Here is a 230,686-nt window from a genome sequence, read left to right as displayed (position 1 = left end):
CAACAACAACAACACGAGCAGGATTAAACAAAAAAATGAGCACTACCGGTCATGGCTTTATATAGCCAGGAACGGCTCCTTCACGGCCTTATCGTCTTTCTGACAACACAATACCTGCAGCATCCCCAAACCCGTCGTGCACCCATGCCGTTACGGGAACGGCATAGCTCCACCCACCCGCTTTCCACCAGCATTCTGCAAACCACGCTTTGGTGGTACTGGCTGCAATACTCAGGCCGTCAAACGCTCCATCGAGGAGATAGTCCTCGTCAAAGGCATCCGCAGCTTAAAAACACTACACAGTGTCAGGTTAAATCCGCCTCACCTTGCGTCACAACCCCGCCAACACCTTATTTTCTGGTCTTTTCAGAAAAATTTTGCCTTTATTTCAAGAAAAACGCTTTTTAGGCTTGTCATCCAGATAAATAATCTGCTATAGTTTCACTTCTTTAGCGGCTGTAGCTCAGTTGGATAGAGTACTTGGCTACGAACCAAGGGGTCGTGAGTTCGAATCTTGCCAGCCGCGCCATATTCACGTTGGTTTCTTTACTGAAATTAACGACCAGAGTTAGAACTCGTGGGATAAAACCCAATGGATGAGACTCTGAAAAGATCAGCCCTGATGACATTGTCATCAGGGCTTTTTCTTTGCCTCCCGCTTTCTTTTCTCCCCCCACTACTCACCCACCAACAGATCAAATCCCTGTCACCGAAAACCGGGCACAATATCTATTGCACTTACTTGCCCCCCAAGGGCCTGAATCGTACAGGGCCAAGCGGTGTAAAGTAGCGACTTCCGCCAGATAGGACCTCCCCGCCCCTGCCAGCCCACACAATCTGCGCGGACCTCTTCTTATTCGACAGGATTGACCATGTTTGAGCGCACAAAACTTCTTTTGCCTTTAGCGGCCCTCCTTCTGGCCAGCACCAATAGCTACGCCCGGGACAGCAGCCCTGCCATTCAACTGGCCCAAATGGGCGGAGCCATGCATGCTGCCGCCGAAGTGTGCGGTGACTACAGCCAGGCCCAGCTTGATGAGATGAAAAAACAGCAGAAATCCTCCATTCAAAGCATGGGGCTCAATGACGAGGACTTTGACAAAGCTTTTGAGCAAGGTGTGGACCGGGGTCGTCAGGATCTACAGAAAGCCACAGCCGAACAACGCCAGCAAATGTGCGAGCAGTTGCGCTCCGGCCCCAAGTTCTGAGCTCACCCTACCCAACAAGAAAGCGCTCTGGCCCGCAAGGAACCAGAGCGCTTTTTTACTGCCTGCGCTAAAACTGAAAAGGTTTACAGCGCTTTGACCATGTCTTCGATAGTCTTTTTGGCATCGCCAAACACCATCATGGTCTTATCCATATAGAACAGTTCGTTATCCAGACCGGCATAACCAGCAGCCATGGAGCGCTTGTTGACAATCACGGTTCGAGCTTTGTAGGCCTCCAAAATTGGCATACCCGCAATCGGCGAAGCCGGATCGTTTTTAGCCGCTGGGTTGACCACATCGTTGGCCCCCAGCACCAGCACCACATCGGTCTGAGCAAACTCGCTATTGATGTCGTCCATTTCAAAGACTTGCTCGTAAGGCATTTCCGCCTCGGCCAGCAAGACGTTCATATGGCCAGGCATACGACCGGCCACCGGATGAATGGCGTAGCGCACATTCACACCCTGGCTGGTCAGCTTGTCCGACAACTCTTTCAAAGCGTGTTGAGCACGAGCCACGGCCAAACCGTAACCGGGCACAATCACCACGGACTCAGCATTGCTCATCATGAACGCGGCATCTTCAGCACTGCCGGATTTCACCGAACGACTGCCCTGATCCGCAGCACCCGCAGCCGCTTCCGGATTGGCACCAAAACCGCCCAGGATCACGTTGAAGAAGGCACGGTTCATGGCCTTGCACATGATGTAGGACAGAATCGCACCGGAGGAGCCCACCAGCGAACCGGCAATGATCAGCATGGAGTTGTTCAGGGAGAAACCAATCCCTGCAGCCGCCCAGCCCGAGTAGCTGTTCAGCATGGACACCACCACGGGCATGTCTGCCCCGCCAATCGGGATGATCAGCATCACGCCCAGCAGGAAGGACAAGGCCAGCAGCACGCCAAAGGCCCACCATGCCTGGGTCATCACAAAGATCACACCGCAAGCCAGGGCCAACAGCCCCAGCAGCAGGTTCAGCATGTGCTGACCTTTGAAGGTGACAGGTGCGCCCTGGAACAGTCGAAACTTGTACTTGCCCGACAGCTTGCCAAACGCGATCACCGAACCGGAGAAGGTAATGGCACCGACCAGCGCGCCCAAAGCCAGCTCCACACGGTTACCCATAGGCAGAGCCACCTCGGCCGATCCAATCCCGAAGGCCACCGGCTCCAGCACCACGGCAATCGCAATGGCTACCGCAGCCAGACCAATCATGCTGTGCATGAAGGCCACCAGTTCCGGCATCTTGGTCATCTCGACACGACGCGCCATGACGGTGCCCAGCACGCCACCAATCACCAAACCAATCAGAACCCGCAGCAAGCCAGAGAGCTCTTTACCTTCAGGGGCCAGGCTATAAATAAGCACAGCGGTAGTGGCAATGGCCAAGGCCATCCCCACCATGCCGAACAAGTTGCCACGACGCGAGCTGGCCGGATGCGACAAGCCTTTCAGGGCCTGAATGAAACACACCGAGGCCAGCAAATAGCACAAGGTAACGGTATTCATGGAAATCATGACTGCCCTTCCTTGGGCGTATTTTTAGCGCCCTTCTTTTTGAACATTTCCAACATGCGGCGGGTTACCAGGAAACCACCAAACACGTTGACCGAGGCCAGCGCGGTGGCAATAATGCCCATCGCCTGCGCCCAAGGGCTTTCGGTCAGGGCCGCTGCCAACATCCCACCCACAATAATGATGGCCGAGATCGCGTTGGTCACCGCCATCAAGGGCGTGTGCAAAGCGGGTGTCACTGTCCAGACCACGTGGTACCCCACGTAGATGGCCAGCACAAAGATGATCAGGTTAATGACCAGGGGAGAAATAATATCCATGGCGTCAGGCTCCCTGCTGTGGAAAGAGTCGTTTGCCACCCTGTACAACGCGGCTGGCATTCACAATGTCGTCGTCCGCAGGGATATGCAGCTCGTCAGACTGATCCTTGAGCATCAAGCCCAGGAACTGTTGAATATTGCGTGCGTACAAGGCAGAGGCATCCGCGGCCACACGGGCCGGGAAGTTGGTCTCGCCCACCAGGGTCACGCCATGTTTTTCCACAATCTGATCCGCCTCGGTCAAGGCGCAGTTACCGCCACGGGCCGCGGCCAGATCAACAATGACCGAACCCGCTCGCATGGACTGCACCACATCCTCGGCAATCAGACGCGGAGCAGGGCGCCCCGGAATCAATGCCGTGGTGATGATGACGTCGGCCTGGGCGCAACGTGCCGCCACCACCGCCGCCTGCCGTTGCAACCAGGAAGCGGGCATGGGACGGGCATAACCGCCTACCCCTTGCGCCGCCTCACGCTCTTCATCCGTCTCATAGGGCACGTCAATAAACTTGCCACCCAAGGACTCGATCTGCTCACGCGCGGCAGGACGCACGTCAGAGGCTTCCACCACCGCCCCCAGACGACGCGCTGTCGCAATCGCCTGCAAACCGGCCACACCCGCGCCCAGCACCACAACTCGGGCCGCTTTGACGGTGCCCGCCGCGGTCATCATCATGGGGAAGAATCGGGGATATAAGGTGGCCGCTTTCAGCACTGCGGCATAACCGGCAATATTGGCTTGTGAGGACAGAACGTCCATGCTTTGCGCCCGCGTAGTGCGCGGGATCAGCTCCAGGGCAAATGCCTGGCAGCCCGAAGAGGCCAGCCTGTCCAGACCCTCGCTCTCGTAAGGGTCCAGCATACCGACGACCACATGCTCGGCACGTAAACGTGCCGAATCAACATCAGCCGGGCCCACTACCAGCAGCACGGTGGCTTGATAGGGATCGCCTATCGTTGCCCCTGCTGCCTCGTAGTCAGCATCCGAGCTGGCAATACCCTGTCCGGCACCCGCCTCGATAATCACCTCATGGCCCGCCTTGCGGTAAGCCTTGATGGTATCGGGCGTGGCCGCTACCCTCTTTTCCCCGGTCCCCCGGGGGCTTAGTACACCCAGTCGCATCTTCAATCTCCAGTTAATTAACTAACTTCTATGATCTCTGACGACGTGCAGTACCCGGATGGGTGAGTCTGTCCCCCAAGGGGACACGACCCAACAACCTCTCCGGCCCGGTCTGTGTCTGTCCACAACACCGGAACACCATCTATAAATTCGGATGTGCATGAGCAGGCCTATTGCAGACCTGCTTGAACAGGATAAATACCTACCCCGTTGTATCCCTCTCCCACCCCTGCCTTTTGCAGGAAACCACCATTCTTTTTGAACTCACTATAAGGGCCTTTATTTGACACAAGAAACCCTAACTCGCACTAGACCGCTTTAGACGAAAAAGCAAGACACATTACTACCACCTGATTATCGCAATAGGATGCTTGTTCTACGGATTTTTTTTGCTTGCCTGCCCGGTAACACTGATGCAATCAGCCTTTGCCTTGGACTTAGACGCCTGATAATTAAAACTACAAGTATTGGCCTGCTGCTAAGATAGCAACTTCTTATAAAACTTGTCATTAATCTGTAATGTTCGCTCAGAATCCCGCTACCGCTAGGTTTACCTCGTCAATAGCCGCTGAGCTGCCTCTTTTTAAAGCCTAGGCAAGCGCTCCCCTGCTTGTCGGTTTACCTGCACTCTTGAGCCCCAGGCTGATCTATCCCCATGGCAGAAATCCACATCGATCGCGTAGTGAAACGCTACGGCAGCAACACCATCATCAATGAATTGAGCCTGCAAATCCGGCATGGCGAGTTCTTCACGTTACTAGGGCCCAGCGGCTGTGGGAAAACCACGTTGCTGCGTATGATTGCCGGTTTCATCATCCCCGATGAAGGCCGTCTGTTTCTGGACAAGGAAGATATTACCTATCTGCCCGCGCACAAACGCGAGACCGGCATGGTGTTCCAGGACTACGCGCTGTTCCCCGATAAAACCGTATTTGACAATGTGGCTTACGGCTTGCGGGTGCGCAAGGTCAGCAGCAGCGACATCAAGAAAAAAGTCGCCTATATCCTGGACCGCGTTGAGCTGGGCGGCATGGCCCAGCGCTACCCGGCCGAGCTGTCCGGCGGCCAGCGCCAGCGTGTGGCCCTGGCCCGCGCCCTGGTGATCGAGCCTCGAGTCTTGTTGATGGATGAACCCTTGTCCAATCTGGATGCCAAGCTGCGTATTCAAATGCGCCAGGTCATCCGCGAATTGCAGCAAGAATCCAACATCACGGCTATTTTCGTGACGCATGACCAGGAAGAAGCCCTGTCCATGTCGGATCGCATTGCCTTGTTGCGCCAGGGCCGTATCGATCAGCTCGATACCCCCGAAGCCATGTACGCCACACCGCGTACCGCCTATGCCGCCGACTTTATTGGCGCGGCCAACCTGATCGACACTCTGGGTGTACATGTGGACGCCGATCACACCACCGTCAGTATTGCCGGCGGACACATTCTGGTAAACAGCCCACCCCCTGATGGTCAGGTGCTGCTGGCTGTGCGCCCCGAAAACATCACCCTGCATACTGAAGCCCAGGCTGGCAGCATCCCCGCTAAAGTCGTGGCACGCCAGTACCTAGGGACTAAAACGGCCTACAGCCTGAAGTTGAGCGACGGCAAACCCATTATTGCTGACGTTGCTGCCGCCCAGGACCCACATCTGTCTGCAGGTGGCTCGGTGAATCTGAGCTTTAGTCCTGAATGCCGTCTGGTCGAGGCCTAAGACCCATGGCTATTGCTGCAAGACCCCTGGCCCTTCGTTCCCCCTGGTTCCTGCCCGCCCTGATTTGTCTGGTGGTGCTGGTGTTCTGGGTCGTCTGGCCCCTCGCCTCTCTGTTCTATCAAAGCATTATCAACCCGGCAACGGGCATGCCCAGCCTGCATGGCTTTGAAACCTTCTTCAGCGACCCGCGCTATGTTGAAGCTTTCTTCAACACCATCAAACTGGGGCTGATCTCCACCGTTGGGACCTTACTGCTGGGCGCCCCGCTGGCCTATGTGGTAGCCCGCTACGACTTCCCCGGCAAAGCCATTGTGGCGATCCTGCCTTTAACCACCATCGTGCTACCCGACATTATCGTCTCGCAAGCCTGGCTGATGCTGCTGGGCAATAACGGCGTGGTGCGTCTGGCCCTGGAAAGCATCGGTATTGATCTGCCCAGCTTCTATGGCTGGTTCGGCATGTCCTACGTGCTGATCCTGAACGATTACACCTACGTGTATATCGGCATGCTGGCTGCGCTCAAAGCCATTGATGGCACGCTAGAAGAAGCGGCCGTGAACCTGGGTGCCACCAACCTCAAGCGAGCGCTGAGCGTGACCTTCCCGGTGCTGATGCCTGCCTTGCTGGTCAATGCCATGATTGTGTTCACGCTGGCCGTAGACAACTTCTCCATCCCCATGATTCTGGGTGGTCAGGTTGATGTTCTGTCCTCGCTGACCTACACCACCTTCCTGTCCGAGATGAGCGGCAACCCCACCATGCAAGGCGTGCTGGCCGTGGTGTCCGTGATTCTGGTCGGTGCGGTGTTATTCATTCAGAAACGGGTACTGGAGCGCAAGACCTTCCAGATGCAGCAAGGCCGTGCCCCGCGTCCGGTTCGCGCTCAAGGTCTGGCCGGTATCTTGCTGACCATCGGTGCGGTGATGTTTGTCACCTTCTCGCTGATCCCAGCCTTTATCGTGCTGATGGGTGCTTTCACCAAAGCCAGCGGCCCGGTCATGCAGTACGGCACCTTCACCCTGGACAATATGGAGCGTGCCCTGCGCTACGCCCCCGAGCCCATCTTGAACTCGCTGATGCTGGCCAGTGTTGCCACCGTTGCAGGCACCTGCTTTGCCACGATCTGCAGTTACCTGATCGTGAAAAAACGTTTGTTCGTGGTGACTGCACTGGACTATATGGTAATGCTGCCTTTGGCCATTTCCGGCACCGTACTGGGTATTGCCCTGATCCAGACCTACAACAGCGGCATGCTGGTGCTGACCGGCACTTGGGTGATCATGGCCGGTGCGTACTTTGTGCGTAAAGTGCCTTTTTCCATTCGCTCGGCCTCGGCCTCGCTCTACAACATTCCCGACTCTATCGAAGAGGCTTCCATCAATCTGGGTGTCAGCCCCTTCCAGAGTTTCTTCAAAGTGGTTCTGCCCTTGATGAAGCCCGCCATTCTGGGCGCGGCCATCCTGATGTGGGTCACTTCACTGGCTGAAATTTCCGCCACTATCGTGCTGTATTACGGTGGTATGGAAACCATGCCCATCCAGATGTTCCGTCAGATCGACGCCGGCTTTCTGGCCCGTGCTTCGGCTTACGGGGTGATCCTGATGGTCGTGATTCTGGTGCCGATTTATCTGGCTATCCGTTTTCTCAAGCTGGATTTGTTTTCCAGCCGCTAATCTAAAAAGGCTCACTATGCTGACTACACGTTTTTTGAAAACTGGTCTGGCACTCTCCTTCAGTGTCGGCGCCCTGTCCCTGTCCGGTGCCGCCCTGGCCGCCAATGCCGTGATGTACACGCCCAACAATGTGCAAACCATTGATACAGCGCTGGAAATCGCTCGAAAGACTGCTTCTGACCTGTCCATTCAACAAGTGACTTCGGGCGCTGGCGCCTTGATGAAGCGTATCGAAGCCGAATCGCAGAACCCGCTCGGTGACGTGGTATGGGGCACTGGCTACGGCACCATGGCCGCTTTCCAGCAGAACTTCGAGGCTTACGAGTCGCCCGAGAACAAGGCCATTCCTGAAGCCTTCCACGGCAAGGACAGCCTGTGGACCAGCTCCAACGCGCACGTCATGGTCATCATGGTCAACGACCGTCAGCTCAAAGGCTTGGCTGCTCCCAAGACCTGGGCTGATCTGTTCGATCCCCAGTGGAAAGGCAAAGTCATTATTGGTGACCCCGCCTCGTCAGGCAGTGCTTACGACCAGGTTTACGGCATCTACCAACTGTATGGCGCTGAAGGCCTGCAAAAGCTGGCGGCCAACGTGATCGTGTCCAAGAGCTCGGGCCAGGTTTACAAAAGTGTGGCAAACGGCGAGTACCCCTTGGGCGTGACCATGGAATACGCCGCTTACGCCTATGTGGCTGGTGGTCAGAAAGGCATTGAGCTGGTCTACCCTGAAGACGGCACCTTCATCGCCCCTGAAGGCGTAGCTGTCATCAAGAACCCCAAGAACGGCCAGGAAGCAGCGCGCAAACTGGTCGATGTTCTACTGTCCAAAGAGGTTCAGGAAGCCGAACTGGTTGAGAACTTCCGCCGCCCCACCCGCAGCGACATCAATGTGGCCGAACTGACCAAACTACCTAATCTGGATCAGATCAAGATTGCCAGCACCGACCCCTTGAAGGCCGCTGCCGAGTACGAAACAGTCATCGAGGCCTGGAAACAGGCGTTGGCAGCAGCGGGTAAATAAACCAGCCAAGCCCCGAACTGAACAGCGACGCCAAGTGGGCCTACCCCACCAGTTGCTTGATCAGAACTCAAGACAAAACCCTTGGTGTGGGCTTCGCTCCGCACCAAGGGTTTTTTATCACCGCTAAAAAACGACGCCCAAAAAAGAAGCAAGATCCGCTCTAACCCTCTCAGAGTCGTTCAATATGCGGCACCGGCTCACCAAGCTCCATCCATCGAGCCATCGCCGCCGAGACTCGCTGTCCTGTAGCCTCCAAACCCTCTTGCTCGACACAATCAAGACGAATGATGTAGTTTAAAAAGTCCCCGCCTACATTGGCCGCCAAGGGCAGAACCTCCAGCCCCTGTTGTTTCACCATATCAAACACAAGCCGAAAATTAGGGCGCATGGAGTGCCAATAAATAGCCCCGTGCTGATGCAAATCGGCGCATAAATCAGCAACAAGAACGGGATCCTGATGGAAGCAAATCTCCATTCAAGCCCCGCTTCGCTTAATCAACCGGATAAATCTGATCTTCACGCAAACGCGGGCGGTCTGCTTCCACTTCCGTCAAGGGCTCCACGCGTTGCATCGTTGCCAAAGAACGCTGCGCCAATCGCTGGTACATACGCGTGCCGAAGAATTTGCCATCAATGGCTTTCTGATCCAGCTCTTTGACCACCGTCGCCGGGGACCCCGCCACCAGACTGCGGGGAGGCACTTGCATGCCTTTTTTCACAAAGGCCATGGCACCAATAATGCTGTCTGCACCGATGTCCGCCGCGTCCATGACGACCGCATTCATGCCCACCAACACGTTGCGACCAATGACGCAGCCGTGCAGCACCGCGCCGTGTCCGACGTGGCCATCCTCATGCACCACCGTATCCTGATAAGGCGTGCCGTGAATAACACAGGTGTCCTGAATATTGGAGCCGGCCTTCATGATGATGCGCCCGAAGTCCCCTCGCAAACTGGCCAAAGGGCCGATATACACGCCCTCACCAATAATGACGTCACCAATCAGTACAGCGGTAGGATGAACATAGGCCGTGGGGTGAACCACAGGCACCAGCCCATCAATAGAATAAATATTTTGCATACCTGCCTCGTACAAAAAGCCTGCACCCACAGCCGGCCCCAGGTCCGGCCAAAAATACGATCATAGCTGCTACAGACCGATATAATGCGCCGTACTCTTTCTTTTTGCACCCTATGAGCATGTTGTATTACTGGCTGGCTTTTTTCTTGGGCATGGTGTTTTACGCCGCCTACTTGTCGCAGTCCTTTTTGCTGTCGCAAGGCATCCTCTATATGAAGGAAAAAGATCAATCGCCACCCCTGCTCTGGCTGTTCACCCGCTTGATCGGCTTTATTCTGCGCGCCATTCCCGGCTTGCTGATGCGCCCCATTCCCCTGATTCTGTGGGTCTTGGGCATGGGGCTGACGGTGCAATACAGCTTCGCACCTTAGGCCGGATAGTTCACTCCCTGCTTGTTCACTGCATGGACGGCCGGATCAGGATGAACCCCTCCTGACCCCATGCTTGCGACTCCCAGTCAAGCATCCTGCGCCTGTCAGTCAATTCAGCGCCGCCCACCCCTCCTACACTGACGCAAACCAAAATGGCCGGGCTCAGTAAGCAGCGCGGTCTGACGATCAGAATCGCGGATACCGCGACAAGGAGGATGTATGCAGACAAGAAAAATCGTCCGGGCAGCCGCCGTACAGGCCGCCTCTCCCAACTACGATCTGGCAGCAGGGGTTGATAAAACCATTGAGCTGGCTCGTCAGGCCCGCGATGAGGGCTGCGACCTGATCGTGTTTGGTGAAACCTGGCTGCCAGGCTACCCCTTCCACGTCTGGTTGGGCGCACCGGCCTGGTCGCTGAAATACAGTGCCCGCTACTATGCCAACTCGCTCTCGCTGGACAGTGCAGAATTTCAACGCATTGCCCAGGCCGCACGAACCTTGGGCATTTTCATTGCCTTGGGCTATAGCGAACGCAGTGGTGGCAGCCTGTATCTGGGCCAATGCCTGATCGACGACAAAGGCGAGATGCTGTGGTCGCGCCGCAAACTTAAACCCACACATGTCGAGCGCACCGTGTTTGGTGAAGGCTATGCCCGTGATCTGATTGTGTCCGACACCGAGCTGGGCCGCGTCGGTGCGCTGTGCTGCTGGGAGCACCTGTCTCCCTTGAGCAAGTACGCGCTGTACTCCCAGCACGAAGCCATTCACATTGCCGCCTGGCCGTCTTTTTCGCTGTACAGCGAACAGGCCCATGCTCTCAGCGCCAAAGTAAACATGGCTGCCTCGCAAATCTATTCGGTCGAAGGCCAATGCTTTACCATCGCCGCCAGCAGTGTGGTCACTCAAGAGACGCTGGACATGCTGGAAGTGGGAGAGCACAACGCCTCCTTATTGACCGTGGGCGGTGGCAGTTCCATGATTTTTGCGCCAGACGGACGCACACTGGCCCCCTACCTGCCGCACGATGCCGAAGGCCTGATCATTGCCGACCTGAACATGGAAGAAATTGCCTTCGCCAAGGCAATCAACGACCCCGCAGGTCACTATTCCAAACCTGAGGCTACCCGTTTGGTACTGGATTTGGGGCACCGTGAGCCCATGACACGGGTTCACTCCCAAAGCCTGATCAAGGAAGAGGCCTGCGAACCACTCACACCCAGTACGATTGCACCAGTTGCCATCAGCCAGATCCAGGAATCGGACACACTGTTGGTGCAGGAACCGTCCTGATCGCCCAGAAAGCAAGGCCCGGACAGACTGCCCAGGCCTTGCTTTCTTTTGCCTTCTCGTTGCGGCCACCGCCTCATCCTGGTCGGAAATTATCGTCACCCGCCACTATTTCTGGTCTGGTGCAAACCAAAGATCTTGCCTGATACTTAGTCAGTCCAGTTGATCGCAGTCCTGCCGTCAGCATTCGGATACACGACGCAGAGGTCATCAATGGAGCAATGGTCCACCACGGCAATTCCCCCTACCCGGCGCGCGCCCTACTGGATGGAGGCCGTCAATAAGGCCTATGTACAACTGGAGTGCACCGTCCCCTCCCATTCCTCTGCCCCCTTCTTCGGTGCCATCACGCGCCATGAACTGGCCGCTGTCAGCCTCTCTCATATCACCTCGACCACACAGACAGTCCTGCGCACGCCGCTGCAAATCTCCAGAGCATCCGAGGATATTTTTCTGCTCAGCATACAAGTGGCCGGAGCGGGAAAGCTGGTTCAGGATGACAAGACCGCTTACCTGCAACCCGGTGAATTGGCCTTGTACGACTCCACCCGTCCCTATCAGCTTCTGTTTGATCAGGACTTTGAGCAGTATGTACTTTCTTTGCCCGGCTCCATTTTGCGCAATCGTTTGCACAATGCCGAGGACATGACAGCCTGCAAAATCACCAGCGCGCAATCGGGCACGGCACGCTTGCTCTCCCATATGGTCAGCGAGCTAACCGACTGCCCCCCTTCCGGAGGCCCCAGTGTAGATACGTCGCTTGCTGACAGCTTGGTCAGCATTCTGGTCGCGGCGCTAGCAGAGAATCTGGGCGGCCTGCCTTTACAGGACAACACAGGGTCTGTACGACGCGACCGCATCAAAGCCTATGTGCTGGAGAATCTGCGCGATCCTCAATTGAATATAGGCAAAATTGCCAAACGCTTGGACCTGACGCCCAGCACCGTACACCGCGCCTGGGAGGGCGAGGCCAACTCACTGACAAGCTGGATCTGGTCCATGCGCTTGCAAGGCGCTGAACAGGATTTACGCCAACTGGCCCATCAGCACAGGACCATCACAGAAATTGCTTACCACTGGGGGTTCAGCAGCTCTGCCCATTTCAGCCGGGCATTTCGACGGCACTTCGGAGTGCCGCCGAAAGAGGTCCGCGAGAATATGCGGGCCCTGGCCCAAGCAGACTCAAAGCCTATCTGATCAGACGGCCCGGCGTTCTGGCAATCAGGCAATGGCCTTGCCGTCATTCAATGCCAACAGGCCTTTGACCAGGCGGTACACGATCCACACGCCCACAATCACGATGGTCACAAAACCGACCAGAATCGCCATCAGCAAGAACGACAGCACCACGCCAACCAGGCCCCACCAGAAAGTACGGATTTGCCAATCGAAGTGCGACTCCAGGTAAGTGCCGCGAACCTCATCACGTTTGATGTAATTGATGATGATGGCGACCAAGGCGGTAATACCGCCAAACATGGACAAGATGTACAGGGCGTAATTGATTAATGTCAGGTTACGTAGGTTGACCAACTGCTTGGTACCCTCGTCTTGTGGAACCGGATTCATATCATCATTCATTGATCACTCCTTGGAAAAACAAACGGTAGCGTTACCTTTGCTGTAACGCTACCGGAGAAACGCTGTTCGGGCTAACGACTGTCAGTAAATTAACGCAGTCCGATAAAGGGCATGGCAGAACCGGGAACCAGACTTTCTGGTAGTTTACCGTCCCACTTTTCCACTGCATTCAAGTTGACCAGATTGGTGTTCTGGGCTAATGCCTGGGCCTTGGCAGAAATCGCCTTGGCCTCAGCTTCACCACGCAGACGAATACCATCGGCTTCAGCCATGTAGCGTTCGCGTTGAGCGCGAGCCTCTGCTTCGGCCTGCACCACCTGGATTTCAGCCTGAATAGAAGCGGTTTCTTTTTGCTGGCGCGTGGTTTCAATTTGAACCTGGGCCAACATGCGGTTTTCAATCGACTGCTCGTACGCTTTGGAAAAAGACACTTCCTCAACCTGTACACCCATCATCTGCATGGGGGCAGACTCCAGCGTCACGCGCATGGCCTCGTTAATGTCAGCACCGAGTTTTTCACGATTCTGAATGGACTGAGCGGCGGTGTACTTACCGAACACGTTCTTGATTACGTCCAGAGCCTTGCGCTCCAGCAAGCGGGCCTCCAACGCTTCCAGCGAACCGTATTCGGAGTACAACTGGGCCACATCGGTTTCAGGCACTCGATACGTTACCGAGGCCACCATGGAGGCAGACTGCTGGTCAAAACTATACGCCTCAAGCTGCATGCGAACCGTGTGATCACGCACCGAAATCTTGCGTACCGTATCAAAGAACGGAACCTTAAAGTCCAATCCTGGTTCGGCCACACGCACCAGCTTACCGTTACGCAGCACCACACCACGTTCACCCTGATCGACCTGCAGGAACGACCCCATGGAGGCCACAATCAGGATCAGGAAAATAACAACAGCGGCCCCAAGAAAGCCCAGTCCCTTGGAGTAATGGGTCGTGCCACCTTCTGATTTTGCTTTAGCAGCCAGTTTCGTTAATGGATTTTTATCAGTGCTCATCACGGCTTCCTTTATGTGGCTGACGCGTCTGGTCTTTTAATTGACGACGTTCCACCATCAGTTGCCGTATGCCTTTGGCAATCAGGTAGGCCAGCACAGCGGCCCCCAACAAAATCAAGATGATACGCATGACGCTTCAGTCTTCCCACTAGATTTCAAAGAGACGGCAATTATCCCCGATTCCCTATGCCATGCTCAGAAAATAAGCGTCAAAATATGACAAATGGGCCATATTGCCGGTAAGAAATCATCAACGGACGCCCTTGCAGCATCCTGGGCAACGCGATACGCGGCCTGCGCCTTTATTCCAAAGAAGCCAAGGCCGCATCCAGATCAGGCATATGCGCCTGCACAGGAGGCACATCACTGCGAGTGGCAATCAAGCGCAAAATATGATTTTTGCTGATCTGGAAAGTACGCATTAACTGCTCCAGCTCGGCAGTAGAGTATTGGCGGGCATTATCACGCAAAGCCGCCTCCAGCGCATCCAGCTGTTCATAGACCAAGTCCAGATCTTCGCGCTCTTGAATATACAGACGCGTCAGCCAAATACGCTGCCCCACAGCGTCCCATTGCTCCAGCCCCGAAAACCCATGCTTTTGCGTCAGGCTGTTTAATTGGCGGTACAGATCCGAACCGCGCCTTATCTGAGCGACATCGAGCACAGGAGGAAAACCGTCGGGCAGCCCCCCATCCCAAACAGGCTCGCTGCGCTCTACCGTTTGGAGCACTGGCAAAATATCGTGCAGGCTTTGCACATAACGAGTCACGACCTGGTCATCCAATGCCAGCTCAGTTGAGGACGCCAAGAACGGCAGGCCCATCAAGGCCATGCCACAGATACAGAGCACTCGTTTAATCATCGCTCGCCCTAAAAAACAAGACAGCCGTCTTGAACGACGCAAAACACTTTGTTTGATTGTAAGCACGAGATTCACTGCTTTTCTTGGCCTGTGCCAAAAACGACACAGCATTTCACTCTTTAATAGTCTTGCTCTAAAAAGACTTGCCCTGTTTGAATTCCATACTGTCTGAAATTTGTCAGCCGGACTATCCGTGAAATTGGCTTCACTCTGTCCCAGAATAAAGGTAACAATTATTTTTTATTTTGGCTTCAGAACAGGCTTGAACGCAGCGTCGACAACGTGCCTGATCGCTCTTTCCCGGCAGGCTTGGGCACACGCGAACAAGCGGCGGGCAATAAAAAAAGCCCTTGAAAACAAGGGCTTAATTTAATTTCAGCTGGCGGAGACGGAGGGATTCGAACCCTCGATACGGGTATAAGCCGTATGCTCCCTTAGCAGGGGAGTACCTTCAACCTCTCGGCCACGTCTCCAGCTCTAGGAAAGAAGTAACTATAGCATTTTTAAAAAACCAATGCAAATAGCTATAGGGATTATTTTTCCTGATCCAGCTCGAACGTCTTGTGCAGAGCACGTACGGCCAATTCCATGTACTTGTCAGCAATGATGACCGAGGTCTTGATCTCGCTGGTGCTGATCATCTGGATATTGATGCCCTCTTCGGACAAGGCGCGGAACATGGAGCTGGCAATACCAGCGTGGTTACGCATGCCGATACCAACGATGGACACCTTGCACACGGCTTCGTCAAACACGATTTCGCCAGCGCCCACAGCAGGACCGACCTGGTTCATCAACAGTTCCTTGGTGCGCAGCGCATCGTTGCGGCTGACGGTAAAGGAGAAGTCAGTTGTGCCTTGAACCGACAGGTTCTGCAAAATCATATCGACTTCAATGTTGGCTGCGGCAATAGGGCCCAGAATGGAATAGGCCACGCCAGGGGTGTCAGGGACGGCGCGCAGGGTGAATTTGGCTTCATCACGGCTGAAGGCGATGCCAGAGACAACGGCAGCTTCCATTTTTTGGTCTTCCTCGAAAGTAATCAGCGTGCCCGAAGACATTTCTTCTTCGAGCGGAATCATGGGGTCGGTCATGGAGGACAGGACGCGCACAGGCACCTTGTACTTGCCAGCAAATTCCACGGACCGGATTTGAAGAACTTTGGAGCCCAAGGAGGCCATTTCCAGCATCTCTTCAAAGGACAGCACTTTCATGCGTCGAGCTTCTGGCACAACGCGTGGGTCAGTTGTGTAGACACCGTCCACATCGGTAAAGATCAGGCATTCACTGGCCTTCATGGCAGCGGCCATCGCCACCGCAGAGGTGTCCGAACCGCCACGACCCAAGGTCGTGATGTTGCCTTCTTCATCCACACCTTGGAAGCCGGTCACAACGACCACACGGCCTGCGTCCAAATCCTGGCGGATGCGGGTGTCATCAATAGAACTAATGCGGGCACGGGTGTAGGCATTGTCGGTTTTAACGGGAACTTGCCAACCGGCGTAGCTGCGGGCGGGAACGCCCTGGGCAGCCAAAGCCATGGCCAACAAAGCGCTACTGGCTTGTTCACCCGTGGCAGCCAGCATATCCAGCTCGCGCGGATCAGGCTGAATGCTCAGTTCTTTGGCCAGGCCTAGCAAACGGTTGGTTTCACCGGACATGGCCGAAGGAACCACCACAACTTGGTGCCCGGCGGCATGCCATTTGGCAACCCGACGCGCCACATTCTGGATGCGCTCGATCGAGCCCATCGACGTGCCGCCATATTTATGTACGATCAGGGACATCTTTTACTCTGCATCAAAGGGCTAAGGTCTGGGATAGACACAAAACCCAACTATTTTAACGACTTTCTGTGCCCCAAGCGCAGGCTCTACCAGATACGCACGCAAAAAACACATACTTTGCCGACTCAACACCATAGCCCACGCTCCTGCCACAGGCCACCCCAAACTACTTACTTGTTAGATTGATCTGCCCCCAGACTGTTTTTCTGCTCACCTGAGCAGGCAGATTCAATTTGCACCCGACCACGCACACAGCGGATCAGATTCGGTCCTTGCTTCCATATCAAATTTCTGTCGTGACCTTGGGCATGGACACCGCGCAGCTGGCGCAACAACTCCGCCAGACGTGCATGCGTGGGTAAACCTGCACCCTGCGCTTGCAACCAATAACGGATCACCATGCTTTGTCGGGCCGGTTCCAACTGACGCCAGGCGCTCAGGCTGAAACTGCGGCCTGCCTCATCCGGCTCCAGAGCTTGCCAATCCTGGCGGGCCACACTGTCCAATACGTCCTGCGTCTCACGGCTTAACTGGGCTTGTCGTTGCAAACGGCGTTGCCAACCCGGCCAGCGTGCATCCAGCACGGGCGTGAGCAAGTCGCGCACTGCACCACGGGTGTACTCAGGATTGATATTGGTAGGGTCTTGCACTGCGTGCCAGCCTGTGGCCGCTGCAAAATTTTCACTGGTTTGAAGAATAAGAGCCCTGGGCTGTTCCAGCCAGGGTCGCCAGTAATTCAGATCATCGCGCTGCATATGGGGAGCCATCGCACCCAGGCCGGTTGTGCCCGTGCCTCGCAGCAAACGCATCAAAACGGTTTCAGCCTGATCGTCCTGATGATGAGCCAGCAGCACATGCTGCAAGCCAACAAAATGCGCCAGTTCAGCCAGCCCCTGATAGCGGGCATCACGCGCGGCAGACTCCATACCATCCGCGCTGAGACGGCGGGACTGTACCTGGACTCGCAAGCTGTGACAGGGTCGCTGCAAACGCGCAGCCAAATCATGCACATGCGCTTGCCATTGATCGGCAATGGCTTGCAGGCCATGGTGAATATGGAAAAAATGAAGTGTGACGTTGCGGCGGCTGGCCCAAAGATGGGCATGTACCGCCAGCATTGCCGAGTCCGCACCACCACTTAAGGCAACAGCGACACTATCGCCACTTTTAAAACTTAGGTGATGATCAAGCGCCTCCAGCAGCGGGGTTGAGGGGCTAAAGCCCCCCAGCTGACTGGAAGACAATGGATCAGGCACGAACTTCCTGATAACGCCCGTAGGCCAAGAGACGTTCCATACGCTGCGCCAGCAATTGTTCGGTGCTCAGGCCTGAGACCTGACGCAAGGCGTCAGCCAAAGCGCGGCCCAATTGGCGTGCCATCATAGTGGGGTCGCGATGCGCGCCACCGATAGGTTCATTGATCACGCGATCAACCAGACCCAGTTCTTTCAAACGCGGGGCAGTGATGGCTAGCGCTTCAGCCGCCACAGGAGCTTTGTCCGCGCTACGCCACAAAATTGAGGCGCAACCTTCGGGCGAGATGACGGCGTAGGTGGAGTATTGCAACATGGACACCACATCTCCCACAGCAATGGCCAACGCGCCGCCCGAACCGCCTTCACCAATAATGGTGGAGATGATAGGCACACGCAGTTTGGCCATGGCAAACAGGTTATGGCCGATCGCTTCGGACTGGCCACGCTCTTCAGCACCAATACCGGGGTAAGCACCGGGGGTGTCCACGAACGTGAAAACCGGAATGCCGAATTTTTCTGCCAGATGCATCAGGCGCAAGGCTTTGCGATAACCTTCGGGGCGCGGCATGCCAAAGTTGCGGCGGGCGCGCTCTTTGGTATCACGACCTTTCTGATGACCAATGACCATGCACGGTGTGCCGTTGAAACGGGCCAGACCACCCACAATAGCCAGGTCATCCGCGTACATGCGGTCGCCATGTAACTCATGAAAGTCCGAGAAGATCTGGTTTACATAGTCCAGCGTGTAGGGACGTTGCGGATGGCGAGCAACCAGGGCCGTTTGCCAAGGCGTGAGCTTGGCGTAAATATTTTTGGCCAGCGTCTGGCTTTTTTGCTGCAGACGGCTGAGTTCCTCTGAAATATCCACAGCGGAATCAGATTGCACGTAGCGGAGCTCTTCGATTTTGCCTTCGAGCTCGGCCAAAGGCTGCTCAAATTCCAGGAATGTATTTCGCATGTCGGTTCTTAAGGTTTAGGCCTAATTTAATATCGTACCGCAACTGTGTTCAGACTGCGCCACAGATGCCAGGTGGCCACCGTGCACCACGGTGCCCACGCTTGAGCAACTTCACGCGCCTCGAACCGGGATACCGGCTCGCCGCTGAAATAGTGCAGAGAGATTGCCTTGAGCAGGCCCGCATCATCCAAAGGGAGAACATCGGGTCTGTGCAAGTTGAAAATCAGAAACATATCTGCCGTCCAGCGACCCACGCCACGAATGGCGCACAGATCAGCAATAACGGCTTCGTCAGACAGGGACTGCCATGCCTGGGGGTCGATTTTACGAGCATCAAAGTGCGTCGCCAAATCAACAATGTATTCAGCCTTGCGTTTGGGCAAACCCAAACCATGCAAGGCCTCGTAGCCCAGTTCCACAATCAGTTTGGGCGAGAGCGCCTGACCGCAACCGTCCAGCAGCTTACGCCACAACTGGTCCGCTGTACGCGAGGCCAGTTGCTGGCCCACGATAGAGCGCACCAAGGTGGTGAAAGCCGGTGCCTGATGTTGCAAACAATAGTCGCCGTGCTGGGGGATGAGCTTGCGCAAGATACGATCGCGCCTCATCAACTGGGCGCACGCGTCGTCCCAGTAATCAGGTTTGCCCACCAAACGAACTTGGGGGCCGGATTGGACGCCGTTTAGGCCCTGCGCCATTGTGTTGCTCCACCTGGCCGATCTTCCAGCTCAACGCCCTGCTCTTTAAGCTGATCACGAATGGCATCGGCACGGGCAAAGTCCCGGTTCTGTTTAGCCTGGCTGCGTTCAGCCAGCAGCGCGTCAATCTGGGTATCACTCAAGGAGTCGGCACCAGCCACATTGCCCGCTTGGCCAAAGCGTGTGCTGGCGCGCCAATAAACGGCCGGCTCCACTTGCAAAAGACCAATCACCCCACCGAGCGCACGCATCAAGCCGGCGGCCTGCGCATCCTTGTCACGGTTGGCCTGACCAGCCAGCTCGAACAGGACGGCAATGGCTCCAGCGGTATTGAAGTCGTCATTCATGGCTTCGGCAAAAGCCAGCGCGGGGCCTTGAGTCCAATCAATGTCCACTTCGGCCGCAGGAACGTGTTGCAAGGTCTGGTACAGACGATCCAGCGCCTGTTGGGCGTCGCGCAGATTGTCCGGCGCGTAGTTTTGCAGACTGCGGTAATGGTTGCGCACAATAAAGAAACGCAGCATTTCCGCTTCACGCGGATTGGCGATGTAGCTGCTTTCTTCGTCGGCCAGACCTTCAGGAGCCACGGTATCGCGGATGCGACGGAAATTGCCCAGGGACTTGGACATTTTTTCCGAGTCCACCATCAGGGGACCGCAGTGCATCCAGACATTGGCCAACTGGCCGCCAAAAGCACCTTCTGTTTGGGCAATTTCGTTTTCGTGATGGGGGAACTTCAAGTCCGGGCCACCGCCATGAATATCCAGGGGCTGACCCAGCAGTGCCTTGCTCATGGCCGAGCACTCAATGTGCCAGCCCGGACGGCCAAGACCATAGGACGATTCCCACTTGGATTCGGCAGGCTCGTCTTCTTTTGCTGCCTTCCACAGCACAAAATCCAGGGGGTCGCGCTTGGCCGAGTTCAGGGCAACACGCTCACCGGCACGCAGATCGTCCAGGGAGCGGCCCGACAATTTGCCGTAGCCGGGGAACTGACGCACCGCATAGTTCACATCACCGTCCTCGGACTGGTAGGCCAGACCGTTCTCTTCCAGCTTGGCAATAATGCCCAGCATATCGGGCACGTACTGTGTAGCACGCGGCTCCGAATCGGGACTTTGCACACCCAGGGCCTTTTCGTCGGCATGCATGGCCGCAATATAAAAGTCCGTCACCTGTGACATCAGTTGCTTGCGCTCGACGGCACGGCGGATGATCTTGTCATCAATATCGGTAATGTTGCGCACATACGAGACGCGATAGCCGCTTGCTCGCAGCCAGCGCTGCACGATGTCAAAACTGACCAGCATACGGGCATGCCCCAAATGACAGAAGTCGTACACCGTCATACCACAGACGTACATACGTACGTGGCCCGGTTCAACCGGAGAAAACACCTCTTTAGAGCGTGACAACGAGTTATAAATGCGCAACATGGCCTGTAATCGTCATAAAATCGGAACCTTGTGCCAGAACAATTTGCCCTTGGATCAGGTTCCGTATTTCCCGCCCGGCAAGAGGCAAGGTTAGAATGATGGTCAACAAGTATAGCAAGCAGACCTCGTTAAAGGCAGCAATCTACCAACCTTCCTGGTCTTCAAGCCAGATTTTATAGGCGCCCCCTCTGTGCTCAGTACACCTAGACGGACTCGGTTTTTCGCTCCGTGCACCCTGGCCTTTTTGCTGGCCCTCGGTCTCAACGTGAGCGCCCAATCCTTGCCCGATTTACCCCCGCCCGCCGTGCGGGTGAACGATCCCCTGCTCGATATCGCCCCCGAACCTGAACGTGGCTGGAAGGGACTGGCCCGTGCACTGGACGTGCTCGCGCCCAGTGTGGATACCTCGTTGCCGCTTAGCTCCGCTCAAATCAGTCAGCGCATCAGCACCCTCATTGCCCAAGGCCGTCATGCTGACGCCTTGCAAGCTATTGAGAAACAGCTAGAGCAGCGCAAAGACCGTGGCGAACCCGGGGCCAATGTACAACTGCTGTTTTTGAAAGCACGTGCCCTGTCGGCCAGTGGTGACCATAATGGCGCAATCCGCCTCTATCAGGATATGACCACCTATTATCCGGAGCTTCCCGAGCCCTGGAATAATCTGGCGGCTGAGTACATTGCACAAGACAAGCTGGATATGGCACTGGAGGCCCTGAAAATGGCCTTGACCGCCGATCCGTCCTACGCACTGGCTCGCGCCAATATGGGTGAAGTCCAATTGATGCTGGCCAATGACACCTATCGTCAAGCCGCCGCCAGCGGTGTGCCCAAAGCAGCCCAGCGCGCGCAACAAACTGGCCAAATTCTGCAACAATAAGATTTTTATTTGACGGGATTGTCCCTCTCTTATGTTTGCAAGCACATTTCAATGGTGTGATCAGGCTCGTCGCTTGCGCACCCTGCTTATTGCTGCCTGTATGGCTATGCCTATGATGAGCAGTCCGGCTATGGCAGCAGATTCTTCCACTTCTTCTGAAGGCACTTCTATGAGCACCTCCCCACGCGTCCAACTGCAGACGAATCAGGGCACCATCCTGATCGAACTGAACGCAGAAAAAGCCCCCAACACCGTTGCCAACTTTGTGGACTATGTGTCCAGCGGTTTTTACGACGGCACCGTGTTTCACCGTGTGATCAACAACTTCATGATCCAGGGTGGTGGCTTTGAGGCCGACATGAAGCAAAAATCGACCAATGCTCCTGTCAAAAATGAAGCCGACAACGGTTTGAAGAACGACAAGTACACCCTGGCCATGGCTCGTACGTCCGATCCACACTCGGCTACGGCTCAGTTCTTCATCAACGTGGCTGACAACGACTTCCTGAACTTCACCGCACCGACCGCCAATGGCTGGGGTTACGCCGTATTTGGCCGCGTGATCGAAGGCATGGATGTGGTCGACAAAATCAAGACCGTGCGCACGGGCAACAAGGGCTTCCACCAAGACGTGCCCGTTGAAGACGTCGTTCTGGAAAAAGCCACGCTTGTCGAATAAGCTCACGCTTGCGGGCACTATCTGGATTGCTGCGGACCTGCACCTGGGTCCGGACAATCCAGACACCGTCCAGGATTTCCTGCAGTTTCTGCACTCCGCCCAGCATCAGGCACACGTCTTGATTCTGGGCGGTGATATTTTCAATGCCTGGATCGGTGACGATCAAATTGCCCACCCTGCTCCCTGGCTTGCTCAAGTCAGTGAGGCGCTGCGCTCTTTTGCGCAGCAACATCCGCTTTATTTAATGCGTGGCAATCGTGACTTCCTGCTGGGCAAGGCCTACGCCCATCATGTCCACGCCACGCTCTTGCCGGATCAAGTGGTCCTGGATACCTCTGCCGGTTTGATTTTGATGTCCCACGGTGACGAGTATTGTCTGGACGATCTGGCCTATCAACGCTTTCGCTATTGGGTACGCAAACCCTGGCTGCAAAAGCTGTACCTGGCCTGCCCGTTAAGCCTGCGCCAGCGTATTGCAGACTCTGCCCGTGCGGGTAGCCAGCGCGGCAAGCAATACAAATCCAAAGAGATTATGGATGTGCAGCCTGCGGCGATTGTCGCGGCCTGCGAGGCACACTCTGTGCACGCCATGGTGCATGGCCACACACATAGACCCGCCGTGCATGACATTCCCGGCTTTGAACCGGTACGCCGATGGGTACTGCCGGATTGGGAGTCTGACTTCTCTAAAGAAGAACGGCGTGGCGGCTATATCAGTATTGAAGGCACACAGCTTTGTTTGCACCAATGGGGTAAAAAGGATCAGTGCCAGACACTGGGACCTCAGCAAGTTTGACTTCGTTGACTCCAGCTATAGGCAGTTGGTTTTAAGTTGGGTTTTTTCGTCCGTTCATGGGATGAGAAACTGCTTATTCTTGTGAGCGACAGCGACAGGCCGCAGGAATCAAGGCGGCTGCATAAGCATTTTTGAGGGGGCCGCTGGGCTCGACTTGGCGGGTCTCCGGCCCGTGCTGCGCACGGGTTCCCTGGTCTCTTGCAGTATCCAGGCGCCCTGTGAACTCGCGGGGTGGCTCGTCCCCCGTACGAACCACAAGCGCCCCGCTCAAACAGCACAGGGCTTGCATCCTGGATAATGCAAAAGCCTGCGGCCAGAGCCCTGACTCGCCCATCGAGCCCAACGGCCCCCTCAAAAACACAAAAGAGACCGTGATTTTTGCCAACAAGATACTTTTCCTCGCGGCTGCTAAAAAAAACTATTGAAAACTGGTCTCGTACTCCAGCACAAACCATAAACACCACGAGCGATATAAGGCTGCTTGCCCCCACCTCACTGTGAGCCTCTCGGTTCGTCTCCCCCGGTATCCGGGGCGGTTTAAACAGCTTGCCGCAGGCGGTGTTCGGATACGGGATGCAAGCGCCCTTCTGTTTGAGCGGGGCGCTTGTGTCTTGTCCAGGGGACAAGACACCCCGCGAGTTAAGGGCGCGCCCGTATCCGAACACTGACAAGGGTACCGGTGCGCAGCACCGGCAAGTAGTCAGCCCGGATACCGGGGCAGACGAACCGAGAGGCGTCTTGCTGAGACCAAGCTCCCCTCAGCAGCAGCGTATCAAAAACCAAACCATGCCAGATCAACTAGCTGGCGACAAACCCGCTATTTGCTAACTAACGCTTGAACACAACAGTCGCCAAGAAAGTGCCTATCCAGTTAGCACACCAATCAAGAGACAGACAGACAGACAGATAGATAGATAGATAGATAGATAGGTAGGTAGGTAGGTAGGTAGGTAGGTAGGTAGGTAGGTAGGTAGGTAGGTAGAGTGTGTGCGTGGAGGGAGGCTATTTACTGAACTTCCCTGAAAAGAAAAATCCCCGCCGACAGCTAAGCCAAGCGGGGATCTCCAAACGTCTAAAGCGACAACGGACTACGTCATCAGCCACACAAACAACACTCCACCCAGGGCAATCCGATACCAGGCAAAGGGTCGATAAGTACGGCTGGATACAAAGCGCAGCACCGCCTTCACCAGGAATAGCGCACTAAAGAAAGCGGCAATAAAGCCTACAATAATCGCGCTGCTCTGATCTGTACTCAAGGACGCACCGTTGCGGTACAGGTCATAGACCGTGGCGGCCAACATCGTTGGCATAGCCAGAAAGAAAGAAAATTCCGTGGCCGTCTTGCGCTGAATACCGGCCAGCATACCGCCGATAATCGTCGCCCCCGAACGCGACGTACCTGGCACCATGGCAATGCACTGGGCAAAACCAACGACCAAAGCCTGCTTCCAGGTGATCTGCTCCAAGGCAAAGGCCGTGGCCTTTTGCGAAGTGGCAGTTTCACCCTGATCGCCATCTGCCGTGTGCTTTGCATACTGTGGCTTACGCTCGACCCACAGCATCAACAAGCCCCCCAGCACCAGTGTGAACACAAACACAATCTGGTGATGGAACAAGGCTTTCACGTATTGAATCGTCAAGGCACCAATCACCGCAGCGGGCAAAAAGGCGATCAGCAGATTGCGAGTGAACATCATCTCAGTGCGATCACCACGCAAGGTTCCCATGATCAGTTGAATCAGACGCGCACGGAAAATCCAGACCACGGCCAAAATCGAACCAAACTGAATAACCACCTCGAACACCTTGGCATCGCCCGAGGAAAAATCAATCCAGGAACCCAGTATCAGCAAGTGTGCCGTACTGGAGACAGGAATAAATTCAGTAATACCTTCAACAATCCCCAGAAACAGGGCCTTCAACAAATAAATGGTTTGCTCGGTCATGTTGTGTGAATCAAAGCCAATAAAAATTAAGATGCCAAGAAGGGATCGATTTGTTCATCGTCGTAGGGCACGCGTTCCAAACTGACCTGGGAAATGCGACGCCCTTCCAGCTCCTGAACCTTGAAGCGATACACGGCATCGCGCTGTTCAAGCTCACAGACATCACCGACCTTGGGTAACTGTCCAAAACGCGTCAGCAAATAGCCGGCCAAGGTGGCGTATTCTTCCTCTTCATCCACCAGTCCATCCACGCCCAGCATCTGTTCCAGATGATGCAGATCCGTGGAGCCATCCAATAGCCAGTGGTCCTGGGATTCCTGAACAATATCGGGGGCTTCATCCTCGCTGGGAAAGTCACCCGCAATGGCCTCGAAAATATCCAAGGGCGTCACCAGCCCTTCAATCGCCCCAAACTCGTCCGTTACCAGGACCAATTGACCGCGGCTTTGCTTGATGGTTTCCATCAAGTCCAAAATTCCGATGGACTCATACACAAAGACCGGCTGACGCAATTGATCCACACGGATATGACCATGAATCAGCAGATCTGCCAGTAACTCTTTGCTTCGACCAATGCCAATAACCTCATCGAGCGAACCACGACAGACCGGCACCATGCTATGAGGTTCCTGTGTCATTTTGTCGCGCAGAACTTCGGGGGAGTCCTGAATATTCACCCATGTAATGGCATTACGCGGCGTCATCACCGAATGCACGGTGCGCTCGGACAAGGTCAGCACACCGCTAACCATATTGCGCTCTTCCTGGCCAAATACCATTTGTGCCGATGCCCCTGGCAAATCCGGCCCAATGGCCGCCTCTCCCGAAGCGGGGCGCTTGCCCAACATGCGCAGCACAGCCTCGGCCGTACGCTCGCGCATGGGGCGACCCGCTTGCAACATACGCAGCTTGCGACGCGCCAACTGATTGAACATTTCGATCAGGATGGAGAAGGAAATGGCCGCATACAAGTAACCCTTGGGTACATGTATGCCAAAGCCTTCGACCAGCAAGGAAAAGCCAATCATCAACAAAAAGCCCAGGCACAAAATAACTACCGTAGGCCGACTGTTGATATAAGCCGTCAGCGGTTTGGAGGCCACCAGCATGATGCCAATGGCAATAATCACCGCCGCCATCATGACAGGCAGGTGATCGACCATCCCCACAGCCGTAATGACCGCATCCAGAGAAAATACGGCATCGAGCACCACAATCTGCGCCACGATGACCCAGAAGCTGGCATACATGCGCGACCCGGAGGCGTGAGCACTGCGGTTTTCAATACGCTCGTGCAGCTCCAGCGTACCTTTGAGCAGCAAGAAAAAGCCGCCCACTATCATGATCAGATCGCGACCTGAGAAATCCAGACCAAACACGGATACCAAAGGATCAGTCAACTGCACCAGATGGGACATGACCGTTAACAGGCCAAGACGCATCAGCAGGGCCAAGGACAGGCCCAGCACACGAGCACGATCACGCTGCGCGGGCGGCAACTTATCGACCAAAATTGCAATGAACACCAGGTTATCGATGCCCAGCACAATTTCCAGAATTACCAGTGTGAGCAACCCAACCCAAACGGTCGGGTCCATCAACCACTCCATCTCAGCTCCTTGGCGCTGTGACTAAAAGAACACCCCGGCGGTGCCGGGGTCTAGGTTCTTAATCTTGCAGGTGCGACAGCATCTGGATAAAGATCTTCGGGCTGGCGGCAATCACATTGCCGGTTTCTTTCCAGGTTTGCTCGCCTTCAAAGTCGCCGACCAGACCACCCGCTTCAGTCACCAGCAAAGTGCCGGCGGCCAAATCCCAGGGTTGCAGGTTGACGGCGCAGAAACCATCCAGACGGCCGGCGGCCACATAAGCCAAATCCAAAACCGTTGCACCCACGCGACGCACAGCCGCACATTCGGCCAGCATATCGGCAAATGGGGAGGTAGGTTTCACGCCCGCGCCCGAATCTGGCACGTGCGCACCGATCAAGGCATCGTGATAACGAGTCTGGCCCGATACACGAATACGACGGTCGTTCAGGAACGCACCGCCGCCACGGCTGGCCGTGAACATTTCGTTGCGATTGGTATCGTAAATAACGGCATGGGCAGCCTGACCACGGTGCATCAATGCAATTGAAATCGCGTAGCATGGAAAGCCGTGAATAAAGTTGGTGGTGCCATCCAGCGGATCAATGACCCATTGGTATTCAGGAGTGCCTTCGCCTGCGGGTTCCAGCGGTGGGCGCTCGCCCGTTTCCTCTCCGATAAAACCGTGATCGGGGTAGGCTTCGCTCAACACTTCAATGATGGCTTCCTCTGCTGCGCGATCCACTTCCGTGACATAATCTTTAGGGCCTTTACGCGCAACCGACAGGTGCTGGAGGTCTAGACTGGCGCGAGAGATAATGGTGCCGGCACGGCGAGCCGCCTTGATGGCGGTATTGAGCATCGGGTGCATGGAAATTCCGTTTTTTTAACAATAATTGAGCCTGCCTGGCGTGCCCTGTTGCAGGGCAAAATCGCGTGAGCAGACACAGGAAGCGTAGCTTCAAAGTAGCTATTTTAAATGACTCAGACGCAAGCATCGGCATTTGATGATAATTTTCACCGGGTTCGCTTCATTATGGTGCAACCCAGCCACCCTGGAAACGTGGGCGCAGCGGCGCGAGCGATCAAAACCATGGGCTTTGGCGACTTATGTCTGGTTGACCCGCTCGACCCGGACGTTGCACAAAACCCTCAGGCAATCTCACTGGCCAGCGGTGCCGTAGACGTTTTGGAGCAGGCCACGATTGTGCCTACCCTGGCGCATGCGCTGGAGCCAGTCACCCTGGCTTTTGCCCTGACTGCCCGCCCCCGCTACCTGGGACCGCCAGCCGCCGATATACGCCAGACCGCCGAACTGAGCCGTGAACATCTGCGCCAGCACGCCGGCACAGTGGCCATTGTGCTGGGTACCGAACGCGTGGGCCTGACCAACGATCACATCAGCCAGTGCCAGTACGTCTGCCATATTCCAGCCAATCCTGAATACAGTTCGCTCAATGTCGCCCAGGCTTTGCAACTGGCCGCCTGGGAATTGCGCTACGCCCTGCTGGCTGAAAGTGGTGCCAGCCTGCTGCCCAATACCGATGGCAAGGCAGACCCCGGCAAGGAACTGGCGCCTCAAGCCAAGGTGCAGGCGTTGCTGCAACACTGGGAACAGGCTATCGAAAGCGTCAAGTTCCTGGACCCCAAGCATCCCAAAAAACTGGTGCCCCGCATGCAGCACTTGTTTGGGCGAGCCCAACTCAGCCTGGACGAAGTCGATATGTTGCGCGGCCTGTGTACCGCCATGATCAAGACCGCGAAAACGGCAGGTCACCCTATTCCCGAGCAGCGTAAAGACGAATCGGCCGGCCCGGAACAGCGCTAAAGCTTGCGCTCCGCCCCACTTGCCCGCTGCTTGTAGGGGGCTCTACCGGAAATGAGCGATCACACAGTGGACACTTTCTCGGCTGGCGTATATTCTTACTGAGTTACTTTTCGGTAAGCATTAGCTGTTTTCAAGCATGAACACTCCCGAGACCGTAGAACCGCAGGATCAGGCTGGGCCGCGTACCCTGCAACGCGGCTTGCTGGTGCTCAAGACTTTGCAAAATCATCAAGGCAAAGGGCTGAGCGTCACTGACTTGTCACGCGCCACGCAATTACAGCGCCCCACCATCTACCGGCTGCTGGCCGCTCTGATCGATCACGGGCTGGTCCAGAACAGCAGCCATAGCCGTCGCTACAGCGCCACGCGCCAGGATCAGGGCCTGTTTGGGCTGGACCCGCGAGTCACCATCATGCAGCCCATCATGCAAGAGCTAGCTCAACTGACCGGCGATGCCGTTTTTCTGGTGGGCCGCGATGGCGACGACTCCATTAGCCTATGGCGCGAAATCGGCCCCTACCCGGTACAGATTCTGGCCACTTATGTCGGCAAGCGTCAGCCCTTGGGCGTAGGTTCCGGTGGCATGGCCTATCTGGCCACACTGGGAGACGAGGCCATCGAACAGATTATCGAGCGCAATGCCAATCAGTTGGACCAGTACGGCGGCATGACCCAGCGCGAGATGCGTCAACTGGTTACCAACACCCGCATTCGTGGCTACTCGGTTGTCGGTAATTACGCTGTGCGCGGTGCCTTGGGTGTGGGCTGCGCCCTGTGCGACCACAAAGGCCGCCCCATTCTGGCCATGAGTGTCACGGCGATTACCGAACGCATGCCTGCGCCGCGTCAAAAAGAAATTGCCGGTCTACTGCGCGAGGCCCTGGATTCAGTGGCCGACAAATTTTAGTTCAAGAAAACAGTCCTCTCTGTTCGGTCCAGCGCCGTTAGGGTTCCTTAAAAGCACACAGCGCATTCTGTGTGCTTTTTTATGTCTCAAACAGTACTCCCACCCTTTCTCCCCTTCCTTTGCTCACCAGCTTCTGCCATGCAACTGGCGTCAAGCTCTCAGGTCTGGCCGTCAGAACCTGAGTAAAAGCCTTGCCTTTCCCCCTCTGCTCTTTGCCCTCACAGTCTCCCCATTGAAAAACGTAGTCCATTTCAAACGGTGCTGTCGTCTCTCTTCAAACTGATCCTCAAATCCGTTCGTTTTAGCTAAATATCTCCACACCAGAGAAAACAGCCGGCCTTATAGCCGCCGTTGCCTGTCCACAGGCTCACCCCCCTCTCTTTCCCTAGGGTTAACGCGCCATCGTTTCGCCGCGCGTAAATAAAACGACATTTGCTTTATTGATCCCCTGCCGGGCCTGTCGCTATCTTGTGGGCACAACGATAAGCCCCCTAAGGGACACACCATAGGCCGACCCGCTAGCCAGGTCGGGGAGACAAAAACAAGGATACGCTCATCATGAACACCACTGCTGCCATCCCGGCCAAACCCAGGCCAAACTTGCTGACCCGCTTTACCAATATCTGCGTGCGTTACGTAGAAAAGTGGATGCCGGACCCCTATCTGTTCGCCGTCATCCTGAGCTTGCTGGTTGTAGGACTGATTACCCTGTTTGTTGATGGTGCCACCCCCGGAGGAATGGTGGATGCCTGGTATCGCGGGGTATGGGGGCCTAAAAGTATTTTTACCTTTGCTCTGCAAATGGTGCTAATTCTGGTGACAGGCTACACCCTGGCCGAAGCACCACCGCTAAAACGCGCCATTATCTGGCTGGCATCCCGTGCCCGAACCCAAGTTGAGGGTGCCCTGTTGTGCTTTGCTGTAGGTTCAATCTTCTGCCTGTTGAACTGGGGCCTGGGGCTGGTTGCTGGCGCCCTGGTCGCACGCCAGGTTGCCCGCCGCCTGCCCCATGTCCACTTTGGTTATCTGATTGCCTCGGGCTATATGGGCTACCTGCTCTGGACTCAAGGTCTGTCCAGCTCGATTGCCCTGGCCAATACTGACCCCAACAGCCCCATCAACGTCATCCATCAACTGACCAGCATGACGGTGCCTTTTAGCCTGACCATTTTCCAGCCCTATAGCTGGATCCCGGTCGTGGCCCTGATCATCCTGCTGTTTCTGACAATCTGGCGCATGGAGCCCGACTACGCCTTGCCTCCCGACCCCGCTGTCTTCGCAGATATTGAAAAGGATCTACCCAAAACCAAACCCAACACTCCAGCCGAAAAACTGGAAAACCTATGGATTCTGAACGTACTGTTCTTTGCTGCGGGTATGTACTACTTCGTGCGCAGCGGTTTTGCGCTGAACATCTCATCCATGATCATGCTGTTCACCGTTACCGGTGCTCTGCTGCACTGGACCCCTATCCGTTTTATCAAGTCCTTTGTCGAGTCCGCCAAAACAGCAGGCCCGCTGATTTTGCAATACCCACTGTACGGCGGCATCATGGGCTTGCTGGCCTATATCCCCATGCAAGGAGGTCATGCTCTGGAGGAAATACTGTCCTCGGCGCTGGTGACCGGGGCCAATGAGTACACCCTGCCCTTTCTGACCTTTATCGCCTCCATCATCATCTCGCTGTTTGTTCCTTCCGGTGGCGGACACTGGGGGGTGCAAGGCCCCATCGCCGTGCAATCGGCCTTGGCCATGGGTCAGGACAGCCCCGCCTATCTGGGCCTGATGTCCATGGCAGTGGCCTTTGGCGAAGCAGTAGCCAATATGATCCAGCCTTTCTGGCTCCTGCCTGTGCTGGCCATTGCACGCTTGAATGTACGGCAAGTCATGGGCTTTACCGTCGTGGCCTTTCTGATTGGCACCGTCGTGTTGACGATTGCCATTCTTATTGCCCCCTTCACGCTCTAAGGACTTGCCATGTCTGTGAATGATTTCGCTACCCGAAACATGACATCCAGCCAGAAGGCGGCAGAAGCAGCGATTGCCCGCTACGAGCAAACCGAGGATCTGATTCAGGCCTTTGCCCATCTGGACAAGGAGCAGGTACGGCGCATCGCCCAAGAACAGGAGAGCAACACGGGCCCCTTGAAGGGGCTGGTCATCGGCATCAAGGATTTGATCAATACCAAGGACGCTCCAGCCACCTATGGGTCACCCATTTATCGCGACAACCGCCCCACCCAGGATGCCGCCATTGTGCAAGCCCTGATGGCGGCCGGTGCCGTGCCATTTGGCAAAACCGTCACCACGGAGTTTGCCTTGTTCAGCCCGCCCAAGACACGCAACCCCTGGAATCTGGAGCATACCCCGGGCGGTTCCTCGTCCGGCTCGGCCGCTGCCGTGGCCGCCAATGTGGTTCCGGTGGCCTTGGGCACCCAGACAGCGGGGTCCGTGGTGCGTCCTGCCACCTTCTGCGGAATTTATGGCTTCAAGCCCAGCTTTGGTGCCCTGCCCAGCAGCGGGCTGAAAACCATCAGCCCCTCTTTGGATACCCTGGGGATTTTGGGCCAGCGCCTGGAGGATGTGCGCCGTGTTTTCAACGCACTGCGCAGTACGCCAGAAGTATCGCAAGTCCTGCTGCAAGCCCCTTTGCGCCTGAGCTTTTTGCACACACCCTGGTGGGAGGATATTGCAGAGGATCTGCGTGATCGACTGGAAGCAAGCGTCGGCCATCTGAAAACGGATGATGGCCAGTTTGAGGTTCAGCTTAGCGACAAGGACAAGCTGTTTGGCGAACTGACCTACGCGCAGCAAGCCGTCATGGGGGCTGAGGTACTGGCTCATTTAAGCCATGAACGCCAGCACCACCTTGAACAGCTCTCGCTGGCTTTACAAACCTATCTGGAGAAATCTGCACAGATCCCGACTGCCGAGCTGACCCAGGCCCAGGCCGTAATCAACCAGGTCAAGCGTCAGCCCGAACTGATCTTCGGCGAGGCGGACCTGATCCTGAGCGCCGCTGCCCTGGGCGAGGCACCTGCGCGCGACACCACGGGCGATCCCGTGCTGTGCCGTGCCTGGACGGCGCTGGGCATTCCGTGCATCAACCTGCCACTCGGTTTTGGCAACCACGGGCTTCCGTTAGGACTGCAAGTGGCCGCCCGCCCCGGGCAGGACGACCTACTGCTCGAGGCGGCCACCCGCATTGCCCATCGTCTGGGCACCTTAACAATCGCGCTGCCTGAACTACGATCCTGAAGGGCCAGGCAGCTTGTTTAACGAATCACATCGACAGAGGTATGACAGGGAAACCCAATGACGGACAGCAACTGGAATCTTAAGAATCAAGCCCGCCAGCAAAGACTGCAACGTGCCCGCCGCGCACTGGGAGACTCTTTGCAAGGCAAACTATGCAGCACGGATAAAGCCAGCGCCTTGCTGGAAGCCGTATTACAAGTAGGAGATCGAGTCTGCCTGGAAGGCAATAACCAGAAGCAGGCCGATTTTCTGGCCGACGCACTGGTAGGAGTCGACCCAGCGCAGATTCACGACCTGCACATGGTGCAATCCGTGCTGGCTTTGCCCCAGCATCTGGATGTGTTTGAAAAAGGCATTGCCAGCCGCCTGGACTTCAGTTTTTCCGGCCCGCAAGGTGCGCGCCTGGCCAGGCTGGCCTCGGCAGGACGGCTGAACATCGGTGCCATTCATACCTATCTGGAGTTGTTTGCCCGTTACTTTGTCGATTTGACCCCAAATGTCGCGCTCATCGCGGCTCAGGCCGCCGATGAGCATGGCAATCTGTACACCGGCCCCAATACCGAAGACACCCCGGCCATTGTGGAGGCCACCGCGTTTTCCGGCGGCATTGTCATCGCCCAGGTCAACGAGCTGGTCGACAGCAAGACCACCCGCCTGCCGCGCGTGGATATTCCCGCCGACTGGGTGAACTTCGTGGTGCCTGCTCCGCGCCCACACTTTATTGAACCGCTGTTTACCCGCGACCCCGCCCAGATCAGCGAAATCCAGGTCTTGATGGCCATGATGGCCATCAAGGGCATCTACGCAGAGTACGGCGTGCAACGCCTGAACCACGGCATCGGTTTTGATACCGCCGCCATTGAATTGCTGCTACCCACTTACGGGGAGTCGCTGGGCCTGAAAGGCAAGATTTGCCAGCACTGGGCCTTGAATCCTCACCCTGCCCTAATCCCGGCCATTGAAGCCGGTTGGGTGCAATCGGTACACTCCTTCGGCTCCGAGCTGGGCATGGAAAACTATCTGCGTGCCCGCTCCGATGTGTTCTTCACCGGCCCGGATGGCAGCATGCGCAGCAACCGCGCTTTCTGTCAGGCGGCCGGCCACTACGCCTGCGACCTGTTCATCGGCTCCACCTTGCAGATCGACCTGCATGGCAACAGCTCCACCGCCACGCTCGGCCGTATTGCTGGTTTTGGTGGCGCACCCAATATGGGCGCGGATGCACGCGGTCGTCGCCACACCAGCCCCGCCTGGTTGAAGGCCGGTCAACAAGCCCGCGAAGGTCGTCAGGGTGCAGCCGGTACGCCGCGTGGTCAAAAGCTGGTGGTGCAAATTGTGGAGACCTTCCGCGAACACATGACCCCCGCTTTTGTAGACACTCTGGATGCCTGGACCCTGCAAGAGCAAACCGGCATGGATCTGCCTCCCATCATGGTGTACGGCGACGATGTCACCCATATCCTGACGGAAGAAGGCATCGCCAATCTCTTGCTGTGCCGTACCGACGAAGAACGCGAACAGGCCATACGCGGCGTTGCGGGCTACACACAAGTAGGTCTGGGACGCGATGCCCGCATGGTGGAGAACCTGCGCGATCGCGGCATCATCCGTCGCCCCCAGGATCTGGGCATAGACCCACGCCAGGCCACACGCAATCTGTTGGCCGCACGCAGCATGCGGGATCTGGTTCAGGCCTCCGGCGGGCTATATCAACCGCCGGCACGCTTTCGTAACTGGTAATGGCCCGCCACGCTATTTGCATTAGGAGATCACGATGACAAACCTTCCTCATGGCCTGGAAACCCTGGCCTACCGTTTCAAAGGACAAGAGCCCATCGCCACCTTCCAACCGGTGCTGGTGGGCGTCGTAGGCTCGGGCAATCTGGAAGTGCTGGCCGAGCCCAAGGACGGCCCCGAATGCACCATCCACATTCACACCTCGGCACGCGGCTTCTCCACGATCTGGGATGCGGTGGTGCGGGACTTTCACCAGCGCCATCCGCTGGCCGGTATCCACTTTGACATCAACGATATGGGGGCCACCCCGGCCGTGGTCAGCCTGCGTCTGGACCAGGCCGCCAGCGAAGCCCTGGCACGCAGCCAAGCACAAGGAACACCGTCATGAGCAGTTATCTGGAATGTTCTGCCCGCCAGCGCGTCCAGGCTCTGTTTGACGCGAACAGCTTTCACGAATGGTTACCCCCTGCCCAACGCTTGAGCAGCCCGCACTTGGCGCAGTTGGGTGTGCCTTCTTCCTTTGATGATGGCGTGGCCATCGGCCATGCCTTGCTGGAAGGACAGACCGTTTATGTGGCCGCACAAGAGGGCGAGTTCATGGGCGGTGGCGTGGGCGAAGTTCACGGCGCCAAACTGGTGGGCCTGCTGCGCCGAGCCTTGATCGACCGCCCTGCGGGTGTGGTACTGCTGCTGGAGTCCGGTGGTGTGCGCTTGCACGAAGCCAATGCCGGTTTGATTGCCGTCTCCGAAGTGATGCGCGCCTTGCTGGATACGCGTAATGCCGGTGTGCCGGTGATTGCCTTGGTGGGTGGGCAAAACGGTTGCTTTGGTGGCATGGGCATTGTGGCCCGCTGCACCAACCACCTGATCATGAGTGACGTAGGCCGTCTGGCCATGTCCGGCCCGGAGGTGATTGAAGCCTCGCACGGCGTTGAAGAATACGACTCCAAAGATCGTGCTTTGGTCTGGCAAACCAGTGGCGGAAAACACCGCTGGTTAACGGCGGATTGCGACGATCTCGTGTCCGATACCGTGGCCGCTTTCCGCGCCGCTGCCATACAAGGATTGAAAAACCCGGCCCGTGGCCCGGTCACCCTGGAAGAGCTCGAGCAGGAACATCAGTTGCTGGCACACCGCGCGGCCCTGCTGCCCGTAGAGCAATGGGATCACACCGAGAATCAGGCCCAGACCTTGTGGCAAGCGCTGGGGCTGGAACAAAGCGATCACGTCGGGCAGATGGACGCGGCCGCCGTCAAAGCATTACGCCGCCAGGAGGCGCTGTCATGAAATGGGAAACACTGGTGCAATCGCTGTTCGATACGCAGCACAGCATCACCGAACAGAGTTTGTTCTTGCAAGGCAATGCCGAGTTTGATGGCCAGACCCTGGCCGTTATCGGGACTACCGAACACGCCCCCATCGGCGTGGCTCTGGCCCTGACCCAGGCACAGGCCGTGCTGGACATCATCAAGAACCATCCAGGCCGCAGCCTGCTGCTGTTGGTCGATACCCAAGGCCAGCAACTGCGCCGCCGCGATGAGCTGCTGGGCATCAACCGCGCTATGGCTCACTTGGGCATGTGCCTGGATCTGGCCCGACGCAAAGGCCACAAAGTCATTGGGCTGGTATATGACCAGGCTCTGTCCGGTGGTTTCATCACCTCCGGCCTGATTGCCGATGCCTGCTATGCCGTGCCTGAAGCCGAGATCCGCGTCATGCGCATCCCTGCCATGGCCCGCGTCACCAAACTGCCCGAAGCCATGTTGGAAGAGCTGGCGCAATCCAATCCGGTCTTTGCGCCTGGCGTCGGCAACTACGTGGCCATGGGAGGTATTGAGTCTGTCTGGGAGAGCAGTTCGCCAGAGCAACTGCGCGCTTCATTACGTGCGGCACTGGCCCAGTCCAATAATCAGGATCGCCGCGCCAGCGAGGGTGCCGAACGTGGTGGCCGCCGTCTGGCTGCGCAGATCATTGAACAGGTCTTGCAGGCATCCTGATGACCGCCCCACTGCCCGCTCGCCGCCACCACCTGATCACGCTGGACAGCACTGCCTGGGATCAGGTGCTGGCTGATCTGGAGCCGAGCCGCCACGCCTATCAATGCCTGTGCAGATGGCAGGCCCGTGACTGGCCTCTGGTCGTCAGCCGTCAGCCGGGCGAGCTGCGTAGCGGGCAACTGCAAGTGGGTATTCCTTTGCCGACCGCTTGGGGACGGCAAAGGCTGTCCCTGATCGTTCCCCAGGCTCGGAGCGTGAGCTGGGGCAGTTTCCCCCCCGCCCATGAAGCCCAAACCTTGCTGCCGGTTTCCTCGGCACAAGACTGGTTGAGCTTATGCCAACAGATGCAGGCACACAGCTGCACGGCGCAGGTCTATGGCAGTTATGGCTGGGAACTGATCACCGGACAAGGCTATGTGCGTGAAGGCTCGGACCTGGATTTGCTGCTGCCCGTGCAGTGCGCCACGCAGGCCGATCGTCTGGTGCAGCTATTACGTGCGGCCAACGAATGGCCCGGTTTCCCCCGTCTGGATGGCGAGCTGCTGTTTCCCAACGACGACGCCATTGCCTGGCGTGAATGGCAGCAATGGCGCAGCGGTGCCAGCCGCAAAGTCATGATCAAACACACGCATGGTTTACGTATTCAGGCGCACTCGGACTGGCCCGAGCACGCCCCTAGCCTGGAGTCCTCTCATGCTGCTTGATGCAATTGAAACAAGGGCATTGGCGCAGTTACCCACTGCCCCCGACTCCATGGATCCATCTCGTTCCTGGAGTTGCACGGCCATAGGCCGGGCAGCCGTTCTGGCGCTGTATGACGAGCTGATTCTGGCCCCCAAACCGGGGCTGGTTTCCCTGATCGACAGCGGCAGCCATGACGATATGGATGCCAGCACTTTTTATCGCAGTCTGTTTGCCTTGCGCCACTACTTCACCGACATGGCGGCCCTGGGCCAACAGCGTGTTCCATTCAGCCAACTGCAAACTCGCGGGATTGCAGCGGAGGCTCGCATGCAGGCCGCCACGGGGGGCATCAATACCCACCGTGGCGCCATTTTCATGCTGGGCCTGTTGTGCGCAGCCGCAGGCGCCTGCCTTCCTTTTCGCACCCTGACTCCCGCCACGATTCGGGGCCAACTTCAAACATTATGGGGGGCGGCTTTACAGGCCCGCAGCCTGCAAGCGTCGTCCGCACTGCCGGGCGGACGGGCGGTACGCCGCTATGGCTTGCAAGGCGCGAACCAGGAAGCCGCCCAAGGCTTTCCCACCTTGTTTGAAACGGCCTGGCCCGCCTGGCAAGTCGCTGTCAACACTTTGTCTCCGCACAGCACACCAGTGGCAGAACAGCAGTTGCAGACCGTCGGTTTGCATACCTTCTTTTCTGTTATGGCGGTCCTTGACGATAGTAATCTGGCCCATCGTGGCGGACTGGAGGGACTACACTACGCGCGCCGCTGCGCCGCGCAATACTTACAAGCGGGCAGTGCGTTCACCCCCGACGCAATGCAACGCGCCCAAGACTTGCATCAAGCCTTCATGAAACGCCGCCTGTCCCCCGGAGGCGTAGCCGACACCTTGTCGGCCTGCTGCTGGCTGGACCGATTGCAAGCGTATGCACCCGGCGGGGCCAGCCAGCGCCGCCCTACTGGAGCCTGAGCATGAAAATCGCCCTGCTGTTTTCCGGGCAAGGCATGCAATACGCAGACATGCTGCCCTGGATGAACCCGGCCCATCCCCTGCTGCTGCAAATGCAGGAGCAATTGCACGTTCCCGACTGGCGCGCTGCCATGCGCGATAGCAGTTGGGCCAGCACCAATGCCCATGCGCAAGTCGTGCTGACGGCATGCGCACTGGCCGCCTGGCAGCAATTGCAGGAGCAAGTCCCTGCCCTGCAATCCTCCAGTCAATCTTTGGCCGCCGTGGCGGGCTACAGCATTGGCGAGCTGGCAGCCGCTTGTGTCGCCGGGGTTTTATCTGTCAGCGATACCGTCACCCTAGCCGGACAAAGAGCCGCCTTGATGGACCAGGCCGGAGCCGGGCAAGACAGCAGCATGCTGGCGATAAGCGGTGTTTCAATTCGGACGATTGAACAATGGTGCCAAGCACAGGGCGCCGCCTTGGCCATACGCAATGGCCCCGATAGTGCGGTGTGTGCGGGCCCGCGTGACAAGCTCTGTGCCCTGGAAAAGTTTGCTCAAGAACAAGGGGCTCGTTGCACACCCTTGTCCGTGAATATTGCGTCCCATACCCATTGGATGAGCAGCGCGGCTCACGCCTTTCAGGAGCAACTGAATCAAAGCGCACTGGCTGCCCCGAACGTGCCGTGGCCCACCAATGCCGGAGTGTGGGTGCATAATGCCGCTACCGCTGCCCAGGCCTTATCGGCGCAAATAATGCAAACTGTGCAATGGGATTCCTGCATGGAGCAGATTGAAGAACGACAGCCTAATGTGGTACTGGAAATTGGTCCGGGCCGTAGCCTGGCGAGCATGTGGAATCAACGCTATCCCGATATTCCCGCACGCTGTGTAGACGAGTTCCAAACCCTGGAGGGTTTGCAACGCTGGCTGTCACGCTGGGCGGGATAAATGCAGCGCGACATCGTGCGCTGGACATGCACCGTCCCTGATCAGGATTCAACACTTGGGCCGCCGTAATCGGCCAGCACCAAACCGACAGAGGATGCCAGCAGCGCTCAATAGCGGCCCTGTGAAGCCATGCACAAGAGAAAGAGAACAAAAGAAGGACCTGGCGCCGTTTTCAGATCCACATCAGGCAGACTTCTGCCCTTCTTTTTCCAGCTGCGTGCGTACGATCCGGCAGGCCCGTAACAAGCTCAACACATTCGGGCTACGCTCGCGCGACTTCATACACACCAGACCGATGCGCTGTAAATGTCGATACGGCGGCTCCAGACTGAACCACTGAATCTTGTCAGAGAAAACCTCTTTGGCACGGGCTGGCAAAAGGGAACACCCCACCCCGCCACTGACCAGGCTCATCAAAGAAAAGATGTCTCCGGTGCGCATCACAATATCGGCGTCGAACCCGGCTTTGGCCAACATGCGCTGCATGTCCCGGCCAGTCGCAAAATCGTCGGTCAGCGACACAAAGCGCTCCTGGGAGCAACGCTCCAGATTCACCACGGACGAGTCCGAACCTTGCCAATCCACAGGGGCGGCAAACATCAGCTCATCATGAAAAACAGGCAGCATTTCCAGGTCATCAGGCTGCTTTTGAGGCAACTCGATCAAGGCGGCATCAATATGACCGCCCCGCAGCTTTTGCAGCAGCTTCTCGTTGGAATCCAACACCAGATCAATCTGCATGGCAGGCTTGTGGACCTTAAGCTCTACCAAAAGGCGTGGCACCAAACGTATTGTTAGCGAATACATGGAGCCAATGCGCAGTTGATCCGACGAATAGCCCCCGGCTTCACGGGCTGCGTCAATACCATGCTGTAAGGTACGGATGGTTTCCTTGGCGGCCTCGGCCAGCTCACGTGCCGACTCTTGTGGCACCAGGTGGCGCCCTTCCTGCAAGAACAAGGGGCAGCGCAAACCTTCTTCCAGACTCTTTAATGCCCGATGCACACTGACCGCACTGGTGCCCAACTGTTCTGCGGCACGGGCAATGGTGCCAGCTTCCAGAAAAGCCAGCAACACTTCCAAGCGTCGTACCGTGATTTTTTCGTCGATCAGAAACATCGTGGGGGTGGGAAGAAAAACAGCGCTAAGGCCACCAGTATGGAGCAAGCCTGACATCAATCCAATTCAGGCTAACCCGAAAAAAATGCCCCAAGCCGCTAACAACACGGCTTGAGGCATTTTCTCTTTATCTCAGACTTAGCTGAGTCAAAAGCCCGAATAATGTGCTTGCAGACCTGACATCCAAGCCCGAAGCCAACAGGATCACGCGGCCTTTTTCTCCGCACCCGATTGCACGATTTCTCGCACAGGAACCGGAGTCTGCAAACCAGCCTGATTCAATACCTGAACCGCACGGCGGAACAGATCAAAACGGGCATCCCAGAAATCAGCAGAACTGATCCAGGCACGCAGGTTTACCGTAATCACGCTGTCCTTGTACTCCATGACCATCACCACCGGGGCCGGGTCCTTGAGCACCTGCGGATGTTCATTCAACAAGTCCTGTAACAGCTTGATAGCCAGATCCAGATCATCGCCATAACGCACGCCCACACCAAAGTCCAAACGACGCGTCGCATTGCGGCTGTAGTTGATGATGGGGTTACCCCAGATCAGGCTGTTAGGCAACGTGAATTGAATGCCATCCACTTGTTCAAAACGGGTCAGGAACAACCCCACTTCCTGCACGGTACCGTCGCCTTTACCGACTACCGACACAAACTCGCCGGCACGCAAAGGACGCAGCATCAGCAACATGATGCCGGCGGCAATATTTTGCAGTGTGTTCTGCAAGGCCAGACCAACGGCCAAACCAGCAGCACCCAACACCGCAATAATGCTGGCGGTCTGTACGCCAAAACGCGCCAGTACGGCGATCAGCACAAAGACACGAATTGTCCAAACCGTCACAGACTGGGCCATAGGCACAATCGTGGGGTCCACTCGGGGAGAGCGGGCTGCCATCCGCTTGATGGCACGACCGGCAACGGCAGACAGCCACCAGCCAATGATCAGAATCAACAAAGCGATCACGACATTAAGCGCAATCGCGACAACGGCGGGAAACTCTGTCATCCAGGTTTGCAATTTTTCCACGTTTCAATCTCCTCAATTAAAAGGCAAAGCACCGAAGGGACTGGCCGCTAAGGGTAAACATTGCTAGTGCGCATCATAGCCTTGGGGGGGACATGAACCCAAGTGGACTAAGCTTTCCAGCTTATCCCCGAAAACTGTGGATAGCTCATAGGAAAAACTGGGCAAATCAGGAAAACTTTCAGTAGTATCAGCGGCTTAAAAACGGCGAACAGAAATCAACCAAATCCGGAAACAGCGCCCCGCTTATCCCCATAAAATGTGGACAAGTCACAGGATAAACCGTGAATCAATGAGCTTATTTCAATATAATCAATCACTTACACAAAGCGATCAGAGAATCGACAATTCTTTACCATTTTTTTCCTTGGGCAAGCACCGGTTTGTTGAAAACTGGCTTATCCACAAAAGATGTGCATAATAATAGGGAAAACCCCTGTATTAGCAAAAAATAGGCTTATAAAACAATCCCCTAAGTAGCCAGGTCAGGGATTCACCAATTCGCTCATCATCGGGCCGGTACGCGCCACAAGGATGCCAACCAATGTTGCTCTTGCGCTGGCCTGTCTGTAGGGCGATAAAAGTGCTTGATATATTCAAAGCCCGCTTGCTCCAGACGCTCTGACCACTGCTCCCAACTGTAGTAACAACCGTAGCGCTGACCATTCCAACCTTCCTGTCCCTGACCGCGCGGATTGGAGGAAAACAGCACCCCGCCTGGTCGCAGGCTGTGCCGCAAGGCCGTCAGCACGGCGGACAGCTCCGCACTGGGTATGTGGAATAACACGGCGTTGGCAAACACGCCATCAAACGCAGCAGCAGGCAAGTTCAAATCCAGGAAATCCTGATGCAAAACAGTCAGGCCGGTTTGCTGACGAGCCATTTCCACAAAGGCGGCACAACCATCCAGACCAACAGGGCGATGGCCCATGGCCTGAAACGCAGCCAGATCCCGCCCCGGCCCACAGCCCAGATCCAGAATATCCACAGGCCCCGGCAAACCGATCGCCGCCAGCAAGGCGTCGCGATTCTGACTGACGTCATGGTCCCACGTGCCGTCCCGATAGGCCTGCGCATGATCCTGGTAATGATTGACGGTGCGACGACTGGTTTCTTTCATCTGAACATCCTTGCCTAAGCTATGGGTTTACTTGACGCTGCCTAACGATGGATCGACTATATCCCGAGTCCAATTTGAATCCGATGCCATGAAGCCAAGCTATCCGCTCTCCGTCCTAGACCTATCCCCTATTGTTCAGGGTTCCACCCCGGCCCAGTCTTTTCGCTGTTCGGCGGATATTGCCCGTCATGCCGAGCAATGGGGCTACCACCGTTACTGGCTGGCCGAACACCACGGCATGCCCGGTATTGCCAGTGCAGCCACTTCGGTCCTGATCGGGCACATTGCCGGTCAAACCAGCCGCATTCGTGTGGGCGCAGGTGGCATCATGTTGCCTAACCACTCTCCTCTGGTGATTGCCGAGCAGTTTGGAACACTGGCCTCTCTGTACCCTGGCCGTATCGATTTGGGCCTGGGCCGTGCCCCTGGCTCCGACCCCGAAACCGCCCGCGCCTTGCGCCGCAATCTGAACAGCGACCCGGACCAGTTTCCACGCGATGTACTGGAGCTGATGGACTATATGTCCGACGAACCGCGCAACCGCATCATGGCCGTGCCCGGTCGTGGTCTGAATGTGCCGGTCTGGATTCTGGGCTCCAGCCTCTTTGGTGCTCAACTGGCTGCCGCGCTAGGCTTGCCCTATGCCTTTGCTTCGCATTTTGCGCCTGCTCAGTTGATGGATGCTATTGAGGTTTACCGCCGTCAGTTCCAGCCCTCCGTGCATCTGGAAAAACCGTACGTCATGCTGGGCTACAACGTCTTTGCCGCCGATACGCAAGACGAGGCCAAGCTACTGGCCTCCTCCTGGCAACAGTCTTTTGTGAACCTGCGCAGCGGTCGCCCCGGCCAACTGCCCCCACCCGTGCGCGATTACTACGAGCAATGCAGCCCACCGGCCCAGCACCTGCTGGACTCCCTGCTCAGCTGTACAGCCATTGGCAATCCGGAGCAAGTGCTTGAACAGATGAAAGGCTTCATTCAGCTAACGGGCGCCAACGAACTGATGCTGAACGCCAATATTTTTGATCACAGCAAGCGCTTGCGCTCCTACGAGATTGCCGCCCAGTTGCGCGGCAGTCTGATATGAACCCACGCCACCTTCAAGAAACCGCACTGCGCTACTTCCAGGAAGTCGCGCGTTGTGGCTCTATCTCGCAGGCGGCCAGCAATCTGCATGTGGCTACCTCGGCCATCAGCCGCCAGATCAGCGGGCTGGAAGAAAACCTGGGCATGGCCTTATTCGAGCGCCATGCCCGTGGCATGAACCTGACCGCGGCGGGCGAATTGCTGCTGGCCCATGCCCGCCGCAGCGCCATGGATGCCGAGCGCACCTTGCACGATATTGCCGCTTTGCAAGGGCTGCAAACCGGCCTGATCCGCATTGCCTCCTCGGAAGGTTTAGCCGCCCAACTGCTGCCCCAGTGCATCGCGCAGTTTCGTGAAAAACACCCAGGCATACGCTTTTTGCTGGACGTGCTGCCACCACAGCGGATCAGCATGCTGCTGTTAAGCGGCCAGATAGATATCGGCATCAAATTTACCCAGACGGCTGAAAAAGACATCAAGACCTTGTTCCGCCGCGATGCCCCGGTAATGGCTCTGGCTGTTCCCGGCCACCCCGTCACCCGCACCGAACGCATCAGCCTGAAAAGCCTCTTGGCCCACCCCCTGGCCTTGCCCGGTCCGGACACCACGGTGCGGCAAATGATGGACGTGGCCTGCAGCGCCCAAAATCTGAGCCTGGACCCGGTATTCAGCAGCAATCACATGCAATCCTTGCATCAATTTGCCTTGTCCGGCGCAGGCGTGACCGTGTCGGCCCTGCTGTCCGCCCGTCACCTGATTGAGCAAGGTTTGCTGCAAGCCAGTTTCATCCATGAACGCGGCTTACTGAACCGCCAAATCGAAGTACAGGCCCTGGCTGGCCGCCGCTTGCCCTCTATTGTTCGCCGCTTTCTGGACGAGTTGCTGCCGCAGCTTGAAGTCGACCCGCAGGCTTTGCCAAAATAGCAACGCTGACCTGCTTATTTGTTGCTGGTTCGGCATCATCGCCTTTTCTATCATCTCTTGATTGAGGAGAGAGCCATGACAACACCCAGCAACACTGCAAGCACCGCACACCCCCCTTCGATCCACCGCCCCTGGCGACGTCTTGCCCAACCCCTGTTGGGTGCCATTCTGGCCGTCAGCAGCGTGCCGGCGGCCCATGCCAGCGATTGGCCTGATCGTCCCATTCGCCTGATCGTCCCCTTTCCCACTGGTGGTGCCACTGACGTCATCAGCCGGTTGATTGCCGAAAGCGCCGCCAAAGCGATGAACACCAACATCATCGTGGACAACCGCACGGGCGCAGGCGGCACCATTGGTTCAGCCGAAGTAGCCCGCAGCAAACCCGATGGCTACACCCTCCTGTTCACCACCAGCAGTACCCACGCAATTGCGCCACATCTGTACAAGTCTCTACCCTACGATGCAGACAAAGACTTCACCCCCATCGCCCACTTGGGTGATGCCGCCAGTGTCTTGCTGGTGAACCCGTCCGTCCCCGCACAAACCCTGCCGGAACTGATTGAGTACACCCGTGCCCATCCCGATGAGTTGAACTACGCCAGCAGTGGCAATGGCACCATCGTGCACCTGGGCACCGAGGCCTTTTTGAATCAGGCCAATATCGTCATGTCGCACGTTCCTTACCGGGGGACCGGTCAGGCCATTAACGATATGCTGGGCGGCTCGATCCATGTTTTACTGGACGCCATCCCCACCGGAATGCCGTATGTAAACAGCGGCCAATTGCGCGCCCTGGCGGTGACCGGCCCACAACGCTCGCCGCTGGCCCCCGATTTACCCACTTTTCAAGAGTCCGGCCTGCCGGGCTATGAATCAGTGACCTGGTTTGGTCTGTACGCACCCGCAGGCCTGCCCGATGAGATCCGTGATAAAGCTTATGAGGCTTTCACCCATGCCACTCAGGACCCCAACGTACGCTCACGCCTGCAAGCATTGGGCGTGGACCTGCCCCGCAGCACCAGCCAGGAAGAGTTTGTCTCTTTGGTTCGCGAGGACAGCGCACGTTGGCAAGGCCTGATCCAACTGACTGGAATACAGATTCAATGAACAAGACTGACACCTGTATGGACTGGAACAACCCCTACCCGTCCGCCCGTTCTGCGGTACTTGGCCAAAACATGGTCAGCACCTCCCACCCTTTAGCCGCACAAGCGGGCTTGCGCATGCTGCAAGCCGGTGGCAATGCAGTTGACGCAGCGTTGGCTGCTGCCATTGCCTTGACGGTCGTTGAACCCACGGGTTGTGGCATAGGCAGTGATGCCTTTGCTATCGTTTGGGATGGCAAAGAGTTACATGGCTTGAACGCTTCCGGGCGCTCGCCTCGTGGCTGGTCGCCGGATCGATTCAAAGGCCACGCGACTGTCCCCGACAAGGGCTGGGAAAGCGTGTCCGTTCCCGGTGCCGTCTCTGCCTGGGCCGAGCTGTCCAGCAAGCTGGGCCGTCTGAGTCTGGAGCAAGTCGCCGCCCCCGCCATTCATTACGCCCGAGAAGGTTTTCCAGTCTCACCGGTTATTGCACGCTTGTGGGAACTGGGCCGTCAGCGCCTGGGCGATCAGCCCGGTTTTGCGGACGCTTTTTTACGCGATGGCAAAGCGCCTGTGGCGGGCCAGTGGTACCAGAATCAAGACCAGGCCAATACGCTGGAACGTATCGCCGCCACCCAGGGCCAGGACTTCTATAAGGGTGAACTGGCCCAACGCATTGCTGCCTTCTCCCGCCTGCATGGCGGTGCCATGGACGAGCAGGATCTGGCCGAACATCGTGCCAACTGGTGTGGCACCATCAGCCATCCTTTTGCCCAATCGGTCATTCATGAAATCCCCCCCAATGGTCAGGGTCTGGCGGCCTTGATGGCACTGGGCATCATGGAGCAGGCCGGCGTCGGTCAGCAACCGCTCGATCATATCGACACGGTACACCTGAGCATTGAAGCCATGAAGCTGGCTTTTGCCGATCTGTACGAGCACCACGCCGATCTGGAGCACATGATTCATCAACCCGAGCATCTGCTGGACCCGGCTTATCTGCGCGAGCGCGCTGCCCTGATTCAAAGGGACAAGGCCGGCGACCCCAAGCACGGCCTGCCCGGTCCTTCGGGCACGGTCTATGTCACCGCGGCCGATTCCAGCGGCATGATGGTGTCCCTGATCCAGTCCAACTATATGGGTTTTGGTTCCGGGGTGGTGGTCCCCGGCACCGGCATCAGCATGCAGAACCGTGGCCATGGTTTTACCCTGCGTCCCGGCCATGTGAATGAAGTGGCCGGTGGCAAGCGCCCCTCTCACACCATCATTCCTGCCTTTGCCATGAATGCCGATGGCACGCCGCAAATGTCGTTTGGTGTGATGGGTGGCCCCTTCCAGTCTCAAGGCCATATGCAAATGGCGCTGCGTGTTCTGCTGTACGGCCAGAACCCGCAAGCTGCTGCCGATGCGCCACGCTGGCGTGTAACAGGTGGCCGTGGCGTGGCGGTAGAACCTAGCTTTGACCCCGCTCTGGTGCAGGCCCTGCGCGAGCGTGGTCATGAAGTCGTCGTTGAACCCGGCAGCGGTGTGTTCGCTTTTGGCGGGGCACAACTGATTCTGCGCCAGGGCAATCATTACGTGGGCGGCTCCGACCCACGTAAAGACGGGCAGGTGGTGGCTTACTAAGCCTGCTTGCTTTCCAGAGATCACTGCCGCTCTCTGATTGGGGTCTGGATATCCTTATCCAGACCCCAAATACCTTTGGGCCTCCCTATTTCTATGTAGACAAACCGCTCAACGAAACAAAGACACGCGTACCAAGGCCCTATCCCTTCCGTCTCCTTCAGCACCCTGCACTGTCTACCAAAGAGCCATGCTCTGCCACAGCGGACTCCAACATCAGCTTGGCTCACTAAACGTACACCGTGGTCAATATCTGACACTTCCACGACACAAAGACTGTGTTTTTATCAGGTTTTCTTCAGCCAGGCAGAATGACTGCTGTACCATCAAAAATGGCCGCTTCATCCCCCGGGAGCGGTTTTCTATTTGTCTAAACGGCCCTGTCATCCTTGAGGCCGTCCGCTGGAGCCCATTCGGTGCTGTCATTTTTTGAACGTCGATTAAACCCCTACCCCGAACAACACGTCGCCCCTCCCCCAACAGGTTTTTTCCCCTTCATTTGGGCCTGTACGAAAAATTCGCGTGGCTGGATTGGCTTGATGACCGTGACCTCGATTGGCCTGTCAGCCTACGAAGCCATGCTGTTTGCCCTGCTCAGCTATATCGTGGACTGGCTGCCCTCGATTGAACCTGCCCAGTTCTGGAGCCAGCAAGGTGGCACCCTGTTGACGATTGCCGCTGTTTTACTGAGCAGCGTGGCCCTGATCAGCCTGCATACGCTGGTCATGCACCAGGTGCTGGCCATCAACTTTCCCATGCGTCTGCGCTGGCTGTTTCACAAACTGATGCTGAACCAGAGCATGTCTTTTTACGCCGACGAGTTTGCCGGTCGTATCACCACCAAAATCATGCAAACCGCTCTGGCGGTACGCGAGACCCTGTTCATGGCTGTGGAAGTGGTTGTGGGCATGAGCGCCTACCTGATCGGTATTCTGATCCTGGCCGGCAGCTTTGACCGTTTGCTGATTCTGCCCTTTCTGTTCTGGCTGCTGGGCTACGCATTAGCCTGCGTCTACTTTGTGCCCCGTCTGGGCAAAGTCGGGGCGGAGCAGGCCGATGCCCGCGCCTTGATGACGGGCCGCATTACCGACGCCTACACCAACATAAACACGGTCAAACTGTTTGCCCACACACGCCGCGAAGCAGACCACGCCAAAAACGCCATGCGCCGCTTCCAGGAAACGGGCCATGCCCAGATGCGCCTGATCAGCCTGTTTGAAGTGACCAACCACGTCCTGGCCACAGTCTTGCTGATCAGCTCGGCGGGCCTGGCCTTGTATTTGTGGTCGATTGATCAATCCACTGCCGGTGTCGTGGCGGCCGTCATTGCCATGGCATTACGGCTGTCGGGCCATTCCCATTGGCTGATGTGGGAGCTGACCAACCTGTTCGAGAACGTGGGTACGATTCAGGACGGCATCAATACCTTGACGCAAAAACCCACCGTGGTGGATGCACCCGATGCCAAGCCCCTGCAAATCGAGCAAGGCCGTATCGAGTTTCAGGACGTCAGCTTTGCCTACCGCGATAAAAGCCGTCAGGTTATCGACAAACTCAACCTGGTGATCAAACCGGGCGAACGTGTTGGCCTGATTGGCCGTTCAGGCGCGGGCAAATCCACGCTGGTCAATCTGCTGCTGCGTTTCCATGATGTCGATAGCGGCACCATCCGCATTGATGGCCAGGACATTGCCCATGTCACGCAAGACAGTTTGCGTGCTGCCATTGGCATGGTGACGCAGGATACCTCCCTGCTGCACCGTTCCATGCGCGATAACATTCTGTATGGCCGCCCCGATGCCAACGACGAGTTGCTGCATATGGCGGTAGAGCGTGCCGCCGCTGCCGACTTCATCCCGCAACTGCACGACCGCCAGGGCCGTGAAGGTCTGGACGCGCATGTGGGCGAACGTGGTGTGAAACTGTCCGGCGGACAGCGTCAGCGTGTGGCCATTGCCCGCGTCATGCTGAAAGATGCCCCCATCCTGTTACTGGATGAAGCCACCAGCGCACTGGACTCCGAAGTGGAAGCCGCCATTCAGGAAAGCCTGAACACCCTGATGCAAGGCAAAACAGTGATCGCCATTGCCCACCGCCTGTCCACCATTGCGGCACTGGACCGCTTGATTGTGCTGGATCATGGCCGCATCATCGAGCAAGGCAGCCACCAGCAATTGCTGGAAAAAGGCGGGTTGTATGCCCGTTTATGGGTTCGTCAAAGCGGCGGATTCCTGGGAGAGACCGGCAAACAAGATGTCTAAGCCGGTGTCACTTGCTTGCAAAAAATACTGACGTTACGCTTTTGTCCCATTAGAATCTCGAAAGATCAAACTTCGCCGTGCTTGCGGCGAAGTTTTTTTTCAACTTATTGAGCCATACGAAGAAAAAAATCATGTTTTTAGTCTTCCCCGATTCCGCAGCCATTGCGACACACCTGAGCGCCCGTCTTCAGGACATTATTCGTCAGGATCCACAAGCGACGCTGGGTCTGGCAACCGGGGGGACCATGGAACCCATTTACGCCCGTTTCGTGCAGGACGTGCGTGACAATGCGCTGGATGTGTCCAAGATCAATAGCTTCAATCTGGATGAGTATGTCGGTTTATCTGCTGAGCACGAGCAAAGCTACGCCTACTACATGCACCAGCACCTGTTCAGCCAATTGCCTTTTGATGCCGCGCGCCTACACCTGCCCAATGGCCTGACCAAAGAACTGGAACAGCACTGCCAGGACTACTCTGCGGCGATTGCTGCCAGCGGTGGTGTCGCCTTGCAACTGCTGGGCGTGGGCACCAACGGCCACATTGGCTTTAACGAACCGGGTACCCCTTTTGACAGCCGCACGCATGTGGTGGCCCTGTCCGAGCGCACCCGTATCGACAACAGCCGCTTTTTTGACTCCATGGACGAAGTGCCAGCATCGGCCATCACCATGGGGATTGCCGATATTCTGAGCGCCCGTGAAATTGCCCTGGTGGTCACCGGCGAGCACAAGGCTCGCACCATGCTCAATTATCAGGAAGGCGGTATCACGCCCGAGCTGCCGTTCACTGCCTTGAAGCAGCACGCCAACACCCACATCCTGCTGGACGAGGCCGCCGCCAGCCTGCTAGACCCCAGCCTGTGCCACCGTCCCCTGATCAGCCAGGCCGCCTGAACCGGCTTGCCAGCCCCCGCCCAGCGCTCTGAACAGCGCCGCGCGGGACTGCAAACGCGACTGCATCAAGCTGACGCGCACATCCTGAGCGGCGTACAAGGTACGCTGCGCATCCAATAAAGACAGCAAGGTTTCCGAGCCGGAGCGATAACGTGCTTCGGCCAGTTGAAACGCTAGCCTGGCTTGCTCCCACTCCAGTTCCATGATCTGCGCCTGAGCATCCAGGCTATGCAGTTGCGCCAGCACACCTTCCACATCCATATAGGCCTGCACAATGGTCTGACGATACTGCACCAGCCACTCCTGCAAACGGGCGTCGCTCAAATCCTTGCTCGCCTCCAGACGACCCGCATTGAAGATAGGAGCCACCAGTCCACTGATCAGGCTGTAGACCGGATGGCGCAAGCTTTCTTCCCAATGATTGCCCGATGCCCCTGCCCGCGCACCCAGAGTCAGGCTGGGATACAGGGCAGCGCGCGCCACCCGCACATCGGCATGCGCCGCTGACAATTGGGCCTCGATGCGCGCAATGTCAGGACGTTGCGAAAGCAGTTGTGAAGGCAAGCCAGCCTCCAGCTCCGGCACCTGCAAACTGGCAATATCTTCCTGCGGTTCAGGCATGATTTCAGTACGGCCCAACAAGGTCGCCAACTCCACCCGCGTGCGCATGGCCTGCTCTTCAAGCACAAACAGTTTGCGCTGTTGCGAAGCCAGCAATTGACGTTGCTGTGCCAGCTCCAAAGGCGAAGCCGCCCCCGCCTGCAAGCGGGCCTCCAGCAAACTCAACAAGCGTTGTGCAACGGCCAGGTTTTGACGGGCAATGGCGACCCGCTGTTTATCACCCAGAGCCTGCAAGCTTAAATGCACCACCTGCGCCTGCACACTGACACGCAGCACGTCCAGCTCGTAATTCGCCGCCTGAGCCAGGAACACGGCGCTGTCGGCCTGAGCACGATGGCGCCCCCACACATCCAGCTCGTAGCTCATGAATACACCGGCCACATATTGCGAGCGAGAGTCTCCATGCGAGGAAGAAAACGGCGCATCTCTTTGCACAGACAGATTGCCCTGCAATTCCGGCAGCAAACTGGCTCCGGCAATGCGTGCCTGGGCCTGCGCCTGCAAGATCCGGGCCTGAGCCTGACGTAGCACCGCCACATCCTTCAAGGCTTCCTGCATCAGACTGTTCAAGGCGGGGCTGTTATAGGCGCGCCACCACTGCGGCTCCACCTGGGTCAGAACCGGGTCAGAAGCCACCTTGCCTTGTTGCTGATAAGCCTGGGGCAGCGTCGGTGCTGTCTTGTCCAGATCAGAGGACAAGGAACTGCACGCTTGCAGCACCAGCATGCTCATGGCCCCTGCTATCCATCGGTACTGAGCCATGCTTACTCCCCCGCCAAAGCCTGAACGGGGTCCAGTGCGGCCGCCGTCCGTGCGGGCATATAGCCAAAAACCATGCCCGTCACCACGGCGCAGCCAAAGGCACCCAAAGCAGCCCGCAAGGAAAACACCACATCCACCCCTCCAAAAATCAAACCAATACCTACCACAGCCCCCACCAGCACACCCAGGCAGCCACCTGTGATCGTCAACAACACCGCCTCGGTCAGAAACTGGCGCATGATGTCGCTTTGTCGCGCCCCCGTGGCCATACGTATGCCAATTTCCCGCGTGCGCTCACGCACCGTCATCAACATCACGTTCATGACGCCAATACCGCCCACCACCAAAGACACGGCGGCAATCAGGCCCAGCATCATGCTCATGGCCTGACGCGTGGACGCCTCGGCCTGCAAGCGAGCCGCCGCATTGCCGATTGAAAAGTCCTCGCGCCCACCGTGACGTTGTGTCAGCAACTGGCGCATGTCCTGCTCCGCTTCCAGAACGGTCGCGCTGTCCCGCGCATCAATCACCACATAATCGGGTTGCGTCTGAGCCTGATACACACGAGCACGCGCCGCGTGGTAAGGCACAAACACCATATCGTCATAATCCTGTGCGCCTGAGTCGGCACCGCGCTCCTGCATCACCCCGATCACCTCAAAAGGCGAATTACCGATCAGGAGCTGCTGCCCCAAAGGCACATCCCTATCGGGGAAGAAATGCTTGGCGGCACGATGTCCCAGCACAACCAGAGGGGCCAGATCCCGGTCCTCGGCATCGGTGTAGTAACGGCCTTGTGCCAACTGCCAGCGGTGAATATCCGGCATGGTTTCATTGGCGGCAAACACATACACCTGCCGGTCCACACGGCCCCTGCGCACCGTAATGGGATCACCAATCACCGGCATCACACGCCGTATCAGGGGCAGTTCACCGACCGCCTCCAAATCGTCCTCGGTCAGTTGTCCTTTGGGCAAACCATTGGGAGGCGAGGAACTGCTCAAGTACATGATGGTGGTGCCCATCGTGCCCATCTGATCCATCACCCGCTGACGTGCGCCCTCGCCCACGGCCAGCATGACAATGACCGAGGCCACCCCAATAATCACCCCCAGCAAGGTCAAGGCGGTGCGATGCCGGTTGATCAGCATGCTGCGCAAGGCACTACGTGCCGCATCCTTGATTTCCGAGAGCCAGGGCGAGCGGCGATGCGCCGACTCCGTCAAAGGCGGCTTGGCCCTTGTTTCCTGGGCCGCATCGGGGCGGCTATCGGACAAGATGCAGCCATCACGAATCTCGATCACCCGGTCCGCCATCGCAGCCACTTGATGATCGTGCGTAATCAGAATGATCGTGTGCCCGGAATCCGACAGCTCGCGCAACAAAGCCATAACTTCCGCACCGCTACGTGAGTCCAGCGCACCCGTGGGCTCGTCGGCCAGAATGACTCGGCCACCGTTCATCAAGGCACGGGCAATGGACACGCGCTGCTGCTGACCGCCAGACAACTGATTTGGGCGATTGTCCAGCTTGTCCGCCAGCCCCAGACTGCTGAGTAATTCTGCGGCACGTGCAGCACGCGCGTCCTCGTCCATGCCCGCATAAATAGCGGGCATCTGCACGTTTTCACTGGCCGTTTCGGTAGGTATCAGGTGATAGCCCTGAAACACAAAACCAAAGGTCTCCCGCCGCAAGGCAGCCAGCTCATCCGCGCTTAACTGTGCAACATCCCGGCCTTGGAACAGATAAGTGCCGCTGCTGGGTTTGTCCAGACAACCGAGCAGGTTCATCAAAGTCGACTTGCCCGATCCCGACGCCCCCACAATCGCCACAAACTCGCCCGGCTCAATACTCAGGCTGACATCGAACAAAACCTGCACAGCCGGTTTGGTGCTGGGCGGGCCACCATAGATACGGCAGATGTCGCGCAGCTCAATCAAAGACGGTGCAGCCCCTACCATTGCAACCACCGCCAGCCACGCTCAGCCGCCACCACGGCCAGCACCACCTGCTCACCCTTGGTCACCCCATCCAGAACCTGCACCTGGTGTCGATTGCGCACCCCCAGGCTGACCGGTTTTTCCTGCAGCTTGCCTTGCTCCAGCACAGGCACCTTGAAGGCATCGGGACCGCGCTGCGGGTCAGGGCGCAAGGCCGCCAAGGGCACCAGCAAAGCCTGATCGGCACGATCAATTTCAAACAGCACCTGCGCGGTCATCTGCGGCATCAACGCGCCGTCTTTATTGTCCACATCAAACAGCACCGTATACATGATGGCCTTGGTGGCGCTCGGGGTGGCTGCGGCGGTTCCTTCCTGCGCGCTGCCCTCGGGCGCCGGCAGGACCTGCCGCACCGTAGCCTGCCATTGACGCGCCTGTGTCTCGCCCTGCTCACCCAAGGTTGTAAAGGTCACGGCCATACCCGGTTTGATACGGCGGATATCCGCCTCGGACACGCTGGTCCACACCGTCATGGTGCCCAAATCGGCAATACGCAAAATAGTGGGGGTTTGATAAGTGGCATTCAGTGTTTGCCCTTCACGCGCCTGTACACCAATAACGGTGCCACTCATGGGTGCGTAAATGCGCGTGTAGCCCAATCGGGCCTCGTCCGCTTTCAGCGTGGCCTGAGTCTGCTCCATCTGCGCTTGCACATGGGCAACACGAGCCTGAGCCGTCGCCAGATTTGCCTGGGCAATCTGTATATCCTCCTGACGGCTGGCCTGCTGGCGTTCCAATTGACGCTGTCGAGTCAACTGCTGGCGCGCCAGTACAAGCTGCGCCTGCTGCTCGGCCAACTGAGCGCGAAACGCCGCTAGCGACGCGCGGCCTGCATCGACCGAGGCCTGTTGCACACTGGGGTCAATTTCCACCAGCAACTGGCCCTGCTCAAGCTGATCGCCCGGCGCAACCGGCAACGCCGTAATCTGCCCCGACACCTGTGCCCCGACGTCCACATAGCGACTGGGCTTCAAGGTTCCCACCGCCGCAACGGTCGCGCGTATATCGCCTTGCTCTACGGCTACCGTTTCAAATTGCTCTGACGAGCGCCCGGCCTGTGCGGCCAGCGCCCCCAATACCAGCACCGCCACCAGGGCGAACGCCCAGCGACGCTTCACTGCTTTGGACTTCATACATAATCCCGTGGATCTACACCCGCCCGGCTCATGGCGGGCAGGTGATCAAAAAATAATAGTGGTCAAAAAGAAAGGGGCTTGCTCACCCCAACACTGGCTCAACGCGACTTAACAACGGGCCTAGGGCCCTGGCAAAACGGCGCAACAGGGGGGCAAGGAAAGAGATCCTTTTTCAGGCCTTCCCTATAAAGACGTTTGAGAGCCCATTTTCCGGACATTTATTTTGTAAAAGTTATCGCGGCAGGCTTGGACGAACCGATATAAGGCCGAATCGGGCATGCTCAATGAACATGGATTTTGCTGCCGATTTTCAATAAGAAGCGAAGATTGCACACAGCAAACGTCGTGCTGACGCTCATGCCCTTAAGGTTGAATTTCTAAGCTGCCTATGCGGCAGCGAACTGTCGGCTATGTACGTCGATATGGCCTAAGATTTTCTAAGCTGCCTATGCGGCAGCGAACGCCGTTCCAGACGTTAAATTCCATGATGTACTTTTCTAAGCTGCCTATGCGGCAGCGAACCTGAGCCTGACCCCTGCCGACTGGCGGGAGTGTTTCTAAGCTGCCTATGCGGCAGCGAACTTGATGACGGGCTACACAGACCGCACAGTGATTTTCTAAGCTGCCTATGCGGCAGCGAACGTTATCAGCAATCTGGACATGGCTGGCATCAATTTCTAAGCTGCCTATGCGGCAGCGAACGGTTTTTGTACATCACCGTGATTACGTCTGCTTTTCTAAGCTGCCTATGCGGCAGCGAACGGCCTGTGCCGGCAAAGCAACAACACCGTCATTTTCTAAGCTGCCTATGCGGCAGCGAACGACATTGCGCTGATACTGGTCGGGCAGGACCATTTCTAAGCTGCCTATACGGCAGCGAACGACTTTTCTGTCCTGACAGCTGGCCCGATCTGTTTCTAAGCTGCCTATACGGCAGCGAACTCTGGCACAGTACGCCAATCACGTCACGTTTATTTCTAAGCTGCCTATACGGCAGCGAACTGGTTCCCTGCTCAGTCTGGGCTGAGCCTGAATTTCTAAGCTGCCTATACGGCAGCGAACACCCCACCACCGCTGCTTTCCGCCGTGGATACTTTCTAAGCTGCCTATACGGCAGCGAACTTTAGACTTACCTGCGAAGCCTGAGATGTATATTTCTAAGCTGCCTATACGGCAGCGAACTCTTGATAGCGGAAAGAGCGGTCGGCGGTGTTGTTTCTAAGCTGCCTATACGGCAGCGAACTTCATCCAACGCGCGTCCGGCTCTGGCAGCTTTTTCTAAGCTGCCTATACGGCAGCGAACGGTGAAATCCGTTTCTCGATTTACGTGCCGATTTTCTAAGCTGCCTATACGGCAGCGAACGTGGCCCAATGAATGACAGCCTCGCCTGCGTGTTTCTAAGCTGCCTATACGGCAGCGAACAGTAATCCACCACGCTCTACATTGCCCATTTTTTTCTAAGCTGCCTATACGGCAGCGAACGCAACGGGGCGGTTGCGTTGACAGGGACTTGTTTTCTAAGCTGCCTATACGGCAGCGAACCTCTCCGACCTCTGGAGCTGGGCTTGGATTGATTTCTAAGCTGCCTATACGGCAGCGAACCTGGTGACTGCGATGGTTTGGCATCTGGATGTTTTCTAAGCTGCCTATACGGCAGCGAACTAGAGGAAAAAAGCCTGAAAACACTGAATACTCAGCACTTTCAGACTTTTTCACCTATTAAACCCTTTTTTTAGACAAAAACATAAGCCATTGATTTAAAAGAAAAATTATTTCCACTGAAAATTAGGGTCAAAACCAGGGAATGCTAGCCTGCGCACTTAGCCCGTAAGCATTGAAACATCCAGCCGCTGCAAGCGGCTGCTCCAGTCCCATTTCCAGGAACAGACAAAATGTTTGTGCGGTACTTTGGCTGCGCATCTGTATAAACGGCAAGTTTGGCTGCTGTTGAACACATTCAGGAATCGCCGCCAAAGCTTGATCTGCTGTCTCACCATGGCGCTTCATACGCCTGCGACGCAGCCGATCAACATTGGTTTTGAACTGGCGGCGATAAACGGTTCGATACGTCGCCCCCTGCGGAACAGGACTCGCTTCTTTCAGATCAATATGATCACGCATCCCACGTAACCACTGGGTTTGCTCAAGGCTCTGCAACTCTGACAAGGAACCATGAATCCGCATTACTGCACCCACTGTGCGAGGCTTTAGGCAATAACCCGGAAAGCTGACCCCCAGGCCCTGCGTTCCCATTATTACCAGGGCCCGATGCAGCTTGGCATATAAGGCGCCCATCAAATGAGCCGCACTGAACTCCGGGTCAGGCAGTATGCGAATTTCGATGTAGTGCGTACTCATCGGATTAATGCCCGGCATCGCCAAAGACACCCCCACGGATCAAGACAGCCATGACAAAATGCTGTTGTTCCAAAGCGGGAACCTTGTCTTTCAACACCCAATTATCCAGTAAGGTGTAAAAATCCAGGTGTTCTTTCGGCTGACGGTACGCCTTGCCTTGAGTCGTCACCGAGCCATACGGCTCCACCGCGATGGGCCCTAACTCCTGCGCACCGGGATACCAATCATCAATGGTACGAATGGCGTTGCCAATTTTTTGTGAGTGCATCGCCGCCACATGATTGACTTGATAAAGCGTCCGGCTTTTATCGCCTTTGCCCCGTTCCAGGATCAGTTCCTGGGAAGGAAAAACCTCCTGCCCTTCCCCCAGACGCACATAAGCACGAATACGCAGCAAAACATGTCGTACCTCAGACAAACCTTGGGCGATCCATTGCGTCAACGCCTCTAACTCTGGGGCCTGTCCCTTTTTATCGAACTGACGCAAGCTCAATTCCAAGGCGTCAAACGACCAGCTCTGACTGGCCTGGCCCTGCTCAAGTAAATCGATAACAACCTGGACCTGCTCAGCCCCAATTCGATTGCGCCACAAAAACCGGCCATTAGCTAAGTTATGGGCATAACGGCGTGCCAACTCCTCAAAGCCGTTGTTCTGTATATAACCCTGCACAACCTGCTCAAGCTTGGCCTGATACTCAACGTTATTGCAGGCCGACGGCAATCCCGCGCCAGACAAAATACGTAAAGTAAAACTGACCTGCAAAGTGTCACTGTCTGGTGGCAAGGCTGCGACATCCACGGTTTGCAAATTAGGCTTTTCAATAGCCGCATCCAGCTTGGCTGGGTCTTGATCTTTTGTTTTAAGTCGGTTGGAGATCGTCCCTCGGACGGACTTCTGACTTATAGCAAGCGTTTGCCAAGCCGCCTGCTGATTCTGATCTTGCCAACTTCCTGCATAAAACAGAGCATCAGACGGGTCTATTTTGCGCTCAAATGCTAATACGGATGCGGTCTTCAAAGACATAAGAACTACTCCAGAATAATTCGTAATCAGATTCAGTACAGGCCAAAAAGAACACAGATAACATACCGTTTTTTATGACCGTCCAAGACACTTATCGCCTTACTTACACACTGCCAGCCCACACTGGAATTCACGCTAAACCTCTTGCAAAAACTACGAGGCCCAATCAAACACCGAGTCATCCAAAACGGACAGGCTTGACTCAGTTTCCAACTGAGGAGCCTGATACGCATTGCAGCAAAGATAACTTCCCGCAGGCTCTTGATACTGGGCATACCAGAGCAACTCGTCTGGGTGATTTAAATGGTGAGGGCCAAGCCATTGCCCAATTGAATACACACTTTCCACAAAGCGAAAAGGCGTGGATATGTCACGGGCATTCAAGACCGTCCCAGACTCCTGCAATGGTCCTAGTGCCCGATAGCCAACAGGAATCGGCACAATCCAACCCTCACGATCGTGTTGCCACTTGACCGATCCATCTTCCATTTGCTGGCTGCGGTAGTTGAAGCGCGATAGATCTAACCAAGCATCCAGCAGGCTGGTTTCCGGCTCCTTGTCTTTTAGTGTCGCCCAGTGCGACTGCAACAAATCCTGCCGGCTCACCAAAGTAAATCCGGGCAAACAACGGCGACGCAGCATCCGAAACACCTCTTTGCGCTCCCGCTCATCGGAAGGCCAAAGCATCATGGTCGGATTTCGCTGCCCCCCTTGATGCCCGAGCACACTCCCACCCGCCACACGCATGGTCGCCAAACATTCATCAATCTGTTTCGCCCAGTCCTGCAGTTGCGCTTGCTCTTGACTGGCCAAACTCAAGGGCTGAGCGCTGTCAGCCTGTCCCCTTGCCTGAAAAACAAGGCTAAGCTCCAGATGCATACGCCCCTCTTCGACAATCGCCTGAGTGTCGCCTTTCTTGTCGACAGGATTGCGAGTCAGATTAAAGGTGCTGACAAAACCCGTATGCACCTGTTCCTGATGCGAGTGGCAAACAACGCCCACCTTTTCCAAGACGATAGGGACACCTGCTTTTTCCAGCTTGCGATTCAAGGCCCACATCAAACCCAGAAAAGCGCTCATGGCTGGAAAGCCATGGGTTAAGGGGCTGGAGATCGCGTTGGCGTTTTGAATACGTAAGCGAGGAATCAATAGCAAGGCCTCAATACGTGAATTCATGCCGGCTCCTTCATACTCGTTTTTGATAAGGGCGCTTGTCGCCGTAAGGTCCGCAATTGATCAGCCCAGTAAGTCTGGTCAATTAACAGCTCTTTTTTCCAGTGGCGATACTCAACATCGCCTGTAGGTAGATAACCATCCAAACGCCCGTTAATCCAACGGGCAAAGCGCTGGCCAATTTGATCAGGCCAGTCCATCCAAAACCATTCGGCCCGAAACTGCTGATCTGCCTCAGTCCTGAAAACCTCTTCCTGACGAACTCGTTCAATATCCAACCAAAGCTGCTCTTCACGAGCAAGCTGACAACGGCTATCCGCAGTCCAACCGGCAGGCCAAGCCATGCGTAACTCAGCTGCAAACGACACAAGCTCATCAATCAAACGAACCAAATAATCATCAACGCGATCACGGGTTTCTTTAATGGGCTTAGGCTGACTTTGTAAGAAACGTCGCAGACCAGCTACTTGTTGGCGCACTTCCTGACGCTGCATGACTAGGGAGTCAAAAATAGAGACCACTGCCCACGGGCTAGGAGCGGATCGGGATGTCCAGCGAGGGGGTAAAGAACTCAGTAGATAGTTGACCCCGCCGCGCTCGCTATTTAACTGAGAAATATTTTGCGGCTTAGTACCACCCAATTTGCGCACGGCTAAATCGGGATACCAACGCACAGCATGTTCATGCATCACTTTGTCGCGCTGTGCTTGTCGAGCTTGCTTGATCTGTTCGCCAAACCGATCCTCTTGAAGCACGGCGTGAACCGCATGCACCAACGAAGTAGGAAACAACGGAGCAAGCAAATGATATTGGGCGTCATCGCGACAATCTTCGCCCACTAACCAATACAGTTGCTTAGCCAAGACGTGGCTGGACATGGATTGTCCATTGTCCTGAAGCAAGCCCAAAAAGGCATCCCGCCACTCACGAGCCTGTTCAATATCTGAGCAAAAAGCCGCCAGCACGGCGGGATCATCCGCTTGCAAGCGATCCAGAATACTGAGCCCATCCAACTCCAAGCGGAGAAACTTATACACATCAAGCGCGGCGGCATTACCGACCACATCACTGGCAAATCTTTCATCTAACACATGGCTGCCAAGCTGAGCCAATACAGGTAAAGCCGTCGGATCCACATACAGACTCGTGCCACGCGCATCAGGATGAATGGGTTTTAACGCATGCGTCACCGCCTGAATCTGCTTAACCCGCCGAGCCGCATCCGCCAACCACGTCTCGACTTGATACTGAGCGATCAAATCAGGGCGCTTAGGGTCGTCCTCGGCCATTTTTTCTAATTTGGCCGCTAAGCGACCCTGGATAAAGCGCTGAATCAGCGCTCTCCACCGTCCTGTTTCTCCAGCCCTTACAGATTCATTCACACTAACTCTCCTGACAATCAAGCGACTGTGCTGTTAATACGGACAAATACTCGACTAAGCGTCTATCTCTTCCGACTAAACCCTAAGGCCTCATTCCAAAACCACCCATTTTCACTCGCCCCTACTGATACCATCCCAAACTTGTAGGCAAACGCCTCTAGGGACATATCCATTTCCTGCGCCTGACGTTGCATCAATTCTTCCAGGCTCTCCGTTTGCCATCTACTCGTGCCTTTACCCTCTGGCACCGCCACGGCATGCTTCAAGCTTGCATCAACAGACACATACAGCTTTCCTCCATACCGCTCTTGATCCTGCACTTTATGCAGCCGCAAGACTTCGTCTTCATCCGGCAAAAAAACAAGTTCCACTTGTTGAGTAGTTTGTTCCCTGAAGGGTTGCATTTGCTGTACAAAGCCCAACAAATGCGCCTGCGGCTCCGCCCAAAAACTGCTGGCATTCAATAAAGAGAATGAAGCGGGCGCCGAGGAATTCGCTTCGTTCGGCAACATCAGCGTCTCCAACCGCGCATGCTCCAAATCGACCAAGCTCTTGCCAGGTTCCCGTTGCGACAGAGCACGCGGCAATATTCGCGGACGGGCATCCACAGGAAACTGATGCTTCTCATCCAGCAAAGGCTTGAGCACATCTTCCAATAAATGACTTTCCAAAAGATAGGGTCCACCTGCTTCAAACCCTGGCCGACAAAAGGCGGGCTTACCCTTGCCTGCGTCGAAGTGCAATAAATTAGCGTTGCACAGCAAAATATTGGGTTCACTAGGTTGTAGATCACTTCGATGCCGGAGCACTCGACCCGCTAACTGAATAATGGATCGCATAGACGAGGGTTCAACCAAAGCCCAGTCATAATCGTGATCTCGACCGACTTCTGTCACCGGCGAACCCAACACAACAAATAGATGGTCCTGGGCGCTGGACTGGTCCAATGCCTGTCGAACAACGGGATGATCAAAAACAGCCTGTGCTTGCCGTCTATTCAAAACCTGATCCAACATATGCTCGATCGCGGAACGCATCGCTTGTGGATACTGAGAGTGATACACACATAAATGCAATTGGACGCCACTAGGCATCCCGGCTTGATGCAAAGCCACCGCCACATCGAACAAAGGGTTGATGTTCGCCATACGCACTAAGCCAAAGCTCATTCGCTTGCCGCTGTTAGGGTCTTGGCAGTGATGCGCCTTATGCAGCTTGAACATCCCTCGCCGTGCCACCTCTGCAAACTGCTTACGCCGCTCCTGTTTGGAAAGACGGGCCATATTTTTAGGCAAAGCCAATAATTCGGCCTGGCGTCTGACGACTTGGCAATGTAGCGCTTGCACCCGCTTCTGTATAAATACTTGATGTTGAGCTGCAAATTCTTGACCCTGCCAACACGGTGCATACGTTTGATGAAACTCATCTATCCAAAGACACGGAATAGGCCCAGACATCGCAGGATTCTGTCCCCTATTGCGCTCAAACCAATGACGCCCCGACGCATAGGCTAAACAAAGCCCTTGAACCAAAGCCGGAGGCAAGGTCGCGGAAGACAAAAGAACGCGGGCCCCCAACAAACCCGCCCAATGCACCAAACGCGTCAAGGCGGGGAGATCAGCCAAATCAAAATCGTCCGGCTCATCCAGAACCAGGTCTCCCGTCAGCAATCGCAGCATAGGCGCAATCTGTCGCCCACCGCGCAAGCTCTCTGTTGCGGGAGTCAAATGATCAATCGTGCACACCAGCAACGGAGCACTTAACAACTTTTGCGCTCCCGGCTCATGCGCCAACTGTTTTAAGGCCGGATGATCGGTGTTGCTCTCATAAATGACATGGCTACTTTCATCGATCAGGCTTTGTCGAGATGCAGAACCGCTATGCTCGGCCAACTGTTCGTAATATTCAAACAAGGCTTTCTGACTAGAGCCCCCCACTTGAATGGCCAAGGCGTCCTCATCCAAGCCTAAATCCGTCTGAAAGCTGCGTCCGGTCTGCAGCGTTAACGTACGCAAACCAATTGCAAACGCACAACGCAGCCCTATAGCCGGATCAGCCAGCGCATTCATCATGCGAGCATTGGCCAAGGTTTTGCCACAACCCGTTGAAGCCATATTGACAATAAACGCACCGCGATCCTTGGAGGCTTGCCGTACCGCCACGGCCAAGTCTGCGGCCTTATCCTGCCAACGAAACCGAGCCTCAGCACTACGTTGTTTCAGTTTTCGATGCGCAATCAAATGGGGCAATTGCCCTTTTAAAGACGGCAAGCTATACACCAGCTTTCCAGCCTGATACTCCACCCCCAACAAATGCTCGTCTAAGGGCTGTAATAATTGGCCTGTCGCTCGATCTGTGTTGGCATATAGAGGAAAGTTTTTCTCGCCCTGAAGTCGATACTGCTGTTTTTTCAGACCCGAGTAATAGTGATCCGCCAGCATTAGCGACAAGCGCGACAAGTGCATCACATAGGGGTCATGCAGCATGTCTTTCCCATTCAAAACATGCTGCTGCAAAGCCTTCGCAAAACGAGCTGCCCGTTGCCTCCACAACCAGGTACGCACAGGTAAGCCATGCGGGAAATGCCAATACGGCTGACAGCGCTCAAGGTCTTGAGTATCCGTATGTTCAGGCCAAGGCTCATTCCAATCCGCATCCACCCTATCCAGCAAACGTTCTATTTGCAGCGCACTGCCGCTGTAAGGCTTTTTCCCATGCCAATGACTGCGCTCTGGATCGGGATTCAAATCGTCGGGGCAAGCAGGTAAACGGTGATGCGTCAAAACCAGCCAGGCAATAGCTTGTGCCAAAGGGGGCAAGCCAGAGCCATCTTGCGCAAAAGGTCGATGTTGTGTTGCATTTTTATCTAGGCCATCTTTAAACAAAGCATGGTCTGATTCACCCAGCCATATTTGCTCAAATGCCTGAGCATCAGCCTGTTTTTGCCCAGCTTGTATCAAACGAATCAGCCAGGCTTGATCGTCATCCTTACCCACAAACGCCTGAAACAGACGCACCGACACCCACTCATGTCGATAACGATTCTTCTCCGGTAAAGAACCAGGTCTTAAACGGTCCTGAAACGACTGACAAGATTTACCCAAATCGTGCAGCAAGGCCGCCAAGCCAGACAGCAAATTGATCAGCGACAGAGTGTGCCAGTTGTTCTCATCGGCTTGACGCAACACATCCCGGGCAGTGGAATGCGTAGGCACTGCGCCATACTCATTAAATTGGCTGCGATTGCCCACCACCCACAATAATTCGGTGTGATCCTTGGCGCGTATCCAGTGGCACGCAACGGCTGTATTTTTTCTTGCTGTTTGCCGCAGCAATTTGCGTAAGGTGTCCAAACCTGCCTGAGTCATTGCCGTTTGCCAGGTACGTTCCCCTCTACGCTCTGCAAACTGATCCAGGATACGGCGTGTTTGTGCCAAGGCTTGTTTTGTACATTGCGACACCAGCAAAATATTCATGCCTGCCGCCCTATGAATCGACGGCAGCGGCTGAAATACGTGTCGCAATGTCTTTCAGGCTATCAATCATAAAGTCTAAAGATTCACTGCGTGTCAGCGCCTCAATGCAGTGCCGCCGAAACTCCTGCTCCTGATCGCCACGCATCGCAGATAAAAACGCCTGCGGCAAAATAATGGCATCCTTCACTAAATCAGCCGCATCAAACACCAAGCCACCTCGACGCGTTTTACCATGCAATACAGCCAAACCATGAGGCAAGCCCAACACCCAACACGCGGTAGCACCCAGACCATAGGCCAGATAATTGCCATGATCTAAAAAGCGATTAGCGGGGTCCAAACCCTGTCCTTTTTTGACTCGGGAAAACTCGCCATATTGCACGGCATTTGCTGCAATACGAAACAACGCCTTGCTAAGTCGTGCCTCCTCAGTTAAAACATGGGCGAGGTCAGGAGCATATTGCAAAGAAGATGCACTTTTTTCTAATAAAGCATCCAGCTCGGACAAAGGCGGCTGAAAGCCCATCTCCTGTATTTCTCCGCGTCCCCACTGAGATCGCAAGAACTTCAGTCGCAAGCTCTGCAATCTCAAAGCGGCCTGCAAGCGTAAATCCTCTTTAAACCAAAACTGCACCCAAGCCTGCACGTATTCGGTGGGGCGATACTCACTTTGAGGATTCAGCCATGCCACCTCTACGTCCATGGGAGTACCCGCAAATAAAGGAGTCCCCCCTCCACCACAAAACCCCACAAGCACTCCTGCCTTGGCCAGCTCCCGCATAGCTGCCTGGGTCAAAGACGTTCCGGTTCCCAACAAAATGCAGGTGGTATTGGCAATCGGGATATTCCAATACAAAGCCTTTTTTCCTGCGTCGGTTACGTACTCGACCCGCCCGCCATTAAGCAATACACGGCAATGCTCCAAATAATAAATATTGGCACGCTTAGAATGCAAAATGGTTTTCAAGTCGGAGGCAGCGATAGGATCCATAAACCAGCTTGTAACATCTTATTTTTTATTTTTCTATTAGATGAATCAGTTGCCTTATTGCTTAGCCGTCATATTACTTAAACTGCAAATAACTGACGACGAATCGCGACAAGACCACGGGCTGATAACACTAGCAAGCACCCGCTAAATAGTCATAAAAAAAGCTCAATACTAAAACTGACCGAATGATTCCGAAGTAAAAGACGCTATTCCCGTTTTAGAAGGCCACGTTCAAAACGCCAACAAAGGCAGGGGAGCCCCCCCCCCTGCCCCGTCCTTAAAACTCGGCGGACATACTCAACATGAAGGTGCGTGGCTGCGATAAGACCAGATAGCCATTATTGGGATAACCGCCTACCGAAGCCCAATACGTCGTATCGGCGACATTCTCGACACTGGCCCTGAACGTCATCGGCACACCGGAGATCTTGCGCTGGTAGCTGGCCCCCAGATCCCAGCGTACCCAGCCTGGCACACGGATTGCATTGGCCGAATCCGCGTAACGGGCACCAGTGGCCAATAGCTGTGTATCCAGCGACAAGCCCGTCACCTGCGCAACATCCCAGGTCAAACCCAGACTGCCTTGCCAGCGCGGCACGCCAATCACTCGCTGGCCTTCGCTAAGCGGATCACCCGTGTTTTTCTGCTTGGTGTCCAGGGCAGTCACACCACCGAGAATGCGCAGGGAGTCCGTCAATTGACCGTAAAAGCTTAACTCCAGCCCGTTATGGCGATCCTTGCCTGACTCCACAAAACGCAGCTCGTCATTGACCACGCCACGCGGTTTGGTGGTGGTGAAAAAGCTCAGCCCGCCCCCCATGGAACCGTTGTCGTACTTGACCCCCAGCTCTTTTTGCTTGGCCACAAAGGCCGACAAGCGCTGCCCGGCGTTTTGAACCGGCTGGTTATTAAAGCGAGTCGGTGCCAGATCACCTTGTGCCAGGCTTTCCGTGTAGTTGCCATACAGGGCCCATTCATCCGTCAGCTTGAACACCACACCCGCTGCAGGGCTGGTATGTTGCTGACGGTCTTTGCGCTGCAAGGCTTGGGTGCCATAGTCGTAGCTACGCGTTTCCATGATTTGATGGCGCAAACCCAGCATCACTTCCAACCGATCATCCCAGAGGTACATCAAATCACCCAGGGTATAACTGGTCAATTTGGTGCGCCCTACCAACGTCGGAGACCCCAGATCACCACCTGTAAAGGCGATGGGCGACAAGGCCTGGTTCACGGGATCATAAAGATTGCTGTCCTGCTTGCTGCCCATGGCCCAGGCGTTTTTCTCCTTGTGGTCATACAAGGAGGCGGCGGCCACCAGTTCATGCAGCACAGGCCCGGTTTCAAAACGGGCCCGCAAACCCAATTCGCCTGTTTTCACATCATCGCGTCGGGAGTTGTTGAAACGTGAGAAAGTGGTTTTGCCAGATACCGCATCCGTGACCGTCTGAGTCGCAAGCTGATTATCTTCCTTGCCATGTTTCATGCCATAGGCAGCCCACAGGGTAATGGAATCATTCAGGTCATATTCCCCGCGTAGGGTGCCGAAAACGGTTTCCTCATTGGAGTACGTCCAGGGCTGAGCGAAGTTACGCTTATGTGAAGGCAAGTCCGGCAAGGCGGACAGGCCCGCCTTTAACGCCACATTAGGCCGGACTTCACGCAGCTTGTGCTCCTGATAGCCCAGATCCGCCGACAACCGTACGCGCTCAGCACGCCAATCCATCCCCACTGTGTACAGATCCAGACGGGTATGTTCATTGTCGACAGCCGTATCGCCACTACGCCTGATGGCATTGACGCGAATACCGGCCGCATCATCGGCAAAACGGCGCGACATATCCACCTTGATCTGGCTTTGCCCGCCACTGCCATAACCCACACCAAGCTTGGTCAGCGGGTTCTCACCGGCGCGTTTGGGCAGCACGTTAATCGTGCCGCCAATACCACCGCCAGAGGGCGCGGCACCATACAGAAACCCCCCTGCTCCATGCAGCACTTCAATGCGCTCGGCCAGTTCCGCAGCCGTCGCTTGTCGGGGCAGCAGTCCAAACAGGCCGTTGTAGGCAATATCATCGGAAGCCGTCAAAAAGCCCCGGATGAAAAAACTTTCCTGGAAGTTGCCAAAACCACGGGCCACACGCACAGAAGGATCATGGCGCACCACATCGGCTACCGTGGACGCCTGCAGTTGCTCGATATAGCGGCTGGTATAGCTATTGACGCTAAAGGGCGAGTCCATATTGTCCAGGGAACCCAGTATCCCAACCCGGCCTCCGCTGGCGACCTGGCCGCCAGCATACTCCGGCAGCAAACCCTGACGCGACGCATCGGCACTGGCATTGACGGTAATGGTTGATAACTCCGGCGTCTGGGCACGATTGACATTGTCTTGGGCCTGAGCCTGAACATGAAGAGCAAACAAGGACAAGACCAAGGTGCGTCCCAGGCAAGGTTTGAATAAAGAAGTCATCACGATTACCTATCAACCCTTGATGTTCTTCAGATCAATGCGCACCACACTTTCACGCTTGCTGGCCTTGTACTGCGGGGTAGCAGGCGCCTTAACGGTTACGTACAACTGGCTGTCCGGACCCAGTTCCAGGCTGTTGGGGTTATCAGGCAAGTTGTACTGCGCCTTGACCGCATAGCTGGCGCCATCCAACACGGATACCTTGCCTTGCTCACGATGCGTCAAGTACAACTCATCACGATCGGCGTTGTACAAGATATCCATCGCGTCGCCCACCGGCAGTGTCTGCAGCAATTTGCCGTCTCGGGCATCTAGCACATACACGGTTTTCTGGTCCTTGGTCTCTGTCACATAGAGGCGATTGCGGCTGGAGTCCAGCGCAAAATTCAAGAGCAAGGCGGGTTTGACGCCCGCCGGTTTCCAGCGCTGTTCAATCTGATTGGTTTGGGTATTCACCACCATCACCTCACCATCACCATTGGCGGCATACAGACGATGCGAGGCCGAATCCACCAAGAGCCCCGTGACCCATTTGCCAGCGTTTTCAATGGTGTCAATCAGCTCCAGAGTGCGATCATCCAACACCCAGATCACGGCAGGCGCGCCTACGGCTCCCACATAGATACGACCTTGCTGAGGATCGTGACGAATCGTGCGCGGACCCATTTTGGTGTCATCAAAACTCTTATTGTTGAAGTGGACGCGCTCTATGTTTCCGTCCTCCTTTAGCCCTACTTTGGAGACGGCAGCAGCCAGACTATTGGTCACGTACAACGTATCGCCCGAGGCGTTCCTTGCCAGGCCGAAATTGCTCTGGTCGGTATACATGGTCCCCTTCACATCCAGGGTGATGGGGTCCAGCTTATAGATCACGCCGCCACGAACCGACGGCGCCCGCTCTGCCGAGGCCACATACAAGGAATTATCAAAGGGGCTGTAAACCGCTTGATAAATCCCGTAAGCCAGATCCTTGCGCAAGGCTCCTTCTGCCGTAATCGAGGTTTTTTGTGCCAGCTCCGGCGTCAAGGGCAGCGAGACAGCCTCTGACGGCTGGGCGTGAGCAAGCGATCCGGCACTGAGCAAAGCGGCAGACAAGACAGACAAAGCAAGACAACGTGTGAACATGGGCATATCCTGTTTTCGGAATAGAAGTGATTATCATTTCCATTATTGCATTAAGCACCTCTATGCTCAAAACCGGGATATCCCTGCTCCGTAAGGGGAAACACGCGGGACTAAATCAGCCGCTTCCCTCCCCCCCGCTTGACTGCCCTCGCTACAATATCGACTCAGCCGCCTTCTGGGCGGCCTTGTTGTTGAATTCCCTGACCTGTAACTGTGCTATGACTTCTGCTGCCGATCTGTCCGCCCACACGCCCATGATGCGTCAATACCTTCAGCTCAAAGCGGAGGCCGGCTCGCATCTGCTGTTCTATCGGATGGGGGACTTCTATGAGATGTTCTACGCCGATGCCGAGCGCGGCGCGCGCCTGCTAAACCTGACACTGACCAAGCGCGGGTCCTCCAACGGCGAGCCCATCCCGATGGCAGGTGTGCCTTTTCATGCCATGGAAGGGTATCTGGCGCGTTTAGTCGCTTTGGGCGAATCCGTCGCCATCTGTGAGCAAGTCGGTGACCCGGCTACCAGCAAAGGACCGGTCGAGCGCAAGATCATGCGCGTAGTCACCCCCGGCACGCTGACCGATGATGCCTTGCTGCCTCCCAAGGCAGATCGCCTGATCGCCGCATGCACACTCATCAAAGTACAACGCCAGGAAATGGTCGGACTGGCCTGGATGAACCTGGCCAGTGGCGAATTTCTGGTCAGCCAGTGCGAGCCGGACATGCTGGACACGGAACTGAACCGTATCGGCCCCGTCGAGCTGGTCTACCCCGAATCGCTGCGCCCTGCCCCGGAACTGCCGCAAGCCAGTTGCCACACCTTGCCGGACTGGCACTTTGCGCAAGACGGTTCACGCGAAACCCTGCTGGACCATTTCGATCTGGACTCTTTGGCCAGCTTTGGTCTGGACGATCTGCCTGCGGCTACGGCAGCAGCCGGAGCCTTGCTGCGTTATGTCGGCAGCACGCAATCCCAATCCCTGGTTCACATCACGGCTATCCGTGTTCAGCATAGTTCGGACTTTCTGGTGCTGGATGCGGTCACGCGCAAGAATCTGGAAATTACCGAAACCATTAGCGGTGAAACCAGCCCGACGCTGTTCTCTACGCTGGATCATTGCCAGACCCCCATGGGCAGCCGTTTGCTGCGTCGCTGGCTGCACCATCCCTTGCGTCTGAACCACGCCGTCCAGCAACGTCAGGATGTGGTGTCCCTATTTTTCCAAACCCAGCAAAGCGCCAGCTTGAATGCAGGCGATCCTTTGGGTGTGCTGCGCCATGCCCTGCGTCGTTTTCCAGACCTGGAGCGTATTGCCACGCGTATTTCCTTACGCAGCGTGCGTCCACGGGAACTGGCCAGTTTGCGCGATGCGCTGGCAACGCTACCCGAGCTGCGTCAGGAACTAGAACACAACTTTGCTCAGTCTGAACATTTGTATGGGCATTTGTTAAACCTGGCGCTAGACCCTGAACTGGCCTCTTTGCTGCAGGCCGCTATCGCCCCCGAGCCTGCCTTGCTCGTACGGGATGGGGGTGTCATTGCCGATGGCTACGATGCCGACCTGGACGAATTGCGCAGCTTGGCCAGCGACAGCGGCGATGTGTTGGTCAAGATCGAAGCCCGGGAGCGCGAGCGTACCGGCATCGCCACCCTACGCGTCGAATACAACCGTGTGCATGGTTTCTTTATTGAGGTCAGCCGGGGTCAGGCCGACAAAGTCCCCGACGATTACCGCCGCCGCCAGACACTAAAAAATGCCGAACGCTTCATCACACCTGAGCTAAAAGAATGGGAGGACAAAGTCCTGTCCGCCAAGGACCGCAGCCTGAGCCGCGAGAAGTTCCTGTTCGATCAATTGCTGGACAAGCTGCAAAGCTACGCGGGTCCCTTGGCCCTGTGCTCCAGCGCCCTGGCGGAACTGGATACCCTGTCCTCACTGGCGCTGCATGCACTAGACAATAACTGGGTCGCCCCCGAACTAAGCGAGCAAGCTGGCATCTGGATCGAAGCGGGTCGTCATCCCGTGGTGGAACACAGTATCGAGCGTTTCACACCCAACCATTGTGAGATGCATGCACAACGCCGCATGTTGCTGATTACCGGCCCGAATATGGGTGGTAAGTCCACCTATATGCGACAGGTTGCCTTGATTGCCTTATTGGCCCGCATCGGCAGCTTTGTGCCGGCCAACACAGCCCGCATTGGTCAGATCGATCGCATCTTTACCCGTATCGGCGCGGCTGATGACCTGGCCGGTGGCCGCTCCACCTTCATGATGGAAATGACCGAAGCGGCCGCGATTCTGGCCGGCGCCACCCCCTACAGCCTGGTGCTGATGGATGAGATTGGGCGCGGGACATCCACCTACGATGGTCTGGCCCTGGCCTGGTCCATCGCGCATCGCCTGCTCAGCCACAATCAGGCATTGACCTTATTTGCCACGCACTACTTTGAAATCACGCGTTTGCCCAACGAATTGCCTGCGGCTGCCAATGTGCATCTGGCCGCCGCAGAATCGGCTTCAGGCATTGTGTTCCTGCACGAAGTTCAAGAAGGTCCAGCCAGTCGCAGTTACGGGATTCAGGTTGCACAACGTGCCGGTATCCCCTCTGCGGTCATCCGTCAGGCCAGCCGTGAACTAAGCCGTCTGGAAGCACAAAATGATCCTAGTGCACAACTGGATCTGTTCAATGCAGGTAGTGCGCCTGAAGCCACGGCGACAGAGTCTGACCCGATCACGGAACAGGCACTGGAACTGCTGGATCAGTTCAAGCAACTGGATGTGGATGACTTGAGCGCACGCGATGCCCTGGATCTGCTGTATCGCTGGAAAAAAGAGATGAAATCCGCTGGGTAGACAAAGCCAAGGGAGCCTGGGCGGCTCCCTTTTCAGGCCGTTCTTTCAGCCTGCTCTCTGGATGCCAGTCTGACGACCTTTGCTTGCTCTGTGTCATTGACACCAAAGCCCCCACGGCATCAGCAAAGGTCTATCCAGTCTACCTACCAGGCCCCTGGGGAAAAACCTGACCATCGACGTACCTGTCTAGATTGCCTGATTGCCTGATTGCCTGATTGCCAATCATCCCTGTCCAAACGCGGACACAGCATTTTGTCCCTATTTTTCTGCTTTCTTTGCGCTATACACGTCTTATCAGCTAACTGCGCCCAAGCCGTGACAGGCCGGATCAGTTAAGCTACGGGCTAATTTAATTCTTGTTCGGGCAGTCCATGACTATCGATCAGCCATTGACCCTTTTGGGCGGCATCAGCGCGCATGAGTTCATGCAAACCTACTGGCAACGCAAACCGTTATTGATACGCGGCGCCATCCCTAATTTCAAGCACTCGCTGAGCATAGACAATATCCGCGAACTGGTAACGCGCGAAGAAGTCGAATCGCGCTTGATCATCCATGACGGCGACGACTGGGAAATGGAAACCGGGCCGTTTGACGAGCTGCCGCCCGCCTCGCAGCCCAACTGGACCGCCCTGGCACAAAGCGTAGATCTGCACGACGACAATACCGCTGCCCTGATGCGTCAGTTCCGCTTCATTGGCGATGCCCGTCTGGACGACGCCATGATCAGTATTGCCTCTGACGGCGGTGGCGTAGGCCCGCACTTCGACAGCTACGACGTGTTCTTGCTGCAAGCCCACGGCAAGCGTCACTGGCGCATCAGCCAGCAAAAAGACTTGAGTCTGGTGCCTGATCTGCCCTTGAAGATTTTGCGCAATTTTCAGGTAGAGGAAGAGTTCACCCTGGAACCCGGCGATATGCTGTATCTGCCCCCGCACGTAGCACATGACGGGATTGCGATTGGCGACTGCATGACGATTTCCATCGGCTTTCGCTCGCCCACCCAGGCAACGCTGGCTCGGGGTTTGATGGATGCCGCCTCAGATCAACTGGCCGCCGCCAGTGGTGAAGGCTTTGGTCTGTATGCCGACCCGCCAATACCCATGCCCGAGTCCATGCAACAGCGCTACACCGACCCGGACGCACAGGCCAGCACCACACCTGCCGCCTTGCCAGAAAACCTGATTCAAAAGTCGCTGGATGCCTTGAATGCCATTCGTTTTGATGAGGCACTAGCCTCTCGCTTCCTGGGTGTCTGGTTGACCGAATTGCCCAGCAATAGCTGGTTCGACATTGCCGAAGATCCGGTTGATTTACACGACCCCGAGCTGCCCGAAGGCCGCTTGGCGCTGGACCGCTGCTCGCGCATGATGTACCGGGGCGATGAGCTGTATATCAATGGTGAAGTGGCCCCCTGCCCGGCCAGCCCGGCGCTGAAATTGTTGGCTGACCAGCGTCAGCTCTCAATCCCCGGCGAGCATTTTGAAGCCCTGGATGAAGACGAACGTGAAATGCTCAATGCCTGGCTGGACGACGGCTGGCTGCAATTCAAGGAAAACTGAGCACCGAGCCACTAACTCTGGCGAGTTCAGCAAAAAAGCGAGGCAGCCTGCAAGCTGCCCCGCTTTCTTATTTCTAGCCCGCCAAGAATCAAAAGTCCGATATATTTGTTGGTTGAGGTTGAGGTTGCGGTTGCGGTTGCGGTTGCGGTTGCGGTTGCGGTTGCGGTTGCGGTTGCGGTTGCGGTTGCGGTTGCGGTTGCGGCAGCATTATTCACGCCGTGCAGCAATAAAAAGTACTATCATGAAAAACGCGATTCACAAGACGAGCAACTCGTCATAAAGCCACCATTAGTGGCTTTGCAGCCCAGCTTTAATCCAGTTCGGGCCACCCTCAAAAATCACGTAGCCACCCCACTCAATATAGTCAGGCACCTACTTAATTCAAAAGTGGTCTGCCCTACACCAGAAAAGCGTCCTATCAGACCAGTCCATTTAGTCGCTATAACTAGTGCTCGTTTGTCATCTCTCCTTTTGGAAAGCGCAGAGCACTATGTCTACCTCTCGATCATCCTCATCCTATTTAGTCAGCGATCTGGTCCCGCCTATCGTGGCCGGCCTCATCTCGGTCATCGTTAACTACGGCGGCACCTTTATTCTGGTTTTCCAGGCCGCCAAGGTCGCCGGGCTCAGCCCCGAGCTGACCGCGTCCTGGGTCTGGTCGATCTCGATTGGCGTCGGCGTTACCGGCCTGCTCTTGAGCTGGGTCTCGCGCGAGCCCATCATCACCGCCTGGTCGACCCCGGCCGCCGCCTTCCTGGTAACCGCGCTGGCCACCACGCCGTATGAAGAAGCCATCGGCGCCTACTTGATCTCGGCAGCAGCCTTCGTCGCCCTGGGGCTGTCCTCCTACTTCGAGCGCCTGATCCGCCTGATTCCCAACGGCATCGCCGCCGGCCTGCTGGCCGGGATTCTGCTGCAATTTGGCATTGGGGCATTTGGCAGCATGACACTGGACCCGAAACTGGCAGGCTTGCTGATCCTGGCCTACCTGATCATCAAACGCTTTTCCGCACGCTATGCTGTGGTGGGAATTCTGATCCTGGGCCTGAGTTTTTTGCTGTTGGAGCATCGCGTCGACCTCAGTGGCCTGAAACTGGAACTGGCCGCGCCGGTGTTCACCATGCCGGTGTTTACGCTCAATGCCCTGCTGAGCGTGGCCTTGCCTTTGTTTCTGATTACGCTAACTGGCCAATACATGCCAGGCATGCTGGTCCTGCGTAACGACGGTTTTCGTACCAGCGCCAACCCGATTGTGTGGGTAACCGGTCTGGGCTCGCTGATCATGGCTCCTTTTGGCTCTCACGCCATGAATGTAGCGGCCATTACCGCTGCCATTTGCACCGGGCCAGAAGCGCACCAGGATCCCTCCAAACGCTGGGTTGCCGGAATTGCAGCCGGCGTGTTCTACATTCTTGTCGGTGTTTTTGGCCTGACGCTGGCCGCCGTGTTCATGGCTTTCCCCGCAACCTTCATCACCACCCTGGCGGGCTTGGCGCTACTGGGAACCATTGGTGGCAGCCTGGCCGGCGCCATGGCAGACGTCAAATCGCGTGAAGCAGCCTTGATTACATTCCTGGCCTCGGCTGCCAATATCACGCTATTCGGGATTGGCGGGGCCTTCTGGGGACTGGTGATTGGTCTGTTGGCGTACTTTATTTTGAACGGGAAGTTGCCGCAGCGTAAAACCGAAAAACTAAGTAATGATGGACTGCCAGCAGCATCTGATGCCCGGTGATTAGTTGGAATAAATAGCAGACTAGGGCGGTAGTCCTAGCCTGCCATTGCTGCAGGGCCGATACCAGCACTGGCCTTGCCACTGGATAGGCGATGGCCTACGACAAAAAGCTAGCTGGGCATCCGACATTTAAACCTTTTCAGCGGCCTCTATCGCAGCAAACCTTATCTGCATACGCTACAAACCCAGAAGCTTTTCTCAACTGCTTACGACGCGCCACACTTAACGCCTAGCAAAAAGCACAGCCCATACTTTTTCTGAACTGCCTACTCGGCAGCAAACATGGAAGATGCGCTTGTTCAGTTCGCTACGACATTTCTAAGCTGCCTACTCGGCAGCAAACAAAATCGGTCGTGAAACTGAAAATGCGGGGATTTTCTAAGCTGCCTACTCGGCAGCAAACAATCCTTCATGTAGGTTTCACGTTTGGCTCTTTTTCTAAGCTGCCTACTCGGCAGCAAACGTAGATATTATTGGCGATGGCGAGTGTACTGTTTTCTAAGCTGCCTACTCGGCAGCAAACTAGAGCGTTCATCCCTGAATGCTAATCAGGCTCTATCTTATGGCTTTTTTTGCGACTAAAACCCTTTTTTCACACCACCCCATAAGCATCTGATTTTAAACAAAATTTTAAATCATAGAAAAAAAGGGTTTCTGCAAAGAAAAGACCATCACCTCGAGTTCGCTCATCAATTTTATTGTAAAAAACAGTCACACAAAAACAGCTAACAGTAGTCATAAACGGCAAATAACTCATTAATTAGCTCAAAACACCCTGAAAGAATTAATAGAAACAATCTCCTGACTGCCTCTTCCCGGCTCAAGTGCTAGCCTGCGCTGGCTTTGATCTTCAGGAAACAGTGTCATGTTTGGCGATTTCAATCTTGCGTCTCCCTATCCGGCTTATGCCCGCCTTCGCCAGGGGCCACCTTTGGTGTGGGATGCGGATTTCTGTGGTGGGGCGTGGCTGGTCCACAGACACGGCGATGTCCAAGCCGCCCTGCGGCATCCCGATTTAAGTGTGCGGCGTGTTGGTGGGTGGGTATCTCAAGCAGGTGCTCATCCCTCCCCGCGTCTGCAAACCTTCAAGGGCTTGTTGGCCAGGACACTGGTGTTTCTGGATCGTCCCCGTCACACCCGTGTCCGGCGAGTGGTGAATGCCGCCTTTAGCGCAAAGGCCTTGGACACCCTACACGGCACCATTGAAAAGCGCGTTGCGCAAATCCACCTGGGCTTGGAAAACAAACTACAGCACGGCTCTGCCGATCTGGTGGATGAAGTCTGCCGTCCGCTCCCCGCCTTGGTCATGATGGATGTACTCGGTTTGCAGCAGCTACCCTTATCTGTTTTTCAGGCCTGGTCAGAGCAACTGGCGCGTTTTATTGGACAAGCGACACCAGATCAGCCCTTGTTGATGGACACGCAGGACGCCTTGTTGGATATGGCCGACTTTCTGGGGAACAGCGCCAACCTACAAGAAGGTGGCTTGGCTTGGCGGCTTTTGCATGACAAGCAACTCTCTCTTCAAGGCAGGCGCGAACGTTTGGCGCAGTCCTGTATGTTGCTCTTTGCCGGCTATGAAACCTCCCGGCATCTGCTCAGCTCCTTGTTTCAAACTCTGCTGGACGACTGCACAAAGCAGCAAGACTTGCTATCGAATCCCCAGAAGATTCCTGCCGCGATCAAAGAGGTGCTGCGCCACGACAGCCCGATTCAATACACAGCCAGACGTTTGATGCAGGACCAGCACTGGCACGGTCAGCATTTACGCAAGGGACAATTGCTGCTGTTGCTTTTGGGCGCTGCCAACCGGGACCCGGAGATTTTTGCCCATCCCGACGAGCTGGATTTCAATCGCAACAATCAGGCCGAGCTCTCCATGGGCCACGGAATTCATCATTGCCTGGGTGCTGGTTTGGTGCAGTTGGAAGCCAGGCTGACGCTTGAGCAGTTCCTGCCTTTATTACCTCGCCTTCAATTAGGCCAAGGTGAACGCATTCAGCTTCCCGCCTATCGGGGCTGGAACCGCTTGTCGGTTCAATACCGGGCCTTGCTGTCATGAGTGCTTTTCTCTCTCACCTGGATCAACAACTGAAGGCGTTGAAAGCCAAGAAGCTGTGGCGACAAAGAGCCATCAGCCGTCCCTTGCCAAACGCGCATATCGAACGCAATGGCCAGGTCTTGCTGAATTTCGCCGGCAATGACTATCTGGGGCTGAGTCAGCACCCAGCGCTCAAGCAGCTACAAGCACAGGACGTCGCCGGAGCCACCGCATCTCCGCTGATTTGTGGGCATCATGCACAGGCTCAGGCACTGGAGCAGGATCTGGCAGACTGGAGTGGCTTTGAGGCCAGCCGTCTTTTTGTCAGTGGTTATCAGGCCAGCTTGGGTGTCATTCCCGCGCTAGTCGGCACTGGCGACACGATCTTCTGTGACAGGCTGAACCACGCCAGCCTGATTGATGCCAGCCGTCTATCCGGTGCCCGTTTACGCGTCTATCCCCATAGGGATATGGCACGCCTGGATGACTTACTCAGCCGCCCTACGACAGGGTTCAAGCTGGTGATCTCGGACAGCCTGTTCAGCATGGACGGAACGATTGCCCCGCTTGATGAGCTGATCGCCTTATGCGAACGCCACGATGCTTTGTTGTATTTGGACGATGCGCATGGCCTGGGGATATTGGGCGAAAACGGACGCGGCGCGCCGGAGCATTTTCAGCTCAAGGCCACGCAACGTCAGCGCCTGATTTATCTGGGGACTTTTGGCAAGGCAGCCGGTCAAGGCGGCGCGTTTATCGCCTGCTCCCATAGCCTGGCGGACTGGCTCACTCAATCGGCTCGCAGCTATGTGTACAGCACCGGGCTGGCCCCAGCTCATTGCGCATCCTTGCTGGCCTGTCTGCAACTAATCAAACAAGCTCAAGCACAGCGGACCTTGCTGACAGAACACATCCAAACGCTGCAAACCCTGAGCCGGAATCTGCCCTGGCGCTTGGCTCCGTCCAAGACGCCGGTACAAAGCCTGCTGATTGGCGAGGTCGAACCCACCTTGCAGCTATCCGAAACGCTCCTTCAAAAAGGTATTTGGGCACCGGCCATACGACCGCCCACCGTTCCCCGCCATCAAGCCCGATTACGCATTTCCCTGTCTGCCGCGCACCGGCATCAAGACATTGAACAACTGGTCCAGGCACTACATGAAGCCGCCCACTCTTTACGGTGATTTGCCATGAACTCAAACTCCCTCCCTCCTTTGGCCCAACGCAGCTTGCAAGCGGTCTGGCATCCTTGCACTCAAATGCAGCACCATGATCGGGGCGTGCCGCTACTGGCCATCAAACGCGCCCAAGGTGCCTGGCTGTATGATGCTCACGGCAACGCCTACCTGGACGCCATCAGCTCCTGGTGGGTAAACCTGTTCGGGCATAGCCACCCGCATCTGGTGCAGGCAATTAGCGATCAGGTACAGCAGTTAGACCACATCATGCTCTGCGGCCTGACCCACGAGCCGGTCGTGCAACTGTCCGAGCGCTTGGCCGCCTTGAGCGATCATCGCTTAGGCCATGCTTTTTATGCCAGCGATGGCGCTTCCGCCGTGGAAATTGCCCTCAAGCTAAGCGTGCATTACTGGCGCAACCAGGGGCAGGAGCACAAGCACCGTTTCGTAGGCATCGCACAGGGCTACCACGGCGAGACGCTGGGTGCGCTAGCCGTGACCGATGTGCCCTTGTTCCGAGAAAACTACGGCTCACAGCTAGGCCAGCAGTACACCGCAGCCAGCCCCGATCTGCGGCAGGCCAAGAGCCCGGACGAACACAGCCAGATCACCGAAAACGCCCTGCAGTCTTTGGAACAGATTCTGAATAGCCATCAGGATATTGCCGCTGTGATTTTGGAACCCCTGGTGCAATGTGCGGCTGGCATGTGCATGCACTCACCCGACTATCTGCGCGGTGTGCGCGAGCTATGCGACCGCTATCAGGTGCATTTGATTCTGGACGAAATTGCTGTGGGTTGCGGGCGTACCGGCACCTTCTTTGCCTGCGAACAAGCAGGTATCTGGCCAGATCTGCTGTGCTTGTCCAAGGGAATTACCGGCGGGACATTGCCTTTGTCCGTGGTGCTATCCAGCCCCACGATTTATCAAGGTTTTTATGACCAGGACTTGCGTCGGGGCTTTCTGCATTCCCACTCCTACACCGGCAACCCCTTGGCCTGCCGCGCAGCGCTGGCCACCTTGGAGCTGTTTCAGCAATACCCTGTCTACGAGCTGCAAAAAACGCTGGGACAAGCACTTGATGACGGCTTGCACAAACTGAATCGGCAATATCCCAAGATGCAGCATCTGCGCCGCTGCGGAGTGATCTGGGCCTTTGATCTGGACACGGGCCCAGCCCAGTACGATCACCAGGGCTTCGCACGACGCTTTTACCACTCTGCCCTGCAACAGGGGCTGATGCTGCGCCCTATCGGCAATACGGTATATCTGATGCCCGGCTATCTATGGGGTACGAAAGAAATCGAACATGTATTGACTGGCTTAGGTCGCCTGCTAAAGGAATACGCATGAGGGCCTGCTTTGTGACGGGCACCGATACGGAGATTGGCAAAACGCTGGTCAGCTCGGCGTTGCTCCACGTGCTGAACCAAAGCGGCGCAAGCACGCTAGGCATCAAACCCATTGCATCGGGAGCGGAAGAAATAAATGGCCGTCTACACAACGAGGATGTGAATGCCCTGGCGCGGCACTCCAGCCTGAACGCTGCGCCGGAAACGCTGACACCGTACCTGTTTAAACCGGCTGCGGCCCCTCATATTCTGGCTGAGCAAGCAGGCATCGAATTGGAACCGACTCTGATTCAAAAGACGGTTCAAGCAGCGGTGAAATCAGCGGACTATGTCGTCGTCGAAGGGGTGGGTGGCTTCATGCTGCCCTTGGGCCAAGGTCGGACAGGCGTCGATCTGGCGCAGGCTTTGCAGCTACCAGTGGTCTTGGTTGTTGGTTTACGTTTGGGGGCCTTGAATCATGCTTTGCTGACGGCTCAAGCCATACGCGCCAGTGGTTTGCACTTGCTGGGCTGGGTCGCCAACCACATCGCCCCGGAGATGAGTTATGCCAAGGAGAACCTGCAAACGCTGCATGACTATTTGCCCGGCCCTTGTCTGGGTGTCATTCCAAGACTGAATGCCACCACACTGGATGATCGTATCCAGCAAGCGGCGCACTATCTACGTTCACCCTGGGAAGATAAAGACTAAGCGCTTTTTATGGAGTTTAAAGAAAGTAGCTGCCGACGCTACCCAAAAACGCCACGCCCAGCAGCAGACACACCGCACCGCCCAAGGCAAAACGCAAGGCGGGGTTGGCAGACCAGACGTCCACGCAGCGATTTAGCACGCGTTGACGCCATGTTCCCTGCCCTGCTGCGGCTTGCCGGGATGTTGCACGCAAATTGGTCAGTTGCTCCTGGCTGATTCCATCCATCGCTTCCCACTCCAGCTTCCAACGCAAGAAAGCAGCCTGGTGCTGGGGATCAATGGACAGCCAGGCACGGAACGCGGACTGGCTGCGGGCATCGTTCTGGTGTTTGGGATCATGATGCTTAAGCAGCCAGCTCAAGGCCTGCTCATCAATGTGCTGCATGTGCTCGTCCTTAGACATACGAACCAGCCGGACGCGGCACGACCCCATCCACCCGATTGGCCTGTGCCGGATTGTGACGGCACGCCAGCATAGCCATGCGGATATAGTGCTCAACCACTCGGGGGCTGGTGCCCATGCGAGTCGCAATTTCTTTGTAGTTCAGCCCCTCGAAGCGATGCAGCACAAAAGCTTCGCGACGACGACGAGGCAAGGCCTCGATCATTGCCAACACACGAGCCCCCGGTTCTGAAGGAGCATGAACAGAGGCTTGTGAGCCACGCAGCATGCGCAGGCAAAAACGTAAACCGTTACGGTAAAACGATTTCAGCATGGGCCACTCCCTAAAACACACCAAATGATAATAGTTCCTATTATCTTTACTGTTTTGGAGAAAGTCCAGCCCTGCTCGATAAAGATTTACTCTGCTCACAAAATAAAAGGTGCTCTCTCTCAAACCCCTGCCAGAAAAAGGCCTTGCGCCACTTTCAGGGGCAACAGCAACACAGACACTACTCACAAAGCCCAGCGTAGCCTGAAAAAAGTACTGCGTCCTTTCAGGAAAAGGCCGTCAAGTGCCTCTTCTTCTGTAAAGGGAAAACAAGCGCTAATCACCTTGACCTCATAGTATTCCTTGCCCCTGTTAGCTCTTCTTCGATAAGAGAAAAAGAGCAAGGTCACGCAGTACGGGGCAAAGACATAAAAAAAGCCCTGGCACGAAACCAGGGCTTTTTCCAGGCGACCCGCAGGCCAGCTTACAACAATCAGCTACCGGGGCGCAGATTGGTGGACAGCACATTAATAATGCGCTTGGCTGTCGCTGTCGTCTGTTCCTGGCCTTGCTGATCCAGCACCGTTACGCGAGTGCCTGCACCTTGAGCACTGAGCTTGATGCGGAACGGAGTGGCTTCGGCGGTGTTGCGGCTGCCGAAGAGGCGACCAATAATGTTTTGCTGTTCGATCTTCTCGCCGGTATCCGAATCCAGATAGCGGATAAAGAATTCACCAGCGGAACGATCACGATCTTCAACCGAGAAGCCGGCGGAGTCGATGGCCACGCCAACACGACGCCATGCACGATCAAAGGACTCGTTCAGCATCAATTCGGCCTGATCGCCCTTGTCTGAGGTCTGGACTTGAACGCCAGCAGGATCCTTGGTGGCATTGGCCACTTGTTCACGTGCGGTTTCAATATCCGAGCCCAAAAACACCATCATGCGAGCCAGCATGGCGGCATTCAGACCGGGATCTTCTTTGGCAAACACCCACTTAAAGGCGGTGCCGTCTGCCGTCGGTGTCTCTTCCATATGCTGGTGAGACACATAGATTTCGGTCTTGTTGCCGACACGCTCAAAGCGGGTGCGGAAGCGGTCACGTTCGCCGCTGTCAAAGACCTGGTCGATGATGGAACCCAAGGCGCTGCGAATCCAGCTTTCTGGAATCTTGGCACGGTTTTCAGCCCAATCGGTCTGGATCAAACCAGCACGAGGATCTTGAGACTGAATGGTAAAACCATGATCACCCCAGAATTCGATAATACGGGGGAACAGGTCTTCCACGGGCCGGTCTACAACCAGCCAACGCAGATCACCGTCACGCATCACCTTGATGGCGTCGGACTGAGGCAGGATATCATCTGCCCCGCCTTTGAGTTGCTGCGCATTCTGGCCTTGCGAGTAGACCGAATAAGACGTGACACCTTCTGGCGCACGGTAATGTGCGTCGCGGTTAGCCTGGGTCAGATCCGGCGGAATGCTCAATGGATCGCCTGCAACCGTACTCTTGTAATTCACCGACTCGCCCTGACCCATTATCTGGTCCATTGTCGAGCAGCCCGACAGTACCAATAGGCTCAAAGACAGCCCTATCAGGCTTTTATTAACTGGCTTAGCAATCATGGAAGAAGATCCGCAAGTTTCAAGGATTGACGCAGCAATTCGTGATGCTGTGCACTTAACGGCGTCAATGGTAAACGATATCCCAGCTGAGTAAGGCCCATTTCTGCAACGGCCCATTTCACGGGAATGGGGTTAGCCTCAATAAACAGGTTCTTATTCAAACCTGCCAGATAGGCATTCAAACGGCGTACCGTCGGTACGTCCATATCCAGAGCAGCCTGACACAACTGGCTCATCAGGCGTGGGGCCACGTTGGCCGTCACGGAAATATTGCCTTTGGCGCCCAATAAGATATACGCAGCAGCGGTAGGATCATCACCGCTGACCACAATAAAGTCTTCCGGCGCATCGCGCAGCAGCAAGCCACCACGAGCCAAGTCGCCCGTTGCGTCCTTGATACCGATGATGTTGGGGATTTGAGCCAGACGCAGCACGGTATCGTTCTGCAAATCGGCGACCGTGCGGCCTGGCACGTTGTACAAAAACTGGGGCAGGCTCACCGCTTCGGCAATAGCGCGAAAGTGCTGGTACATGCCTTCCTGGGTGGGACGGTTGTAGTAAGGCACCACCGACAAGCCAGCGTCTGCACCCACTTGCTGGGCGTGACGCGACAGCTCAATGGCCTCACGGGTGGAGTTGCCACCCACACCAGCAATCACCGGAACACGACCGGCGGCGTGCTCAACGGCAATCTTGATCAGTTCAGCGTGTTCATCAACCGACACCGTAGGCGATTCGCCCGAGGTCCCAACAACCACCAGCACACGCGTTCCTTCCTGAATGTGCCAGTCGATCAGCTTTCGGTAAGCGGCAAAATCCAGACCCCCATTGGGATCCATGGGTGTAACAAGGGCAACCATACTGCCCTGAAAATTGGAAATAGCAGAGTCCGAACTTGCCATGATGAGATGAATCTCCGGGTTTAAGGCCCTATAGCCCAAAAAAAATATGACTCACAAGTTTAACGGATAAGCCGTTAAATCATAAGAACCATTTCAATATGCCTTCACCCAGTGCAATCAAAGGACTCATCAGGGTCCAGAGCACACCGGTAAACATCAGCAAGATCAGAATGATCATGCCATAAGGCTCGATACGAGAATAATGATAGGCCCAACGATTAGGCAATAGACTAAATACAATGCGCCCACCGTCCAAAGGCGGCAAAGGCAGCAGATTCAGTGCCATCAACACCAGGTTGACCTGTACGCCAGCCACTGCCATCCCCATCCAGAAGCGGCTGTCACCCTGCCCCAGCTTGACCATCAAATGGGCATAAAGGACCCACAAAATAGCCATCAACATATTGGAGGCCGGGCCGGCCAAGGCAACCCAAAGCATGTCGCGTTTGGGATTGCGCAAACGTCCCCAATCCACTGGCACAGGTTTGGCCCAGCCAAACAAAATGCCCCCCATGCCCATCATGGCGCTGGAGAGCAACAGAACCGCAGGCACCACAATGGTGCCGATAGGGTCAATGTGGCGCAGTGGGTTCAGGCTGATACGACCGGCCAGCATCGCCGTGGGGTCGCCAAACATACGCGCGACGTAGCCATGGGCGGCTTCATGTAGCGTAATGCCGAAAATGACAGGCAAAGCATAGACCGTCAAGGTCTGTATAAAAGAGTCCATGGTGATCCTTGGGTCCGGGCCGTGGGACTATCCACTCACAAAGGATAAGCCACCTACACGCGGCCCGTCTGATTGGGACAGCGAGTGCTGCCCCAAGGTTCAGAATTGAAACACGGATACGCACTTGGACGCGAGTTTTGTGTCAGTCAGGGATCAAGACAGGCCCAGCGTAGACGGATCACCCGACCCGCGACGCAACACTTCGGGCGTTGGGCCCGTCAAATCAATGACAGTAGTGGCCTGCAAGGGGCACGGTCCGCCATCGACAACCGCCGCCAGTTGATGCGCATAACGGTCCAGAATTTCCTGGGCATCGTTCAAGGGCTCGTCTTCACCGTCGGGAATCAGGGTGGTGGAGATCAGGGGGCTGCCCACTTGCTCCATCAAGGCCAGGGCCACTTTCTGGTCGGGCACCCGAATACCAATAGTTTTGCGCGAAGGATGCGACACGCGGCGCGGCACTTCCTTGGTAGCTTCCAGAATAAAGGTCCACGGACCGGGGGTGGCCATTTTCAGCAGGCGATACTGCGGGTTGTCCACTTTGGCAAAGTGGCTGATCTCGGCCAGATCACGACACAGCAAGGTCAGATGATGACGGTCATCCAAGCCACGCAAACGACGCAGGTTGTCAGCGGCCGACTTGTCGTCCAGACGAGCGACAACGGCATAACTGGAATCGGTAGGAATGGCGAGCAGCCCTCCTTTAGCCAATAATTCGGCTGCTTGAGCCAATGCGCGGGGTTGGGGGTTTTCGGGATGAACGACGAATAATTGAGACATTTCGCGCTTCCTTGCTATTACGAGGGGAAATCATTAAACCTGAGCCACACCGTGACCGGCAAGACCGGAGCAGGACTCAGGGTCGGCGTATTCGTGCATGAGTGTTGCATTTTTTAAAAAAAACATGCTAGAATACATTTTTTACTTCACAGCCCACCCTAAAGTAGGCCTGAAGCAAAAAGCAGTAAACAGTGGTGACCGTAGCTCAGTTGGTAGAGTCCCGGATTGTGATTCCGGTTGTCGTGGGTTCGAGCCCCATCGGTCACCCCAAAAAATTTACCGCTTCCAGCGTTTTGCGTATCTCCTTAAAAGAAGCCAAAGCCAGGAACTGAAAAAAACATACTTGAAAGCCCGCCACGTAGCGGGCTTTTTTGCGTTTGTTCATCGTAGCAAGTTTGGCGCCTTCGCACACCCCCACACACGTTCGGGCAGGACAATAAACTGTGTTTGAATGTGAAACCCTTGCCTGCCTTGACTTGCACCCGCCGCCCCGCCCTTCAAATTAGCAGGTCCACTCGTCAACCGTGTCGCCCTCCATCAAACGCCTGGCGTTTCGGCCCGCGTCGTCTGTAATAGAAACTGGCACAAAACCACACTTTCTTATACTCTAATCTGTCCCATTTCCTGGAAGTTTGCTGATGACACTCGGTTTCCCCTGCTGGGATCAGGCACCCGCCCATTGGGATTGGCTGGCACAAGATGAAGACGGCCAATGGTTTTGGTATGGCGTCCAACCGTCGCCTGGCATAGGAGGCGGCGTCTGGCGTTCCCCCTCGCGTCTACAGCAATTTGCTGCCCGAGGTGAGCCGAACCCTTCCTGGATGCACAGTCTTTACCAACGTCCTGACCTACCCGACCGTAGCAATTGACCCCATGCAAGAGCATCTGATCCATCTGCGCTCCCTGCTGCACGATTACTGGCCGCATCTGGCTCTGGCGCTCAGCGTGATACTGGGCGCATCGGCAGCCATTCACGCCGCCATGACCAAGAACGATGTGCGCGCAGCCATCAGTTGGGTGGGCGTCATCATCATGTCTCCGCTGCTGGGGCCATTTCTGTATTTAATTGCGGGAATCAACCGCGTACGCAGACAAAGCCGCCTGGAACAAAGTGCGGACGTATTCTATGAGCAGGTCACTTACCTGCATCCCCCCGTCTCGGACATTGGCGCCCTGGTCGGCGCACCGTTTCGCTCTTTACAGATTCTGGGCGATCGCGTCAGCCGCAGCCAATTACGCAACGGCAATAATGTACGCGTCCTGGTCGGTGGCGATCAGACCTATCCCGCCATGCTGCAGGCCATTGAGCAAGCTCACAGCACCATTGCCTTGCAAAGCTATATCTTCGATAGCGACCGCCTGGGGCGCGAGTTCGTCAGTGGTCTGTCACGAGCCCATCAACGTGGCGTGCAGATTCGTGTGCTGGTCGATGCCATTGGAGCGAAATACTCGCGCACGCCGATTGTGCGATTGCTGCGCCGCGAAGGCATACGGTGCGCTCTGTTCATGACCAACCCGCTGGGTTTTTTACGCATGCCCTACGCCAATCTTCGCAGTCACCGCAAGCTACTGATTGTGGATGGCACAGTAGGCTTTACCGGCGGCATGAATTTGCGTGAGTCCTTTATGGCGCAGTACAGCGAGGGCAAACCGTCCCAGGACACACACTTTCGCCTGGAGGGCCCGGCTGTCATGCAGTTGCTGGCCTCTTTCCGGCACGACTGGCAGTTCACCACGCGCGAGGACCTGTCCCCCGCCTATTGGCATGCCAGCTCCACGCCCGCGCCTCGGCCCCATGTGCCCGCCCGTTGCATTGCCTCTGGACCTGACCGCTTCATGGCCAGCACCCACCATATGCTGCAAGGTGCGTTTGCCATTGCCCAGCGCCATATCCGTATTCAATCGCCCTACTTTCTGCCCGACCAGATCCTGTTGGGGGCCTTGAATACCGCCGCCCGCCGTGGCGTTCAGGTCGATATCGTCATCCCCGGACAAAACAATCTGCGTCTGGTCAATTACGCCATGACAGCCCAACTGGATCAGGTTCTACGCGCCGGCTGCCGGGTCTGGCGCGCGCGCGGCCCCTTCAACCACTCCAAGCTCATGACCATTGACGGCGCCTGGTCCTATATTGGTTCATCCAATCTGGACCCGCGCAGCTTGCGTTTGAACTTCGAGCTGGACGTGGAAATTTACAGCCGCGATACGGCCCGCCAAATCCAGAACCTGATTGATCTGGAGATTGAAGAGGCCGAAGCCGTCAGCCTGGAGTCCTTAAGTTCGATTGGTTTTGGTAAACGCTTGCGTAACCGCCTGATCTGGCTGGCCAGCCCCTATCTATAGGGTGTGCGTCGATGACACGACAGCAAGCCTAAGGAAAGCCCTTGGCTTGCACAATCTTTCAATCCGCTTGCGCACCCACCCCGTATAATCAAGCGCTTAAACGGTCAACACAGACAGGCGTGCCGTTCCCATACAGCCATGAGCGCCTTTAAAAAAAAATGTCCGAGCTTTCTTATTCCGACCTGGCCCAATGGGCCGCCCACCATCTAGAACACCGCCCACCCCGCGCCAAGTCCCTGGTCATGACCTTGTTTGGGGACGTGATTCGCCCTCATGGCGGCAAACTCTGGCTGGGAAGCCTGATTCAGTTGCTGGCCCCCTTCGGGATCAGCGACCGGCTGGTGCGCACCAGCGTATACCGGCTGGCCGAAGAAGGTTGGCTAAGCGCACAACGCGAGGGCCGACGCAGTCAATACACTTTGCGTCCCGAAGCCAGCCAACGCTTCGAGCATGCCTATCAACGCATCTACACCCCCACTTACCTAGCCTGGGATGGTCAATGGACACTGATCTTCAGCATGCCCACCCTGATGATGAATTCCAAACAACGCGCCGACCTGCGCAAGGAACTGCTGTGGGAAGGGTTTTGCGCCCTGTCACCCACCGCTTTCCTGCACCCGAACCCGGATCACACCATTCTGGATTACATCCTGCAGGCTACCCAGGCTCAGTCACTGGTTTATGTCGCTAAGCTGGAGCCCTCCCAACTTCCCCAAACCCGTCCCCTGTCTCAACTGATTCAGGACAGTTGGGATCTGGCCCAGGTAGCCAGCGGCTACGGGCAGTTCATCCGGCGTTTTGCGCCTGCTCTGGCCATGCTGGAGGCAGGACAGGATTACAACGACGAGCTGGCCTTTGTGATTCGCACCCTGTTGATTCACGAGTTTCGCCGTATTCAGTTGCATGACCCCCAACTGCCCATTGAGCTATTGCCAGCGGGCTGGGCCGGCAAACAGGCCTATGAGCTGTGTCGGGACGTGTATCGCCTGGTGTGCGCCAAGGCCGAGCGCTATATTCTGTCCACCTTGCGGGCCGAAGACGAGCAGGCACCTGAAGCAGCAGCCTACTTTTATGAACGCTTTGACGGTCTGCCGGTTCCATCCGAGAGCCAAGCCTAAGCCCGACGCCTGAGCTTGCGGACTGACGCAGGGACTGACGCAGGGACTGACGCAGGGACACATAAAAAACCCCGGTGTGATCTGAATCACACCGGGGTTTTTATACGTTTTCAGGATCAGGCTCGGGCGCTCAGGCCCGGCCTGTCAGAGCAGATTAGTGTGCAGACGCCGCTGCAGCACCCACACCCGTCTCGGAACGCACAGACTGAGCCTCAAAACCGGCACGATCAATCTCGGCGCGAGCACTACGATCAGTGATCGAGAAGAACCAGATCGCCAGGAACGCCAACGGCATGGAGAACAGCGCCGCCGACGCATACGGGAATGGAGCCGTGCCAGCCGGATTACCCAACGTGGCTTCCCACACCGATGGCGAGAGCAAGGTCAGCAGCAATGCCACGATCAGACCCAGGAAGCCGCCAATTGTCGCGCCACGCGTCGTGCAACCCTTCCACATAATGGACAGGAACAGAACCGGGAAGTTAGCCGAAGCCGCAATCGCGAAGGCCAGTGACACCATGAAGGCAATATTCTGTTTCTCGAAAAGAATACCCAGCAACACGGCAATCACCCCCAGGACCAAGGTAGTCGTACGCGATACACGCATGACTTCCTCGTTCGTGGCCTCGCCTTTTTTGATCAGCGTGGAGTACAGGTCATGCGACACAGCCGACGTACCGGAGAGAGTCAAGCCAGCCACCACAGCCAAAATCGTGGCAAAAGCAACCGCCGACATAAAGCCCAGGAACACGTCGCCACCCACGGCATCAGCCAAGTGCACAGCGGCCATATTGGTACCACCAATCAACACTCCGCCATCTTCAAGGAAGCGAGGGTTGGTGGACACCAGCACGATAGCGCCAAAGCCAATGATGAAGGTCAGGATGTAGAAATAGCCAATCCAGGTGGTTGCCCAAAACACGGATTTACGTGCTTCTTTTGCATCAGGCACCGTGAAAAAGCGCATCAGGATGTGTGGCAAACCAGCGGTACCGAACATCAAGGCCATACCGAAGGAAATAGCGCTGATCGGATCCTTGATGAAGTTACCCGGTCCCATGATGGCCTGACCAATTGTGGAGGCCTGAACCGCATCTTTACCGGCAGCGATAGCAGCATCGGTCTTGACCTGTACTGCCGCCGCAAACAGTTTTTCCGGCGAAAAACCATATTGCGCCAGTACCATGATGGCCATGAAAGAGGCACCGAACAGCAATAGCCCAGCCTTGATGATCTGCACCCAGGTAGTGGCGGTCATGCCACCGAACAGCACATAGACCATCATCAACACACCCACCAGCACCACGGCCACCCAGTATTCCAGACCAAACAGCAGCTTGATCAACTGGCCCGCACCTACCATCTGTGCGATCAGGTAAAACAGAACGACCACCAGCGTGCCCGAAGCCGCAAAGGCGCGGATAGGACCTTGGCGAAAGCGATACGCAGCCACGTCAGCAAAAGTGAACTTACCCAGATTACGCAGCTTTTCTGCCAACAGGAACGTAATGATCGGCCAGCCAACCAAAAAGCCGATGGAGTAGATCAGACCGTCGTAGCCATTGATCATCACCGCAGCGGAAATACCCAAAAAGGAAGCCGCAGACATATAGTCACCGGCAATGGCCAGGCCGTTTTGAAAGCCTGTAATACCGCCACCTGCCGTGTAGAAGTCAGAGACCGACTTGGTGCGGGCAGCCGCCCATTTGGTAATCCACAAGGTCGCCAACACAAAGGCCGCGAACATGCCAATAGCAGTCCAGTTGGTTGGCTGCTTTTGCAGCTCGCCCAGATCGCCACCTGCCGCCAACAAGACGGGGCTGGTCAGCATCAAACCCAGAACCAGCCCGAAACGAAGGTAGGAACGTTTCATTTACGCACCTCCTCAAGGACTTCCTTGGCCATCTGGTCGAACTTGGTATTGGCACGCCAGACATAAATACCTGTAATCACAACCGCCAAAACAATGACGCCAAAACCAATAGGAATACCCAGGGTCATGACGCCTTCACCCAAGCGCATTGCAAACAACTCCTTGTCGAAAGCAATAATGCCGATGTAACTGTAATAGGCCACCAGCATGATGATGGTGAGTGTCCAACCCAACCGCAACCGGGTCTTGACCAGATTCTGATAGCGAGGATTGGCCGTTATCCGACCTACAAGGGGGTCTTGCATAGTTTGTCTCCGCATTGTTCTGAACGCCTTGTTCGCTGGCGTATCTTATTGAACCGGCCCAGCCCTCACAGGCTGAAAACGGCGTTATGAAGACGCCTGCCGACGTCTATGCGGTGAACATTAGAGCTCGACACTTACACCATACTTACTAATTGTGCCACCTCAGGGTTATGCCTAGGAGCACAAAAATCGCACGCAAAAAGGGGGGTAAGGTTGGCGCGGGTGGAGGGGTTCGAACCCCCGGCCCCAGGCTTAGAAGGCCTGTGCTCTATCCAACTGAGCTACACCCGCCAGGTGATGATGGCATCGTCAAAACTGCCGACAATGCAAGGTCCTGATGCAAAGGTCCGGCAAGCGCCGGGACCCGTTTCAAGGTTTTTTCGTAACAAAACGAACTTGAAAAGGACAATCGAATATTCTAGCCTGAAAAGTCGTTTTCGATAAGCTGCAAGCGAGTCAGAGTGTCAATACTGTAAGAAAAATAATTATAGAGAGCATTTTGAATCGCAAATGGTACAGTCTTGTACGAATCAACTTGTTTTCCTGGATTTTGTCTCCATGCCGACCAAGAAGAAACTAAGTAAGCACTCTTTAATACTATCGGCCCCCCTTCTTATCTTGAGCGCAGTCCTGAGCACCGCACAGGCCGGTATTAGCTATCAATTGCGCCAAGTACAGGCCAGTTCGGGCGAAAGCGTCAACATTGATGCCATCGTCTATAACGACACAGGCAGCTTGATGAGCTGGACTGCCCCGCAAAACCTGGTTTTGCAGTGGCGCGACACCAACGGCAACGTCATCCGCAGTCTGGCCGAACTGGTTACTTCCCGGCCACGTGCGTCTATCCCCACCAACAATTTCACCGCCTATAGCTGGCGAGCCGTGGTCCCCAACGGGTTGACCGGCCTGCAAGCCGTCAATATTGAAGGCGAGCGTGTGATGTTGGCACTGGATACCAACCCGCAAGGCCAAAGCCCGATTACCTCTTTGCCTGCCACCGCACCGGTTGTGAATGCCGGCGCAGGCCGTGATCCTGGCGTCATCGATCCCGAGCTGCCCTATGCTCAGGCAGTGGCCGCTGGCGCTCAGCCAGAAGGTCCAGCCGTCAATAGCGGAGAGGGCTTGCGCCCGGCAACCTCCAGCTTTGAGAACTTCAGTAACGCCATCTCGGCACACGACCCAACCTACTTTATTGGCGGCAGTAAAGGCGGGACAAACGCTCGCTTCCAGTTAAGCTTCAAGTACCGTTTACACTCGCCACAAGATCCCAGCCATCCGAAGTTCTACGATCACTTCTACATTGGCTACACGCAAACTGCGCTGTGGGATCTGCACGCCGACTCCAAGCCCTTTGTCGACACCACGTACCGTCCCAGCTTTTTCTGGCGCAAGGACTCCATCTGGGAATCCGAGCAAAAACGTCTGTTCATGGGTCTGGCTACTGGCTATGAGCACGCCTCCAACGGCAAGGCCGGTGAGGACTCCCGCTCCATGAACGAGGTCTTTATCCAGCCCGAGTTCAACTATCGCTTTGATCACGGAGCCACACTGACGTTTGCCCCACGTATCAAGCACTATGTGTTCATGGGCGAGAATGCAGACTGGGCTCACTACCGAGGCCGTTACGACTGGAAGATCCGCTACGCTCAGGACAACGGTCTGGTGCTCTCTGGCATGTATAACAAGGGCGCTGGCAGCCGCAACACGCACGAGTTCTCGATTGCCTGGCCGCTCAAACGCACCCCCTTGAACATGAATGGCTACCTCTACGGCCAGTACTTCTCGGGCTACGCGGAAACCATGCTGGGTTACCGCGATCGTTCTTCGCAATTCCGTATCGGTCTGGCCCTGGTGCCATAAGCCCGCTACAGCAAGCCCCCACCGCGCCGGCTTCCCATGCCGGCGCGGGCCATATCATGATCACAGGCCTGGATCAGAAAACGCTGGAACAAGGCCACCAGACCTTGCGGCTCACGTTCTTTGGGCCACAACAAGCCCACCTCGACAGACTCCACCGTATCGGTAATGCCGATCGCGTGAATGCGCTTGCCTTCCAAAGACCAGGGCCGATAAACCATATCGGATAGAATCGTCACGCCAAAGCCGTAAGCCACCAGACCACGTACCGCCTCCAGGGACCGCGTCCGCATGGCCACACGCTCCGGAAAACCGGGCCTGCCCCAATGCCGCATGGCCGCCGTATCCGCGTCGTCCACCGTCAAGAAGATGTAGGGATAATGATTGATCTGCTCCAAAGACACACTGGACTCGCTGGCCAGTGCGTGTTGATCTGACACCCATAAGCGCCGGCGGGAACTGCTCAGGCGGTGGTGCCCAAACATGGCCAAATCGGTAATATTCGACAAAAGAGCAACACCCAGGTCGATGCGCTCACTTTGCAAGGCCGCCTCCATGTCGGGGCGCTCCATATCCACCAGTTCGATGTCGATATTAGGATAACTGTGCTTGAAGCGGCTGATCAGGTCGGGCAAGAAATAGCCCAGAACCGTATAGCCAGCCGCCACCCGAATCTGCCCTTCGATATTTTGTCGGCGCAAATCAGCGTGATTCAGTGCGTCACTGACCGCGTCAATCACGTGATGCGCATGGTGAAAAAACGCCTGCCCCTGTGGCGTTAGCTCCACGCCGTGGGGCAGGCGTTCAAACAAGGCCACATTCAGTTGACGCTCCAGACTTTGCACCGCATTGCTGATAGCCGACTGCGAGACATTCTCCGCCTGGGCCGCCGCAGAGAACTGTCCGCTGACCGCCGCCGCAATGAAATAACGGAACTGTCTCAAGGTCACTTCGTGTTTCATAGCCATCCGTTTTTCAGATATCAGGTACTCGTAAATTTGATTTTACGATAACAAAAAGCTGCCCTAGACTAAAGAACAAACGACAACAACTTGCACGAAAACAATCCTTCTTGCAGGAGACAAACTCATGAATGCCCCACTCAACAAACCTTACAAGGCCATGTTGGAATCGGTGTCCCTGGATGACAAATACACGGTCACCAAGGGCCGCGCCTATATGAGCGGCACCCAGGCTCTGGTGCGCTTGCCCATGTTGCAAAAAGAGCGGGACCGGCGCGCAGGTCTGAATACGGCCGGCTTTATCTCTGGCTACCGGGGTTCCCCACTAGGGAGCGTAGACCAGGCTCTGTGGCAAGCCAGCAAACACCTGAAAGAGCACGACATCGTGTTCAAACCCGGTCTGAACGAAGATCTGGCCGCTACCGCCGTCTGGGGTAGCCAACAAACCAATCTGTATCCCAGTGCCCGTTTCGACGGCACGTTTGCTATATGGTACGGCAAAGGACCGGGCGTGGATCGCTCCATGGACGTGTTCAAGCACGCCAACTCGGCCGGCAGCTCCCGCCACGGTGGTGTGCTGGTGCTGGCGGGCGATGACCACGGCGCCAAATCCTCCACCGTTGCCCACCAGTCCGATCACGTTTTCGCCGCCGCCGGTATCCCCGTGCTGTATCCGGCCAACGTGCAGGAATACCTGGACTTCGGCCAACACGGCTGGGCCATGAGCCGTTTCTCCGGCCTGTGGGTGGCCTTGAAGTGCGTCACCGAAGTCGTGGAGTCCAATGCCTCGGTAGACCTGGACCCGGACAGCCTGAACATCGTCCTGCCCGAGATCGAGGACATGCCCGCCGATGGCCTGAACATCCGCTGGCCAGACCCGCCACTGGCACAAGAAGCTCGCATGATGAACCACAAGTGGTACGCCGCTTTGGCTTATGTGCGCGCCAACAAACTGAACCGCATCGAGATTGATTCGCCCGAGGCGCGCTTTGGCATCATGACGGCCGGTAAGGCCTATCTGGACACCCGTCAGGCGCTGGCTGACCTGGGCCTGTCCGACGAACTCTGTGCCGAGCTGGGCATCCGACTCTTCAAAGTGGGCTGTATCTGGCCTCTGGACGGGCAGGACGCCCGCCAGTTCGCCACCGGACTGACCGAAATCCTGGTGGTGGAGGAAAAACGCCAGATTCTGGAATACGCCCTTAAAGAAGAACTGTACAACTGGCGCGATGATGTACGTCCCAAAGTCTACGGCAAGTTTGACGAGACCGAACACGGGGGTGGCGAATGGTCGTTGCAACGCTCTCCCTGGTTGCTGCCGCCCCAAGGTGAACTGTCCCCTGCAATTATTGCGCGCGCCATTGCCCGCCGCCTGTGCACCATGGACATTTCCGAGGAACTGCTGGCCCGCATCCAGGCTCGTCTGGCCATTCTGGACGCCAAGGATCGTGAAGCTCGGATGCCACGCGTCAGCGTGGAGCGCAAACCCTGGTTCTGTTCGGGCTGTCCGCACAATACCTCGACTCGCGTGCCCGAGGGTTCCCGCGCCATGGCGGGGATTGGCTGTCACTACATGACCGTCTGGATGGATCGCAGCACCTCCACCTTCAGCCATATGGGTGGCGAAGGCGTGGCCTGGATTGGTCAGCAACCCTTTACCGACGAGAAACACGTCTTTGCCAATCTGGGCGATGGCACGTACTTCCACTCGGGGATTTTGGCAATTCGCGCTTCGATCGCCGCCAACTCCAATATCACCTACAAGATTCTGTATAACGATGCCGTCGCCATGACAGGCGGCCAGCCCGTAGACGGGATCTTGAAAGTCACCGACGTCATTGCCCAGGTTCACGCCGAGGGTGCCCGCAAGATTGTGGTGGTTACCGACGAGCCCGAGAAATTCAAGGGCATGACCCTGGCGGGCAATCCGCCTGTCTACCACCGCGACGAGCTGGACCGCGTACAGCGCGAGCTGCGTGAAGTGCCCGGCACCACTATCCTGGTCTATGACCAGACCTGCGCCACAGAAAAACGGCGGCGTCGCAAGAAAGGGACTTACCCAGATCCGGCCCTGCGCGCCTTTATCAATGACACGGTCTGTGAAGGCTGCGGAGACTGCTCGGTCAAGTCCAACTGCCTGTCCGTCGAGCCGCTGGATACCCCTATGGGCTCCAAGCGCCGCATCAACCAGTCCTCCTGTAACAAGGACTTCTCCTGCGTTAACGGCTTCTGCCCCAGCTTTGTCACCCTGAAAGGGGCTCAAGTACGCAAGCCAGAAGCGAAAGGCCGTTCGCTGGAATCCTTCCATCTGGCCGATCTACCGCTGCCCAAACTACCGGACCTGGACAAGACCTACGGTATTTTGATCGCCGGTATTGGTGGCACCGGCGTGGTAACAGTGGGCGGCTTGCTGGGCATGGCCGCTCATATCGAACAAAAAGGCGTCAGCGTCCTGGATATGGCCGGCCTGGCTCAGAAAGGCGGTGCCGTGCTGAGCCATGTGCAAATTGCACGCCAGCCCGATCTGCTGCATGCCACTCGTGTCCCAACCGGAGAGGCTTCCTTGCTGATTGGCAGCGACGCCCTGGTCAGCGCTTCCACGGACGTACTGAGCCGTGTCAGCCGCGACCGCACGCACACCATTATCAATACCGCTGCCAGCCCGACCTCGGACCTGATCGGTAACGCACACTGGAAATTCCCGCTGCAAACAGCCTGCACGGATATTGAAAATGCCGTCGGCAAGGAAATCCGCTATCTGGATGCCAATGCGCTGGCGGTCCATGTCATGGGCGACGCTCTGTACGCCAACCCCATCTTGCTGGGTTACGCTTTCCAGCGCGGCTGGATTCCCCTGCACATGGACAGCCTGCTGCGCGCCATTGAGCTGAACGGAGTAGCCGTCAAAGCCAACCGCGAAGCTTTCCAATGGGGCCGTCTGGCTGCTGAAAAAGGTATCGAAACCTTGATGGAAGGGGCCACACCCAAGGCCCGCGCAGTCTCTTTCCCGGAAAGCGTGCAGTCTCTGATCAAGCGTATGGAAGAGCACCTGACAGCCTATCAGAACCCAGCCTGGGCCAAACGCTATCGCGATGCCATCAACAAGATCATGGAACGCGAATCGCGTCTGGATCAGGACAAGACGCTACCCCTGACTCGCATCGCTGCTACGCAACTGGCCAAGCTGATGAGCTACAAAGACGAGTACGAAGTCGCCCGCCTGTATACCGACCCGGCCTTCCTGGACAAGCTGCGCGCCCAGTTTGCGGGTGAGCCCGGCAAGGACTACCAGATTGAATACCACCTGGCTCCGCCCCTGCTCGGTCGCAAGAACAGCCAGGGCCAGCCCACCAAGAGCAAGTTTGGTCCTTCGACCCGCCACTTGTTCAAGATTCTGGCCGGTCTGCGCGGTTTACGTGGTGGTGCTCTGGATATCTTTGGCTACACCCAGGAGCGCCGTCAGGAACGGCAGAATATTGAAGACTATCTGGCCGACCTGAATGAAGTCAGCGCCCACCTGGATGCGGACAATATGGAAGTAGCCCTGCGTTGGCTGAACTACCCGGATCTGATCCGTGGCTACGGCCATGTCAAGGATGCGGGCCATGTCAAAGCCTACGCCCAGCGTGAACAACAACGCAGCCAGTTCCGCTCCCGTACCGAACCCAGCCAACGCGTTGCCTGAACCGACCGCTGGCCCTGAACACCGGGCTGGCTTCCCCTAGCTCCTTCTTAACAGCAGGCTGTCTTTCCAAGCGGCCTGCTTTTTTTTCGTCTTTAAACCCTGCACCTGTCACAACCCGGTTCTCTGCGACAACCACCATCGCTTAGCGACACAGTTTGCTCCGCAAACTGACATACAATCGTGCAATTCGATGCCAGTGCCACCATCCGTGGCAATCAGGTCGACCCAGGACCACTTTCTTATGCGCCATCTTGTTTACGTTTTTATTCCTTCAGCCCTGATTTTGCTGACCGCGTTCAGGCTGGCTTTTGCCTTGTGGCAATGGCCCCGTGTGCGTCAGGCCGGAGGTCTGCTGCCCATTCTGATTGGCGGCCTGCGTATCGACGCGCTGATAATTGCCGCCTTGAGCGCCCCCGTTGTCTTGCTGGCCCCCTGGGTGGGACACTACCCGGTGATGACGACAGTAGCCGCCCTCTGGTTTACCTTCGCCTGGTTTTTGCTGACCTTGCTGGAAGTCTCCACGCCCCAGTTCATTATTGAATACGACACTCGTCCAAACCGGCTGTATGTGGACTACCTGAAACATCCTCAGGAAGTGGTGGGCATGCTCTGGAAAGGCTATCGACTGATGATCGGCATCGCCCTGATCGGACTGGGCCTGATTGTGTATTCAGGCTGGGCTATCTTTGGGCAGGTCTCCCCCGATCCGGTAATGAGCTGGTGGCTGCGTCCGATCTGGATGCTGGTGGGAGCCGCCCTGTGCGCACTGGCGATACGGGGCACCTTGGCCCACCGCCCCATAAACCCTTCCTCGGTGGCCTGGAGCAGCGACAGCATGCTCAACACACTGCCACTCAATTCGCTGTACAACGTAGCCTACGCTATCTACAGCATGAAAAACGAGCGTTCTGCCCAGGACATTTACGGTGGCATGGATGTCGCCGAAATGAACCAGATCGTGCGCGATGCGGCCACTTTGCCTGCCGGCCCTGACACATTACCCACCCTGCACCGTCAAACGCCCGCACAACAACGCGAGCGCAAACCCAATCTGGTCCTGATCGTAGAGGAGAGCCTGGGCGCCCAATATGTCAGCAATCTGGGCGGCGCCAATCTGACCCCCGAGCTGGACAAGCTGGCCCAAACAGGCTGGAACTTTCGCCGTGCTTATGCCACCGGCACCCGCTCGGTGCGTGGTCTGGAAGCGGTTTCCGCCGGCTTTCCTCCCACCGTGGCCGATGCGGTGCTGCGACTGCCCGGCTCGCAAACCCGCTTTTTTACTCTGGCCCAATTACTCAAAGAGCAAGGTTACCGTTCGCGCTTTATCTATGGCGGCGAAGCCCACTTTGACAATATGAAGAGCTTTTTCCTGGGCAATGGCTTTGATGAGCTGTATGAACAATCCAGCTTTGAGTCCCCCGAGTTCGTCGGCACCTGGGGCGCCAGCGACGAGGATATGTTCAACAAGCTGCACCATTTACTTAGCCAGGACAAGGAGCAGCCTACCCTGACACTGGCCTTCTCCGTCAGCAATCACTCGCCCTGGGAGTACCCGGCTGGTCGTATCCAGGTCGAAGGCGACCCTGCCACCGTAGAGAACACCGTGCGTTACGCGGACTGGGCCATTGGGGACTTCTTCAAAAAAGCCCGCCAATCCGACTATTGGGACAACACGGTATTTTTGATTGTGGCCGACCACGACTCGCGCGTGGGTGGGGCCAATCTGGTGCCTTTACGCCACTTCCATATTCCCGCCCTGATTCTGGGCGGGGGTGTGCCCAGCCGCCAGGACGAACGCATTATCAGCCAGATCGATCTGGCTCCCACCCTGCTATCCCTGATGGGGATTGAAAGCGAGCACCCCATGATCGGGCGCGACCTGACCCAGCAAGACAGCGACCGAGCCATGATGCAATATTTCGAGAACTACGGATATCTAAAGGGCGATATCCTGACCGTGCTGATGCCCCACCAGTCGCCTTGCCAATATCGCTATACCGCACCGGACAAGTACGAGCCGCTGGAGCAGATAGACGACGTATTGGCCAAGGAGGCACTGGCCCACGTGCTCTGGCCTAGCTGGGCATACCACGAACAGGCTTACACCCTGCCCCACCTGCAAAAACGCTGAAACCGAGAGCAAAGGGCTTGACGAAGCCCTTAATTCGCTCTACTATGCTTGTCTTTAGTCGGGGCGTAGCGCAGCCTGGTAGCGCATCTGGTTTGGGACCAGAGGGTCGCGAGTTCGAATCCCGCCGCCCCGACCATTAAAGAATTAAAGGCTTAGTTCATTGCACAGTGAACTAAGCCTTTTTCTTTGCCTACCCCTTGAACGTTAGTCTATTTGCATGGTGTGTTTTGCCTTGGGCAGTGAAAAATTGGCCCTTAGCCCTGATTCATCAATGCGTTCAAGCCCCCTTTTTAATGAGGCATACGCTTGCCAAGTTAACAAGGACAGGATATAATTTTTTGCTTAGTCGGGGCGTAGCGCAGCCTGGTAGCGCATCTGGTTTGGGACCAGAGGGTCGTAGGTTCGAATCCTATCGCCCCGACCAAAAAATTCAAAGGCCTTGCAGAGCAATCTGCAAGGCCTTTTTGTTTTGCTGACTCATTGAACCATGCACGCCAGCAACGCCACAGCGTTTAACTTTGGCTTGGGCTTACCCCCACCGAATTGGGCAAACCAAAAATCGCATCAAATGCCCAGTTATAAATAAAGGCGAAGATGGGAAAGAAGGCCAGCAATACCGCCTCCATCAAAAAAGCCTTCCACAAACTGATATCCAGCCACCACGCGATCAGCGGAACCAGCAAAGACACCAGCACGATCTGAAAACCGGCCACATGCAGCACCCGGTGCCAGAAGGTGCGCGTCTGGATCTGGCGGCGGCGCTCCCAGGCCTCAAACAGCATGTTATAGAACAGGTTCACCGACACCGCACACGTGCTGATCATGAAAGACAACACACCACTTTGCATCGCCCCCGCCCCGCTCAAGTGCCCCAATACGGTTGCCGCTACCATCATGCCCAACAGCTCGAACATCCCCACATAGACAACTCTTCTTTTCCACCCCTGCACGATAAATATCCTTGATAAAAATGCTGAAAAGCATGATTATCCGCAGTAATACTTTTAGAAAAAGTCAGATTCCATCAGTTTTACTTATAGGTTAAGTCATGCTTACCAGCGATCATCTGGAGCTATTGTTGGCCGTGGTCGAACACGGCTCTTTTTCCTCTGCAGCACGGGCCTTGCGACGGACGCAATCGGCCGTCAGCATGGCCGTGGCCAATCTGGAGGCCGAGCTGGACCTGACGCTATTTGACCGCAGCCGCCGTGAACCCGTACCGACTGCCGAACTGCTGGCCATGCTGCCCGAGGCCAAACTGATCGCCAGCCGCTTGCAGGGTTTGCGGCTGCATTTGCAGGAATTGTCAGGGGGACTGGAAAGTCATTTGCGACTGGGTATCGTCTGCGACGTTGATCCCAAACCGGCTTTGATTGCCTTGCAGACTCTGGAGCAACGCTATCCCGGCCTGGACATAGAGCTGCGAACCGCGCCGCAAGACACACTGGTCGAGGCCCTGAAAAAACGCGAGCTGGATCTGTGCATTGCCTACGGCGGACTGGAACTGGAAAGCGTGGGGATCATCCAGTCCTTGTGGACCGAAACCATTAGCGCCGTCGCCGCGCCTGACCATCCCTTGGTGCGAGGTGGCCCGCGCCCCCTGGAGGACTTGAAAGCCTACCGGCAGATTGTCATTACCAGCCCCGACAATGATCTCAACAAAGACCGCTCCATGCTCAGCCTGCGTCAGTGGAAAACGGACAACTTGTCCCTGACGCTGGAACTGGTGGAGCGGGGTTTAGGCTGGGCAAATCTGCCCTTGTCGTGCTTGCGGCCCTCACTGGAGTCTGGCCGTTTGCACCGTATCCAGTTCTCTACCGGCAGCAACGGGCTGGACTTGCCCATTTATCTACTGCAATCCAAGGGGCAGAATGTGGGCAAAGCGCAGGCCCTGTTCAGACAGGCCCTGCAAGACGAGCTAAATAACCGCGTCCTCCCTACTCCGGCACCGTGACATTGGCCTGGCCACTATCGGCCAGGAACTGGGCCACCATCCCCTCTTTCTTCTGCCGGGCAATAAAAGCCTCGACCCAGGCATGAGCCAAGGTACGTTCCGAAGGCACCGCCATGGCCTGACGAATCACGGTAAAACTGTCGGGCAGCACACGCAAACCGCTGCGGGAACTCGCATAACGCTCCAGAGGCTGACGCACACCGGCAGCGGCATCCAGCTCCTCTTCTACAAACAGATCGATGGCATCAGCAGAGGTGGTTGCCCGCACCAGATCGGCATGTTTCAAATGACGGCTCAGGAACAGGTCGTAGGCCGCGCCCTTACCAACCGCAATGCACAGGCCTGGCCGATCCAGTTGATCCACGGTCTGAAAGGCAGACTCTTCGCGTACCAGATACGTGCCTTCAATGTGCACATAGGCTTCACTGAAGCGGATCTTCTCCGCACGCTTGGGATCGATCGCCAAAAAAGCCAAATCCCACTCATCCCGATACACTGCCTCCACCACGGCCTGAGCCGCATCGTAGCCGCGAAATTGCACGCTCAAGCCCAGCTCTTGCGCCACACTGTGAGCCAGATCGGCCGACACCCCTTTGGGCGACTGTTCATTGGCACCGCGTTGGGCCAGGACGGGGTTGCCGTAATTCATGGCAACACGCAACACCCCGCTGGGGGCCAGTTCTGCTGCGACAGCCTGCTTTTGTGTCATGTAAATGCTCCGTCATACTTTTAAGAACCCGGTCTTCTACAATAACGCACCTTCCTGTCCCACTACATAATGGAGCGCCTATATGTCTCGTGATGATCTTGGAAAACTCTTGCTGCGTGTCACGGTCGGTGTGTTGATTCTGCTGCACGGCATCGCCAAGATACGTTATGGCATCGGCGGCATTGAACGAATGCTGATCGCCAACAATATGCCCGGCTTTCTGGCCTGGGGTGTCTACATAGGCGAAGTAATTGCTCCGGTCCTGATGATTCTGGGCTTTTACGCCCGTGCTGGCGGTTTGATTGTAGCCATGAACATGGTCATTGCCTTGTTGCTGGCCCACAGCAACCAGATCAGCAGTTTCAATGCCCAAGGCATTTGGGCTTTGGAGTTGCAAGGGATGTTCCTGATTGGTGCGCTGACCGTAGGTTTGATTGGTGCCGGACGCTACAGCCTGGGTGGTGATGGCGGCCCCTGGAACTAAGGCTGGCCCCAGCCCTGTGCTAAAAGAACGCCCGCCTCGCCGGGCGTTTTTCATGGATGATCAAGCCATTACCACCACCTGACCCTATTAGCACCAGCCACTCAATCTGCCAGCCCCAGACGCCTCTACCCTCAACGACACTGGTGTTGGTGTTGGTGTTGGTGTTGGTGTTGGTGTTGGCACCCAAGCTTCCTACCTTAACTCGCCAAGGTCAAATCCAGGCGCAAACCACCTTTCTCCGACACACTGGCTTGCACCTTGCCCTGATAGCTGCGCGCAAGCTCACGCACAATGTCCAATCCCAAACCAAAGCCAGGGTGCCGTTCATCCGCACGCTGACCTCGGCCAAACACACGCTCAAGCTGCTCCGGGTCCAGGCCAGGGCCATCATCTTCCACCACCAGATGCAGCACATTGTCCTGCTGCCACACCTGACACCACACATTTTGTGTGGCCCATTTGCAGGCGTTGTCCAAGAGATTACCGGCCATCTCCTGCAAATCCTGCTCTTCGCCTTTAAAGACCAATTCCTGCTCGGACACATCCAGATGAATCTGCTTATCCTTGTGCAAACGTCCCATCACCCGGCACAGGGACTGCAGACAGGCAGACACATCGGTACGCACGCCAATGGCTCTTACCGCCATGGCCCGTGCACGAGACAAGTGGTGATCAACCTGACGCTGGGCCAAGGCCACCTGCTCGCTAACCACAGCCGCCAAATGCGGATCTTCTGCCTGGGCTGCATTACCCATAATCGTTAGCGGGGTTTTGACGGCATGGGCCAGGTTTCCAGCCTGCGCCCGCGCACGATCCACCATGCCCGCATTGGCACTGAGCACCGCATTGAAATCATCCACCAAGGGCTGAATTTCGCTGGGAAAACTACCGCCAACTTGCGGCTCACGGCCTTCTTGCACATCCAGCAAACGACGTCGCAACAGATGCAAGGGATACAAGGCCAGCACCACTTGCAAGATCGCCGCCAGAATCAGACCCACGGCCAAACCGCCCAGAGACAGGAACAGAATCCGCTCAAAACGGGCCAAGGGCTCGGCCAACAGCTCCCGCTTGCCCGCCACCATGATCTGCAAGCTTTGGCCCTTGTCGTTAACCTCGTCCAGCTCCTGACGCAGCACCACCAGTCGCTGCTTTTCCGGGCCGGTCAGTGACAGAACGCCACTGGGCGTATCAGGCGCATTCACATCCAGGGCTTCGTCCCACAAAGAAGTTGACCGCAAAACGACGCTCCACTGATCGCTGCCCACCTCCTGGCGGGCAATCTGCCAGTACATGCCGGAATACGGTTGTTCAAATAAAGGATCACTCAGACGCGATTGCAGGGTAACGCCATCCGCATTGTCCAGATTCACATCCGCCATGATCTGGTCCAGATGAGTTTGCAAACGCTGCTCGAACTGACGATAAACATGGTCTTGAAACAGGCGATTCAAGCCCAAGCCGGCCAGCACAATACTGATCAGAATCCAGGCCAAGGTCCCCAGCAGCAAGCGGCCACGCAAGGAACCCAAAATGGAGTGACCCCGCCAGGCAATCATGCTTCGGGGTCCACCAGACGGTAGCCCATGCCTCGCACCGTTTCGATGTAGCCGGGGGGCAGCTTTTTGCGCAAACGACCGATAAACACCTCGATGGTATTGGAGTCACGCTCGAAGTCTTGCGAGTAAATATGTTCAGTCAACTGGGTACGTGACAAAACCTGACCGGGGTGATGCATCATAAATGCCAACAAGCGGTATTCATGACTGGTCAGAGACAGAACCATGCCCGCACAACTGATCGAGGACGAGCGCGCATCCAGCTCCAATTTACCCAACTGCAAACGCGGGTTCGCCTGCCCCGCCGCACGGCGCAGCAGGGCCCGCATACGGGCCAGCAACTCTTCCATGTGAAAGGGCTTGGCCACGTAGTCGTCAGCACCGGCATCCATGCCTTCAACCTTGTCGTGCCAGTCATTGCGGGCCGTCAGAATCAGCACCGGCATATTAATGTCCGAAGCGCGCCAGCGACGCAATACCGATACCCCGTCCATGCCTGGCAAGCCCAGATCCAGCACGACTGCGTCAAAGGCTTCAACCTCGCCCTGGTAATGCCCCTGCTCGCCATCATGAGCGACTTGAACGGCATAGCCCGCCCGCTCCAGCGCCTGTTGCAATTGCGCTGCCAAGGTAGGTTCGTCTTCAACAACCAGTATCCGCATATCAATGTCCTCGGGAGTGCGAACGTTTCACACCACGCACACGCAGCACCTTGCCGGTCAAAGCATCCACTTTCAGGCGCAGGAGGCGGTTGTCGTCAACCAGCATGCGTAACTCATACACCCACAGATCAACGCGTTCGTCATATTCAAACTGCACACGCAGCACTCGACCGGGATACGTTTCCCTCACCCGTTTCAACACCTCCCGCAGCGGCAAGGCTTCCCCACGGCGCACGGCCTCACGGGCCTGATCGTGGCCACGGTAGGCCGGCCCTGGAGGCCAGTACGGACTGGGGCCGAAACGCTCGTTAGGCGGGGGAGGTTCGGGCGGAGGTGGTAGCGGGGGTAGGCGACGAAAACAGTCATCATCCCCGACGTAATCATGTCCCGACCAATCCGAACGCTGATCCCTGTCCCACGACGAATCGCCCCGCTGCTTTTTGCTGCCGCAGTCAGGAGAGTCATGGGAATGGGCAAATGCCAATGGCATCACCGCCGTCAGAACGGCGGCCAAACTCATCAGCAATGCGGATTGTTTAATGGACGTCATGAGAATCGGTAGGTGCAAACAAAAAAGAGGGATCAAACGACCACGCCCCCTTATATAGCAAGCTGCGGATGAACATAACATGAACAGCGGCTTCAGTTTAGATTCAGAGCCACCTATCCATAATGGGCACCAGGCTGACAGGACAAATCAACCTTCCCATCTCAAAAGGAAGCTACCCAGGAATCTGACAGCACCACTTTTTGATTACATGAAGGAGCTATACATGAAACGCACTTCCCTCTTTTCTGCCTTGGTAGTGAGCGCAAGCCTGTTGGGTGGCACTGCTGCCATTGCACAGGACGCCACAAGCACAGCCCAAACACAGACTACCCAAAAACAGACCCGTCAGGCCCGTGACCATAAACCGCTGACCGCGAACGACGTCACCGATATTGGCCCAGCCTACCAGCGTCTGAAAGAGGCAGGCTACAGCAAGGTCGGCAGCCTGCATCAGCGCGGCGACCGCATCATGGCCATGGTGGTGGATAAGGACGGCAAGGTCGTTCGTGTCCGCTCCGAAGGCGAAAACGGTGCCTTTACAGTCGTCGAACGTAAAACCGACGCTCAACATCGTCGCGGCCACCGCGACGGACACCGTGACGGTACCAGCAAGGAAGCCAAATAAGTTTTGTATCCCGGCTTATCCGTATCACTTTCCCCTAAGCCGTTGCTGTTCGCAATCAGTCGTTTGAAGTGACAAGCCCTTGTTGTTTTAACAGTCAAAATCGATAGCTGGACCTTGCCGCTCCCATCAAGGCAGCGGCAAGCAAGCAGGACGAAAAACGGCGCATCCCCTGGCGCCGTTTTTCTTTTTCTACTGGCTAGCCCGGATAGGGACATCCCGCATAAGGGGTTAGGATGAAAGTCTATTTCACCTTTGGGAAACGTGTCTCTTATGCTGTCTGCTGATTCTGTTTACTCGCAAAGCTACTCGGAATTTCACTGGTCCATCCCCGAACACTACAACATCGCTCACGATGTTTGCGACAAGTGGGCTGACGGATCTGGACGTCTTGCCCTGATCCAGCAAGGGCCTGATGGCCAGGTCAAACGCTACACCTTCGATCAACTCAAAGCCTGGTCCGACTCGCTGGCTGCCGCCTGGCAAGCCCAAGGAATACAGGCAGGTGACCGTATCGCCATTTTTTTGGCGCAGGGGCTGGAAACCGCTCTAGCCCATTTGGCAACCTACAAGATTGGCGCTATTGCCATGCCCTTGTTCACCCTGTTCGGCACGGATGCGCTGCGCTATCGCCTGAATGACTCCGGCGCCAGCACCTTGATTACCGATCAACAAGGACTGGGGACGCTGCTGCCACTGCGTGAGCATCTGCCGCAACTCAAATATCTTTATCAAAGTGACAGCCAGCAGGATCAGGAACAGGCGCTGTCCCTGTGGCAAGCCATTGCCGCCCACCCGGAACCGGCACCACGCACCCTGAACACCCGAGCAGACGACCCCGCCGTGCTGATCTATACCTCCGGCACCACCGGCTCGGCCAAAGGCGCGCTGCATGCCCATCGTGTGCTGCTGGGGCACCTGCCGGGCGTGGAGATGTCGCACAACTTTCTGCCCACCGGCGAAGGCCTGATGTGGACCCCTGCCGATTGGGCCTGGATTGGCGGCCTGCTGGATGTACTGCTACCCGCCTGGCATCACGGCATTCCCGTACTGGCCTACCGCTTTCCCAAATTCGATGCCCAAGCCACCTGGAAGCTGATGTCTGAACACGGCGTCACGCATACCTTCCTGCCGCCCACGGCACTAAAAATGTTGCGTCGCAGCCAATGGTCACGCGAGCAATGGCCCCTGAAGCTGCAATCCATTGCCAGCGGCGGGGAATCTTTGGGTGCGCAGCTACTGGATTGGGCAAAACAGGAACTGGGCATCACCATCAACGAGTTCTACGGACAAACCGAGTGCAATATGATCGTGTCCTCTTGCTCGGCCTGGTTTCCCGGTCAGGCCGGCAAGATCGGCAAGGCCGTACCCGGCCACAAAGTCGCCATTGTGGATGATCAGGGGCAGATTCAGAAAGCCGGGGTCGAAGGCCATATTGCCGTGCAAGCCCCCGATCCGGTCATGTTTCTGGGCTATTGGCAAAAACCGGACGCCACCCGCGAAAAATTTGTGGGAGACTGGCTGCTGACCGGCGATAAAGGCATGCAGGACGAGGACGGCTATATCCAGTTCGTAGGCCGGGATGATGATGTGATCACCAGCTCCGGCTACCGGATTGGCCCCGGCCCGATTGAAGATGGCCTGATGGGGCATTCCTCTGTGGCGATGGCAGCAGTCATAGGGGTGCCCGATCCGGAACGCACTGAAGTGGTGAAAGCCTTTATTGTGCTCAAAGAAGGGGTCGAACCCTCCCAAGCGCTGGTCAAAGAGATTCAGGAGCACATCAAGCGCCGGGTCGCGGCACATGAATACCCACGGCAGATTGAGTTTGTGGATGCCCTGCCCATGACCACCACGGGCAAAGTCATACGTCATGCTTTGCGCAAGTTAAGTCAGTAGCGATTCAGCTATCGCCCAACAAAGAGGTGGGATCAGCGCGGCAATCAGCCCAGATGCTGAACGTAGGAGTGTATGGTGCTTCAGTGAGCGCCATACTCCCATCGACCAAGTACAGAGCAAGGCTCAAGCACTGCTTGCCCGTGCTGCCCCCCATCACGCGGCACATGAGTAAACCCGTATGGATTGGAGCAATCTTGTTTTTGACTATCCCGGACAACAAAACACCCTAAACCTTAGATTTCTGTCCAAGGATTAGGGTGTTGTCATACGGGGACGGTAATTCCGTACCAGGGTATAGCTGGCTACCAGACTCCAGACAAAGCCCCATAAGACAGCTTTGCCTGCATCCGTCTGATTAACCGAAACGACCGGTAATGTAGTCTTCGGTTTCTTTGCGAGCCGGTTTCACGAAAATCTGGTCAGTTTCACCAAACTCCATCAGCTCGCCCAGATACATATAGGCGGTGTAATCCGAGCAACGTGCTGCTTGCTGCATGTTGTGGGTCACGATCACCACGGTGTAGTCCGCTTTCAGCTCAGCAATCAGCTCTTCGATCTTGGCGGTGGAAATCGGATCCAGCGCCGAGCAAGGCTCGTCCAGCAGCAGAACTTCAGGTTTGATCGCCACACCACGGGCAATACACAGACGCTGTTGCTGACCACCGGACAAGCCGTTACCGCTTTGGTGCAGCTTGTCTTTCACTTCATTCCACAGCGCGGCTTTGGACAGGGCCCATTCCACACGCTCGTCCATTTCACCTTTACTCAGGCGCTCGAACAAACGCACGCCAAAGGCCACGTTGTCGTAAATACTCATGGGAAACGGTGTCGGTTTCTGAAACACCATACCCACTTTGGCGCGGATCAAGGAAATGTCCTGCTTGGACGTCAGCAGGTTTTCATTATCCAGCATGATCTCACCCTCAGCACGTTGGCCGGGGTACAACTCGTACATACGGTTCAGTGTGCGCAGCAAGGTGGATTTACCGCAACCGGAAGGTCCGATAAAGGCCGTAACCTTCTTTTCCTTGATAGACATGTTCACATTGCGCAGGGCATGGAATTTGCCATAGAAGAAATTCAGGTTACGGATTTCAATCTTGGTCGATTCGTCGGAGGTAATAATTTGACTCATAGCGTTGGCCGACTAGGGCGCTCCGTGAAAACGTTATTTTTGGCGGAAAAGGCTGCGAGCCAGGATATTGATACCCAAGACCAGCAAGGTAATCAGCACCGCACCTGCCCAGGCCAGACGGTTCCAGTCCTCAAAGGGGCTGGCAGCATATTGGAAAATCACCACAGGCAAGTTGGCCAGCGGCGCGTTCATGTTCAGGGACATGAACTGGTTGTTCAAGGCGGTGAACAACAAGGGAGCCGTTTCACCAGCAATACGAGCCACGGCCAGCAGAACACCCGTCACGATACCGGGCAAGGCTGCACGGTAGGAGATGGACATCACAATCTTCCACTTGGGGCAGCCCAAAGCGGCCGCTGCTTCACGCAGGCCATTGGGGACCAACATCAGCATATTGTCGGTAGAACGCACGACCACCGGGATCACCAAAATGGCCAGAGCCAGCGCACCGGCCCAACCCGAATAGTGTCCCACCTGGGCCACATACACGGCGTAGATGAACAGACCAATAATGATGGACGGGGCCGACAGCAGCACGTCATTCAGAAAGCGGGTTGCTGGTGCCAGCCAGCCGCGCTGACCGTACTCGGCCAGATAGGTCCCGGCCAGAATGCCGATAGGCGTACCAATCAGGGTACCAACGCCCGCCATCATGACACTGCCAACGATGGCGTTCAACAAACCACCCTGGCCACCTGGAGGCGGTGTGCTTTCAAACAGCAAGGACCAGGCCATGGCACTACTGCCCTTTTCAATCAAGGTCCAGATGATCCAGAACAGCCAGAACAGGCCAAAGATCAAAGCAGCAAAAGACACCCCCAGCATCAGGCGGTTGAACACCTGCCTGCGTTTGTAGATCGGGTTGCTCAGACTAATTGCGGATTTTTTATCAAACATGGTAGGTGATCCTTAGCGCGACGTGCCTTCGTTCTTGGCCAGACGCAACAAGAGCAACTTGGAGATCGCCAATACAACCGTGGTGATCAGGAACAGGATCAGACCCAGCTCCAGCAAGGCGGATTTCTGCATGCCACCGGCCTCGTTAAACTCGTTGGCCAAGGCCGACGCAATCGAGTTCGACGGCGAGAACAGCGAACTGGGCAAGTTAAAGGAGTTACCAATCACAAAAGTGACGGCCATGGTTTCACCCAGGGCACGCCCCAAGCCCAGCATGATCCCGCCAATGACCCCGTTCTTGGTGAAAGGCAGAACCACACGCCACATCACTTCCCAGGTCGTGCTGCCCAAACCGTAGGCAGACTCTTTGAGCATGGGAGGGACCAGCTCGAACACGTCGCGCATCACAGCCGTAATGAAGGGGATCACCATGATGGACAGAATCAGACCGGCGGTAAACACACCAATCCCGAAGGGAGGGCCCGCAAAGATCTGACCCAGCACGGGCACCCCATCAAAAAAGGAGATCAGGCTGGGCTGCACATAGCGCTGGAACAGGGGCACGAAAACAAACAAGCCCCACATACCGTAAATAATGGAGGGAATCGCGGCCAGCATTTCAATGGCCGTACCCAGAGGGCGACGCAGCCAGGCAGGCGAGAGCTCCGTCAGGAACATGGCAATCCCGAAAGAGACCGGCACTGCAATACAGAGCGCAATCAGCGAGGTGAGCAAGGTACCGGCAATGGGCACCAATGCGCCATATTCGTTATTGACCGGATCCCAGTTATTCGTCCAGAGAAAAGAGAAACCGTATTCGGCAATGGATTCCCGGCTTCCATAGATCAGGGAAATAGAGATGGCAGCCAGCAATATGAACACGAGAAACGCAAACGAGCGCGTCATGTTCTTGAAAATGCCGTCCATAAAGGCGTTCTGATTTGATTTCATGTAGACAGATGAAGGGTCAGGCCGGAATGGGACAAACGCACTGCAATCGATTTATGGATTCTGTAACAGCCAAGGCACGTTCAGGTCCAGCAAAACGATCGGGGCACGCGCGGTGCGTCCAAGACAAAACCGTAATTTTTACATAATAAAGACGGCACCACCTAGTGGTGGGCCGTCTCGCAAGATCAATTTACAACTGACCTGTATTTGAACACGAATCTTACTTCCAGACCGCAGCGCCGTCTTTGGACTTGATCTCAGCAGCCCAGACCGCTTTGATCTTGTCGGTCACGTCTTTAGGCAAAGCCACGTAATCGAGCTCTTCAGCAGATTTGGCACCGTTCTCGAAGGCCCAGTTAAAGAAGTTCAGCACTTCTTTACCGCTCTCAGGCTTGTCCTGCACCTTGTGCATCAAGATAAAGGTCGCTGCTGTGATAGGCCAGGATTGAGCACCAGGCTCTTCGGTCAAAATCACACCCATGCCAGGCGTACCCGCCCAGTCTGCGTTCGCAGCGGCGGCGGCAAAGCTTTCCTGACCTGGCTGGACGAACTGACCGTCCTTGTTCTTCAACTGAGTCCAGGACAGCTTGTTTTGCTTGGCGTAAGCGTACTCAACATAACCGATCGAGTTCTGCAGTTGACGGACGTAAGCGGCCACGCCTTCATTACCCTTGCCACCTTGACCAGTAGGCCACTTTACCGCCTTGCCTTCACCAACCTGGGATTTCCAGTCTGGAGACACTTTGGACAGGTAGTTGGTCCAACCAAAGGTGGTGCCCGAACCGTCGGAGCGGTGAACCACCACGATGTCCTTGTTAGGCAGGGTCAGCTCGGGGTTCAGCTCTTTGATCGCTGCGTCATCCCACTTGGTGACTTTGGCCAGGTAGATATCAGCCAGTACTTTACCGGACAGTTTCAACTGGCCAGGCTCAATGCCTTCCACGTTGATTACAGGCACCACACCACCGATCACGGCGGGGAACTGCAACAGGTTTTCTTTTTCCAGCGTCTCGACCTTCATTGGATCGTCCGAAGCGCCGAAATCCACGGTCTTGGCAATAATCTGCTGTTGACCACCACCCGAACCGATCGACTGGTAGTTCACGCGGTTATTCGTTTGCTTGGCGTATTCAGCCGCCCACTTGGCATAAATAGGGTAAGGGAACGACGCACCCGCACCGGTTACGTCTGCAGCTGTGGCAGTGGCCGCAAAGGCGCTGAACGCCAGAGCAATACTTACCTTGTTGAATACACGTTTTAACATCGAGAAATCCTCTTGATGATAGTCAGATGACAGGCCCACCCTGTATGTGAAGACATAGTAAACAGGCTATGTGACATGTTCATGACAGTCTTATTTTTCACACACCACCGAGGCGCTGCATCAAATGCTGATGCAAATTGAACGGTGCACCACGACTTCGGATGCGATTATACGTACCATCCGGACTGGCTTTCCAGGACAACTGGTTATCCCGCAAGGCATAGGTAAAGGCTTCGGCAATGACCCGCCTTTTCAGGCTGCGATCCAGTACCGGCACTCCTAACTCCACCCGACGAAAGAAGTTGCGATCCATCCAGTCTGCCGAGGAGATAAAAACCTCTTCCTGGCCACCATTGTAGAAATAGAAAACACGCGAGTGTTCCAGAAAGCGCCCGATAATCGAACGAACCTGAATATTTTCCGATAGGCCCGGCACTCCGGCACGCAAGGCGCAAGCACCACGCACAATCAGATCCACCCTGACCCCGGCCTGGCTAGCATCGTACAAGGCCTGAATGATCTTGGGTTCGAGCAAAGAGTTCATCTTGGCCATGATCCGGGCCTTTTGACCCGCTAAAGCACGCTCGGTCTCGGCCTGAATCCGATCCATCATGCTGTCATGCAAAGTAAAGGGTGATTGCAATAGTTGCTTTAACGGTCGCCAAGCTCCCAGGCCCGTCAACATGGAAAACACCTTATCCATGTCCTCGCATACTTCCTGATTAGCAGTCAGCAACCCGAAATCCGTATACAAGCGGGCCGTGCGTGGGTGATAGTTACCAGTGCCCAAATGTCCATAACGGCGAATGACACCGGCTTCGCGGCGCAGGACCAACACCATTTTCGCGTGAGTCTTGTGGCCAACCACCCCATAACTGACATGAGCGCCCACCTCTTCCAGCTTGGCCGCCCAGTTGATATTGGTCTGCTCATCAAAACGGGCCATCAACTCGACAACGACCGTCACTTCCTTGCCAGCCCGCGCTGCCGACAAAAGAATATTCATCAACTCCGAATCCTCACCGGTGCGATAAATGGTCTGTTTGATACCCACCACCGCTGGATCGGCCGCCGCTGCACGCAAAAAGCTCAAGACCGGTTGAAAAGACTGATAAGGGTGATGCAGCAATTGGTCCTTGCGTGCAATCGTGTCAAAAAACTGAGCAGGTGATTCAAAGGACGAATCAAAAGGGGCAGGAATGGGGGCTCGGTAATCCGCAAACAGCAAGTCAGGGCGATCGGGAACATTGCACAACTGCATCAAACGCGACAAATTCACTGGGCCACTCACCCGATAGGTGTCGGGTGCCTCCAGCGAAAACTCACTTTGCAAAAAGCGTTCCAGACGCTCGGGCATGGAATGGTCGATTTCCAGACGGACAGCGGCACCAAAATTACGTTGAGACAACTCGCCTTGCAAGGCGGCACGCAAATTAGTGACCTCTTCCTCGTCCACAAACAAATCGCTGTTGCGGGTAACACGCCACTGGTAGCACCCTTTCACATCCATACCAGGGAACAGCTCCTGCACGAAAACACTGATCAATGAGGTCAGTAGCATGTAACCCTGGGGAATGCCGGCAATATCGTCAGGTACCCGGATCACACGCGGCAAGGCACGCGGCGCCTGCACAATAGCAATCGTGCCAGTACGACCAAAAGCGTCCTCGCCACTGAGTTCAACAATGTAATTCAGGCTTTTGTTGTAGACACGAGGGAAAGGATGGGCCGGGTCCAGGCCAATGGGCGTGAGCAAAGGCATGACATCACGCATAAAGGTTTGGTACGCCCACTCCCGTTGAGCCTGCGTCCAGTGCGCCGTCAACAACAGCCCGATCCCTTCATCCATCAACTTGGGCAATACATCGGCCATCAACAGCTCGTTCTGTCTATCGATCAACTGATGTGTCGCAGCCTGAACTTTGTCAAAAGCCTGTTGAGGCAAAAACCCATCATCTCCCACCTGATGAGGATTTTGCAAAATCTGTTCTTTCAGGCTGGAAATACGAATTTCAAAAAACTCGTCCAGATTGGAGCTAACAATACAGATATAGCGCAAACGTTCCAGCAAAGGCGTAGTGGAATTTTCGGCCATGGCCAGCACTCGCTCATTGAATTTGAGCAAGGACAACTCACGGTTTAGCAAGGTCGAATCGGGAGAAGGCAGCATGGTGAGATCGTTAAAAAGCCAAAAAAGAAGGATCGTGAGACTTTTACTACATGAATATTACAGTGCGATGACCTGGACGCATGGCTACCCCCCTCACAAGCAGACAGAGCACTTGCACACATCACACCATCGCTGTGGCGAGGTTTTTGATCTAACTTTTCTTAATTTTGCGGTTTATGAAACAAAACCCATGATTAATGTCCTTATAATCGCACAGTAATCATCCCGAGCAATGCCTCATGGAACAACTTCTTGCCGCTGTGGACCTGGGCTCCAACAGCTTTCGTTTATCCATTGGACGAGTCGTTCAGCACAACGGTCATGCCCAGATCTACACCATTGACCGCCTTAATGAATCTGTCCGACTTGCCGCCGGCATGGGCCCGGACAAGTACATCAGTCCCGACGCCATTGAACGCGCTGTCGTCATCCTGAAACGCTTTAACGAACGTCTGGCCGGTTTTCACCCCAATCGTGTTCGTGCCGTGGCCACCAACACCTTTCGAGTGGCACGCAATTTAAGCGAGGTTTTGCCGGCTGCCGAGGCAGCCTTTGGCTTTCCCATCGAGGTCATCTCCGGCCACGAGGAAGCCCGTCTGATTTTCTCCGGCATCAGCAACGAACTGCCCCCCTCCCCCAATCGCCGCTTGATGATTGATATTGGTGGTGGTTCGACTGAAGTGATTATTGGCAAGGGCTTGAAGCCCCTGCTGCTGTCCTCCCTGTACATGGGCTGTGTCAGCTATACCGACAAATTCTTTGCCGATGGTGTGATCACCGAAGAGCGCATGAACAATGCGATTCTGACCGCTCGTCGCGAGCTGGAAGGCATTACGCGTCAGTACCGCAAGACAGGCTGGCAGGAAGCCTATGGCTCCTCCGGTACCGCCAAGGGTCTGGTTGCTATCTTGCAAGAGAATGGCATGTCCAAAAAGGGCATTACCCTGGAAGGCATGGAGTTGCTGCGCAAACGCCTGGTACACGATGGCAAGGTAGACATGCGCAACCTGAGCGGTATCAAGCCTCATCGCGCGCCGGTGCTGGCAGCCGGTCTGGCCATTATGATGGCCGCCTTCCAGGAGCTGAAAATTCGCCAGATGTTGCCCGGTGAAGGCGCTTTGCGAGTAGGGGTGCTCTACGACATGCTGGGTCGAGAGTCCGAGCACGATCAGCGCGACCAGACGGTGCAGCAAATGATGAAACGCTATCAGGTCGATACGCGCCAGTCGCATCGTGTGCACGACGCTGCCATGCAGTTCTTCGGACAACTGAAGCTGCCCGACACGCCAGAGGTACAGGAGTTGCAACGTCAACTGAGTTGGGCCGCTGATCTGCACGAAGTAGGCCTGAGCATTGCCCATGCGGATTACCACAAGCACACCGCTTATGTGCTGGAACATGCCGATATGCCCGGCTTTTCCAATGACGATCAGATGTTGCTCAGCTTCCTTAGCCTGGGTCATCAAGGCAAGCTGGGCAAGCTCAAACGCTTTGAAAGCAATAACACCTGGTGGCTGACATTATTGAGCCTGCGCTTGGCGGTCATGTTGATGCGCCGCCGTGAAGACAGAGAAACCTTACCGCTAAGCCTGCGGACTCGTGGAAAAACCGTCCAGATTCAGCTGGACCATGAGTGGATGGCCAGCCATCCCCTGACCCAGGCTTCTTTGCTGGCCGAAGTACAGGCCTGGCAAAGTGATATCAATGATCTGAGCCTGGAGCTGGTCTGAACAGGACGCGCTAAGAGTGTAGAGGCTGGGTGGGCTGTCGAACAACAATACACCCGGCCTGTAGCTGCTCTGGCCCAGGCTGACAGACACATTGACTGGCGTGTGGTTCACACTAGCCGGCCAAGCAATAAATGGGCTGAGCGATACCCAGCAAAGCCACAAGCCAAGCCAAGCCAAGCCAAGCCAAGCAGATCATCAAAACCTAAAAAACCCCCGAAAGTTGGATTGCTATCCAACTTTCGGGGGTTCTTTTTATTCACAGGCCCTATTCAGGCCCGACTTGATCCGGCCTGAGCAGTACGCAATCAGACCAGGCCAAAGTGGCGTTTATAGCGTTCGTCCATGGCCTCCAGATCCAGCAAGACAGGAAAGTCTGCCGTATTGAAATCCGGATCCCAGGCTGGCGCTCCACAAATCGTGGCACCCAGCTTCAGGTAGCCTTTAATCAACGGCGGGATACGCGCTGGCAAATCGCTGTTCAGTCGCTCAACCGGATAGCGATTCAAAGGCTGCACATGCGGGATGTGCTTGTTGTCCTGCATGGACTTTTGGGCCACACGCCAGACCTCGGCGGCTGTGACCCCATCATCGCGCAGGCTGACGCTGGCGCAACCCAGCAGGTAGCGATAACCACCGACACGCGTCAGAGCAGCAATACCGCCCCACAGCATCATGATGGCTGAACCAGTACGATAGTCGGGATGGATGCAGGAACGCCCCACTTCGACCATGCTGGGACGCAGCACATCCAGGGCACTGATATCAAACTCAGATTCCGAATAATAACCACCCGCTTTACTTGCGTTTTCAGGGGTCAGCAAGCGGTAGGTCCCTACAACCCGGTTCTCCCCGGGCTCGGTAACCATGAAATGCTCGCACCAGGGGTCAAAGCGGTCTATATCCAGACCATTATGCTGGTCTGGAAAGACGGCGTTCATTTCCTGGGTGAAAACCTGAAAACGCAAGCGCTGAAGGCATTCGAGTTCTGCCTGGGTACGAGCCAGACGCAAGGCTAAGCCTCCAACAGTATGCCCTGCCCAAGTATTTCCCCAATCCACTTCAGTACGTTCGCGCTCAAGATTTAGCATCGTGATGACTCCAAACACTTTTATGCATCATGCACAAACAATGTTTCAGGTATTTGATAGCCACATTACTATTTCATTAAATCCACTGCAAGCAAGGTATCAATACCGGCTTGAGCCAGATCGGCTTGCTCGGCCTCTACCATCAAGCGCAGCTTGGGTTCAGTCCCCGATGCGCGAATAAGCACCCGGCCACGGTCACCCAACATTTTCTCCACGTCACGGGTTGCCTGTTGCAAACCTGCATGGTTTTTCCAGTCCTGGCCCGGCTGCAACGGCACGTTGACCATAATTTGTGGGTACATCTTCAAGCCTTCCGTCAGTTCTGGCAGGCTTTTACCGCTATGGCACAGGGCAGTCAGCACTTGCAGGGCGGCAATAATGCCGTCGCCTGTCGTGTGCCAATCCAGGCACAGCAGGTGACCCGAGCTTTCACCACCAAAGACCCAGCCTTTTTGCTGCATCAATTCCAGCACGTAGCGATCACCCACTTTGGCACGCGCAAATTCCACGCCCAATTCCTGCATTTTCTTCTCAAAGCCCAGGTTGGTCATCAATGTGCCAACCACGCCTTTGACAGGCTGAGACTGCAGATGATCCGCAACAATTAGATACAATAGTTCGTCGCCATTGTAGATGCGTCCCTGGGCATCAACCATTTGCAGGCGGTCCGCATCCCCATCCAGAGCGATACCCAAATCGGCACTGTGCTTGCGCACTTCCTCAGCCAACTTCTCCGGATAGGTCGCACCGACTTCCTGATTGATGTTGAAACCATCAGGCTGAACACCCACGGCAATGACCTCTGCACCCAGCTCACGGAACACATGTGGGGCAATATTGTAGGCAGCGCCATGAGCCGCATCCACCACGATCTTGAGCCCATTCAGGTTCAGGTCGTTCGGGAAGGCACTCTTGCAAAACTCAATGTAACGACCAGCCGAGTCGGCCAGGCGACGGGCACGGCCCAGGGACTCAGACTTCACCCAATGCATGGGCTGGTCAATGGCCTGCTCAATTTTCAGCTCAATCTCGTCAGGCAGCTTGGTGCCCTGTGCGGAGAAAAACTTGATGCCGTTGTCGTAATACGGGTTGTGCGAGGCAGAGATCACGATACCGGCCGTCAGGCGCAAGGTACGCGTCAGATATGCCACAGCAGGCGTAGGCACAGGGCCAGCCAGCAACACGTCAATCCCCGCAGCCGACAAGCCGGCTTCCAGCGCCGATTCCAGCATATAGCCGGAAATACGGGTGTCCTTGCCAATCACTACGGTAGGACGGCCCGTTCCTTCATATTGGGCAGCCAGAACTTGACCGGCAGCGTACCCTAAGCGCAGGGCGAATTCGGGGTTAATGGTCGGGCCACCTACTTCACCACGGACACCATCGGTGCCGAAATATTTACGATCGCTCATTCAGAGACTCCACATTCAACCGCGTTCCACACATCCAGCGCTTCGCGCGTGGCGGCGACATCATGGACGCGCACAATTTTTGCTCCCCGTGCCACACAGGCAAGGGCTGCCGATAGACTGCCAATCAAACGCTCACTGGCGGGTTTTCCCGTGACATGGCCAATCATGGATTTACGCGACAAACCAATAAGCCAGGGGTAACCGGGCACTGCCGCCTGCTGCAAATCCCGTAGTAACTGATAGTTATGTGCCGCTGTTTTACCGAAGCCAAAACCGGGATCCAGCATGATACGCTCGGATTGAATGCCTGCGCTGACTATGGCCTCACATCGTTGTTGCAAAAAATGACGTACATCAACGACCACGTTGTCATAGTGAACCTGTTCTTGCATGGTTTTGGGCTCGCCTTGCATATGCATGATACACAGGCCGCAATCGGAGTCCTTGACCGCTTCTATGGCGCCGGGCATGCGCAAAGCATAAATGTCATTGATCATGTCCGCGCCGGCCGCCAGGCTGGCACGCATGACGTCGGGCTTGAATGTATCCACCGACAAGGCCACACCACTGTCGCGCAAGCCTTCAATCAGAGGAATAACGCGCTCGAGCTCTTGTTCCAGGGAAACGGGTTCGGCACCAGGGCGAGTCGATTCGCCACCAATGTCCAGAATGTCTGCGCCCTCGGCGATTAACTGACGGGCGTGGTCCAGCGCCCGAGGCAAGTCATTATGAGCATTGCCGTCATAAAAGGAGTCTGGGGTGACATTCACAATCCCCATAACCAAAGGGCGCTCCAGCCCAAACTGGAAGCGCCCACAAGACCACTCAGGGTAATTCATGAAATAGGCTTGGCCTACGTAAGTTAAGCAACTGGCGTTGTCGCCGCGGCACCCTCGTCATCGGCTGGTTTAGGACCAGCGGCTGGCGGCGTAGAACCGTCGGAGGAATTGCTGTCATTGCTGTTGGGCACATGAGGAGCCCGTGGTGGCAAACCTTTCATGATGTCGTCGATCTGGTCGGCATCAATAGTTTCCCACTCCAGCAAGGCCTTGGCCATAGCATGCATCTTGTCGCTATTGTCCTCGATCAGCTTGCGGGCAACGGCGTACTGCTCGTCGATAATCTTGCGAATCTCGGAGTCCACTTTCTGCATGGTGGCTTCGGACACGTGCGTTGTCTTGGTAACGCTGCGGCCCAGAAAGACCTCGCCTTCATTCTCGGCGTAGACAACTGGACCCAGGGAGTCTGTCATGCCGTAGCGAGTCACGATGTCACGAGCAATTTGCGTTGCACGTTCAAAGTCGTTCGATGCGCCTGTGGTCATCTGATTCATGAACACTTCTTCAGCGATACGGCCACCGAACAGAACCGCAATCATGTTCAGCAAGCGCTCTTTGTCCATGCTGTAGCGATCGCCTTCGGGCAATTGCATGGTGACACCCAAAGCACGACCACGAGGGATGATAGTGACTTTGTGAACCGGGTCCGTCTTGGGCAGCATGCAAGCTACCAAGGCGTGACCGGCTTCGTGATAAGCAGTGTTGCGACGCTCTTCCTCGGGCATGATCATGGTGCGGCGTTCTGCACCCATGATGATCTTGTCCTTGGCACGCTCAAAGTCTTGCATATCCACAGTGCGACCATTACGGCGCGCGGCGAACAAGGCAGCTTCGTTAACCAGGTTGGCCAGATCAGCGCCAGAGAAACCCGGTGTACCACGAGCCAGCACCACGGCGTCCACGTTGGAGGCCAAAGGCACTTTGCGCATGTGTACTTTCAAAATCTGCTCGCGACCACGAATGTCAGGCAAGCCAACAACGACTTGACGGTCGAAACGGCCAGGACGCAGCAAAGCGGGATCCAGTACGTCAGGACGGTTGGTAGCAGCAATAACCAATACCCCTTGGCCGGTTTCAAAACCGTCCATTTCGACCAGCAACTGGTTCAGGGTCTGTTCGCGTTCGTCGTTACCACCGCCCAGACCTGCGCCACGCTGACGGCCCACAGCATCGATTTCGTCGATAAAGATGATGCAAGGCGATTGCTTCTTGGCTGTCTCGAACATGTCACGCACACGCGATGCGCCCACACCTACAAACATTTCCACGAAGTCGGAACCGGAAATACTGAAGAAAGGCACTTTGGCCTCGCCTGCAATGGCACGTGCCAGCAAGGTTTTACCAGTACCAGGCGAACCGACCATCAAGATGCCACGCGGGATACGACCACCCAGACGCTGGAAGCGGGTGGGATCACGCAGAAAATCCACCAGCTCCTGCACATCTTCCTTGGCTTCATCGCAGCCAGCCACATCCGCAAAAGTAACAGGATTGGTATTTTCGTCCAGCAAGCGCGCACGCGATTTGCCAAAACTGAATGCCCCACCCTTACCACCACCTTGCATCTGACGCATGAAGAACACCCAAACGCCAATCAAAAGCAGCATGGGGAACCAGGAGATGAACAGACTGGTCAGAAAAGAGGGCTCTTCGCGGGCTTTGCCCGATACCTGCACACCGGATTTCACCAGCTCAGGCACCATCCACAGGTCACCGGGGGACGTCAGCGTGTAGCTGCGGCCAGAGTCCGGCGTGACATGCAGGGTATCGCCCTGAATATCTACCTTGCTGATGCGACCAGAACGGGCATCATTCATGAATTGCGTATAAGTGACGCCATCAGTGGCTGGTGGCCGGCCGTCAAACTGCTTGAAAACAGTAAACAGCACCAGCGCAATAACCATCCAGATCGCGACTTTGGAAAACGAATTGTTCAAAGCCAATCTCCTGCGATTGCGATAACTTGCCAAATACGCTTACACGTACCTGAACAAGCGCCATACATAGTTCATTCTACCCGATTCGAGGGCCAGCAAGTCATAAATTACCTGCCCTTCAAGCCTCGGGCAACGAGAAAGGTTTCGGCGGATTTATCGCGCGAAGCCTTGGGTTTACGCTCGACGACTCTGACAAAATTCTGCTTGAAAGATTCCACGATCTGGGAAAACCCGCTGCCATGGAAGGCTTTGACGATCAGCACACCTTCATCGGTCAGATGCTGCAGGGCAAATTCCTGTGCCAGCTCGCATAAATGCTGGATGCGGGCGGAATCGGCCGATGCCACACCCGACAAGTTGGGGGCCATATCTGAAATCACAAGGTCTACGGCTGCACCCTTCAAGGAATCTTGCAATTGCTCCAGTACCGAGTCCTCGCGAAAATCGCCTTGCATGAACTCTACCCCGGCAATTGGTTCCATTTCCAATATATCCAGTGCGATAATGCGACCATTGAGCACGCCACCGGGGCCGACCATGCGCTCACGTATCAGCTGCGACCAACTGCCCGGTGTAGACCCCAAGTCCACCACCACCTTGCCCTGAACCTGAATCTTCTCAAGATCCAATATTTCACTGAGTTTGAAGGCCGCGCGCGCGCGATACCCCTTTTGTTGCGCCAATTTGACGTAAGGGTCATTTATATGCTGCTGAACCCACTCTTTAGAGAATTTTTTCTTGGCCATTCCCGTACAATCTCTTTATGCCAAAACTCAACCTTACACCTCATGAGCGCAGCGAACTTCGTGCTGCTGCTCACGCTCTGCGCCCAGTTGTCCTGATTGGAGACAATGGCCTGACTGACGCCGTGATCAAAGAGATCACCGTCCACCTGCAGGCCCACCAGCTCATCAAGATCCGTGTGGCCGGTGATGACCGTCAGGCTCGTCTGACCATGTTAGAACAAATCTGCGATGCGCTCGATGCTGCCCCTATTCATCATCTGGGCAAAATCCTGACCATCTACAGACCCAATATTGAACGCCCCCCTGTTTTGGGAGCGCCTGTAGAAAAACCAACCCGTGCGGTGCGTAAACCCTCGGAGCCCTACACGCCCAAGAAACTGGCCGCTTCCGGTGTCCAGCGGACTCGCGGCACAGAGCGTGCCCGCCGTGCAGAAATGAAAGCTGAACGCAGCAGCACCCAGGAGAAAAAAGCCTCGGCCGCACCGCGCAGCGTTCAAAAGTTCTCGACGGGCAAACCGGCTGCTGCGCCTCGTAGCAATACCAACCGTCCTGGCAGTGCCATGTCCTTGCGGGCTGGCGCACGTCGCGGACTGGGTGGTTCGGGCAAACGCTAAACTGCCGTAAATTATAAGGCCCCCGCACGATGTACAGGGGCCTTTCTTTTGCGCGCTTGACGGAGCAGCAGAACAAGCCTGCTGCTCAAGGCAAGATCACACGTAGTTGACCGTCAGAATTTCGTATTCACGAATACCGGCTGGCGCCTTGACCTCGACCACATCCCCTTCTGTCTTGCCAATCAAGGCACGAGCCACAGGACTGGAAATGGAGATCTTGTTGGCGCGAATGTCGGCCTCCACATCGCCGACGATCTGGTAAGTCACGGTATTGCCGGACTCCAGGTCCTCGATCTCGACGGTTGCACCAAACACGATGCGGCCATCAGCTTCCAGCGTGGCCGGTTCGATAATCTGGGCATTGGACAAAGTGCCTTCCAGCTCGGCAATGCGGCCTTCGATAAAGCCCTGACGCTCACGCGCAGCATCGTACTCGGCGTTTTCGGACAAATCGCCTTGTGCTCGCGCCTCGGCGATAGCGTTAATTACATCTGGGCGTTCCACCGTCTTGAGGCGGTGTAATTCAACTTGCAAACGTTGTGCGCCCTGCGCAGTCAATGGGATCGCAGACATAGTATTCCTGCTTAACAAGTAAAAGACGCTCCGTAGCGGGAGCGCCTGGAAGATAGGGGGATAACGATGATGGGACAAACAATCAAACAGGTTGAATCGGCCGACTTGAAAGTCCTGCTGACCCTACAGCGCACATTCAAACACACTGCTCAAGCCAAACCTGCCGGCTGCCCCAATATGGCTTTTCCGACACAGTGAAATTCTGTGGCAGAAAAAAACCCCGCGAAGAACCGGGGTGTGAGAGCTATTGTCGGCAAACTGCCTGAAAATAGCAAGCCCCTGGAACTCCTGTGCATAAAAACAGAAGTCGGCAGGGGCGGCTGTTTACAACAAGCTGCCGCACAGCAACTGGCGAAGGAACAATCCCCTTGTCCAGCCCGAGCCAGCATGGATCAGCATTGGAACGACTACACCATGTTCTGGCGACGGCCTCGCAGCAAAGCGTGCAGCAAAATAGCACCAAAGGTGGCACAACCGATACCATCCAGACGGATAACACCGAACTGCAAGGAGAAGTTACCAGCCCCCAGAATCAAGGTGACGGCCGCGACCAGCAAATTACGGTTGTCGCTGAAATCCACCTGATTCACCACCCAGATACGCGCACCAGCAATGGTAATCAAACCAAATACGACGATGGACATGCCACCGAGCACAGGGCCGGGGATGGACTGGATGACGGCGCCGAACTTGGGTGAGAAGCCCAGGAAAATGGCGATCACCGCCGCAAAGGCAAACACCAGCGTGGAGTAGATGCGGGTAGCGGCCATCACGCCGATATTTTCAGCATAGGTTGTCACACCGGTACCACCTACCGAGCCAGACAGCATGGTGGCCACGCCATCACCCACAAAGGCACGACCCAGATAGCCATCCAGATCCTGGCCGGTCATGGCACTAACCGCCTTGATGTGCCCCAGGTTCTCGGCCACCAGAATAATGGCGACCGGCACAATCACCGTCATGGCGTGGGCCTGGAATACAGGGGCGGAAAAACTGGGTAGCCCCAACCAGGCGGCTTGAGCAACAGGAGCAAAATTGATCGCCGTGCCGTAGCCCATCACATTGGTAAATACCCAATACAGCACGCAGGCCAAAGCCAGACCCACCAGAATCAACAGGCGCTGGGCAAGCCCACGGGTATAGACCGCAATACCACCCACACACAACACAGTCATCAAGGCCATCATGGAATCGAAGGTGCCGCTCCCCATGGCGCCCTTGGCAGCGATGGGTGCCAGATTCAGGCCAATCACCGCCACGATCGATCCGGTGACAACAGGAGGCATCCAGTGGTTGATCAAACGCGCTGCGCCACCCTGAGTACGGGCATTGAATACCCAGACCAGAACACCGATCAAGGTGTAGACCAGACCGCAGATAATAATGGCCCCCAAGGCCACGCCAATATTGGGATTGGGGCCACTGCCGGCATAGCCGGTAACGGCAATCACACCACCGATAAATGCAAAGCTGGAACCCAGGTAGCTGGGAACCCGGCCACCGACAAACACAAAGAAAATCAGCGTACCAATACCGGACATCAAGATGGCCAGATTGGGATCAAAGCCCATCAACAAAGGGGCCAGAATCGTGGAGCCAAACATGGCCACCACGTGCTGAGCACCCATGGCAATGTTTTGCGGCGTGGCCAAACACTCGTCGGGCTGCACGACCGCACCGGGTTCGCTGCCGGATACACGGCGCCAACGCGGAAAGTAAGACTGAGACATAGAGGGTTCCAGAGAAGGAAGAAAGAAATACAGCGCAATTCGTTATACGTTGGCCCAGCACACCTGCAAGAGACGGGCCGATTCGTTGAGGCATGATTTTAAACGTGAAAGCCTCAACAAGGCACCTGAAAATAAGGTGGTAAGCGGTAAACCCCAACATAGAGCTGGCAGGTGAACATGCCCAAACGCCTTTGAGCCTCGATGTTCATGTTATATGCGATATATACCCAGCCTACCTGCCTGCGCTTGACTGGCCCATTACAATAGACAATCAGCCTGCCTTTGGCAGTCCGATTCCCTAGCAGAGTGATTACGCCAGCATGAGTACGTCTATTTGTCTGATCCGCCACGGTGAAACCGCCTGGAATGCCGTACGCCGTTTACAAGGCTGGCAGGATATAGAACTGAACGAGACCGGCCGCGAACAGGCCCGTGCCCTGCAAAACTACCTGAGGTCCCCGGCGTTTCGCCTGCCTGTGGACGCCGTCATCAGCAGTGATCTACAACGCGCCTCGGAGACGGCGGCGATTGCCTGTCAGCACTGGGAGATTGAAATTCAGCAAATCCGAGGACTGCGCGAGCGCGGCTTTGGCACACTGGAAGGCCAGGCCTGGGATGCAGTAGGCCGCCATGGCCCGGATCAGCCCGACGATAGCGTCGATATCGACTACGCCGTGGAAGGGGGCGAATCGCTACGCCAGTTTCAGACTCGGGTACTGGGATGTTTTGAAGGACTGGCCCAGGCGCATGCTGGCAAGAGCCTGCTGGTGTTTGCACATGGTGGCGTTATTGATATGGTCTGGCGCAAGCTGAACCAGCAGGCACTCGGTGCCAAGCGTACTCACGCAATTCTGAATACCAGCCTGAATTTCTTCAACATTGATGCAGACTTGAACTGGAGCTGTACCTCGTGGGGCCAGTTGCCACATCTGGACACGGCACTGGACGAACAAACCTAAGCCATACATCGCCATGATCAGGCTGGTATCCGCAGATCGGATCAGCTACAGCGTTCGATAAACCAGCCTGAGACTTGTGCGGAGTCCTGTCCGCCTGACTCACCTCATCAGTTCCTGACAGTGTTTCCAGCGCCACGCCCGCAAGCTTTATCCTTACGATAGCGACAGCCCTATACCAAGAAGAGCCACAGGCACTCTTGCGGTTGCGGTTGCGGTTGCGGTTGCGGTTGCGGTTGCGGTTGCGGTTGCGGTTGCGGTTGCGGCCAGAAGCATAGCCACGCTGAAGCCAACAAGGACTTCAAAAATCAGCTACAGGGGCAATGATCAGCTTTTTTTATTAAGTCGCGGCTTGCGCGGTGCCTGACGAGCCAGACGGTCATACAGCCAATTAGGCAAAAGACGCATCAGGCGCGAGACAACTCCCATCTGCCACGGAATGACTCGATAGGACACGCCCTGCTCGATGGTCTTGCGGGCTTTGCGGGCAAAGTCCTCAGCAGGCATTAAAAACGGCATGGAGTAAGGATTATGCGCCGTCATGGCCGTGCGGATATAGCCGGGGGTAATGGTGACAACAGATACCCCGTGCACAGACAGTTCCAGTCGCAGGCTCTCGCAATAGGCAATGACAGCCGCCTTGGAGCTGCTATAAGCTCCCGCACCAGGCAGGCCACGAATACCCGCCACGCTGGCAATACCCACCAAGGTCCCCTTCCCTGCGGCTTTCATGGTGCCGATAAAGGGTTCAAAGGTCGCCACCATGGCCAGCAGATTCGTATCCACAATGGCTTTGAAAACCGCGAAATCCTCGGCTTCCTCCGTCAAGGTGCCCGCGCTGATCCCCGCACTGGCAATAACCACATCAATCTTTTGCCCAGTGAACTGTAAAAAGTCCTGAGCGGCCAGATGCAAAGCGTCCCTGTCACGCACATCCGCCACATAAATACGGTGCTCTCCGGGCAAGCTGTCGGCCAGCGCCTGGAGTTCTTCCTGACGTCTCCCCAGCAAACCCAGGCAGGCACCTTGAGCCGCGTACTCCTGGGCCAGCGCTTTACCTAAACCGCTGCTGGCACCCGTGATAAAGACCGTTTTCATCTCTGGCTGCGCCCGATTATTACAGGAAGATCAAAGCAGCAATACCCAGCACCAGCAGCCATTTAAGAATGTAGTACAGGGTTTCGTTCTTTTTCTTGATGGCCTTGCCGAAACGACGTACTGCGTAGACTGTACCAAAAATACGGTTGATACCGCCGGTACGGTCGCCTTCCTGGTTCGGAGCGGCAGCAGCACGCAATAAGAAGCCACCCACGGCGTGGTTTATGGCTTGTGCCCAGCGATAACGCATGGGACGTTCTACGTCCGCAAACAAAATAATACGGTTCTGATCCGTTTTGTTTTCCGCGTAGTGAATAAAGGTTTCATCAAACACCACGGCTTCACCGTCACGCCAGTGATATCTCTGGCCGTCCACTTCGATATAGCAATCCGGGCTATTGGGCGTCATCAAGCCCATATGAAAGCGCAGCGAACCCGCGTAAGGGTCGCGGTGGCGCGGCAAACGGGCACCCGGAGGCAAAGAGGTGAACATCGCTGCCTTGATCGACGGAATATCCTTGAGCAGGCGGGTCGTCACCGGGCACAGCTCACGCGCCGAAGGGTGGTCGGCGTCATACCACTTCAGGTAAAAACGCGTCCAGCCGGTTTTGAAAAAAGAGTTAAAGCCCGCATCGTTGTACTTGTCAGAGGCCTTGATATGGCCTTCACCAAATAGCTGCTCGGCCTCGGCACGGATTTCGTCGCAGTGCTCGAGCAACTTGTTTAGCTCGGGAAAGTGTTTCAAATCCAGATACGGCTCATTGGGCACTGCCGAAAAACCATACATGAAGACGTTCAAAGGGGCCGTGAACGTGGAATGGTCCAGCAACTGGCGGGAAAAGCGGTGCCTGACTCGACCCCTGAAGTGCACAATAACCGTGCACACAATGAACAAGGCAAGAATGAACCATTTCACGACATGATCTCCAAAGAAGAAAACTTCTGCGCTGTGCTGGCCTTGGCCTGCGTGCTGCCCCATGGCCTTGTCTGATACACGAATAAAAAAAGGCGCACCTTAACGGTGCGCCTTTTTGACATGGAGCGACTTAGTGTTTCGCCAGCAGAGCGTGCAGCTCTTGAAGCGCGTAAACCTTCAAGCCATCACCATGACGCAAATACTGCAGGCCTTGTACAGCCGCTACCGCACCAGCAATAGTGGTGTAGTAGGCCAGATTGGCAGCCAGCGCATGTGTACGGATTGTACGCGAATCAACGATCGCGTTGCGACGCTCTTCAACCGTATTGATGACCAGGGAAACCTCGCCGTTCTTGATCATGTCCACAATGTGCGGACGACCTTCGGTAACCTTGTTCACCACTTGAACAGCCAAACCGGCCTGTTCAATGGCGCTTGCAGTACCACGGGTGGCGACAACCTTGAAGCCCAGCGAGATCAGGCCGCGAGCCACTTCCACCGCTTGCGGTTTATCCTGGGCGCGCACACTGATGAAGGCCAAGCCCCCTTCGGGCAGGGTCACGCTGGCAGCCATCTGCGACTTCACAAAGGCTTCAGCAAACGAGGTGCCCACACCCATGACTTCGCCGGTGGACTTCATTTCTGGTCCCAGAATCGTATCCACACCCGGGAACTTCACGAAGGGGAATACGGCCTCTTTCACGCTGTAGTAAGACGGCGTGACTTCTTCGGTAATACCCTGCTCGGCCAGAGTCTGACCTGCCATGGCACGAGCGGCAATCTTGGCCAGTTGCAAACCGGTTGCCTTGGACACGAACGGCACAGTACGCGAAGCACGTGGGTTCACCTCCAGCACGTAGACATCGCCGTCCTGAATGGCGAACTGCACGTTCATCAAGCCCTTCACATTCAAAGCCTTGGCCATGAGTGCGGTCTGACGCTTGATTTCAACCACGGTTTCGTCGCTGAGCGAGTAAGGAGGCAAGCTGCAAGCAGAGTCACCGGAGTGAACACCTGCCTGCTCGATGTGCTGCATCACACCGCCCACAAAGACGCGTTCGCCATCGGCCAGGCAGTCCACGTCCACTTCCGTGGCGTTGTTCAGGAAATGATCCAGCAGCACAGGCGAGTCATTGCTGACCTTGACCGCTTCGCGCATGTAGCGCTCCAGGTCTTGCTGTTCGTGCACGATTTCCATGGCACGGCCACCGAGCACGTAGCTTGGGCGTACCACCAGGGGGTAACCAATTTCGGCAGCCAGAGCGATCGCTTCGCCTTCGGTGCGAGCAGTACGGTTTGGCGGCTGACGCAAGCCCAGCTTGTTCAGCAGTTTCTGGAAACGCTCGCGGTCTTCAGCCACGTCAATGGACTCAGGGCTGGTACCGATGATCGGTACACCATTGGCTTCCAGAGCACGTGCCAATTTCAAAGGCGTCTGGCCACCGTACTGAACGATGGTGCCCACTGGTTTTTCGATGTGGACGATTTCCAGGACGTCTTCCAGCGTCAGAGGCTCGAAGTACAGACGGTCGGAGGTGTCGTAGTCGGTCGACACGGTTTCAGGATTGCAGTTGACCATGATGGTTTCGTAACCATCTTCGCGCAATGCCAGCGCAGCGTGCACGCAGCAGTAGTCAAACTCGATACCCTGACCAATACGGTTAGGGCCACCACCCAGAACAATGATCTTCTTCTTGTCCGTAGGATTGGATTCGCACTCTTCCTCGTAGGTCGAGTACATGTAGGCCGTATCGGTGGAGAATTCCGCCGCGCAGGTGTCCACACGCTTGTAGACAGGACGCACGTTCAACTGATGGCGCAGCTTGCGCACTTCCGATTCCACGGTATCCAGCAGGAAAGCCAGACGGCGGTCGGAGAAACCACGGCGCTTCAGACCAAACAAGGTGTCGCGGTCCAGATCGGCCAGCGTCTTTTGTTCCAGAGCCAGTTCGATGTCCACGATCTCTTTGATCTGGGCCAGGAACCAGGGATCGATCTTGGTCAGGTTGTGAACTTCGTCCAGGCTCAGGCCTTGAGCGAAGGCATCGCCCACGTACCAGATACGCTCTGGACCAGGTTCGCCCAGCTCGACCTGCAGTTTTTCGCGGTCGGTGGTTTTCTGGTTCAGACCATCCACACCCACTTCCAGGCCACGCAGGGCTTTCTGGAAGGACTCCTGGAAAGTGCGGCCAATGGCCATCACTTCACCCACGGACTTCATCTGGGTGGTCAGGCGCGAGTCGGCCTGAGGGAATTTTTCGAAGGCGAAACGTGGCACTTTGGTAACCACGTAGTCGATGGTGGGCTCGAACGAAGCGGGGGTCGCACCGCCGGTGATTTCATTGCGCAGCTCGTCCAGGGTGTAACCCACAGCCAGACGCGCAGCGATCTTGGCGATAGGGAAACCGGTGGCTTTGGAAGCCAGCGCCGAGGAACGGGACACACGTGGGTTCATTTCAATAACGATCATGCGACCGTTATCGGGGTTCACTGCGAACTGCACGTTCGACCCACCCGTATCCACACCGATTTCGCGCAGTACGGCGATCGATGCATTACGCATGATCTGGTATTCGCGGTCGGTCAGGGTTTGGGCAGGAGCCACGGTGATGGAGTCACCGGTGTGCACACCCATGGGGTCCAGATTCTCAATGGAGCACACAATGATGCAGTTGTCGGCGCGGTCACGCACCACTTCCATTTCAAACTCTTTCCAGCCCAGCAGGGATTCTTCAATCAGCAGCTCGTTGGTGGGCGATGCTTCCAGACCACGGCGGCAGATCGTTTCAAACTCTTCCGGGTTGTAGGCAATACCACCACCCGTACCGCCCAGCGTAAAGCTGGGACGAATAACGACGGGGAAACCGGCTGTGCCGATTTCTTCAGCAATACGCTTTTGAACCGCCCAGGCCTCGTCCATGGAGTGAGCCACGCCGGACTTGGCGGACTCCAGACCGATGGAGGTCATGGCGTCTTTGAACTTCAGGCGGTCTTCAGCTTTTTCGATAGCGGCAGCATTAGCACCGATCAGCTCAACACCATATTTTTCCAGCACGCCATGCTTGGCCAGATCCAAAGCGCAGTTCAGCGCCGTTTGGCCGCCCATGGTGGGCAAGAGCGCATCAGGACGCTCTTTTTCAATGATCTTCTCGACAGCTTGCCAGGTGATGGGCTCGATGTAGGTGACATCAGCCGTATCTGGGTCCGTCATGATGGTGGCCGGGTTGCTGTTGACCAGCACAGTCCGGTAACCCTCGGCCTTCAGGGCTTTACATGCCTGGGCTCCCGAGTAGTCGAATTCGCAAGCCTGACCAATGATGATCGGGCCGGCGCCAATGATAAGAATGCTTTTTAAGTCTGAACGCTTTGGCATAGTGCGGTTTATTTATTGGCCTGGTGAGCAGCCATCAGGCTGATGAATTTGTCGAACAGCGAGGCAATATCGCGCGGGCCGGGAGTCGCTTCAGGGTGACCCTGGAAGCAAAACGCGGGGCGATCTGTCAACTCGAAGCCTTGCAGGCTCTGGTCGAACAAAGAAATGTGCGTGACCTTGGCATTGGCTGGCAAGGTGGCGGCATCGACCGCAAAGCCGTGATTCTGGCTGGTGATGAACACGCGGCCACTAGCCAGTTCCTGCACGGGATGGTTGGCACCGTGGTGACCGTTTTTCATCTTCAAGGTCTGTGCACCAACGGCCAGGCCCATGATCTGATGGCCCAGGCAAATACCAAACACAGGCAGCTTGCGCTCCAGCAAGCCCTTGCAGGCTTCGATGGCGTAATCGCAAGGCTCTGGATCGCCAGGGCCGTTGGACAGGAACACACCATCGGGCTCGTAAGCCAGCACATCGGCCAGTGGCGTTTGCGCCGGCACGACGGTCACTTTGCAGCCACGGTCTGCCATCAAACGCAAGATGTTGGCTTTTACGCCAAAGTCGTAGGCCACCACGTGGAAGCGGTCTGTTGCAGGCTTCCCAAAGCCTTGGCCCAGTTCCCACGAACCTTCGGTCCAATTGTAGGTTTGGTCGGTGGTAACCACTTTGGCCAGATCCTGACCTTTCAGGCCAGGGAAAGAGCGGGCCAGTTCCAGTGCTCGTTCGGCATCATCACCCACCAGAATGCAAGCACCCATGGAGCCTTTCTCACGCAAAATGCGAGTCAGCTTGCGGGTGTCGATACCGGAGATAGCCACAACGCCCTGATCTTTCAGGTAGTCGGGCAAGGACTGGGTGGAGCGGAAGTTGGACAGGCGGGCGGGACAATCGCGAATGACAAGCCCGGCAGCGTGGGCCTTGTTGGATTCGGAGTCCTCTGGATTGACACCGGTATTACCGATGTGCGGATAGGTAAGCGTAACAATTTGACCGCTGTAGCTTGGGTCTGTCAGGATTTCCTGATAGCCCGTCATGGCTGTATTGAAAACGATCTCAGCAACACAGTGCCCCTCGGCACCGATTGATACCCCTTTGAATAGGGTTCCATCCGCCAGGGCTAGGACGGCACTAGTGATAGTGCGGGACTCCTCAGGAAATAAAGACGGCAGCACGTTAAAAACCCCGGATTCTGAAATTAATATTAAACCTTCTAATTATATGCTCAAACGAGGTTTTTCCGGTAGTTTATCGGTAGTAACACTGAAACCAGGCACGAAAACTTGGAAAATCGACTACAGTAATCGATTGGTTTGATGGCTTTGCGATGGACTAGTAACAGACATGACTACTCAGCTTGACTCTCTGCGCCAGTGCACAACCGTAGTGGCCGACACAGGCGATTTTGAAGCGATGCGCGCGTATCGCCCTACCGATGCAACAACCAATCCTTCCCTGATTTTAAAGGCTGTCCAGCAGGCGGCCTATCGGCCTTTGCTTGACCGTGTCATCACCGACCACCCTCATGCCAGCCTGGCTGAAACCAGCGATCTGCTGCTGGTCGCCTTTGGTCGACAAATTCTGGATATTGTGCCGGGCCGCGTCTCTACCGAAGTCGATGCCCGCCTGTCCTTTGATGCCCTGGCCAGCGTCGAGCGCGCCCGCCATATCATCCAGCATTACGAAAAAGCCGGTATCGCCCGCGAACGCGTGCTGATCAAACTAGCCAGCACCTGGGAAGGCATCCAAGCTGCCCGTACATTGCAGGCCGAAGGCATCAACTGCAACCTGACCCTCTTGTTCTGCCTGCCGCAAGCCATTGCCTGCGCCCAGGCCAAAGTCACCCTGATCTCGCCCTTTGTGGGCCGCATCTACGACTGGTTCAAGAAAACTGCCGGCCAGGAATGGGACGAGAGCGCCAACCAGGGCGAGAACGACCCCGGTGTGCGCTCGGTACGCAGCATTTACGAATACTACAAAACCTATGACATCCCCACAGAGATCATGGGTGCCAGCTTTCGCAATGTCGGCCAGATCAAGGCGCTGGCCGGTTGCGATCTACTGACCATCAGCCCCGAACTGCTGGGCCAGTTGGATGCAGCCCAAGGCGAGGTCCCGGCCATGCTGGATGTGGCACGTGCCAAGGCGGTTGCCCCTGAATGGCGTGCCAGCAACGAAATCACCTTCCGCACCGACCTGAACCAGGACGCGATGGCCACTGAAAAGCTGGCCGAAGGCATCCGTCAGTTCACCGCGGACGGTATCAAACTGGATGCCCTGATTCAACAGGCGCGCCAGCAGGCCTGACAAGCCGCCAGGTTCGATTCAGTAAAACAGGCCGCCTATCTTGCGGCCTGTTTTACTATCTATTAAGCATCCAATCGTTTGCTGGCCTTCTCTTTGCTGGGAATGAACGGACAAAAAAAACCGGCTCCTGTTTCAGGAGCCGGTTTTCTTAACACTTGAGCCAAGCAGCAATCAGAGCTTTTCCGTACCGCCACCTTGTGGCCGCCAAGCCAGCAGGCGGTCTTCAAACACACTGACCAGACCGTCCAGGATCAGCGCAAAGACGGTCAGCACCACAATACCGGCGAACACCGTATTCACATCCAGCGTGCCCTCTGCCTGCAGGATCAGATAACCGACCCCACTGGCTGAGCCCAGGTATTCACCCACCACGGCACCCACAAAGGCCAGACCGACCGAGGTGTGCAAGCTGGAGAACACCCAACTGGTGGCCGAAGGAATGTAGACGTGGCGCAGCAGTTGACGACGGCTGGCACCCAGCATGCGGGCATTGTCCAGCAGTGTGGTGCTGACTTCACGCACACCTTGGTACACGTTGAAGAACACAATAAAGAACACCAGCGTCACCGCCAGAGCTACTTTGGACCAGATACCCAGACCGAACCACATGCCGAAAATCGGCGCCAGAATGACGCGCGGCATGGAGTTGGCAGCGGTCAGATACGGGTCCAGCAAGGCCGCCGCACGCGGCGACAGGCCCAGCCACAGACCGCAAGCCAGACCAGCAATCGTACCAATGGCAAAAGCCAGCAGGGTTTCGCTCAAGGTCACGCCCAGGTGCAGGTAAATATCACCGTTGGTGACGAACCAGGCCCAGATCACCTTGACCACTTCCAGTGGCTGACCAAAGAAGAAAGCTACTTTGGGGTCCAGCGTAAAAAAATGCCAGGCAGCCAGAATGACGATGAGCAGCGAGATTTGCCAGACGCGCAGGGCCAGCTTGGATTGAGTAATAGATTTAGACATATCAGGCACGCTTTTGCTGGGCATAACCCTTCAGAACTTCATCACGCAAGACGGCCCAGATTGCCGCATGCAATTCGACAAAGCGAGGATCATTGCGTACTTCGGCCACGTCACGAGGGCGTGGAAGATCGACATGAAATTCGCCGATGGGATGAGTACCCGGCCCGGCTGACAGAACCACCACTCGATCGCTCATGGCAATGGCTTCGTCCAGGTCGTGAGTGATGAACAGCACGGCTTTACGCTGCGCCATCCAGATCTCCAGCACTTCGTTTTCCATCAATTGGCGGGTCTGAATGTCCAGTGCCGAAAACGGCTCGTCCATCAGAATGATGTCAGGGTCACGAATCAGGGTCTGGGCCAGCATGACGCGTTTGCGCATACCGCCCGACATCTGATGCGGGTAACGATCCTCGAAACCACCCAGCCCAACTCGCTTGAGCCACTCCTGGGCACGGGCGCGAGCCTGATCCTGCGGGACACCGGCAAACTCCAGACCGGCCATCACGTTAGATTCAGCACTGCGCCAGGGCATCAGTGCTTCACCCTGGAACATATAGCCTGCACGCTCGTTCACCCCTTGCAGGGGTTTGCCAAACACTCGGACTTCGCCCGACGAAGGGCTCAGCAAGCCCGCCCCTACGTTCAGGAGCGTGGACTTGCCGCAGCCCGTTGGGCCTACAACCGACACAAACTCGCCTGGAGCAATACTCAGGCTGGCGTCACGAACCGCTGTGTACGTACCTTTGCCATCCCGGGAGGCAAAAACACAGCTGATGTTATCTAAAGAAAGTGCTGCCTCAGACATTGGGGTACTTCTTGTTGGCATTGTCAGCAAATTCATTGGTGTAGATTTTGCTGATATCAATCTTGGATGCGTCCAGATTCGGCACAAAAGCGGCCAGTGCATTCAAGGCGGTAGCAGGACCATCAGCATCTACCAAGCCGTTGGGCGAGAGTGCTTCTTTGTTGGCATCCAGACATTGCTTGTACAGTTCCACGTCACCGAGCAGATAGGTTGCGGGCACGGTCTTGGCAATGGTTTCGGCATCATTGGCCTGAATCCATTTGTCGGCGCGCACGATGGCGTTGGCCAGAGCCTGAGCCGTGTTCGGATTCTTGGTGATGAAGTCTTCAGAGGCGTACAAGCAGGCCGAAGGCATATTGCCACCAAAAATAGCCTTGGTATCGGCAAGGGTACGAGTGTCAGCAATAACACGCACTTCGTTTTCTTTAAGCAAGGTGCCGATCACCGGATCCAGATTGGCCATGGCATCAATCTGCCCCGTACGCATGGCGGTGACGGCACCGGCGCCCGCGCCTACACCGATAAAGGCCACGTCCGAAGGTTTCAGACCGTTTTGCTCCAGATAAAAGTTGACCATCATATTGGTCGAGGAGCCCGGTGCGGTCACACCGATTTTCTTGCCTTTCAGATCGGCTGGCGACGTATAGTCAGCCATCGTCTTGTTGGACACCGCCAACACAATAGCCGGCGCACGCCCCTGCTGCACAAAGGCGCGGTACATCTGCCCTTTGGATTGCAGGTTGATGGTGTGTTCAAAGGCGCCCGACACCACATCGGCACTACCGCCAACGACGGCTTGCAAAGCTTTGGAGCCACCCGCAAAGTCCGCCACTTTGACCTTAAGACCTTCGTCTTCAAAGTAACCATTGATCTCAGCAATAGACAAAGGCAGATAGTAGATCAGCGCCTTGCCACCGACGGCAATGGTCAGGTTTTTTTTCTCGATTTCTTGCGCACGGCCCAGCGATGGCAATGACAGCGCCAAACCCGATGCTCCAACCAGTTTGAGCGCATGACGACGAGTCAGTTTCATGGCAATCCCCTTCTTGTTGTTGGTCATTAATTATTTAGGTTTGATACTTATACTAAAAAACAAAAGGGGGGTATCCCCCCTTGTCCACCAAGCGGTCAAACCCGATTACGTGGCGCGACGCTCCATCAAGGCCCAGGCAATGGTGCTGGGGTCTACGTACTCCAGCTCGCTGCCGGCTGGCACACCGCGGGCCAGTCGAGTCACTTTCAAACCTTGGCTAGTGAGCATTTCCGCCAGATGATGGGCGGTGGTTTCGCCCTCTGCGGTGAAATTGGTCGCTAGAATCACTTCCTGCACTTGGCCATCACTGGCTCGCTCTAGCAAGCGGTCAAATTGCAAGGCATCCGGCCCTATGCCTTCCAGTGGCGTCAAACGCCCCATCAGCACATAGTAAAGGCCTCGATAGCCATGCGTAGCCTCGATCATGTTTTGATCGGCAGGTGTTTCCACCACACACAACAACGCCGGATCACGGCGGGGATTGGCACAGGTTTCACAAATAGCTTGGACTGTAAAACCATTGCAGCGCTGACAGTGCTGCAGTGCCGTCGTGGCATGTTCAAGAGCCCGGCTTAATTGGTCGGCACCTACCAAATCATGTTGCAACAAATGGTAGGCCATGCGGCGAGCGCTACGCTCACCCACACCGGGCAGCCGACGCAGAGCCTGGATCAGAGCCCGAAGCGGTTCGGGCTCTGCGATCTGCGGTTCGTTCATTAGAACGGAAGCTTCATACCGGGAGGCAGTGGCAGGCCAGCGGTGACACCCGCCATTTTTTCCTGCGAAGTAGCCTCGGCTTTGCGCTGTGCATCGTTAAAAGCAGCAGCAATCAAATCTTCCAGCATCTCTTTTTCGTCTTCCAGCAGGCTGGGGTCGATAGAGACACGGCGCACATCGTGGCGGCAGTTCATGATGACCTTGACCAGACCACCACCGGAAACGCCCTCGACCTCGATATCGGCCAAGGCTTCCTGGGCCTTTTTCATGTTTTCCTGCATTTGCTGCGCCTGGCGCATCAAGCCGGCAATCTGACCTTTCATCATGGTTTGGTTTTCCTGATTGATAGAAATTGACAATGGGCCATTCAGGCGGCCCGAACCAAAGGAGTGGCCTTGATTGACCCGGCTTTGACGCTGCCGTCAAAGTCCTGGATCAGGCTCAAGACAAAGGGATCCTGGGCAACCTGCTCTTCGGCCTGTCGCTGACGCTCGGCCAGCTTGGCCTGCTCCACGGCATGCGCGGTAGCATCGCCTGTATCCCCGTATTCGATCACCAACTGAATGGACTGGGCAAAGTATTCCGATAGAACAGTGCGCAAGCGCGCTTTGCCCTGGCTACCTTCAGTAGCCTTGATTTTGGCACGCAGGTGGATTTCCTGGCCTTTCACGCCCAGCCATTCGCTCTGGCGGGCCAGTTCGGCAGCCCAGCCGCTTAAGGGCAAGCTGGTTGCCACGTCGGGCCAGGTTTCCGGTTTCATGCCGCCCAGTCGCACGGTGCGCGGGTTGTCCGAACCGCTCTGCGGCACGGGCAGGCCCAGTTCGGTGTCGGGCATGAAGCGATCAGACATGGACACAGACGGTACATCGCCGTCTTCTTCGGCACGAGCCGCGTCCATATCCAAAGGCTGGTAATTCTCGAATTCTTCGTCCATGCCCTCGGACAACCAGGCGGGCTCTTCTGGACCATCTTGCGTGGCAAAGGCTGGCGGGGCCTTGTCTGCCACAGGCTCCACACGGGCGGCGGCCTGGGCTTGAGACGACATCAGGGGCTGAGCACTGCTCTTGCCCTGGGACTTGGAGGATTCTGCTGCAGGGCCGGCAGAAGTGGACTCTGCGGCTGGCTGGGCTGACGGAGCGGATGGCGTTGATAGCGCTTGGGCGGCTTCAACAGCGCTGCTGTCAGCAACTGCGGTCGCCGCTTCTTGAGGCTGACTGGTCGCGGAACCGGCTTCAACGCTTGCGTCCGCTGGGGCAGATTCTGAAGTGTCATAGCTGACCCCTGCGCCGGCAGGCTCGGGAGCATCTTCCCAGGCAGGTACAAAACCGTCGTCAGCAGGGATGGATTCTGCGACTGACGCTGCTGGGGCTGCATGTGCACCGGCAACATCAACGGCCGGGGCGGCTGCGGTGGCAGAGGCCTGTGCCTGCTGAAATGCGGCCTGTGGATCAATCGCAGGCTGGGGTGTTTGTGTTGCTTGTACTGCTTGTGCCGTTTGCCTTGGCTGTTCTGTTTGCGCACCCTGCTCAACTTGCTGTGCAGGCGCAGCAGAAGCGGTTTCAGAACCCGAAGGCCCTGCCGGCGGTGGCACATACGCCGAGACAGGTTCGGGCAACAAGGCCAGCATGCGCAAGCACGCCATCACAAAACCGGCGTACTCATCCGGAGCCAAAGACAGCTCCTGACGACTGTGCACCGCGACCGAATAAAACAACTGCACATGATCAGGCGAGAGTGTGGGTGCCAATTGCCGCACCGCCTCTGCCAACGGATCATCATCTGAAATCGTGCCAGGGATGCGCTGCTCGATAGCGATACGGGACAACAAGGTTGCCAAATCCGCCAGAGCACCCGAATAAGACAGGCCACGCATGGCCAGATCATCGGCCACACCCATAATGGCCTGCGCATCGTAAGCGACCAGCGCTTGCAGCAATTGCGCCAAGTGGCGTTGATCAATGGTGCCCAGCATGGCTTGCACAGCCTGGGCGCTGAGATCGCCCGCGCTATAGGCAATGGCCTGGTCGCTAAGCGACAAGGCATCCCGCATGGAACCATCGGCGGCCTGTGCCAGCAGGCGCAAGGCGGGCAACTCGAACTGCATTTCTTCCTGGGTCAGAATGTCCTGCAGGTGGCCCACAATCGCAGGCACGGTCATCTGCTTCAAATTGAATTGCAGACAACGCGACAAGACGGTGACCGGAATTTTTTGTGGGTCTGTGGTCGCCAGAATGAATTTGACGTGCGCTGGCGGTTCTTCCAGCGTCTTGAGCATGGCGTTGAAGGCGTGCCCGGTCAGCATGTGAACTTCGTCAATCATGTAGACCTTGTAGCGGCCCGAGCTGGGGGCGTAGACCGCCTGCTCCAGCAACTGGGTCATCTCTTCCACGCCCCGGTTGGAGGCGGCGTCCAGCTCTACATAGTCAATAAAGCGGCCAGCATCAATCTCGGTACACGCGCGGCAAACGCCACAGGGCTTGGAGGTGATACCAGTTTCGCAGTTCAGCGACTTGGCCAGAATACGCGACAAGGTGGTCTTGCCCACGCCGCGTGTGCCCGTAAACAACCAGGCATGGTGCAGGCGCTGGGTATCCAGGGCGTGCGTCAGAGCGCGCACCACGTGGTCCTGACCAACCAGGGTGTCAAAGGAGCGAGGGCGCCACTTGCGGGCCAGAACGAGATAGGTCATGCGAATTCCGGACGGCGTGAACCATCAATACAAATAAGCGAAAGGAAAAGTGTACCGGATTCGGTGCTGAAGGGAAGCAGATAGACCGGGCGCGCATAACCCGATAAGCAAATGAAGTGGCGAGCCTGACTCCGGCACTGATTCTGCACGGCTGTGGCTGCTTCGTTCCCGACCTGACCAGATTCACCGCCGAACCATGCGGAGGGGCCCGCCGACAAGTAGTGTAGCATTAATACGGCAGCCAAAGATCGGCTCTCGGGAAATAAAGCGCCGCCCGCGCCGGCCGCCCATCCAGAGCCTGCACCTGCTCACAATAACGCTGCAATTGCGGTGCGTAGCGCTCCAGCATACGCGCTGCAAAATCATCCTGACTTTCATGCTCGGCGGGCCGCCCCGTCTTGTAATCCACCACCAACCAGTGATCTTCCTGGGAAATCGCCAAGTCGATAATCGACACCCGACCACTGACATCCAGCAAGGACCACTCCCGGTAGGCACGGCTGACACCCAGCAACCAGCGACCTCGCTCGGTCTGTACGGTTGCGGCAATGGCCTCAAACAAGGATTGGGCGGCCTCATCCAGATAGGCGGCAGGCACCCCGGCCCGCAACAACTGGCGACGCATGACGACGCGACCTTGCTGCAAGCGCTCTACCGGCCATTGCTCCAGACCTTCACGACCCAGCTTTTCCAGCCAGTCGTGGGCAACCGTCCCGATGGCTTTTTCATGAGTCGTATCCAGTGACCACTGCCAGCTCTGATATTGCGAGCTGGCGCTCTGCAATTGCTCGGGTGGCGCAGCAGGCAAACTCACCACTCGCTGCAACAATGCCGCAGAACCTTGCCCGGACTCCTCTTGCTGCCTGCCCTGCTCAGCTTGCCAAACCGGGGCCTGTGGCTGATCCAGGACGGGCCAGACACGACTTAACAAGGAGCGGCCATCCGGCTCGCGCAGACCCTTGTCCTGGGTGATGCTCAGTTCCGCAAACAAGTGCAACTCCTGACGGGCACGCGTCAGGGCCACGTATAAAAGACGGTGGCTTTCCTGCTCGGCACGTATGCGTTCCCGCGCCGCCAAAAACTGCGACACCGGATCGCGTTGCTCGCTGCCCTTGTGACTAATCGGCCCCAGAATCAGGCGCTCGGCGCTGTGTTCCAGACGAATCAAGGGCTCGGAATCGGCTGCCGACTGCTTGTGCAAGCCAAACAAGATAACGGTTTCAAACTCCAGGCCCTTGGACTTGTGAATCGTCATCACCTCCACGGCCTTGCCCGTCCCTTGCGGGGTGGCATACAAAGACTCCACGCGGGCCTGCAATTGCTGCTGATCAGGCGGCCCATAAGGGCACAGCTCTTCGAGCAGACGCAAGACTTGCTCTGCATCCGCCTGATCTGCCAAGCTTGGATAGACTTGCGGCCCGCCCAAGCGCGTCCAGCACTCCTGCACCCAGGCGGCAAAAGGCATCAAGCCGCTGCGATTGCCTTTATCTAACAAGATCTGGCAAGCGAACAGCAACCGGTCGCGCTCATTCGCATCCCAATCTTCAAAATCCTGATTGTGCGTGAAGAACTCCATCCTGGTGGCCGGAGCTTCTCCGCCACCATACGGGGGCGCCTGTGGCGCCATAGTCATCTTGACTCGCTTAACCTCGCCGTCAACGGCGAGGTTCGCTCTTAGGCTCGTGGTCAGCTCGGCCAGGGTCTGGGTGGGATGCAAGGCGCACAAGCGATGCAGACTCTCCAAACGCAGGCCGATCAATGGCGAGCGCAACACGGACAGCCAAGCCAGTCGATCTGCCGGGTGAGCCAAGGCACGGACCAATTGCACCAAATCCGCCACCACAGGGCGCTGCTGCAAGGGCTCCAGCTCTACCGCTCGGCACGGTATGCCCTGCTCGCCCAGCTTGCGCACCAAACCCTGCAAGTGCGAACGTGCTCGCACTAGAATTGCCACCGGATGCTCACTGTCCTGATAACGTTCCAGAGCTTGAGCCGCGCATTGCACCGCCTCTTGCACCGCACGCTCCTGAGCCGCTTGCTGCGACGGCACGGCATCCTCTCCCCGTGCCACCCGGAAATGCCAGGACGGATGAAACTGCACCGCCCACTCAGGAATATCAGGTTTGAAGGCAGTCGAGTGTTCGTAGGTGACCATGCCCAGATCTGGGTCAGGTCGAGCCGGAAACAGTTGCGCCCCCACCTTGTTCACCCACTCCACCAAGCGCGGGTGCGAGCGGAAATTATTGCTGAGATTAAGCGGCTCCAGCTCCACTTCACCTAAACGTCGCGCTTGCCAGACCTGCAGAAACAAACCCACTTCCGCCTTGCGGAAGCGGTAAATGGACTGCATGGGGTCGCCCACCAGAAACAGGCTACGCCCATCACTCGGCTCCCAGCCGCTGGTCAGGCGCTCCAGCAATTGCACCTGGGATTGGCTGGTGTCCTGAAACTCGTCCACCAGCAAATGACGTATGGACCTATCCATACGCAACAGCAGTTCGCCCGGCTCATCGGCATCGCCCAAGGCTTGCAGGGCACGTTGAGCAATCTCGGTGAAATCGACCTCGGCTTTCTCGGCAAAGCGCAGTTTCAATTGCGCCGCAGCCAGCCACAAGACCTGAATCAAATTGGACAGAACTTCTTGCTGCTGGGCGGAGTATTGCTCGGGCAGAAGGCGGGCACCGGCCAAGCGCGCAATCCAGGGCTCTGCCCCCAGACAATTGCTCAACCATTCAGTCAGAATTTCTTTTTGCGCTGTTTTTGGCGGAAAGCCGTTACGCACGGTCAGGCTTTTGCGCAGATCGCCTTTATCCGTCAGCAACAAGGCTGCCAGACCACGCCAGCGCGGCAAATCGTCCATAACCGGGGCCAGGTTGTCACCTTGCCAATCCGCCAAGGCCAGCACATCGCCGCTTTCCAGATTCGAGGCGGCAAAGCAGGCCAAAGGCGCCAAAGTCCGTGCCCAGCCGGGTGGCAAAGCATCGCTTAACTGCTGCAGTTGCTGCTCTACGACCTCGCGCAAGCTATCTTGTAACAGCGCCACGTCACCGCCCTGCCCCACAGCGGGCAACCACTGATCGCGGCTGGCCAACATACCGGCCAACAGGGCTTGCGCCTGCAGCAGGTTTACATCCATATGTTCCAGAAAGCGCGCTACGCTAGGGACGCTTTCCGCCATCTCCAGCGTGGCCCAGGCCGCCGCTTCGTAATGCTCCTGTGCCTTATCAGTAATAGCCGGCACCCCGCCCAGCCCCGTAATCCAGGGCATGGCACGCACCAAGTGGGCACACAAGGAATCGATGGTACGGATACTTAGACGGGCCGGGTAAGCCAGTAAATCCCACTGCTGTTCCTGATTGCGCTGCATGGCGGCACGCGCCAGTTCCCAACTGCGTACTCGATAGGGCTCGGCAGGAAGTCCCTGATTGGCAGCGGCCAACTTCTCCAGCACACGCGCATGCATTTCAGCCGCAGCTTTACGGGTGAAGGTAATGGCCACAATTTCCTCTGGCCGCTGCACGCGAGCCAGCAGGGCCAGAATCCGGTCGGTCAACAGTTCTGTCTTGCCTGAACCGGCAGGTGCCTGCACCAGAAAGGAGGACTCGGGGTCCAGTGCCCGTGCACGGGCGGGGCTATCGCTAGGGACGTTCAGCATGACACCTCTCCCCCATTGTCTTGGAGGTCTTCCTGGAACAAACGTAAAAAGGGCAAAACATCGCAGTACAGCAAATCGTTGCGGTTCCAGATCTGGTTGGCGGCCTGCCCTTGCAGGAACTCATCGGCCAGACCTTCCACCGCCTGTTTCCACTGCGCGATTTGTGCGGTCCACTGCTGGGCACTTTCCAATTCGGTCAGGCCCTCAATATCCATGCCGGGCGCGGCCAAACCACTTAAGCCCACCTGACGAGCATGCAAGCGCACAAAAGCCAAGCCACTGACGGTTCGACCTTCATCCTGCAAGGCGGCGGCATAAAACGGCAATTGCAGATTCACAGGTCTGGGCCGCAGCCAATCTTTATCGGGTCTGAGTTCGCCTATGCCAGTTTTGTAGTCCATCAGCAACTGCTCACCATCGGCCAGATCATCCAGACGATCCAGACGCAGGCTCAAACGCAGCAAGCCACGGCTCCAGCTCAATTCCTGTTCCGTCGCGCCCAAGGCAAACGGCGGACGCTGGGCTTCCTGATGCGCGTATTGGCTCAAAACAGCCAGACCCCGCTCCATTTCCAGGCTGCGCAGCACCGGGCCGTAATCGGCCAGCTCTTCCTGAGCGGCCTGATCAATACACACTTGCACCACGTCCAACAGCGAGTCCTCGCCAATCAGTTCGTGCAAGCTGTCCTGATCCTTCACACGCAGCCAGAACAGTTCGACGGCGCGGTGCAGAAACACCCCGCGTGTATTCATATCGCCTACACGGGCGTAATCAGGCAAGGCCTGACCATGCAAACGAAACTTCACAAAAGCCCATAAGGGATTGCGGGCCTGCGTATCCAGCACGCTGATTCCGCCGCGTATGCGCTCTTCCAGCTTCAGGCTAGGGCCTTGTTCATCCAGCAAGGCTTCCTGTGCGACGGCCTGCTCTGCCTGCACCGCCCAAGGCATTTCCAGCACAGGCCAATGCGCGATCAAAGGGCTGGGTCTGAGCTCTTGCTCCCCCTGATTCAAAGGCGCACTGAGCAAGACCTGGTTGCCACAGCGCAGCAAGGCGCTCAACATCCAGCGCGCCCACTCCAGCTCCCGCTCTGGCGTACTGCGCGGGGCTTGCACCCGGCGCAGCACTTGGGCGGGGATCAGGGGATTCGGTTTGACGGCAGCGGGCAAAATATCATCGGTCAGGCCCAGCACCCATACGGCATCCCAACGCCCGCCTTCCGCCTCCAGAAAGCCCAGCACATCCAGACGGGAGCGCGGATCACGCTGTGGCTGGAACAGATTTTCACGGGCCATGCGCGCCAGAGCGCTTTGCGCCTTCAAGGCACTGATGCGACCTAGGACAGGGGCTTGCTGCGCCAGTTGCAGCAGCAGGGCCTCCAAAGCTTCCAAGGTTTGAAACTGAGCGCTATCCAAACGATTGGTTCCGGGAAAACCCAAAGCCTCCAGGCATTGGCGCATGATCGACGCCCAGGTATCCACTCCTTGAGCGCCTGCCGATACGGACTCGAAGCGCTCCACCGCCTTGCCCCAGGCCAGGGCCAGTTCGGGCGTGTGAAAGCTAAGCATGTCGGCAAATTCTTTACGGCTCACTTGCGTGATGCGGTTGTCGCGCCAGGCCTTGTCAATGCGGGCACGGCCGCCCGCTTCGGACTGTTCCGCCTGACACGCTCCCAAACGCAGGGCTTGGCCCAGCATGGCCGGCTCGGCCTGCCCCTTGGTCGCCAGCGTAAACAAGGCCTTCAACCAGGCCAGGGCTGCTTCAACCACGGGCCACTCGGCCAAGGATCGGGCCGCTGCCACGTTATAGGGCAAGGCGCCTTGATCCGCGTGCATGGCTTGCCGCAAAAGACGATGCACCAGCGGCAATTGTGTTTCCAGCTGCGCCGCCACAATGGCTACCGTGCGATCCGGGTCCTCGTCCAATTGACGACGCGCCCATTGCACCGCCAGGCGCCATTCCGTATCCGCATCCTGCGCCTGCACCCGATGAACTTCCGTGGCCTGCACCTCTTCGTGCTGCAACTGCAGAATCTCCACTCCCATATTCTGCAAACCCATTAAAAGGCTTTGCAGACGCGGCGAATATTCATGAAAACCATGCAGCACCATATAGCGATGACGCATGTGCAAGGCGCCGGCCTGCACCGCTTTGAGCACGCGCTCGGCAGCCAGATTCGCGTCATCCAGATCCGCCTGCTCCAGGCTTTGCCGATAGTGAGAGCGCCATTGCATGAAGCGTTCAAAATCTATGCTGGCCTCGCCGGGTTTGAGCTCAATATTCCATTCATCCAGCAGGGTATCGGCTTCACAGGCCAGACGCGCTGCCTGGCCGACATCCAGGAAATAGCCCTCTTCCTCGCACTGCTCGATGCTGAGTTCCCAACGCTGCAAGGCGGCGAAGCGATCCATCTGGTGCGCGGCCGGTTGCCATTGTTCGGAAAAGCAGAGCTGATCGCTGGCCTGCGCTAGCCACGCCCCCAAGGGCACGATTTCCGGCACGGCGACCGTCCCGCCCGCTCCAGCCAGACGGGCCGACAAATGTCCCAGCAGGCGGCGCGCGTAGCGTTTGTTCACGGTTAACACAACCGTTTCGGCACTATTGAGCTCCTGCAATTGAGCCATGGAAACAGCAGGGGTGTCGTACATAGAAAAAACCAGTTAAGGTTGCAAGGAAACAGAATGGCCAGCAACGCTGATCCGGCCATTGTACCGGCGCTCTATCCCTAGATTGTTCCCGCCCTTACACTTATCGCCATGTCTAGTTCAAACACCCCCAATACCGAATTAACCGGCAGCCTGTCGCTGCGTACTGGCGAGCATACCTGGGGTAGCGCCCGCCGAATGGCCTTGCTGGCGGCGATCGCCGAGCAGGGGTCGATCTCTGCCGCCGCCCGCCATATTGGCATCAGCTACAAAGCGGCCTGGGACGCCATTGACATCATGAACAATATGGCAGGCGAACCACTGGTGCTGCGTAGCACCGGCGGCCATCGGGGTGGCGGCGCCACCCTGACGCCCAAGGCCATCGAACTGCTAGAGCTATACCAAACCTACGACCGGCTGCATCAACGCTTCATGAGTCGTATTGGTCGTTTAATGCCTTCCGTGGCCACTCAGATGGAGTTACTCCAAACCATGATCATGCAAACTTCGGCCCGCAACCAATTGCCCGGTATCGTTACCACGATCAAGACCGGTGCCGTCAACGACGAAATTCATGTGGATATTGGCCAGGGCCAAACCGTTGTTGCTTCCATTACGCGGGAAAGCACGGAAAACCTGGGCCTGCGTGAAGGGCAAAAAGTTCTGGCCTTTCTGAAAGCATCGTCAATCATGATTGGCACGGGCGACACCCGCCATTCGCTGTCCGCACGCAATCAGTTACCCGGCACGATTACCGATGTCATCACCGGTGCCGTCAATGCAGAAGTCCGTCTGGAGCTGCCACAAGGCCTGACAGTAACCGCCAGCATCACCCTGGACAGCACCCAGCGTTTGCATCTGGAAGCGGGCCAATCCGCCTATGCTCTGTTCAAGGCATCCAGCGTAATGATTGCTACGCTGTAAGGGCTTCCAGATCCGCGCTGCGACAACACGCCAAGACGCGTCCGTCGCGAATGCGATAGACCTCTTGGGCCAGGACTCTGGCATCTTCAGGATCGTGCGTGATCAGGATAGTGGGAATATCGATCTGGCTTTGCAACTGCGCCAGTTCAGCCCGCAAACGAACACGCAAATCCTGATCCAGGGCCGCCAAAGGCTCATCCAACAAGAGCAACTGAGGCTCAATCGCCAAGGCTCGCGCCAAAGCACAGCGTTGCTTTTGCCCGCCCGACAACTGGGCGGGGTAGCTACTTAATACCGACTCCAATTCAAACGCGTCTACCCAACGCTGGGCAGCCGCAGGCATGGCCCGCACGGAGCGGTTGAACAAGCCCCTGTTCAGACCAAAGCAAATATTCTGTGCGGCGGTCAGATGTGGGAACAGGCCGTAGTCCTGAAACAGGTACGCCACCCGACGCTCGCGCGGCTTCAGGTTGATGCCTTTTGCGGAATCAAAGTAGACCTGATCGCCAATCTGAATGCGGCCATGATCGGGCCGCAGCAAGCCCGCCACGCTTTGCACCGTCAAGGACTTGCCCGAGCCTGATGGCCCATACAACGCAATATGACGAGCCTCGGTTTGAATCTGAATGTTCAATTCAAAATGACGAGCCTCGCTAACTACGGTGCGTTGAATCTGTACCTTCAGGCTCATTGCATCCCTCTTTTACGGCGTACGTGACGGGGTGACAAAGCACGGGTACTCCACAAAACCAGCACACAGGTAATCGAAATAATAGCAACCAGCACTAAAGCCTGCTGATCTTCCCCTGCCTGCACCGCCTCGTAAATGGCGATGGACATGGTTTGGGTACGCCCCGGTATGCTGCCCGCAATCATCAAGGTTGCACCGAACTCGCCCAAGGCACGGGCAAAAGCCAGCAAAACCCCGGCCATAATGCCACGCGCCGCCAAAGGCAGGCTGACACGAAAGAAGATGGCCAAGGGCCTTAAACCCAACACACTGGCGGCATCTTCTAATCGTGGGTCCACATCTTCAAAAGCCGCACGCGCTGCCTTCAATATCATGGGAAAGGCCACGACTGTGGCGGCAATCACCGCACCCTGCCAGGTAAAGATCAGCTCTATCCCCATACTGGAGAGCCATTGCCCTACGGCACTACGCCGACCCAATAGAACCAGCAGGTAATAGCCGATAACCGTAGGCGGCAAGACCATGGGCAAGGTCAGGATGGAATCAAGCAGGTCACACCAACGCGACTGCCAGCGCGACAGCGCATAGGCAATGCCTATGCCCAATACACAAGCGAACAAGGTCGCCCAGCCGGCGACCTTGAGCGATAAGCCCAGGGGAATCCAAAATGAAGTCATCCGGCGATCAACATCCTATCAAGGCTTGGCAAAACCGTATTTTGCCAGCACTTGCTGCCCGGATTCAGACATGACGAAATCTTGAAAGGCCTGAGCCTTGTCACTACGGCCTTCACGCTGCACCAGAGCGATGGGGTAAGTGACAGGTTCAGTCGTCTTGAGCACCTCCAGCACGTGCACCTTGTCTTTCATGATGGCCGCGTCAGTCGCAAACACAAAACCGGCTTCCACCTCACCACGGGCGACGTAATCGAGCACCTGGCGTACGTTCTGACCCAGGATTTCTCGCTGTTTCACGGCATCCCACTGACCCGCTTTTTCCAAGGCAGCCTGGGTATAGCGGCCCACCGGCACCACGGCCGGGTTACCCAAAGCCACGCGTTTGACATCTGCTTTGTCCAGATCACCCACGTTTGTCACATTGGCAGGGTTGTCGCTTGGCACAATCAGTACCACCTGATTCTGCACAAAATTCTTGCGGGTAGCAGGGTCCACGACCTGGGCTTCTTCCGCCTTGTTCATGGCCTTTTGGTCTGCCGAGGCAAACACATCGACAGGAGCGCCGTTGACGATTTGCTGCAGCACGACATCCGATGCAGCGAAACTGGTCAGCACTTTGGTGCCGGGATGCTCTGCCTCAAACTGGCCAGCCAGTTCCTTGAAGGCATTGGTCAGGCTGGCAGCGGCGGCCACCACCAATTCATCGGCTTGCGCAGTGCCTTGCAAAAACAGGGATAAGGCAGCGACCGATACGACTCGTTTGAACATTGTTTTCTCCTCCAGGACGGGTGTAACGAATGAGTATAATCAGGAAATATATATAGGTATATAGCGTATATCTACCTATCTGCTGAATGAAGCTCATCACCCCGGAGTGATAGCATGATGGCTTTCCTGCTTCATTCCGGCTCCCAAAGGCTCGCTGACAGCCACGCTTTCCGAATTTTTCATCCCCATGACGCAAGCCAGTCTGATTTCCGATTTCATCACCATGCTCTGGTTGCAGGACGGCCTGTCCGCCAACACGCAGCAAGCGTATCGGCAGGATCTGGAGCGCCTGAAGGAGTGGGCTCAGCAAGAGCGCGAAGGCAAAGCGCTGGAGCAACTGCAAGCCAGCGATTTGCGCGAATGGATGGCCAGCCAGGCCGGTCAAAGCAAGGCCAGCACGGCCAACCGCAGGCTGGCCACCTTGCGTCGCTTTTACGATTGGACGGTGCAAGAAGGCATGCGGCAGGACGACCCCTGCCTGGAACTGAGCAGCGCCCGACAAGCCCCGCGTGTCCCGCATACCTTGTCTGAAGAACAGGTAGAGCGCCTGCTGGCCGCACCGGACATACATAATCCCTTGGGGCTGCGTGACCGCTGCATGCTGGAAACCCTGTATGCCAGCGGTTTACGCGTCACCGAACTGACCGAGTTGCCTTTGCAAAATCTGAGCCTGAGCGATGGCGTGCTACGCATAGACCAAGGCAAGGGTGGCAAAGACAGGCTGGTGCCTCTGGGGCAGGAAGCCTTGCACTGGATTGAACGCTATATGCAGCAATCCCGCCCTGCCTTGCTGGGCCAGCGTCGCAGCGATTTTGTATTTATTACCGGGCGCGGCACCTGCATGAGCCGCCAGTCCTTTTGGTTGATCGTCAAGAAATATGCGCTGCAAGCAGGAATTCTGGCCCCCTTGTCCCCGCACGTTTTACGTCACGCTTTCGCCACCCATTTGCTCAATCACGGGGCCGACCTGCGCGTGGTACAGATGCTTTTGGGCCACGCCGACATTTCCACAACCCAGATTTATACTCATGTGGCACGTGAGCGCTTGAAAGCCTTGCACGCAGCCCATCATCCACGCGCCTGAGCGCACTACCAAGATATGGCTAAAGAAAAACACGTCAGCGAAACACCGGCCACGCAGTGGCTACGTAAAAATGGCATTTCCTTTACCGAACATAGCTACAACTATGTCGATCATGGCGGAGCCATGGAAGCAGCAGCCCAGCTGGGTCTGGACCTGCACCGGGTGGCCAAGACCCTGATCATGGAAGATGAAAGCGCCAAGCCCTTGGTCATCGTGATGCACGGCGACCGAGAAGTCTCTACCAAGAATCTGGCTCGTCAAACGGGCGCAAAGAAAATCGCCCCCTGCAAGCCAGAGGTGGCCCAACGCCATTCGGGCTATATGGTCGGTGGCACCTCGCCTTTTGCCACCCGCAAAGCCATGCCTGTGTGGCTGGAAGAAGAACTGCTGGAGTTCGACACGATTTACATCAATGGTGGCCGACGCGGTTATTTGCTGGGTATCAATCCCCAGGTTCTGATCGACAAACTGGGCGCGCGCCCAGTACAGGCTGGCCTGGAAAAAGGCTGATCCCACTTAGCGGCAGGTATAAAAAAGACGGCGCTGTCAGCCCGTCTTTTTTATATTCCGCGCTTGCTTGAACCATCAAACGCCGCAATAAACAGCCTAGTTCTGCTCCCTGCACCACCACCACCACCTCCTCCTCCTCCTCCCGCAACTGGAACTGGATAGCCGCGCACTGCAACACTGTCCGCCCAGTCGCTTTTCACCAGACAAGGTGATTGCACCGCTTTGACATTTCGCCAGATAATTCAAATCTGAATAATAAGAGGGGACCCCATGTTTCAATCCTTGCGCCAGCCCGCCGTAATGACGGTGACTTTGGCAGCGGCTGGCATCCTGATGGTTACCATGGGGATACGCCAATCCTTTGGCCTATTCGTCGGCCCGATTGATAAGGCAAGCGGCATGGGCATTATGTCCATCAGCTTTGCCATGGCCGTGGGCCAGCTTACCTGGGGGGCGATCCAGCCTATTGCCGGTGCCTGCTCCGACCGCTGGGGCCCGGACCGGGTTCTGATCGCGGGCCTGCTGATTCTGGCATTGGGCTGTGCGGTGACTCCCTTTATAGGCACAGGCCTGGGACTGACCTTGACCTTGGGCCTACTGGCCAGCGTTGGCTCGGGTGCGGCCAGCTTCTCTACCCTGATTGGCGCGGCCGCCCAACGAATTCCTGAGCACGCACGCGGCCAGGCCTCTGGCCTGATCAATGCCGGCGGCTCCTTCGGACAGTTCGTCTTTGCTCCCGTCGTGCAAAAGCTGATCGGTTGGGTGGGCTGGATGTCGACCTTTTGGGTTCTGGCTCTGACCGCCCTGCTAACCCTGCCCCTGATCCGCAAACTAAGTCCTGGCAGCAAGGCCCAAAAGACAGCCGCCGCCCCCCGCCCCGCTCCTGTTACCAGCGGTCCGGGACTGGCCGAGACATTGAAAAACGCCATGACAGATCGCAGCTACTTGCTGCTGAGCCTGGGCTTTTTCACCTGCGGTTTTCACATTGCTTTTCTGGTCACCCACCTGCCGGGGGAAATCGACCTGTGCGGACTGCCGCCTTCAGTAGCAAGCTGGTCCTTGGCCTTGATCGGCCTGGCCAATATCTTTGGCAGTATCGCCGCCGGTTCCTGCATTGCCCGCTGGCGCAGCAAGTATGTGCTGGCGCTGATGTATGCCTCGCGCGCCGTGCTGATCCTGTGGTACTTGATGATGCCTAAAACCGATCTGGTGTTTTACATCTTTGCCATCGGCCTGGGTCTGACCTGGCTGGCGACCGTGCCACCCACCGCCAATATCGTCGCCAAGCTGTTTGGCACACGTTATCTGGCCACCCTATTTGGCTTGGCCTTGTTCTCGCACCAGATCGGTGGTTTTCTGGGGGCGTGGCTGGGCGGTATTGCCTTGACTCGTTTTGGTGACTACAGTTGGATGTGGTGGGCTGATATTGTGCTGGCCGTACTGGCTGCCATTGTCAATCTGCCGATACGCGAAGCCAAGATCAAGATGCAGACGGCTTAGGCGTCTCAGGAGTAAAACCCTGCTAAACCCCAGCAAAAACTGCAGTCCCAAAAAGAACGCTTTTTAACGGCCCCTTCATCAAAAAAACCCGCCATCATTGGCGGGTCTTTTATTTGGCGTACACATACGTCCTCTTTGCACCGGAGCAATACGTCGCCCCACAACAGAGTTCTTAGAACATGGTGTTGCTATTGGCAGCCTGCTCCGGCACGGCCTGAATCACATCCCAGTGCTCCACGATCTTGCCGTCTTGCACCCGGAAAATATCAATCACGGCCTGTCCGCGATCGGCCTTGCCATTGGTCGAATGCACATGCAGATAGACCAGATCCCCGTCTGTGGCACTGCGCACAATCCGCGCACGAGACTGCGGGTTCTCTTTGAAATAACCACTAAAGTAGCCCACAAAAGGCGCCTTCCCGTCCGGCACTTCCGGGTTGTGCTGGATATAGTCCTCGGCCACCACTGTCGCCGCTTCCTGCACCTGATGCTTGTTAAAGAAGCTATCGTAAAAATTGACCACTAGCGTGCGATTGCTTTCTTCCTGAACCACATCACGAGTCGGCGAATTGGCAGCCAACGCTGCATTTGTGCTCAACAAGAAAGAGCCCGCCAATAAAACTGGAGATACCCATCGAATTAACCCTTTCATCAGCCCCACTCCTTGATCAATAACCTACGGTAAAGCGCTGGCGCGAATGGGCAGGATGTTCAATCTCGTCCACCAAAGCGATGGCGTAATCCTCATAAGAAATCTTGCTGCCTTGGTCGGAGACCAAAAGACTGTCTTGGCCCACACGGAATTTGCCCGTGCGCTGACCGGGACCAAACTCTGCCGAGGGCGACAAGAAAGTCCAATCCAGCTCTTTTTCCTGACGTAGCTGATCCAGAAAGGCAATCCCCCCCAAGGCTTCGGTACGATACGCATCCGGAAATGCGGGCTGATCAATCAATCGCTGACCGGGAGCCACTTCAAGACTGGCCGCACCACCCACCACCAGATAACGCGGCACACCAGCCGCGCGAACTGCCGTGATCAGCTTGGAAGGATCCGACGAGGCGAAACGAACGGCGCTAATCGCCACATCGTGACCTTGCAGTAGCGCGATCAAACCGTCCAGATCATTCACATCACCCTGAACAGCCGTGACATTGGGCAGGCTGGCAATTTTTTCAGGATGGCGAGCAATCGCTGTCACTGTATGACCACGATCAGAGAGTTCTTTCAAAAGGCGCGAACCGACTTCGCCAGAAGCACCTATCAATGCAATACGAGACATAACCGCTCCTTGTGTGCTCAAATAAAGACCTGGTCTATAAAGTAGACCATTAAGCGTGATGCTAGACAGTTTTTTGACAGTCCACAAGAAGTCACGCCGGCCATACTAGGTCACACGCAAGTGACTATTGAACACAGGAGAGCAAGTCGCCATGTCCTCATCAAGCGCCACTACACAGGCTTGCAGCCTGATACAGGAAGAGTTCGAGCAACCCTGCCCCATCCGGGATGTGCTGGACCGAATTGGCGATCAATGGAGTCTGCTGATCCTGGAGTCCCTGGCACCGGGCACGCTGCGCTTTAACGAACTAAGTCGGGAAATCGGCGATATTTCCCGTCAGATGCTCTCGCGCACACTCAAGCGCCTGGAAACGGATGGGTTTGTACAACGAACCTTGTACGCAGAAGTGCCGCCACGCGTGGAATACACACTGACCGAACTGGGGCAGTCCTTTCTGGTGCCCATGCGGGAACTGGTGAAGTGGGCAGACATTCATCATGCGCGTATCTGTCAGGCACGCCGGGAATCCAAATCGGGCTAACAGTAGCCGGATGCACCCGGCGGCGCATTACGCCCCACCTCCTGTATTCACCAGCCCCGTTTGCAAGCAAGGCCTGAACGAACGGTCCTACCCCTGCCCCGAATGCCAGTGCCCGCCCTAAACCTAAACCGGAGGGGACGACGCCTTGTCAGCCCCAGGTCGACAACAAAAAAGCCGCATTACGCGGCTTTTTCTATCTACGGGAGCCAAGGCCTCAAGCCGCGCTGGCTGGCAAGCCAAACACCCGGTCAAAGGTCCAGCTAAAGATAAAGGAGTAGATCAAGAAGAACACCAGAATGGCCACTTCCATCCGCAGCGCTTCCATCAAGCCAACCTGATACCACCACATATACAAAGGCACGATGGCAATCACCAGGCCAGCCTCAAAACTGACGGCATGCACGCTACGGCGCAACAGGCTGCGGCCTTTGACCGTTTGGCGAGACTCCCAATACTCAAAAGCGGTGTTGAACACGTAGTTCCAAACAATCGCAATCACCGAGATCGCGACGGCAATAGGTGCAGATTCAGAGGCCTCTCCACCGGCAAAGTAGGCCAGCAGGAAAGAAGAAAAAACAATGGCAAAAAACTCAAACAAACCCACGTAAAACACGCGGCGTTTCCAACCTTGGAGTGTCATGGCTAAGCTGCTTATGCGCACGCCCCTCAGCCCCAAGATCAAGGAGCCAAGAGAACAGTGCGATTAAAAATACGATGGCGGGCCCAGCAGGAATCGAACCTGCAATCTTCCCTTAGGAGGGGAAAGTTATATCCATTTAACTATGGGCCCGGCGGGCTTTTTGTGGAGTGGGCCCAAGCAGGCCAGACGCCACATACACGGCAGGAATTCAGGCTTTACAACATATAAGGGCAGATCCGACGCCTTTTCTTGTCTGCAAAAAACCGGGTGTTTTCCTGCCTGCTGCTACTGAAAGTGCTACAGCAAAAAGGCGGTTCAACCTACCTGTCCTGCCTCTGTGCGCTTGTCAGAAAAGCAGCCGCAAAGTGTACCAGCTAGACCGCAGAGGTGAAAGGTTTGAAACAGCTTCACAAAGCGGCCCCAAGATACGCCAGACAAGCCTAAAAGCATCCAGACCACGAATGACTCCGTAGTCCAAAAACCGCCTCAGCCCCCAGTCTGGAAAGGTTTTCCCTGCCTTGCCGCTTACTGAAAAAAACCAAGCCCCGCCCACAACGCCATTTTCAGCCCTTTTTAGGACAAACCCCAATCTAAATATGTTGTTAATATATTTATAAAATATTAAGATCAATCACATGCTCTGCCCCTGGCCGTCGGCCTCTGACAGAGCTGGACTATAAAAAAACCACTGGAGACAAACATGAATTCCAAACTTGTTGCATCCACCTTGGCTGGCCTGTTTTTACTAAGCGGCATGGCCTCGACACAGGCAGCCGAAATTAGCTGGCGCGTCCCGACTTCGGTTCCCGAAGGCTCCCCGTTTTATCAGAATTTTCTGGAGCGTTTTGCAAAGAACGTGAAACTCATGACGGGGGACCGTGTCGAGATTCAGCCATTTGGAGCCGGAGTAATCGTTCCCGCCCTTAAAGTCTTTGAAGCGGTAGAAACAGGCGTGGTAGAAGCGGGCCACTCCACCTCCAGCTATCTGGTCAACCAGGACCCAGCCAATGCCATTTTTGCAGGGTATCCCGGCGGCATGGGGCCCGATGCCTATCGCGTCTGGCTCTATGAAGGCGGCGGCAAGGAAAAGCTGCAGGAACTACGTTCCAAAAATGGCCTGAAAACCATGATTGTGGGGCTGGGCTCCACCGAAGTGCTGGCGCACTCCAATACCCCAATCCGAACCGCTGAAGACCTGAAAGGGCTGAAGTACCGAACCTCCGGCGCCTGGGCCGATGTGATGAAAGACTATTTCGCTGCGGTACCCACGGTTGTGCCTCCTGGTGATACCTACACCTTGCTGCAACGCAAAGGGGTCGATGCCGTGGAATGGGCAACTCCTTCTTCCAATACCCCAGAAGGTTTTCATCAGGCGGCCAAATACATCGTCGTACCGGGTGTGCACCAGCCTACTTTTATGTGGGAAGTCGTCCTCAAGCAGGAAACCTGGGACAAGGTGCCCGCCGATCTGCAGCCACTCATTGAGGCCGCCGCTGAGCTGACCACGCATCAATCGCTGGACTACTTCTATAACGCCGACATCAAGGCCATGGAGAAGTATCGCCAGGGACGCAACGAAGTCATCACCCTGGATCCGGCCTTCATCAAACAATTGGCCGAGGCTGGCAATGACTGGGTACACAAGAAAGCCGAGGCCCAGGCGCAGTCCGGCAACGACTACATGAAAAATCTGCTGGCGGACTACGATGGTTTTCTGACTCGTTGGCGCAGCGAGAGCAATTACCTGATCCGCGACTAAGTCCTACTTTCTGAAGGAGAGCTGCCATGCTGCAGCCTATTTCAAAACTGATCGACTTTGTTGCCCTTGTCAGTGCCAGGTTGGCGCAGTTGGCTGCAGCCATCCTGGTCACGGCCATGGTGTGGGAAGTCTTTGCCCGCTACGTGCTGCATGCGCCAACAGTCTGGGCCTTCGATATCGCGTACATGATGAACGGAGCCATTTTTCTGCTGGGCATGGCCTGGGTCATGCGTCAGAACGAACACATCAGCATTGATGTGGTTCGCAAGCACTTACCCAAGTCCTTTGCCCGTATTTCAGATGTAGTCCTGTACTTGCTGGTGCTGTTTCCCCTGTTTGCCGTATTGAGCAAAGTTGGCATCAACAAAGCCTGGATGGCCTGGAAGCTGAACGAAGTTGAAATGGTCAGCCCCTGGGCCCCCGTGATGTGGCCGTTCTACGCCTGCATTGCCATTGGTCTGGTCGCCTTCACCTTGCAACTGCTGGCGCATGGCTTGCGCTGCGCGGTCAACGGGCAAAGCCATACTAAGGTCGAGGTGAACCCATGAACCTATGGATTGCCGGACTGATGTTTCCCGCTCTGTTTCTGCTGGTTTTTCAGGGCATGCCCGTGGCGTTTGCGCTGATCCTGCCGGCTTTTCTGGCGGGTTGGTACGCCTTTGGCCCCATGGTCTTTGACCAGATGTACGGTGCTCTGTATGGAGCGGCCACCAACCATATCCTGTCAGCGATTCCCATGTTTGTGCTGATGGGGGCGCTGCTGGAGCGTTCAGGTATTGCTGCCCGCCTGTTTCGCACCATGCAATTATGGCTAGGTGGTCTGCCAGGCGGGCTGGCCATTGCCACCATCGCCATGGCCGCCACCTTTGCCGCCGCAGCCGGTGTGGTGGGGGCGGTAGAGATCATGGTGGGGCTGATGGCCATCCCGGCCATGAAACGCTTTCGCTACAACAACTCCCTGATCGCCGGCACGATCTGCGCCGGCGGGTCGCTGGGCACCATGATCCCTCCGTCGGTGGTCGCAGTCGTCTACGCCTCCCTGGCACAGGTTCCGGTGGGAGAGTTATTTGCTGCCATGCTCTTTCCGGGCCTGTTGATGACCACGCTGTTTGTGGGCTACATCCTGATCGCCACCACGCTCAAACCGGAGCTGGGGCCTCGGGCGGACGACGAGGATATGCGCCGACCATTGGGTGAAAAAATCAGTATTACGATGCGTGGTCTGGTTCCCATGATGCTGCTGATCATCGCCGTTCTGGGCTCCTTGATGAAAGGGATTGCATCGCCCACCGAGGCCGCTGCCCTGGGCGCGGCAGCCGCCGCTGTCCTGTGCATTTTCTACCGTCAGTTCAACTGGGACGTTTTCAGTGGCGCATTACGGATTACGGTACGCATTACCGCGATGATCATGCTGATTGTGGCCGGGGGCACCATGTTTACCGGCGCCTTCGCTGCCAATGGCGGCGCCAAGCTGGTACACATGCTGACCAGTGATCTGGGCCTGGGCAGCACCGGTACGATCATTCTGTTTCTGGGTATCGTATTTTTGCTGGGCTTTGTGCTGGACTGGACTGCCAACGTCCTGATTTGCGTGCCGCTGTTCCTGCCCTTTATTGTGGCAACAGGACTGGACCCCTTGTGGTTTGGCGTGATGGTGATTGTCGTTATTCAAACCAGCTATCTGACACCGCCCCTGGCCTCATCCATTTTCTACCTCTTGTCCATTGCCCCCAAAGACATGACATACGGACAAGTTTGTCGAGGTGTAATGCCGTTTGTTCTTGCTCAGTTACTGACCTTGCTGATCGTGGCGCTGTTTCCCGCGATTGCAACCTGGTTACCCCAGCAAGTCTCCGGCTTTTAACGTCATTTTTTGTATTGGAGTCTCTGTGAGTAGCGCCCCTGCCCCTTCTTCTCGTGCCGCTGAAACCGCTTACCAAGCGATTGAGCAGTTAATTGCCACACTCAAACTGGAGCCTGGTCAGGCCATTGTGGAAAGTGATCTGGTGGAAATGACAGGTTTGGGGCGCACCCCCTTGCGTGAAGCCCTGATGCGCATGGTCGCCCTGGGATTGATCGAGCAGCAGCCCCGCCGTGGTCTGCGTGTCAGTGAAATCCGTGTGGCTGAACACTTGACCCTGATTGAAACGCGCCGGGTTCTGGAGCGCCTGATTGTGCAGGGCGCTGCCCGCTGGGCAAGCCCGGCGCAGCGCAGCGCCTTGCTCGGCCACGCCCAGGCCATGGTCGATGCCGCCAACGCCAAGGATATCGACGCCTATATGCTGGCCGATCAGCATTTGGACGAAGTCATCCACCAGGCCTGTCGCAACACCTTTGCTGTGCAAGCGGTCACGCCCATGATCGTTCAGTGCAGACGATTCTGGTACGCCTATCAATACGAAGGCGACCTGGAAGCCGGCGCCCAAGCTCATTTCACACTGGCTGAAGGCATCCAGGCTGGAAACCCCGACTTGGCCTTGCAAGGCTCTGAAACGCTAATGGCCTACCTTAGCGCCTTCACCCGCAAGGTCATTGAGTAAACCGATAGACCAACGACTAATAATCTGGAGACATCATGAATCTGAACGGAATTCTCGTTCCCATCGTTACCCCGTTTGACGCCAACAACCAACTAAATGAAGCCGCTCTGGAGCGCCTGGTCGAGTGCTTTATTGAAGCCGGCGTGGGTGGCATCGTGGCTTGTGGCACCACGGGCGAATACTACGCACTGAGCGCACAAGAGCGCCGCCGCGTGCTGGAGATTGTTGCCAACACCGGCCGTGGCCGTACAACACTGATTGCCGGCGTGAACTCCATGTCACCTGCCGAAGCCATCAGCCGAATCCGCGAAGCCGAGGAGTTGGGTTACGAAGCGCTGATGCTCTCCCCCACTCCTTACAGCCTGCCGGGCCAAAATGAAGTGGTGGCGTATTTCAAAGAAGTCGCCGCCGCCACCGAACTGCCTATCGTCATGTACAACTTCCCGGCACGCATCGGCATCCAGATCGAGCTTGAGTCCGTTTACGAACTGGCCAAGGTCAAGAACATTGTGGGTATCAAGGAGAGCAGCGGTAACTTCAGCCGGGTAGTGGCCATGGTCAATGCCAATCTGCCCGATTTTCAGGTGGTGTGTGGTTGTGATGACCAAGCCGCAGACTTCCTGTTCTGGGGCGTCCGTAGCTGGATCAGTGGCGGGGCCAATGTGTTTCCGGCCGAGCAGGTTCAAATGCTCAAAGCGGCAGAACAAGGAGACTGGGACAGCGTGCGCCGCATGATGGCCGCCATGCTGCCCGCCATTGCCGCCATGGAATCGGGTAACTACAACCAGAAGGCCAAACTGGGTTGCGTGCGTCACGGCATTGATGTCGGTTCGGTACGCCTGCCCCTGCTACCCGTCGACGCGCAGGAACGGGATGACTTCCTGGCACAAATCAACGCTTACCAAGTCGAACAGGAGGCTTGAATGTCTACACAGAAAGAGACGGTCTTTGAGTTGGCCCGCGCCGGCAAGCTGCACGCTTCCCATTTGATTCCTGGCCACCCAACCACGGCTGCGGGCTTGCTCGATAACATCAGCCCTATTGACCTGACCGTGATTGGCAAAATCGCCGCTGGCCAAGCCTCGGATGTAGAAGCGGCGGTCACTGCCGCACGCGCAAGTTTTGAATCCGGGCAATGGTCCGAGCTGTCTCCGGCTGACCGTAAGAAGATCATGCTCAAGTGGGTGGCCTTGTTGGAGCAACACGCCGAGGAACTGGCTGCGCTCGATTGTGTGGATGCAGGCAAACCCATTACCGAATGCCTGAACACCGATATGCCAGCCACCATCGACACCTTCAGTTGGTATGCGGAAGCGGCTGATAAATGCTTTGGCCGAATCTCCCCCACTGGCACAGAAGCACTGGGTTTGATCACCAAAGAACCCATTGGTGTGGTGGCCGCCGTATTGCCCTGGAACTTCCCGGCCCAGATGTACGCCTGGAAAGTGGCCCCAGCCCTGGTATGCGGCAACTCGGTGATTGTGAAACCATCCGAGCTGACCAGCCTCAGTGCCTATCGCATGACACAACTGGCGCATCAGGCAGGCATCCCGGAGGGGGCGCTCATTCTGATCACAGGCACAGGAGAAGAAGTAGGAGAACCGTTGGGACGACACGAGGACGTGGACATCGTGTCGTTTACCGGCTCCACCGAAGTGGGACGCCTGTTCCTGAAATACTCTGCGGAAAGCAATCTGAAAGAAGTCGTGCTGGAATGCGGCGGTAAAAGCCCTCAGGTCGTTTTTGAGGACGCCCTGCTGGACGAAGCGGTTCCCTCCATCTTGGCCGCCGCCTTCTGGAACATGAGCGAGAACTGCAGTTGCGGCTCCCGCCTGATCGTACACAGCAGCCTGAAAGACACACTGCTACACAAGCTCAAGCAGGGCTTGGACTCCTGGAAAGTGGGCTTGCCTACCGACCCGGATGTGTCTATAGGACCGATGGTCGAAAAAGCGCACTTTGAAAAAGTGGCCAGCTTTCTGCAGAACCCCGGTAAAAACGCCCAACTGGTCCATGGTGGGCGTGTCCACAGTGACTTGGGCAGTGGCTGGTATATCGAACCCACCATCTTCGATCACATCACCCCGCAAGACCGCCTGTTCCAGGAGGAAGTGTTCGGCCCCATCCTGGCCGTCACGACCTTCGAGACAGAGGAACAAGCCATCGCCTTGGCGAATGACACCCAATACGGCCTGGCCGCCTCCATCTACACACTGGATGTACGGCGCGCACAACGTGTCTCACGCAAGATCAAAGCAGGCACCGTGTCGGTCAATGGTTTTTCCGAAGGGGATATCACCGCGCCCTTTGGTGGCTTCAAACTGTCCGGTTTTGGCGGCAAGGACAAGGGAATGGAAGCCCTGGATCAGTACCAGCAAACCAAGGCGATCTGGTATGTGAATCAGTAATCCGCTCCTTGCGCGGCTCAGGCAGTAATAAGCAGGCCGCTGTACACCGCCCCCCAAACTTCTGGACATGAAAGCGGGGGGCGGTTCTTGTCCGTGAGCGGATCCGGATTCTTGAGCCGGTATAACATCCTGCTTCCAGGTCTCGTCCGGCCCACTCGGCATAGGGTGTTCACGATGTGACACTGGTCATCAGCCCTCAGCGGGCAAAACAACACTAGTAGAAAAAAGCCCCCCGCTCCAAGGGCACAGTCTTGTCGGTACACACCCGTTTCAGCTCCTGCGCGAACAACTTGTCCACCGGACGCTGCTGACCGGCCACCCGTGTAAAAAGCGCGATCGGTGACAGCCCCCATTCAAAGGAATACGGCACGATGGCCACCCCGGATACCCGTACCAGCTCCTCGGCAATTTCAGTGGGAACCACGGAGACGGCCCGGGAGTGATTCACGATCAACTCACCGATCAGCTTGGGTGAAGACGTTTCCACGCTGGGCACAGGCTCGGGCAAGCCCGCGCGTAAAAACAGGTTGGCCACCTGCCGTCGCATGGGCGTACTGCGCGGCCCCAGAATCCAGTCCAGATCCTGCAACTGCGACCAGTCCAGCTTGCGACGTCCCAGTCGGCCTGCCAGTTCCCGACTGGCAATCAGACGCGGTTGCTGCGCGTACAAGGCCTCATGGCGCAGCCCTTTCATATTCAGATCCGCAGAGCTGCGCGCCACCACGGCATCCAGGGCATGATCACGCAGTTGTTCCAGCAGGGTTTCCGTCAAACCTTCGGTAATGCTGACAGAAACCACCTGTCCCTGAGGGCGGGTCGCCCGCAAGGCCGTAGAAACCAGTTTGCCGGACACAAAGGGAATCACACCCAGACGCAAATGCGCTTGCCGCCCCATGCTGTGCGCCTGCAAATCCAGACTCAACAACTCCATGTCCTGGACCATCGCCCGAGCGCGTGAAATCACGATCTGACCTTGGGGTGTTGCCTCCATGCCACGGGAGGAGCGCAAAAACAGCGGCGTGCCAAAAACTTGTTCCACCTCGGCCAGGGCCTGGGTCACCGCAGGCTGGCTCATCGCCATTAAATCCGCCACTTTGGTCAGCGACCCCAGGCGTTCGATCTCGATCAGCAAGGCCAAGTGGCGCAGCTTGAGTCGTTGCACCAAGCGATGCGCGATTTCGTTTGATTCCAAGCCCTTACCTCTATCCATAAGCATTTACTAATAGGGTAATAATAAGCCCTAATACCCGGGTCTGTTTAATTATCTACACTTGTTGAAAACCGGCAGTGACGCACTATTCGCCACGCCTTCCCTGGATTTCACCAAACATCTGTTTGGCGCCTGAGCAAAAGGACACGCAATGAGTTCACCTGTAGATCGACAAGCCGCCCTGGATTACCACGAGTTCCCCATTCCCGGCAAAGTCACTATTGCCGCGACCAAACCTTTGGTCAGCCAGCGTGACCTGGGCCTGGCCTATTCCCCAGGTGTTGCTGCCGCCTGCGAAGAAATCGTGGTTGACCCACAAAATGCCTTCCGCTACACCGGCCGTGGCAACCTGGTGGGCGTGATCTCCAACGGTACTGCCGTGCTGGGTCTGGGCAATATCGGTGCCTTGGCCTCCAAGCCCGTGATGGAAGGCAAGGCCGTTTTATTCAAGAAGTTTGCTGGCCTGGATGTCTTTGATATCGAAATCAACGAAACCGATCCCGACAAACTGGTGGACATCATCGCCGGCTTGGAGCCTACCTTCGGGGGCATCAACCTGGAAGATATCAAGGCACCCGAGTGTTTTGAGGTTGAGCGCAAGCTGCGCGAGCGCATGAACATCCCTGTCTTTCACGACGACCAGCACGGTACCGCCATCTGCGTGTCGGCAGCGTTTCTGAACGGCCTGAAAGTTGTCGGCAAAGACATCAAGAAGATCAAAGTCGTGACCTCCGGTGCCGGTGCGGCCGCTTTGGCGTGCCTGGACCTGATGGTGGACATGGGTCTGCCCGAAGAAAACGTCTGGGTAACGGACATTGATGGTGTGGTCTACAAAGGCCGCCCTGGCCACCAAGTGCCCGAGCTGGCTCGTTTCGCCAAAGAAACCGAGGCCCGCAAGCTGGCGGACGTCATCGAAAACGCCGATGTGTTCCTGGGCCTGTCCGCCGGCGGTGTGCTGAAAGCTGAAATGCTGCAAAAGATGGCAGACCGTCCTTTTGTGATGGCGCTGGCTAACCCCACCCCCGAAATCCTGCCTGAAGTGGCCAAAGCCGCCCGCGACGACGTGATCATGGCAACTGGCCGTTCGGACTTCCCGAACCAGGTCAACAACGTGCTGTGCTTCCCCTACATCTTTCGCGGTGCGCTGGATGTGGGCGCCACCACGATTACCCGTGGCATGGAAAAAGCGGCTGCCCGCGCCATTGCTGCTCTGGCCGAAGAAGAGCAAGACGAAGCAGTAGCCGCAGCCTACGGTGGTTATGGACTGAGTTTTGGCCCCGAGTACCTGATTCCCAAACCCTTTGATCCCCGTCTGATCGTGCGTATCGCCCCCGCCGTGGCCCAGGCGGCCATGGAAGAAGGCGTGGCAACCCGCCCTATCGCCGATCTGGAAGGCTACATTGCCAAGTTGCAACAGTTTGTCTACCACTCCGGCGCATTCATGAAGCCCGTTTTTGCCATCGCCAAGCAACTGGTGCGCGAAGGCGGCAAGGCTCGCATCGTCTTTACCGAGGGCGAAGAGGAGCGTGTGCTGCGTGCCGTACAAGTGATTGTGGATGAGAAATTGGCTCACCCGATTCTGGTGGGCCGCCCTGCCGTACTGCTGTCCCGCATCAAGAAATTCGGTCTGCGCCTGCGTTTGGGCGTGGATGTGGAAGTGACCAATCCGGAATCAGACGACCGCTTCCACCAGTACTGGACCACCTATTGGGAAAAAATGTGCCGTCGCGGGATCAGCAAGGAAATGGCTCGCGTGGAAATGCGTCGCCGCCTGACGCTGATTGGCGCCACCATGGTGCACCTGGGCGATGCCGATGGCATGATTTGCGGCACAATCGGCTCCTACCACAACCACCTGCGCTACATCGACGAGATGATCGGTCGCAAGCCCGACTCCAGCGTGTACGCCGCCATGAACATCCTGCTCCTGGGCGAGCGCACACTTGCCCTGACCGATACACACGTCAACGACGACCCGAATGCGCAGGAAATTGCGGAATACACGATTGAAGCGGCCCGCATGTTGAGCACGCTGAGTCTGGAACCCAAGGTAGCCCTGCTGTCGCGCTCTAACTTCGGTTCGGATTCAGCCGCCTCCGGCCCCAAGATGCGCGAAGCGCTCAAGCTGATTCACGAACAGGCACCGGACCTGCAAGTAGAAGGCGAAATGCACGCCGACTGCGCGCTGGACGAGGCCCTGCGTAGCCGCACCTTGCCTAACTCTTCGCTGACAGGCTCTGCCAACCTGCTGGTCTGCCCGAACGTGGATGCCGGCAATATCAGCTACAACCTGCTCAAAACCGCCGCCGGCAGCAACGTCGCCATTGGCCCCTTCCTAATGGGTGCCAATGCTCCTGTGCATATTCTGACTTACAGCTCGACCGTACGCCGCATCATCAACATGACAGCCCTGACCGTACTGCAAGCCAATCGTGGCTAAGCCTTAGGGCTGACATAAAAAACCGGCCTGCAAAGGCCGGTTTTTTTATTACTACCTCTGATTCAAACCTTATTCCAGCTTGATATTGCCTTTCTTGACCACGTCATGGGCCCAGTCGTACTGCTCTTTGATTTCCTTGGCGAACTCTTCAGGCGAATTACCCGAAGGTGTTGCTCCCTGCTTTTCCAGGGCAGCAATAATTTCAGGCTTTTTCAAGGCCTCAACAGCGGCTGCATGCAACTTGGCAACAATTTCAGGAGGCGTACCCTTAGGGGCCAGCAGACCATACCAGGCTGGACTATTTAGCTGCGGGTAACCTTCCTCAGCCAGGGTCGGCACATCTTTGAGCGCAGGCAGACGTTCGGGCCAGGCAATCGCCAAGGCGCGTAAATTACCAGCCTGAATCTGAGCCATGGAGGAAGGCAAGTTATCAAACATGGCGTTGATCTGGCCACCAACGGCATCGGTCACAGCAGGACCGGAGCCCCGGTAAGGCACATGGACGATGTCTGTGCCGGTTGCCAGCTTGAAGGCTTCACCAAACAAGTGCAACACCGAGCATGTCCCGGAGCTGCCATAAGAATATTTACCGGGATTCGCTTTCAACTGCTGCACGAACTCTTTGAAGTTTTGTGCCGGAAATTTGGGATTGACCTCGATCACGTTGGGCAGGTTGGCAAAGTTGCTGACCGGCAAAAAGTCTTTCAAGGGATCATAGGGCAGATCATTGGGACGGCAGGCGGGGTTCACGGCCAAGGTCGAGACAGTCGCGATCGACAAGGTGTAGCCGTCAGGTTTAGCGCGAGCCGCCTCTGCCGCTCCAATAGCGCCACCGGCACCACCCTTGTTTTCTATCACCATGGATTGACCCAACACTTCGCTCATGCCCTTGGTCACAATACGCGCCACAATATCGGTGGAGCCACCGGGCGCAAACGGAACAATGACGCGAATCGCCTGATTAGGGTAATCCGCTTGAGCGTGCGCGACATTGGCCGTGCCGATCATGGACAAACTTGCACAAAGGGATAGCAGTGCAAATTTCTTGGGAAACTTCTCTATCATGGGAACATCTCCTCTTTCGTCTTTTTGTAGATCCATCCCCTGGGTAAGGGGAACCAAACAATAATAGCGCAGCTAATCCCCAACCATTGTTAATTGTGAAAGCAGATACTTACAGGGGATATACCTATATCTGCCTTTAACGACCGTCATTATGACCACCATTTTTCCGCTGATCCTGCCCGATTTTCTGTTGATTGCACTGGGGGCTTTGTTGCTGCACCGCTTCCATTTCAGTCGGGATTTTTTCCAGGGTGCTGAAAAACTAGTCTATTACGTGCTGTTTCCTGCACTGCTGTTTGATTCCATTACCCGTATCCCCCTCAATTTGGCTGACACGTGGCCTCTATTAGTGGCTGCCGCTGTTTTAATTTCTGTCGGCACCTTACTGGCCTGGCTGGCCCTGCCTATTCTGAAACCCGAACTTTTGCAGCATGCGGCCCTGACCCAATGTGCATTTCGCTTCAATACCTATTTAGGGATGTCCCTGGCCAGCGCGATTGCTGGCCCACCGGGAGTGGCGGTCATGGCCTTGCTGGTAGGTTTTTCGGTTCCCATGGCCAATATGGTGGCCGTCACCGTGCTGGCGCGTGGGCAACAAGGCCGCATCGCAATCGAGCTGCTTAAAAATCCCCTGATCCTGTCTACCGTAGCGGCATTGGCCTGGAATCTGGCTGGTTTGTCCGTACCAGGCCCGGTTCAATTGGCCTTTAGCCGCTTGGGGGCCTGCGCCTTGGGGATTGGTTTACTGTGTGTCGGTGCCGCCCTATCGCTGCAAGGCTCGCGCCGGGCGGGCGCACTGATCAGCTGGATCACGGCCATCAAACTGCTGGCTTTGCCCCTGGCTGCCTTGGCAACTGCCTGGGTGTTGGATATGAGCCCACTGGAGCGCCAGATGTTACTGGTGTTTGCCGCTCTGCCTACGGCCTCTTCTGCCCACGTCCTGGCTGCCCGTATGGGGGCCGATAGCCGCATGGTCGCGCTAACCATGTCGATCGGCACTATACTAGCGGGCTTGACCATTCCGCTGTGGTTATCCCTTGCTACCTGATCCTCGCCTATGAATCCGCATGCGTTGACCCTGTCCTTGCCTGACGAGGACGCCACCACCGCCTTGGCCGAGCGACTTGCTCCCTTGCTTAGCGGTCAGGTGCCTGGCGTACCCCTGGGGGGCCGAATTCACCTTCATGGTGATCTGGGCGCCGGTAAAACCCACTTCGTTCGCGCCCTGTTACGAGCCTGCGGTGTGACCGGTCGTATCAAAAGCCCCAGCTACGCTTTACTTGAAAGTTATAAAGTTTCTAGCTTATACTTCTATCATCTTGATTTCTATAGATTTAGCGATCCACGAGAATGGGTCGATGCAGGTTTTCGCGATATTTTGCAAGACAATGCCGTTGTGCTGATCGAATGGCCCGAAAAAGCAGGGGATTTATTGCCCGAGCCCGATCTGGATTTACACCTGGATTATTGCGGTGACGGTCGTTTGGCCACTCTGGATGCACACAGCGCCAAAGGAACGCTATGGATTACGACACTCGCCCCCAGCCTGCAGAAGTAGCCCCCGCCGGCAAGGCCCGTCGCCGATTCGTCGCCACGGCCACTACCCTGTTCCTGCTTCCTGTCATCCCGCGACTGGCGAACGCCAGCACCATCGTGGCCGTCCGTACCTGGCCGGCTGACGAATACACCCGCGTCACCCTTGAAATGGATAGCGAGCTCAAGGCCGAGCACTTCACGCTGGAAAATCCCCATCGCATGGTGGTGGACATCCAGGGACTGACCATGAACCGCACTATCGAGGAGCTGGTTTCCAAAGTCCGTCCTAACGATCCCTATATTCGCTCGGTACGTGTGGGCCAGAACCGGCCCGACGTCGTGCGTCTGGTACTGGATCTGAAACAGCCCATCGCCCCCCAGATCTTTACGCTCAAGCCCGTTGGTGAATACAAGTACCGTCTGGTTCTGGACTTGTACCCGCGCGTGGCCCAGGACCCGCTACTGGCCCTGCAAATTCAGGACGACGATGACCCCTTGGCTTCCGTGCTGGAAAGCCTGGCTCAAAATTCGCCTGACGCTCCAGTGCCAACTGTCCGAGGGCAATCCCTGCCACCCGCTGTGGCGCGGACTCCCCCACCCGTCAGCACCCCGCCCCGCGCTCCTTCGCCGGCGGCAACACCTGGCACACCCAATCGTCCTTTGTTGATTGCACTGGACCCCGGTCATGGCGGAGAGGATCCCGGTGCCATTGGTCCGGGTGGTACACGTGAGAAAGATGTGGTGCTAAACATCGCTCGACGTTTGAAGCGCCTGATTGATGCGCAGCCCAATATGCGTACGTATTTGACGCGGGATTCAGACTTTTTCGTCCCGCTGCAAGTACGTGTGCAAAAAGCTCGCCGGGTAAAGGCGGATCTGTTTATCAGTATTCACGCAGATGCCTGGATCAAACCTAGCGCGCGTGGCTCGTCCGTGTACGCCTTGTCTCAAAACGGGGCAACCAGCTCGGCGGCCCGTTGGCTGGCAAAAAAAGAGAATGATGCCGACTTGATCGGTGGTCTGAACCTGGGTTCCCATAACCGGCAGGTCGCGCAAATTTTGCTGGACCTGTCTACGGCTGCCCAGATCAACGATTCGGTAAAAGTGGGTTCGCGTCTACTGGGCGAGATCGGCAAGATCAACCGCCTGCATAAACGTCGTGTCGAGCGCGCCGGTTTTGCTGTATTGAAAGCCCCCGATATTCCTTCAATTCTGATTGAAACGGCATTTATCAGTAATCCGGAAGAAGAACGTCTGCTACGTAGTTCCTCGCATCAAGACAAGATCGCCCAGGCTATTTTGACGGGCATTCGAGGCTATTTTGCCGAATTCCCGGCATTGGCCAGCCGCAGTTGAACCGTAAAGCCCCACACAAAAAGCGCACCAGATTTCTGCTGCGCTTTTTTTGATCTTTGGCAATGCCCACCAGCGTAAACTCATTTCATCAGGCCCCGTAGTCGCTACACTAGCCGTATTTCTTTTTACGGCGCCGTTACGTGAAAACAGGTTAACCAGTACTCATTTCCAAGAGATAGTCGATGAGACAAACAAGGGCTCTATCCACTTTCTTGCGCCATTCCAACAAAGCCTCATTGTGCCTGTACAGTCCGGCTCCTTACCCGTCTCCCCTGCCCTTCATTCCAGGCCAGGGTAGTCCGCGCGCCTGTCGCGAATCACCTCCCTGATCGGCTCACCCTGCAGCCATGTGCTGGTCGGCTCAACGACCAGGCACACACACCCTGCCATGTCCTCCGAGCGTTCTTGCATTGGCTTCAAACGACAAGGAAAAAATCATGAAATCCCCCCCCTGCCTGCTTATTGTGTACCTATGCCTGTCCCTGATAGCCGGGCCAGCCCGTGCTGATGACGACTGCGATGTCCCAGTACAGCAATGGCAAAGCCGGGATGCGGCCCTGGAGCATGCCGCTCGTCTGGGCTGGCAGGTGCAACGCCTGAAAATTGACGACGGCTGCTATGAAATTCGCGGCCGGGATGCTCAAGGCCGTTCGTTCAAAGCCAAGCTTGACCCGCAAACGCTACGCATCGTGAAAATGAAAGTGCGCGAGGGTCACGACAAGCCGGAGCGCGAACGTGAGCGCGAAAGGAATCACTGAAGCCTGCACTTGGCCGCCGTCCTTCCTACCCTCAACCCTGAAGTTGTTTCCCTTTGATCACACCGGAGAACCATCATGTCCAAGCGTTTTCTTCTCACCACCCTGGCTGCAGCCTGTACCGTGGCCCTGCCCTCTTTAGCGCAGGGCCGTACCGTGGCACTTTCCACTACCCTCAAAGACTACGGCGGTGACGGGGCCTATTTGGCCGTCTACCTGACCGATGCCCAGGGCGCGTATGTACGCACACTGTGGGTCGCCGGCGGCAAAGCCAAATACTACAAGCATCTGGCAGACTGGAATCGCTTGTCCGCCAGCGATGGCCAACGCCTGCAAGGAGTAACCGGCGCCAGCGTCGGTGCCGGGCGCACTCTGGAGGTGACAGCAGAACTGGAGGATGCCCTGATTGACGCCGGCTACGAGCTCCGTGTCGATGCCGCCGCCGAAGACATGCGGGATAGCCCATCGGAAATCCGTGTTCCCCTGACTGCCGCCAACGCGGGCTCGCCACAGACAGGCAAACAATATATTCAATCCCTGACCTATCAGTTGCAGTAAGGAACCTACATGATCTGGCGATTCGTCCATCGATGGCTGGGACTGGTAGCAGGCACCCTCGCGCTGGTACTGGCCATCACAGGCACGATGTTGGCACTTGAGCCCTTGCGCAACGCCCTGCAGGCCGCTCCCACCGAGTCCGACCTGCCGCTTGCCACACTGGTGGAGCGCGTAAAGAGCACTGTCCCTGGCGCAGAAGAAATTCGTCATCTGCCATCAGGCATCTTCGTGGTCTATGCGTTTGAGAACGGACAAGCCCGGGCCATACGTGTGGACCCGGCAGACGGCAAAATCCTGGGAGACTACCAGGCCTCCCTGCTGCCGCGTTGGGTCAAAAACCTGCATCGCACTTTCTTGATGGACGACCCAGGACGCATTACAGCAGCCATGGTTGCTCTGGCCATGTTGACCCTGTCTGTGTCCGGACTGGTGTTGCTGCTGCGTCGAATGGGTGGCTGGCGGGGACTTACCGGGCCCGTGCGTGGCACCCTCCCCCAACGCCTGCATGTACTGAGCGGCAGGGTCATTTTATTGATCCTGGCCCTGTCCTCAGCCACGGCCCTTTACATGAGCGCCAGCACGTTCGAGCTGATCACGCTAAGTCCGAGCACGGAGCCCGAAGTGAGCTCGCAAGCCACCGGACAGCCGCCGCTTCCACCGGGCCAGATCGACCTGTTGCAGACTTTACGTGTGCAGGATCTGCAACGGCTCAATCTACCAACACATGAGGACCCTCAAGACACTTGGCGCGTTCTCACTGTTCAGGGCCAAGGCTGGGCGGACCAGTACCAAGGTCAGACCTTGGCCTGGGAGCCGTCGACCCTGGCACAACGCCTCTACGACTGGATCTTGCTCTTGCATACCGGAGATGGAGCCTGGCTGTGGGCCATTTTTCTTGGCCTATCGGCAGCGTGCATACCCTTGTTCTGGTACACAGGTATCCTAATGTGGTGGCAAGCGCGCCGCAGCCGTCCCACGCTTAAAGGCAATAGCCCACTGGCCCAGGCCGACAGTCTGATTTTTGTCGCCAGTGAGGGCGGCAGTACCTGGGGGTTTGCGCAAGCGCTGCACGACGCACTCAAAGCCATGGGTCGTCAGGTACATACCACCACGCTGGAGAACTGGCGAGTACCACCAACGGCCCGCCAGGTATATATCCTGGCCGCCACTTACGGTGAAGGCCAGCCGCCCGCCCACGCACAAAAAGCACTCAAACAGATCGCCAGCCAGCCGCCCACTGACGCTCAAGTCGCGGTTTTAGGGTTTGGGGATAGACAGTTTCCTGACTTTTGCGGATTTGCCAACACGCTCGAGCACGCCTTGCGGGAGCGGGGATGGAAACCTTTGCTGGCGCTAGAGCGTATTCATCAGCAATCTCCCCAGGAGTTTGCTCGCTGGGGACGAAGCCTTTCTGACGCGCTGGGGCAAGCTGTGCCGCTTGCCTACCAGCCTCGTTTGCCGCGCATGGCAACCCTGACACTGCTGTCACGCCAGGACTTTCCCGGTGCTACGGGTCAGCCCGCCGTCATCCTGCGCTTTGCGCTGCCCGACCAGCCAGTGCCCCGCTTCGCAGCCGGAGACCTGCTGGGCGTTCTTCCTCCCGGCGAACAGTCAGTCCCACGCTACTACTCACTGGCCTCAGGCAAACAGGATGGGTTCGTGGAAATCTGTGTGCGATACACAAGCGGTGGTGTTTGCTCTCCGTATTTGCATCGCCTGCAGATCGGAGATCAGATTCAAGCCTTCATCCGGCCCAACCCCGGCTTCACGCTGACCGGCTCCCGAAGCCCGGTGGTGTTGATTGGCGCGGGCACCGGGGTGGCTCCGTTGGCCGGTTTCATTCGCGACAATAGGCGACATCGTCCCATGTACCTGTATTACGGTACTCGTGATTCCAAACAGGATTATTATTTTGAGAAGGAGCTCAAAGACTGGCAGACCCAAGGCCATCTACACCAATTGCACACAAGCTTCTCCCGAATGCCTGATGGTGGCGGTTATGTACAGAACGCCGTACAGCGTGACGCCCAACAGATCCGCACCCTTCTGGAAAAAGGCGCGCTTGTGCGTGTTTGTGGCAGCCGCCCCATGGCTCAGGCAATCAGACAAGAACTGGACACTATTCTGATGGATATGGGCAAGAACCTGGCCTGGCTCAAGGAGAACGGGCGCTATGCCGAAGACCTCTTCTGACGTTCGACGCCTGACACTGAACGGCCCAACCATGGGCACGCGCTGGTCCGCCCTTGTGGAAACGACCGATGCCGTGGAGGTAGCAGACCTGCAACAAGCGCTGGCAGAGGCCGTTCACCAAGTGGATCGGCAAATGTCCCCGTGGCTGCCCGACAGCGAGCTAAATCGGCTCAACCGGACCCCTCCCGGTACATGGCTGGACCTGCCCCCAGAAATACTTGAGGTGTTAGCCTGTGCCCTGGAGATCAATCGTCGCAGCCAGGGCGCTTTTGACCCTGGCCTGGGGGACCTGGTAGATGCCTGGGGTTTTGGCCCCGCCCGACATGAGCCCGATGCTGCCGCCATCCGTCGTGCCGCTCAAGCAGGTTCTACCCCCGCTTACGAAACACTGGAACTGGATATGGCCGCCGGCCGCGCCATCAAACACGCTCCCCTACAGCTAGACCTGTGCGGGATCGCCAAAGGCTATGCGGTAGACCGTATGGCCCTGGTGCTGCGTCAGCACGGCCTTGATCACGCCTTGCTGGCCCTGGACGGAGAACTTCGCGCCCTGAACAGCCAGTGTCAAGGCCAGCCTTGGGCGGTAGCGGTCGAATACCCCCAGGATGGACGGCGCTCCACTCACAGCGTGGTTGAACTGGATAATCTGTCCATCGCCACCTCGGGCGATTATCGGCGTTTTTTACAGCTCGGTGATATCCGAGTCGCACACACCATGGATAGCAGGCATCGCGCACCTGTGCGCAACGATATCGCGTCCGTAACTGTTCTGGCGCCAGACTGCATGCGGGCCGATGCCTGGGCCACCGCCTTGCTGGTCAGCGGCAGCGATGGCATGGCCTTGGCACAACGCATGGGCATAGAAGCGCTTTGGCTACTGCGTCGTGACAATCGTTTGACCACCGTTGGCCTGGGGCGGTTTAGCGAAGCGCCAGCATCGCCAGCAAAGGCATGATGAAAAACGGGACGCCTTAGCGTCCCGTTTTCGCACGGCCCAGTCGTATCAGGCAGCGGACTCGACAGCCTATAAAGCGGCATCACCCTTGCTCTTGCGTTTGAAGATCTTCCACAAGGCCCCGGCCACAACAGGCACCGCGGCAGCCGCAATACCAATCAGCACGATGGTATTCAAATGCGCCTTGATGAAAGGCACATTGCCAAAAAAGTAGCCCAGCGTAATCAAGCTGCAAATCCATAAAACCGCGCCTGTCATGTTGTACATCTGAAAGCGCCAGGCATTCATGTGCCCCACTCCCGCCACAAAAGGCGCGAAGGTACGGAACAGAGGCAGGAAGCGGGAAATGACGATGGTCTTGCCACCATGCTTTTCATAGAAAGCATGGGTTTTGACCAGCGCACGGCGATCCAGGAATCGGGATTCCTGGGTAAAGACTTTCGGGCCTATATACCGCCCCACGTGATAGTTCACGGTATTGCCCAGCACAGCCGCCACGATCAGCAGGCCACCGAGCATCACCGGGTCCAGCATGCCCGAGGCACCGAAGGCTCCGGCAATAAACAGCAAAGAGTCGCCCGGCAGGAAAGGCAGAACCACAAGCCCGGTCTCGCCAAATATAATCAAGAACAGAACAAGATAAATCCAGGCCCCATACTGCTCGACCCACACCCCCAGGTATTGGTCAATATGAAGGATCATGCTGAGTAAATCGGGCATAGTTCCACGCCAAAATAACAATCCAGCCAGCCCAATACTGACCAGACCGACACCATAGATCAAGCGGTTAAAATAAGCCGCTACCGTTTGAAACCCGTTGAACGTGTATGGTTCAACCCTGAATACACACAAGGCCAGCCGCCCTATGTCATCAAGACGCCGTATTATCCCACTCCCTGACTTGCTTGTAAGCCAAATTGCAGCCGGTGAGGTTATCGAGCGCCCGGCATCTGTGCTGAAGGAACTGCTGGAAAACGCCATTGACGCCGGTGCCAGTGCCATCGAAATTCGTCTGGACGGCGGCGGTATCCGCCGCATCTCTGTCAGCGACGATGGTCACGGCATCACGCAAGAAGAATTGCCCTTGGCGCTGCTGCAACATGCCACCAGCAAGATTCGCTCGCTCGAAGAGTTGGAGTCTGTGGCGTCCATGGGCTTTCGGGGTGAGGCCCTGCCCTCGATTGCCTCGGTCGCCCGTCTGACGATCAATTCGCGCACCCAGGACGACCCACACGCCTGGGAGTACTCGCTAGGCCAAAGTGAACCTCAACCGGCCTCTGGGCAGATCGGCACGCATGTGGATGTACGCCAGCTCTTTGACGAGATCCCCGCCCGTCGCAAGTTTCTGCGTACGGAAGGCACGGAGTACGGCCATTGCGTGACTGCGCTGGAGCGCATTGCCCTGGCACAGCCACAAATCGCTTTTCGTCTGTTTCACAATGACAAACCCCAGCGCCACTGGCGCAGTGGCACGCTGGAACAGCGCCTGCTGGATATCTTGGGCAAAGAGTTTATTGAGCAAAGCCTGCCCGTCGCCCAGGAACAAGGCCTGATCAGCTTGCGTGGTCTGGTGATTCACCCTGCCCACGCTCGCCCAAATGGAGACAAGCAGTTCCTGTTTGTAAATGGCCGCTTTGTGCGCGATCGTACCGTGTCTCATGCCATACGCAGTGCGTATGCCGATGTACTGCATGGGGATCGCCAACCCGCCTATGCCCTGTTTCTGGACATTGCCCCCTCCACACTGGATGTAAACGTACACCCGGCCAAGCACGAAGTCCGCTTCCGTGACAGTGGTGCCGTGTACCGCTTTGTGCTGCAATCCGTGGGACAAACCTTGGCGCAAGGCAGTATGGCCGGTGAAACGCCTATTGCCGCCATGCCTTTGCCTGAAGGTGCCACCCAGCCCCAAGCGCCAGATACACCCTACCCTTCCCCCGTTCCTGGCGCAGCAGGCGGCTCCTATACCAGCGGCGAACCCGCCATGCCATATAGCCATCCGGCTCGCCAAGGCTGGCAATCCAGCTTCAACATGCGCGAACCTTCCGGAGGTGGTGCAGACTGGAAAAGCATGTACCGCCCGATTGAGCCTGTTTCCAGCAACACCCCCGTCACCGACTATCAAAGCGACACGGATAGCCCGACCGACGAATTTCCCTTGGGCATGGCGCTGGGCCAATTGCACGGCATCTACATTCTGTCGGAAACCCGTCAAGGCATGATTCTGGTGGACATGCACGCCGCCCACGAACGTGTGGTCTACGAACAGTTAAAGCAGGCGTTGGATGGTCGTGAGCTACCTCGCCAAGACTTGCTGGTCCCCGTGGTCTTTGGCTGCTCGGAAAGCGATATCGCTTTACTGGATGAGCATCAGGAGACCCTGGCCGAGCTGGGTCTGAGCATGAGCCCGGCAGGCCCCACCACGATGGCCGTGCGCGCCGTCCCTGCCCTCCTGGCGCAAGGCGATATCGAATCCCTGGCCCGTGCCGTGCTGCGCGATCTGGCGCAGGTAGGATCGTCACGCCATCTGGATGAACAGCGCAACGAACTGCTCTCGACCATGGCCTGCCACGGTGCGGTACGTGCCAATCGCCGCCTGAGCATTCCCGAGATGAACGCTTTGCTTCGCAAGATGGAACAAACTGATCGGGCCGACTTGTGCAATCACGGCCGCCCCACCTGGTTCCAATGGAAGCTCAGCGAGCTGGACAAACTTTTTATGCGTGGACAATGAACGATTTACCCATTCTGTGCCTGGCCGGCCCGACGGCCAGCGGCAAAAGCGCAAGCACGCATATCCTGGCGCAACACTGGCCAATTGAAGTGATTGTGATGGACTCGGCCACGATTTATCGTGACATGGATATTGGCACCGCCAAGCCCAGCGCCCAGGAACAAGCGGCTATCCCCCACCACTTGCTGGATATTCGCGACCCAGTTGAAAGTTATTCGGCGGCGGAATTCGCCACCGATGCCACCCGACTGATTCAGGAGATTCAGGCACGCGGGCATTATCCCGTCCTATGTGGCGGCACCATGCTGTATTACAAAGCCTTGCGTGAGGGCTTGAACGACTTGCCACAGGCCGACCCTGCCATTCGCCAGCAACTAGATGAACGCGCCCAGGAAATTGGCTGGCCCGGCATGCACGCGGAACTGACCCGCATCGACCCGGTAACAGCCGCCCGACTGGCTCCACGCGATAGCCAGCGCATTCAACGTGCGCTGGAGATTTTCCATATCAGCGGCAAAACCATGAGCGACTGGCTCAAGGACAAGGCCCAGCCTCAAGAAGGCAGCCATCGGTACGTCACCCTGAGCCTGGAACCGGAAGACCGATCCTGGCTGCATAAACGTATTGCGGTTCGCTATCAAGACATGATCAAACAAGGGCTGCTGCAGGAAGTAGAGAAGCTTTATCAGCGCCCTGACTTGCATCCCGGCCTGCCCTCTATTCGTTGTGTGGGCTATCGGCAACTGTGGTCGTATCTGGACGGCGAAGTCAGCCTGGACCTGGCCATTGAACAGGCTATTGCCGCGACTCGCCAACTGGCCAAACGCCAATTGACCTGGCTGCGATCCGAACCCGAGCGTCAGCAATTCAACTGTCAGAACCCGCAAGCTGCCGAGCAGATTGTGCAAGCGACGCGCCAGATCTGGCCAGCTTGATACTCAGATAACAGCCTCGTTTTTACGAACAGTCCCTGGCAGCCGGATAGTATCCAACTGCCAGGGACTGTTCAAAAAGACCGCTTTTTTATCCAAACTCCGTTTTTACGCCGAAGCGCCGTTCAGCTTGGGCTGGATTTGAGTGCGCATCGCCAGGTACTGAAACGCACCGCCCAACAAGGCACCAATCAACCAACCATAACCGGCCATATTCGCCAGTGCGGGTACCCACACCGTCGCCACCGAGAACACAGCCGCCAGGAAAAAGGCGATCATGGCACGCTTGTTCCAACCATTCTGGAAGTAGTAGGCACCACTTTCTTTCAGAGAGAACAGATCCGACACCACCACCCGCTGTCTGCGAATCAAGTAAAAGTCCACAATCATGATGCCGTACAAGGGGGCCAGCAAGGCGCCCAAGGTATCCACAAAGCCGGTAATCCCAATGGCGCTGATCAGCGGAAGCCACAGAGCACCGATAAAGAAAGCAATGACAGCAGTCAGAATGCCGCCCATCTTGGCGGAGATCAGCTCGGGCTTGAGGTTAGCCAGATCGAAGGCAGGCGGAATGAAGTTCGCCACCAGGTTGATACCGACGGTGGCGGCAAAGAAGGTCAAAGCCGCAATGACCGTCAGAACCAGGCTATCGACACGATCCACAATATCGGTGGGGTTGGTCAAGGTTTCACCAAACAGCACAGCCGTACCAGCGGTAATGAACAAGGCCAGGAAGGAGAACACGGCCAGACTGACGGGCAAGCCCATGAAGTTACCGATACGCATGCTGCGCTCGTCTTTCACAAAACGCGAGAAGTCACCGTAATTGATCACGACAGCGGCAAAGTACGCCACCATGGTCCCCACCACCGCACCAAAGGCCATCAAGGGGCCGCCTTCATAAGTGCCCTTACCGGCAAAAATCTCGCCTACTTTATCAAGTAGACCGCTGCCTGCCTTGTACCAAATCACCGCCAGCAGCGCGAACATCACCAGGTACACCAAGGGACCTGCCCAATTCAGGAAGCGCGTAATCCACTTCATGCCCATCAGAAAAATACCCAGTTGCAAGACGCAGACCACGATGTAAGACAACCAGCCCACCCAATCCAGCCCCAGGAACAGAGCACCTCCGGGGTGGCCGAGCAAGGCATTGAACAACAAAGCCAAGGCGGTAGAGGCAAAGTAGGTCTGCACGCCGTACCAGAAGATAGCCACAATCCCGCGTACCAGGGCAGGAAACTTGGCGCCCTTCACCCCCATGCTGATACGGGCGATCACAGGATAGGGAACGCCATACAACACGCTGGGTTTACCGCTCAGGTTCACCAGGCCCATCACAATAAAACCGGCCAGCAAGATACCGGCAAACACGGCCCAGCCATTGAGCCCATAAGAAATAAACAAGGTGGCGGCCAGGGTATAGCCAAACAGACTTTGAATATCGTTGGACCAGACGTTGAAAATCTCGAACCAGCCCCACAAACGTTTTTGTCGCGGCAAAGGCGCCAGATCCTCGTTATGCAAGGATGGATGCGGGTCCTTCAAGGATAAATCGCTATGCTCCATTTTTCTTCCCCTCAGAAATTGCTTCTAACATTTCAGCTAATATTTCTATGCTCTTGCCGCTACTGTAGGAGCCTTGCTGGCCGGGGAACATTATGGAATGTACGAGTAATACTTAAATTCGGATTAGCTCAAAAAACAGCATAATTACTTTCATATAAACCTTATTTGAAAATCAAATACACCAGATTCGATGCGCTAATACAGCGGGCTTCGGGAGCAGACGCAGAAATAAAAAAAGCCAGCTCATTGAGCTGGCTTTTCTATTCACGGAAAGATCCGAGGGTTTCAGACCACTTCAGTCTGCGCCTGACCTTCCTGACGTTCCAGGATTTCGCCCAGTTGGTAGACGGTTTCACCTTGCTCGGACAAGGTGGCGCTGATGGCCTCTGCCTTGTCTGCGGGAACGATGATGATCATGCCAATACCACAGTTGAACACGCGGTACATTTCTTCGTCGGCCACGTTACCGTTGCTTTGCAACCACTGGAACAAGGCAGGCATGGTCCAGGAATCGCGCTTCAGGCGGGCAGTCAGGTGCTTTTGCAGAATGCGTGGCACGTTCTCCAGCAAACCGCCGCCCGTGATGTGAGCCAAGCCCTTGATGTCTGCACCGTGGGCAGCCAAGGCGGCCAGCACGGATTTCACGTAAATGCGGGTGGGTTCCATAACCACGTCAGCCAAAGGACGGCCATCCAGCTCGTCGGTAGGCTTGGCATTGGCGTGCTTGAGAATCTTGCGAATCAAAGAGTAGCCATTGGAGTGAGCACCGCTGGATGCCAGGCCCAGAACCACGTCACCGGGGACAATGGACTTGCCGTCGATAATGCGCGATTTCTCCACCGCACCCACCGCAAAACCGGCCAGGTCGTATTCGCCTTCGGGGTACATGCCGGGCATCTCTGCCGTTTCGCCACCGATCAGGGCGCAAGCGGACAGTTCACAACCCTTGGCAATGCCACCCACCACTTGAGCCGCCGTATCGACCGACAGCTTGCCGCAGGCAAAATAATCCAGAAAGTACAAGGGTTCTGCGCCCTGGACTAGAATGTCGTTGACACTCATGGCCACCAGGTCTATACCCACAGTGTCGTGGCGCTGCCAGTCAAATGCCAGGCGTAGTTTGGTACCAACACCGTCGGTGCCGGACACCAGAACGGGCTCTTTAAGGTGGGTAGGCACTTCAAACAAAGCGCCAAAGCCTCCGATTCCAGCCATGACGCCTGCACGCATGGTTTTGGCAGCCAGTGGTTTAATACGATCGACCAGGGCATCGCCCGCGTCGATATCCACGCCTGCATCGCGGTAGGTCAAGGAAACAGAAGTAGTGTTTTTCATGGGAAAAGCCGTGGGATATGTGAAAATTGCGAGTTGGACGAAATTGTACGACACATGACCGAGCAACTGATTCTGGATATATCTCCAGCACCGCCTGCCTCTTTGGACAACTTTGTTGCCGGAGCGAATCAGGCTGCGTTGCAGGCTCTGCGTCAGTGCAGTCCAGGACGCGCGGTTTACCTGTGGGGACCACCCGGCGCAGGTCGAACACATCTGCTGCGGGCGATGGCCAGTCAAGACGACAGCCGCTATTTTAGTTCAGATACTCCCTCCCAGCCCATCTTTGACATCGCCACGGATGACAAAGCCCCTCCCAGCCTCTTGGCCATCGACGATATCGAACGTTTTGACGAGCACGGACAGGCTGCCGTATTTGCACTGTACAATCGCTGGCGCGAGTCGGCCACCCGGCCCGACGCCTTCACGCTGCTGGTCTCCGGCGACCGGGCACCCAAAACCATGTCAGTACGCGAGGACTTGCGTACACGACTGGGCTGGGACCTGGTATTCAGACTGGAATACCTGTCGGACGCCCACCGGGCCGAAGCCATGCAACAGCGGGCCGCTGCCCGTGGACTGCAACTGCAAGCGGAAGTGCTCAGTTGGATACTGACTCACTACGATCGCGATATGAACCGCTTGAGCGCACTGATCGATGCGCTGGACAACTATTCACTGGTAAAGAAACGCCCCATCACTTTACCCCTGCTCAAAGAACTTCTGGCCAACAGCCAGACCCAATCTTCTAGTTGAGTCATGACTGCTTCTTCTTTTATTGCCCTGTTTGATCTGGACCACACTCTGCTTCCTTTAGATAGCGATTACCAGTGGGCTGACTTCCTGGCCCGTACTGGCCGCGTCGGTGACCCCGCCGAAGCCATCCGTCTGAATGAAGACCTGATGGAACGCTATAACCAGGGATTATTGACGGCCGAAGAATCGGCCGAATTCATGTTGGGCCTGCTCACCAACGCCAGCCAGGAAGAGTTGCTGGCCTGGCAAGACGAATTCATGCAGGCCGTGATCCTGCCCTCGATCAGCCCCGCTGCCCGCGAGCTGCTGGCCCAGCATCAGGACCAGGGCCATCTGGTAGCGATTGTGACGGCCACCAACGAATTTGTGACGCGTCCCATTGCCGCTGCACTGGACGTAGACCACTTGATCGCCACTACCCCTGAAATGAAAGATGGCCGCTACACCGGCAAGATCAGCGGTGTGCCCAGCTTTCAGGCTGGCAAGATTACCCGTGTGGAGCAATGGCTCCAAACCATGGGCAAATCTCTGGCTGACTTCGAGCGCAGCTGGTTCTACAGCGATTCGCCCAATGATCTGCCCCTGATGGAAGTGGTGACCGACCCTGTGGCGACCAACCCCAGCGACAAGCTGCGCGCCGTGGCGACCGAACGTAATTGGCTCGTCATCGATTTGTTCGCTGACATGATGGACAGCAAATCGTAAAATCAGACGCATGCTCAAGCGAACAATAAAAACATTTGTCGACCGGCTGCTCAAACCAGCCAAAAGCGCGCGTCCCAAAGGGCCGCGCCGCTACACACGTGAAGAACATGGCATAGACCGGCGTCTGGTCTCACGCCATGCCATCAAAGTGTGCGAAGTGCTGAACCACGAAGGCTATCAAGCCTATGTCGTGGGCGGCGCGGTGCGCGATTTGCTGGTGGGCCTGGAACCCAAGGACTTTGACGTGGCGACCAACGCCACGCCCGAGCAAATCCGCCCCCTGTTCCGTCGCGCCCGCATTATTGGCCGCCGCTTCCGCCTGGTTCACGTGGTGTTTGGCCAGGAAATCATCGAAACCTCGACGTTCCGGGCTGACGATAGCGGCAAGCAGACCGACGAACATGGCCGGATCCTGCGAGACAACGAGTACGGCACCATCGAAGACGATGCCGCCCGCCGTGATTTCACGCTGAACGCGCTTTACTACGATCCTCTGACCGAAACCGTTATCGACTACCACAACGGGGTAGCCGATCTGAAAGACCGTCAGGTACGTATTATTGGTGATGCGCAAACCCGCTATCGTGAAGACCCGGTGCGCATGCTGCGTGCCGTGCGCTTTGCCTCCAAGCTGGACGCCACCATCGAGCCCACGACGGACGCGCCGATCCGTTCCTTGTCGCGTCTGATCGAGAACGTGCCCGAATCTCGTCTGGCTGACGAAACACTCAAGCTGCTGAACTGCGGCCACGCCATGGACTGCATCCAGCGCCTGCAGGCTCTGGGTCTGCACAGCAAGCTCTTGCCCATGGTCGAGCCAGTTCAACGTCTGCCTGGTGGCTCGGAATTTCTGGATATGGCCCTGGCCCGTACCGATACCCGCGTTCGCGCCGGTAAATCGGTCAGCCCCAGCTTTATCTATGCCTGCCTGCTCTGGAAGCTGGTCAAGCAGGAGTGGGACCGACGCAGCGCTCAGGACATGCATCCCCAGCAAGCCTTGCTGGAGGCCGCCGACCTCATCCTGGAAAAACAAAGCCGCATCATGCCGATTCAAAAGCGCTTCCAGTCGGATATGCGCGAAATCTGGTTCATGCAGCCCCGTTTTGAACGCATCGCCAATCGCGCCATCTGGCGCATGACGGAACAACCTCGTTTCCGTGCCGCTGTGGACTTTTTACAACTACGCGCCGAAGCCAAAGAGATCGATAGCGTACAGGCACAGTGGTGGATGGACCTGGCCGATGCGGGCGATGAAGAGCGCAGCGCCATGATCGCCGTGCGCAAACCTGCTGGCACCGCCGCCACTGGCTCGCGCAGTGGTCAGCGCCGCACACGTCGTCGCCGCTCCAATGCCAAGCGCAGCAACTCAGCAGGCGCAAACGAATCGTGATCCCAGGCAACACCACCGTTTTTGTGGCTATGGGCGCAAATCTGGGTGGGGCACGGCAAACTCTGGAAACAGCAGCGGCTGAACTGGCCGCTACTGCTGGCATCCAGGATCTGACGCTGGCCCATTTCTACAGCACGGCTCCCGTCGATTCCAGTGGCCCGGATTACGTCAATACTGTCGTCCGCTTCACCTGCACCCTGGCGCCCGAGGCCTTGTTGGATCTTCTGCAAGCCATCGAGCACGAGCACGGCCGCACACGCCTGTACCGTAATGCACCCCGTACCCTGGATCTGGACTTGCTGCTTTACGGGCAAGAGCAGATCAATACGGAACGGTTGATCGTGCCACATCCCCGCATGCACGAGCGTGCCTTTGTGCTGGTTCCACTGGCCGATCTGGCTCCTGAACTTGAACTGGCCCAAGGCCACATAAGCACCCTGCTGGACTCGGTGAAAGACCAGGGCATCTGGCGCCTGGACTAATTGCACGCAGGATCAACTTGCCACCTTTTTGCGTCATCAATGCGTGACAAGGCTGCTAGTGACTGAAATAAGGGGTGACTACACCCCGGCCAGCTCCTTGGAGCGAGCAAGAAAGACTCCCTGCAAACGCTGTACAGGCCGCTGTCATCGACACCGGCCTATTAACGTTTTTTTGTGCGCGCTAGGCGTCCAAGAGCTTGATCAGCGCGTCCTGATGATTGGATCGGGCTTCCAGCAGTTGCCGCCCTTCTTCGGTCAACATGGCAATCAAAGGAGCGGGAAAAGGGGAAGGCGTTTGCGTCGTTTGCGGGATGGCTTGGACTAATCCCAGCGACTGTAATTGTTCAAAAACGGCTTGTTTCTTGTGCCAGGGAGTTTGGCGTAAGCGCACGAGCTCAAGAGTGTTCCAAATAGTGGGGTTGAGCTGCGGAATAGTTGTGGAGCGCTGAAGTTGCGTCATACAAGGCCCTTAATTAAGACCACCCATACCGACATTGTGTGCCCATAAGGGGAGGTCAGCCAGAAAGCATCCCTATACCGTACAACATAACAATGTACAGAATATTTCAAGGAGTTCTGACAAACATCGTCGCAGTGCTGCTCCAAGTCACCAATAAGCAATAACCCGCGCTTGCGCCCTTGCTGGACCGGGAAAATCAGTCTGGGCCCTGTTTTTTCGCACAGCTTTTATGTCGCAAAATTATTCCGAACAGCAGCAAAAACACAACAAAAGAGGCCAGGCCAGCCAGCCCCAGATTTGCACTCAAGCCATAGGCGTCCACAAACTGCCCACCCAGCCAGGAGCCAAGCGCTATGCCGATATTGAAGACAGCCACGTACAACGCAGTGGCGACCTCAACAGCATTGGCTGCAGCCTTCATCATCCAGCTCATCAGCCCAACCGACACCCCGCCATAGGCCAGGCCCCAAAGCAGCAAAATCACACCTCCACCCAGCGGTGAACCACCCACTGTCAAGAAAAGCAAAGCAGTGATGCTTATACCCAACGCTATCGCCATCAAGCTGGCTTCAGTGCGTTGCGCCGCCGAAATCCCGATCAGGAAATTGCCCACAATCCCGGCCACACCATAAGCGAACAACAAGCCCCCTATCCATTCAGAGCCTATGCCGGAAACAGACAGCAAAAGAGGACGCACAAAGGTAAACGCGCTGAAATGCCCCGCAACCAGCATCAAGGTCAGCAGCAAGCCAAACCATAACCGCCGATTGCCAAATTGCTCGACGAACTGACGCCATGTGGTCGAGCACGACACGAACAGAGGAGGAATCACGGCCAGATGGAAGATCAGCACCGAAGCGCTCAGTAGCGCCATGCCGCCAAAGGCCCAGCGCCACCCGAGCAGATCGCCCATCAAGGCGCCTAAGGGCACGCCCAATACAGAAGCCGCGGCGACCCCACCGAAGATGATCGAGGTTGCCAACCCCACAGACTGAGCCGGAACCAGACGAGAGGCCAACCCCCCCGCAATGGCCCAGATCCCTCCCATGCAAAAGCCGACCAGTACACGGGCAGCCAGCATCCAGACAATGCTGGGAGCCAGGGCAGACGCAATATTGGCCACCACCAACAAGGCCAGCAAACCGCACAGGATGCGTCGCCTATCCACGCCACCAGAAACCAACACCACCAGCGGCGCAAACAAAGCGGCCAATAAGGCAGGTAAGGAAATCAACAAACCAGCCGTCCCCGTAGAGGTCTGCAAGCTGTCTGCAATGGAGGTCAACAAACCTACGGGCAACATTTCTGTGGTGACCACTGAAAAGGTGGCCAAGCCAACAGCGCCAACCGCCAACCAGGACTGCCGCTTGCCGGGCTGCCCGGCCATGGATAGAGAAGGGGTATTCATCGCTAAATACTCAAGAAAAGAAGGCTAAACAGCGCAGGAGCGAGCCACTGCAGGCCTGCGCAGACGTTGATGACTGAACAAGGCAAGCAAGACGATCACGACAGCGGCATAGAGCGCGACCATAAAACCAGAACTAGCTCCGCCCTGATCCACCATCTGTCCCGAAGCGGCAGCCCCCATGGCCACACCAATATTCAGACCAGCCAGCAACCAGGTCATGCCCTCGGTTAATTGCTGCTCCGGCACCACACGCTCAACCAGCGACATGGCAACAATCATGGTGGGAGCGAAAAACAGACCAGCCAGCAAGACCGCCCCTGCCAACTGAGCCACGCTGGCCACCAGCCATAAAGGCAAGGTCGTGGCAGCGGTAGCCAAACCACCTACTAAAAGCAGACGATGCAAAGGAATATTCAGCTTCAAACCACCAAACACCAGACCCGCCACGCAAGAACCCAAGGCGTAAGCCGATAGCACCAGACTGGCCGCCCCCGGCTGCCCCATCTGCTCGGCAAAAGCCACGCTGACAATATCCACGGTGCCCACGATCACCCCCATGGCGACCATCAACAGGGCCAATAGACGCACACTATTCAGACGCAGGACCGAAGGGCGACTGCCCTGCTCCTGCACCTGAATTGGTGGCTCAGTCCCCTTTTGCAGCAGCAGAGCCAACACACCCGCAATCAGCAGTACCGCAGCAGCCAGCACACCGGCTTGCGGAAACACCAGAACAGCCAAGCCCACCGACAAAGGCGGCCCGGCAATAAAGGTGACCTCATCCAGCACGGTTTCCAACGAATAAGCCGTTTGCAAGCGATCCTGGCCGCGATAAATCGCCGTCCAGCGCGCACGCACCATGGCCGACATGCTGGGCATGAAACCGGCCAGCACCGCGCCTGCAAACAAGATCCAATCAGGCGCTTGCCACCAGCTCGCCCCCAACAAGAGCAGCAGGCCCAGCACACTGATGGCTGTTGCCAGCGGCAGGACACGACTTTGCCCACGCTGGTCCACCCAACGGGATACCTGCGGCGACACCAGCGCATAGGTCAGGACAAAAGTGGCGGACACCGCCCCCGCCAAGGCATAGCTGCCCCGCAATTGCGACAGCATGGTGATGATTCCTATCCCTATCATGGGCAGCGGAATCCGGGCCAGCAGCCCGGACAGGGCAAAACCCCGTGTGCCGGGCGCGGCAAAAAGTTCTCGATAAGGCTGAGCCATTACATTCTCCGTGAACGCCCGCTTGCCACGACACGGTGATGCGTCGACAATACATACAAGGCGTATGTTTAAAATGATATATACATACGCCACGCATGTAAATATACATTCAGTTCGTATGTAAGGAGAAACTATGGCACGCCGTACCCGCGCCGAGATGGAAGAAACCCGCGCCACCCTGCTGGCCACCGCCCGCACTTTCTTTGCAGAGCGTGGTTATGCCGACACATCCATGGACGAATTGACGGCCCAAGCAGGTCTGACACGCGGCGCGCTCTACCATCACTTCGGCGACAAAAAAGGTTTGCTGGCGGCGGTGGTCGATCAGATCGATGCAGAAATGGATGAACGCCTGCAGGCTATTTCAAACAATGCCGAGGATGCCTGGGACGGGTTTGTACGCCGCTGCCATGCCTATCTGGAAATGGCACTGGAGCCGGAAATGCAGCGCATTGTCTTGTGTGATGCCAAAGCCGTACTGGGTGGCGCCTCACCCGAATCACATCAATATTGTGTCGGTTCCATGGAAGGCCTGATTCAGGCACTGATGGATCAAGGCCGGATTGAACAGGCCGATCCCCACGCCCTGGCTTCCCTGATTTACGGCAGTCTGGCTGAAGCCGCATTCTGGATTGCCCAGGGAGAGGATGGCGATGCCCGCTTGGTGAAGGGGCTGGCAGCACTGGATTTGTTGCTGCGCGGCTTGCTGATCAAGTCCTGAACGGGTGATGCTCAAAGCAGCCAGAGTCCCGGCAAAGAGCAGGCCTGGGAGTATCTGCTTCTAGCGACAGGCAGATCAACAAATCGAATTCTGTTTTACGCGACTTCTTGAGCGGCGAGAAATATACGGTCCTGGTTTTTGCGGCGATGATGAGCCGTCCCAAAAGCCGAAACGTCCTGGCAAGCAAGTAAAGGCCACATAAACGCCAGCCATAAAAAAAACCCGCATTGAATGTTGTGCTGACACTGCTTTTACAAGCAGACCAGAAACACTCATGCGGGTTTTTTATCGACAAAGCCGGGAAGCCCAAGCTTCCCGCTGCACGTCTTACACAGCGACCAAAGAGATCTCTGCAATACGCTTGCGCCACTCGGCCGGGCCAGTGTTGTGCACAGACACACCTTGCGAATCCACGGCCACGGTTACTGGCATATCCTGAACCTCGAATTCGTAAATGGCTTCCATGCCCAGGTCTTCAAAAGCCACCACTTTCGCATTGCGAATGGCCTTGGATACCAGGTACGCAGAACCACCCACGGCCATCAGGTAAGCCGACTTGTGGGCACGGATGGCTTCAATCGCGGTTGGGCCACGCTCGGCCTTGCCGATCATGGAGATCAGGCCGGTTTTGGCCAGCATCATCTCGGTGAACTTGTCCATGCGAGTGGCGGTGGTTGGGCCTGCTGGACCCACGGCTTCGTCACGCACAGGATCAACCGGGCCCACGTAGTAAATCACACGGTTGGTGAAGTCCACTGGCAGGGACTCGCCCTTTTCCAGCATGTCCTGAATACGCTTGTGAGCGGCGTCACGGCCCGTCAACATCTTGCCCGACAGTAGCAAGGTCTGACCTGGCGTCCAGGAAGCCACTTCTTCAGGGGTCAGCTCATCCAGATTCACCTGGCGGGACTTGTTGTAGTCCGGTGCCCAGTGAATGTCAGGCCAGGCCGACAGCGGTGGAGGTGCCAGCTCGGCTGGGCCATTGCCATCCAGCGAGAAATGCACGTGGCGGGTTGCCGCACAGTTGGGGATCATGGCCACAGGCTTGGAAGCGGCGTGGGTCGGGAAGGTGTTGATCTTCACATCCAGCACAGTCGTCAAACCACCCAGACCTTGAGCGCCAATACCCAGGGCATTGACCTTCTCGTAGAGCTCGATACGCAGCTCTTCCAGCTTGCTTTGCGGGCCGCGTTGCAGCAGCTCGTACATATCGATGTCTTCCATCAGGGCTTCTTTGGCCATCAGCATGGCTTTTTCGGCTGTGCCGCCAACGCCAATACCCAGCATGCCCGGAGGACACCAGCCAGCGCCCATCGTAGGAACGGTCTTGAGTACCCAATCAACCAGAGAATCGCTGGGGTTGAGCATCACGAACTTGCTCTTGTTTTCTGAACCACCACCCTTGGCTGCCACTTGAATGTCGACCTGATCCCCAGCGATCAGTTCGACATTCACAATACAGGGCGTGTTGTCGCGCGTGTTCTTGCGCGTGAACAAGGGGTCGTTCAGGATGGAGGCCCGCAGCGGGTTATCCGGATTCAGATAACCGCGACGTACCCCCTCGTCACAGAGCTCCTGCAAGGAGCGCTTGGTATCAAAGCGCACACCCATGCCCACTTTCAGGAATACGTTCACCACCCCGGTGTCCTGACAGATGGGGCGGTGGCCCTCGGCACACATGCGCGAGTTGGTCAGGATCTGGGCGATGGCATCTTTGGCCGCCGGGTTCTGTTCGCGCTCGTAGGCGCGGGCCAGATGCTCCAGATAGTCGGTGGGATGGTAGTAACTGATGAACTGCACCGCATCAGCGATGGACTGAATCAGATCGTCTTCTTTGATCGTGGTCATGGTGGCGTCTATATAAAAAACGGAATGAACAAGGGGAAACTATTTGCCCTGCCAGACAGGCTCGCGCTTTTCAGCGAAGGCCGTCGCGCCTTCCTTGGCGTCTGCAGAGGTGAAGATGGCAGCGATACGAGGGCGTTGCAGATCAAACAGATCCGACTGACGCCAGTCGCGCGACTGGGAAATAATGCTCTTGGCAGTTTGCACAGCCAAAGGACCATTGGCAGCAATCTGCTCGGCCAGTGCCAGGGCCTGCTCAGTGGCTTTGCCTGGCTCGGCCAGACGGCTGACCAACCCAAGTTCTGCCATACGGGCCGCGGGGTACATCCCGCCGGTCAACACCATTTCCATGGCCATATGGTAAGGAACGCGGCTTGGCAAACGCACCATGCCGCCCGATCCAGGAACGATGCCGCGTTTCACTTCAGGCAGACCAAAGTTGGCGCTGTCGGCCGCAACAATCAGGTCGCAGGACAAGGCAATTTCAAAACCACCGGCCAGACAGTAGCCTTCCACAGCGGCAATCAATGGCTTGGCAGGCGGGCGCTCGCAAATACCGGCAAAGCCGCGGTCGCCTACATAAGGGCGCTGCCCCGTCTTGGCAAAGGCTTTCAGATCCATACCGGCGCAGAACGTATTGTTAGCGCCGGTCAGCACGCCTACGGCAATGCTGGGGTCGGCATCAAACTCATCCAGAGCCTGAGCCAGCGCCTGCGCCGTTTCCAGGTTGATGGCATTGCGTGCCTCGGGACGGTTCAAGGTAATCAACAACACCTTGCCGATACGTTCAAGCGTGACAAGTTCACTCATGGACCTAGCCTCCTATAGACTGCTGCCCGGGATTGTGTTTCAAGATCGGGTCAGCAAATAAGCCGTATTTGGACAAACGCATATGATACGTCTAAAAACAACTTGACCGCCCGGTACACAGCGGCCTTGCCCATGGCCCGGACGGCCAAAATAGCCCATTGCGGGCGCTTTTCTGCTGCAAGGGCGCAGTTCACGCTAAAATAGAAAAATTTTGCAGCTTCTCGCTTTACTGGCCATTGCTCATGCTCACCTTTCAGCAAATCATACTTACGCTCCAGCAATACTGGGACAAGCACGGATGCGCTCTGCTTCAGCCCTACGACATGGAAGTCGGTGCCGGAACCTCTCATACGGCAACCTTTTTACGGGCTATTGGTCCCGAACCCTGGCGCGCTGCCTATGTGCAACCTTCGCGCCGCCCCAAAGACGGGCGCTACGGGGACAACCCCAACCGCCTGCAACACTATTACCAGTTTCAGGTCGTGCTCAAGCCCGCACCTGAAAACATTCTGGATCTGTATATCGGCTCGCTGGAAGCCTTGGGCATCAATCCCAAGGCGCACGACATCCGTTTTGTTGAAGACGACTGGGAAAACCCGACACTGGGCGCCTGGGGTCTGGGCTGGGAAGTCTGGCTCAACGGGATGGAAGTCACCCAGTTCACCTACTTCCAGCAAGTAGGCGGCCTGGATTGCACGCCGACCACGGGCGAAATCACCTATGGTCTGGAACGTCTGGCCATGTACTTGCAAGGCGTGGAAAGCGTCTACGATCTGGTCTGGACCGAAGGTCACAACGGCCAGCGCATTTACTACCGCGACGTGTTCCACCAGAACGAAGTCGAGCAATCCACCTACAATTTCGAGCACGCCAGCACCGATGTGCTGTTTGCGCATTTCAACGACTACGAAGCCGAAGCCAAGCGCATCATTGACGTGCCGCTGGCCCTGCCCGCTTACGAGCAAACGCTGAAAGCGGCCCATACCTTCAATATGCTCGATGCACGCGGCGCCATCAGTGTGACTGAGCGCGCTGCCTATATTGGCCGTATCCGCAATCTGTCCCGCGCTGTCGCACAGGCTTACTACGACTCCCGCGAACGCCTAGGTTTCCCCATGCTGAGCAACACATCCTCGGAGGCCAAGTAATGAACGCCTCCACGACACAGCCTTTGCTGATTGAACTGTTCACCGAAGAACTGCCCCCCAAAGCGCTGCAACAGCTAGGTCAGGCCTTTAGTGAAGGTCTGCAAAAAGTATTGGGCGAGCAAGCCCTGCTGGCACCGAACTGTGAAGTGCGTGCCTACGCCACGCCACGCCGCTTGGCTGCCTGGTTCAGCGCGGCTTACCAGCAAGCTGAAGACCAGCCTTACACCGAAAAACTGATGCCCGCCCATATTGGCCTGGATGCCAACGGCGAGATCGCCCCGGCTCTGGCCAAACGCCTGGCTGCCAAAGGTCTGGAACATCTGAAAGCCAGCGACCTGCTGCGCGAATCCGATGGCAAGCAGGATTACCTGTACGCTAGCGGCATAGCCACCGGCGCGGCGCTGAAAGACGGCCTGCAAGAAGCCCTGGAATGGTCCATTACCCACCTGCCCATCCCTAAAGTGATGCGCTACCAGTTGGCCGATGGTGTCAGCAGCGTGCGCTTTGTGCGCCCTGCCCATGGTCTGGTCGCCCTGTGGGGTTCGGACATCGTTCCCGTCAGCGCCCTGGGTCTGCAAGCCGGTCGTCAAACACACGGCCACCGCTTCATGTGCGATGCCCCCTTCGACATCCGTGATGCCGATAGCTGGGCCACCCAAGTCCAGGAACAAGGCTGGGTCGTTCCGTCCTTCGAGACACGCCGCGAACAGATTCGCACCGACCTGGAAGCTGAAGCCAAACGCCTGAACTCCACCTTGGGCGACGATCCCGAAGTGGAAGCGTTGCTGAACGAAGTCACCGCTCTGGTCGAATACCCCACCGTGTACGTGGGCCAGTTCGACGAGCAATTCCTGCAAGTGCCTTCCGAGTGCCTGATTCTGACCATGCGTCTGAATCAAAAGTATTTCCCACTGTTTGACCCCGCCACCCAAAAACTGACCAATCGCTTTTTGATCGTCAGCAATATGAAGGTGGACGATCCCAGCAACATCATTGAAGGTAACGAGCGCGTGGTTCGCCCCCGTCTGGCGGACGCCCAGTTCTTCTTTGAAACTGATCGCAAACAGACTCTGGCCGAGCGTGTTCCTACACTGGCTGGCAGCGTGTACCACAACAAGCTGGGTTCGCAACTGGACCGTATCGAACGCTTGCAGTCCGTCGCTGGCTACATCGCCAAGCAGTTGGGTGCCAATCAAGAGCACGCCCGTCGTGCCGCGCTTCTGGCCAAGGCGGACTTGAACTCCAATATGGTGGGCGAATTCCCCGAACTGCAAGGTGTGATGGGTGCTTACTACGCCCAAGGCGATGGCGAGCCCGAGGACATCGTGCTGGCGATTCGTGAGCAATACCGTCACCGTCTGGACCAGCCAGTCACAGAAGCCAGCCTGACCCAGGCCATTCTGTTCCTGGCCGAGCGCGCCGAGGTTCTGGTCGGTATCTGGGGCATTGGTCTGGCTCCTACAGGTGAACGCGACCCCTACGCCCTGCGCCGCGCGGCTCTGGGCCTGATCAGCGCCTACGAACAGCTACAAGCCGGTGCCCAGTTGAAGGCCAATAGCCTGAATCTGGATACGCTGCTGAACACCACGGCATCCTTCTTCAAGGACGGTGCCCTGGCTGCTGACACGGTAGACGCGGTTCAAACCTTCATTTACGAACGCTACCGTAACCAGCTCAGCAACGATTACGAGCGCAGCGTGGTGGATGCCGTGCTGGCCCTGCGCCCACCGCTGGAACAGGTTCACGCCCGTATCCAAGCTTGCGCCTCCTTCGCCCAACGCCCTGAAGCCGAGAGTCTGGCTGCCGCCAACAAGCGTGTCAGCAATCTGCTCAAGAAAGCCGAAGGTGAACTGGCCACGCTGGACGACAAACTGCTGGTCGAACCTGCCGAGCGCGAGCTGGCTGCCAAGATTGAGCAATTGCAGCCTGTTGCTCAGGCCCAATTTGAAGCCGGCGAGTTTGACGCGTCCCTGGCCACCCTGGCTCAGGCCCGTGGTGCTGTGGATACCTTCTTCCAGGACGTCATGGTCATGGCAGAAGATCCAGCCGTCCGTGCCAACCGTCTGGCCTTGCTGGCCAAGCTGCACGCACTGATGAACCAGGTTGCTGATCTTTCCAGGCTAGCTAACTAGTGAAACTTGCCATCATTGATCGGGACGGTGTCATCAACCATGACAGCGATGCCTTTATCAAAAGCCCACAAGAGTGGGAAGCCATTCCAGGCAGTCTGGAGGCCTTGGCACGCCTGACCGAAAACGGCTGGAAGGTGGTCATTGCCACCAACCAGTCTGGTCTGGCACGTGGTTTGTTTTCCATGACCACGCTAAACGCTATCCATGCCAAGATGCGCCGCGAACTGGCCTTGCTGGGTGGTTTTATCGACGCCATCTTTATTTGCCCGCACGGCCCTGATGATGGCTGCACCTGTCGCAAACCAGCCCCTGGCATGTTTCACGATATCGCACACCGCTATGAAGTGAACCTGAAAACCGTACCCTCGGTGGGCGATTCCTTGCGCGATCTGCAGGCGGCCAGCCAAGCCGGTTGTGCTCCCTGGTTGGTTCAGACTGGCAAAGGCATGCGTACTCTAGAGAAAGGCGGCTTGCCCGACGGCACGCGCGTCGAGGCCGATCTGGCCGCTGTTGTCGACAAATGGCTCCACGGAAACTGATATGGGCATTATCCGCGCTTCACTCTATCAACTCTTTTTGTTGATTACCGTCATCCCCTATGCCTTTGTGAGCCTGCTGATGGCACCGCTGCCACTGGATATACGCTACCGCGTAACCACCGGCTGGCCACGTCTGGCGGTCTGGGGGGCCCGCACGATTTTGGGCATACGCTGGCAGACCAAGGGCTGGGAAAACCTGCCCGATGGCAAGGCCATCATCCTGTCCAAGCACCAGTCAGCCTGGGAAACATTGTTCTTTCCGTCCTACATGCCGCGACAGGTGTGTTTTGTTTACAAGCGCGAGCTACACAAAGTCCCCTTCTTCGGTTGGGGATTGGCCTTGTTGCGCATGATCCCGATTGATCGCGCCAAAGGCCGGGATGCCTTTGAACAAGTCATCAAGGTCGGGCAGCAGCGCATTGACGAGGGCCGCTGGCCTCTCTTGTTCCCGGAAGGGACTCGCACCGCCCCTGGCACAACAGGCCGCTACAAAATGGGGGGAGCCTTGCTGGCCACCCGTACCGGCACACCGGTCATCCCCGTCGCCCACAATGCGGGCGAATGCTGGCGTCGCAATGCCTTTATCAAGACGCCGGGCTTGGTTACTATCTCTTTTGGGCCTCCCATTGATCCCACCGGGCTGAGCCCTGAAGAAGTCAACCAACGCGTACAGACATGGATTGAAACCGAAATGCGCGTCTTGAACCCGGAACGCTATGACGGTCCCCCCGCAACTGGCTCTGTTTCCTGACACGGCCTTTCCCCACCCGGCGCAGCGGCAAGAAAAGCCGCCCGCTGGTTCTGCTTTGCCGCCCAACCAGGTCTTGACCATCCGGCCTGACACCTTGCCCGAAGGCGTTCAGTGGCAACAAGTCGAACTGGATGGCCACACCATTGGCTATCAACTCAAACGCTCTCGACGTCGCACCCTGGGTCTAACCATTAACGACAGTGGCCTGACCGTTGCCATGCCTTCCTGGGTAAAGCTCAGCCAGGCCGAACAAGTCCTGCACAGCAAAAGCGCCTGGATACTGCGCAAGCTGCGCGAATACCAACAGCGTCGCGAACAATTGGCCTTGCAAAGCCTGCAATGGGTTGATGGCGATATCCTGCCCTTTATGGGCGTACCCATTCGCCTTAGCCTGAACCCACAGATTCAACAAGTTCAGTTTGAAGGCCTGATCAGCCAAGCCCAACACGGCCAGCGCTTGTCCCTGCCCTTACCCGTCGATGCCGAGGCCCAGCGCGTTCAGGAGCTGACCCAAGCCTGGCTGCAAAAACAGGCCCGGCTCTGGTTTGAGCAGCGTCTGGCGCATTATCTGGAATTGTCAGGCCTGAGCGCCAGAAAACTGCGCCTGGCCGCCCCCGCCAAACGCTGGGGATCCTGCAACAGTGACGGCACGATCATGCTGAACTGGCGCCTGATACACTTTCACCCATCCATCATTGATTACGTCGTCGCTCACGAGGTCGCGCATCTGCAAGAGATGAATCACGGCCCACGTTTCTGGGCTTTAGTCGAATCGCTCTACCCTGATTTTGTCAATGCGCGCAATCAGTTACGACAATATGATCCAGTCACCCTGCCCCTGCTTTAGGGCCTGTTGACATTAAAAGGAGCCTCACATGAATATGCAAACACGCGCATGGCAAGGCGCGAAGCACAGCCGTAGCGGGACTACGGCGAGCATTCGCAACGCAGGCAGGCGCCCGTTTGCATATTCACCCTTTCGGGCTGGCCGGTATTCAGACAGCATACGTTGTTGCCCATGCCTTGCGTGGAACCACCACGCGGCGGCCTGTGCGCCTAGCCTGCTGCCTGAATACCGGCCAGTGTGGGGCCTCCTTTTAATGTCAACAGGCCCTAAGGCAGGCTGAACTCTAGGAGCTCTACCTTATGCGTATCCTGCACACCATGCTGCGTGTCGGCAATCTGGACCGTTCTTTGGCCTTTTACACCGAAGTACTGGGCATGAAATTGCTGCGCCAGTCCGACTACCCGGACGGCCGCTTCACCCTGGCTTTTGTGGGCTATCAGGACGAGTCCGAAGCCGCCGTACTGGAGCTGACCCACAACTGGGACACCCCCTCCTACGATCTGGGTAATGGCTATGGCCACATCGCCCTGGAAGTGCCTGATGCCTACAAGGCCTGTGAGGACATCAAGGCGCGCGGCGGCAAGGTCGTACGCGAGGCCGGTCCCATGAAGCACGGCACCACCGTGATTGCGTTTGTGGAAGACCCGGACGGCTACAAGATTGAACTGATCCAGGCCAAAGGGCGCGTGGATTAAAAAGCAGAACCGGCCGTAGCAGGCCGGTTTTTTTATGGCGCCCCTGGACACTCTACGACTGATGATTGCCTCCCTACGACTGCTTGTACTTACTACGCTCTAGGGCAGCCAGATACTACAGTCATCGTAAGGCCTTCTTCGCTCCACCTGCTGTTCACATTTGAAGACGGCTAATCCCCAGCGATCAAACTAGGTCCAAAACAAGGTTGATCGCTTCCCGATCAGGTGGTTTCAAGTTCAAAATCAGAGCCAAGCGACTCGAATCCTATTTTGCGACTATTTGTGCCAACACCCTTACATAGCGTAGCCGCTAAAACCCGCCTGGATTCTGCGACAATCTAGCTTGGCTTGTCCCTGCCCTGTTTACTGCCAACACTATGCTCAATACTCTTTGGCTGCTTTTCTTCCTGATCGCCGCCGTCAGCGGTTTTTACCAGTGGCTGGTCGGGGGCAATAGCGAAATTTTCGCGCAGATGGTGCGCAGCTTGTTCGATATGGCTGCCCTGTCCGTGCAACTGATGCTGCTGCTTTTTGGCACGCTCACCCTGTGGTTGGGTTTCTTGAAGATTGCCGAGAAAGCCGGGCTGATCGACACCTTGGCTCGCTGGCTGGGACCACTGTTCAGCCGCCTGATGCCTGGCGTGCCTGCAGGTCACCCCGCTTTGGGCTTGATCACCCTGAACTTCGCCGCCAATGGCCTGGGCCTGGACAATGCCGCCACGCCCATAGGTTTGCGGGCCATGAAGTCGCTGCAAACACTGAACCCGCATCCGGACACCGCCACCAACGCTCAGATCCTGTTTCTGGTGCTGAATGCCTCGTCACTGACGCTGATCCCCATCAGCATTTTCATGTACCGGGCTCAACAAGGCGCACCGGACCCCACGATGGTGTTTCTGCCCATTCTGCTGGCCACCACCGCCTCCTCGCTGGCCGGATTGCTTAGCGTGGCCCTGGTGCAGCGCCTGCGTCTGTTTGATCCGGTGCTGATGTTGTGGTTTGGGGTATTTGCGCTGATCCTGGGCTCTTTCATGGCCTTGCTAGCCACACTTAGCGCTGCGGCTATCCAATCGCTTTCTTCCTTGCTGGGTAACCTGACCCTGCTGTCCATTATCTGGCTGTTTCTGCTTATCGGATGGCGCCGCAAGGTGCCGCTCTATGAAACCTTTGTAGAAGGCGCCAAAGAGGGCTTTGGCGTCGCCAAGGACCTACTGCCTTATCTGGTTGCCATGTTGTGTGCAGTAGGCGTGCTGCGTAGCTCTGGCGCCCTGGATATCGTGCTGGACATGATCCGCTGGCTGGTCAACCTGATCGGGCTGGATACACGCTTTATTGATGCCCTGCCTACCGCCTTGGTCAAACCCTTCTCGGCCGGTGCCGCTCGTGCCTTGCTGATCGAAACCATGCAGCATCACGGTGTAGACAGCTTCCCCGCACTACTGGGCGCAACGGTGCAAGGCAGTACCGAAACCACGTTCTATGTGCTGGCCGTGTATTTTGGTGCGGTAGGCATACAACGTGCTCGCCACGCCGTTTCCTGCGCCTTGATTGCCGATCTGGCCGGCGTACTGGCCGCCATCGCCGTTTGTTATTGGTTCTTCGGCTAGGAGCCAAGGCTCAGCGTGAGAGTCAGAAGCATCGCCCCAGCAGACTCAGCCAAGAAGGATTGATTATCGCAGTAAGGTGTGGCCTTAACAGGGCCCACCATGAAAAACACCCCAAAACAGGATCAAGGTCCAATTTTTGGGGTGTCATTCATTAGGGAGTGTTGTGCATCTGGCGGCTTATAGAACGCCCTTATCCATCAGGTGATCGGCCAGCGCAATGTACTTTTCCAAGGACAAATCAGCAGGACGACTGGTCGGCGCAATTTCCAAGGCCTCCCAATCAATATGGGGTGTCCAGTCACCCAGACCACCGCGCAACATCTTGCGCTTTTGCGCGAACGCGCGGGCCACAACCTGGCTGAACACCTTTGCATCGCGGGCCTGGGCACGGTCAGCGGGCAAAGGCACCATGCGCACCACGGCGGACACCACTCGCGGCGGTGGGTTGAAAGCCTCGGGCGGCACTTCAAATAGCTTGGTCATGCGATAGCGTGCCTGCAACATCACCGACAATCGGCTGTAATCCGAGGAGCCGGGTTTGGCGACCATGCGGTCGATCACTTCCCGTTGCAGCATGAAATGCTGGTCCAGCACGGCATCGGCATAGTCCAGCAAATGAAACAGCAAAGGACTGGAAATGTTGTAAGGCAGGTTGCCCACAATACGCAGATTCGGGCCCAAGGCACCGAAATCCACGCTCAGGGCATCAGCCTCAATGATTTCCAGCTTGTTGGGCGAATAATGATGACGCAGGCGAGCCGCCAGATCGCGGTCAATCTCGACCACGCGCAAGCGCTCCAGCGCCTGCGTCAATGGTCGGGTCAGGGCCGACAGGCCCGGACCAATTTCCACCATATTATCGACAGGCCGAGGGCCAATCGCACGGATGATCTGGTCGATGATGGCCTCATCTTCCAGAAAGTTCTGTCCAAAGCGCTTGCGCGCCTGATGCTGGGCCATACCTGTCCTTAGCGACGGCGGGTGCTGGACTCGGGGTCCAAACGGTTATCAATGTAAGCACGGCCACGCAAGCTGTTCAGCCAGTCCTCAAAAGCAGGCTCGGCGCGCTGCTGGAACAGGGCCTGACGAGCCTGCATACGCTTGTACTCGTTTTCCATATTGCGGGTACGGCGCTCGATAACCTGGATCAAGTGCCAGCCAAACTGGGACTCGACCACGGCGGTATCGTTGCCAGGTTGCAACTTGTCCATGGCTTGCTCGAACGGAGGTACTGTCTCACCGGGCGAGAGCCAACCCAAATCACCACCTTGTGGCGCACTGCTGTCTTCCGAGTAACGCTTGGCCAGATCCTGGAAGGACTCACCGTTGCGTAAACGCACTTGCAATTGCTCAATACGTTGACGGGCCTGCTCGGAGGTCATGACCTTGGAGAGCTTGACCAGAATGTGGCGAGCATGCGTCTGAGTCACCATCATGGGACCCGATTGGGCCGATGTCGCACTGGCCACAGGCGAGGTATTGCTTGGCGCAGCGCCGCCACGCTCCAGCACCTTCAGAATGTGAAAACCTTGACCACTGCGGATCAGGTTGGAAACCTGGCCGGGAGCCAGGTTATGAACAGCTTGTGCGAACAAATCAGGCCAGTCGGACAGTGAACGGCTTCCCATCACACCGCCATTCAGGGCTTCCTGACCGTCCGAGTTGGACGCAGCCAAACCCGCAAAGTCTGCCCCCGAACGAGCTTGGGCCAACAGACCTTCAGCTTTGGTACGCAAACGGGCTTCTTCACTCGCGTTGGCGCCTTCAGGCACCCGCACAAGAATCTGCGCCAGGGCAACGGGCGCATTCTGGCTTTGTGCAGCGGACTGCCCCAAATTACCCAAACCCGCACCACCTTGAGAGCGCAGATAAATATCGATATCGGCATCCGTAATATTGATGCTGCTGTCGACCGCACGCATACGCAACTGATCCAGCAGAATTTCCTGCTTCAGATTGGCACGATACTGTTCCCAAGTAATGCCATTTTTTTCAATCTCGGCACGCAACTGGGCTTCAGTCATATTGTTGCGCGAGGAAATCATGCGTATGCCTTCATCCACCTGCTGAGGGCCGACAGAAATGCCCATGGCACGCGCTTCCTGCTGCTCCAGACGCTCGTTGATCAGACGTTGTAAAACCTGTTTACGCAAAACGTCTTGCTCAGGAGTCGGAATTTTTTGGCGTTTGAGCTGTTCCAGCACTTGAGCCGCTTCCAGATCAACTTGACGCAAGGTAATAACCTCGTCATTGACCACGGCAGCAATGCCGTCCACAAACTGGGAGGCGGCAGCCGGTGCTGCCTTGTTTGCAGCGGGCTTGGATTGCGCCTGAGCCATGTGAGCCGTACCCAGCCCCATGACGGCCATCAAAGCCAATGACAGGCTGCGGTTTTTCAAGCTGAAACGCATATTATTCATACCTCTCATGAATCATTTTTTCCTGTACGGGGTCCGAGATGGGTTCATAGCCGATCACGCGATCACGCAACATTTTGATAGGGTCGTTGCCAATGCCGCCCAAACCGGACAGCTCCAGCTGGAAGAACATGGCTTTATTGGTTTCCCTGGCCGAAACCGCATAGCGTTGCAGAACCACTCGCGCCGCCCAGCAGCAATCACCTTTGTACTCCAAGCCCAACACCGTCTGTGTACCACGGCTTTCCTGAATGGAGTAATCGTAACGCCCCACCGCATACAGCTTGTTGCTCAAGGGCCATTGGCCCGTCATGGAGACGTATTCCTTGCCACGATGATCTTCCTCGGTAGGCGTAAAAAAAGGATCCACAACCTGACGCGGGTCACGTTCATAACGATAGTTCACACCCAGTGTGGCCAGACGTTTGGGACGCCAACGAATACCGGAAGCCAGGCGGTTGCGGCGTTTTTCGTCAGGGTTAAATTGTGCATCGAAATTGACCGAGAACGTATTGGTCAAGGCGGCACTGGCACCGACCAGGTAGTCCGAACGGGTGCTGGTACGCGCCTTTTCATCGCCCAAGGTGACAGTTTGCTTATCAAAATACAAACGCTGAGCAGCCTGCAGAACCAGACGCTCGTAGCCGGTGTCGGCATCCAACCAACGGGAAGTCAAACCCACCGTCACCTGGTTCGCATTGGAAATACGGTCCCAACCACCCGAGAAGATGTTTTCGCTAAAGGCCTGGGCAAAGTTGAAACTGGCCAGACTGGTGTCGTACAAGGGCAGCGTAGACTGGTCGCGATAAGGCACATATAAATAGTACACACGCGGCTCTAGGGTCTGGATGGAGTCATTGCCAAACAAGGTGGTGTCGCGCTCGAAAGTCATGCCCGAATCCAGAGACAGAATGGGCAGCACGCGACTTTGCGTACGGGAGCGGTCTGCGAACCTGGCCATATTGGGGTCACCCACATACCAGTCCGTCTGGTATTGACTCATGTGCAAGCCCGCTTTCGGCGTGATATACCAGCCTGGGCGAACGACAGGGTAAGCCACCGTCGTATAGGACGAAAAACGCGTACCATCTGGAGCCAGACGGGTGCTGCGCATATTGTCGAACTCGCTCAGGTTACCGCTGTAAAACGGCAAGCGGAAACGGGTTGCGTAGTTATCGCTGACCACATCAAAGCCACCCCAGTTATAACGGGATGCTCCCAAATACCATTCAGGCAATTTGTCGTATTGTGGTTGGCGGTAACCGGTACTGGAGTCCTGTAAGGTCTGATAACGTGTCGCACTGACGTGGGAGCGGAAATATTTGGAACCGCCCCACCCCAGCGTCACTGTGCTGGCCAGATCCTGAATAGTCGAATCATTCAGGCCAAAACTGCTGAAGTCACGAAAGTAATCGTCATCCGACACCCGGCGAATATCGGCATTCAGATAAAAGCTGGCGGGCAGGCTCTGGCGATACTGCCCCATGAACAGCCAACGTTTGTAGCCCAGCTCGTTGTCATCAGGCAGGTAGTTACCCGTCAGCTCTCCGGAGAAGCTGTCACCCAGGTAACGGAATTCACCGCCCAGCATGACACCGCGCTTGCTCATGAGGCGCGGCGTCAGGGTAGCATCGTAATTCGGCGCCAGATTCAAATAATACGGCACGCTCAGGTCCAAACCACCGCGCGTAGTCATGCCGTAAGTAGGCAACAGAAAACCCGACTTGCGCTCTTTACGCAACGGGAAGGTCAAGTAGGGGGAGTACAACAGGGGGACACCCTTGAAATACAGGACGCCATTACGCGCCACCCCTTCATTTTCCTTGGAATACAGGTCTACTTTGGACGACTGGATATACCAGGACGGCTCAGGACATGGGCAACCCGAATAATTCACGTCAGACAAACGCATATGATTAGAGCTGAGAATGTCAGCCTGCGTCGCCGTTCCCCTGCCACCCGTTGCACCCAACCAGAACTCCGGCGATGACATGCGCCCGGTATCGGCATCCAGGTTGTAATCAAATTCCTGGCTGCGCACCAAAGCGCCGTCACGCATGATCAAGCCATTGCCACGGACTTGCACCTGGCCGGTTTTTTCCTGATAGTCGATCCGATCACCTTTGACCACAGAGTCAATGCGCCGAACCTGAGCACCGCCTTCCAGACGCAACGTACCGTCCTGTAGCGTTTTCATCTGATCGCCTATTAAATAGACAGCCATGTCCTCTTCCTGGAGTTTGCGCACTTGCAAACCGGGGGACGTCTTTAAAGACGGACGCACGGACGACTCAGCCTGGGCGACCCCCATGCCTGTCATCATCAACACGATATACCACGCCGCAACTCGCACTAAGACTGCGCCTCCAGTTGTGTCCTGCCATTTGTTCGCACCAGATGAAAAACCCTGGCGACCCGGTATTATAGTTAAGCCTGCCGTTTAGCGGCACTGCTAAACACTAATCCGTTACGATCTTCTGCTTCCTTTATTTATGTCTGCTTCTATTTCTGCCGCTACCGACCCTCGTTTGCAGCAAGCAATCTCTTGGCTGAACACCCTGAAATCCCGCTTTGGGCTGGATATCGACAGCCTGCAAATGGCCTCCAGCGACGCCAGCTTTCGCCGTTACTTTCGCCTTCAGGCCCAGGACCGCAGCGTCGTTTTGATGGATGCCCCCCCCGCCACTGAAGACTGCAAACCCTTTATACACGTTACCGAACTGCTGGCACCTACTGGTATTCATGTGCCCGAGATCCTGGCGGCTGATACCGAGCAAGGTTTCTTGCTATTGAGCGACCTGGGCCAGGACAATTTCCAGACCGCCCTGAAAAACCCCTTGCCACAAAGCGAGCTGGACAAACTGTACCGCAGTACGCTGTTGACCCTGGTTAAATTGCAACAAGCGGACACCACGGGCTTGCCTGAGTACAACGAACAGCGCCTGCTAGAAGAGCTGCAAGTATTCCCCGAATGGTACATACAGAAGCACCGCCAGTTTGAGCTGAATGAAAAAGATCAGGCCATGTTGCGCAAGACCTTTGCCGAACTGGTTCAGGGCAATGTGCAAAGCGCTACTGTACTCGTGCACCGGGATTTCCACAGCCCTAATTTGATGATGCCCCTGCCCGGACAGACAGAGCCAGGCGTCATTGACTATCAGGATGCCTTGGCCGGCCCCATCACTTATGACATTGCCTCTTTAGTCATGGACGCGCGCGTTACCTGGACGGAGGAGCAGCAACTGGACTGGGCAATTCGCTATTGGCAAGCCGCCATGGAGGCCGGTCTGGATGTCCCCGCCGACTTCGCCGTCTTCCACCAGCAATACGAATGGATGGGCCTGCAACGCAATCTGCGTATTCTGGGTGTCTTTGCCCGCCTTTCTCTGCGTGACGGCAAACACCATTACCTTGATCACATGCCCCGCCTGCTCGGGTATGTACACCAAGTGGCCAGCCGCTACGAAAGCTTCAACGGTTTGCTGCGCCTCTTGAACCGTCTGGAAGGCCGCCAAACTGTTTTAGGCATGACGGTCTGATGCGCGCCATGATTCTGGCGGCGGGTCGAGGCGAGCGCATGCGTCCCTTAACCGACACCTGCCCCAAACCTCTGATTCCGGCCGGCGGCCAGCCACTGATCGTCTGGCATTTGCGTGCGCTGGCCAAAGCGGGCTTTCGTGACGTCATCATCAACCACGCCTGGTTGGGCGAGCAGATTGAATCTACCCTGGGGGACGGCAGCCAATGGGGGCTGCGCCTGAGTTACTCACCAGAAGAAACCGCCCTGGAAACGGCCGGTGGCATTGCCAGGGCACTGGATTTTTTCCAAGACCAGCCTTTCTTGTTAATGAATGGCGATATCTGGTGTGATTGGGATCCGGCACAGGCCTTTGCCATGGCCGAGCGCCTGCAAGCAGGCCCGGAGCAGGCCTGGTTGATCCTGACCCCCAACCCACCCCACCACCCCGAAGGCGACTTTGGCATGCAGGAAGGACAATTGCATCTATGCGCCAAAGCCTGTGCGGGAGCCCGTAGCGCCACCTTGAGCGGCATAGGAGTCTACAAGCCCGAACTCTTTGCGCACCTGCCTAAAGATCAGCCAGCCAAAGCAGCTCCTTTGTTACACGCCGCCATTGATCGCCATCAAGTACTAGGCAGCCTGCATCCAGGTTTCTGGATGGATGTGGGCACCCCCGAACGATTAAACCAGCTAAACCAACACTTGGAATCGTTAGCACCCTCACAGTAAACTGATCATTCGCAGTCTGGTTGGCAGACGTTTCCAAGCACAACAAAGGGCAACAAAGCCAACCAGTCCCGCCTCCTTAGCCCCAATGACGTCTATGCTAATGGGTTTTGTAATCAGGACTTGATTTGTCTCAAGTCCCTTGTCTGACAGGAACGTCTGTTCTCATGCTTGGTTCCTCCAAACGCACCGTATTCAAGCCCACCGCCTACGGCTCCAGCCGTCGAAAACGCCGTATTCCACGCTGGTTTGTCCTGCTGTTGACAGGCATTGCCCTGGGTGCGGGCGGTCTGCTGTTCTTGCAACAAAGTTATGGCCCCACGCGCCTGACCGTAGAGCAGTCCGAACAGTTGCACTATGATCTGAACAGTGCCAACGCCGAGAAGCAACGTTTGCAAGCTCAGTTGAACCAGACCAGCCGGGAGCTGGAAGACGTCAGCCAAAACGAGGACAAACTTGGCAAACAGACCAGCGACCTGCAAGCCATGGTCACCAAACTGGAAAAAGACATTGCCCTGTTTGCCGATGCCATGCCGCCAGACCCGCGCGGGACCTCGCCCGGCATCCGCGCTGCCGAATTCACCATCAAGGAAGGCCAACTGAATCACTTTGTGCTGCTGATGCAAGACAAGGGCAAAGAAACCGAATTTAGCGGCACGATGGAACTGGTTGCAGCGGGTCGTTACAGCAATGGCCGCTCTGGCAATGTGGACCTGCCTGGCCAGACCGTCAGCGTAGGCCGTTATGCCTACATCAATGGCTCCGCCGAGCTGCCCGCCGGCTTTACGCCGCGCCAGGTCACGATACGCATCAAACCAGATGGCTCGAACCGCGTCGTGGCCACACGTACCATCTACGTCACTCCATCGAAATAACAACCCTTGCCTGTCTGTCACGTACAGGCAGGCAATGACAAAAAAGCCCTTCAGGTCCTTGGCTCCATCGCCAAAACCCTGAAGGGCTTTTTTATGCCCAACGATCCCGACAGACGCTTTAAGCTACATGCTGCAAAAAGTCTTTAAGGCGTTGGCTAGGAGGATCACTGAGCAGCTCGGCAGGCGGCCCATCATGCGCTACCCGGCCCTGATCAATAAAAATCAGACGGCTGCCCACACGACGCGCAAAATCCATCTCGTGGGTTACCACCACCATAGTCATGCCTTCCTCTGCCAGCAATTGCATGACCTTGAGCACCTCCTGGCGCAGCTCCGGGTCCAGCGCAGAGGTTGGCTCATCAAACAGCATCAACTTAGGCTTGATCGCCAATGCACGGGCGATAGCCACTCGCTGCTGCTGACCACCGGACAACTCATTCGGGTAATGATTGACGCGCTCGGCCAAGCCCACCTTGGCTAACAGCTCCATCGCTTCCTTACGCGCCTGGGCGCGATCCATGCCCCGCGTATGCACTGGCCCGAACATGACATTTTCCAACGCACTCATCTGCGGAAACAGATTGAACTGCTGAAACACCATGCCAGCTTCCCGGCGCAGCTCCCGCACTTGGGCTGGCGTACCATTCACGCTCAAGCCATTGACCACAATGTCGCCCGCCTGAATGTCTTCCAGCTTGTTGATGCACCGTAAAAAAGTCGACTTCCCCGAACCCGAGGGGCCGACCACCACAACCACTTCGCCCTTATCAATCGTCAGACTGATATCGTCGAGCACGATATTGTCTCCAAAGCGCTTGGTTACCTGCTTGAACTCGACAATACTCATACAATCCTCATACGGTGTTCAATCAACTTCAGAGTCAGGGCAATCAGGCCAGTCAGGATCAGATAGATCACGGCAACCGCCCCCCAAATCTCCACCGAACGAAAGTTATTCGCAATAATCTCCTGACCCTGGCGAGTCAGTTCGGCCACACCGATCACAATAAAGAGCGATGAATCCTTCAGGCTGATAATGCACTGGTTACCCATGGCCGGAATCATGCGGCGAAATGCCACGGGCCCAATGATGTGCCGCAAAATCTTGTAAAACGGCAAGCCCATCGCCTCGCCTGCCTCTTTCAGCCCCTTGGGCACCGATTGCAAGGCACCACGTACGATCTCGGAAATATAGGCTCCGGAATTGATCATCAAGGTAAAAATGGCGGCAGTCAGTCCATCAATGCGGATGTTGGCCAGCAGGGGCAGCGCAAAGTAGATAAACATTACCTGCACGACAATCGGCGTGCCGCGGATAAGCAGCACATAGACCTGGCACAGAAAGGACAGAACCAGCAGCAGATAGCGCCTGAAAAAAGCCAGCAAGAACAGGGCCATCAATGCCTGCAGCGAACTCCAGATCCAGGCCGGCACAAAGCTCAACCAATTACCTGTCAGCCAGGACAGGCCCTTGATCACAAAACCGAGCACAAACAGCCCCAGGATGAACCATGCTGCCCGGCGCCAAGTGACCGGCACCCGAACATAGGTGGTAATCACCCCGGTCAGAAAACCCAATACAGCGCCACCCATCAAACCCGACAGGGTAATGAGCAGCGTCATTTTTGTACCTTCCAGAAGGCTGGGTAAAGCCCCCCAGATAGCGTCCCATTCAAAAGTCACAGTGCTACCTTTGTCTTTGAATAAACGCTCGCAACAGAGCGTCAAAAAATAAAAGCGGTGATCCCGTTACGACACGCGATCACCGCCTGGCATGCGCTTGGCTCCGCGCTGTTTAATCAGGCTGCTTGCCAAACCATTTTTGGTAGATTTTGTCGTAAGTGCCGTCAGCACGAATGTCTTTCAGAGCCTGGTTCACAACCGGAACCAGTTCGCTGTTCTTGGGAAAGCCAATACCGTAGAAGTCACCACTTTTCACGGCGCCAGTGACCTTCACACGGTCCTTGCCGCCGGTCTGGGCGTAATACTGCACATTGGGGGTATCGTGCACCACGGCATCCACACGGCCCGTTGCCAGCTCCAGGAAGGCGTTGTCGATATTGGGAAACAGCTTGAGCTTGGCAGTCGGCACCGAACGCTGCATGAAGTCCACAGTGGCCGTACCGATCTTCACAGCCACCGTCTTGCCTTCCAGGTCGGCGGCGGTCTTGATGGCGGAGTTATCGGTGTTGACCAAAATAGCCAGACCGCTTTCGTAGTAAGGATCGGAGAAATCAATCACTTGCTTGCGGTCATCACGGATGGTGATCCCGGCCAGCGCGGCATCCAGATTGCGCGTTTGCAAACCTGGAATAATGCCGTTGAAATCCATGGGCTGGAAGCGGTAATTCAGATTAGCTTTTTTTGCGACCGCATCCCACAAGTCGATATCAAAGCCTGTGTACTTACCGTTCTGCTTGAACTCAAAAGGCACAAACGCCGTATCGGTTGCGACCACCAGCTCTTTGCCTTGTTGCGCCAAGGCCTGCCCAGCGGGCAAAGCCAAAGCCAGGGCCAAGCCGGCCATCAGGGTTTTCATTTTCTTATTGAACATCCGTTACTCCTCTGTAGGGACTGACCCACAATCAGCCAGTTCGATGTTTACCCAAGTCTGGTACAGGCTCATGACCTGGCCCAGCGTTGATCTATGCTACCCGAAGCAGCCCAACTCTTCGTATTTAATAGTTTTAAAAAAAGAAAAACCTCGGGAAATCCCGAGGTTTTTCAGACAATGAGCCGTATCAAAACTCACATTCAGAACGCAGGAACAATAGCCCCCTTGTATTTGTCTGCAATGAATTTCTTCACATCTTCGCTATGCAAAGCCTGGATCAGCTTGGCTACACGTGGGTCGTCCTTGGACTTGGCAGCCACCGCGATCAAATTGGCGTAAGGAGAGTCTGCACCTTCAATAGCCAAAGCATCCTTGGTGGGGTTCAGACCCGCTTCCAGCGCGTAGTTGGTGTTGATCAGAGCGATATCCACATCAGCCAGTACGCGCGGCAAGGTAGCAGCTTCCAGTTCCTTGAACTTCAGCTTCTTGGGGTTCTGGTCCACATCACGCGAGGTCGCCAGAATATTGGAAGGATCCTTCAGGGTCAGAACACCTGCTTTTTGCAGCAACAGCAAAGCACGAGCGCCATTGGACGGATCGTTAGGGATCGCCACCAGTGCGCCTTCTTTCAGCTCGTCCAGGCTCTTGATCTTGGTGGAGTAAGCACCAAAGGGCTCAACGTGAACCACGGCCACCGACACCAGATCGGTTTTGTGTTCTTTGTTGAAGGTATCCAGGTAAGGCTTATGCTGGAAGAAGTTGGCATCGATATGGCCGTCAGCCACTTGCTGGTTGGGCTGCACGTAATCGGTGAACACCTTGATATCCAGGTTCACGCCTTCCTTGGCCAAAGCAGGCTTGACAAACTCCAGCAGCTCGGCGTGTGGCACAGGGGTAGCAGCAACCGACAAGGTCTCGGCGGCTTGGGCCACACTGGCCAGCAGAGCCGACACGGACAAGGCCAGAACGGGAACAAATTTCTTCAAAGACATGAGCGACTCCAGTTTCAGAAAGGCAAGACTATCACGATAGCTGCCAGAACTTATTTTCGGCTCAAACGAGCCACCATGGCGTCTCCAAACACCTGCAGGAGTTGCACCAGCACCACCAGAATAGTCACGGTAACCACCATGACATCCGTTTGATATCGTTGATAACCAAAGCGCAGGGCCAGGTCACCCAGACCACCACCGCCAATCACCCCGGACATGGCTGAATAGCCCACCAGTGCAATCGCAGTCACAATCAGGGCTGCCACAATGCCGGTCGTCGCTTCGGGCAATAAAGCCAGTAAAACCGTCTGACGAGAGTTGGCTCCCATGGCACGGCAGGCCTCATTCACACCAGGATCCAGTTCACGCAAAACATTTTCTACCAAGCGGGCAAAAAACGGCGCCGCACTCAAGACCAAAGGCGGAATCGCGCCCTGCACTCCCAAAGACGTACCGGCCAAAATGCGCGTCAAGGGAATAATGACGATCAAGAGAATCAGGAACGGCACGGAACGCAAAATGTTCACGATCAGGGACAAGCTCTGGTAGATCCAGGCATTGTCCAACATCTGCTTGCGGCTGGTCAGAAACAGCAGCACGCCTAATGGCAAACCAATAATTGCGGTAAAGCCCAGCGAAATACCTGTCATCAACAAGGTATCAATCGTGGCCTCACCAATCAGCGCCCAATCCAAGTTGCTAAAGTTCATGGCCGCAATACCTCAAATTGGACATTCAATTCAGTCAGCAAGGCATCCAGCCCTGCCTTAGCCTGCGCATCCCCTTGTACGGCCACAACCAGTTGGCCGTAAGGCTCGGTTTTGATGCGACCAATGGCCCCCTGCAATATGCTCACATTCAGCCCCAGTTGGCTGGTAATGCGGCTAATCAAAGGCTCGGTCGTGGCCACACCACGCACACTCAGGCGCATGACACTACCGGGCACACCCTCTGCCAATGCATGCCAGTCGTCAGCGTTCACGCCGCTTTCGCTGAGCAGGGACTGCGTGGTGGGATGATGCGGATGCAGAAACACATCCAGCACTTCGCCACACTCTACAATCTTGCCGGCGTCAATCACCGCCACCCGGTCACAGACGGAGCGAATGACATCCATACCGTGGGTAATCAAGACAATCGTCAGCCCCAGTTCCTGATTGATCTCGCGCAGCAAGCGCAAGATGGACTGGGTAGTTTCTGGATCCAGCGCCGAGGTGGCTTCATCACAGAGCAAAAGCTGCGGTCGATTAGCCAGGGCACGCGCAATACCGACACGCTGCTGCTGTCCGCCCGATAACTGACGGGGATACTTGTTGGCATGATCCTTCAAGCCAACTAGCTCCAACACTTCCAGAGCACGAGCGTGGCGTTGAACACGACCTACCCCTGCCAAGCGCAGAGGAAAGCAGACATTATCCAGAACCGTGCGGGAGTGCAGCAAATTAAAATGCTGGAACACCATGCCCACGCCTTGTCGGAAAGCGCGCAACTGCGCGCCCGAAAAACGTGTGATGTCCTGATCCTGTACCCAGACCTGGCCTGAACTGGGTTGCTCAAGCAGATTGAGCATGCGGATCAGCGTACTTTTCCCAGCACCCGAGCGACCAATAATACCGAAGACCTCTCCTTGGTGAATCTGCAAGGAAACGTCGTTCAAAGCATGAACGGTCCTGCCTGCCAAAGAATAGGTTTTTGAGATGTGTTCAAGACGAATCAAAATGAACTCAGCCTAGTTAGTCAGTCGAGTTATAAAAGCCTGAGCTGTAAGCGAAATTTACCATAAAGCAAATTTGACAATGACCAGATAGATATAACCCTTGGAAATATTGAAACCATACTGAGGGCTGCACTGTATAGCAAGATTTCCGACCGGCCAATGCGCGGACGTGACCTTGGCTGTGCAAGGCAAGCGCCCAAAGAAAAAGGCCGCTAAGCGCGGCCTTGTTTCTACGTTTCAGTGTAGTGGTGGGTCGTGCGCGACTCGAACGCGCGACCAACGGATTAAAAGTCCGCTGCTCTACCAACTGAGCTAACGACCCCCTACTGAAAGATGAAATTATGACCCGATTCCAAGGGCTCGTCAAGCACTAAATGCAAAATAATCAGAAAAAAAGCATTTTTCTTCAAAAAAGATGAAAACAGCGGCTTTCAACGCCCCAGTCTCAACACTTTTCTCTGTTTCAGAAACAAAATTTGAACTTCTATTCAACAGAGTTTTGTGCTGAAAATAGAAAATGCCTCCCGACACGGGGGCTAACCCCACTGCCGGAAGGCATTCAAAGACAATCAGGTTCGTCTAAGACTTAACGGGCACGAGAAATACGAACCTCGGCACCACGGCGTTTGACCTCCAGCCCTTCGGACGGCAGGATCTTCAATCCCTCCAGACCTTTGATGTAGCTGGAGCCTTGCATCTGCATGACGCGGATCTTGTTGCGCATCACAACCGGGCTGTGCTCGGGCATGCCAAACATCCAGACCTCATCAAGCAAGCGGGCCGAGTTAAATTCAGAGGTGTGCTTGACCACCGGTCCCAGACACAGCATATGTCCTTCGCGACCAAAGACCGGCAAACGATCCAGACCCACTGTCATTTTCACGGTCGTGCCACCCTCGTAGCGCCAACCGGTACTCAGATCCCACCAGGCATCGCCTTCAGGCAGATAGACCTCAACATCCTGCCCCGGCTGCAAGACAGGAGCCACCAGCAAGGCAGGGCCCAATAAATACTGGGTGTCCCACAAACGCGCCTGAGCATCTGCCGGGAAGCTTTGAGCCATAGAGCGCTGTACAGGCAAGCCGGTACGCACAGCGTCCTCAATAATGCCCAATACATAAGGCACCAGACGAAAACGCCACTCCAACCAATGGGCAACCTGAGCCTGCGTTTCTTCGTCAAACGCATCAGGCCGCAAAGCAGGAATACCTTGCAGGCTGAAATTCGCCGAGAAAACCGACATGGCCAGCCACCGCAGGTACAACTCTGGCGTCATTTCGCTGGTCGATGCTGCCGCATTGCCCCAACCATGAATCTGGATAGGCACGCCACTATTGCCGGTGGCCAGGGCTGACTTCAAGGATTCCGTCAGACCCGCCCAGGTATTTTCGACCTGAGGACCCAATTGCCAGGCAAAGCGCTGACAAGATGGACTCAGGTCGCGGCTGGCGACCACCCCTTCTTGCGGCGTCTTGTGACCAGCAACCGCGTCGAACAAGGCTTGACGTGCCAGCACAGGATAAATCGCACGCAACAAAGCGCCAGACTCGCCTCCCCGGCTGGTAACGGCATCAGGAATGTCAAAGCGGGCATTGCACAGCACGGCCCCCAGGCCATCGTCGACCATCTGACGCTGACGCTCGGTCCACATGCGAAATACGTCTTTGTGAGTCAGGTCCAGCAAGCCGTAATCGCGGCCACCGCTAAGCGCGTCGCCCGGGAATACATAGGCGCAGCCGTCATCATCATTGATGAGCAACCAGCCGCGATCTTCCCACTCCTCAAACAAGCTGGTGCCCGCCTGTACGCAGGGACGCGTCCAGGCAGCCAGTTGCAACTGATCATTATGCAAGGCAGAGAACGCCTCGCGGGGATCAGCCATGCGGGCGGCGTCCCACTCCAGCGTCGGTTTGTCCTGCTGGAAATCGTACGGCTCAGGAGGCGGCAAGACGGCCACATCCAGTGCAATACCCTGCTCGCGGCACTGATTGGCCAACTCACGCAAGGACGTTACGTCTTGCGCTTGAGCGCCATCCAGCCACAAGCCCATAGGCGTGACACCGGGTTGACCCGCACGGCCCGTCAATGCGGAGTACTGGTTGATGATTTCGCTGGGATCGCCCAGGAACAGGAAAAAATCCAGTTCGGCAGCGTGTACGCGAGCGCGGTACGCATCCAAATCCTGCTGGCCCAGATCGTGTTCCACCCGCTCGAAGGTATTGATGTACAGCCCCCAGCCTTGCGTGCTCCAGAGCAAAGGCAGGCTGCGATCATCCGGACGATCGGTATCGATCATTTCCTCGCGGCGGTCCAGCTCGCCCAAGGTTTCGCCCAGACCATACAAGGCATCTTCCTCGGCCAGGGCCAGATCCAGCTGCCAACAGCGGCTGGGCTCTTGCACCAGTGTCAGCGGTTGCGCCGCACTGCTCAAGAGCAGTTGATCGCCGCGCCGGACCTCGAAGCGCCAGGGATTGGACTGAATATGCAAGGCGACTTCGCCCTGCTCAATCCGCCAGCCGGAATCGGCTGTTTCCAGTTGAAATTCGCTGACCGCCTCATGGCGGGCCAGCAGCATATCGCCCAAAGCTTTGGCACGGGTACTGAGCTTTTCGTTATCGAGCCGGGCAAGCGGCATACAGCGGAAACGAAAAACACCCGGCGCATGAGCTTCGATGCGCAGCGCAAAATCGGTTTCGACAAAAGCGAAATCGGCCAAGGCCGGTTTCGTCGTCAACAAACTCAGATGATTAAACAATTGTGTCACGTCGTCAGAGTGGAGCGAACGGCACGATGCTGATCGCAGGGTCACGCTCAAGATTACTTAACAAGGCCACTATTTTGACGTATTTGCGCTACAAAGGAAAATGTTGCTTCAAATTTCGCCGAAATAATTCGAAAAACGGGCCTTAGCGAGGTATTAAAGCTTGCTCCAAACGCCGCTCCAAAGGAATAGGTTCCTCCAGACAATAAGCGGCAAACAAACTGGCTGCCAGCAGGCTCCAGCTCAAACCACGTGAGCCGTAAGCCGCAGCCATAAACAAACCGGGCTGGCCCGGCACAAAACCCATCACGGGCAAATGGTCACTTAAGGCACAACGCCAACCGGCCCAACCCTGTTCGGGTATCTCCCCCCTCACAGCAGGATTGGCCAGCATGGCAGAAACTTTTTCGATATTTTGCTGATGTCCCTGGTGGCTGACCTGGGCAGATTCACCAAAACGCTCGTAGGTGCTACCGATGACTTGCCCCTGCGGGTCAACAGGCAGGATATAGCCCTGGCCACTTAAAGTCACTCCACCTTGCGTCAACGCCTGCTCAACAGATAAATACGTCACCTGCCCGGCCAGACGCTGCATGGCTGCCAAGCGAGGCATGGGATGCGCCGCCAGCAGCTCGTCTGGCAACAGGCTCAGGCTTTGGGCCGCTGCCGCTATCACGACACGATTGCTGCTTTCCAGGCATTGTCCCCGCTGATTGCAGACATCCCACGCATTCGGCCCCTGGCCGGCTTGCAAGAACACATGCTCTGGAAGGCATTGAATCAAAGGGTGATCCAGCAGACAGGCGACCAGTGCACTGGGATCCACCACCATGCCTTGCGGGAAATACAGGCCACCGCCTTGCAAAGGCACTCCGGCCAAGGCCGAGCCCTGCTCGCGATCCAGCCATTGCACCCAGTCCTGATCCAAAGCCAAACGCGCCAACGCCTGCTGAATATCCGCATCGCTATTGCCCGCCTGACCAAATACCAGCGTCCCTACTCGGCGCGGGCGTGCCGCCTCTGGCAAGCCTTTCCAGCCTTGCCAGGCATGCAGCACAGCATTGCGGCTCAACCGGGCCAAGGGAGCATCATCCAGAGCGAATACCGGAGAGATGGCAGCCAGACGGTGACCTTGATGCGTGGCATCCAGGCCCCGGCTCAAGGCCGGATCACAAACCAGAACAGGCACACCTTTACGCGCCAGTTCCCAGGCACACGCCGCCCCCGCCAAACCAGCACCGATCACTACCACCCGCCCCTGTTGCGGCGGCAAGCTGCCGCGTCGTCCCAGATGGGGACGCAAGCGAGCGCGAATAGTGCACCACTTGCCCCCGGCACCGGGGACTTTTTCCACTTCAAACCCTACCGAGGCCAGATCACGTCGCACCTGCCCTGCACAGCACCAGGAAGCCGCTGTCGCCCCTGGCGCAGCCAGACGCACCAGTTGCCCCAGAACCGAACGCGACCACATGGCAGGATTGCCACGGGGAGCAAAACCATCCAGGTAAAACGCGTCGGCATGGCATTGCAGCTCGCGCATCATGGTTTCAGCTTGCCCAAAGGCCAGGGTCAGCGTGACCCGCCCCTCATCCAGCTCCAGCCTGTGTATACCCGGCACCAGTATGGGCCAGGCTGCCAGCAACTCCTGGGCTTGGGCCTGCAACTGCTCGGGCAAGCGAGCATACAGCGTCGCCAAATCGGCCTGGCGAAAGGGGTGAGCCTCTACCGAGACGAAATGCAGCCTCTGGCTGCGTTGCGGATCCTGACGCCAAGCCTGCCAGGTCGCCAGAAAGCTGGCTCCCAGTCCAAAGCCGGTTTCACAAATCGTGAATTGAGATCGCCCCCGCCAACGCTCGGGCAACCCATTGCCTTGCAGAAAAACCCGCCGGGCTTGGCCCAAGGGGCCATCTGCCGGGTGATAGCTATCCTGATACAGAGCACTGACAGGCACGTCGTGCTCATTGAATTCCAAATTGGCCGGGACCAAAGGCTCAAACGCAAAGGCAGCCATTAATTTTCCTGCCCATCACAACACTCACACACGCTCTAACCCCTTAAACTGGCCTTAATCAAACTGACACCAACAAACACGTACAATCAAAGGTCTTTCTTTCAGACTCTTCTTTTTAAAACCGGATTGCCATGCCATTGTCACGTTTACCGCTCAGCGCCTGCCTGGACGCTGCTGTTACTGCAGCCCATGCCGCCGCCGCTATTTTACAAGCCTATGCGTCGGACCGTAGCTCTCTGGTGATCAGCAACAAAATGCACAACGATCTGGTGTCACAAGCCGATCACGAAGCCGAACAGGCCTGCATCAGTGTGTTGATGGAACGCACTCCAGACATTGATATCGTGGCCGAAGAAAGCGGCGGTGTGAATACAGGCCGCCCCACCTGGTATATCGACCCGCTCGATGGCACCACCAATTTCTTGCACGGCATCCCGCACTATGCCGTTTCGGTCGCCCTGATTGCGCCTGCTGGGACCCAAATGGACAACGGCGTTCTAGCCCAGGACACCCCAGTCATTGCCGTGGTCTACGACCCCAATCGCGAAGAGCTGTTTACAGCCATGTACGGGGTGGGCGCCTGGTTAAATGGCAGCCGTATTCAAACATCCTCATCGAAAAAACTGGCGGATTCGGTATTGGCCACCGGCTTTCCATTTCGCGACTTTTCTTTTTCCGACCAGTACATGCCCAGCCTGAACGCCGCCATTACCGGCAGCCGTGGGGTACGTCGCATGGGTGCCGCCGCGCTGGATCTGGCCTGGGTCGCTTGCGGCCGTTACGACGGATACTGGGAAATGGGCTTGGCCCCCTGGGACGTTGCTGCGGGTACTTTGCTGGTGCGTGAAGCCAAGGGCGTGTGCCAGGACCTGTATCAGGAAGAGCCCTGGCCCGTCAGTGGCCACGTCTACGCAGGCAATGCCCACATTGCCGATGAATTGCTGGGCATGGTGCGCCCGTCGCTGACACAGCGTCCGACCAAACCCAAACCTTAACGCCTTATTCGGGGCCGGTTGCCACACTTCCTGCTCCGATCTTCATCACCCAATAAAAAAGCGAGCCATTTAAGACGGCTCGCTTTTTTCATGCAGATCAGGTTGCAGGCCAGGTTTGACGATTTGCTGAATAATCGCCCCCTGCTCCAAGCCGCCAAATCAAGCCTGCGCTTCAGGCTTGGCCTGCTCGTCCCGCAGGACACGGCGCAAGATCTTGCCCACATTGCTCTTGGGCAGTTCATCACGGAACTCAATGATACGGGGACGCTTGTACGCCGTCAGGCGCTCTTTGCACCATTGCTTGATATCGGCTTCAGTCAGTGATGAATTACGTTTGACCACAAACAGCTTGATGCTTTCACCGCTATGCTCGCTGGGCACTCCGACCGCCGCCACTTCCAGCACATCGGGATGAGCCGCAACCACGTCCTCAATTTCGTTCGGATAAACGTTAAAGCCCGACACCAGAATCATGTCTTTCTTGCGATCCACCAGGCGAATTCGTCCCTGCTGATCCATGACACCAATATCACCCGTTTTCAGGAAACCATTAGGCGTAAAGACATTGGCGGTTTCCTCGGGCTGATTCCAGTAAGCCGACATTACCTGGGGCCCTTTGACGGCCAGCTCGCCCTGCTCACCCATCGCCACTGGCTGGCCTTGCTCATCGAGCAAGAGCACATCAGTAGACGGCAAGGGAAAGCCAATCGTACCGCTGTACTCGCGCGAGTCCGTCGCATTGACCGCCACCACAGGCGAAGTTTCCGACAGGCCGTAGCCTTCTATCAAGGGGCAGCCTGTCACGGCCAGCCAGCGCTCGGCCACGGCCTTTTGCAAAGCGGCACCACCGGCCAGGCACAGCTTGAGTTGTGCAAACGGCAAAGTACGGAATTTTTCGTGATTCGCCAGCGCATTGAACAAGGTATTGACGGCGGGGACAACTTCGGGCGGATTGCGTTTCCAGGCCTTGTATACCGAATTCAGATCACGTGGATTCATCACCAGCACCATATGCATACCCGCATACATGGCGAACAAGCCACAAACGGTCAGCGCGAAGATGTGATACAGCGGCAAGGCCACCATCATGGTGTAGGCAGGGCCCTTGAAGTCACCTAAAGCGGGAAAGCCCACGGCCTCCACCTGTAAAACGTTGGCCATCAGATTGCGTTGGCTCAGCATGGCGCCTTTAGGGCGGCCCGTTGTACCACCCGTGTATTGCAGCAGCGCCAAATCATCCGGTTTGGCGGGCTGACGGCTCAGGCTCAATTTGCTGCCCCGCTCCAGCACTGCTTCCAGACGCTGCGAACCGGGCAAAGAATAAGACGGCACCATACGTTTCAAATAACGCACGGCAAAATTCACCACACTGCCCTTAAGTCCCATCAGGTCGCCCACGGTGCTCACCACCACATGGGCGGGCTTCACATTCGCCGGAACCTGCTGGAGCACATGCGCAAAATTCTCCAGAATCACAATAACCTGGGCCTGACTATCGGCCAGTTGAAACTCAAGCTCACGTTCGGTGTATTGGGGGTTGGTATTGACGCCCACCATGCCCGCTCGCATCGTGCCCAGCAAGCAAATAAGGAAAGGCAGCCCATTGGGCAACATCAGCATGACACGGCTGCCACGCTCCAGGCCCTGGGCTTGCAACCAGGCGGCAAACGCATCTGCGCTGCGGTCCAGATGCTCGTAGGAAATGTCATGCCCCATAAAGGTCAGCGCAGTCCTGTCCTTATGCTTTTTCATGGCGGCATCCAGACAATCGATCAAGGTCTGCTCGGTGCCTAGCTGAATGTCATGGGGCACGGAGGCCGGATAATGCTCGAGCCAAGGTTTTTGCTGAGTATCCAAGGGCTTGTCACCTAATACGTGTTTATTTATGGTTAACTCTACTCTACTTTATTGTTCAAGCCCAAGGACAAGCCCGCATCATGAAGCTGTTTGATCCCATTTCCGCCTGGTCCCATGAAATTGCGGCCATCCGGCGTGATCTCCACACCTACCCCGAACTGGCTTTCGAGGAAACCCGGACGGCCGATCAGGTCGCGTCCTGGCTGGAGAAATGGGACATTCCGGTGCATCGCGGACTGGGTGGCACAGGTGTTGTTGGTATCTTGAAGGGCACCGGCGGCCAGGGCCCATCGGTGGGGCTGCGTGCCGATATGGACGCCCTGCCCATGCAGGAGCTGAACGAGTTTGAACACAAAAGCCGCCACGACGGCAAGATGCACGCCTGTGGACACGATGGACATACCGCCATGCTGCTGGGCGCAGCTCGCTACCTGTCCGAACACCGCGATTTTGCTGGCACTATTTATCTGATTTTTCAGCCTGCCGAAGAGGGCTTTGGTGGCGCACGCGAGATGATCAAGGACGGCCTGTTCACGCTTTTCCCCATGCAAGCGGTGTTTGGCCTGCACAACTGGCCCGGTATGCCTGCCGGCACCTTCGGCGTTTTACCTGGCGCCATGATGGCCTCCAGCAATACCTTTGAAATTCGCATTGAAGGCAAAGGAGCCCATGGTGGCATGCCCCATCTGGGCGTGGACCCTATCATGGCAGCGGTGCAACTGGCGCAAAGCCTGCAAACCATCGTCAGCCGCAATGTGGATCCGCTAGAGCCTGTCGTGTTGAGCATTACCCAGATTCACGCAGGCTCTGCCGACAACGTCATTCCCAACGAGGCCGTCATGCGCGGCACGGTACGCACCTTTTCCACCGAAGCCCTGGATCTGGTCGAGACCCGTATGCGCGAACTGTGCGAACAAAGCTGTGCGGCCCAAGGCTGCAAGGCCGAATTCGACTTTGACCGCCGCTACCCTCCCACCATCAATGATCCCGAACAAGCAGCCTTTTGCGCGCAAGTCATCCGGGAACTGGCCGGCCCCGACAAGCTGCGTCAGGACATCCGCCCTTCCATGGGTGCCGAAGACTTCTCCTTCATGTTGCAGGAAGTCCCAGGCTGCTATGTCTGGTTAGGCAATGGCGATGGCGATCATCGCAGCCCTGGTCACGGCATGGGTCCGTGCATGCTGCACAACGGCAGCTACGATTTCAACGACGCCCTGATCCCCATTGGTGCCAGCTACTGGGCCAAGCTGGCCCTGGACTGGCTGGCACAACATCATTGATGCTTTAACAAATGTTTCATAGCGGGGTTAAAGCTTGCCGTTACAATGGCAAGTTCTATTGTTGACGGCGTGCGCCCGCGCGCTACGGGCATCGGTCCCACCACCCTTTCCTCCTATACGGGAGTATTTGTGACTACTTCAAGCAACATCTCTTCGCTCCCGGACGGAGCCCCCACCCTGCGCGTCATGCCCATGCCCACCGACGCCAATATTCACGGCGATGTATTCGGTGGCTGGATCATGTCTCAGGTGGACATTGCCGGAGCAATTCCTGCAACACGACGTGCCCAAGGCCGGGTTGCCACGATTTCCGTCAATGCCTTCACCTTCAAACAGCCCGTGTTTGTGGGTGACTTGCTCAGCTTCTACACAGAAATCATCAAAACTGGCCGCACCTCCATTACGGTGTCGGTGGAAGTGTATGCAGAACGCAAACGCCTGCAACTGGAAACGGTCAAGGTAACGGAAGCCACGCTGACGTATGTGGCCACCGATGACGAGCGCCGCAGCCGCCCGCTGCCCCCTCTCTAAGCATTTGTGACAGGCAGGCCTATGCAGGAAAACCTGGTACACCCTACTTCGCCCAGTGACACTCCCAAGCCACGCCGCCTGGAGCCTGAGGACGCGCAGCAGGCACTTTACCGCCTGAAAAACATCCTCAAACGCCAAGAGGTGGTCGAGTCACTGGCTCAACGCCAGTTCGAGGACGACGACCGTTCCAACCTGCTTGAAGGCCTGATTCATCGCCAGCATGAAAGCGAGATCAAGGCCATCCTGAACGATCTGCATCCGGCCGACATTGCTTTCATTCTGGAGTCCTTGCCCGAGCTGGAACGCCAGGCCATTTGGCAACTGGTGGATGCCGAACACGATGCTGACGTGCTGCTGGAAGTGGCGGACTGGGCCCGTGAGTCGCTGATTCGCTCCATGGATGCGGCAGACCTGATCGCCGCCGCCGGCAATATGGATGCCGACGAAATCGCCGATCTGGTGCCCGACCTGCCGCCCGATGTGGTGGCCGCCGTGCAGCGCGGCCTGACGGACGAAGAACGTGCGCAACTGATCGAAGCCATGGGCTACCCCGAAGATACGGTGGGTGCCATCATGGACTTTGACATGGTGCGCGTGCGCGAGGACGTGACCCTGGAAGTGGTCTTGCGTTACCTGCGTCGCCTGCAGGAACTGCCAGACCACACTGACCAGATCTTCGTGGTAGACCGTGCCGATAAACTGCAGGGCACCCTGTCGCTGACACGTCTGCTGGTCAGCGAACCCGAAACTCTGGTGTCCTCGGCCATGTCCACCGACTACCTGACTCTGAATCCATTGGACTCGGACTCGGATGCCGCCGGGGCATTTGAGCGCTATGACTTGGTGTCCGCCCCGGTGGTGGACGATATTGGCCGCCTGATTGGCCGAGTCACCATTGACGAGGTCGTGGACGTGCTGCAAGAGGACTCGGAAGAGCAGGCTCTGTCTCGCGCCGGTCTGCAAGAGGATGACATTTTCGCCCCCATCCGCACCGCTATCCGCAACCGGGCCCCCTGGCTACTGATCAACCTCTGTACGGCGGCCACAGCCTCTTTCATTGCCTCGCGCTTTGAGGACACCGTCAGCCACATTGTGATCCTGGCGTTCCTGATGTCGATTGTGGCCGGTATTGGCGGCAACTCCGGCAACCAGACCATGACCATGATTATTCGTGCCATTGCTACTGGCCGTGTCACCGGTTCCAACGTCATCCCACTGATCAAGCGCGAGCTGCTGGTGACCTTTCTGGTCGGGGTCTGTGGCAGTGCAGTAACCGCTTTCTTTGCCTGGTTTATCTCCGGCTCCATTGCCATTGCTGCGGTGATGATGGCCGCCATGATCGGCAATATGCTGATTGGGGCCGCACTGGGTGTGCTAATCCCGATCCTGCGCGACCGCTTTGGCAATGACCCGGCCGTAGGTTCCTCGGTACTGCTGACCTTTGCAACAGACTCGCTGGGGTTTTTGCTGTTCCTGGGACTGGCGACGGTGTTTTTGCTGTAGGTGGCCAGCAGGCATGATTAGAAAAACCGGCTTCTGGCCGGTTTTTTTATCTGCCTCAAAGGGCTTCGATCACGTCTTTTAATCTTTTAACACCAGGAAACTCGGAAATCCGAACACCGGGACGCCGGAACGCCGGAACGCCGGACCGCCGGAACACCCACGTATCGCGGCGTTGGCTCCTTGGCTCCTTGGCTCCTTGGCTCCTTGGCTCCTTGGCTCCTTGGCTCCTTGGCTCCTTGGCTTTCAGTATGTTTGCTTCATCTCATTAAGCACAAGCTCTTTATCCTTCTCAGGGGAAAATCTTGATAGCCAATCCCACAAGTGGCCTCAAACTCAGACGCCAAGCACCTGACGCAAGCGCCAAACTGACCTTCCAAGCAACTAAGAACGGGGGGACGACGATCGGGCCTCTTCCAAAAAGACCTCCAGACTCTCCTTCGTCTCCACAACCTGACTTCGTTGTAACGAATCAGTCTGTGCCGTATGTTCAAAGAAATCCAGCACGCCATTGGTCACTCTGGGTGCAATGCCTGCCAGATCCAGTTGGCGGCGTACTTGCAGAACTTCGTCACGGCGGCGCACACCATGAACCAGATGGCTGCGCAAGCAGGATTCCATGAAGTCCTGCAAGCCCCGCTGGTTCAAATCCTCCAGCACCTCATACAGTTCGTCCCGCAGCCCCATTTGCTCGGCCAGCATCAGAGTTTCAATCCCCAACGCTTCCAAGCCTTTAGTCATCAGGCTGCGCAACAGCTTCAAGCGCATCGCATCCCCGGCCTGCCCCGACAAAATACGCACAGGAGCCCCCTGAGCCTGCCAAAACGCCGCAGCCCTACCAGCCCCTTGCCCGGCGGCCAACAACGCCGTCTGAGCGCCTGTAGAGGGCACAGAGCCCATAATCGCCAGGTCAGCCAGCTCGACTCCATGCTGTCGCGCTAAGACATCCATGCTTTCCATAGCCTGAGGCTCGGCTGTACACAAATCCATATACAGCGTCCCTGCGGACAAATACGGCATGACAGTCTTGGCCACCACGTCTGCCTGTGTACCCGTCACGGCGGACAACACCCCATCCAGATCCTGCCAGTGTGCATTCGTCTGCAAACACAGCTGCGCCCCTAACTGCTGAGCCAGTTCACGAGCGGCAGCACTTTCCCGGCGCACCAGGATAAACGGCACCTGCACACCAGCAGCCTTCAAGGCTGCGCTATAAAAACGCGCAACTTCGCCCGCCCCGATCAAGGCAACACGATGCAATAAGGGAGATAGTGTCATAGAGAAAATACGCAGAAAAACGATAGGCAGCAGCCGGTAGCATCAGGCTGCGCCCTGTAGCTTACAGGGAAAAATGGCCATGAATGAGCACGATGCAGCAATCCAAAAGCCTAGCTACACAAGCGAGGCCACCACCCAAGAAAAAACCCCATGGCTTATAGCACATGGGGTTTTATCTAACAGCCGGTAGGCCGAGGGGCTTGAGACAGCATCAGCTCAAACGGCCGTGGCACTGCTTGTACTTCTTGCCGCTACCGCAAGGACAAGGGTCGTTACGGCCTACACGTGGCACTTCGCCCTTGGCCGCCTCATCCAGACCGGGGTCTTCACCACTCAGGGCGGCATCATAGTCCGAATGATGGAAACGAACATTGGAATTGGCTGGAGGCGCCTCGACAGCGGCTTCCTCGATTTGCTCCGGTGTCTGGATACGCACCGTCATCAGCACTTTGACTACTTCGTCACGTACACGGTCCAGCATGTCGGAGAACAGCTCAAAGGCTTCGCGCTTGTATTCCTGTTTGGGGTCTTTCTGGGCATAGCCGCGCAGATGAATACCCTGACGCAGATGATCCAAAGCCTGCAAATGACCACGCCATTGCGTGTCAATGGACTGCAAAAGCACGGAGCGCTCGAAATTGCCCCAGTTAGGTTGACCCACTTGGTCAATCTTGGCTTGCAACAGGCGCTGAGATTCTGCGATGACGCGATCATGCAGGTCGTCGTCGTTAAGATTGGATTCTTTCTCCAGCATTTCAGCCAAAGGCAGCTCAATCTGGAAGGTGCTTTGCAAATCAGCCGTCAGGCCGGGAATATCCCATTGCTCTTCCATCGTGTCTTGCGGCACGTATTCACGGAACAGACGGCTGACAGCGGCTTCGCGCAGGCTGCTGATGGTGTCGGTAATGTCAGCGGACTCCAGCACTTCGTTACGCTGGGCGTAGATCACCTTGCGTTGATCGTTGGCCACATCGTCATACTGCAGCAGCTGTTTACGGATATCGAAGTTGCGGGCCTCGACCTTGCGCTGGGCGGACTCGATGGAACGGGTCACCATACGGGCTTCGATCGGCTCGCCCTCTGGCAAACGCAGGCGCTCCATGATGGCGCGCACACGATCGCCAGCGAAGATGCGCATCAGCGAATCTTCCAGCGACAGGTAAAAGCGCGAGGAACCTGGGTCACCCTGACGACCGGCACGACCACGCAGTTGGTTGTCGATACGGCGGGACTCGTGACGCTCGGTACCAATAATGCGCAAACCGCCGGCCTGTTTGACCTGCTGGTTCAAGGGCTCCCACGCAGCGCGAATAGCCTGGATCTTGGCTTCTTTCTGTTCGGCGCTCAGAGACTCGTCTTCACGAACCTGGGCAATCGGACGCTCGATGCTGCCACCCAACACAATGTCAGTACCACGACCGGCCATATTGGTCGCGATGGTGACATGGCCCGGCATACCGGCTTCAGCCACGATATCGGCTTCACGGGCGTGTTGCTTGGCGTTCAGCACCTCGTGCTTGACGCCTGCGGCGTTCAAGCGTGTGGAAATCAGCTCGGAGTTTTCAATGCTGGTGGTACCCACCAGAACAGGCTGACCACGTTCGTGGCAGTCCTGGATATCTTTCAGAATGGCGTTGAACTTCTCGTCATCGGTCTTGAAGACCTGGTCGTTCTGGTCCTTGCGGGCCAGCGGACGATTCGGTGGAATGATGACGGTTTCAAGGCTGTAGATTTCCTGGAACTCGTAGGCTTCCGTATCGGCTGTACCGGTCATGCCAGCCAGCTTGTCGTACATACGGAAGTAGTTCTGGAAGGTAATCGACGCCAGGGTCTGGTTTTCGTTCTGGATACGAACGCCTTCCTTGGCCTCTACAGCCTGATGCAAGCCATCGGACCAGCGGCGACCGGCCATCAAACGGCCCGTGAATTCGTCCACGATCACCACTTCACCGTCCTGAACCACGTATTGCTGGTCGCGGAAGAACAGGTTGTGGGCGCGCAGGGCGACCATCAAATGGTGCATCAAAGAAATATGGCGTGGCTCGTACAGCGATTCGCCTTCGGGCAGCAGGCCGATTTCAGTCAAAATCTGCTCGGCACGCTCGTGACCGGCTTCGGAAATATGAACTTGCTGGCCCTTTTCATCGACCCAGAAGTCGCCTTCGGGCTCGGGCTCGTGTGGACGAGGCTCTTGCGTCATGCGGGTCAGCATGGGCGGGACCACGTTCATGCGCACGTACAGCTCGGTATTGTCTTCGGCCTGGCCGGAGATGATCAGTGGTGTACGGGCTTCGTCGATCAGGATGGAGTCAACTTCGTCGACAATCGCGTAGGACAAACCGCGCTGGCGGCGATCCTCTGCGCGGTATTCCATATTGTCGCGCAGGTAGTCAAAACCAAATTCGTTATTGGTACCGTAGGTAATGTCGGCCTGGTAGGCAGCAATCTTCTCGGCATTGTCTTGCTGGGGAACCACTACACCCACGCTCAAACCCAGGAAGTTGTACAGACGGCCCATCCAGTTCGCATCGCGTCGTGCCAGGTAATCATTGACGGTCACCACATGCACGCCCTTGCCGGACAGTGCATTCAGGTACACGGCCAAGGTCGCAGTCAGGGTTTTACCCTCACCCGTACGCATTTCGGAAATCTTGCCGTTGTGCAAAGCAATGGCACCGAGCATCTGTACGTCAAAGTGGCGCATGCCAAATACACGGATACCTGCTTCGCGCACCACAGCAAAGGCTTCGGGCAAGAGCGAGTTAAGCGAGGCGCCATCCTGAACACGTTGGCGCAGCTCCTGCGTCTTGGCTGCCAAGGCCTCGTCACTCAGACCCTGCATGGCAGGCTCAAGAGCATTAATCTGGGCGACCTGCTTACGGTACTGTTTGAGCAGTCGGTCGTTACGACTGCCAATAAGCTTTTTCAGCAATGAAACCATTCTTGTGTCGTCAATGTAGGCGAGGCCGCAAGGGCTTGAATCTGTGCCTCGAGCCTATCTCTGGTTAAAAGGGATGCGCAAGCAAACAATCAGTTTAACGCACATGCTGCAAGACGGAGCTACTTGTCCGAATCCAATTGCGCGATCTGCTGTTCTACGTACTCACGCGCCGGCAGAAAAAGCTTGGGGTCCAGGGCATGCCCGGCCATGCGCACTTCAAAATGCAAGTGCGAACCAGTGGACTGTCCGGTCGATCCGACACGGGCAATCAACTGCCCTTTTTCTACTACGTCGCCTAATTTAACAACGATTGATGACGCATGGGCGTATCGCGTGCTCATGCCATTGCCATGATTGATTTCCACCAGCTTGCCGTAGCCTGTCATGTAACGGGCTTCGGACACGACTCCACCGGAGGCCGCGTAAATAGGCGTACCTTTGGGAGCGGGGAAATCCAAACCTTCGTGCAAGGCGTGACGACCCGAAATCGGGTGACGACGCCAGCCAAAGGAGGACGCCACCTCGTCGTAATCCACCGGGCGGTAATTGGGCAGGCGGGCCTCATTGCCGGTTCGCTCGGTAAGCACACTGTCCAACATCTGGAACCAGTCCTGCTGCTCGGACATCTGTTTGGCCAGATTATCCAGCTGCTCACCCAAACGGTCAGCACTCCAGACCAGATCGGCACCTTCCATGCTGTCCATGACGGCCAGATCCTGCACCGGCATGGCACCGGCCAGCTCCGGATCGGTATACTCGATACCGGCGGCTTTGGCCACGCGTTTGCTGACACCGTCCATCTCGATCAGTTTGGCCTGCAAACCGCCGACTTTTTCAGCCAGACGGGTAACGTTGTCCTGCATGGCGGCGGCCTGGCTTTGGGCCATATCCGTATCCAGCGACATGCCGCTGCGATCCCCCCAGTGCGACTGCACCAGAGCTCCCGCCGCTGCGGAAACGCCCAGCGATACCAAAGCCACCAGGGCAATCACCGTACGGCGCACCCCTTTGGCTTTGGCATCTAAGGACGTATAGTCTTTATGTTGATCCACTCTCGTATAACCTCGAACATGACCTGGAAGCCCCCTTTTTCCTCATCCGCGCCAAAACGCAGTAGCGGGCAAAGCCACGCTTTGGGTTGGCTGGCTAGCGACCAGCAAGGTTCCCAGGTACTGGAAATGGCCCGGCAGCTGATGGCGGCACAGACCCATGTAAGCAAAGCCTTGCCACCAGCTTTAGGCAAGGCTTGTAAAGTAGCCCGTATAGACAGACAGCAATTGACGCTGGCAGTTCCCAGCGCGGCGCATGCGGCCAAGCTACGCCAGCTTTTACCTACAGTCATACGGAAGATGAATGCCGCTGGCTGGAACATTAACGAGGCGCTGGTTCACGTGCAAGCCCATTTGTTTGCAAGCGTGACAGAAAAGCCCACACGCCAGGTACAAGTCCTGGACGAGCGGGCCCTGGAATCATTCGAAAAGCTCCATGATTCATTGCCTCAAGGTCCCTTGGCGCAAGCCATCGAACGCTTGCTGCGCCATCATCGTGGCTAAACAAAGCACCACGATCGAAACCCTAGACAAGTATCAGGCGAATTTCCACTCGCTGGAAAATGCATGGGGCGCGCTGGCAGCGGACTCGAAAGTCACCAGTTCCCAGCTATCCTGAGCGGCGAGCAAGGCGCGCGCCAACTGATTGTTCAAACCATGACCAGATTTACACGCCACATAGCGCGCAATCAGGGGATGGCCAATCAGGTACAAGTCGCCAATAGCATCCAAAATCTTGTGCTTGACGAACTCGTCCTCGTAACGCAGACCATCGCTGTTTAAGACGCGGTACTCGTCCATGACGATAGCATTGTCCAAACTGCCACCACGGGCAAGACCTGCCGCACGCAAGGCTTCCACTTCGCTGGCGAACCCGAAGGTGCGCGCACGGGAAATGGTCTTCACATACGAGTCATGCGCAAAATCCACCTCGGCAAAATTGGCCGTTGCATCAATAGCCGGGTGATGAAAATCGATAGAGAACTGAAGGGCAAAGCCTTCATAGGGCTCCAGACGAGCCCATTTAATGTCCTGTCCCTCGCCCTCAGAAACTTCAATAGGCTTGAGAACACGCAAAAACTTCTTGGCCGCTTCCTGCTCTTGCAAACCCGCTGAACGCAACAAATACACAAACGTACCGGCGCTGCCATCCATGATGGGGACTTCTTCAGCCGTCAGGTCCACGTGCAGATTATCGATGCCCAGACCAGCAATGGCCGACATCAAATGCTCCACGGTCGACACCCGGACATTATCCTTGATCAGCACCGAAGCCATACGTGTGCCACCGACCTTGTCTGCCTGAGCGGGTAAATCCACGATTTCGGGCAAATCAACACGATGAAACACAATACCCGTGTCAGGCGCAGCAGGACGCAGTGTCAGTTCGACACGACGACCAGAGTGCAAGCCGACTCCTTTGGTACTGATGACATTTTTGATGGTGCGCTGACGAAGCATAGCTATTCTTGTATTTGTAAAGTGTTGTTCGCAAAGACTATTGTAACCGTAATACGGGTTATCCACTATAGGCTTTCTTCAAACCTGCGTCATTGCCAAGCATCAAACACCAGAGCACGACAAAGCACTTACACCCCCTGAGCGCGAACGCCCAGGGGGAGTCGTGGGAGAAATCAAATTGGCGACTCGGGTAATCGCCGAACCTGATTTTTAATCAGCCTGCTTGCGCAAAAACGCCGGAATATCGAAGTGATCCATACCGGCGGTCTCCAACGCGCGCACCTGAGCCGAAGCCTGGCTGCGTGGGTTGCGAATGACAGCAGGTACATCAGCGTTGGCGTAATCAGCGCCGATGACAGGCATATTGTCCGTACCTGTACGCAACACTTCTTCGTTGTTTTGTACCAACTGTGGGCGCGCTTGTTTGCGACCCAGGCCGGTAGCCACAACAGTAACACGCAGGCTGTCACCCATGGACTCGTCGTAAGCGGTACCGAAGATAACGGTGGCATCTTCTGCCGCATAGCCACGAATCGTGTCCATGATTTCGCGCGTTTCGCGCATCTTCAGGGACGAGGAGGACGTAATGTTCACCAACATGCCGCGGGCACCGTGCAGATCCACCCCTTCCAGCAATGGGCAAGCGATGGCACGCTCAGCCGCCTCACGAGCGCGGTTCGAGCCGGAAGCCACTGCCGTACCCATCATGGCCTGGCCTTGCTCGCCCATAATGGTTTTCACGTCTTCAAAGTCGACGTTCACGTTACCTTCAACATTGATGATCTCGGCAATACCAGCGCAGGCATTGTGCAAGACATCGTCAGCGGCCTTGAAGCAATCGGACTGCGTGGCGTCCTCATCCATCAAGTCATACAGGTTTTCGTTCAATACAACGATCAGAGAGTGAACGTGCTTGCTCAACTCCTCGATCCCTTCTTCGGCCATGCGCAAGCGGCGGTTGCCTTCAAAGGAGAAAGGTTTGGTGACCACACCCACGGTCAAAATACCCAATTCCTTGGCCACTTCAGCCACAACGGGGCTGGCGCCCGTACCGGTACCACCGCCCATACCGGCCGTGATAAACACCATATTGGCACCGTTCAGTGCGGCGCGAATTTCTTCACGAGCAGTTTCAGCGGCCGCACGGCCTTGATCAGGCTTGGCACCGGCACCCAAGCCACTGCGGCCCAGACGGATCTGGATAGGAGCATCGCTGCTGGCCAGAGCCTGCGAATCAGTATTAGCGCAGATGAAATCAACGCCCTGAACACCAGACTTGATCATATGCATCACAGCGTTGCCGCCTGCGCCGCCCACGCCCACGACCTTAATGACCGTGCCGCTACCGCTGGTATCTAACATTTCAAAGTTCATCATGATTGACTCCCACTCAAACACTTAATTAGTCAAATTCCTACGTACTTCCCCGATACAACTGAAATTTGGAATCAGCTCAAAACATCTGCCAACCAAGGGGTTCGCACCCGGTTTGAACTGCCTCCTGGACCGCCCTTTCAGGCTGCCCGACCTGAGCGTATTGCAACGCCCTTAATTCATGAACCATTCCTTCATGCGTGCCATCAGACCTTTGACGCTCCCTTTTTGCTGGGCCACTTTGCGGCCACGAGCGCTTTGCAGGCGAGCTTCGGTCAACAGCCCCATCACCGTCGAAAAACGAGGGTTACGCATCACATCAGCCAAACTGCCTTCATAGCTGGGCACAGCGATACGCACTGGTTTCAGGAATACGTCCTCGGCCAGTTCCACGATGCCCGGCAACATGGCCGTACCACCGGTCAGCACGATGCCCGAGGACAACAAATCTTCGTAGCCCGATTCGCGCAGACTTTGCTGCACAAAGGTGAACAGCTCTTCCACACGCGGCTCGATCACCGCACCCAAAGCCTGACGTTTGACCTGACGGTTAGGGCGATCACCCAAACCGGGCACTTCAATCATTTCCTCCGGATGCGCCAGCGACTGCTTGGCCACCCCAAAGCGCAGCTTGATCTCTTCCGCATCTGGCGTGGGGGTGCGCAACATGGCGGCAATATCGCTGGTGATCTGGTCGCCCGCAATCGGGATTACATCGGTATGACGGATAGCCCCGCCGGTGTAGATGGCGATATCGGTCGTACCACCGCCAATATCGACCAGCACCACGCCCAGCTCTTTTTCGTCCGCCGTCAGGCAGGACAGGCTGGAGGCCAAAGGCTGCAAAATCAGGTCCTGCACTTCCAGGCCGCAACGGCGCACACATTTGACGATGTTCTGCGCCGCGCTGACCGCACCAGTCACAATGTGCACCCGCACCTCCAGACGCAGACCGCTCATGCCGATGGGTTCGCGAATGTCCTCTTGCGAGTCCACGATGAATTCCTGCGTCAGCACGTGCAGCACCTGCTGATCGGTGGGGATGTTCACGGCCTTGGCCGTTTCGATCACGCGCGCCACATCGGTGGCTGTCACCTCTTTGTCCTTCACCGCCACCATGCCGCTGGAGTTAAAGCTGGTGATGTGGCTGCCTGCAATGCCGGTGTAGACCTCACGGATCTTGCAATCGGCCATCAACTCCGCCTCTTCCAAAGCGCGCTGGATGGAATTGACTGTCGTCTCGATATTGACGACCACCCCTTTGCGCATGCCCTGGGATTCATGCTGGCCCAGACCAAGCACTTCAAACCGGCCTTCCGGCAGCACTTCGGCCACCACCGCAACCACTTTGCTGGTGCCGATGTCCAATGCAACGATCAGGTCTTTGATGTCACGAGTCATATATTCTTTACTTCACAGGGGTAGATGAAACCGGAGCCAGCGTTATCGCAAAGCCATTCGGGTAACGTAAATCGGCACTTTGCAAAGCACGGTCGCCAAGCCGTTGCATCAAGGCAGGCCAGGC

The 230,686-nt window shown here is 56.4% G+C and carries 193 protein-coding genes, 8 tRNA genes, 1 other RNA gene and 2 CRISPR repeat arrays (1 of these 204 running past the window's edge); of the genes, 93 read left to right on the top strand and 109 right to left on the bottom strand.

The genetic code is table 11. The features are described 5' to 3' along the window. Positions 1 to 452 precede the first annotated feature (452 nt). Positions 453 to 529, top strand: a tRNA-Arg gene (locus AC6I6N_RS12240). A 343-nt stretch (positions 530 to 872) separates the two neighbouring features. After that, positions 873 to 1,208: a hypothetical protein gene (locus AC6I6N_RS12235; protein WP_108727938.1), complete on the top strand. Its 336-nt coding sequence runs from the start codon at positions 873 to 875 to the stop codon at positions 1,206 to 1,208. An 83-nt stretch (positions 1,209 to 1,291) separates the two neighbouring features. Here the strand turns inward: AC6I6N_RS12235 and AC6I6N_RS12230 are convergent, their stop codons facing one another. Genes AC6I6N_RS12230 through AC6I6N_RS12220 form a run of 3 tightly spaced genes read right to left on the bottom strand, consistent with a single transcriptional unit; the run spans position 1,292 to position 4,168 of the window. Beyond that, positions 1,292 to 2,728 (bottom strand): NAD(P)(+) transhydrogenase (Re/Si-specific) subunit beta, encoded by a 1,437-nt coding sequence (locus AC6I6N_RS12230; protein ID WP_094195916.1) that lies wholly within the window; start codon positions 2,726 to 2,728, stop codon positions 1,292 to 1,294. Next, entirely contained in the window at positions 2,725 to 3,045 is a 321-nt protein-coding gene (locus AC6I6N_RS12225) for an NAD(P) transhydrogenase subunit alpha part 2 (RefSeq protein WP_009457776.1), read from the bottom strand. Before AC6I6N_RS12225 ends, AC6I6N_RS12230 begins: the two co-directional genes overlap by 4 nt. A gap of 4 nt (positions 3,046 to 3,049) precedes the next feature. Continuing rightward, positions 3,050 to 4,168 carry an NAD(P) transhydrogenase subunit alpha gene (locus AC6I6N_RS12220; protein WP_108727939.1) on the bottom strand — a complete coding sequence of 373 codons (1,119 nt, stop codon included), beginning with the start codon at positions 4,166 to 4,168 and terminating at the stop codon, positions 3,050 to 3,052. Positions 4,169 to 4,823: 655 nt separating this feature from the next. Between AC6I6N_RS12220 and AC6I6N_RS12215 the strand changes: the two genes are divergently transcribed. From AC6I6N_RS12215 to AC6I6N_RS12205, 3 genes are read left to right on the top strand one after another with little or no spacing between them, the layout of a single operon-like run. After that, entirely contained in the window at positions 4,824 to 5,873 is a 1,050-nt protein-coding gene (locus AC6I6N_RS12215) for an ABC transporter ATP-binding protein (RefSeq protein WP_497943539.1), read from the top strand. A gap of 5 nt (positions 5,874 to 5,878) precedes the next feature. After that, complete coding sequence (locus AC6I6N_RS12210) at positions 5,879 to 7,546, top strand: ABC transporter permease (protein ID WP_249461404.1); 1,668 nt, start codon at positions 5,879 to 5,881, stop codon at positions 7,544 to 7,546. Positions 7,547 to 7,562: 16 nt separating this feature from the next. Next, the gene (locus AC6I6N_RS12205) at positions 7,563 to 8,567 is read left to right on the top strand and encodes an extracellular solute-binding protein (RefSeq protein ID WP_094195912.1); all 1,005 of its coding nucleotides are present in this window, start codon (positions 7,563 to 7,565) and stop codon (positions 8,565 to 8,567) included. Between the two features lie 169 nt (positions 8,568 to 8,736). Here AC6I6N_RS12205 and AC6I6N_RS12200 read toward each other — a convergent pair whose 3' ends face one another. Together AC6I6N_RS12200 and AC6I6N_RS12195 are read right to left on the bottom strand one after the other, a co-directional pair. Further along, the gene (locus AC6I6N_RS12200; protein ID WP_395029478.1) at positions 8,737 to 8,925 is read right to left on the bottom strand and encodes a hypothetical protein; all 189 of its coding nucleotides are present in this window, start codon (positions 8,923 to 8,925) and stop codon (positions 8,737 to 8,739) included. A 133-nt stretch (positions 8,926 to 9,058) separates the two neighbouring features. Then, entirely contained in the window at positions 9,059 to 9,649 is a 591-nt protein-coding gene (locus tag AC6I6N_RS12195; protein ID WP_094198279.1) for a phenylacetic acid degradation protein PaaY, read from the bottom strand. Between the two features lie 113 nt (positions 9,650 to 9,762). Between AC6I6N_RS12195 and AC6I6N_RS12190 the strand changes: the two genes are divergently transcribed. The 3 genes from AC6I6N_RS12190 (at position 9,763) to AC6I6N_RS12180 (ending at position 12,504) form a co-directional block, all read left to right on the top strand. Beyond that, positions 9,763 to 10,020, top strand: a complete 258-nt coding sequence (locus AC6I6N_RS12190) for a hypothetical protein (protein ID WP_094195910.1) — start codon at positions 9,763 to 9,765, stop codon at positions 10,018 to 10,020. A 219-nt stretch (positions 10,021 to 10,239) separates the two neighbouring features. Further along, complete coding sequence (locus AC6I6N_RS12185; RefSeq protein ID WP_346549107.1) at positions 10,240 to 11,310, top strand: nitrilase; 1,071 nt, start codon at positions 10,240 to 10,242, stop codon at positions 11,308 to 11,310. Between the two features lie 210 nt (positions 11,311 to 11,520). After that, positions 11,521 to 12,504: an AraC-like ligand-binding domain-containing protein gene (locus AC6I6N_RS12180; protein WP_497943538.1), complete on the top strand. Its 984-nt coding sequence runs from the start codon at positions 11,521 to 11,523 to the stop codon at positions 12,502 to 12,504. A 24-nt stretch (positions 12,505 to 12,528) separates the two neighbouring features. Here the strand turns inward: AC6I6N_RS12180 and AC6I6N_RS12175 are convergent, their stop codons facing one another. The 10 genes from AC6I6N_RS12175 to cysS form a co-directional block, all read right to left on the bottom strand. After that, positions 12,529 to 12,888: a DUF4870 family protein gene (locus tag AC6I6N_RS12175; protein WP_094195907.1), complete on the bottom strand. Its 360-nt coding sequence runs from the start codon at positions 12,886 to 12,888 to the stop codon at positions 12,529 to 12,531. 89 nt (positions 12,889 to 12,977) lie between these two features. Then, on the bottom strand, positions 12,978 to 13,901 hold the full coding sequence (locus AC6I6N_RS12170) for a prohibitin family protein (RefSeq protein ID WP_346549105.1): 924 nt from the start codon (positions 13,899 to 13,901) through the stop codon (positions 12,978 to 12,980). Next, a complete protein-coding gene (locus AC6I6N_RS12165; RefSeq protein ID WP_022983530.1) occupies positions 13,891 to 14,031 on the bottom strand; it encodes a hypothetical protein in 141 nt (46 codons plus the stop codon). The genes AC6I6N_RS12170 and AC6I6N_RS12165 overlap by 11 nt, the downstream gene beginning before the upstream one ends. 172 nt (positions 14,032 to 14,203) lie before the next feature. Beyond that, entirely contained in the window at positions 14,204 to 14,764 is a 561-nt protein-coding gene (locus AC6I6N_RS12160) for a hypothetical protein (RefSeq protein WP_234354384.1), read from the bottom strand. Positions 14,765 to 15,144: 380 nt separating this feature from the next. After that, positions 15,145 to 15,237: transfer RNA gene (locus AC6I6N_RS12155), tRNA-Ser, on the bottom strand. 60 nt (positions 15,238 to 15,297) lie between these two features. Then, on the bottom strand, positions 15,298 to 16,551 hold the full coding sequence (locus AC6I6N_RS12150) for an aspartate kinase (protein ID WP_094195904.1): 1,254 nt from the start codon (positions 16,549 to 16,551) through the stop codon (positions 15,298 to 15,300). 170 nt (positions 16,552 to 16,721) lie between these two features. Further along, positions 16,722 to 17,669 carry a tRNA lysidine(34) synthetase TilS gene (tilS, locus tag AC6I6N_RS12145; protein ID WP_406612140.1) on the bottom strand — a complete coding sequence of 316 codons (948 nt, stop codon included), beginning with the start codon at positions 17,667 to 17,669 and terminating at the stop codon, positions 16,722 to 16,724. Positions 17,670 to 17,799: 130 nt separating this feature from the next. Next, positions 17,800 to 18,765: an acetyl-CoA carboxylase carboxyltransferase subunit alpha gene (locus tag AC6I6N_RS12140; RefSeq protein WP_042483971.1), complete on the bottom strand. Its 966-nt coding sequence runs from the start codon at positions 18,763 to 18,765 to the stop codon at positions 17,800 to 17,802. A gap of 26 nt (positions 18,766 to 18,791) precedes the next feature. Further along, a complete protein-coding gene (locus tag AC6I6N_RS12135; protein ID WP_094195903.1) occupies positions 18,792 to 19,463 on the bottom strand; it encodes a DNA-3-methyladenine glycosylase family protein in 672 nt (223 codons plus the stop codon). Further along, complete coding sequence (gene cysS / locus AC6I6N_RS12130) at positions 19,448 to 20,899, bottom strand: cysteine--tRNA ligase (RefSeq protein WP_094195902.1); 1,452 nt, start codon at positions 20,897 to 20,899, stop codon at positions 19,448 to 19,450. Before cysS ends, AC6I6N_RS12135 begins: the two co-directional genes overlap by 16 nt. Before the next feature lie 265 nt (positions 20,900 to 21,164). Here cysS and AC6I6N_RS12125 point away from each other — a divergent pair, with 265 nt between their 5' ends. The 3 genes from AC6I6N_RS12125 (at position 21,165) to AC6I6N_RS12115 (ending at position 23,251) form a co-directional block, all read left to right on the top strand. Continuing rightward, entirely contained in the window at positions 21,165 to 21,776 is a 612-nt protein-coding gene (locus tag AC6I6N_RS12125; RefSeq protein ID WP_230019128.1) for a tetratricopeptide repeat protein, read from the top strand. A gap of 169 nt (positions 21,777 to 21,945) precedes the next feature. Further along, positions 21,946 to 22,455 carry a peptidylprolyl isomerase gene (locus AC6I6N_RS12120; RefSeq protein WP_199827856.1) on the top strand — a complete coding sequence of 170 codons (510 nt, stop codon included), beginning with the start codon at positions 21,946 to 21,948 and terminating at the stop codon, positions 22,453 to 22,455. Beyond that, positions 22,445 to 23,251 carry a UDP-2,3-diacylglucosamine diphosphatase gene (locus AC6I6N_RS12115; protein ID WP_321268074.1) on the top strand — a complete coding sequence of 269 codons (807 nt, stop codon included), beginning with the start codon at positions 22,445 to 22,447 and terminating at the stop codon, positions 23,249 to 23,251. The genes AC6I6N_RS12120 and AC6I6N_RS12115 overlap by 11 nt, the downstream gene beginning before the upstream one ends. 1,088 nt (positions 23,252 to 24,339) lie before the next feature. Here the strand turns inward: AC6I6N_RS12115 and AC6I6N_RS12110 are convergent. Genes AC6I6N_RS12110 through AC6I6N_RS12100 form a run of 3 tightly spaced genes read right to left on the bottom strand, consistent with a single transcriptional unit; the run spans position 24,340 to position 27,660 of the window. Beyond that, positions 24,340 to 25,200, bottom strand: coding sequence for an undecaprenyl-diphosphate phosphatase (locus tag AC6I6N_RS12110; RefSeq protein WP_094195899.1), 861 nt, complete (start codon positions 25,198 to 25,200; stop codon positions 24,340 to 24,342). Between the two features lie 26 nt (positions 25,201 to 25,226). Next, the gene (locus AC6I6N_RS12105) at positions 25,227 to 26,810 is read right to left on the bottom strand and encodes a TerC family protein (protein WP_094195898.1); all 1,584 of its coding nucleotides are present in this window, start codon (positions 26,808 to 26,810) and stop codon (positions 25,227 to 25,229) included. Between the two features lie 58 nt (positions 26,811 to 26,868). Beyond that, positions 26,869 to 27,660: an inositol monophosphatase family protein gene (locus AC6I6N_RS12100; protein WP_009457824.1), complete on the bottom strand. Its 792-nt coding sequence runs from the start codon at positions 27,658 to 27,660 to the stop codon at positions 26,869 to 26,871. A 108-nt stretch (positions 27,661 to 27,768) separates the two neighbouring features. On the opposite strand from AC6I6N_RS12100, the gene AC6I6N_RS12095 reads away from it, so the two are divergent. From AC6I6N_RS12095 to AC6I6N_RS12045, 11 genes are all read left to right on the top strand, one after another. Next, a complete protein-coding gene (locus AC6I6N_RS12095; protein ID WP_094195897.1) occupies positions 27,769 to 28,617 on the top strand; it encodes an RNA methyltransferase in 849 nt (282 codons plus the stop codon). 136 nt (positions 28,618 to 28,753) lie between these two features. Next, positions 28,754 to 29,524 carry an IclR family transcriptional regulator gene (locus AC6I6N_RS12090; protein ID WP_094195896.1) on the top strand — a complete coding sequence of 257 codons (771 nt, stop codon included), beginning with the start codon at positions 28,754 to 28,756 and terminating at the stop codon, positions 29,522 to 29,524. Between the two features lie 558 nt (positions 29,525 to 30,082). After that, the gene (locus AC6I6N_RS12085) at positions 30,083 to 31,492 is read left to right on the top strand and encodes a short-chain fatty acid transporter (RefSeq protein WP_108727951.1); all 1,410 of its coding nucleotides are present in this window, start codon (positions 30,083 to 30,085) and stop codon (positions 31,490 to 31,492) included. 9 nt (positions 31,493 to 31,501) lie between these two features. Then, complete coding sequence (locus tag AC6I6N_RS12080) at positions 31,502 to 32,782, top strand: amidase (protein WP_497943537.1); 1,281 nt, start codon at positions 31,502 to 31,504, stop codon at positions 32,780 to 32,782. Between the two features lie 57 nt (positions 32,783 to 32,839). After that, on the top strand, positions 32,840 to 34,522 hold the full coding sequence (mdcA, locus tag AC6I6N_RS12075) for a malonate decarboxylase subunit alpha (RefSeq protein ID WP_264672559.1): 1,683 nt from the start codon (positions 32,840 to 32,842) through the stop codon (positions 34,520 to 34,522). A 34-nt stretch (positions 34,523 to 34,556) separates the two neighbouring features. Then, on the top strand, positions 34,557 to 34,907 hold the full coding sequence (gene mdcC, locus AC6I6N_RS12070; protein ID WP_321268060.1) for a malonate decarboxylase acyl carrier protein: 351 nt from the start codon (positions 34,557 to 34,559) through the stop codon (positions 34,905 to 34,907). Continuing rightward, a complete protein-coding gene (locus tag AC6I6N_RS12065) occupies positions 34,904 to 35,806 on the top strand; it encodes a biotin-independent malonate decarboxylase subunit beta (protein ID WP_497943536.1) in 903 nt (300 codons plus the stop codon). Before mdcC ends, AC6I6N_RS12065 begins: the two co-directional genes overlap by 4 nt. Next, positions 35,803 to 36,516 carry a biotin-independent malonate decarboxylase subunit gamma gene (gene mdcE / locus AC6I6N_RS12060; protein WP_094195890.1) on the top strand — a complete coding sequence of 238 codons (714 nt, stop codon included), beginning with the start codon at positions 35,803 to 35,805 and terminating at the stop codon, positions 36,514 to 36,516. The genes AC6I6N_RS12065 and mdcE overlap by 4 nt, the downstream gene beginning before the upstream one ends. Then, the gene (gene mdcG / locus AC6I6N_RS12055; RefSeq protein ID WP_497943535.1) at positions 36,516 to 37,220 is read left to right on the top strand and encodes a malonate decarboxylase holo-[acyl-carrier-protein] synthase; all 705 of its coding nucleotides are present in this window, start codon (positions 36,516 to 36,518) and stop codon (positions 37,218 to 37,220) included. Before mdcE ends, mdcG begins: the two co-directional genes overlap by 1 nt. Continuing rightward, the gene (locus tag AC6I6N_RS12050; RefSeq protein WP_497943534.1) at positions 37,210 to 38,172 is read left to right on the top strand and encodes a triphosphoribosyl-dephospho-CoA synthase; all 963 of its coding nucleotides are present in this window, start codon (positions 37,210 to 37,212) and stop codon (positions 38,170 to 38,172) included. Before mdcG ends, AC6I6N_RS12050 begins: the two co-directional genes overlap by 11 nt. 2 nt (positions 38,173 to 38,174) lie before the next feature. Continuing rightward, positions 38,175 to 39,104: an acyltransferase domain-containing protein gene (locus AC6I6N_RS12045; protein ID WP_427954788.1), complete on the top strand. Its 930-nt coding sequence runs from the start codon at positions 38,175 to 38,177 to the stop codon at positions 39,102 to 39,104. Between the two features lie 183 nt (positions 39,105 to 39,287). Here the strand turns inward: AC6I6N_RS12045 and AC6I6N_RS12040 are convergent, their stop codons facing one another. The 3 genes from AC6I6N_RS12040 to AC6I6N_RS12030 all read right to left on the bottom strand — a co-directional run bounded on the left by AC6I6N_RS12040 (position 39,288) and on the right by AC6I6N_RS12030 (position 42,378). Further along, positions 39,288 to 40,280 carry a LysR substrate-binding domain-containing protein gene (locus AC6I6N_RS12040; protein WP_321268052.1) on the bottom strand — a complete coding sequence of 331 codons (993 nt, stop codon included), beginning with the start codon at positions 40,278 to 40,280 and terminating at the stop codon, positions 39,288 to 39,290. Positions 40,281 to 40,427: 147 nt separating this feature from the next. Further along, positions 40,428 to 41,240: a mechanosensitive ion channel family protein gene (locus AC6I6N_RS12035; protein ID WP_162496942.1), complete on the bottom strand. Its 813-nt coding sequence runs from the start codon at positions 41,238 to 41,240 to the stop codon at positions 40,428 to 40,430. Between the two features lie 526 nt (positions 41,241 to 41,766). Further along, a complete protein-coding gene (locus AC6I6N_RS12030; RefSeq protein ID WP_094195884.1) occupies positions 41,767 to 42,378 on the bottom strand; it encodes a class I SAM-dependent methyltransferase in 612 nt (203 codons plus the stop codon). Positions 42,379 to 42,466: 88 nt separating this feature from the next. Between AC6I6N_RS12030 and AC6I6N_RS12025 the strand changes: the two genes are divergently transcribed. The 6 genes from AC6I6N_RS12025 to AC6I6N_RS12000 all read left to right on the top strand — a co-directional run bounded on the left by AC6I6N_RS12025 (position 42,467) and on the right by AC6I6N_RS12000 (position 50,253). Beyond that, on the top strand, positions 42,467 to 43,465 hold the full coding sequence (locus AC6I6N_RS12025; protein ID WP_094195883.1) for an LLM class flavin-dependent oxidoreductase: 999 nt from the start codon (positions 42,467 to 42,469) through the stop codon (positions 43,463 to 43,465). After that, the gene (locus AC6I6N_RS12020; RefSeq protein WP_094195882.1) at positions 43,462 to 44,388 is read left to right on the top strand and encodes a LysR substrate-binding domain-containing protein; all 927 of its coding nucleotides are present in this window, start codon (positions 43,462 to 43,464) and stop codon (positions 44,386 to 44,388) included. The genes AC6I6N_RS12025 and AC6I6N_RS12020 overlap by 4 nt, the downstream gene beginning before the upstream one ends. Positions 44,389 to 44,463: 75 nt before the next feature. Further along, complete coding sequence (locus AC6I6N_RS12015) at positions 44,464 to 45,495, top strand: Bug family tripartite tricarboxylate transporter substrate binding protein (RefSeq protein ID WP_497943533.1); 1,032 nt, start codon at positions 44,464 to 44,466, stop codon at positions 45,493 to 45,495. After that, positions 45,492 to 47,099, top strand: a complete 1,608-nt coding sequence (locus AC6I6N_RS12010) for a gamma-glutamyltransferase family protein (protein WP_497943532.1) — start codon at positions 45,492 to 45,494, stop codon at positions 47,097 to 47,099. The genes AC6I6N_RS12015 and AC6I6N_RS12010 overlap by 4 nt, the downstream gene beginning before the upstream one ends. Positions 47,100 to 47,512: 413 nt before the next feature. Further along, the gene (locus AC6I6N_RS12005) at positions 47,513 to 49,357 is read left to right on the top strand and encodes an ABC transporter ATP-binding protein (RefSeq protein WP_497943531.1); all 1,845 of its coding nucleotides are present in this window, start codon (positions 47,513 to 47,515) and stop codon (positions 49,355 to 49,357) included. A gap of 131 nt (positions 49,358 to 49,488) precedes the next feature. Next, complete coding sequence (locus tag AC6I6N_RS12000) at positions 49,489 to 50,253, top strand: glucosamine-6-phosphate deaminase (RefSeq protein ID WP_094195878.1); 765 nt, start codon at positions 49,489 to 49,491, stop codon at positions 50,251 to 50,253. On the opposite strand, the gene AC6I6N_RS11995 is transcribed toward AC6I6N_RS12000, so the two are convergent. The 11 genes from AC6I6N_RS11995 to AC6I6N_RS11945 form a co-directional block, all read right to left on the bottom strand. Further along, positions 50,206 to 51,636, bottom strand: a complete 1,431-nt coding sequence (locus tag AC6I6N_RS11995; protein WP_497943530.1) for an efflux transporter outer membrane subunit — start codon at positions 51,634 to 51,636, stop codon at positions 50,206 to 50,208. The genes AC6I6N_RS12000 and AC6I6N_RS11995 overlap by 48 nt on opposite strands. A 2-nt stretch (positions 51,637 to 51,638) precedes the next feature. Beyond that, positions 51,639 to 53,597, bottom strand: coding sequence for an ABC transporter permease (locus tag AC6I6N_RS11990; protein WP_321268039.1), 1,959 nt, complete (start codon positions 53,595 to 53,597; stop codon positions 51,639 to 51,641). After that, positions 53,591 to 54,769, bottom strand: coding sequence for an efflux RND transporter periplasmic adaptor subunit (locus tag AC6I6N_RS11985; RefSeq protein WP_497943529.1), 1,179 nt, complete (start codon positions 54,767 to 54,769; stop codon positions 53,591 to 53,593). Before AC6I6N_RS11985 ends, AC6I6N_RS11990 begins: the two co-directional genes overlap by 7 nt. A 377-nt stretch (positions 54,770 to 55,146) precedes the next feature. Further along, positions 55,147 to 56,435: direct repeats of the CRISPR family, unit length 28 nt; unit sequence TTTCTAAGCTGCCTATACGGCAGCGAAC. A gap of 129 nt (positions 56,436 to 56,564) precedes the next feature. After that, complete coding sequence (cas6f, locus tag AC6I6N_RS11980) at positions 56,565 to 57,131, bottom strand: type I-F CRISPR-associated endoribonuclease Cas6/Csy4 (RefSeq protein WP_497943528.1); 567 nt, start codon at positions 57,129 to 57,131, stop codon at positions 56,565 to 56,567. A gap of 4 nt (positions 57,132 to 57,135) precedes the next feature. Further along, entirely contained in the window at positions 57,136 to 58,155 is a 1,020-nt protein-coding gene (gene csy3, locus AC6I6N_RS11975) for a type I-F CRISPR-associated protein Csy3 (RefSeq protein WP_497943527.1), read from the bottom strand. Between the two features lie 153 nt (positions 58,156 to 58,308). Continuing rightward, positions 58,309 to 59,331, bottom strand: a complete 1,023-nt coding sequence (csy2, locus tag AC6I6N_RS11970) for a type I-F CRISPR-associated protein Csy2 (RefSeq protein WP_497943526.1) — start codon at positions 59,329 to 59,331, stop codon at positions 58,309 to 58,311. Continuing rightward, positions 59,328 to 60,710: a type I-F CRISPR-associated protein Csy1 gene (gene csy1 / locus AC6I6N_RS11965; protein ID WP_497943525.1), complete on the bottom strand. Its 1,383-nt coding sequence runs from the start codon at positions 60,708 to 60,710 to the stop codon at positions 59,328 to 59,330. The genes csy2 and csy1 overlap by 4 nt, the downstream gene beginning before the upstream one ends. A 62-nt stretch (positions 60,711 to 60,772) precedes the next feature. Next, a complete protein-coding gene (cas3f, locus tag AC6I6N_RS11960) occupies positions 60,773 to 64,186 on the bottom strand; it encodes a type I-F CRISPR-associated helicase Cas3f (RefSeq protein ID WP_497943524.1) in 3,414 nt (1,137 codons plus the stop codon). 10 nt (positions 64,187 to 64,196) lie between these two features. After that, positions 64,197 to 65,177 carry a type I-F CRISPR-associated endonuclease Cas1f gene (cas1f, locus tag AC6I6N_RS11955; protein ID WP_497943523.1) on the bottom strand — a complete coding sequence of 327 codons (981 nt, stop codon included), beginning with the start codon at positions 65,175 to 65,177 and terminating at the stop codon, positions 64,197 to 64,199. A 277-nt stretch (positions 65,178 to 65,454) separates the two neighbouring features. Further along, a complete protein-coding gene (locus tag AC6I6N_RS11950; RefSeq protein WP_497943522.1) occupies positions 65,455 to 67,650 on the bottom strand; it encodes a TonB-dependent receptor in 2,196 nt (731 codons plus the stop codon). Positions 67,651 to 67,662: 12 nt separating this feature from the next. Next, entirely contained in the window at positions 67,663 to 68,775 is a 1,113-nt protein-coding gene (locus AC6I6N_RS11945; RefSeq protein WP_108727968.1) for a YncE family protein, read from the bottom strand. A 218-nt stretch (positions 68,776 to 68,993) separates the two neighbouring features. Here AC6I6N_RS11945 and mutS point away from each other — a divergent pair, with 218 nt between their 5' ends. From mutS to bioD, 7 genes are all read left to right on the top strand, one after another. Continuing rightward, positions 68,994 to 71,630, top strand: coding sequence for a DNA mismatch repair protein MutS (mutS, locus tag AC6I6N_RS11940; RefSeq protein WP_125276988.1), 2,637 nt, complete (start codon positions 68,994 to 68,996; stop codon positions 71,628 to 71,630). 371 nt (positions 71,631 to 72,001) lie between these two features. Further along, complete coding sequence (locus AC6I6N_RS11935) at positions 72,002 to 73,192, top strand: JmjC domain-containing protein (RefSeq protein ID WP_108727970.1); 1,191 nt, start codon at positions 72,002 to 72,004, stop codon at positions 73,190 to 73,192. A 490-nt stretch (positions 73,193 to 73,682) separates the two neighbouring features. After that, the gene (locus tag AC6I6N_RS11930; protein WP_249461336.1) at positions 73,683 to 74,927 is read left to right on the top strand and encodes a benzoate/H(+) symporter BenE family transporter; all 1,245 of its coding nucleotides are present in this window, start codon (positions 73,683 to 73,685) and stop codon (positions 74,925 to 74,927) included. Positions 74,928 to 75,180: 253 nt separating this feature from the next. Beyond that, a CRISPR array of direct repeats spans positions 75,181 to 75,450; the repeat unit is 29 nt; unit sequence TTTTCTAAGCTGCCTACTCGGCAGCAAAC. 342 nt (positions 75,451 to 75,792) lie between these two features. Further along, complete coding sequence (locus tag AC6I6N_RS11925) at positions 75,793 to 76,989, top strand: cytochrome P450 (protein WP_497943521.1); 1,197 nt, start codon at positions 75,793 to 75,795, stop codon at positions 76,987 to 76,989. Next, positions 76,986 to 78,152 carry an 8-amino-7-oxononanoate synthase gene (bioF, locus tag AC6I6N_RS11920; protein WP_321268024.1) on the top strand — a complete coding sequence of 389 codons (1,167 nt, stop codon included), beginning with the start codon at positions 76,986 to 76,988 and terminating at the stop codon, positions 78,150 to 78,152. The genes AC6I6N_RS11925 and bioF overlap by 4 nt, the downstream gene beginning before the upstream one ends. Positions 78,153 to 78,158: 6 nt before the next feature. After that, positions 78,159 to 79,499 (top strand): adenosylmethionine--8-amino-7-oxononanoate transaminase, encoded by a 1,341-nt coding sequence (gene bioA, locus AC6I6N_RS11915; protein ID WP_249461327.1) that lies wholly within the window; start codon positions 78,159 to 78,161, stop codon positions 79,497 to 79,499. Next, the gene (gene bioD / locus AC6I6N_RS11910; RefSeq protein WP_395029003.1) at positions 79,496 to 80,188 is read left to right on the top strand and encodes a dethiobiotin synthase; all 693 of its coding nucleotides are present in this window, start codon (positions 79,496 to 79,498) and stop codon (positions 80,186 to 80,188) included. The genes bioA and bioD overlap by 4 nt, the downstream gene beginning before the upstream one ends. Before the next feature lie 16 nt (positions 80,189 to 80,204). Here the strand turns inward: bioD and AC6I6N_RS11905 are convergent, their stop codons facing one another. The 6 genes from AC6I6N_RS11905 to AC6I6N_RS11880 form a co-directional block, all read right to left on the bottom strand. Then, positions 80,205 to 80,573, bottom strand: a complete 369-nt coding sequence (locus AC6I6N_RS11905) for a FecR/PupR family sigma factor regulator (protein WP_264672540.1) — start codon at positions 80,571 to 80,573, stop codon at positions 80,205 to 80,207. Positions 80,574 to 80,583: 10 nt separating this feature from the next. Beyond that, positions 80,584 to 80,904, bottom strand: coding sequence for a sigma factor-like helix-turn-helix DNA-binding protein (locus AC6I6N_RS11900; RefSeq protein ID WP_108727977.1), 321 nt, complete (start codon positions 80,902 to 80,904; stop codon positions 80,584 to 80,586). Between the two features lie 430 nt (positions 80,905 to 81,334). After that, positions 81,335 to 82,468 carry an NlpB/DapX family lipoprotein gene (gene bamC / locus AC6I6N_RS11895; RefSeq protein WP_094195863.1) on the bottom strand — a complete coding sequence of 378 codons (1,134 nt, stop codon included), beginning with the start codon at positions 82,466 to 82,468 and terminating at the stop codon, positions 81,335 to 81,337. Next, complete coding sequence (gene dapA, locus AC6I6N_RS11890; protein WP_108727978.1) at positions 82,465 to 83,370, bottom strand: 4-hydroxy-tetrahydrodipicolinate synthase; 906 nt, start codon at positions 83,368 to 83,370, stop codon at positions 82,465 to 82,467. The genes bamC and dapA (AC6I6N_RS11890) overlap by 4 nt, the downstream gene beginning before the upstream one ends. 79 nt (positions 83,371 to 83,449) lie before the next feature. After that, a complete protein-coding gene (locus AC6I6N_RS11885) occupies positions 83,450 to 84,100 on the bottom strand; it encodes a site-2 protease family protein (protein WP_094195861.1) in 651 nt (216 codons plus the stop codon). A gap of 153 nt (positions 84,101 to 84,253) precedes the next feature. Further along, positions 84,254 to 84,880 (bottom strand): L-threonylcarbamoyladenylate synthase, encoded by a 627-nt coding sequence (locus tag AC6I6N_RS11880; protein WP_094195860.1) that lies wholly within the window; start codon positions 84,878 to 84,880, stop codon positions 84,254 to 84,256. A 194-nt stretch (positions 84,881 to 85,074) separates the two neighbouring features. Between AC6I6N_RS11880 and AC6I6N_RS11875 the strand changes: the two genes are divergently transcribed. The 4 genes from AC6I6N_RS11875 to paaX all read left to right on the top strand — a co-directional run bounded on the left by AC6I6N_RS11875 (position 85,075) and on the right by paaX (position 88,341). Then, positions 85,075 to 85,150: transfer RNA gene (locus AC6I6N_RS11875), tRNA-His, on the top strand. Positions 85,151 to 85,518: 368 nt separating this feature from the next. Then, entirely contained in the window at positions 85,519 to 85,749 is a 231-nt protein-coding gene (locus AC6I6N_RS11870; protein WP_094195859.1) for a hypothetical protein, read from the top strand. A gap of 4 nt (positions 85,750 to 85,753) precedes the next feature. After that, the gene (locus AC6I6N_RS11865; RefSeq protein WP_395029005.1) at positions 85,754 to 87,223 is read left to right on the top strand and encodes a phospholipase D-like domain-containing protein; all 1,470 of its coding nucleotides are present in this window, start codon (positions 85,754 to 85,756) and stop codon (positions 87,221 to 87,223) included. A 158-nt stretch (positions 87,224 to 87,381) separates the two neighbouring features. Continuing rightward, entirely contained in the window at positions 87,382 to 88,341 is a 960-nt protein-coding gene (paaX, locus tag AC6I6N_RS11860; protein WP_094198276.1) for a phenylacetic acid degradation operon negative regulatory protein PaaX, read from the top strand. A gap of 154 nt (positions 88,342 to 88,495) precedes the next feature. Here the strand turns inward: paaX and AC6I6N_RS11855 are convergent, their stop codons facing one another. The 3 genes from AC6I6N_RS11855 to AC6I6N_RS11845 form a co-directional block, all read right to left on the bottom strand. Next, positions 88,496 to 90,214 carry a cation acetate symporter gene (locus AC6I6N_RS11855; RefSeq protein ID WP_108727979.1) on the bottom strand — a complete coding sequence of 573 codons (1,719 nt, stop codon included), beginning with the start codon at positions 90,212 to 90,214 and terminating at the stop codon, positions 88,496 to 88,498. Beyond that, entirely contained in the window at positions 90,211 to 90,519 is a 309-nt protein-coding gene (locus AC6I6N_RS11850; protein WP_108727980.1) for a DUF485 domain-containing protein, read from the bottom strand. Before AC6I6N_RS11850 ends, AC6I6N_RS11855 begins: the two co-directional genes overlap by 4 nt. Positions 90,520 to 90,733: 214 nt before the next feature. After that, positions 90,734 to 90,810: transfer RNA gene (locus tag AC6I6N_RS11845), tRNA-Arg, on the bottom strand. Positions 90,811 to 91,077: 267 nt separating this feature from the next. On the opposite strand from AC6I6N_RS11845, the gene AC6I6N_RS11840 reads away from it, so the two are divergent. Beyond that, positions 91,078 to 92,379, top strand: coding sequence for a phospholipase A (locus AC6I6N_RS11840; RefSeq protein ID WP_094198275.1), 1,302 nt, complete (start codon positions 91,078 to 91,080; stop codon positions 92,377 to 92,379). Between the two features lie 5 nt (positions 92,380 to 92,384). Here the strand turns inward: AC6I6N_RS11840 and AC6I6N_RS11835 are convergent, their stop codons facing one another. Continuing rightward, a complete protein-coding gene (locus tag AC6I6N_RS11835; RefSeq protein WP_376913301.1) occupies positions 92,385 to 93,338 on the bottom strand; it encodes a LysR family transcriptional regulator in 954 nt (317 codons plus the stop codon). Positions 93,339 to 93,465: 127 nt separating this feature from the next. Between AC6I6N_RS11835 and AC6I6N_RS11830 the strand changes: the two genes are divergently transcribed. From AC6I6N_RS11830 to AC6I6N_RS11815, 4 genes are all read left to right on the top strand, one after another. Beyond that, entirely contained in the window at positions 93,466 to 97,023 is a 3,558-nt protein-coding gene (locus AC6I6N_RS11830; protein ID WP_497943520.1) for an indolepyruvate ferredoxin oxidoreductase family protein, read from the top strand. 241 nt (positions 97,024 to 97,264) lie between these two features. Then, complete coding sequence (locus AC6I6N_RS11825) at positions 97,265 to 99,154, top strand: LTA synthase family protein (protein ID WP_249461307.1); 1,890 nt, start codon at positions 97,265 to 97,267, stop codon at positions 99,152 to 99,154. 59 nt (positions 99,155 to 99,213) lie between these two features. After that, positions 99,214 to 99,290: transfer RNA gene (locus AC6I6N_RS11820), tRNA-Pro, on the top strand. Positions 99,291 to 99,501: 211 nt separating this feature from the next. Continuing rightward, positions 99,502 to 99,578 (top strand) — tRNA-Pro (locus AC6I6N_RS11815). Positions 99,579 to 99,666: 88 nt separating this feature from the next. Here the strand turns inward: AC6I6N_RS11815 and AC6I6N_RS11810 are convergent. Then, positions 99,667 to 100,104, bottom strand: a complete 438-nt coding sequence (locus AC6I6N_RS11810) for a PACE efflux transporter (protein ID WP_108727985.1) — start codon at positions 100,102 to 100,104, stop codon at positions 99,667 to 99,669. Between the two features lie 98 nt (positions 100,105 to 100,202). On the opposite strand from AC6I6N_RS11810, the gene AC6I6N_RS11805 reads away from it, so the two are divergent. Next, complete coding sequence (locus AC6I6N_RS11805) at positions 100,203 to 101,108, top strand: LysR family transcriptional regulator (protein ID WP_395029006.1); 906 nt, start codon at positions 100,203 to 100,205, stop codon at positions 101,106 to 101,108. On the opposite strand, the gene AC6I6N_RS11800 is transcribed toward AC6I6N_RS11805, so the two are convergent. Continuing rightward, positions 101,092 to 101,817 carry a transporter substrate-binding domain-containing protein gene (locus AC6I6N_RS11800; protein ID WP_094195850.1) on the bottom strand — a complete coding sequence of 242 codons (726 nt, stop codon included), beginning with the start codon at positions 101,815 to 101,817 and terminating at the stop codon, positions 101,092 to 101,094. The two genes, AC6I6N_RS11805 and AC6I6N_RS11800, sit on opposite strands and share 17 nt — an antisense overlap. Before the next feature lie 82 nt (positions 101,818 to 101,899). On the opposite strand from AC6I6N_RS11800, the gene AC6I6N_RS11795 reads away from it, so the two are divergent. Further along, positions 101,900 to 102,301, top strand: a complete 402-nt coding sequence (locus AC6I6N_RS11795) for a DoxX family protein (protein WP_094195849.1) — start codon at positions 101,900 to 101,902, stop codon at positions 102,299 to 102,301. 197 nt (positions 102,302 to 102,498) lie between these two features. On the opposite strand, the gene AC6I6N_RS11790 is transcribed toward AC6I6N_RS11795, so the two are convergent. Genes AC6I6N_RS11790 through AC6I6N_RS11780 form a run of 3 tightly spaced genes read right to left on the bottom strand, consistent with a single transcriptional unit; the run spans position 102,499 to position 105,072 of the window. After that, on the bottom strand, positions 102,499 to 103,860 hold the full coding sequence (locus AC6I6N_RS11790) for a sensor histidine kinase (RefSeq protein ID WP_108727987.1): 1,362 nt from the start codon (positions 103,858 to 103,860) through the stop codon (positions 102,499 to 102,501). Next, positions 103,857 to 104,522 (bottom strand): response regulator transcription factor, encoded by a 666-nt coding sequence (locus AC6I6N_RS11785; protein WP_094195847.1) that lies wholly within the window; start codon positions 104,520 to 104,522, stop codon positions 103,857 to 103,859. Before AC6I6N_RS11785 ends, AC6I6N_RS11790 begins: the two co-directional genes overlap by 4 nt. Before the next feature lies 1 nt (position 104,523). Continuing rightward, a complete protein-coding gene (locus AC6I6N_RS11780) occupies positions 104,524 to 105,072 on the bottom strand; it encodes a PepSY domain-containing protein (protein ID WP_108727988.1) in 549 nt (182 codons plus the stop codon). A gap of 223 nt (positions 105,073 to 105,295) precedes the next feature. Here AC6I6N_RS11780 and AC6I6N_RS11775 point away from each other — a divergent pair, with 223 nt between their 5' ends. After that, a complete protein-coding gene (locus AC6I6N_RS11775) occupies positions 105,296 to 105,697 on the top strand; it encodes a hypothetical protein (protein ID WP_395029008.1) in 402 nt (133 codons plus the stop codon). Between the two features lie 270 nt (positions 105,698 to 105,967). After that, positions 105,968 to 107,593, top strand: a complete 1,626-nt coding sequence (locus tag AC6I6N_RS11770; RefSeq protein ID WP_108727989.1) for an acyl-CoA synthetase — start codon at positions 105,968 to 105,970, stop codon at positions 107,591 to 107,593. Positions 107,594 to 107,948: 355 nt separating this feature from the next. Here the strand turns inward: AC6I6N_RS11770 and pstB are convergent, their stop codons facing one another. The 5 genes from pstB to ppk1 all read right to left on the bottom strand — a co-directional run bounded on the left by pstB (position 107,949) and on the right by ppk1 (position 114,010). Further along, positions 107,949 to 108,728, bottom strand: coding sequence for a phosphate ABC transporter ATP-binding protein PstB (pstB, locus tag AC6I6N_RS11765; RefSeq protein ID WP_108727990.1), 780 nt, complete (start codon positions 108,726 to 108,728; stop codon positions 107,949 to 107,951). Positions 108,729 to 108,761: 33 nt separating this feature from the next. Beyond that, on the bottom strand, positions 108,762 to 109,625 hold the full coding sequence (pstA, locus tag AC6I6N_RS11760; protein ID WP_094195843.1) for a phosphate ABC transporter permease PstA: 864 nt from the start codon (positions 109,623 to 109,625) through the stop codon (positions 108,762 to 108,764). 12 nt (positions 109,626 to 109,637) lie between these two features. Then, positions 109,638 to 110,576 carry a phosphate ABC transporter permease subunit PstC gene (gene pstC, locus AC6I6N_RS11755; protein WP_094195842.1) on the bottom strand — a complete coding sequence of 313 codons (939 nt, stop codon included), beginning with the start codon at positions 110,574 to 110,576 and terminating at the stop codon, positions 109,638 to 109,640. A 220-nt stretch (positions 110,577 to 110,796) separates the two neighbouring features. Next, entirely contained in the window at positions 110,797 to 111,840 is a 1,044-nt protein-coding gene (gene pstS, locus AC6I6N_RS11750; protein WP_094195841.1) for a phosphate ABC transporter substrate-binding protein PstS, read from the bottom strand. A 97-nt stretch (positions 111,841 to 111,937) separates the two neighbouring features. After that, positions 111,938 to 114,010, bottom strand: coding sequence for a polyphosphate kinase 1 (ppk1, locus tag AC6I6N_RS11745; RefSeq protein WP_094195840.1), 2,073 nt, complete (start codon positions 114,008 to 114,010; stop codon positions 111,938 to 111,940). Positions 114,011 to 114,249: 239 nt separating this feature from the next. On the opposite strand from ppk1, the gene AC6I6N_RS11740 reads away from it, so the two are divergent. After that, positions 114,250 to 115,740, top strand: a complete 1,491-nt coding sequence (locus AC6I6N_RS11740; protein ID WP_497943519.1) for a Ppx/GppA phosphatase family protein — start codon at positions 114,250 to 114,252, stop codon at positions 115,738 to 115,740. Between the two features lie 305 nt (positions 115,741 to 116,045). Here AC6I6N_RS11740 and AC6I6N_RS11735 read toward each other — a convergent pair whose 3' ends face one another. The 5 genes from AC6I6N_RS11735 to AC6I6N_RS11715 form a co-directional block, all read right to left on the bottom strand. Further along, complete coding sequence (locus tag AC6I6N_RS11735) at positions 116,046 to 116,828, bottom strand: GNAT family N-acetyltransferase (RefSeq protein ID WP_094195838.1); 783 nt, start codon at positions 116,826 to 116,828, stop codon at positions 116,046 to 116,048. A 68-nt stretch (positions 116,829 to 116,896) separates the two neighbouring features. Next, on the bottom strand, positions 116,897 to 118,240 hold the full coding sequence (gene glmM, locus AC6I6N_RS11730; RefSeq protein WP_108727992.1) for a phosphoglucosamine mutase: 1,344 nt from the start codon (positions 118,238 to 118,240) through the stop codon (positions 116,897 to 116,899). Continuing rightward, positions 118,237 to 119,079 carry a dihydropteroate synthase gene (gene folP, locus AC6I6N_RS11725; protein ID WP_162496907.1) on the bottom strand — a complete coding sequence of 281 codons (843 nt, stop codon included), beginning with the start codon at positions 119,077 to 119,079 and terminating at the stop codon, positions 118,237 to 118,239. Before folP ends, glmM begins: the two co-directional genes overlap by 4 nt. 23 nt (positions 119,080 to 119,102) lie before the next feature. Next, positions 119,103 to 121,016 (bottom strand): ATP-dependent zinc metalloprotease FtsH, encoded by a 1,914-nt coding sequence (ftsH, locus tag AC6I6N_RS11720; protein ID WP_094195836.1) that lies wholly within the window; start codon positions 121,014 to 121,016, stop codon positions 119,103 to 119,105. 107 nt (positions 121,017 to 121,123) lie between these two features. Next, positions 121,124 to 121,762, bottom strand: coding sequence for an RlmE family RNA methyltransferase (locus AC6I6N_RS11715; RefSeq protein ID WP_094195835.1), 639 nt, complete (start codon positions 121,760 to 121,762; stop codon positions 121,124 to 121,126). Positions 121,763 to 121,779: 17 nt separating this feature from the next. Between AC6I6N_RS11715 and AC6I6N_RS11710 the strand changes: the two genes are divergently transcribed. Continuing rightward, on the top strand, positions 121,780 to 122,376 hold the full coding sequence (locus AC6I6N_RS11710; protein ID WP_094195834.1) for a YhbY family RNA-binding protein: 597 nt from the start codon (positions 121,780 to 121,782) through the stop codon (positions 122,374 to 122,376). Positions 122,377 to 122,472: 96 nt separating this feature from the next. Here the strand turns inward: AC6I6N_RS11710 and greA are convergent, their stop codons facing one another. Both greA and AC6I6N_RS11700 read right to left on the bottom strand, forming a co-directional pair. Further along, on the bottom strand, positions 122,473 to 122,949 hold the full coding sequence (greA, locus tag AC6I6N_RS11705) for a transcription elongation factor GreA (RefSeq protein WP_094195833.1): 477 nt from the start codon (positions 122,947 to 122,949) through the stop codon (positions 122,473 to 122,475). 407 nt (positions 122,950 to 123,356) lie between these two features. Then, a complete protein-coding gene (locus AC6I6N_RS11700) occupies positions 123,357 to 124,682 on the bottom strand; it encodes a solute carrier family 23 protein (protein ID WP_094195832.1) in 1,326 nt (441 codons plus the stop codon). Positions 124,683 to 125,002: 320 nt separating this feature from the next. On the opposite strand from AC6I6N_RS11700, the gene AC6I6N_RS11695 reads away from it, so the two are divergent. Beyond that, on the top strand, positions 125,003 to 125,641 hold the full coding sequence (locus AC6I6N_RS11695) for a histidine phosphatase family protein (protein ID WP_094195831.1): 639 nt from the start codon (positions 125,003 to 125,005) through the stop codon (positions 125,639 to 125,641). Positions 125,642 to 125,965: 324 nt separating this feature from the next. Here the strand turns inward: AC6I6N_RS11695 and AC6I6N_RS11690 are convergent, their stop codons facing one another. From AC6I6N_RS11690 to carA, 4 genes are all read right to left on the bottom strand, one after another. Next, positions 125,966 to 126,736 carry an SDR family oxidoreductase gene (locus AC6I6N_RS11690; protein WP_321353198.1) on the bottom strand — a complete coding sequence of 257 codons (771 nt, stop codon included), beginning with the start codon at positions 126,734 to 126,736 and terminating at the stop codon, positions 125,966 to 125,968. Positions 126,737 to 126,755: 19 nt separating this feature from the next. Beyond that, positions 126,756 to 127,652 carry a lipid A hydroxylase LpxO gene (lpxO, locus tag AC6I6N_RS11685; RefSeq protein WP_108728747.1) on the bottom strand — a complete coding sequence of 299 codons (897 nt, stop codon included), beginning with the start codon at positions 127,650 to 127,652 and terminating at the stop codon, positions 126,756 to 126,758. A gap of 130 nt (positions 127,653 to 127,782) precedes the next feature. Beyond that, positions 127,783 to 131,025 carry a carbamoyl-phosphate synthase large subunit gene (gene carB / locus AC6I6N_RS11680; RefSeq protein WP_094195829.1) on the bottom strand — a complete coding sequence of 1,081 codons (3,243 nt, stop codon included), beginning with the start codon at positions 131,023 to 131,025 and terminating at the stop codon, positions 127,783 to 127,785. Between the two features lie 8 nt (positions 131,026 to 131,033). After that, entirely contained in the window at positions 131,034 to 132,197 is a 1,164-nt protein-coding gene (gene carA, locus AC6I6N_RS11675) for a glutamine-hydrolyzing carbamoyl-phosphate synthase small subunit (RefSeq protein ID WP_162496908.1), read from the bottom strand. Between the two features lie 169 nt (positions 132,198 to 132,366). On the opposite strand from carA, the gene tal reads away from it, so the two are divergent. Beyond that, positions 132,367 to 133,329 carry a transaldolase gene (gene tal / locus AC6I6N_RS11670; RefSeq protein WP_125277006.1) on the top strand — a complete coding sequence of 321 codons (963 nt, stop codon included), beginning with the start codon at positions 132,367 to 132,369 and terminating at the stop codon, positions 133,327 to 133,329. 171 nt (positions 133,330 to 133,500) lie between these two features. Here tal and AC6I6N_RS11665 read toward each other — a convergent pair whose 3' ends face one another. From AC6I6N_RS11665 to AC6I6N_RS11625, 9 genes are all read right to left on the bottom strand, one after another. Beyond that, positions 133,501 to 134,295 (bottom strand): ABC transporter permease, encoded by a 795-nt coding sequence (locus AC6I6N_RS11665; RefSeq protein ID WP_395029011.1) that lies wholly within the window; start codon positions 134,293 to 134,295, stop codon positions 133,501 to 133,503. A gap of 1 nt (position 134,296) precedes the next feature. Next, positions 134,297 to 135,103 carry an ABC transporter ATP-binding protein gene (locus tag AC6I6N_RS11660; protein ID WP_094195827.1) on the bottom strand — a complete coding sequence of 269 codons (807 nt, stop codon included), beginning with the start codon at positions 135,101 to 135,103 and terminating at the stop codon, positions 134,297 to 134,299. Then, positions 135,096 to 136,136: an ABC transporter substrate-binding protein gene (locus AC6I6N_RS11655; RefSeq protein WP_376913287.1), complete on the bottom strand. Its 1,041-nt coding sequence runs from the start codon at positions 136,134 to 136,136 to the stop codon at positions 135,096 to 135,098. The genes AC6I6N_RS11660 and AC6I6N_RS11655 overlap by 8 nt, the downstream gene beginning before the upstream one ends. Before the next feature lie 105 nt (positions 136,137 to 136,241). Further along, entirely contained in the window at positions 136,242 to 136,853 is a 612-nt protein-coding gene (gene recR, locus AC6I6N_RS11650; RefSeq protein ID WP_094195826.1) for a recombination mediator RecR, read from the bottom strand. After that, positions 136,853 to 137,179 (bottom strand): YbaB/EbfC family nucleoid-associated protein, encoded by a 327-nt coding sequence (locus AC6I6N_RS11645; protein WP_094195825.1) that lies wholly within the window; start codon positions 137,177 to 137,179, stop codon positions 136,853 to 136,855. The genes recR and AC6I6N_RS11645 overlap by 1 nt, the downstream gene beginning before the upstream one ends. Positions 137,180 to 137,220: 41 nt before the next feature. Further along, entirely contained in the window at positions 137,221 to 139,542 is a 2,322-nt protein-coding gene (gene dnaX, locus AC6I6N_RS11640; protein ID WP_321353201.1) for a DNA polymerase III subunit gamma/tau, read from the bottom strand. A gap of 115 nt (positions 139,543 to 139,657) precedes the next feature. After that, positions 139,658 to 139,755, bottom strand: an RNA gene (gene ffs, locus AC6I6N_RS11635) — signal recognition particle sRNA small type. A gap of 16 nt (positions 139,756 to 139,771) precedes the next feature. After that, entirely contained in the window at positions 139,772 to 143,197 is a 3,426-nt protein-coding gene (locus AC6I6N_RS11630; RefSeq protein WP_395029014.1) for a UvrD-helicase domain-containing protein, read from the bottom strand. Then, positions 143,191 to 145,845 (bottom strand): hypothetical protein, encoded by a 2,655-nt coding sequence (locus AC6I6N_RS11625; RefSeq protein WP_395029015.1) that lies wholly within the window; start codon positions 145,843 to 145,845, stop codon positions 143,191 to 143,193. The genes AC6I6N_RS11630 and AC6I6N_RS11625 overlap by 7 nt, the downstream gene beginning before the upstream one ends. A gap of 108 nt (positions 145,846 to 145,953) precedes the next feature. Here AC6I6N_RS11625 and AC6I6N_RS11620 point away from each other — a divergent pair, with 108 nt between their 5' ends. Then, positions 145,954 to 146,766 (top strand): TOBE domain-containing protein, encoded by an 813-nt coding sequence (locus AC6I6N_RS11620; protein WP_121738238.1) that lies wholly within the window; start codon positions 145,954 to 145,956, stop codon positions 146,764 to 146,766. Here AC6I6N_RS11620 and AC6I6N_RS11615 read toward each other — a convergent pair. From AC6I6N_RS11615 to modA, 3 genes are read right to left on the bottom strand one after another with little or no spacing between them, the layout of a single operon-like run. After that, positions 146,756 to 147,457 carry a sulfate/molybdate ABC transporter ATP-binding protein gene (locus tag AC6I6N_RS11615; protein ID WP_121738237.1) on the bottom strand — a complete coding sequence of 234 codons (702 nt, stop codon included), beginning with the start codon at positions 147,455 to 147,457 and terminating at the stop codon, positions 146,756 to 146,758. The two genes, AC6I6N_RS11620 and AC6I6N_RS11615, sit on opposite strands and share 11 nt — an antisense overlap. Continuing rightward, positions 147,454 to 148,134 carry a molybdate ABC transporter permease subunit gene (gene modB, locus AC6I6N_RS11610; protein WP_094195819.1) on the bottom strand — a complete coding sequence of 227 codons (681 nt, stop codon included), beginning with the start codon at positions 148,132 to 148,134 and terminating at the stop codon, positions 147,454 to 147,456. Before modB ends, AC6I6N_RS11615 begins: the two co-directional genes overlap by 4 nt. An 18-nt stretch (positions 148,135 to 148,152) precedes the next feature. Then, entirely contained in the window at positions 148,153 to 148,902 is a 750-nt protein-coding gene (modA, locus tag AC6I6N_RS11605; RefSeq protein WP_094195818.1) for a molybdate ABC transporter substrate-binding protein, read from the bottom strand. 187 nt (positions 148,903 to 149,089) lie between these two features. Between modA and xerD the strand changes: the two genes are divergently transcribed. The 3 genes from xerD (at position 149,090) to AC6I6N_RS11590 (ending at position 151,996) form a co-directional block, all read left to right on the top strand. Next, on the top strand, positions 149,090 to 149,986 hold the full coding sequence (gene xerD, locus AC6I6N_RS11600) for a site-specific tyrosine recombinase XerD (RefSeq protein WP_108728002.1): 897 nt from the start codon (positions 149,090 to 149,092) through the stop codon (positions 149,984 to 149,986). 15 nt (positions 149,987 to 150,001) lie between these two features. Next, positions 150,002 to 150,496: a Cys-tRNA(Pro) deacylase gene (gene ybaK, locus AC6I6N_RS11595; RefSeq protein ID WP_094195816.1), complete on the top strand. Its 495-nt coding sequence runs from the start codon at positions 150,002 to 150,004 to the stop codon at positions 150,494 to 150,496. Positions 150,497 to 150,766: 270 nt separating this feature from the next. Continuing rightward, the gene (locus AC6I6N_RS11590; RefSeq protein WP_108728003.1) at positions 150,767 to 151,996 is read left to right on the top strand and encodes an MFS transporter; all 1,230 of its coding nucleotides are present in this window, start codon (positions 150,767 to 150,769) and stop codon (positions 151,994 to 151,996) included. Positions 151,997 to 152,168: 172 nt separating this feature from the next. Here AC6I6N_RS11590 and AC6I6N_RS11585 read toward each other — a convergent pair whose 3' ends face one another. Both AC6I6N_RS11585 and AC6I6N_RS11580 read right to left on the bottom strand, forming a co-directional pair. Beyond that, on the bottom strand, positions 152,169 to 152,648 hold the full coding sequence (locus AC6I6N_RS11585) for a nuclear transport factor 2 family protein (protein WP_108728004.1): 480 nt from the start codon (positions 152,646 to 152,648) through the stop codon (positions 152,169 to 152,171). 16 nt (positions 152,649 to 152,664) lie between these two features. Next, positions 152,665 to 153,276 carry an NAD(P)-dependent oxidoreductase gene (locus tag AC6I6N_RS11580; RefSeq protein ID WP_108728005.1) on the bottom strand — a complete coding sequence of 204 codons (612 nt, stop codon included), beginning with the start codon at positions 153,274 to 153,276 and terminating at the stop codon, positions 152,665 to 152,667. A gap of 151 nt (positions 153,277 to 153,427) precedes the next feature. Here AC6I6N_RS11580 and AC6I6N_RS11575 point away from each other — a divergent pair, with 151 nt between their 5' ends. Further along, positions 153,428 to 153,817, top strand: coding sequence for a winged helix-turn-helix transcriptional regulator (locus AC6I6N_RS11575; protein WP_108728006.1), 390 nt, complete (start codon positions 153,428 to 153,430; stop codon positions 153,815 to 153,817). A gap of 214 nt (positions 153,818 to 154,031) precedes the next feature. On the opposite strand, the gene AC6I6N_RS11570 is transcribed toward AC6I6N_RS11575, so the two are convergent. Together AC6I6N_RS11570 and AC6I6N_RS11565 are read right to left on the bottom strand one after the other, a co-directional pair. Beyond that, positions 154,032 to 154,457 (bottom strand): PACE efflux transporter, encoded by a 426-nt coding sequence (locus tag AC6I6N_RS11570; RefSeq protein ID WP_108728007.1) that lies wholly within the window; start codon positions 154,455 to 154,457, stop codon positions 154,032 to 154,034. Positions 154,458 to 154,532: 75 nt separating this feature from the next. Beyond that, a tRNA-Arg gene (locus AC6I6N_RS11565) sits at positions 154,533 to 154,607 on the bottom strand. 550 nt (positions 154,608 to 155,157) lie between these two features. Here AC6I6N_RS11565 and dctP point away from each other — a divergent pair. Genes dctP through AC6I6N_RS11535 form a run of 6 tightly spaced genes read left to right on the top strand, consistent with a single transcriptional unit; the run spans position 155,158 to position 161,164 of the window. After that, entirely contained in the window at positions 155,158 to 156,216 is a 1,059-nt protein-coding gene (gene dctP / locus AC6I6N_RS11560) for a TRAP transporter substrate-binding protein DctP (protein ID WP_094195810.1), read from the top strand. Positions 156,217 to 156,242: 26 nt separating this feature from the next. Further along, a complete protein-coding gene (locus AC6I6N_RS11555) occupies positions 156,243 to 156,764 on the top strand; it encodes a TRAP transporter small permease subunit (protein WP_395029016.1) in 522 nt (173 codons plus the stop codon). Next, positions 156,761 to 158,080 (top strand): TRAP transporter large permease, encoded by a 1,320-nt coding sequence (locus AC6I6N_RS11550; RefSeq protein WP_094195808.1) that lies wholly within the window; start codon positions 156,761 to 156,763, stop codon positions 158,078 to 158,080. Before AC6I6N_RS11555 ends, AC6I6N_RS11550 begins: the two co-directional genes overlap by 4 nt. A gap of 25 nt (positions 158,081 to 158,105) precedes the next feature. After that, a complete protein-coding gene (locus AC6I6N_RS11545; protein ID WP_108728010.1) occupies positions 158,106 to 158,756 on the top strand; it encodes a GntR family transcriptional regulator in 651 nt (216 codons plus the stop codon). Positions 158,757 to 158,791: 35 nt separating this feature from the next. After that, positions 158,792 to 159,679: a 4-hydroxy-tetrahydrodipicolinate synthase gene (gene dapA, locus AC6I6N_RS11540; RefSeq protein ID WP_094195806.1), complete on the top strand. Its 888-nt coding sequence runs from the start codon at positions 158,792 to 158,794 to the stop codon at positions 159,677 to 159,679. Continuing rightward, positions 159,680 to 161,164: an aldehyde dehydrogenase gene (locus AC6I6N_RS11535; RefSeq protein WP_230019082.1), complete on the top strand. Its 1,485-nt coding sequence runs from the start codon at positions 159,680 to 159,682 to the stop codon at positions 161,162 to 161,164. Positions 161,165 to 161,378: 214 nt separating this feature from the next. Here the strand turns inward: AC6I6N_RS11535 and AC6I6N_RS11530 are convergent, their stop codons facing one another. Next, complete coding sequence (locus tag AC6I6N_RS11530) at positions 161,379 to 162,374, bottom strand: LysR substrate-binding domain-containing protein (RefSeq protein ID WP_094195804.1); 996 nt, start codon at positions 162,372 to 162,374, stop codon at positions 161,379 to 161,381. 151 nt (positions 162,375 to 162,525) lie between these two features. On the opposite strand from AC6I6N_RS11530, the gene AC6I6N_RS11525 reads away from it, so the two are divergent. After that, on the top strand, positions 162,526 to 164,814 hold the full coding sequence (locus AC6I6N_RS11525; protein WP_094195803.1) for an NADP-dependent malic enzyme: 2,289 nt from the start codon (positions 162,526 to 162,528) through the stop codon (positions 164,812 to 164,814). A 69-nt stretch (positions 164,815 to 164,883) separates the two neighbouring features. Here AC6I6N_RS11525 and AC6I6N_RS11520 read toward each other — a convergent pair whose 3' ends face one another. Then, positions 164,884 to 165,822, bottom strand: coding sequence for a tripartite tricarboxylate transporter substrate binding protein BugE (locus AC6I6N_RS11520; protein WP_234354421.1), 939 nt, complete (start codon positions 165,820 to 165,822; stop codon positions 164,884 to 164,886). A 208-nt stretch (positions 165,823 to 166,030) separates the two neighbouring features. Here AC6I6N_RS11520 and AC6I6N_RS11515 point away from each other — a divergent pair, with 208 nt between their 5' ends. The 7 genes from AC6I6N_RS11515 to AC6I6N_RS11485 all read left to right on the top strand — a co-directional run bounded on the left by AC6I6N_RS11515 (position 166,031) and on the right by AC6I6N_RS11485 (position 173,232). Continuing rightward, positions 166,031 to 166,927 (top strand): AEC family transporter, encoded by an 897-nt coding sequence (locus AC6I6N_RS11515; RefSeq protein ID WP_094195801.1) that lies wholly within the window; start codon positions 166,031 to 166,033, stop codon positions 166,925 to 166,927. A gap of 9 nt (positions 166,928 to 166,936) precedes the next feature. Further along, positions 166,937 to 167,437, top strand: a complete 501-nt coding sequence (gene tsaE, locus AC6I6N_RS11510) for a tRNA (adenosine(37)-N6)-threonylcarbamoyltransferase complex ATPase subunit type 1 TsaE (RefSeq protein ID WP_094195800.1) — start codon at positions 166,937 to 166,939, stop codon at positions 167,435 to 167,437. Further along, positions 167,401 to 168,771 (top strand): N-acetylmuramoyl-L-alanine amidase, encoded by a 1,371-nt coding sequence (locus AC6I6N_RS11505; protein ID WP_094195799.1) that lies wholly within the window; start codon positions 167,401 to 167,403, stop codon positions 168,769 to 168,771. The genes tsaE and AC6I6N_RS11505 overlap by 37 nt, the downstream gene beginning before the upstream one ends. A gap of 437 nt (positions 168,772 to 169,208) precedes the next feature. Continuing rightward, positions 169,209 to 169,529, top strand: coding sequence for a PepSY domain-containing protein (locus tag AC6I6N_RS11500; RefSeq protein WP_094195798.1), 321 nt, complete (start codon positions 169,209 to 169,211; stop codon positions 169,527 to 169,529). A gap of 75 nt (positions 169,530 to 169,604) precedes the next feature. Then, positions 169,605 to 170,084, top strand: a complete 480-nt coding sequence (locus tag AC6I6N_RS11495) for a DUF2271 domain-containing protein (protein WP_094195797.1) — start codon at positions 169,605 to 169,607, stop codon at positions 170,082 to 170,084. A 9-nt stretch (positions 170,085 to 170,093) separates the two neighbouring features. Next, entirely contained in the window at positions 170,094 to 172,277 is a 2,184-nt protein-coding gene (locus AC6I6N_RS11490; RefSeq protein ID WP_108728013.1) for a PepSY domain-containing protein, read from the top strand. Next, positions 172,258 to 173,232, top strand: a complete 975-nt coding sequence (locus tag AC6I6N_RS11485; RefSeq protein ID WP_125277016.1) for an FAD:protein FMN transferase — start codon at positions 172,258 to 172,260, stop codon at positions 173,230 to 173,232. The genes AC6I6N_RS11490 and AC6I6N_RS11485 overlap by 20 nt, the downstream gene beginning before the upstream one ends. 69 nt (positions 173,233 to 173,301) lie before the next feature. Here AC6I6N_RS11485 and AC6I6N_RS11480 read toward each other — a convergent pair whose 3' ends face one another. Next, complete coding sequence (locus tag AC6I6N_RS11480; RefSeq protein ID WP_094195794.1) at positions 173,302 to 173,952, bottom strand: VTT domain-containing protein; 651 nt, start codon at positions 173,950 to 173,952, stop codon at positions 173,302 to 173,304. 145 nt (positions 173,953 to 174,097) lie between these two features. Here AC6I6N_RS11480 and mutL point away from each other — a divergent pair, with 145 nt between their 5' ends. Next, positions 174,098 to 175,966: a DNA mismatch repair endonuclease MutL gene (gene mutL, locus AC6I6N_RS11475; RefSeq protein ID WP_497943518.1), complete on the top strand. Its 1,869-nt coding sequence runs from the start codon at positions 174,098 to 174,100 to the stop codon at positions 175,964 to 175,966. After that, positions 175,963 to 176,901, top strand: coding sequence for a tRNA (adenosine(37)-N6)-dimethylallyltransferase MiaA (gene miaA, locus AC6I6N_RS11470; RefSeq protein WP_497943517.1), 939 nt, complete (start codon positions 175,963 to 175,965; stop codon positions 176,899 to 176,901). The genes mutL and miaA overlap by 4 nt, the downstream gene beginning before the upstream one ends. 105 nt (positions 176,902 to 177,006) lie before the next feature. On the opposite strand, the gene AC6I6N_RS11465 is transcribed toward miaA, so the two are convergent. After that, positions 177,007 to 178,467, bottom strand: coding sequence for an NCS1 family nucleobase:cation symporter-1 (locus tag AC6I6N_RS11465; protein WP_264672470.1), 1,461 nt, complete (start codon positions 178,465 to 178,467; stop codon positions 177,007 to 177,009). Positions 178,468 to 178,752: 285 nt separating this feature from the next. After that, a complete protein-coding gene (gene purM / locus AC6I6N_RS11460; RefSeq protein WP_094195791.1) occupies positions 178,753 to 179,802 on the bottom strand; it encodes a phosphoribosylformylglycinamidine cyclo-ligase in 1,050 nt (349 codons plus the stop codon). 54 nt (positions 179,803 to 179,856) lie between these two features. On the opposite strand from purM, the gene hda reads away from it, so the two are divergent. From hda to folK, 4 genes are read left to right on the top strand one after another with little or no spacing between them, the layout of a single operon-like run. Beyond that, the gene (gene hda, locus AC6I6N_RS11455) at positions 179,857 to 180,555 is read left to right on the top strand and encodes a DnaA regulatory inactivator Hda (RefSeq protein ID WP_022983475.1); all 699 of its coding nucleotides are present in this window, start codon (positions 179,857 to 179,859) and stop codon (positions 180,553 to 180,555) included. Between the two features lie 3 nt (positions 180,556 to 180,558). Continuing rightward, on the top strand, positions 180,559 to 181,260 hold the full coding sequence (locus AC6I6N_RS11450) for an HAD family hydrolase (RefSeq protein ID WP_094195789.1): 702 nt from the start codon (positions 180,559 to 180,561) through the stop codon (positions 181,258 to 181,260). A gap of 10 nt (positions 181,261 to 181,270) precedes the next feature. Further along, the gene (gene pcnB / locus AC6I6N_RS11445) at positions 181,271 to 182,650 is read left to right on the top strand and encodes a polynucleotide adenylyltransferase PcnB (RefSeq protein ID WP_108728017.1); all 1,380 of its coding nucleotides are present in this window, start codon (positions 181,271 to 181,273) and stop codon (positions 182,648 to 182,650) included. 29 nt (positions 182,651 to 182,679) lie between these two features. Beyond that, entirely contained in the window at positions 182,680 to 183,132 is a 453-nt protein-coding gene (gene folK, locus AC6I6N_RS11440) for a 2-amino-4-hydroxy-6-hydroxymethyldihydropteridine diphosphokinase (RefSeq protein ID WP_429646167.1), read from the top strand. 181 nt (positions 183,133 to 183,313) lie between these two features. Here the strand turns inward: folK and AC6I6N_RS11435 are convergent, their stop codons facing one another. From AC6I6N_RS11435 to AC6I6N_RS11425, 3 genes are all read right to left on the bottom strand, one after another. Beyond that, the gene (locus AC6I6N_RS11435) at positions 183,314 to 183,592 is read right to left on the bottom strand and encodes a hypothetical protein (protein WP_230019077.1); all 279 of its coding nucleotides are present in this window, start codon (positions 183,590 to 183,592) and stop codon (positions 183,314 to 183,316) included. A gap of 196 nt (positions 183,593 to 183,788) precedes the next feature. Continuing rightward, the gene (locus tag AC6I6N_RS11430; RefSeq protein ID WP_429646093.1) at positions 183,789 to 185,000 is read right to left on the bottom strand and encodes an MFS transporter; all 1,212 of its coding nucleotides are present in this window, start codon (positions 184,998 to 185,000) and stop codon (positions 183,789 to 183,791) included. Positions 185,001 to 185,024: 24 nt separating this feature from the next. Then, entirely contained in the window at positions 185,025 to 186,227 is a 1,203-nt protein-coding gene (locus AC6I6N_RS11425; RefSeq protein WP_429646094.1) for an MFS transporter, read from the bottom strand. A 133-nt stretch (positions 186,228 to 186,360) separates the two neighbouring features. Between AC6I6N_RS11425 and AC6I6N_RS11420 the strand changes: the two genes are divergently transcribed. Continuing rightward, positions 186,361 to 186,948, top strand: a complete 588-nt coding sequence (locus AC6I6N_RS11420) for a TetR/AcrR family transcriptional regulator (protein ID WP_035271028.1) — start codon at positions 186,361 to 186,363, stop codon at positions 186,946 to 186,948. A gap of 327 nt (positions 186,949 to 187,275) precedes the next feature. Here AC6I6N_RS11420 and AC6I6N_RS11415 read toward each other — a convergent pair whose 3' ends face one another. Together AC6I6N_RS11415 and AC6I6N_RS11410 are read right to left on the bottom strand one after the other, a co-directional pair. After that, positions 187,276 to 188,796: a fumarate hydratase gene (locus AC6I6N_RS11415; protein ID WP_042483647.1), complete on the bottom strand. Its 1,521-nt coding sequence runs from the start codon at positions 188,794 to 188,796 to the stop codon at positions 187,276 to 187,278. Between the two features lie 39 nt (positions 188,797 to 188,835). Beyond that, on the bottom strand, positions 188,836 to 189,603 hold the full coding sequence (locus AC6I6N_RS11410) for a crotonase/enoyl-CoA hydratase family protein (RefSeq protein WP_094195784.1): 768 nt from the start codon (positions 189,601 to 189,603) through the stop codon (positions 188,836 to 188,838). 242 nt (positions 189,604 to 189,845) lie between these two features. On the opposite strand from AC6I6N_RS11410, the gene glyQ reads away from it, so the two are divergent. The 7 genes from glyQ (at position 189,846) to AC6I6N_RS11375 (ending at position 197,322) form a co-directional block, all read left to right on the top strand. Further along, on the top strand, positions 189,846 to 190,751 hold the full coding sequence (gene glyQ / locus AC6I6N_RS11405) for a glycine--tRNA ligase subunit alpha (RefSeq protein WP_094195782.1): 906 nt from the start codon (positions 189,846 to 189,848) through the stop codon (positions 190,749 to 190,751). Continuing rightward, positions 190,751 to 192,883: a glycine--tRNA ligase subunit beta gene (gene glyS, locus AC6I6N_RS11400; protein ID WP_108728020.1), complete on the top strand. Its 2,133-nt coding sequence runs from the start codon at positions 190,751 to 190,753 to the stop codon at positions 192,881 to 192,883. The genes glyQ and glyS overlap by 1 nt, the downstream gene beginning before the upstream one ends. Then, positions 192,883 to 193,422: a D-glycero-beta-D-manno-heptose 1,7-bisphosphate 7-phosphatase gene (gene gmhB, locus AC6I6N_RS11395; RefSeq protein WP_094195780.1), complete on the top strand. Its 540-nt coding sequence runs from the start codon at positions 192,883 to 192,885 to the stop codon at positions 193,420 to 193,422. Before glyS ends, gmhB begins: the two co-directional genes overlap by 1 nt. 1 nt (position 193,423) lies before the next feature. Beyond that, entirely contained in the window at positions 193,424 to 194,173 is a 750-nt protein-coding gene (locus AC6I6N_RS11390; protein WP_094195779.1) for a lysophospholipid acyltransferase family protein, read from the top strand. Continuing rightward, positions 194,139 to 195,020: a M48 family metallopeptidase gene (locus AC6I6N_RS11385; protein ID WP_497943516.1), complete on the top strand. Its 882-nt coding sequence runs from the start codon at positions 194,139 to 194,141 to the stop codon at positions 195,018 to 195,020. The genes AC6I6N_RS11390 and AC6I6N_RS11385 overlap by 35 nt, the downstream gene beginning before the upstream one ends. Positions 195,021 to 195,319: 299 nt before the next feature. Next, positions 195,320 to 195,715 carry a lactoylglutathione lyase gene (gene gloA / locus AC6I6N_RS11380; RefSeq protein ID WP_003803488.1) on the top strand — a complete coding sequence of 132 codons (396 nt, stop codon included), beginning with the start codon at positions 195,320 to 195,322 and terminating at the stop codon, positions 195,713 to 195,715. A 377-nt stretch (positions 195,716 to 196,092) separates the two neighbouring features. Further along, positions 196,093 to 197,322, top strand: coding sequence for a nucleoside recognition domain-containing protein (locus AC6I6N_RS11375; protein WP_094195777.1), 1,230 nt, complete (start codon positions 196,093 to 196,095; stop codon positions 197,320 to 197,322). 177 nt (positions 197,323 to 197,499) lie between these two features. Here the strand turns inward: AC6I6N_RS11375 and rsmA are convergent, their stop codons facing one another. The 3 genes from rsmA to AC6I6N_RS11360 are packed head-to-tail and all read right to left on the bottom strand — an operon-like array spanning position 197,500 to position 202,062. Beyond that, on the bottom strand, positions 197,500 to 198,282 hold the full coding sequence (gene rsmA / locus AC6I6N_RS11370) for a 16S rRNA (adenine(1518)-N(6)/adenine(1519)-N(6))-dimethyltransferase RsmA (protein WP_094195776.1): 783 nt from the start codon (positions 198,280 to 198,282) through the stop codon (positions 197,500 to 197,502). 8 nt (positions 198,283 to 198,290) lie between these two features. Next, complete coding sequence (locus AC6I6N_RS11365; RefSeq protein ID WP_108728023.1) at positions 198,291 to 199,742, bottom strand: peptidylprolyl isomerase; 1,452 nt, start codon at positions 199,740 to 199,742, stop codon at positions 198,291 to 198,293. After that, positions 199,735 to 202,062 (bottom strand): LPS-assembly protein LptD, encoded by a 2,328-nt coding sequence (locus AC6I6N_RS11360; protein WP_230019186.1) that lies wholly within the window; start codon positions 202,060 to 202,062, stop codon positions 199,735 to 199,737. The genes AC6I6N_RS11365 and AC6I6N_RS11360 overlap by 8 nt, the downstream gene beginning before the upstream one ends. A 169-nt stretch (positions 202,063 to 202,231) precedes the next feature. Between AC6I6N_RS11360 and AC6I6N_RS11355 the strand changes: the two genes are divergently transcribed. From AC6I6N_RS11355 to AC6I6N_RS11345, 3 genes are all read left to right on the top strand, one after another. Then, positions 202,232 to 203,278 (top strand): aminoglycoside phosphotransferase family protein, encoded by a 1,047-nt coding sequence (locus AC6I6N_RS11355; RefSeq protein ID WP_108728024.1) that lies wholly within the window; start codon positions 202,232 to 202,234, stop codon positions 203,276 to 203,278. After that, positions 203,278 to 203,988 (top strand): N-acetylmuramate alpha-1-phosphate uridylyltransferase MurU, encoded by a 711-nt coding sequence (gene murU / locus AC6I6N_RS11350; RefSeq protein ID WP_125277028.1) that lies wholly within the window; start codon positions 203,278 to 203,280, stop codon positions 203,986 to 203,988. Before AC6I6N_RS11355 ends, murU begins: the two co-directional genes overlap by 1 nt. A 164-nt stretch (positions 203,989 to 204,152) precedes the next feature. Then, positions 204,153 to 204,860 (top strand): hypothetical protein, encoded by a 708-nt coding sequence (locus AC6I6N_RS11345; RefSeq protein WP_094195772.1) that lies wholly within the window; start codon positions 204,153 to 204,155, stop codon positions 204,858 to 204,860. 118 nt (positions 204,861 to 204,978) lie between these two features. Here AC6I6N_RS11345 and glnQ read toward each other — a convergent pair whose 3' ends face one another. From glnQ to mnmC, 9 genes are all read right to left on the bottom strand, one after another. Continuing rightward, positions 204,979 to 205,707: a glutamine ABC transporter ATP-binding protein GlnQ gene (gene glnQ / locus AC6I6N_RS11340; RefSeq protein WP_094195771.1), complete on the bottom strand. Its 729-nt coding sequence runs from the start codon at positions 205,705 to 205,707 to the stop codon at positions 204,979 to 204,981. Next, positions 205,704 to 206,543 (bottom strand): ABC transporter permease subunit, encoded by an 840-nt coding sequence (locus AC6I6N_RS11335; RefSeq protein WP_395013623.1) that lies wholly within the window; start codon positions 206,541 to 206,543, stop codon positions 205,704 to 205,706. Before AC6I6N_RS11335 ends, glnQ begins: the two co-directional genes overlap by 4 nt. 112 nt (positions 206,544 to 206,655) lie before the next feature. Continuing rightward, positions 206,656 to 207,387 (bottom strand): glutamine ABC transporter substrate-binding protein GlnH, encoded by a 732-nt coding sequence (gene glnH / locus AC6I6N_RS11330; protein ID WP_395013717.1) that lies wholly within the window; start codon positions 207,385 to 207,387, stop codon positions 206,656 to 206,658. 227 nt (positions 207,388 to 207,614) lie between these two features. Further along, the gene (locus AC6I6N_RS11325) at positions 207,615 to 208,406 is read right to left on the bottom strand and encodes a MetQ/NlpA family ABC transporter substrate-binding protein (protein ID WP_094195768.1); all 792 of its coding nucleotides are present in this window, start codon (positions 208,404 to 208,406) and stop codon (positions 207,615 to 207,617) included. Between the two features lie 50 nt (positions 208,407 to 208,456). Continuing rightward, the gene (locus tag AC6I6N_RS11320; RefSeq protein ID WP_022983463.1) at positions 208,457 to 209,116 is read right to left on the bottom strand and encodes a methionine ABC transporter permease; all 660 of its coding nucleotides are present in this window, start codon (positions 209,114 to 209,116) and stop codon (positions 208,457 to 208,459) included. Then, positions 209,113 to 210,123: a methionine ABC transporter ATP-binding protein gene (locus tag AC6I6N_RS11315; protein WP_094195767.1), complete on the bottom strand. Its 1,011-nt coding sequence runs from the start codon at positions 210,121 to 210,123 to the stop codon at positions 209,113 to 209,115. The genes AC6I6N_RS11320 and AC6I6N_RS11315 overlap by 4 nt, the downstream gene beginning before the upstream one ends. 246 nt (positions 210,124 to 210,369) lie before the next feature. Beyond that, positions 210,370 to 210,445 (bottom strand) — tRNA-Lys (locus AC6I6N_RS11310). Positions 210,446 to 210,709: 264 nt separating this feature from the next. Beyond that, complete coding sequence (locus tag AC6I6N_RS11305; RefSeq protein WP_094198266.1) at positions 210,710 to 212,878, bottom strand: glycoside hydrolase family 31 protein; 2,169 nt, start codon at positions 212,876 to 212,878, stop codon at positions 210,710 to 210,712. 151 nt (positions 212,879 to 213,029) lie between these two features. After that, positions 213,030 to 214,895, bottom strand: coding sequence for a bifunctional tRNA (5-methylaminomethyl-2-thiouridine)(34)-methyltransferase MnmC2/FAD-dependent 5-carboxymethylaminomethyl-2-thiouridine(34) oxidoreductase MnmC1 (gene mnmC, locus AC6I6N_RS11300; protein ID WP_321267884.1), 1,866 nt, complete (start codon positions 214,893 to 214,895; stop codon positions 213,030 to 213,032). A 131-nt stretch (positions 214,896 to 215,026) separates the two neighbouring features. On the opposite strand from mnmC, the gene AC6I6N_RS11295 reads away from it, so the two are divergent. Next, entirely contained in the window at positions 215,027 to 215,890 is an 864-nt protein-coding gene (locus AC6I6N_RS11295; protein WP_094195765.1) for an inositol monophosphatase family protein, read from the top strand. A 159-nt stretch (positions 215,891 to 216,049) separates the two neighbouring features. Here AC6I6N_RS11295 and AC6I6N_RS11290 read toward each other — a convergent pair whose 3' ends face one another. Continuing rightward, positions 216,050 to 217,747, bottom strand: coding sequence for an AMP-binding protein (locus tag AC6I6N_RS11290; RefSeq protein ID WP_497943515.1), 1,698 nt, complete (start codon positions 217,745 to 217,747; stop codon positions 216,050 to 216,052). Positions 217,748 to 217,827: 80 nt separating this feature from the next. Between AC6I6N_RS11290 and AC6I6N_RS11285 the strand changes: the two genes are divergently transcribed. The 3 genes from AC6I6N_RS11285 to mgtE all read left to right on the top strand — a co-directional run bounded on the left by AC6I6N_RS11285 (position 217,828) and on the right by mgtE (position 221,061). Then, positions 217,828 to 219,027 carry a M20 aminoacylase family protein gene (locus tag AC6I6N_RS11285; protein WP_094195763.1) on the top strand — a complete coding sequence of 400 codons (1,200 nt, stop codon included), beginning with the start codon at positions 217,828 to 217,830 and terminating at the stop codon, positions 219,025 to 219,027. 186 nt (positions 219,028 to 219,213) lie between these two features. Continuing rightward, the gene (locus AC6I6N_RS11280) at positions 219,214 to 219,558 is read left to right on the top strand and encodes an acyl-CoA thioesterase (protein WP_003803527.1); all 345 of its coding nucleotides are present in this window, start codon (positions 219,214 to 219,216) and stop codon (positions 219,556 to 219,558) included. 21 nt (positions 219,559 to 219,579) lie between these two features. Next, positions 219,580 to 221,061 (top strand): magnesium transporter, encoded by a 1,482-nt coding sequence (gene mgtE, locus AC6I6N_RS11275; RefSeq protein WP_094195762.1) that lies wholly within the window; start codon positions 219,580 to 219,582, stop codon positions 221,059 to 221,061. 381 nt (positions 221,062 to 221,442) lie between these two features. On the opposite strand, the gene AC6I6N_RS11270 is transcribed toward mgtE, so the two are convergent. From AC6I6N_RS11270 to AC6I6N_RS11260, 3 genes are all read right to left on the bottom strand, one after another. Beyond that, positions 221,443 to 222,336, bottom strand: a complete 894-nt coding sequence (locus AC6I6N_RS11270) for an NAD(P)-binding domain-containing protein (RefSeq protein ID WP_497943514.1) — start codon at positions 222,334 to 222,336, stop codon at positions 221,443 to 221,445. Between the two features lie 211 nt (positions 222,337 to 222,547). Further along, the gene (gene secA / locus AC6I6N_RS11265; protein ID WP_264672459.1) at positions 222,548 to 225,277 is read right to left on the bottom strand and encodes a preprotein translocase subunit SecA; all 2,730 of its coding nucleotides are present in this window, start codon (positions 225,275 to 225,277) and stop codon (positions 222,548 to 222,550) included. Positions 225,278 to 225,396: 119 nt separating this feature from the next. After that, positions 225,397 to 226,329: a M23 family metallopeptidase gene (locus tag AC6I6N_RS11260; RefSeq protein WP_094195759.1), complete on the bottom strand. Its 933-nt coding sequence runs from the start codon at positions 226,327 to 226,329 to the stop codon at positions 225,397 to 225,399. Between the two features lie 18 nt (positions 226,330 to 226,347). On the opposite strand from AC6I6N_RS11260, the gene AC6I6N_RS11255 reads away from it, so the two are divergent. Next, positions 226,348 to 226,830 carry a DciA family protein gene (locus AC6I6N_RS11255; protein ID WP_164461430.1) on the top strand — a complete coding sequence of 161 codons (483 nt, stop codon included), beginning with the start codon at positions 226,348 to 226,350 and terminating at the stop codon, positions 226,828 to 226,830. Positions 226,831 to 226,863: 33 nt separating this feature from the next. Here AC6I6N_RS11255 and lpxC read toward each other — a convergent pair whose 3' ends face one another. The 4 genes from lpxC to AC6I6N_RS11235 form a co-directional block, all read right to left on the bottom strand. Beyond that, on the bottom strand, positions 226,864 to 227,787 hold the full coding sequence (gene lpxC, locus AC6I6N_RS11250) for a UDP-3-O-acyl-N-acetylglucosamine deacetylase (protein ID WP_094195758.1): 924 nt from the start codon (positions 227,785 to 227,787) through the stop codon (positions 226,864 to 226,866). 210 nt (positions 227,788 to 227,997) lie between these two features. Beyond that, positions 227,998 to 229,164, bottom strand: a complete 1,167-nt coding sequence (gene ftsZ, locus AC6I6N_RS11245) for a cell division protein FtsZ (protein WP_094195757.1) — start codon at positions 229,162 to 229,164, stop codon at positions 227,998 to 228,000. A gap of 171 nt (positions 229,165 to 229,335) precedes the next feature. Beyond that, positions 229,336 to 230,562 (bottom strand): cell division protein FtsA, encoded by a 1,227-nt coding sequence (gene ftsA / locus AC6I6N_RS11240; RefSeq protein WP_189391907.1) that lies wholly within the window; start codon positions 230,560 to 230,562, stop codon positions 229,336 to 229,338. Between the two features lie 7 nt (positions 230,563 to 230,569). Further along, positions 230,570 to 230,686, bottom strand: the 3' end of a protein-coding gene (locus AC6I6N_RS11235; protein ID WP_094195756.1) for a cell division protein FtsQ/DivIB. The gene runs 675 nt beyond the window's last position; only the last 117 of its 792 coding nucleotides appear in the window; its start codon lies off the right edge, out of view; the stop codon is at positions 230,570 to 230,572.

This window comes from Alcaligenes sp. LTN-3 (assembly GCF_059735605.1).
Note: the sequence above shows the minus strand (reverse complement) of the source record. Positions and strands in the feature narration are given on the sequence as shown.

Excerpts from the sequence above, each read along its gene's own strand:
- AC6I6N_RS12235 (WP_108727938.1), top strand. The coding sequence starts at position 873 with ATGTTTGAGCGCACAAAACTTCTTTTGCCTTTAGCGGCCCTCCTTCTG.
- AC6I6N_RS12230 (WP_094195916.1), bottom strand. The coding sequence starts at position 2,728 with ATGATTTCCATGAATACCGTTACCTTGTGCTATTTGCTGGCCTCGGTG.
- AC6I6N_RS12225 (WP_009457776.1), bottom strand. The coding sequence starts at position 3,045 with ATGGATATTATTTCTCCCCTGGTCATTAACCTGATCATCTTTGTGCTG.
- AC6I6N_RS12220 (WP_108727939.1), bottom strand. The coding sequence starts at position 4,168 with ATGCGACTGGGTGTACTAAGCCCCCGGGGGACCGGGGAAAAGAGGGTA.
- AC6I6N_RS12215 (WP_497943539.1), top strand. The coding sequence starts at position 4,824 with ATGGCAGAAATCCACATCGATCGCGTAGTGAAACGCTACGGCAGCAAC.
- AC6I6N_RS12210 (WP_249461404.1), top strand. The coding sequence starts at position 5,879 with ATGGCTATTGCTGCAAGACCCCTGGCCCTTCGTTCCCCCTGGTTCCTG.
- AC6I6N_RS12205 (WP_094195912.1), top strand. The coding sequence starts at position 7,563 with ATGCTGACTACACGTTTTTTGAAAACTGGTCTGGCACTCTCCTTCAGT.
- AC6I6N_RS12200 (WP_395029478.1), bottom strand. The coding sequence starts at position 8,925 with ATGGTGAAACAACAGGGGCTGGAGGTTCTGCCCTTGGCGGCCAATGTA.
- AC6I6N_RS12195 (WP_094198279.1), bottom strand. The coding sequence starts at position 9,649 with ATGCAAAATATTTATTCTATTGATGGGCTGGTGCCTGTGGTTCACCCC.
- AC6I6N_RS12190 (WP_094195910.1), top strand. The coding sequence starts at position 9,763 with ATGAGCATGTTGTATTACTGGCTGGCTTTTTTCTTGGGCATGGTGTTT.
- AC6I6N_RS12185 (WP_346549107.1), top strand. The coding sequence starts at position 10,240 with ATGCAGACAAGAAAAATCGTCCGGGCAGCCGCCGTACAGGCCGCCTCT.
- AC6I6N_RS12180 (WP_497943538.1), top strand. The coding sequence starts at position 11,521 with ATGGAGCAATGGTCCACCACGGCAATTCCCCCTACCCGGCGCGCGCCC.
- AC6I6N_RS12175 (WP_094195907.1), bottom strand. The coding sequence starts at position 12,888 with ATGAATGATGATATGAATCCGGTTCCACAAGACGAGGGTACCAAGCAG.
- AC6I6N_RS12170 (WP_346549105.1), bottom strand. The coding sequence starts at position 13,901 with ATGAGCACTGATAAAAATCCATTAACGAAACTGGCTGCTAAAGCAAAA.
- AC6I6N_RS12165 (WP_022983530.1), bottom strand. The coding sequence starts at position 14,031 with ATGCGTATCATCTTGATTTTGTTGGGGGCCGCTGTGCTGGCCTACCTG.
- AC6I6N_RS12160 (WP_234354384.1), bottom strand. The coding sequence starts at position 14,764 with ATGATTAAACGAGTGCTCTGTATCTGTGGCATGGCCTTGATGGGCCTG.
- AC6I6N_RS12150 (WP_094195904.1), bottom strand. The coding sequence starts at position 16,551 with ATGTCCCTGATCGTACATAAATATGGCGGCACGTCGATGGGCTCGATC.
- tilS (WP_406612140.1), bottom strand. The coding sequence starts at position 17,669 with ATGCTGGCGGTACATGCCCATCTTTGGGCCAGCCGCCGCAACGTCACA.
- AC6I6N_RS12140 (WP_042483971.1), bottom strand. The coding sequence starts at position 18,765 with ATGCGAAATACATTCCTGGAATTTGAGCAGCCTTTGGCCGAGCTCGAA.
- AC6I6N_RS12135 (WP_094195903.1), bottom strand. The coding sequence starts at position 19,463 with ATGGCGCAGGGCCTAAACGGCGTCCAATCCGGCCCCCAAGTTCGTTTG.
- cysS (WP_094195902.1), bottom strand. The coding sequence starts at position 20,899 with ATGTTGCGCATTTATAACTCGTTGTCACGCTCTAAAGAGGTGTTTTCT.
- AC6I6N_RS12120 (WP_199827856.1), top strand. The coding sequence starts at position 21,946 with ATGAGCACCTCCCCACGCGTCCAACTGCAGACGAATCAGGGCACCATC.
- AC6I6N_RS12110 (WP_094195899.1), bottom strand. The coding sequence starts at position 25,200 with ATGACCGAGCAAACCATTTATTTGTTGAAGGCCCTGTTTCTGGGGATT.
- AC6I6N_RS12105 (WP_094195898.1), bottom strand. The coding sequence starts at position 26,810 with ATGGAGTGGTTGATGGACCCGACCGTTTGGGTTGGGTTGCTCACACTG.
- AC6I6N_RS12100 (WP_009457824.1), bottom strand. The coding sequence starts at position 27,660 with ATGCACCCGATGCTCAATACCGCCATCAAGGCGGCTCGCCGTGCCGGC.
- AC6I6N_RS12095 (WP_094195897.1), top strand. The coding sequence starts at position 27,769 with ATGACTCAGACGCAAGCATCGGCATTTGATGATAATTTTCACCGGGTT.
- AC6I6N_RS12090 (WP_094195896.1), top strand. The coding sequence starts at position 28,754 with ATGAACACTCCCGAGACCGTAGAACCGCAGGATCAGGCTGGGCCGCGT.
- AC6I6N_RS12085 (WP_108727951.1), top strand. The coding sequence starts at position 30,083 with ATGAACACCACTGCTGCCATCCCGGCCAAACCCAGGCCAAACTTGCTG.
- AC6I6N_RS12080 (WP_497943537.1), top strand. The coding sequence starts at position 31,502 with ATGTCTGTGAATGATTTCGCTACCCGAAACATGACATCCAGCCAGAAG.
- mdcA (WP_264672559.1), top strand. The coding sequence starts at position 32,840 with ATGACGGACAGCAACTGGAATCTTAAGAATCAAGCCCGCCAGCAAAGA.
- mdcC (WP_321268060.1), top strand. The coding sequence starts at position 34,557 with ATGACAAACCTTCCTCATGGCCTGGAAACCCTGGCCTACCGTTTCAAA.
- AC6I6N_RS12065 (WP_497943536.1), top strand. The coding sequence starts at position 34,904 with ATGAGCAGTTATCTGGAATGTTCTGCCCGCCAGCGCGTCCAGGCTCTG.
- mdcE (WP_094195890.1), top strand. The coding sequence starts at position 35,803 with ATGAAATGGGAAACACTGGTGCAATCGCTGTTCGATACGCAGCACAGC.
- mdcG (WP_497943535.1), top strand. The coding sequence starts at position 36,516 with ATGACCGCCCCACTGCCCGCTCGCCGCCACCACCTGATCACGCTGGAC.
- AC6I6N_RS12050 (WP_497943534.1), top strand. The coding sequence starts at position 37,210 with ATGCTGCTTGATGCAATTGAAACAAGGGCATTGGCGCAGTTACCCACT.
- AC6I6N_RS12045 (WP_427954788.1), top strand. The coding sequence starts at position 38,175 with ATGAAAATCGCCCTGCTGTTTTCCGGGCAAGGCATGCAATACGCAGAC.
- AC6I6N_RS12040 (WP_321268052.1), bottom strand. The coding sequence starts at position 40,280 with ATGTCAGGCTTGCTCCATACTGGTGGCCTTAGCGCTGTTTTTCTTCCC.
- AC6I6N_RS12035 (WP_162496942.1), bottom strand. The coding sequence starts at position 41,240 with ATGACAGAGTTTCCCGCCGTTGTCGCGATTGCGCTTAATGTCGTGATC.
- AC6I6N_RS12030 (WP_094195884.1), bottom strand. The coding sequence starts at position 42,378 with ATGAAAGAAACCAGTCGTCGCACCGTCAATCATTACCAGGATCATGCG.
- AC6I6N_RS12025 (WP_094195883.1), top strand. The coding sequence starts at position 42,467 with ATGAAGCCAAGCTATCCGCTCTCCGTCCTAGACCTATCCCCTATTGTT.
- AC6I6N_RS12020 (WP_094195882.1), top strand. The coding sequence starts at position 43,462 with ATGAACCCACGCCACCTTCAAGAAACCGCACTGCGCTACTTCCAGGAA.
- AC6I6N_RS12015 (WP_497943533.1), top strand. The coding sequence starts at position 44,464 with ATGACAACACCCAGCAACACTGCAAGCACCGCACACCCCCCTTCGATC.
- AC6I6N_RS12010 (WP_497943532.1), top strand. The coding sequence starts at position 45,492 with ATGAACAAGACTGACACCTGTATGGACTGGAACAACCCCTACCCGTCC.
- AC6I6N_RS12000 (WP_094195878.1), top strand. The coding sequence starts at position 49,489 with ATGTTTTTAGTCTTCCCCGATTCCGCAGCCATTGCGACACACCTGAGC.
- AC6I6N_RS11995 (WP_497943530.1), bottom strand. The coding sequence starts at position 51,636 with ATGGCTCAGTACCGATGGATAGCAGGGGCCATGAGCATGCTGGTGCTG.
- AC6I6N_RS11990 (WP_321268039.1), bottom strand. The coding sequence starts at position 53,597 with ATGGTAGGGGCTGCACCGTCTTTGATTGAGCTGCGCGACATCTGCCGT.
- AC6I6N_RS11985 (WP_497943529.1), bottom strand. The coding sequence starts at position 54,769 with ATGAAGTCCAAAGCAGTGAAGCGTCGCTGGGCGTTCGCCCTGGTGGCG.
- cas6f (WP_497943528.1), bottom strand. The coding sequence starts at position 57,131 with ATGAGTACGCACTACATCGAAATTCGCATACTGCCTGACCCGGAGTTC.
- csy3 (WP_497943527.1), bottom strand. The coding sequence starts at position 58,155 with ATGTCTTTGAAGACCGCATCCGTATTAGCATTTGAGCGCAAAATAGAC.
- csy2 (WP_497943526.1), bottom strand. The coding sequence starts at position 59,331 with ATGAATTCACGTATTGAGGCCTTGCTATTGATTCCTCGCTTACGTATT.
- cas3f (WP_497943524.1), bottom strand. The coding sequence starts at position 64,186 with ATGAATATTTTGCTGGTGTCGCAATGTACAAAACAAGCCTTGGCACAA.
- cas1f (WP_497943523.1), bottom strand. The coding sequence starts at position 65,177 with ATGGATCCTATCGCTGCCTCCGACTTGAAAACCATTTTGCATTCTAAG.
- AC6I6N_RS11950 (WP_497943522.1), bottom strand. The coding sequence starts at position 67,650 with ATGACTTCTTTATTCAAACCTTGCCTGGGACGCACCTTGGTCTTGTCC.
- AC6I6N_RS11945 (WP_108727968.1), bottom strand. The coding sequence starts at position 68,775 with ATGTTCACACGTTGTCTTGCTTTGTCTGTCTTGTCTGCCGCTTTGCTC.
- mutS (WP_125276988.1), top strand. The coding sequence starts at position 68,994 with ATGACTTCTGCTGCCGATCTGTCCGCCCACACGCCCATGATGCGTCAA.
- AC6I6N_RS11935 (WP_108727970.1), top strand. The coding sequence starts at position 72,002 with ATGACTATCGATCAGCCATTGACCCTTTTGGGCGGCATCAGCGCGCAT.
- AC6I6N_RS11930 (WP_249461336.1), top strand. The coding sequence starts at position 73,683 with ATGTCTACCTCTCGATCATCCTCATCCTATTTAGTCAGCGATCTGGTC.
- AC6I6N_RS11925 (WP_497943521.1), top strand. The coding sequence starts at position 75,793 with ATGTTTGGCGATTTCAATCTTGCGTCTCCCTATCCGGCTTATGCCCGC.
- bioF (WP_321268024.1), top strand. The coding sequence starts at position 76,986 with ATGAGTGCTTTTCTCTCTCACCTGGATCAACAACTGAAGGCGTTGAAA.
- bioA (WP_249461327.1), top strand. The coding sequence starts at position 78,159 with ATGAACTCAAACTCCCTCCCTCCTTTGGCCCAACGCAGCTTGCAAGCG.
- bioD (WP_395029003.1), top strand. The coding sequence starts at position 79,496 with ATGAGGGCCTGCTTTGTGACGGGCACCGATACGGAGATTGGCAAAACG.
- AC6I6N_RS11905 (WP_264672540.1), bottom strand. The coding sequence starts at position 80,573 with ATGCAGCACATTGATGAGCAGGCCTTGAGCTGGCTGCTTAAGCATCAT.
- AC6I6N_RS11900 (WP_108727977.1), bottom strand. The coding sequence starts at position 80,904 with ATGCTGAAATCGTTTTACCGTAACGGTTTACGTTTTTGCCTGCGCATG.
- bamC (WP_094195863.1), bottom strand. The coding sequence starts at position 82,468 with ATGATTGCTAAGCCAGTTAATAAAAGCCTGATAGGGCTGTCTTTGAGC.
- dapA (WP_108727978.1), bottom strand. The coding sequence starts at position 83,370 with ATGGCAAGTTCGGACTCTGCTATTTCCAATTTTCAGGGCAGTATGGTT.
- AC6I6N_RS11885 (WP_094195861.1), bottom strand. The coding sequence starts at position 84,100 with ATGGACTCTTTTATACAGACCTTGACGGTCTATGCTTTGCCTGTCATT.
- AC6I6N_RS11880 (WP_094195860.1), bottom strand. The coding sequence starts at position 84,880 with ATGTCTCAATTATTCGTCGTTCATCCCGAAAACCCCCAACCCCGCGCA.
- AC6I6N_RS11870 (WP_094195859.1), top strand. The coding sequence starts at position 85,519 with ATGACACTCGGTTTCCCCTGCTGGGATCAGGCACCCGCCCATTGGGAT.
- AC6I6N_RS11865 (WP_395029005.1), top strand. The coding sequence starts at position 85,754 with ATGCAAGAGCATCTGATCCATCTGCGCTCCCTGCTGCACGATTACTGG.
- paaX (WP_094198276.1), top strand. The coding sequence starts at position 87,382 with ATGTCCGAGCTTTCTTATTCCGACCTGGCCCAATGGGCCGCCCACCAT.
- AC6I6N_RS11855 (WP_108727979.1), bottom strand. The coding sequence starts at position 90,214 with ATGAAACGTTCCTACCTTCGTTTCGGGCTGGTTCTGGGTTTGATGCTG.
- AC6I6N_RS11850 (WP_108727980.1), bottom strand. The coding sequence starts at position 90,519 with ATGCAAGACCCCCTTGTAGGTCGGATAACGGCCAATCCTCGCTATCAG.
- AC6I6N_RS11840 (WP_094198275.1), top strand. The coding sequence starts at position 91,078 with ATGCCGACCAAGAAGAAACTAAGTAAGCACTCTTTAATACTATCGGCC.
- AC6I6N_RS11835 (WP_376913301.1), bottom strand. The coding sequence starts at position 93,338 with ATGAAACACGAAGTGACCTTGAGACAGTTCCGTTATTTCATTGCGGCG.
- AC6I6N_RS11830 (WP_497943520.1), top strand. The coding sequence starts at position 93,466 with ATGAATGCCCCACTCAACAAACCTTACAAGGCCATGTTGGAATCGGTG.
- AC6I6N_RS11825 (WP_249461307.1), top strand. The coding sequence starts at position 97,265 with ATGCGCCATCTTGTTTACGTTTTTATTCCTTCAGCCCTGATTTTGCTG.
- AC6I6N_RS11805 (WP_395029006.1), top strand. The coding sequence starts at position 100,203 with ATGCTTACCAGCGATCATCTGGAGCTATTGTTGGCCGTGGTCGAACAC.
- AC6I6N_RS11800 (WP_094195850.1), bottom strand. The coding sequence starts at position 101,817 with ATGACACAAAAGCAGGCTGTCGCAGCAGAACTGGCCCCCAGCGGGGTG.
- AC6I6N_RS11795 (WP_094195849.1), top strand. The coding sequence starts at position 101,900 with ATGTCTCGTGATGATCTTGGAAAACTCTTGCTGCGTGTCACGGTCGGT.
- AC6I6N_RS11790 (WP_108727987.1), bottom strand. The coding sequence starts at position 103,860 with ATGATTGCCTGGCGGGGTCACTCCATTTTGGGTTCCTTGCGTGGCCGC.
- AC6I6N_RS11785 (WP_094195847.1), bottom strand. The coding sequence starts at position 104,522 with ATGCGGATACTGGTTGTTGAAGACGAACCTACCTTGGCAGCGCAATTG.
- AC6I6N_RS11780 (WP_108727988.1), bottom strand. The coding sequence starts at position 105,072 with ATGACGTCCATTAAACAATCCGCATTGCTGATGAGTTTGGCCGCCGTT.
- AC6I6N_RS11775 (WP_395029008.1), top strand. The coding sequence starts at position 105,296 with ATGAAACGCACTTCCCTCTTTTCTGCCTTGGTAGTGAGCGCAAGCCTG.
- AC6I6N_RS11770 (WP_108727989.1), top strand. The coding sequence starts at position 105,968 with ATGCTGTCTGCTGATTCTGTTTACTCGCAAAGCTACTCGGAATTTCAC.
- pstB (WP_108727990.1), bottom strand. The coding sequence starts at position 108,728 with ATGAGTCAAATTATTACCTCCGACGAATCGACCAAGATTGAAATCCGT.
- pstA (WP_094195843.1), bottom strand. The coding sequence starts at position 109,625 with ATGTTTGATAAAAAATCCGCAATTAGTCTGAGCAACCCGATCTACAAA.
- pstC (WP_094195842.1), bottom strand. The coding sequence starts at position 110,576 with ATGAAATCAAATCAGAACGCCTTTATGGACGGCATTTTCAAGAACATG.
- pstS (WP_094195841.1), bottom strand. The coding sequence starts at position 111,840 with ATGTTAAAACGTGTATTCAACAAGGTAAGTATTGCTCTGGCGTTCAGC.
- ppk1 (WP_094195840.1), bottom strand. The coding sequence starts at position 114,010 with ATGCTGCCTTCTCCCGATTCGACCTTGCTAAACCGTGAGTTGTCCTTG.
- AC6I6N_RS11740 (WP_497943519.1), top strand. The coding sequence starts at position 114,250 with ATGGAACAACTTCTTGCCGCTGTGGACCTGGGCTCCAACAGCTTTCGT.
- AC6I6N_RS11735 (WP_094195838.1), bottom strand. The coding sequence starts at position 116,828 with ATGCTAAATCTTGAGCGCGAACGTACTGAAGTGGATTGGGGAAATACT.
- glmM (WP_108727992.1), bottom strand. The coding sequence starts at position 118,240 with ATGAGCGATCGTAAATATTTCGGCACCGATGGTGTCCGTGGTGAAGTA.
- folP (WP_162496907.1), bottom strand. The coding sequence starts at position 119,079 with ATGAATTACCCTGAGTGGTCTTGTGGGCGCTTCCAGTTTGGGCTGGAG.
- AC6I6N_RS11715 (WP_094195835.1), bottom strand. The coding sequence starts at position 121,762 with ATGGCCAAGAAAAAATTCTCTAAAGAGTGGGTTCAGCAGCATATAAAT.
- AC6I6N_RS11710 (WP_094195834.1), top strand. The coding sequence starts at position 121,780 with ATGCCAAAACTCAACCTTACACCTCATGAGCGCAGCGAACTTCGTGCT.
- greA (WP_094195833.1), bottom strand. The coding sequence starts at position 122,949 with ATGTCTGCGATCCCATTGACTGCGCAGGGCGCACAACGTTTGCAAGTT.
- AC6I6N_RS11700 (WP_094195832.1), bottom strand. The coding sequence starts at position 124,682 with ATGTCTCAGTCTTACTTTCCGCGTTGGCGCCGTGTATCCGGCAGCGAA.
- AC6I6N_RS11695 (WP_094195831.1), top strand. The coding sequence starts at position 125,003 with ATGAGTACGTCTATTTGTCTGATCCGCCACGGTGAAACCGCCTGGAAT.
- AC6I6N_RS11690 (WP_321353198.1), bottom strand. The coding sequence starts at position 126,736 with ATGAAAACGGTCTTTATCACGGGTGCCAGCAGCGGTTTAGGTAAAGCG.
- carB (WP_094195829.1), bottom strand. The coding sequence starts at position 131,025 with ATGCCAAAGCGTTCAGACTTAAAAAGCATTCTTATCATTGGCGCCGGC.
- tal (WP_125277006.1), top strand. The coding sequence starts at position 132,367 with ATGACTACTCAGCTTGACTCTCTGCGCCAGTGCACAACCGTAGTGGCC.
- AC6I6N_RS11665 (WP_395029011.1), bottom strand. The coding sequence starts at position 134,295 with ATGTCTAAATCTATTACTCAATCCAAGCTGGCCCTGCGCGTCTGGCAA.
- AC6I6N_RS11660 (WP_094195827.1), bottom strand. The coding sequence starts at position 135,103 with ATGTCTGAGGCAGCACTTTCTTTAGATAACATCAGCTGTGTTTTTGCC.
- AC6I6N_RS11655 (WP_376913287.1), bottom strand. The coding sequence starts at position 136,136 with ATGAAACTGACTCGTCGTCATGCGCTCAAACTGGTTGGAGCATCGGGT.
- recR (WP_094195826.1), bottom strand. The coding sequence starts at position 136,853 with ATGAACGAACCGCAGATCGCAGAGCCCGAACCGCTTCGGGCTCTGATC.
- AC6I6N_RS11645 (WP_094195825.1), bottom strand. The coding sequence starts at position 137,179 with ATGATGAAAGGTCAGATTGCCGGCTTGATGCGCCAGGCGCAGCAAATG.
- dnaX (WP_321353201.1), bottom strand. The coding sequence starts at position 139,542 with ATGACCTATCTCGTTCTGGCCCGCAAGTGGCGCCCTCGCTCCTTTGAC.
- AC6I6N_RS11630 (WP_395029014.1), bottom strand. The coding sequence starts at position 143,197 with ATGCTGAACGTCCCTAGCGATAGCCCCGCCCGTGCACGGGCACTGGAC.
- AC6I6N_RS11625 (WP_395029015.1), bottom strand. The coding sequence starts at position 145,845 with ATGTACGACACCCCTGCTGTTTCCATGGCTCAATTGCAGGAGCTCAAT.
- AC6I6N_RS11620 (WP_121738238.1), top strand. The coding sequence starts at position 145,954 with ATGTCTAGTTCAAACACCCCCAATACCGAATTAACCGGCAGCCTGTCG.
- AC6I6N_RS11615 (WP_121738237.1), bottom strand. The coding sequence starts at position 147,457 with ATGAGCCTGAAGGTACAGATTCAACGCACCGTAGTTAGCGAGGCTCGT.
- modB (WP_094195819.1), bottom strand. The coding sequence starts at position 148,134 with ATGACTTCATTTTGGATTCCCCTGGGCTTATCGCTCAAGGTCGCCGGC.
- modA (WP_094195818.1), bottom strand. The coding sequence starts at position 148,902 with ATGTTCAAACGAGTCGTATCGGTCGCTGCCTTATCCCTGTTTTTGCAA.
- xerD (WP_108728002.1), top strand. The coding sequence starts at position 149,090 with ATGACGCAAGCCAGTCTGATTTCCGATTTCATCACCATGCTCTGGTTG.
- ybaK (WP_094195816.1), top strand. The coding sequence starts at position 150,002 with ATGGCTAAAGAAAAACACGTCAGCGAAACACCGGCCACGCAGTGGCTA.
- AC6I6N_RS11590 (WP_108728003.1), top strand. The coding sequence starts at position 150,767 with ATGTTTCAATCCTTGCGCCAGCCCGCCGTAATGACGGTGACTTTGGCA.
- AC6I6N_RS11585 (WP_108728004.1), bottom strand. The coding sequence starts at position 152,648 with ATGAAAGGGTTAATTCGATGGGTATCTCCAGTTTTATTGGCGGGCTCT.
- AC6I6N_RS11580 (WP_108728005.1), bottom strand. The coding sequence starts at position 153,276 with ATGTCTCGTATTGCATTGATAGGTGCTTCTGGCGAAGTCGGTTCGCGC.
- AC6I6N_RS11575 (WP_108728006.1), top strand. The coding sequence starts at position 153,428 with ATGTCCTCATCAAGCGCCACTACACAGGCTTGCAGCCTGATACAGGAA.
- AC6I6N_RS11570 (WP_108728007.1), bottom strand. The coding sequence starts at position 154,457 with ATGACACTCCAAGGTTGGAAACGCCGCGTGTTTTACGTGGGTTTGTTT.
- dctP (WP_094195810.1), top strand. The coding sequence starts at position 155,158 with ATGAATTCCAAACTTGTTGCATCCACCTTGGCTGGCCTGTTTTTACTA.
- AC6I6N_RS11555 (WP_395029016.1), top strand. The coding sequence starts at position 156,243 with ATGCTGCAGCCTATTTCAAAACTGATCGACTTTGTTGCCCTTGTCAGT.
- AC6I6N_RS11550 (WP_094195808.1), top strand. The coding sequence starts at position 156,761 with ATGAACCTATGGATTGCCGGACTGATGTTTCCCGCTCTGTTTCTGCTG.
- dapA (WP_094195806.1), top strand. The coding sequence starts at position 158,792 with ATGAATCTGAACGGAATTCTCGTTCCCATCGTTACCCCGTTTGACGCC.
- AC6I6N_RS11535 (WP_230019082.1), top strand. The coding sequence starts at position 159,680 with ATGTCTACACAGAAAGAGACGGTCTTTGAGTTGGCCCGCGCCGGCAAG.
- AC6I6N_RS11530 (WP_094195804.1), bottom strand. The coding sequence starts at position 162,374 with ATGGATAGAGGTAAGGGCTTGGAATCAAACGAAATCGCGCATCGCTTG.
- AC6I6N_RS11525 (WP_094195803.1), top strand. The coding sequence starts at position 162,526 with ATGAGTTCACCTGTAGATCGACAAGCCGCCCTGGATTACCACGAGTTC.
- AC6I6N_RS11520 (WP_234354421.1), bottom strand. The coding sequence starts at position 165,822 with ATGATCGGCACGGCCAATGTCGCGCACGCTCAAGCGGATTACCCTAAT.
- AC6I6N_RS11515 (WP_094195801.1), top strand. The coding sequence starts at position 166,031 with ATGACCACCATTTTTCCGCTGATCCTGCCCGATTTTCTGTTGATTGCA.
- tsaE (WP_094195800.1), top strand. The coding sequence starts at position 166,937 with ATGAATCCGCATGCGTTGACCCTGTCCTTGCCTGACGAGGACGCCACC.
- AC6I6N_RS11505 (WP_094195799.1), top strand. The coding sequence starts at position 167,401 with ATGGATTACGACACTCGCCCCCAGCCTGCAGAAGTAGCCCCCGCCGGC.
- AC6I6N_RS11500 (WP_094195798.1), top strand. The coding sequence starts at position 169,209 with ATGAAATCCCCCCCCTGCCTGCTTATTGTGTACCTATGCCTGTCCCTG.
- AC6I6N_RS11495 (WP_094195797.1), top strand. The coding sequence starts at position 169,605 with ATGTCCAAGCGTTTTCTTCTCACCACCCTGGCTGCAGCCTGTACCGTG.
- AC6I6N_RS11490 (WP_108728013.1), top strand. The coding sequence starts at position 170,094 with ATGATCTGGCGATTCGTCCATCGATGGCTGGGACTGGTAGCAGGCACC.
- AC6I6N_RS11485 (WP_125277016.1), top strand. The coding sequence starts at position 172,258 with ATGCCGAAGACCTCTTCTGACGTTCGACGCCTGACACTGAACGGCCCA.
- AC6I6N_RS11480 (WP_094195794.1), bottom strand. The coding sequence starts at position 173,952 with ATGCCCGATTTACTCAGCATGATCCTTCATATTGACCAATACCTGGGG.
- mutL (WP_497943518.1), top strand. The coding sequence starts at position 174,098 with ATGTCATCAAGACGCCGTATTATCCCACTCCCTGACTTGCTTGTAAGC.
- miaA (WP_497943517.1), top strand. The coding sequence starts at position 175,963 with ATGAACGATTTACCCATTCTGTGCCTGGCCGGCCCGACGGCCAGCGGC.
- AC6I6N_RS11465 (WP_264672470.1), bottom strand. The coding sequence starts at position 178,467 with ATGGAGCATAGCGATTTATCCTTGAAGGACCCGCATCCATCCTTGCAT.
- purM (WP_094195791.1), bottom strand. The coding sequence starts at position 179,802 with ATGAAAAACACTACTTCTGTTTCCTTGACCTACCGCGATGCAGGCGTG.
- hda (WP_022983475.1), top strand. The coding sequence starts at position 179,857 with ATGACCGAGCAACTGATTCTGGATATATCTCCAGCACCGCCTGCCTCT.
- AC6I6N_RS11450 (WP_094195789.1), top strand. The coding sequence starts at position 180,559 with ATGACTGCTTCTTCTTTTATTGCCCTGTTTGATCTGGACCACACTCTG.
- pcnB (WP_108728017.1), top strand. The coding sequence starts at position 181,271 with ATGCTCAAGCGAACAATAAAAACATTTGTCGACCGGCTGCTCAAACCA.
- folK (WP_429646167.1), top strand. The coding sequence starts at position 182,680 with ATGGGCGCAAATCTGGGTGGGGCACGGCAAACTCTGGAAACAGCAGCG.
- AC6I6N_RS11435 (WP_230019077.1), bottom strand. The coding sequence starts at position 183,592 with ATGACGCAACTTCAGCGCTCCACAACTATTCCGCAGCTCAACCCCACT.
- AC6I6N_RS11430 (WP_429646093.1), bottom strand. The coding sequence starts at position 185,000 with ATGAATACCCCTTCTCTATCCATGGCCGGGCAGCCCGGCAAGCGGCAG.
- AC6I6N_RS11425 (WP_429646094.1), bottom strand. The coding sequence starts at position 186,227 with ATGGCTCAGCCTTATCGAGAACTTTTTGCCGCGCCCGGCACACGGGGT.
- AC6I6N_RS11420 (WP_035271028.1), top strand. The coding sequence starts at position 186,361 with ATGGCACGCCGTACCCGCGCCGAGATGGAAGAAACCCGCGCCACCCTG.
- AC6I6N_RS11415 (WP_042483647.1), bottom strand. The coding sequence starts at position 188,796 with ATGACCACGATCAAAGAAGACGATCTGATTCAGTCCATCGCTGATGCG.
- AC6I6N_RS11410 (WP_094195784.1), bottom strand. The coding sequence starts at position 189,603 with ATGAGTGAACTTGTCACGCTTGAACGTATCGGCAAGGTGTTGTTGATT.
- glyQ (WP_094195782.1), top strand. The coding sequence starts at position 189,846 with ATGCTCACCTTTCAGCAAATCATACTTACGCTCCAGCAATACTGGGAC.
- glyS (WP_108728020.1), top strand. The coding sequence starts at position 190,751 with ATGAACGCCTCCACGACACAGCCTTTGCTGATTGAACTGTTCACCGAA.
- AC6I6N_RS11390 (WP_094195779.1), top strand. The coding sequence starts at position 193,424 with ATGGGCATTATCCGCGCTTCACTCTATCAACTCTTTTTGTTGATTACC.
- AC6I6N_RS11385 (WP_497943516.1), top strand. The coding sequence starts at position 194,139 with ATGACGGTCCCCCCGCAACTGGCTCTGTTTCCTGACACGGCCTTTCCC.
- gloA (WP_003803488.1), top strand. The coding sequence starts at position 195,320 with ATGCGTATCCTGCACACCATGCTGCGTGTCGGCAATCTGGACCGTTCT.
- AC6I6N_RS11375 (WP_094195777.1), top strand. The coding sequence starts at position 196,093 with ATGCTCAATACTCTTTGGCTGCTTTTCTTCCTGATCGCCGCCGTCAGC.
- rsmA (WP_094195776.1), bottom strand. The coding sequence starts at position 198,282 with ATGGCCCAGCATCAGGCGCGCAAGCGCTTTGGACAGAACTTTCTGGAA.
- AC6I6N_RS11365 (WP_108728023.1), bottom strand. The coding sequence starts at position 199,742 with ATGAATAATATGCGTTTCAGCTTGAAAAACCGCAGCCTGTCATTGGCT.
- AC6I6N_RS11360 (WP_230019186.1), bottom strand. The coding sequence starts at position 202,062 with ATGATGACAGGCATGGGGGTCGCCCAGGCTGAGTCGTCCGTGCGTCCG.
- AC6I6N_RS11355 (WP_108728024.1), top strand. The coding sequence starts at position 202,232 with ATGTCTGCTTCTATTTCTGCCGCTACCGACCCTCGTTTGCAGCAAGCA.
- murU (WP_125277028.1), top strand. The coding sequence starts at position 203,278 with ATGCGCGCCATGATTCTGGCGGCGGGTCGAGGCGAGCGCATGCGTCCC.
- AC6I6N_RS11345 (WP_094195772.1), top strand. The coding sequence starts at position 204,153 with ATGCTTGGTTCCTCCAAACGCACCGTATTCAAGCCCACCGCCTACGGC.
- glnQ (WP_094195771.1), bottom strand. The coding sequence starts at position 205,707 with ATGAGTATTGTCGAGTTCAAGCAGGTAACCAAGCGCTTTGGAGACAAT.
- glnH (WP_395013717.1), bottom strand. The coding sequence starts at position 207,387 with ATGGCCGGCTTGGCCCTGGCTTTGGCTTTGCCCGCTGGGCAGGCCTTG.
- AC6I6N_RS11325 (WP_094195768.1), bottom strand. The coding sequence starts at position 208,406 with ATGTCTTTGAAGAAATTTGTTCCCGTTCTGGCCTTGTCCGTGTCGGCT.
- AC6I6N_RS11320 (WP_022983463.1), bottom strand. The coding sequence starts at position 209,116 with ATGAACTTTAGCAACTTGGATTGGGCGCTGATTGGTGAGGCCACGATT.
- mnmC (WP_321267884.1), bottom strand. The coding sequence starts at position 214,895 with ATGGCTGCCTTTGCGTTTGAGCCTTTGGTCCCGGCCAATTTGGAATTC.
- AC6I6N_RS11295 (WP_094195765.1), top strand. The coding sequence starts at position 215,027 with ATGCCATTGTCACGTTTACCGCTCAGCGCCTGCCTGGACGCTGCTGTT.
- AC6I6N_RS11285 (WP_094195763.1), top strand. The coding sequence starts at position 217,828 with ATGAAGCTGTTTGATCCCATTTCCGCCTGGTCCCATGAAATTGCGGCC.
- AC6I6N_RS11280 (WP_003803527.1), top strand. The coding sequence starts at position 219,214 with ATGCCCATGCCCACCGACGCCAATATTCACGGCGATGTATTCGGTGGC.
- mgtE (WP_094195762.1), top strand. The coding sequence starts at position 219,580 with ATGCAGGAAAACCTGGTACACCCTACTTCGCCCAGTGACACTCCCAAG.
- AC6I6N_RS11270 (WP_497943514.1), bottom strand. The coding sequence starts at position 222,336 with ATGACACTATCTCCCTTATTGCATCGTGTTGCCTTGATCGGGGCGGGC.
- secA (WP_264672459.1), bottom strand. The coding sequence starts at position 225,277 with ATGGTTTCATTGCTGAAAAAGCTTATTGGCAGTCGTAACGACCGACTG.
- AC6I6N_RS11255 (WP_164461430.1), top strand. The coding sequence starts at position 226,348 with ATGACCTGGAAGCCCCCTTTTTCCTCATCCGCGCCAAAACGCAGTAGC.
- lpxC (WP_094195758.1), bottom strand. The coding sequence starts at position 227,787 with ATGCTTCGTCAGCGCACCATCAAAAATGTCATCAGTACCAAAGGAGTC.
- ftsZ (WP_094195757.1), bottom strand. The coding sequence starts at position 229,164 with ATGATGAACTTTGAAATGTTAGATACCAGCGGTAGCGGCACGGTCATT.
- ftsA (WP_189391907.1), bottom strand. The coding sequence starts at position 230,562 with ATGACTCGTGACATCAAAGACCTGATCGTTGCATTGGACATCGGCACC.